Source organism: Sphingobacteriales bacterium (assembly GCA_016719635.1).
GTDB lineage: Bacteria > Bacteroidota > Bacteroidia > Chitinophagales > JADIYW01 > JADJSS01.
The window spans coordinates 230,221-460,906 of sequence record JADJYT010000002.1 but is presented as its reverse complement, the minus strand read 5'-3'; the positions used below and the strand labels follow the sequence as shown (position 1 = coordinate 460,906).

Annotated in this window: 184 protein-coding genes, 7 tRNA genes and 5 pseudogenes (2 of these 196 running past the window's edge); 120 read left to right on the top strand and 76 right to left on the bottom strand. The window is 41.6% G+C overall.

Annotated features, from left to right (window positions below; all coding sequences use genetic code 11):
- From IPM95_06230 to IPM95_06205, 6 genes are all read left to right on the top strand, one after another.
- Positions 1–711, top strand: partial view of an outer membrane beta-barrel protein gene (locus tag IPM95_06230; GenBank protein ID MBK9328908.1) — the 3' portion only. 483 nt of this gene lie to the left of the window's left edge; 711 of the gene's 1,194 nt are visible here — the last part of the coding sequence; the start codon falls outside the window, past its left edge; the stop codon is at positions 709–711.
- A 159-nt stretch (positions 712–870) separates the two neighbouring features.
- Positions 871–954, top strand: a tRNA-Leu gene (locus IPM95_06225).
- Positions 955–1,208: 254 nt separating this feature from the next.
- The gene (locus IPM95_06220; protein ID MBK9328907.1) at positions 1,209–2,444 is read left to right on the top strand and encodes an FAD-dependent oxidoreductase; all 1,236 of its coding nucleotides are present in this window, start codon (positions 1,209–1,211) and stop codon (positions 2,442–2,444) included.
- 22 nt (positions 2,445–2,466) lie between these two features.
- Positions 2,467–2,775: a TusE/DsrC/DsvC family sulfur relay protein gene (locus IPM95_06215; protein MBK9328906.1), complete on the top strand. Its 309-nt coding sequence runs from the start codon at positions 2,467–2,469 to the stop codon at positions 2,773–2,775.
- 26 nt (positions 2,776–2,801) lie between these two features.
- A complete protein-coding gene (locus tag IPM95_06210; GenBank protein ID MBK9328905.1) occupies positions 2,802–3,284 on the top strand; it encodes a DsrE/DsrF/DrsH-like family protein in 483 nt (160 codons plus the stop codon).
- Between the two features lie 161 nt (positions 3,285–3,445).
- Positions 3,446–3,529, top strand: a tRNA-Leu gene (locus IPM95_06205).
- Between the two features lie 5 nt (positions 3,530–3,534).
- Here IPM95_06205 and IPM95_06200 read toward each other — a convergent pair.
- Positions 3,535–4,722: an amidohydrolase gene (locus tag IPM95_06200; GenBank protein MBK9328904.1), complete on the bottom strand. Its 1,188-nt coding sequence runs from the start codon at positions 4,720–4,722 to the stop codon at positions 3,535–3,537.
- A gap of 93 nt (positions 4,723–4,815) precedes the next feature.
- Between IPM95_06200 and lpdA the strand changes: the two are divergent.
- A pseudogene (lpdA, locus tag IPM95_06195) lies at positions 4,816–6,206 on the top strand (dihydrolipoyl dehydrogenase).
- 176 nt (positions 6,207–6,382) lie between these two features.
- Positions 6,383–7,162: an alpha/beta hydrolase gene (locus IPM95_06190; GenBank protein MBK9328903.1), complete on the top strand. Its 780-nt coding sequence runs from the start codon at positions 6,383–6,385 to the stop codon at positions 7,160–7,162.
- 6 nt (positions 7,163–7,168) lie between these two features.
- Here IPM95_06190 and IPM95_06185 read toward each other — a convergent pair whose 3' ends face one another.
- On the bottom strand, positions 7,169–8,800 hold the full coding sequence (locus IPM95_06185) for an FAD-dependent monooxygenase (GenBank protein ID MBK9328902.1): 1,632 nt from the start codon (positions 8,798–8,800) through the stop codon (positions 7,169–7,171).
- Positions 8,801–8,977: 177 nt separating this feature from the next.
- On the opposite strand from IPM95_06185, the gene IPM95_06180 reads away from it, so the two are divergent.
- The gene (locus IPM95_06180; protein MBK9328901.1) at positions 8,978–9,685 is read left to right on the top strand and encodes a hypothetical protein; all 708 of its coding nucleotides are present in this window, start codon (positions 8,978–8,980) and stop codon (positions 9,683–9,685) included.
- Between the two features lie 195 nt (positions 9,686–9,880).
- Here the strand turns inward: IPM95_06180 and IPM95_06175 are convergent, their stop codons facing one another.
- Positions 9,881–11,362, bottom strand: coding sequence for a proline--tRNA ligase (locus IPM95_06175; protein ID MBK9328900.1), 1,482 nt, complete (start codon positions 11,360–11,362; stop codon positions 9,881–9,883).
- Between the two features lie 119 nt (positions 11,363–11,481).
- Between IPM95_06175 and IPM95_06170 the strand changes: the two genes are divergently transcribed.
- The 3 genes from IPM95_06170 to IPM95_06160 are packed head-to-tail and all read left to right on the top strand — an operon-like array spanning position 11,482 to position 14,725.
- Entirely contained in the window at positions 11,482–12,522 is a 1,041-nt protein-coding gene (locus IPM95_06170; GenBank protein ID MBK9328899.1) for a hypothetical protein, read from the top strand.
- 16 nt (positions 12,523–12,538) lie between these two features.
- Positions 12,539–14,038 carry a hypothetical protein gene (locus IPM95_06165; GenBank protein MBK9328898.1) on the top strand — a complete coding sequence of 500 codons (1,500 nt, stop codon included), beginning with the start codon at positions 12,539–12,541 and terminating at the stop codon, positions 14,036–14,038.
- Between the two features lie 24 nt (positions 14,039–14,062).
- Entirely contained in the window at positions 14,063–14,725 is a 663-nt protein-coding gene (locus tag IPM95_06160; protein ID MBK9328897.1) for a methyltransferase domain-containing protein, read from the top strand.
- Between the two features lies 1 nt (position 14,726).
- Here IPM95_06160 and IPM95_06155 read toward each other — a convergent pair whose 3' ends face one another.
- The 3 genes from IPM95_06155 to IPM95_06145 all read right to left on the bottom strand — a co-directional run bounded on the left by IPM95_06155 (position 14,727) and on the right by IPM95_06145 (position 17,671).
- A complete protein-coding gene (locus IPM95_06155) occupies positions 14,727–15,962 on the bottom strand; it encodes a hypothetical protein (protein ID MBK9328896.1) in 1,236 nt (411 codons plus the stop codon).
- Positions 15,955–16,167: a hypothetical protein gene (locus IPM95_06150; protein ID MBK9328895.1), complete on the bottom strand. Its 213-nt coding sequence runs from the start codon at positions 16,165–16,167 to the stop codon at positions 15,955–15,957. The genes IPM95_06155 and IPM95_06150 overlap by 8 nt, the downstream gene beginning before the upstream one ends.
- Positions 16,168–16,393: 226 nt before the next feature.
- Entirely contained in the window at positions 16,394–17,671 is a 1,278-nt protein-coding gene (locus tag IPM95_06145; GenBank protein ID MBK9328894.1) for a tyrosine--tRNA ligase, read from the bottom strand.
- A gap of 207 nt (positions 17,672–17,878) precedes the next feature.
- On the opposite strand from IPM95_06145, the gene IPM95_06140 reads away from it, so the two are divergent.
- From IPM95_06140 to IPM95_06090, 11 genes and pseudogenes are all read left to right on the top strand, one after another.
- Complete coding sequence (locus tag IPM95_06140) at positions 17,879–19,072, top strand: PorV/PorQ family protein (protein ID MBK9328893.1); 1,194 nt, start codon at positions 17,879–17,881, stop codon at positions 19,070–19,072.
- Positions 19,069–24,069: a T9SS type A sorting domain-containing protein gene (locus IPM95_06135; protein MBK9328892.1), complete on the top strand. Its 5,001-nt coding sequence runs from the start codon at positions 19,069–19,071 to the stop codon at positions 24,067–24,069. The genes IPM95_06140 and IPM95_06135 overlap by 4 nt, the downstream gene beginning before the upstream one ends.
- 64 nt (positions 24,070–24,133) lie before the next feature.
- Positions 24,134–24,915 (top strand): annotated as a pseudogene (locus IPM95_06130) (PhzF family phenazine biosynthesis protein).
- 236 nt (positions 24,916–25,151) lie between these two features.
- Positions 25,152–25,982, top strand: coding sequence for an alkaline phosphatase family protein (locus IPM95_06125; protein MBK9328891.1), 831 nt, complete (start codon positions 25,152–25,154; stop codon positions 25,980–25,982).
- A gap of 94 nt (positions 25,983–26,076) precedes the next feature.
- On the top strand, positions 26,077–27,489 hold the full coding sequence (locus IPM95_06120; protein ID MBK9328890.1) for a cellulase family glycosylhydrolase: 1,413 nt from the start codon (positions 26,077–26,079) through the stop codon (positions 27,487–27,489).
- 11 nt (positions 27,490–27,500) lie between these two features.
- On the top strand, positions 27,501–28,910 hold the full coding sequence (locus tag IPM95_06115; protein MBK9328889.1) for a cellulase family glycosylhydrolase: 1,410 nt from the start codon (positions 27,501–27,503) through the stop codon (positions 28,908–28,910).
- Between the two features lie 60 nt (positions 28,911–28,970).
- Complete coding sequence (gene scpA / locus IPM95_06110; protein ID MBK9328888.1) at positions 28,971–31,037, top strand: methylmalonyl-CoA mutase; 2,067 nt, start codon at positions 28,971–28,973, stop codon at positions 31,035–31,037.
- 113 nt (positions 31,038–31,150) lie between these two features.
- Positions 31,151–32,086 carry a fasciclin domain-containing protein gene (locus IPM95_06105; protein MBK9328887.1) on the top strand — a complete coding sequence of 312 codons (936 nt, stop codon included), beginning with the start codon at positions 31,151–31,153 and terminating at the stop codon, positions 32,084–32,086.
- A 302-nt stretch (positions 32,087–32,388) separates the two neighbouring features.
- A complete protein-coding gene (locus tag IPM95_06100; GenBank protein MBK9328886.1) occupies positions 32,389–33,009 on the top strand; it encodes a hypothetical protein in 621 nt (206 codons plus the stop codon).
- A 1-nt stretch (position 33,010) separates the two neighbouring features.
- Entirely contained in the window at positions 33,011–34,060 is a 1,050-nt protein-coding gene (locus IPM95_06095) for an alpha/beta hydrolase (GenBank protein MBK9328885.1), read from the top strand.
- Positions 34,061–34,128: 68 nt separating this feature from the next.
- Entirely contained in the window at positions 34,129–35,931 is a 1,803-nt protein-coding gene (locus IPM95_06090) for a UbiD family decarboxylase (protein ID MBK9328884.1), read from the top strand.
- Position 35,932: 1 nt separating this feature from the next.
- On the opposite strand, the gene IPM95_06085 is transcribed toward IPM95_06090, so the two are convergent.
- The 4 genes from IPM95_06085 to IPM95_06070 all read right to left on the bottom strand — a co-directional run bounded on the left by IPM95_06085 (position 35,933) and on the right by IPM95_06070 (position 40,538).
- Positions 35,933–37,561: a metallophosphoesterase gene (locus IPM95_06085; GenBank protein MBK9328883.1), complete on the bottom strand. Its 1,629-nt coding sequence runs from the start codon at positions 37,559–37,561 to the stop codon at positions 35,933–35,935.
- Positions 37,562–37,631: 70 nt separating this feature from the next.
- Positions 37,632–38,096 (bottom strand): gliding motility lipoprotein GldH, encoded by a 465-nt coding sequence (locus IPM95_06080; protein MBK9328882.1) that lies wholly within the window; start codon positions 38,094–38,096, stop codon positions 37,632–37,634.
- Between the two features lie 64 nt (positions 38,097–38,160).
- Positions 38,161–40,308, bottom strand: a complete 2,148-nt coding sequence (gene ligA / locus IPM95_06075; protein ID MBK9328881.1) for an NAD-dependent DNA ligase LigA — start codon at positions 40,306–40,308, stop codon at positions 38,161–38,163.
- Positions 40,305–40,538, bottom strand: a complete 234-nt coding sequence (locus IPM95_06070) for a 4a-hydroxytetrahydrobiopterin dehydratase (GenBank protein ID MBK9328880.1) — start codon at positions 40,536–40,538, stop codon at positions 40,305–40,307. Before IPM95_06070 ends, ligA begins: the two co-directional genes overlap by 4 nt.
- Before the next feature lie 48 nt (positions 40,539–40,586).
- Between IPM95_06070 and IPM95_06065 the strand changes: the two genes are divergently transcribed.
- Positions 40,587–41,519, top strand: a complete 933-nt coding sequence (locus IPM95_06065) for an alpha/beta hydrolase (protein ID MBK9328879.1) — start codon at positions 40,587–40,589, stop codon at positions 41,517–41,519.
- A 6-nt stretch (positions 41,520–41,525) separates the two neighbouring features.
- Here the strand turns inward: IPM95_06065 and IPM95_06060 are convergent, their stop codons facing one another.
- Together IPM95_06060 and IPM95_06055 are read right to left on the bottom strand one after the other, a co-directional pair.
- Positions 41,526–41,921, bottom strand: coding sequence for a biopolymer transporter ExbD (locus IPM95_06060; protein ID MBK9328878.1), 396 nt, complete (start codon positions 41,919–41,921; stop codon positions 41,526–41,528).
- A 4-nt stretch (positions 41,922–41,925) separates the two neighbouring features.
- The gene (locus tag IPM95_06055) at positions 41,926–42,624 is read right to left on the bottom strand and encodes a MotA/TolQ/ExbB proton channel family protein (protein ID MBK9328877.1); all 699 of its coding nucleotides are present in this window, start codon (positions 42,622–42,624) and stop codon (positions 41,926–41,928) included.
- A gap of 124 nt (positions 42,625–42,748) precedes the next feature.
- Here IPM95_06055 and IPM95_06050 point away from each other — a divergent pair, with 124 nt between their 5' ends.
- Positions 42,749–44,062: a metallophosphoesterase gene (locus IPM95_06050; GenBank protein MBK9328876.1), complete on the top strand. Its 1,314-nt coding sequence runs from the start codon at positions 42,749–42,751 to the stop codon at positions 44,060–44,062.
- Here the strand turns inward: IPM95_06050 and IPM95_06045 are convergent, their stop codons facing one another.
- Positions 44,063–44,992: a DoxX family membrane protein gene (locus tag IPM95_06045; GenBank protein MBK9328875.1), complete on the bottom strand. Its 930-nt coding sequence runs from the start codon at positions 44,990–44,992 to the stop codon at positions 44,063–44,065. It abuts the gene before it with no gap.
- A gap of 68 nt (positions 44,993–45,060) precedes the next feature.
- Entirely contained in the window at positions 45,061–45,291 is a 231-nt protein-coding gene (locus tag IPM95_06040; protein MBK9328874.1) for a hypothetical protein, read from the bottom strand.
- Between the two features lie 181 nt (positions 45,292–45,472).
- Between IPM95_06040 and IPM95_06035 the strand changes: the two genes are divergently transcribed.
- Positions 45,473–45,940, top strand: a complete 468-nt coding sequence (locus IPM95_06035) for a hypothetical protein (protein ID MBK9328873.1) — start codon at positions 45,473–45,475, stop codon at positions 45,938–45,940.
- Complete coding sequence (locus tag IPM95_06030) at positions 45,940–46,434, top strand: DUF4112 domain-containing protein (protein MBK9328872.1); 495 nt, start codon at positions 45,940–45,942, stop codon at positions 46,432–46,434. Before IPM95_06035 ends, IPM95_06030 begins: the two co-directional genes overlap by 1 nt.
- Before the next feature lie 55 nt (positions 46,435–46,489).
- Here the strand turns inward: IPM95_06030 and IPM95_06025 are convergent, their stop codons facing one another.
- The gene (locus tag IPM95_06025; GenBank protein ID MBK9328871.1) at positions 46,490–47,242 is read right to left on the bottom strand and encodes a hypothetical protein; all 753 of its coding nucleotides are present in this window, start codon (positions 47,240–47,242) and stop codon (positions 46,490–46,492) included.
- On the opposite strand from IPM95_06025, the gene IPM95_06020 reads away from it, so the two are divergent.
- Together IPM95_06020 and IPM95_06015 are read left to right on the top strand one after the other, a co-directional pair.
- Positions 47,205–47,627, top strand: a complete 423-nt coding sequence (locus IPM95_06020) for a hypothetical protein (protein ID MBK9328870.1) — start codon at positions 47,205–47,207, stop codon at positions 47,625–47,627. The genes IPM95_06025 and IPM95_06020 overlap by 38 nt on opposite strands.
- Before the next feature lie 125 nt (positions 47,628–47,752).
- The gene (locus IPM95_06015; GenBank protein ID MBK9328869.1) at positions 47,753–48,055 is read left to right on the top strand and encodes a YXWGXW repeat-containing protein; all 303 of its coding nucleotides are present in this window, start codon (positions 47,753–47,755) and stop codon (positions 48,053–48,055) included.
- 6 nt (positions 48,056–48,061) lie between these two features.
- Here IPM95_06015 and IPM95_06010 read toward each other — a convergent pair whose 3' ends face one another.
- Positions 48,062–49,330, bottom strand: a complete 1,269-nt coding sequence (locus tag IPM95_06010) for an NAD(P)-binding domain-containing protein (protein ID MBK9328868.1) — start codon at positions 49,328–49,330, stop codon at positions 48,062–48,064.
- Between the two features lie 189 nt (positions 49,331–49,519).
- Between IPM95_06010 and IPM95_06005 the strand changes: the two genes are divergently transcribed.
- From IPM95_06005 to IPM95_05980, 6 genes are all read left to right on the top strand, one after another.
- Positions 49,520–50,359, top strand: coding sequence for a universal stress protein (locus IPM95_06005; GenBank protein ID MBK9328867.1), 840 nt, complete (start codon positions 49,520–49,522; stop codon positions 50,357–50,359).
- Positions 50,360–50,386: 27 nt separating this feature from the next.
- The gene (locus IPM95_06000) at positions 50,387–50,827 is read left to right on the top strand and encodes an Hsp20/alpha crystallin family protein (GenBank protein ID MBK9328866.1); all 441 of its coding nucleotides are present in this window, start codon (positions 50,387–50,389) and stop codon (positions 50,825–50,827) included.
- A 199-nt stretch (positions 50,828–51,026) separates the two neighbouring features.
- The gene (locus IPM95_05995) at positions 51,027–52,028 is read left to right on the top strand and encodes an NAD(P)/FAD-dependent oxidoreductase (GenBank protein ID MBK9328865.1); all 1,002 of its coding nucleotides are present in this window, start codon (positions 51,027–51,029) and stop codon (positions 52,026–52,028) included.
- 35 nt (positions 52,029–52,063) lie between these two features.
- Entirely contained in the window at positions 52,064–52,396 is a 333-nt protein-coding gene (locus IPM95_05990; GenBank protein ID MBK9328864.1) for a (2Fe-2S)-binding protein, read from the top strand.
- Positions 52,397–52,595: 199 nt separating this feature from the next.
- On the top strand, positions 52,596–55,583 hold the full coding sequence (locus IPM95_05985; protein ID MBK9328863.1) for a TonB-dependent receptor: 2,988 nt from the start codon (positions 52,596–52,598) through the stop codon (positions 55,581–55,583).
- Positions 55,584–55,659: 76 nt separating this feature from the next.
- Positions 55,660–56,649 carry a hypothetical protein gene (locus IPM95_05980; GenBank protein MBK9328862.1) on the top strand — a complete coding sequence of 330 codons (990 nt, stop codon included), beginning with the start codon at positions 55,660–55,662 and terminating at the stop codon, positions 56,647–56,649.
- Between the two features lie 94 nt (positions 56,650–56,743).
- Here IPM95_05980 and IPM95_05975 read toward each other — a convergent pair whose 3' ends face one another.
- The 3 genes from IPM95_05975 to hemW form a co-directional block, all read right to left on the bottom strand.
- Positions 56,744–57,328, bottom strand: a complete 585-nt coding sequence (locus IPM95_05975; GenBank protein MBK9328861.1) for a hypothetical protein — start codon at positions 57,326–57,328, stop codon at positions 56,744–56,746.
- A 143-nt stretch (positions 57,329–57,471) separates the two neighbouring features.
- Complete coding sequence (locus IPM95_05970) at positions 57,472–57,906, bottom strand: hotdog fold thioesterase (protein ID MBK9328860.1); 435 nt, start codon at positions 57,904–57,906, stop codon at positions 57,472–57,474.
- A 30-nt stretch (positions 57,907–57,936) separates the two neighbouring features.
- Complete coding sequence (hemW, locus tag IPM95_05965; protein MBK9328859.1) at positions 57,937–59,076, bottom strand: radical SAM family heme chaperone HemW; 1,140 nt, start codon at positions 59,074–59,076, stop codon at positions 57,937–57,939.
- 67 nt (positions 59,077–59,143) lie between these two features.
- Here hemW and IPM95_05960 point away from each other — a divergent pair, with 67 nt between their 5' ends.
- The 9 genes from IPM95_05960 (at position 59,144) to gldN (ending at position 68,765) form a co-directional block, all read left to right on the top strand.
- Complete coding sequence (locus IPM95_05960) at positions 59,144–60,883, top strand: hypothetical protein (protein MBK9328858.1); 1,740 nt, start codon at positions 59,144–59,146, stop codon at positions 60,881–60,883.
- On the top strand, positions 60,867–61,583 hold the full coding sequence (locus IPM95_05955) for a hypothetical protein (protein ID MBK9328857.1): 717 nt from the start codon (positions 60,867–60,869) through the stop codon (positions 61,581–61,583). Before IPM95_05960 ends, IPM95_05955 begins: the two co-directional genes overlap by 17 nt.
- A complete protein-coding gene (locus IPM95_05950; protein ID MBK9328856.1) occupies positions 61,580–61,801 on the top strand; it encodes a DUF4271 domain-containing protein in 222 nt (73 codons plus the stop codon). The genes IPM95_05955 and IPM95_05950 overlap by 4 nt, the downstream gene beginning before the upstream one ends.
- Positions 61,802–61,812: 11 nt before the next feature.
- On the top strand, positions 61,813–62,892 hold the full coding sequence (locus IPM95_05945) for a uroporphyrinogen-III synthase (protein ID MBK9328855.1): 1,080 nt from the start codon (positions 61,813–61,815) through the stop codon (positions 62,890–62,892).
- Positions 62,893–62,955: 63 nt separating this feature from the next.
- Entirely contained in the window at positions 62,956–63,936 is a 981-nt protein-coding gene (locus tag IPM95_05940; GenBank protein ID MBK9328854.1) for a PorP/SprF family type IX secretion system membrane protein, read from the top strand.
- Positions 63,937–64,039: 103 nt separating this feature from the next.
- The gene (locus IPM95_05935; protein MBK9328853.1) at positions 64,040–65,329 is read left to right on the top strand and encodes an SUMF1/EgtB/PvdO family nonheme iron enzyme; all 1,290 of its coding nucleotides are present in this window, start codon (positions 64,040–64,042) and stop codon (positions 65,327–65,329) included.
- Positions 65,330–65,396: 67 nt separating this feature from the next.
- Positions 65,397–66,191, top strand: coding sequence for a gliding motility protein GldL (gldL, locus tag IPM95_05930; GenBank protein ID MBK9328852.1), 795 nt, complete (start codon positions 65,397–65,399; stop codon positions 66,189–66,191).
- Positions 66,192–66,239: 48 nt separating this feature from the next.
- Positions 66,240–67,775, top strand: coding sequence for a gliding motility protein GldM (gene gldM / locus IPM95_05925; protein ID MBK9328851.1), 1,536 nt, complete (start codon positions 66,240–66,242; stop codon positions 67,773–67,775).
- A gap of 12 nt (positions 67,776–67,787) precedes the next feature.
- Complete coding sequence (gene gldN / locus IPM95_05920; GenBank protein MBK9328850.1) at positions 67,788–68,765, top strand: gliding motility protein GldN; 978 nt, start codon at positions 67,788–67,790, stop codon at positions 68,763–68,765.
- Positions 68,766–68,800: 35 nt separating this feature from the next.
- Here gldN and IPM95_05915 read toward each other — a convergent pair.
- Positions 68,801–70,589: pseudogene (locus IPM95_05915) on the bottom strand (excinuclease ABC subunit C).
- A 141-nt stretch (positions 70,590–70,730) separates the two neighbouring features.
- Between IPM95_05915 and IPM95_05910 the strand changes: the two are divergent.
- Positions 70,731–72,278: a hypothetical protein gene (locus IPM95_05910; GenBank protein MBK9328849.1), complete on the top strand. Its 1,548-nt coding sequence runs from the start codon at positions 70,731–70,733 to the stop codon at positions 72,276–72,278.
- Here the strand turns inward: IPM95_05910 and IPM95_05905 are convergent.
- On the bottom strand, positions 72,256–73,506 hold the full coding sequence (locus IPM95_05905; GenBank protein MBK9328848.1) for a NupC/NupG family nucleoside CNT transporter: 1,251 nt from the start codon (positions 73,504–73,506) through the stop codon (positions 72,256–72,258). The two genes, IPM95_05910 and IPM95_05905, sit on opposite strands and share 23 nt — an antisense overlap.
- Positions 73,507–73,671: 165 nt before the next feature.
- On the bottom strand, positions 73,672–74,475 hold the full coding sequence (gene proC, locus IPM95_05900) for a pyrroline-5-carboxylate reductase (GenBank protein MBK9328847.1): 804 nt from the start codon (positions 74,473–74,475) through the stop codon (positions 73,672–73,674).
- Positions 74,476–74,543: 68 nt separating this feature from the next.
- On the opposite strand from proC, the gene IPM95_05895 reads away from it, so the two are divergent.
- Positions 74,544–75,239 carry a lysoplasmalogenase gene (locus IPM95_05895; GenBank protein ID MBK9328846.1) on the top strand — a complete coding sequence of 232 codons (696 nt, stop codon included), beginning with the start codon at positions 74,544–74,546 and terminating at the stop codon, positions 75,237–75,239.
- Positions 75,240–75,256: 17 nt separating this feature from the next.
- On the opposite strand, the gene tatC is transcribed toward IPM95_05895, so the two are convergent.
- Both tatC and IPM95_05885 read right to left on the bottom strand, forming a co-directional pair.
- A complete protein-coding gene (gene tatC / locus IPM95_05890) occupies positions 75,257–76,093 on the bottom strand; it encodes a twin-arginine translocase subunit TatC (protein MBK9328845.1) in 837 nt (278 codons plus the stop codon).
- A 139-nt stretch (positions 76,094–76,232) separates the two neighbouring features.
- The gene (locus tag IPM95_05885; GenBank protein MBK9328844.1) at positions 76,233–77,201 is read right to left on the bottom strand and encodes an OmpA family protein; all 969 of its coding nucleotides are present in this window, start codon (positions 77,199–77,201) and stop codon (positions 76,233–76,235) included.
- A 150-nt stretch (positions 77,202–77,351) separates the two neighbouring features.
- Here IPM95_05885 and radA point away from each other — a divergent pair, with 150 nt between their 5' ends.
- The 5 genes from radA to IPM95_05860 all read left to right on the top strand — a co-directional run bounded on the left by radA (position 77,352) and on the right by IPM95_05860 (position 83,610).
- Complete coding sequence (gene radA / locus IPM95_05880; GenBank protein ID MBK9328843.1) at positions 77,352–78,695, top strand: DNA repair protein RadA; 1,344 nt, start codon at positions 77,352–77,354, stop codon at positions 78,693–78,695.
- Between the two features lie 96 nt (positions 78,696–78,791).
- Positions 78,792–78,938, top strand: a complete 147-nt coding sequence (locus IPM95_05875) for a hypothetical protein (protein ID MBK9328842.1) — start codon at positions 78,792–78,794, stop codon at positions 78,936–78,938.
- Positions 78,939–78,942: 4 nt separating this feature from the next.
- Complete coding sequence (locus tag IPM95_05870) at positions 78,943–79,497, top strand: ComF family protein (protein MBK9328841.1); 555 nt, start codon at positions 78,943–78,945, stop codon at positions 79,495–79,497.
- A gap of 116 nt (positions 79,498–79,613) precedes the next feature.
- A complete protein-coding gene (locus IPM95_05865; GenBank protein MBK9328840.1) occupies positions 79,614–81,074 on the top strand; it encodes a hypothetical protein in 1,461 nt (486 codons plus the stop codon).
- Positions 81,075–81,141: 67 nt separating this feature from the next.
- Positions 81,142–83,610, top strand: a complete 2,469-nt coding sequence (locus IPM95_05860) for a patatin-like phospholipase family protein (protein ID MBK9328839.1) — start codon at positions 81,142–81,144, stop codon at positions 83,608–83,610.
- Here IPM95_05860 and rlmD read toward each other — a convergent pair.
- Complete coding sequence (gene rlmD, locus IPM95_05855; protein MBK9328838.1) at positions 83,574–84,983, bottom strand: 23S rRNA (uracil(1939)-C(5))-methyltransferase RlmD; 1,410 nt, start codon at positions 84,981–84,983, stop codon at positions 83,574–83,576. The genes IPM95_05860 and rlmD overlap by 37 nt on opposite strands.
- A 143-nt stretch (positions 84,984–85,126) precedes the next feature.
- On the opposite strand from rlmD, the gene IPM95_05850 reads away from it, so the two are divergent.
- The 3 genes from IPM95_05850 (at position 85,127) to IPM95_05840 (ending at position 89,485) form a co-directional block, all read left to right on the top strand.
- A complete protein-coding gene (locus IPM95_05850) occupies positions 85,127–87,055 on the top strand; it encodes a peptidylprolyl isomerase (protein ID MBK9328837.1) in 1,929 nt (642 codons plus the stop codon).
- A 189-nt stretch (positions 87,056–87,244) separates the two neighbouring features.
- Positions 87,245–88,513, top strand: a complete 1,269-nt coding sequence (locus IPM95_05845; GenBank protein ID MBK9328836.1) for a peptidylprolyl isomerase — start codon at positions 87,245–87,247, stop codon at positions 88,511–88,513.
- A gap of 6 nt (positions 88,514–88,519) precedes the next feature.
- Positions 88,520–89,485: an AAA family ATPase gene (locus IPM95_05840; GenBank protein ID MBK9328835.1), complete on the top strand. Its 966-nt coding sequence runs from the start codon at positions 88,520–88,522 to the stop codon at positions 89,483–89,485.
- A gap of 159 nt (positions 89,486–89,644) precedes the next feature.
- Here IPM95_05840 and lepA read toward each other — a convergent pair.
- Positions 89,645–91,437 (bottom strand): annotated as a pseudogene (gene lepA, locus IPM95_05835) (elongation factor 4).
- A 352-nt stretch (positions 91,438–91,789) separates the two neighbouring features.
- On the opposite strand from lepA, the gene IPM95_05830 reads away from it, so the two are divergent.
- Positions 91,790–92,911 carry a hypothetical protein gene (locus tag IPM95_05830; protein ID MBK9328834.1) on the top strand — a complete coding sequence of 374 codons (1,122 nt, stop codon included), beginning with the start codon at positions 91,790–91,792 and terminating at the stop codon, positions 92,909–92,911.
- Positions 92,912–92,987: 76 nt separating this feature from the next.
- On the opposite strand, the gene IPM95_05825 is transcribed toward IPM95_05830, so the two are convergent.
- Both IPM95_05825 and trpS read right to left on the bottom strand, forming a co-directional pair.
- On the bottom strand, positions 92,988–93,626 hold the full coding sequence (locus tag IPM95_05825) for a deoxynucleoside kinase (GenBank protein ID MBK9328833.1): 639 nt from the start codon (positions 93,624–93,626) through the stop codon (positions 92,988–92,990).
- A 140-nt stretch (positions 93,627–93,766) separates the two neighbouring features.
- Positions 93,767–94,771, bottom strand: a complete 1,005-nt coding sequence (gene trpS / locus IPM95_05820; protein ID MBK9328832.1) for a tryptophan--tRNA ligase — start codon at positions 94,769–94,771, stop codon at positions 93,767–93,769.
- A gap of 309 nt (positions 94,772–95,080) precedes the next feature.
- On the opposite strand from trpS, the gene IPM95_05815 reads away from it, so the two are divergent.
- The 4 genes from IPM95_05815 to IPM95_05800 all read left to right on the top strand — a co-directional run bounded on the left by IPM95_05815 (position 95,081) and on the right by IPM95_05800 (position 103,586).
- Positions 95,081–95,698, top strand: coding sequence for a hypothetical protein (locus tag IPM95_05815; GenBank protein ID MBK9328831.1), 618 nt, complete (start codon positions 95,081–95,083; stop codon positions 95,696–95,698).
- A 10-nt stretch (positions 95,699–95,708) separates the two neighbouring features.
- Positions 95,709–102,413, top strand: a complete 6,705-nt coding sequence (locus tag IPM95_05810; GenBank protein ID MBK9328830.1) for a proprotein convertase P-domain-containing protein — start codon at positions 95,709–95,711, stop codon at positions 102,411–102,413.
- A 109-nt stretch (positions 102,414–102,522) separates the two neighbouring features.
- Positions 102,523–102,825, top strand: coding sequence for an Asp-tRNA(Asn)/Glu-tRNA(Gln) amidotransferase subunit GatC (gene gatC / locus IPM95_05805; GenBank protein MBK9328829.1), 303 nt, complete (start codon positions 102,523–102,525; stop codon positions 102,823–102,825).
- Positions 102,826–102,857: 32 nt separating this feature from the next.
- On the top strand, positions 102,858–103,586 hold the full coding sequence (locus IPM95_05800; GenBank protein ID MBK9328828.1) for an ABC transporter ATP-binding protein: 729 nt from the start codon (positions 102,858–102,860) through the stop codon (positions 103,584–103,586).
- On the opposite strand, the gene IPM95_05795 is transcribed toward IPM95_05800, so the two are convergent.
- Positions 103,583–104,161, bottom strand: coding sequence for a MarC family protein (locus tag IPM95_05795; GenBank protein ID MBK9328827.1), 579 nt, complete (start codon positions 104,159–104,161; stop codon positions 103,583–103,585). The two genes, IPM95_05800 and IPM95_05795, sit on opposite strands and share 4 nt — an antisense overlap.
- A gap of 349 nt (positions 104,162–104,510) precedes the next feature.
- Here IPM95_05795 and IPM95_05790 point away from each other — a divergent pair, with 349 nt between their 5' ends.
- The 6 genes from IPM95_05790 (at position 104,511) to raiA (ending at position 109,585) form a co-directional block, all read left to right on the top strand.
- Complete coding sequence (locus tag IPM95_05790; GenBank protein MBK9328826.1) at positions 104,511–105,938, top strand: OmpA family protein; 1,428 nt, start codon at positions 104,511–104,513, stop codon at positions 105,936–105,938.
- Positions 105,939–106,000: 62 nt separating this feature from the next.
- Positions 106,001–106,702: a helix-hairpin-helix domain-containing protein gene (locus IPM95_05785; protein MBK9328825.1), complete on the top strand. Its 702-nt coding sequence runs from the start codon at positions 106,001–106,003 to the stop codon at positions 106,700–106,702.
- Positions 106,703–106,768: 66 nt separating this feature from the next.
- Entirely contained in the window at positions 106,769–107,917 is a 1,149-nt protein-coding gene (locus tag IPM95_05780) for an acyl-CoA dehydrogenase family protein (GenBank protein ID MBK9328824.1), read from the top strand.
- Between the two features lie 97 nt (positions 107,918–108,014).
- On the top strand, positions 108,015–108,206 hold the full coding sequence (locus IPM95_05775; GenBank protein MBK9328823.1) for a 30S ribosomal protein S21: 192 nt from the start codon (positions 108,015–108,017) through the stop codon (positions 108,204–108,206).
- A gap of 71 nt (positions 108,207–108,277) precedes the next feature.
- A complete protein-coding gene (locus IPM95_05770) occupies positions 108,278–109,168 on the top strand; it encodes a tyrosine-type recombinase/integrase (GenBank protein ID MBK9328822.1) in 891 nt (296 codons plus the stop codon).
- Between the two features lie 117 nt (positions 109,169–109,285).
- The gene (gene raiA / locus IPM95_05765) at positions 109,286–109,585 is read left to right on the top strand and encodes a ribosome-associated translation inhibitor RaiA (protein ID MBK9328821.1); all 300 of its coding nucleotides are present in this window, start codon (positions 109,286–109,288) and stop codon (positions 109,583–109,585) included.
- Between the two features lie 45 nt (positions 109,586–109,630).
- Here the strand turns inward: raiA and IPM95_05760 are convergent, their stop codons facing one another.
- Positions 109,631–111,568: a hypothetical protein gene (locus tag IPM95_05760; protein ID MBK9328820.1), complete on the bottom strand. Its 1,938-nt coding sequence runs from the start codon at positions 111,566–111,568 to the stop codon at positions 109,631–109,633.
- A 128-nt stretch (positions 111,569–111,696) separates the two neighbouring features.
- Positions 111,697–113,358 (bottom strand): C1 family peptidase, encoded by a 1,662-nt coding sequence (locus tag IPM95_05755; protein MBK9328819.1) that lies wholly within the window; start codon positions 113,356–113,358, stop codon positions 111,697–111,699.
- Positions 113,359–114,166: 808 nt separating this feature from the next.
- On the opposite strand from IPM95_05755, the gene IPM95_05750 reads away from it, so the two are divergent.
- The 21 genes from IPM95_05750 to IPM95_05650 all read left to right on the top strand — a co-directional run bounded on the left by IPM95_05750 (position 114,167) and on the right by IPM95_05650 (position 130,789).
- Positions 114,167–114,240, top strand: a tRNA-Thr gene (locus IPM95_05750).
- A 15-nt stretch (positions 114,241–114,255) separates the two neighbouring features.
- A tRNA-Tyr gene (locus IPM95_05745) sits at positions 114,256–114,338 on the top strand.
- 122 nt (positions 114,339–114,460) lie between these two features.
- Positions 114,461–114,533: transfer RNA gene (locus IPM95_05740), tRNA-Gly, on the top strand.
- Between the two features lie 46 nt (positions 114,534–114,579).
- Positions 114,580–114,651 (top strand) — tRNA-Thr (locus IPM95_05735).
- 58 nt (positions 114,652–114,709) lie between these two features.
- Positions 114,710–115,897 carry an elongation factor Tu gene (gene tuf, locus IPM95_05730; protein MBK9328818.1) on the top strand — a complete coding sequence of 396 codons (1,188 nt, stop codon included), beginning with the start codon at positions 114,710–114,712 and terminating at the stop codon, positions 115,895–115,897.
- A gap of 57 nt (positions 115,898–115,954) precedes the next feature.
- Positions 115,955–116,025: transfer RNA gene (locus IPM95_05725), tRNA-Trp, on the top strand.
- A 13-nt stretch (positions 116,026–116,038) separates the two neighbouring features.
- Complete coding sequence (gene secE / locus IPM95_05720; protein MBK9328817.1) at positions 116,039–116,236, top strand: preprotein translocase subunit SecE; 198 nt, start codon at positions 116,039–116,041, stop codon at positions 116,234–116,236.
- A 24-nt stretch (positions 116,237–116,260) separates the two neighbouring features.
- On the top strand, positions 116,261–116,806 hold the full coding sequence (nusG, locus tag IPM95_05715) for a transcription termination/antitermination factor NusG (protein ID MBK9328816.1): 546 nt from the start codon (positions 116,261–116,263) through the stop codon (positions 116,804–116,806).
- 3 nt (positions 116,807–116,809) lie between these two features.
- Complete coding sequence (gene rplK, locus IPM95_05710) at positions 116,810–117,253, top strand: 50S ribosomal protein L11 (protein ID MBK9328815.1); 444 nt, start codon at positions 116,810–116,812, stop codon at positions 117,251–117,253.
- A 66-nt stretch (positions 117,254–117,319) separates the two neighbouring features.
- Positions 117,320–118,015: a 50S ribosomal protein L1 gene (locus IPM95_05705; GenBank protein ID MBK9328814.1), complete on the top strand. Its 696-nt coding sequence runs from the start codon at positions 117,320–117,322 to the stop codon at positions 118,013–118,015.
- A gap of 27 nt (positions 118,016–118,042) precedes the next feature.
- Entirely contained in the window at positions 118,043–118,564 is a 522-nt protein-coding gene (locus IPM95_05700) for a 50S ribosomal protein L10 (protein MBK9328813.1), read from the top strand.
- 27 nt (positions 118,565–118,591) lie between these two features.
- Positions 118,592–118,972 carry a 50S ribosomal protein L7/L12 gene (gene rplL, locus IPM95_05695; GenBank protein MBK9328812.1) on the top strand — a complete coding sequence of 127 codons (381 nt, stop codon included), beginning with the start codon at positions 118,592–118,594 and terminating at the stop codon, positions 118,970–118,972.
- Between the two features lie 90 nt (positions 118,973–119,062).
- Positions 119,063–122,899, top strand: coding sequence for a DNA-directed RNA polymerase subunit beta (rpoB, locus tag IPM95_05690; GenBank protein MBK9328811.1), 3,837 nt, complete (start codon positions 119,063–119,065; stop codon positions 122,897–122,899).
- Between the two features lie 53 nt (positions 122,900–122,952).
- On the top strand, positions 122,953–127,272 hold the full coding sequence (gene rpoC / locus IPM95_05685; GenBank protein ID MBK9328810.1) for a DNA-directed RNA polymerase subunit beta': 4,320 nt from the start codon (positions 122,953–122,955) through the stop codon (positions 127,270–127,272).
- A 95-nt stretch (positions 127,273–127,367) separates the two neighbouring features.
- Positions 127,368–127,676, top strand: a complete 309-nt coding sequence (locus IPM95_05680; GenBank protein ID MBK9328809.1) for a DUF3467 domain-containing protein — start codon at positions 127,368–127,370, stop codon at positions 127,674–127,676.
- Positions 127,677–127,683: 7 nt separating this feature from the next.
- Positions 127,684–128,142, top strand: a complete 459-nt coding sequence (locus tag IPM95_05675; protein MBK9328808.1) for a MarR family transcriptional regulator — start codon at positions 127,684–127,686, stop codon at positions 128,140–128,142.
- Positions 128,143–128,296: 154 nt separating this feature from the next.
- Positions 128,297–128,998, top strand: a complete 702-nt coding sequence (locus IPM95_05670) for a pirin family protein (GenBank protein ID MBK9328807.1) — start codon at positions 128,297–128,299, stop codon at positions 128,996–128,998.
- Positions 128,999–129,048: 50 nt separating this feature from the next.
- A complete protein-coding gene (locus tag IPM95_05665; GenBank protein MBK9328806.1) occupies positions 129,049–129,336 on the top strand; it encodes an N-acetyltransferase in 288 nt (95 codons plus the stop codon).
- A gap of 23 nt (positions 129,337–129,359) precedes the next feature.
- Entirely contained in the window at positions 129,360–129,788 is a 429-nt protein-coding gene (locus IPM95_05660; GenBank protein ID MBK9328805.1) for a (4Fe-4S)-binding protein, read from the top strand.
- Entirely contained in the window at positions 129,789–130,148 is a 360-nt protein-coding gene (locus tag IPM95_05655; GenBank protein ID MBK9328804.1) for a DUF4286 family protein, read from the top strand.
- Positions 130,149–130,216: 68 nt separating this feature from the next.
- Positions 130,217–130,789, top strand: coding sequence for a hypothetical protein (locus IPM95_05650; protein ID MBK9328803.1), 573 nt, complete (start codon positions 130,217–130,219; stop codon positions 130,787–130,789).
- 104 nt (positions 130,790–130,893) lie between these two features.
- Here IPM95_05650 and IPM95_05645 read toward each other — a convergent pair whose 3' ends face one another.
- The 5 genes from IPM95_05645 to IPM95_05625 all read right to left on the bottom strand — a co-directional run bounded on the left by IPM95_05645 (position 130,894) and on the right by IPM95_05625 (position 136,541).
- Positions 130,894–131,760 carry a hypothetical protein gene (locus IPM95_05645; GenBank protein ID MBK9328802.1) on the bottom strand — a complete coding sequence of 289 codons (867 nt, stop codon included), beginning with the start codon at positions 131,758–131,760 and terminating at the stop codon, positions 130,894–130,896.
- A 216-nt stretch (positions 131,761–131,976) separates the two neighbouring features.
- Entirely contained in the window at positions 131,977–132,249 is a 273-nt protein-coding gene (locus IPM95_05640) for a hypothetical protein (GenBank protein ID MBK9328801.1), read from the bottom strand.
- A gap of 58 nt (positions 132,250–132,307) precedes the next feature.
- Positions 132,308–134,800 (bottom strand): hypothetical protein, encoded by a 2,493-nt coding sequence (locus IPM95_05635; GenBank protein MBK9328800.1) that lies wholly within the window; start codon positions 134,798–134,800, stop codon positions 132,308–132,310.
- A gap of 86 nt (positions 134,801–134,886) precedes the next feature.
- Entirely contained in the window at positions 134,887–134,994 is a 108-nt protein-coding gene (locus tag IPM95_05630) for a PhoD-like phosphatase N-terminal domain-containing protein (protein MBK9328799.1), read from the bottom strand.
- Between the two features lie 293 nt (positions 134,995–135,287).
- Positions 135,288–136,541, bottom strand: coding sequence for an NADH:flavin oxidoreductase/NADH oxidase family protein (locus IPM95_05625; protein ID MBK9328798.1), 1,254 nt, complete (start codon positions 136,539–136,541; stop codon positions 135,288–135,290).
- Between the two features lie 221 nt (positions 136,542–136,762).
- Between IPM95_05625 and IPM95_05620 the strand changes: the two genes are divergently transcribed.
- Positions 136,763–137,452 (top strand): transporter, encoded by a 690-nt coding sequence (locus IPM95_05620; GenBank protein MBK9328797.1) that lies wholly within the window; start codon positions 136,763–136,765, stop codon positions 137,450–137,452.
- Between the two features lie 273 nt (positions 137,453–137,725).
- Here IPM95_05620 and IPM95_05615 read toward each other — a convergent pair whose 3' ends face one another.
- The 4 genes from IPM95_05615 to IPM95_05600 all read right to left on the bottom strand — a co-directional run bounded on the left by IPM95_05615 (position 137,726) and on the right by IPM95_05600 (position 139,700).
- Positions 137,726–138,088, bottom strand: coding sequence for a hypothetical protein (locus tag IPM95_05615; GenBank protein MBK9328796.1), 363 nt, complete (start codon positions 138,086–138,088; stop codon positions 137,726–137,728).
- A 6-nt stretch (positions 138,089–138,094) separates the two neighbouring features.
- Positions 138,095–138,325: a hypothetical protein gene (locus IPM95_05610; protein MBK9328795.1), complete on the bottom strand. Its 231-nt coding sequence runs from the start codon at positions 138,323–138,325 to the stop codon at positions 138,095–138,097.
- 319 nt (positions 138,326–138,644) lie between these two features.
- Positions 138,645–139,322, bottom strand: coding sequence for a helix-turn-helix domain-containing protein (locus tag IPM95_05605; GenBank protein MBK9328794.1), 678 nt, complete (start codon positions 139,320–139,322; stop codon positions 138,645–138,647).
- A gap of 117 nt (positions 139,323–139,439) precedes the next feature.
- A complete protein-coding gene (locus IPM95_05600) occupies positions 139,440–139,700 on the bottom strand; it encodes a hypothetical protein (protein ID MBK9328793.1) in 261 nt (86 codons plus the stop codon).
- A gap of 156 nt (positions 139,701–139,856) precedes the next feature.
- Between IPM95_05600 and IPM95_05595 the strand changes: the two genes are divergently transcribed.
- Together IPM95_05595 and IPM95_05590 are read left to right on the top strand one after the other, a co-directional pair.
- Complete coding sequence (locus IPM95_05595) at positions 139,857–141,659, top strand: T9SS type A sorting domain-containing protein (protein MBK9328792.1); 1,803 nt, start codon at positions 139,857–139,859, stop codon at positions 141,657–141,659.
- 27 nt (positions 141,660–141,686) lie between these two features.
- On the top strand, positions 141,687–145,235 hold the full coding sequence (locus IPM95_05590) for a tail fiber domain-containing protein (protein MBK9328791.1): 3,549 nt from the start codon (positions 141,687–141,689) through the stop codon (positions 145,233–145,235).
- A gap of 204 nt (positions 145,236–145,439) precedes the next feature.
- Here the strand turns inward: IPM95_05590 and IPM95_05585 are convergent, their stop codons facing one another.
- The 6 genes from IPM95_05585 to IPM95_05560 form a co-directional block, all read right to left on the bottom strand.
- Complete coding sequence (locus tag IPM95_05585; GenBank protein ID MBK9328790.1) at positions 145,440–147,287, bottom strand: alkaline phosphatase D family protein; 1,848 nt, start codon at positions 147,285–147,287, stop codon at positions 145,440–145,442.
- 102 nt (positions 147,288–147,389) lie between these two features.
- Positions 147,390–149,285, bottom strand: a complete 1,896-nt coding sequence (locus tag IPM95_05580; protein ID MBK9328789.1) for an ABC-F family ATP-binding cassette domain-containing protein — start codon at positions 149,283–149,285, stop codon at positions 147,390–147,392.
- Between the two features lie 166 nt (positions 149,286–149,451).
- On the bottom strand, positions 149,452–150,069 hold the full coding sequence (locus tag IPM95_05575) for an SCO family protein (protein MBK9328788.1): 618 nt from the start codon (positions 150,067–150,069) through the stop codon (positions 149,452–149,454).
- A gap of 21 nt (positions 150,070–150,090) precedes the next feature.
- Positions 150,091–150,795 (bottom strand): formylglycine-generating enzyme family protein, encoded by a 705-nt coding sequence (locus IPM95_05570; protein MBK9328787.1) that lies wholly within the window; start codon positions 150,793–150,795, stop codon positions 150,091–150,093.
- 71 nt (positions 150,796–150,866) lie between these two features.
- Positions 150,867–152,351, bottom strand: coding sequence for a nitrite reductase, copper-containing (nirK, locus tag IPM95_05565; protein MBK9328786.1), 1,485 nt, complete (start codon positions 152,349–152,351; stop codon positions 150,867–150,869).
- Positions 152,352–152,382: 31 nt separating this feature from the next.
- Complete coding sequence (locus tag IPM95_05560) at positions 152,383–153,678, bottom strand: alginate export family protein (GenBank protein MBK9328785.1); 1,296 nt, start codon at positions 153,676–153,678, stop codon at positions 152,383–152,385.
- A 165-nt stretch (positions 153,679–153,843) separates the two neighbouring features.
- Here IPM95_05560 and IPM95_05555 point away from each other — a divergent pair, with 165 nt between their 5' ends.
- The gene (locus IPM95_05555) at positions 153,844–154,272 is read left to right on the top strand and encodes an Rrf2 family transcriptional regulator (GenBank protein MBK9328784.1); all 429 of its coding nucleotides are present in this window, start codon (positions 153,844–153,846) and stop codon (positions 154,270–154,272) included.
- Positions 154,273–154,311: 39 nt separating this feature from the next.
- Here the strand turns inward: IPM95_05555 and gldC are convergent, their stop codons facing one another.
- Positions 154,312–154,659 (bottom strand): gliding motility protein GldC, encoded by a 348-nt coding sequence (gldC, locus tag IPM95_05550; protein ID MBK9328783.1) that lies wholly within the window; start codon positions 154,657–154,659, stop codon positions 154,312–154,314.
- 772 nt (positions 154,660–155,431) lie between these two features.
- Positions 155,432–155,845 carry a helix-turn-helix transcriptional regulator gene (locus IPM95_05545; GenBank protein MBK9328782.1) on the bottom strand — a complete coding sequence of 138 codons (414 nt, stop codon included), beginning with the start codon at positions 155,843–155,845 and terminating at the stop codon, positions 155,432–155,434.
- A gap of 96 nt (positions 155,846–155,941) precedes the next feature.
- Here IPM95_05545 and IPM95_05540 point away from each other — a divergent pair, with 96 nt between their 5' ends.
- The 3 genes from IPM95_05540 to IPM95_05530 are packed head-to-tail and all read left to right on the top strand — an operon-like array spanning position 155,942 to position 158,658.
- Positions 155,942–156,793 carry an alpha/beta hydrolase gene (locus IPM95_05540; protein ID MBK9328781.1) on the top strand — a complete coding sequence of 284 codons (852 nt, stop codon included), beginning with the start codon at positions 155,942–155,944 and terminating at the stop codon, positions 156,791–156,793.
- 11 nt (positions 156,794–156,804) lie between these two features.
- Positions 156,805–157,665 (top strand): strictosidine synthase, encoded by an 861-nt coding sequence (locus IPM95_05535; protein ID MBK9328780.1) that lies wholly within the window; start codon positions 156,805–156,807, stop codon positions 157,663–157,665.
- A 3-nt stretch (positions 157,666–157,668) separates the two neighbouring features.
- Positions 157,669–158,658 (top strand): NADP-dependent oxidoreductase, encoded by a 990-nt coding sequence (locus tag IPM95_05530; GenBank protein ID MBK9328779.1) that lies wholly within the window; start codon positions 157,669–157,671, stop codon positions 158,656–158,658.
- 231 nt (positions 158,659–158,889) lie between these two features.
- On the opposite strand, the gene IPM95_05525 is transcribed toward IPM95_05530, so the two are convergent.
- The 16 genes from IPM95_05525 to IPM95_05450 all read right to left on the bottom strand — a co-directional run bounded on the left by IPM95_05525 (position 158,890) and on the right by IPM95_05450 (position 173,547).
- Complete coding sequence (locus IPM95_05525; protein ID MBK9328778.1) at positions 158,890–159,687, bottom strand: Fic family protein; 798 nt, start codon at positions 159,685–159,687, stop codon at positions 158,890–158,892.
- Between the two features lie 427 nt (positions 159,688–160,114).
- The gene (locus IPM95_05520) at positions 160,115–160,564 is read right to left on the bottom strand and encodes a DUF2141 domain-containing protein (protein MBK9328777.1); all 450 of its coding nucleotides are present in this window, start codon (positions 160,562–160,564) and stop codon (positions 160,115–160,117) included.
- A gap of 5 nt (positions 160,565–160,569) precedes the next feature.
- Positions 160,570–163,662, bottom strand: a complete 3,093-nt coding sequence (locus IPM95_05515) for an efflux RND transporter permease subunit (GenBank protein MBK9328776.1) — start codon at positions 163,660–163,662, stop codon at positions 160,570–160,572.
- Between the two features lie 12 nt (positions 163,663–163,674).
- Positions 163,675–164,745, bottom strand: a complete 1,071-nt coding sequence (locus IPM95_05510; protein ID MBK9328775.1) for an efflux RND transporter periplasmic adaptor subunit — start codon at positions 164,743–164,745, stop codon at positions 163,675–163,677.
- Positions 164,746–164,753: 8 nt separating this feature from the next.
- Positions 164,754–166,088, bottom strand: coding sequence for a TolC family protein (locus tag IPM95_05505; GenBank protein MBK9328774.1), 1,335 nt, complete (start codon positions 166,086–166,088; stop codon positions 164,754–164,756).
- Positions 166,089–166,100: 12 nt separating this feature from the next.
- Positions 166,101–166,388: a hypothetical protein gene (locus tag IPM95_05500; protein ID MBK9328773.1), complete on the bottom strand. Its 288-nt coding sequence runs from the start codon at positions 166,386–166,388 to the stop codon at positions 166,101–166,103.
- Positions 166,385–166,855, bottom strand: a complete 471-nt coding sequence (locus tag IPM95_05495) for a hypothetical protein (GenBank protein MBK9328772.1) — start codon at positions 166,853–166,855, stop codon at positions 166,385–166,387. The genes IPM95_05500 and IPM95_05495 overlap by 4 nt, the downstream gene beginning before the upstream one ends.
- A 3-nt stretch (positions 166,856–166,858) precedes the next feature.
- Positions 166,859–167,257 carry a hypothetical protein gene (locus IPM95_05490; GenBank protein MBK9328771.1) on the bottom strand — a complete coding sequence of 133 codons (399 nt, stop codon included), beginning with the start codon at positions 167,255–167,257 and terminating at the stop codon, positions 166,859–166,861.
- The gene (locus IPM95_05485) at positions 167,254–167,844 is read right to left on the bottom strand and encodes a TetR/AcrR family transcriptional regulator (protein MBK9328770.1); all 591 of its coding nucleotides are present in this window, start codon (positions 167,842–167,844) and stop codon (positions 167,254–167,256) included. Before IPM95_05485 ends, IPM95_05490 begins: the two co-directional genes overlap by 4 nt.
- A 6-nt stretch (positions 167,845–167,850) precedes the next feature.
- Positions 167,851–168,258, bottom strand: coding sequence for a hypothetical protein (locus IPM95_05480; GenBank protein ID MBK9328769.1), 408 nt, complete (start codon positions 168,256–168,258; stop codon positions 167,851–167,853).
- A 711-nt stretch (positions 168,259–168,969) separates the two neighbouring features.
- The gene (locus tag IPM95_05475; protein ID MBK9328768.1) at positions 168,970–169,194 is read right to left on the bottom strand and encodes a hypothetical protein; all 225 of its coding nucleotides are present in this window, start codon (positions 169,192–169,194) and stop codon (positions 168,970–168,972) included.
- Between the two features lie 366 nt (positions 169,195–169,560).
- A complete protein-coding gene (cdd, locus tag IPM95_05470; protein ID MBK9328767.1) occupies positions 169,561–170,046 on the bottom strand; it encodes a cytidine deaminase in 486 nt (161 codons plus the stop codon).
- Positions 170,024–170,590 (bottom strand): NUDIX hydrolase, encoded by a 567-nt coding sequence (locus IPM95_05465; protein MBK9328766.1) that lies wholly within the window; start codon positions 170,588–170,590, stop codon positions 170,024–170,026. Before IPM95_05465 ends, cdd begins: the two co-directional genes overlap by 23 nt.
- Positions 170,591–170,643: 53 nt before the next feature.
- A complete protein-coding gene (locus tag IPM95_05460; protein ID MBK9328765.1) occupies positions 170,644–171,336 on the bottom strand; it encodes an NAD-dependent deacylase in 693 nt (230 codons plus the stop codon).
- On the bottom strand, positions 171,329–172,855 hold the full coding sequence (locus IPM95_05455) for an NAD(P)H-hydrate dehydratase (GenBank protein MBK9328764.1): 1,527 nt from the start codon (positions 172,853–172,855) through the stop codon (positions 171,329–171,331). Before IPM95_05455 ends, IPM95_05460 begins: the two co-directional genes overlap by 8 nt.
- Positions 172,852–173,547 carry a C40 family peptidase gene (locus IPM95_05450; GenBank protein ID MBK9328763.1) on the bottom strand — a complete coding sequence of 232 codons (696 nt, stop codon included), beginning with the start codon at positions 173,545–173,547 and terminating at the stop codon, positions 172,852–172,854. Before IPM95_05450 ends, IPM95_05455 begins: the two co-directional genes overlap by 4 nt.
- A gap of 227 nt (positions 173,548–173,774) precedes the next feature.
- Here IPM95_05450 and IPM95_05445 point away from each other — a divergent pair, with 227 nt between their 5' ends.
- Both IPM95_05445 and IPM95_05440 read left to right on the top strand, forming a co-directional pair.
- On the top strand, positions 173,775–178,313 hold the full coding sequence (locus tag IPM95_05445) for a PKD domain-containing protein (protein ID MBK9328762.1): 4,539 nt from the start codon (positions 173,775–173,777) through the stop codon (positions 178,311–178,313).
- A 38-nt stretch (positions 178,314–178,351) separates the two neighbouring features.
- Positions 178,352–179,380 (top strand): PorP/SprF family type IX secretion system membrane protein, encoded by a 1,029-nt coding sequence (locus tag IPM95_05440; GenBank protein ID MBK9328761.1) that lies wholly within the window; start codon positions 178,352–178,354, stop codon positions 179,378–179,380.
- On the opposite strand, the gene IPM95_05435 is transcribed toward IPM95_05440, so the two are convergent.
- On the bottom strand, positions 179,346–180,116 hold the full coding sequence (locus tag IPM95_05435; protein MBK9328760.1) for a 1-acyl-sn-glycerol-3-phosphate acyltransferase: 771 nt from the start codon (positions 180,114–180,116) through the stop codon (positions 179,346–179,348). The two genes, IPM95_05440 and IPM95_05435, sit on opposite strands and share 35 nt — an antisense overlap.
- 391 nt (positions 180,117–180,507) lie before the next feature.
- On the opposite strand from IPM95_05435, the pseudogene thrA reads away from it, so the two are divergent.
- The 5 genes and pseudogenes from thrA (at position 180,508) to IPM95_05410 (ending at position 186,970) form a co-directional block, all read left to right on the top strand.
- Positions 180,508–182,971, top strand: a pseudogene (gene thrA, locus IPM95_05430) (bifunctional aspartate kinase/homoserine dehydrogenase I).
- A gap of 151 nt (positions 182,972–183,122) precedes the next feature.
- A complete protein-coding gene (locus tag IPM95_05425) occupies positions 183,123–184,070 on the top strand; it encodes a homoserine kinase (protein ID MBK9328759.1) in 948 nt (315 codons plus the stop codon).
- Positions 184,071–184,080: 10 nt separating this feature from the next.
- A complete protein-coding gene (locus IPM95_05420; GenBank protein MBK9328758.1) occupies positions 184,081–184,308 on the top strand; it encodes a hypothetical protein in 228 nt (75 codons plus the stop codon).
- A 70-nt stretch (positions 184,309–184,378) separates the two neighbouring features.
- Positions 184,379–185,683, top strand: coding sequence for a threonine synthase (thrC, locus tag IPM95_05415; protein ID MBK9328757.1), 1,305 nt, complete (start codon positions 184,379–184,381; stop codon positions 185,681–185,683).
- Positions 185,684–185,731: 48 nt separating this feature from the next.
- On the top strand, positions 185,732–186,970 hold the full coding sequence (locus tag IPM95_05410) for a carboxylesterase family protein (GenBank protein MBK9328756.1): 1,239 nt from the start codon (positions 185,732–185,734) through the stop codon (positions 186,968–186,970).
- Between the two features lie 6 nt (positions 186,971–186,976).
- On the opposite strand, the gene IPM95_05405 is transcribed toward IPM95_05410, so the two are convergent.
- The 3 genes from IPM95_05405 to IPM95_05395 form a co-directional block, all read right to left on the bottom strand.
- Positions 186,977–188,131, bottom strand: a complete 1,155-nt coding sequence (locus IPM95_05405; protein ID MBK9328755.1) for a hypothetical protein — start codon at positions 188,129–188,131, stop codon at positions 186,977–186,979.
- A gap of 33 nt (positions 188,132–188,164) precedes the next feature.
- Positions 188,165–189,340, bottom strand: coding sequence for a hypothetical protein (locus IPM95_05400; protein MBK9328754.1), 1,176 nt, complete (start codon positions 189,338–189,340; stop codon positions 188,165–188,167).
- Positions 189,341–189,512: 172 nt separating this feature from the next.
- Entirely contained in the window at positions 189,513–191,249 is a 1,737-nt protein-coding gene (locus tag IPM95_05395; protein ID MBK9328753.1) for a DUF885 domain-containing protein, read from the bottom strand.
- A 221-nt stretch (positions 191,250–191,470) separates the two neighbouring features.
- On the opposite strand from IPM95_05395, the gene IPM95_05390 reads away from it, so the two are divergent.
- The 9 genes from IPM95_05390 (at position 191,471) to IPM95_05350 (ending at position 208,003) form a co-directional block, all read left to right on the top strand.
- Complete coding sequence (locus tag IPM95_05390; GenBank protein MBK9328752.1) at positions 191,471–192,328, top strand: ATP phosphoribosyltransferase; 858 nt, start codon at positions 191,471–191,473, stop codon at positions 192,326–192,328.
- A 42-nt stretch (positions 192,329–192,370) separates the two neighbouring features.
- On the top strand, positions 192,371–193,648 hold the full coding sequence (hisD, locus tag IPM95_05385; GenBank protein ID MBK9328751.1) for a histidinol dehydrogenase: 1,278 nt from the start codon (positions 192,371–192,373) through the stop codon (positions 193,646–193,648).
- 63 nt (positions 193,649–193,711) lie between these two features.
- A complete protein-coding gene (locus IPM95_05380) occupies positions 193,712–194,857 on the top strand; it encodes an aminotransferase class I/II-fold pyridoxal phosphate-dependent enzyme (GenBank protein ID MBK9328750.1) in 1,146 nt (381 codons plus the stop codon).
- 9 nt (positions 194,858–194,866) lie between these two features.
- The gene (hisB, locus tag IPM95_05375) at positions 194,867–195,997 is read left to right on the top strand and encodes a bifunctional histidinol-phosphatase/imidazoleglycerol-phosphate dehydratase HisB (GenBank protein ID MBK9328749.1); all 1,131 of its coding nucleotides are present in this window, start codon (positions 194,867–194,869) and stop codon (positions 195,995–195,997) included.
- A 155-nt stretch (positions 195,998–196,152) separates the two neighbouring features.
- Positions 196,153–197,406, top strand: coding sequence for a T9SS type A sorting domain-containing protein (locus IPM95_05370; GenBank protein MBK9328748.1), 1,254 nt, complete (start codon positions 196,153–196,155; stop codon positions 197,404–197,406).
- Positions 197,407–197,416: 10 nt separating this feature from the next.
- Entirely contained in the window at positions 197,417–205,168 is a 7,752-nt protein-coding gene (locus tag IPM95_05365) for a tail fiber domain-containing protein (protein ID MBK9328747.1), read from the top strand.
- 220 nt (positions 205,169–205,388) lie between these two features.
- Complete coding sequence (locus IPM95_05360; protein MBK9328746.1) at positions 205,389–206,843, top strand: anthranilate synthase component I family protein; 1,455 nt, start codon at positions 205,389–205,391, stop codon at positions 206,841–206,843.
- Between the two features lie 157 nt (positions 206,844–207,000).
- Complete coding sequence (locus IPM95_05355; GenBank protein MBK9328745.1) at positions 207,001–207,369, top strand: endonuclease domain-containing protein; 369 nt, start codon at positions 207,001–207,003, stop codon at positions 207,367–207,369.
- Positions 207,359–208,003: an aminodeoxychorismate/anthranilate synthase component II gene (locus tag IPM95_05350; GenBank protein ID MBK9328744.1), complete on the top strand. Its 645-nt coding sequence runs from the start codon at positions 207,359–207,361 to the stop codon at positions 208,001–208,003. The genes IPM95_05355 and IPM95_05350 overlap by 11 nt, the downstream gene beginning before the upstream one ends.
- Positions 208,004–208,020: 17 nt before the next feature.
- On the opposite strand, the gene IPM95_05345 is transcribed toward IPM95_05350, so the two are convergent.
- Complete coding sequence (locus IPM95_05345) at positions 208,021–210,129, bottom strand: T9SS type A sorting domain-containing protein (GenBank protein MBK9328743.1); 2,109 nt, start codon at positions 210,127–210,129, stop codon at positions 208,021–208,023.
- Positions 210,130–210,323: 194 nt separating this feature from the next.
- On the opposite strand from IPM95_05345, the gene trpD reads away from it, so the two are divergent.
- Both trpD and trpC read left to right on the top strand, forming a co-directional pair.
- Positions 210,324–211,319, top strand: a complete 996-nt coding sequence (gene trpD, locus IPM95_05340) for an anthranilate phosphoribosyltransferase (GenBank protein MBK9328742.1) — start codon at positions 210,324–210,326, stop codon at positions 211,317–211,319.
- A 1-nt stretch (position 211,320) separates the two neighbouring features.
- Complete coding sequence (gene trpC, locus IPM95_05335) at positions 211,321–212,115, top strand: indole-3-glycerol phosphate synthase TrpC (protein ID MBK9328741.1); 795 nt, start codon at positions 211,321–211,323, stop codon at positions 212,113–212,115.
- 539 nt (positions 212,116–212,654) lie between these two features.
- Here trpC and IPM95_05330 read toward each other — a convergent pair.
- Entirely contained in the window at positions 212,655–214,373 is a 1,719-nt protein-coding gene (locus IPM95_05330) for a M61 family metallopeptidase (protein ID MBK9328740.1), read from the bottom strand.
- Between the two features lie 47 nt (positions 214,374–214,420).
- Positions 214,421–214,792, bottom strand: a complete 372-nt coding sequence (locus tag IPM95_05325) for a hypothetical protein (protein ID MBK9328739.1) — start codon at positions 214,790–214,792, stop codon at positions 214,421–214,423.
- Between the two features lie 94 nt (positions 214,793–214,886).
- On the opposite strand from IPM95_05325, the gene rocD reads away from it, so the two are divergent.
- Entirely contained in the window at positions 214,887–216,131 is a 1,245-nt protein-coding gene (gene rocD / locus IPM95_05320) for an ornithine--oxo-acid transaminase (GenBank protein ID MBK9328738.1), read from the top strand.
- Positions 216,132–216,150: 19 nt separating this feature from the next.
- Here the strand turns inward: rocD and IPM95_05315 are convergent, their stop codons facing one another.
- Complete coding sequence (locus IPM95_05315; GenBank protein ID MBK9328737.1) at positions 216,151–216,804, bottom strand: oxidoreductase; 654 nt, start codon at positions 216,802–216,804, stop codon at positions 216,151–216,153.
- 66 nt (positions 216,805–216,870) lie between these two features.
- Here IPM95_05315 and IPM95_05310 point away from each other — a divergent pair, with 66 nt between their 5' ends.
- The 6 genes from IPM95_05310 to clpB all read left to right on the top strand — a co-directional run bounded on the left by IPM95_05310 (position 216,871) and on the right by clpB (position 223,185).
- Entirely contained in the window at positions 216,871–217,725 is an 855-nt protein-coding gene (locus IPM95_05310; protein MBK9328736.1) for an N-acetylglucosamine kinase, read from the top strand.
- 77 nt (positions 217,726–217,802) lie between these two features.
- Complete coding sequence (locus IPM95_05305; protein ID MBK9328735.1) at positions 217,803–218,375, top strand: hypothetical protein; 573 nt, start codon at positions 217,803–217,805, stop codon at positions 218,373–218,375.
- A 36-nt stretch (positions 218,376–218,411) separates the two neighbouring features.
- Positions 218,412–219,128, top strand: a complete 717-nt coding sequence (gene rsmI, locus IPM95_05300; protein MBK9328734.1) for a 16S rRNA (cytidine(1402)-2'-O)-methyltransferase — start codon at positions 218,412–218,414, stop codon at positions 219,126–219,128.
- 74 nt (positions 219,129–219,202) lie between these two features.
- The gene (locus IPM95_05295) at positions 219,203–219,994 is read left to right on the top strand and encodes an inositol monophosphatase (protein ID MBK9328733.1); all 792 of its coding nucleotides are present in this window, start codon (positions 219,203–219,205) and stop codon (positions 219,992–219,994) included.
- Positions 219,995–220,047: 53 nt separating this feature from the next.
- Positions 220,048–220,416 (top strand): phage holin family protein, encoded by a 369-nt coding sequence (locus IPM95_05290; protein MBK9328732.1) that lies wholly within the window; start codon positions 220,048–220,050, stop codon positions 220,414–220,416.
- A gap of 168 nt (positions 220,417–220,584) precedes the next feature.
- A complete protein-coding gene (gene clpB, locus IPM95_05285) occupies positions 220,585–223,185 on the top strand; it encodes an ATP-dependent chaperone ClpB (protein MBK9328731.1) in 2,601 nt (866 codons plus the stop codon).
- Between the two features lie 16 nt (positions 223,186–223,201).
- Here the strand turns inward: clpB and IPM95_05280 are convergent, their stop codons facing one another.
- From IPM95_05280 to IPM95_05265, 4 genes are read right to left on the bottom strand one after another with little or no spacing between them, the layout of a single operon-like run.
- Entirely contained in the window at positions 223,202–224,560 is a 1,359-nt protein-coding gene (locus IPM95_05280) for an SDR family oxidoreductase (protein ID MBK9328730.1), read from the bottom strand.
- A gap of 25 nt (positions 224,561–224,585) precedes the next feature.
- A complete protein-coding gene (locus IPM95_05275) occupies positions 224,586–225,596 on the bottom strand; it encodes a hypothetical protein (protein MBK9328729.1) in 1,011 nt (336 codons plus the stop codon).
- A 57-nt stretch (positions 225,597–225,653) separates the two neighbouring features.
- Positions 225,654–227,402 carry a thiamine pyrophosphate-binding protein gene (locus tag IPM95_05270; protein MBK9328728.1) on the bottom strand — a complete coding sequence of 583 codons (1,749 nt, stop codon included), beginning with the start codon at positions 227,400–227,402 and terminating at the stop codon, positions 225,654–225,656.
- Positions 227,399–228,376 (bottom strand): SDR family oxidoreductase, encoded by a 978-nt coding sequence (locus tag IPM95_05265; protein ID MBK9328727.1) that lies wholly within the window; start codon positions 228,374–228,376, stop codon positions 227,399–227,401. The genes IPM95_05270 and IPM95_05265 overlap by 4 nt, the downstream gene beginning before the upstream one ends.
- 201 nt (positions 228,377–228,577) lie before the next feature.
- Between IPM95_05265 and IPM95_05260 the strand changes: the two genes are divergently transcribed.
- Both IPM95_05260 and IPM95_05255 read left to right on the top strand, forming a co-directional pair.
- Positions 228,578–229,474: a glycyl-radical enzyme activating protein gene (locus IPM95_05260; protein MBK9328726.1), complete on the top strand. Its 897-nt coding sequence runs from the start codon at positions 228,578–228,580 to the stop codon at positions 229,472–229,474.
- 10 nt (positions 229,475–229,484) lie between these two features.
- On the top strand, positions 229,485–230,686 hold the 5' portion of the coding sequence (locus IPM95_05255) for a formate C-acetyltransferase/glycerol dehydratase family glycyl radical enzyme (GenBank protein MBK9328725.1). It continues 1,201 nt past the right edge of the window; only the first 1,202 of its 2,403 coding nucleotides appear in the window; the start codon lies at positions 229,485–229,487; its stop codon lies beyond the right edge, outside the window.

Below are 230,686 nucleotides of genomic sequence, written 5' to 3'. Positions count from 1 at the left end.
GAACTGATTGAGCCGCAAAATAACTTCAATTATTCGACTTCCCTTGCCTTCCAGAACGGCCCGTTTTATCACACAGGTTTCAAAACCAACTTTACAGTCAAAAAATGGAATTTTTTGGTAGGATTTTTCAATGATACCGATAATAAAACTGATAATGACAGAAATAAGTATGTCGGGGCACAAGTGGGTTATACCGGTGATAACGGAGGTGTTTATATCAATTTCATCGGTGGAAATGAACCCAAGAATTATTTTATCAATGACTCAACAGAAGTGGGCGTTTATAAAAATTACAAACACTCCTATGATTTAACGGGTTCTATCAAATTAGGAAAAGAAAAGAAGGGAAAATTGGGTGTGAATGTAGCTTACCATCAATTCCGATACAGAGAGGTGAAAGGCGGTCCTATTTCCAGATTCAAATATGCAGTAGCGTACTTGTACGGACAATACGATATCAATGAAAGAGCCAGCATAGGCGGCAGGCTGGGGTATATGTTTAACCCTGATTATGTGGCGCCGTATGTGGCTGGCCCTTCCAGGCATTTTGTAGACTTTACACTCACATCTCAGATCAATATCTATGGTGGATTGAGGCTGGTGCCGGAATACAGACTGGATTTTGCAACGGACAAAGTATTCCTGGACCGCAAAGCTGCAGCCAGTAAATTCCAGCATACATTGGGTTTAGCCGCCATGTATGTATTCTAACAACTTATCTCATTTTAACTACTTGCATACTTTCAGAGCCCGGATTTCTATCCGGGCTATTTTTTTGAAAATAAACAGGTATGTATGTTTGCAGGAAGTTTTTAAGTTCGACAAAATTATCCGAACAAAAAATTATCTTTGCATCCTCTTTGATATTTTGCCCACGTGGAGAAATTGGTAGACTTGCCATCTTGAGGGGGTGGTGCTGGCAACGGCGTGCTGGTTCGAATCCAGTCGTGGGCACATTCAACAACAGATTTAAGCCTTTTCGCAAGAAAAGGCTTTATCTTAATTGGATTCTGACTCTTAAAAGTAATGACCCGGTCAAAATATCCAATATGCTGATTTCCACTACAAGTTAAGTCAAAAAAGCGTATGAGTTTCCTCCTTTCCTGATAAAAATCAGTTATTTATGTAACATATGTAACGTTGACATTGACTGCGTAATAGTAACTTTATATGCGATTGTTTAGTAACTTTAAAAAACAAATTATTCCATGAAAAAAATCATCATTTTAGGTGCGGGAACGGCTGGAACTATGATGGCCAACCACCTGAAACACCATATAAAGAAAGAAGACTGGGAGATTGCCATCATTGATGAGCGGGAAGAACACCACTATCAGCCGGGTTATCTGTTTCTGCCTTTTGATATGTACACGCCGGATGATATTATCAAACCCATCAAAGATTTCATACCGGAAGGGGTGCTGCTCATTACCAAGTCCATTGACAAAATCGTTCCGGATGAAAACAAGGTGTTATTGGCTGACGGCACTTCCGTTCAGTATGATATCTTAATCATCGCAACCGGAGCAAAAATTGCTCCGGAAGAAATCGAAGGCATGAAGGGCGGTGAATGGCAAAAATCAGTTTTTGATTTTTATACGTTTGAAGGTGCGCTGGCATTGCGCGATAAACTCAGGACATGGGAAGGCGGCAGATTGCTGGTACACATCACTGAAATGCCTATCAAATGTCCGGTCGCTCCGCTGGAGTTTACCTTTTTAGCGGATTCTTTTTTCAGGCATAAAGAAATGCGTGACAAAGTGGAGATTACCTTCGTCACTCCACTGAGTGGTGCCTTCACCAAACCGAAAGCCACGGAAACACTGGAACATTTGCTGGTGGATAAGAACATAAAAATTGAAAGTGATTTCGCCATTGAGCACGTGGACAATGAAAATAAATCCATTGTAGATTACGGCGGACGGGTGATTCCTTTTGATCTGCTGGTTACGGTGCCCACCAACAAAGGGGATGCCATCATGGAACGCTCCGGTTTCGGTGATGAGCTGAATTATGTGCCGACCGACAAAGCCACGTTGCAGTCAAAAGTAAAGCCCAATATTTTTGTGATTGGCGATGCGTCCAATATTCCTGCCTCCAAAGCCGGATCTGTGGCGCACTTTGAAGCGGAGATACTGACCGGTAACATTATGCACTATATCAACGGAGAGCCGTTAAGTGATACGTTTGACGGACATGCCAACTGCTTCATTGAAACAGGAAACGGCAAGGCTTTGCTGATTGATTTCAACTACACCCACGAGCCGGTGGAGGGAACATTTCCGTTTCCCGGAGTGGGACCGCTTCGCTTGCTGAAAGAAAGCCGCATGAACCATATGGGTAAGCTGGCATTCCGCTGGGTATACTGGAATATGCTGCTGAAAGGAACGCATATACCGTTTGTATCCGCAGAAATGAAAGAAGCAGGCAAACAGTACGATTAATCACTAAATAATTACATACAAAATGGAAAAGACAATTGCAGGAAAAACCATCTCGGTCAATGATGAAGGATTCATGACGGACTTTAAACAATGGGACAGGGAAATCGGTGAGGGCTTGGCAAAAGAAGCCAATATCGAGATGACGCCCAGACATTGGGAGGTTATCAATTATTTACAAACCGAATTTAAAAACGATTCTCCGCTGAGTATACGGAAAATCGGCAAGAGCGGCGTAGTGGACATCAAGGAGTTTTATCAGTTGTTCCCGATGGCACCGTTAAAGACCTCTTCAAAAATTGCAGGCATCCCGAAACCTGCCAGCTGCATCTAATTATTCAAACCTTAAAAAATACAATCATGAGCGAATACAATGGAGAAATCAAAAAGATGATGATCATTCTTTCCAAAGCCACCTTAGAAAACGTATATGCGGCCTTTGTGCTGGCAAACGGCGCCAGGATGGAAGGCATAGAGGCGGAAATGTTCTTTACCTTTTTTGGGCTGGAAGCGATTCATAAACAAAAACTCGAGCATCTGCATATTGCCACTGTCGGCAACCCGGCGATGCACATGCCAACCTTATTGGGCGGTTTACCGGGGATGGAGGCGTTGGCCACTTCCATGATGAAAAAGGAAATGGAAAAGATAGATATGCCCGACGTGCATGAGTTTTTGGAAATATTGAAGGCTTCCGGCGTTAAACTGTGGGCCTGCAAACTCGCGATGGACATGTTCCATTATAAGAAAGAAGACATGTATGACGATATCGACGGCGTCATTACCGTAGGGGATTTCTACAAACAGGGAAGCGGGATAGGAACACACATGCTGTTTATCTGACAGAGTAGTTTTTTCAATAAATCCGGGAGGGCAATAACAAAATGCCCTCTTTTTTATTTTAGTGTAAAAAAAGTACGGAATATCTGTACTCTTGTCTATATTTGCACCACTTTTACAAATAAAGTGTTTGTGAAAGCAAAGACACTTTGAACGTTCTTTATGCCCGGGTGGAGAAATTGGTAGACTTACCAGATTCAGGTTCTGGCGCTGTAAAAGGCATGCAGGTTCGAGTCCTGTTCCGGGCACTTTTTTATTTTAACGCATTCACGGCCAACCAGGCCATCAATCCGGCACCTACTTTCAGGCAATTTTCATCTACATCAAACGTAGGCGTATGAATCGGCGAGGTGATGCCTTTGGCAGTATTTCCGGTGCCTAAGCGGTAAAAGCAGGACGGCACCACCTGTGAGTAATAGCTGAAATCTTCCGCCGTCATCCGCGCCGGCATTTCTTCCACATTTTCACATCCCAGGTATTCTTTCGCCAGTTCGAAGGAACGTTGCGTAGTCGCCTCGTCATTTTTCAGAAACGGATAGCCGTGTTCTATGATGATGTCGCAGGTGCCTCCGAAACTTTCCGCCGTATGCTTGCAGATGGCAATGATTTTTTCTTTGGCTTCCGCTCTCCATGTTTCGTCAAAGGTGCGGAAAGTGCCTTCCAGCCGAACTTCATCGGGTATGATATTCGTCGCGCCGTTCGCGATAAATTTGCCGATAGATAATACACTCGGCAGTGTCGGATTGGCATTCCGGCTTACCACGCTTTGCAATGCAATGACCATGTGTGAGGCAATCAGGACAGGGTCGATGGCCAGATGCGGCACCGCGCCGTGCCCGCCTTTTCCCCGCACATTGATATAAATCTCATCACAGCTCGCCATGGCGATGCCGCTCTTGAAGGCGACTTTCCCGGTTTCCAGCTGTGGCAGGACGTGTTGCCCGAACATGGTTTCCACTTTTGGATTTTCCAGCACACCGTCTTGAATCATAATGGAAGCACCACCCGGCAGCTTTTCTTCCGCAGGCTGGAATATCAATTTGACGGTCCCGTCAAAAGAATCTTTTAAGGTGTTCAATATTTTCGCGGCACCCAGCAGGCAGGTGGTATGCACATCGTGTCCGCAGGCATGCATCACCCCCGGATTTTGTGAAATGTAATCGCAGGAATTTTTTTCTTCAATCGGCAGGGCATCCATATCCGCACGGAGCGCGATGGTCTTTTTTTCAGGGTGATTGCCTTTTATCAGGGCAACGATGCCGTGCCCGCCGATATGGTTATGGTGTTCGATGCCGTATTGGGTTAATGCCTCAGAAATGAATGCGGCTGTCTGCTCTTCCTCAAAACTCAGTTCGGGATGGGCATGCAGGTGTCTGCGTATCGCCACCCATTCCTCCATACCGGATACTGCCAGGTTTTTTATTTTATCTTTTATTTCCATGAATCTAATGTGTAATTTTACAGGAGTAAAAAGTAATAACGTAAAGATAGTCATTCGAGTATTATCAAATTATCGATTTCTCAAATTAATTGCATGAACAACTACGATTTAATTGTGATAGGCTCCGGTCCGGGCGGTTATGTGGCGGCGATCCGCGCTTCCCAGTTAGGGTTGAAAGTAGCCATCGTTGAAAAGGAAAGCCTGGGCGGGATATGCCTCAACTGGGGTTGTATTCCGACCAAAGCCCTGCTGAAATCGGCGCAGGTGTTTGAATATCTGAATCACGCGAAAGAATACGGAATAGAAGTGTCGGATCATAAGGCTGATTTTACGGCGGTCATTCAACGGAGCAGGAATGTGGCCGAAAGCATGAGCAAGGGGGTACACTTCCTGATGAAAAAAAATAATATCGAAGTCATTTACGGATACGGAAAGGTGCTGCCGGGCAGACGAGTGGAGGTGACCCTGAATGAAGGCGGGATTAAAATCTATAAATCTAATTTTGTACTGCTTGCTACCGGCGGAAGGGCCCGGCAGTTGTTTTCGCTGCCAACCGAAGGCAAAAAAATCATTGATTACCGCAAGGCGATGTCCCTGGAAAAACAACCCAAATCCATGGTCATTGTGGGTGCCGGAGCGATAGGGGTAGAGTTTGCATATTTCTATCAGACGATGGGCACCAGCGTCACCTTGATTGAATTCTTTGATTCTGTACTGCCAAACGAAGATAAGGAAGTGGGCAAGATGCTGGAAAAATTGTATATCAAAAAGGGAATGACCATCCTGACTTCTTCCAAAGTGCTGAGTTCGAAAGTGGAACAGGATAAGGTGCAGCTGCTGGTGAATACACCGAACGGGGAACAGATTATCGAGACAGAAATCGTGCTGAGTGCTGCAGGTGTTACCGCCAACATCGAAAATATCGGGCTGGACTTATGCGGCATAGAAACGGAAAATGAGAAGGTGAAGGTGAATGCTTTTTACCAGACAAATGTTGAAGGCGTGTACGCCATCGGCGAGATTGTGAAAGGACAGGCGCTGGCGCATGTGGCGAGTGCGGAAGGTATTATTGCAGCCGAGCACATGGCGGGACATTCCCCTCAGCCTCTCGATTATGACAACATTCCGGCCTGTATCTATTGTTCCCCGGAAGTGGCGAGCGTGGGTATTACGGAACAGAAAGCGAAGGAAAAGGGCTTGGATATTTTGGTGGGTAAATTTCCGTTTACAGCCAGCGGCAAGGCAAAGGCCGCCGGAAAACCGGAAGGATTCATCAAGCTCATCCTGGATAAAAATACGGCGAAGTGCTGGGCGCACATTTCATTGGCGAAAACGTCACGGAGCTGATTGCGGAAATCATTGTTGCCCGCAAACTGGAAACGACCGGCATGCAGCTCTTAAAATCGGTGCACCCGCACCCGACGATGAGCGAAGCCATCATGGAAGCCGCCGCCGCCGCCTACGGAGAGGTGATACATCTGTAAGCAATGTCATTCGGTACAATCCGATAAGCTTTTACTTGCAGCATTTGCCGCTTTGCATAATATGACATGATCGAATATGGCTCCGTAATGCTTTATTATCTTTTGGTAAGATTAACGGAGATATCAATTTCTAATTTAGCATTTTTATACGGTTTAAATATAATTTTACAAGAACAATGCAAAAAACAATAAACGTAGACGGCACTGATGTTCACATACAGGGCGAACATGGTAAAACAATCCTGTTTATACATGGTTGGCCGGACACACATGAAATCTGGCAGAAGCAAGTCTATTTTTTTAAAAAAGATTTTAGATGTGTAACATTTACCTTGCCCGGATTTGATAAACGTGATAACGGAAAATATACTTTGGATGATATTATACATCGTATAAGAAACATTGCAGATGCAGTTAGTCCTGACTCCAAAGTGATCTTGGTGATACATGATTGGGGTTGTGTTTTCGGATATGAATATGCCATGCGCTATCCTGAAAAAATTGACAAAATGGTGGCCATTGATGTTGGCGATACATCCTCTCCCGGATTTAAAAAAACGCTGACGTTAAAATCAAAATTAATGGTTTTTTCGTATCAATTTACTTTAGCATTGGGCTGGCTCACCAAGAGTAATTTCGTACATAAGGCAATGGCAAAAGGATTAAAGGCAAGAAGCAATTTTGATAATATACATGCGGGCATGGGTTTGCCTTATGCCATGCGTTGGATAGGTGCAAATGGTGGCATGAAAGCACTCCAGCCGGTAAAGCCCACCTTTCCTTTTTTTTATATTTATGCTTTGCGAAAACCTTTCTTTTTTCAGACAAAAAATTGGTTGGATGAATTAGTAAAGAATCCTGATAATAAAGTACAGGCATTTGATTGCGGACATTGGGTAATGGTAGATAAAGCTGCTGAGTTTAATGAAGTTGTCGGAAATTGGCTGAAAAAATAAACTATTTCAGATAGTATATTTTTTCACTAATGCTTCCGCACAGCGCTCACCGTCCATCGCTGCACTCATGATGCCGCCTGCATAACCGGCACCTTCCGCACAGGGAAATAATCTTTTGGTGGATACATGTTCCAAAGTTTCTTTATCCCGCGGAATTTTTACCGGTGACGAAGTCCGGCTTTCCACACCGATGATTTGGGCTTCATTGGTAAGATAACCACGCATCTTGTTGCCGAAACTCTTGAATGCTTCCTGCAGGCAAAACGCAATTTCTTTCGGTAAAAAATCACGCATTTCCATAGGCACCAGCCCCGGCTGATAGGAAGTTTCTAATAAAGAAGAAGATATTTTTTTGTTCACAAAATCCTGCATACGCTGTGCCGGGGCGGTTTGTGTCTGTCCAGCGATTTGCCAGGCTTTCTGCTCCACAGCTTTCTGGTATTCCATCGCTGCCAGGGGACCGAACCAATTGAAATTTTTCCAGTCCGTTTCATCCACGGCCACCACCATGCCCGAATTGGAATAAGGCGAATCACGTTTGGATGGCGACATACCATTCACCACGATTTCATTTTGGTTGGTAGCAGATGGCACAATGAAACCACCGGGACACATGCAAAATGAAAACACACCTTTCTGATGCGTTCCCGTTTTCACCTGTTCCACCAAACTGTAGGATGCCGCAGGCAAATAGATGCCTCTGTCAATGCATTTATATTGTATCGAATCTATCAGGGATTGCTGATGTTCGATACGCACGCCCAACGCAAAGGGCTTGGCTTCTATCAGGATATTTCGTTGATGCAATAACTCAAAAATATCGCGGGCGGAATGGCCGGTGGCGAGAATGACGCCGATGCCACCCCTAACCCCTGAAGGGGAGCTTTGCAGTGCGTCAATAGCGTTCACCCCTTTAGGGGTTGTGGGTGGACTTGCGGATTCCGTTATCACACCTTTCACTTCTAGATTCTCTACGACAAAATCCACCACTTTGGTATTGAAATGGATTTCGCCGCCGTATTGCAGAATCGTCTGCCGTATTTCCTGAATGAGTTTGGGCAATTTGTTGGTTCCGATGTGCGGATGTGCTTCGTACAAAATTTCCTCTGCTGCGCCATGCGCCACCATGATTTCCAGTATACGCCGGATGTCGCCGCGCTTTTTGGAGCGGGTATATAATTTCCCGTCGCTGTAGGTGCCCGCGCCGCCTTCGCCAAAACAGTAATTGGAATTTTCGTTGACGATGTTTTTTTTGTTGATGTTCGCTAAATCCCTTCGACGCTCCTGCACGTCTTTTCCGCGTTCTATGATGATTGGTTTGATGCCAAGTTCTATTAAACGCAAAGCGGCAAATAAACCGGCCGGGCCTGCACCCACGATGATGGCCTGCTTAGCGTTGGAAACGTCTTTGTATTCATTATTATATTGCAGCAGCTGTTCAGGTGTTTCATCTATATATACATCGGCTTGCAGGTTGACCTTGATATTTCGGGAACGGGCATCTATGCTGCGCTTCAGAAGACGAACGTGAAAATGGTGATGGTCTTTAATGAGCAGATGCGACAAGAGATACTGTTGAAGCTGCTGTTCATCATACGCGATTTCCGGCGGAAGCGTGAGTTCAAGTGTTTTTTTCATTCTGTTACTGCAGCAGATTTATTGCTGAAAGCGATGTAAAGATAGGAATAATAATTCATGCAGCGGTTTTGGAGAGTATTCTGTTGAGAAAGATGTCCAACAGTCTTTCAGCTGTTTTTTGTATATTTAATCATATATCATTAGTTTCGCAAAGTTGCCTGATGTTATATGTACCTTATGAGACACCTGCTAATAATATTATTTCTTCTGACATTCGGCATAGTTTACGGACAAGACTTCTTATATCCTAAAATTAATAATCAAGGAAACGATCTTAATGATTTCGTACCAAGTCATTGGACACTTTTGGACTCAACTAAAGGCGATTTAAACAAGGATAATCACAATGACTTAGCTTTAATTATTCAATACAAAGACAGTGTTACTCTTGTGAAAAATGATTTTGATGAAAATGATACAGTTGTAACGCAACCAAGAGTTTTAATAATTCTCTTTTATAATCCTGTTATAAATGAATATCAGCTAGCTGAACAAAGCAATAGTTTTATACTAAACCATGACAATACAAATATGGAGGACCCTTATCAAGACATTTCAATTAACAAAGGAGTTCTAAAAATTGACTTTCATATTTTTATGAATATGGGTAGCTGGGGTATGTCAAATAATAATTATAAATTTCGTATCCAAGGCAATGACTTTGTTCTTATTGGAGCAGACTACAATTCTGTTAACCGTGGTTCAGGAGCAACCGAAGACCGCAGTTATAATTTCTTGATAAAAAAAGTAAAGGTTGCAACAGGCACAATTCAAAGCGACAAACAAAACATTATTTGGCGGAAACTTAGACTTGCAGTACTCAAAACTTTTAAGACATTTTCTCAGCCATTTACATGGGAAGTTGAGAAAGACTATTACTTATGACGCTACATCTCGCGTGAGTGTTACGAAGGTGCACTCGTGTGTACTAAATCTGCCGGTCTCTGACCGGAATTTAAAATCGCAATGTTCATCAATCAAAGATTGGTTCGTTTACTGCACACACAAGACTGAATTCTAGTCCGAGAAAAAGATTGCTTCGTTCCTCGCAATGACGATCAAATAACCAAATCTCAAATCCTAATACGCTCTTGCAAACAAAACTCTTTCTTTACTTGGCTTGCCCGAAAAAATACATTTGCCTTCTTCCTGCGGATTGTTCAGCGGAATGCAGCGGATGGTCGCTTTAGTGAGCTCTTTTATTTTTTCTTCCGTTTCTACCGTGCCGTCCCAGTGCGCTAAAATAAAACCCGGTTTTTCATCCAGCAGTTTCTGGAAGGTATCGAAATCATCCACTTTCGTGATGTTGTCATCTCTGAAGGCTTTCGCCCTGTTGTACATATTCTGCTGAATGGCTTCCAGTAAATCCGCTATCGTCTGTGTCAGGTTTTCAACCTGGAAGGAGGCTTTTTCTTTGGTATCCCGTCGCGCTATTTCCACCACACCATTTGCCAAATCGCGCGGGCCAATCACCACACGCAGCGGAATACCTTTCAGCTCGTAACCGGCAAATTTGAAGCCCGGGCGTTTGGTTTCGTCGCTATCCACGATGGCGCGGATGCCCAGTTTTGCCAGTTCTTTTTTCAGTTCGTTGGCTTTCTCTACCATGCTGTTCGTCTCCTCCACATTCTTGGACAGGAAGGGAATGATGACCACCTGATGCGGCGCCAGTCTTGGCGGCATCACCAAACCATCGTCGTCGGAATGCGCCATGATGAGCGCACCAATCAGACGCGTGGAAACGCCCCAGGAGGTTGCCCAGACATATTCTTCCGTATTTTCCTTGTTCACGAATTTCACATCAAAGGCTTTGGCAAAATTTTGACCGAGAAAATGAGAAGTACCCGACTGCAGGGCTTTTCCGTCCTGCATCATGGCTTCGATGGTGTATGTATCTTCCGCGCCTGCAAACCGTTCGCTTTCCGATTTCACGCCTTTGATGACCGGCAATGCCATATAGTTTTCGACAAAATCCGCATAGACGTTTATCATCTTGATTGTTTCATCAACGGCCTCCTGCTGGGTGGCGTGGGCGGTATGCCCTTCCTGCCACAGGAATTCAGCGGTACGCAGAAACAATCGCGTACGCATCTCCCAGCGCACCACATTCGCCCACTGATTAATCAGCAAAGGCAGGTCGCGGTAGGATTGAATCCATTTTTTATAGGTGTTCCAGATAATCGCTTCCGAAGTCGGACGCACCACCAGTTCTTCTTCCAGCTTCGCTTCCGGGTCCACTATTAATTTTCCTTTGTTGTCCGGGTCCGTTTTCAGGCGGTAGTGAGTGACGACGGCACACTCTTTTGCAAAGCCCTCCGCATTTTTTTCTTCCGCTTCAAACAAACTTTTGGGAACAAACAGTGGAAAGTAGGCATTCACGTGTCCCGTCTCCTTAAATTTGCGGTCTAAAACATCGCGCATGTTTTCCCAAAGCGTGTAGCCATAGGGCTTTATCACCATGCATCCGCGAACGGCAGAGTAGTCTGCCAGACCGCCTTTCAATACCAGGTCATTATACCATTCCGAATAATTTTCCGCTCTGCTTGTTATTCCTTTGCTCATTTCTGAATAATTAGTTGTTAATTAACATACTTTGGTATGTTTTTTGAAACTTAAATAATGTAATTTTCGTTTTTCAAAGGTAAGGGTTTTAAGGTTGCCGTAAAATTAAAAATTAACACATGAAAAATATTCTATATGTAGCTTTCTTAAGTTTGCTGACCTGTTCCGCAGGGTTTGTTTTCGCACAGGATGATGTGTATGATGCGCCGAGGGTAAAAGAGGTGAAAGTCAGGAAAACACAAGTGCAGCCGTTGCAGCCGCCCGCTGAGAATGTTGAAAAATCCGTTCCGTATTATGACGAAGATAATTCCGCTACACGCAAACCGGCATCTGCACCAATGGAAAATCAAGATAATAACGAACGATATTCCGATGGATATCAGGATGATTTTGGCGGAGGTTTTGGTTATAGCGACAGGATAAGACGTTTCCATAATCCATCCATTCAGTTTAGTTTTGGCTGGAATAACTGGTACAACAACTACTACAGCCCTTGGGAATCCTACTATAATAATTACGGATGGAATAACTGGAACAGTTTCTCCTTCACACCGAGTTGGGCGTATACCTACAGCGATTTCTATAATCCGTTTTGGCCGAATACCCAAATCATCATCATACAGCAGCCGTGGATAAACAGCTGGTACAATACCGGATTCAACAATCCGTGGAACAGCTGGAACAACTGGAGCTGGAACGGTTATAATAATTGGGGTTGGAGCGGTTTTTCACCCTGGTGTTCAGGTGTAATTTATAACAATTCATTTCCAAATTACGGAGGCTATTATGACAACAATAGGAAGAATGTGATTTACACACCGCGAACAGGTGGATTTTACAACAATACCAATAAAGCGACAAACGGCAATTACAACAACTATTATTCGCCTTCGAATAACAACAATGCCCCGGGAGTGATAAAGAATGCACCTGCAAGTCCTGTTAATAAATGGAGTCAGCCGAAACAGCAACCTGTCAATCCAAATTCTGCGTATCCCGATGTATATAAATACAACAGGACAAATCCAGATAACAGAGGGAATGATTACGACAGGGGAAATACACAGCCACCTTCCAACAATAACGGATGGAATAAGGGTAACAACAATCCAAACAATGATAATTCCGGCGGTATAAAAATAGGAACAAAGCCAAAATAACCTCAACTGTTCTGTAATGCTTAAACAAGTTTTCGTCTCCTTTTTGCTTTTCGGTAGTGTGTATGTATCCTATGCGCAAACGGATATTGATGCTCTCCGGTACGGCACGACGAGCATACAGGGCAGTGCCAGAAACATCGCGCTCGGAAATACGATGGGAACCATCGGTGCCGATATCACTTCCCTTTCCACCAACCCTGCAGGTATTGCTAAATTCAGCAGCAGTGAGTTTATGGTGACACCTGCCATTCCGATAAACCGCTCCTCGTCCACCTATCTCGGCAATACCACTAAAGACGGTGCTGTAAAGTTTCAGTTGGCGAACATCGGGTTGGTGGTCATGAAAAGAAGTACAGAGACAAGCGTTAAGAAAAAATGGAGCGGTATCCGATTTGGAATTGCCCTCAATCGCCTGGCAGATTACAATGATGTTTACTCTTTTGGAGGCTATAATGACAGGAACAGTCTGCTGAATGCCTATTGGGAAAAGTTATCGGATAAAGATGTCATACAATCGGAAGCCGATGCGAAAACAAAATATCCTTTTGATGCGAGCATCGCCTATCAGCTGGATTTGCTGACGTCTGATACCTTGGGCAATTTTTACACCGCTACCAATAACGGCAACATGCAGCAGGATTTTACCATTCGCAAGAGCGGCGGATTCAATGAAGTTGTTTTAGGTGTGGCAAGCAGTTACAATGACAAGTTGATGATTGGTGCTTCACTGGGTGTTCCCATCATAAATTACACGGAAAGAATTATGCTGACAGAAAAAGACAGCAGGGATTCCGCATTTGATCTGAATTCCTTTTCAGTCGAAACCTATTCTCAGACAAGAGGAGCCGGCATCAACTTTAAGGTGGGTATAATAGCCATGCCCGTTACCAATTTACGATTGTCATTGGCGTTCCAGACTCCGGGTATCCTGTTTATGAATGATGCATTCATTACGAATATGGAAGTTGATTATGCCGGCAATTCCGTCATCCTGACCGGTGAGTCGCCGGAAGGCGCTTCCCGATACAAATATGTCCAGCCCTGGCGTATGACGGCCGGTGTGGGCTATATCCATAAATATGGTTTGGTGTCTGTTGAATACGACCTGAGCCATGCCGGTGATTCCAAATTTACATTCGACGAGAAGGACGCTAAAGCGTATGAAAATTATGTCAATGACAGAATAAAGTCTAAATACGGCACATTTCATACGATCAAGTTCGGAGCAGAATTTAAATACGATCCGATTCGCATCAGAGCCGGAATACAGTACCGTTCTTCCCCCTTCAAAAGTTCGGCGGCCCCAACAGGTGTCAGCATCTACAGCCTCACGTATTCGGCAGGGTTTGGTTACAGAGGCAATCATTTCTTTGCGGATATTGCTTATGTGCAAACGAATACCAAAGAATTGTTTGTGCCTTATCAGTTAAGCACCGAAGCATGGAATCCCGTTCCGGCGGCTGTTCTGACTACAAAAAAACCTGCCATAGTATTTACTGTCGGTTATAAACTATAACTTTGTTCCAAATCCATCCGTATTTTGAAACAATCCCCCACGTGGAAATGGAAACTCGCCCAAACACTTGAATACAGGTGGTGGCAGCGTTATCTTCAAAAGAAAAATGCGGAAGAATACCTGCAATGGAAAGAGGCGTACTGGCTGGATTTATTGCAATCTGTTTCAAAACATATTTCCTTACCCGAAGGAAAGGTAATTTTAGATGCAGGCTGCGGACCGGCAGGGATCTTTATTGCGTTAAAAGGAAACAGTGTAGATGCGATTGATCCATTGCTGCATAAATACAGTCAGTTCCCGCATTTTCAGCCACAGCGTTTTTCCTGGACAAATTTTAAAACCATTCCGATTGAATCGTTGGATGAAACGGAGAAATACGATATCATCTTTTGCATGAACGCCATTAACCATGTGAATGATATAGACGTTTGTTATGACCATCTCGTTCGCGCGGTAAAGCCGGATGGTTTGATTGTCATCTCTACGGATGCCCATAAGTATTCATTTTTAAAGAAAATCTTTCGGGCACTGCCCGGAGATATGCTGCATCCCGTGCAGATGGATATCCGGGAATATGATCAGTTGCTGACAGGAAGGAATATCTCCATTCTGGAAAATATACGGTATAAAAGCGAACGGATTTTTGACTATTATATTACGGTGGGCAGGAAGAATCCCGCGGTGTAATCTATTTTTGCGCAGCAGGGAGAATATCCTTTTTTATCAGGTAATAGCTGTTGTCGCCGATACCCACTTTGGAGAAACCATGCGAATCATAATGGCTTAAAAAATCCTGCCACTCCGTGTCTGTATGGTAGTCTCTCTGATTGCTGATATCAGCATCTACCACAATCAGATTGAAGTGATGCTGCTCCAGGAATTTATAAAAACCGATGGTGTAGGTCACATTGTTGAAGCCAATGAATTTGTCAAAATAGCTCGTATTCCTGGAATTGTATTTGGAAAACAGAAGGATGTCGCAATTCAGGGATTTCAGGGTGTCTTTATCGTTTAGTTTTAAGTCATTTAACTGCTCCACTTTGGCGATGATGTGCCTGTCTTTGAAGGATCCCTTCAGCAGGCTGTTTTGAGCAGGCAGCGGGGTGATCAGGATAAAAAGCAAAGCGATTAAGAAAGAAAGATATGTTAGGTTAACTGTATGCCTGTTTCCCGCTTTCGGTATGCTCAGGGCTATGAATAGGATGGCGATGATGGCGGCAAATGCAGGAAGTTCCAGTGAGATGTAATGATAACGGGTTGTAATAATTAAGATGGAAAGAGCATTGGGAATTAACAGCAGGATACAAACAGAAAAAACAAAATCATTTTTCTTTAACCGTTGAACAAATGTATTGAATTGAAGTTGGAAGGTATAATTTTTGTAATAATAACATGTTCCGGTCACTGAGACCAACAATAATACAGCTGAAAGTAGGGATTGTTTAATCAGGGAAAACGGCAGGAATGTCGGGATAATCAGATGGGTAAAAATCCAGATATAGTCTCTGATGTTTGACAAGACATGTTTGAAGAATAAGCCGGGATTTGCCAGCAGCGCTTCTCCCGGTGAAGAAACATTGCCGAATGATTCTTTCAGGATGTGAAACCAGTTGGACCATGCATTTTCTGAGGAATGATGCCATTTGACATAATTTAGCGCATACGAACTTCCGAACGCCAGCAGCTGTTTGCCGTTCTGGTTTTTGAACGGAAATCCGACCCAAAAAGACAGGAGCGCAAGAAGGATGATTAACAGTACAAAAAGTCCGGCCCTTTCCGGTTTACGGCCCTTGTAAAATTGATAGACATAATTGAGAATGATAAAGCAGAAAAATAATAAGAATGAGATTTTATATTCCGGACGGATATAGTAGGAGATAAACAGGAAAAATGCAATAAGAATATTCCTGGTTTCTTTATGCATCCCTCGATGCGGAAAGTGCCAGGATCGCTATCTGAAACAGATTCATGAAAATGACTACTTTGGGACCCATGGGCAGGTTAAACTGGCTGTATAACAGCAGGAAGGAAAGCAGAAAAGCAAAAAACGGTTCCAGCCTCAGTCTTAACAGAAACCAATACATGGCACATGGAAACAGGATGGTCAGCATCTTGAAGTTCAGAAACATCAGGTGCGTGTTGTTGTCGGCAACATGACTTAATAGATAATACCAGGAGGTGTACAGCGGCGCATATTCAATATAAGTTGTCGTCTGATACCTGCCAAAAGGTAGTTGTGCTCATCCACGAGACAGATGTCCAGAACATCATACAATCCATACGTCAGCTTGAAACAACAAACAAGAAGTATGACGAAAAAAAATATGCCCTGCAGCTGTTTTGACCCGTTCATGATTAAACCACTCTGATTAAGCTGTACTCTTTTTTACCTTTTCGGACTACTAACCAGTTTCCGTGTATTAGATGGTCGCTGTTAATCATGCCGTTCACATCCGCATATTTTTCCATATTGAGGGCGATTCCATTGGACTGAACCAGTTTTCTCGCTTCGCCTTTGGATGGAAGGATCGACGTTTCCTGTGCGAGGATATCCAGTACATGGATACCTCCAGAAATTTTATCTTTAGAAATGGTAAACGTCGGTACACCTCCAAAAACATCTAAAATCTGCACTTCGTTTAGTTGTAAAAGATTTTCTTTGGTGGCTTTGCCGAACAGAATTTCGGAAGCCTTGATGGCCTGCTGCAAATCGTCGGAACTGTGTACCCTTGCGGTAATTTCTTCCGCCAGCGTTTTTTGCAGGATACGCAGATGCGGTGCGTTCGCCTGTTCTATTTCCAGGCTTTCTATTTCTTCTTTTCCTTTCATGGAAAAAACGCGGATCCAGCTTTTCACATCTTCATCAGCGGCATTCAGCCAGAACTGATAAAACTTATAAGGGGATGTTTTTTTTGGATCCAGCCATACGTTGCCGCTTTCTGTTTTTCCAAATTTGGTGCCATCTGCTTTTTTTATCAGCTGGGTTGTAATGGCATACGCCTCACCGCCTTCCTTCTTGCGGATAAGTTCCGTACCGGTCACTATATTTCCCCATTGGTCGCTGCCGCCTAACTGCAGTTTAACCCCTTTGTTTTTCCAGAGGTAATAAAAGTCGTAACCCTGCACCAGCTGATAGCTGAATTCTGTGAAAGACATGCCGTTTTCCAGTCTGTTTTGAACGGAATCTTTACCCATCATATAGTTTACGGTAATATGTTTTCCTACATCCCGGATAAATTCCAGAAAAGAAAAATTTTTGAACCAGTCATAGTTATTGACGATTTCCGCAGAATGGATACCGCAGTCAAAGTCCAAAAACTTTTCCAGTTGTTTACGTTGCCCGTTCAGGTTGTGCTGCAGCTCGTCTTCCGTCAGTAAATTCCGTTCAGCACTCTTGCCGCTCGGGTCACCTACCATGCCGGTTGCGCCACCGACCAATGCGATGGGTTTATGGCCGCATTTTTGAAAATGCAGTAAGGTCATAACCTGTACCATGTTGCCAATGCCCAGTGAATCAGAGGTTGGGTCAAAGCCAATATACCCTTTTACCATTTCTTTGTTTAATAATTGTTCGGTATCTGACATGATATCGTGCAACATTCCGCGCCATCTGAGTTCTTCTACAAAGTTCATTTTGAGTATATTCTTTCCGCAAAAATACGAATTGAGACAAGAGTAATGTGAAAAAACCAGAATTTTTTACGAATATTGAAAAAAACTGAGTTTTACAGGGATAATAAGCGCTGATATTAACTTATATATTACGAAAAATTTGGGTAAATTTACGGTTGGACTATATTGATACAATACTATTTTTAATGAATCGTTTTAATTAACATGATGCGAAAACTCAAAAAAGAACTCCTTTCTGTTATACTATTCAGTTGTTTGCCCTTCCTTACCTTTGCTCAGACGACTCCCAAATACAGCAACGATTTTATGTATATTGGTATTGGTGCGCACAATTTCGGAGTGGGAAATGCCGTAGTGGCTACAACGAATGATATAACAGCGGGATACTGGAATCCGGCTGGACTGGTCCGTATTCCAACAAATATTCAGTTCAGTTTTATGCACAATGAGTATTTTGCCGGTATTGCAAAGTTTGATTATGCGGGTATTGCATTTCCCTTAGACAGCAACAAACATGCGTTTGCCATCAATTTTATGCGATTCGGAGTAGATGATATTCCAAATACGCTGAACTTGCTGGATGCGGACGGTTCCATCAATTATGACAATGTCCGAAGTTTTTCAGTGGGTAATTATGGCATCCTGTTGTCTTACGCACGCACCATTATTCCCAATTTATCCATAGGTGTTACAGCCAAGGTGGTACATAACAGAGCAGGCGGATTTGCAAAATCCTGGGGATTCGGGATGGATGTAGGTGCTCAGTATACCATCAAAGACTGGAAAATCGGATTAACCGTAAAAGACATTACGACGACATTCAATGCGTGGTCGTACAAGTTTACGGATAAAGAAAAAGAAATATTGGCGCAAACGGATAATGTTATACCCAAAAGTTCTACGGAGATTACACTTCCCAGAATACAGTTCGGAGTGGCTTATTGCAAAACATTTAAAGATAAAATTGAACTGACCGCTTCCCTCGATTGGGAATTAACGACAGACGGAAAAAGAAATACACTGATATCGACCCGGAAGGTCAGCTTAGACCCCAGAATCGGAGTGGAGTTGGGTTTGTGGAAGATATTCTATATCAGAGGCGGGGTGAATAATTTTCAGAGAGAGTTAAACTCAAAAGGTAAAAAAGTGTTTACTGTTCAGCCGAACTTAGGTGTTGGATTGCGTTTCAGAAATATTGTATTTGTAGATTATGCCTACACGGATGTTGGAAAAGCCTCTGAAAGTCAATATTCACATGTGGTTTCACTGAAGGTGGGTATCAATAAACGCAAACGCAAACCCAATGCTGAATTGATAAACGCACCCGAATCCGAACCGGAAAAAATTATAACGCCTGCAGAACCGGCACCTGTATCACCTGAGCAAAATAAGGCAGAATGATAAAAAGAGCAGCATATATTATCTTATTGTTGAGTTGCTTCACCCTGTCAAAAGCGCAACCCTACGGCAATGAGTGGATAGATTATTCCAAAGTCTATTATAAGTTTAAAATCGGAAAAACAAGTTTATACCGCATTTCGTATTCGTCGCTGACTGCGCTCGGTATTCCGGCCAGCCAGATTCGCGGGACTGATTTTAAGATCATCAGAAACGGACAGGAAGTACCGTTGTATGTAACTTCCAATGGCCAGTTCGGTGCCAGCGATTTCATTGAGTTTTACGGTGAAAGAAATGACGGCAAGCCGGATTCTGTTTTATACAAGAATCCCAATAATCAACCTACAACGCTGTATAACATTTATAGTGATACCGCTACTTTTTTCCTTACGCTGGATCCGTTCAGCATCAATGCCCGTGTCATTCAACAAAATAACGATGTTGGATTACCTCCGCCTAAAGAAGAATATTGTTATCATACGGTCAGTACTTATGGAACGGGTATTAATCCGGGCATACCTGCGTCGCCCTATTTCCGCCAATTGTACAATTCGGACTTTGATATTGGCGAAGGGTTTGCTATAGGTGAAATTATCGGGGAAAACGGTTCCATGAAATTCCTGGTTCCCAATTATGTCTATAAAAGCCCGGATGTGGATGCTTACCTGACGGCAAGGATTACTTTTTTTGAAGGCCCTCACAAAATGAGATTCAGGAGATCAACGCTTTATGATACGACAGAGTTTTTCTTTGGCCCCGGAGTTAAAACATTGAATTACACTTTCAAGAGCCAGATAATGGATAACGGCCTAGACGGGGCCGGTGGTTCTTTCACAGACTTACAGACCAGCGCATCTAAATCTTATTTGGTGGGTGCTTCCGTTCAATATCCGAGATTGTTTAATTTTGAAAATTTATCTAAGTTTGAATTCGGCATCCTAAAAAAGGAGGGGGTCTATTTTGAGATCAGAAATTTTAATAATCAGTCTACCAGTCCGGTATTGTATGATTTAATTAATCATCATCGATATATTGGAGTAGTAGATTCTTTGGTTAAGTTCAATCTGAGTGCCACGGTGAAGGATAAAGACAAATTGTTGCTGTCTTCCCAGTCATCAGCTGATATACCGTATCTGACAGCCTTTTCACCGGTTACTTTTACCAGTTTCCTGAATTCAGCCAGAAAGGGGAATTACCTGATTATTACCAACAAGAAATTAAAATCCAGCGTTAACGGCACGAACTATGTTGAAGAATACAGAAAGTACAGATCCTCTGTTAGCGGAGGCGGTTACAACGCTCAAGTCTATTATATCGATGAATTAAATGACCAGTTTGCATACGGTATAAACCAGCATCCTCTTGCAATAAGAAATTTTGTAAACTTTGCCATCGACAAATTTTCCGATAAGCCACAGTTGGTTTTTGTAATCGGTAATGGTTTTGAATATACCTATAGTTTCAGGAATCAGGGTGTTATTGACAGAAGCCTGGTTCAGACATACGGGGAGCCGGCATCCGATAATTTACTGACGGCCAGATCGGGATTGCTTAATTATCCGCAGATTGGAATCGGCAGACTCGCTGCTTTAAGAGGAGATGACATAAAAGTATATCTGGACAAGGTGACAGAATATGAAATCATACTTAATGATACATCTGGTTTGTCTCAAACGCCGTTTAATAAATCCTGGATGAAGAACGTACTGCATCTGGGAGGGGGTAATAATAATTTTGAACAACAGCTTTTCAGGTCCTATCTCGAAAATTATAAAGATGTGATTGAGTCGCCAAGATACGGTGCAAGGGTGGCGAGCCTGTTTAAAAATACAACAGATCCGATACAGATTGCCCAAAACATATTTTTGGATTCATTAATCAATACAGGTGTTTCCCTGATCACTTTCTTCGGGCACTCTTCAACGACTACGCTTGATTTTAATCTGGAACCGGAACGGTTTGACAATAAAGGCAAATACCACCTGATGCTGTCAAACGGCTGTTTTGTCGGCAGCATATTCTTAGATCCTTTGTATACCAATACCTACAGCAGCAGGTTTGTATTGACACCTAATAAAGCGGCAGTCGGATATATAGCACCTATCACTTATGCGATATCGTCCAACCTTAATGCCTACTCAACAGAGTTTTACAACAGATTTGCGAATACCATGTATAATGAAAGGATAGGGGATATTTTAAAAGAAACGACCAAACGCCTTGTACAGAATGGAGGCGATTTGAATCCGATGATCGGTCATCAAATGATTTATCACGGTGATCCGGGACTAAGGATTAACTCACATTCCAAACCTGATTATTACATTGACCAGACCAGTATTGTTTTTGAACCCCAAAATATCAATGCGGCATCCGATTCGTTTTTAATCAAGGTGGTTGTTAAAAATCTGGGTGCGGCCGTTCCTGATTTGTATGTGGTGAATGTAGACAGGGTTTTCCCAAACGGACAAATCCAGTCAACAAAGGTAACGCTGCCAAGTGCCAGAAATGTGGACACCGTTTATCTTTGGATACAATCAGACAGACTGAACGGTCCAGGACTGAATACATTTAAAATTAAAGTTGATTATGCGGATGCGATTGGGGAGTATTCAGAAATAAATAATGAAGTTACACTTACCAAACTTATTCTGGCAGATGATATCATACCCGTTTTTCCGTACGATTTCTGCATGGTGAATGACCCGAATTTTGAACTCGTCTTTTCTACCGCCAGTCCATTTGCCGGACCCAAACAATACCTGTTTCAGGTTGATACGACAGAATTTTTCAACAGCCCATTGCTTACACAAATCCGGCTTACTCAGCCGGGCGCAACCATTAAATGGAAACCGAACATTCCGCTGCTTCAAAATAAAGTATATTACTGGAGAGGAACATTGGATACCGTACCGGGAAGTCCGGCTAACTGGAAAACCAGTTCGTTCCTGTACAACACATCTTTGTCAACCGGATGGAACCAGTCACATTATTTTCAGTATTTGAAAAATTCATTCAGCACCCTGAACTTAAAAAATGACAGAATCTTTCATTATCCCAATACCACCAGAGAACTTAAGATAAGGAATATGCTTCTGTATGACCAGGAGGTTGTCGTATTCTGGGATGGTTATCTGATTGCAAGAAATGCGTGGTCGAGAAGAGGGTTTATTTTCTTTGTGTACGATGCTAATACAGGCCTAAACTGGCAAACCTATCAGATTGGCAATACCTGCAGGGGCCCGTATAATGATGTAACCTGCAACCGTTATCCAACCAATGTCGTCGAATTTATTACCAATGATTTGAATACAGGCAAGCAGGAAAGGCAGCATGTGATTGATTTTATCAATTCCATACCATGTAATGCGTATGTTTTAGGCTATAGCTTCTTTAATGCCGCCTATTCGCAGTGGCCAACGGACAGTACCGAGCCTGGTGACATTACCCTCTTTAAGGCATTTGAAGATTTAGGTGTTTCAAAAATCAGGCAGCAGCAGGATAATGTACCTTTTGCCTTTTTTGTTCAAAAATGCAATCCATCTTTCAACCCGATACAGATTCAACGATTCCCGCCACAGATTATCGATACTTCTTTTACATTCAGCGGAACATGGACGAAAGGCAATATGGAATCTGTAATAATTGGACCCGCAAGAGAGTGGAAAGACTTTAGTATGGACTGGCACCCGCTGGAACAGCCATCCTATGATGGCGGCTCTGTGAATCTTTACGGATATGACACCGTTGGTGTAAGGACTTTGCTGAGAGATGACCTCTATAAAGGCGCTGTTACGCCATTGTCTATTGATGCAAAGCGTTATCCATTCCTGCAAATGCAGTGGCTTACAAAGGATGATTCACTGGGCACCCCTCCGCAGATGGATCACTGGAGGTTGTATTATGATAAAGCACCGGAAGCGGTTGTAAACCCGACCATTCATTTTGCAAAATCAAGGGATACGATTTTATCCGGTGAAAATTTCAATATGTCGGTGGCTGTTGAAAATGTAACTCCGGTTAATATGGACAGTTTGCTGGTTCGGTTTATCATTAAAACGGCATCCAATAATATAAGCACTATATACAAACGCTTTGCACCGCTGCCTGGAAAATCCAGTTACAATATCGAATTCAATTACGATTTCCCGGGATTTAATTTCTTTGGTTTGAATTATATTACGGTCGAAGTGAATCCCGACGAGGATCAGCCGGAACAATTCCATTTCAACAACTTTGCGGAATTTACAGTCTTTGTAGATAAGGACAGGATTAATCCGCTGTTTGATGTCACCTTTGACGGCAGGCATATAACAGACGGCGAATATGTTTCTTCCAGCCCGGAAATCCTTTTCAGGCTCAAGGATGAGAATAAATACCTGGCATTGAACGATACCTCAGAATTTCTCATATACATGTTTTATCCGAATGATCCGACCAATCCGGTACAGATAGCCCGTAATCAGGCGGATGTTATTTATATTCCGGCTAATCCGGCTAATCTGACCAGAAATAATGAAGCGCGGCTCATTTATAAGCCGACGCTGCCGGATGGAACTTATGAAATTCGGGCGCAGGGTATTGACAGAAGTAAAAACGATGCCGGGAAATATGATTACCGCATTAAGTTTAAGGTGGATTCCAAGCCTTCGATTACCAATGTGCTGAACTATCCAAATCCGTTCTCCACTTCCACGCAGTTTGTATTTACCATTACGGGGGCTGTGGTTCCGGAGCAATTAATCATCCAGATATTCAGCGCCAGCGGCAAAGTGGTGAAAGAAATAACACGCGAAGAATTGGGTAACCTGCATATCGGTAACAACCTGACGGATTATAAATGGAATGGTACGGATAACTACGGTGACCGTTTGGCGAATGGGGTGTATTTCTACAGAGTGATGACCAGAAATATGGATGGTACGACGACTGAAATCAAACAGTCCAATATTGATAAATATTTCAAACACGGATACGGTAAATTATACATTATACGTTAAGAATAAAGTTTAATGATAACAAGGCTAATCCGATGGGGTTAGCTTTTTTTTATAAAAGTAGTTCATGTATAGAATGTATCAAGTAGATGCCTTTACTGATAAGGTTTTTAAAGGTAATCCCGCTGCAGTGGTTCCGCTGGAGGAATGGCTGCCAGCAGAACTAATGCAGCAGATCGCCGCAGAGAATAATTTGGCGGAAACGGCCTTTTTTGTGAAGGAAGGGAATCACTATCACATCAGGTGGTTCACGCCAACGGTAGAGATTGAATTGTGCGGACATGCCACCCTGGCATCTGCCTTTGTAATCTATAATTATTTGAATTATGACAGAAATGAAATTCATTTTACCTGTCAGGTGGGAGATTTATTTGTTACCAGAAAGGATGACTGGATTGTTTTGAATTTTCCTTCTATTGAAGCACAGACCTATAAAAAAACATTCCGTCTGTTTTATCACAGGCGATTGGTGCTCATCCGCTGGCTTTATACGATTCAAAAACGAAATGGATGGTGCTGTTGCCGGATGAGGCTGCAGTCGCCGATTGTCAGCCTGATTTCAATCTGATGAACCAACTGGAAAAAAATCTGATTACCACCGCGAAAGGGAATAAAGTGGATTTTGTGTCGCGTTTCTTTGCGCCGCAATCAGGTATTAATGAAGACCCGGTGACGGGTTCCGCACATTCGGTACTGATTCCTTTCTGGTCCAGAAAATTAAATAAAGTTGATCTGACGGCGATGCAGTTATCTCAGCGAACCGGGTTTTTGAAATGCAAATATCGGGGGGATAGGGTAGAAATGAGTGGACAGGCGGTTTGTTATATGAGGGGTGATATTTTTATCTGAGGTATGTACCTGTTTTTAGTGATTTTTCATACTTTTATTGTTATGAAATATTACTCTTTTTTATTCCTGTTTTTTGCATTTTCGTTTCCTGTAATAATGAAAAATCAAAACCTGAGATTTCGACCATAGCCTTTGGTTCATGCGCAAGCCAGTGGAAGGAATTTCCCATTTTCAAAACAATACAGAATAAAAATCCGGATGTATACGTTGCTTTAGGTGACAATATATACGCAGATGTGGTTGAATTGGTTGACCTGCCTGTTTATCCGTTTTTTATCGACTTGGGATATTATGTATTAGGCAACAAGGAACCTTTTAAAACATTCAAAGCATCCGTACCTATACTTGCGACATGGGATGATCATGATTATGGTTATAATAATGGCGGTAAGGAATTTCCTCATAAGACAGCGTCTAAGAATTCATTTATGAAATTTTGGAATATCTCTCCTGATAGTCCGATGCGATCAAGAGGAGGTGTTCATAACGCTTATTACTATGGGGAAGGTGAATTTAGGGTTCAGATAATTTTGCTTGATACAAGATGGTTTTTGGATGTTATTTCAAGAGAACCAATCACAGCAACCCGAGATACATCGAAACATATATTAGGGGAAGAAGAATGGCAGTGGCTTGAACAAGAACTCAGAAAGCCTGCACGAATCCGAATTATAGGGTCCAGTACCCAATTTGGAATAGAACATAACGGCTATGAGGCGTGGGCTAATTATCCGCATGAGATGGACAGGTTCTTTAATTTAATAAAGTCAACCCGTGCAGAAGGTTTATTTTTTGTCAGTGGCGATGTTCATTATGCTGAAATCAGCAGGAGAGCGGTTGACGGTTTGTACCCGATTTTTGATGTTACATCTAGTGGTCTTACACAACTGGAGGGTTCGTCAAAGCCCAATATGTTTAGGGTAGGTGATTCATTTACAGATTTCAATTTTGGAATGATACACATTAATTGGAATGACAATCCGGTAACTATTTCCCAGGAAATTTATGATATAAACGGGAATGTACGCATTCAAAATAAGATCAGTATTAACGATTTAAAATTCTAACACTTTTCTAACTGAAACCCGTTATCAGCTCGTACATATCATATTTTATCTATTATGCATACCAATAAATAGGAATGTTTCTTATCTTCATTAGATGAAACGTTTATACATCTTAATTCTACTCTCAGGTTTGTTTTTTTCCTGTGAAAAGGAAAATGCAACCAACACCGTTTCCGATGATTCTACCATCATACAGGACCAATATGGAAGACAATTAATTCTACATGGATTAAATACTTCATCCAGTGCAAAAGGAGGAAATTATCAGCCCTGGATTACTGAGGCTGATGTTGCAAGAGAAGATACTTCTTTTGGTTTCAATTTTGTGCGTTATCTGACATCCTGGGCCGCAATTGAACCGGAAAAAGATGTGTATGATGAAGATTATCTGAATGAACTGGAAAGGCGGGTGAACTGGTACACCTCAAGAGGCATGTATGTGATGATTGATATGCATCAGGATATTTATGGTGCAGCAGTGGGCGGGAATGGTGCTCCGGCCTGGGCCTGTGTTACCAATGGAGCTGCTCCCATTGATTTACCCGGCGGCACGCCGTGGTGGTTGAAGAATATTGACCCGGCGGCGATTGCAGCCTGGCGCAATTTCTGGGAATACCGCAATTATAAATTCTTACAGGATCATTATATTAATGTCTGGCTGAAGATAGCAGCACGTTTCAAGGATAATCCTAACGTAATCGGATATGATCTGATGAACGAACCCTGGGGCGGAGACATCATTAAGGTATTCCTGACAGGCGAATTTGAACGGTTGGAATTAACAGCTTTTTATAAAAGATTAATACCTGCTTTGCGCACTGCTGAACCGAATAAATACATTTTTTTTGAACCACTCCCTGCACCTGTTACATTTGGACTGGCTACCAATTTAACGGATGTAACGGATACTCGAACTTCACAGCATCTTGTATATGCGCCCCATTGTTATCCATACGATACACATGAGGGAATTGGTTATACAGGGACATCCAAGCAACAATTGAGAGATTGGGAACGAGAGCGAAAAAAAGACGTCCAAAGATTTGGTAACAGTCCGTTGCTCACAGGTGAGTTCGGTCTGTCACCTTCACAGGCGGGTTTTGATCAGTATCTGACAGATTTCAATACGATATCTGACCGAAACTTATGGCACTGGAGTTATTGGAGCAGCGACCGGGGAGGTTGGGGCCCGACAAATCCGGATAATTCAGAATCGCCGATTTTGTCTCATCTGATCAGAACCTATCCGAAGGCAACTGCGGGCAAAATTCAATCCTTCAGCTTTAATCCGGATACTAAAAAATTTGAAATGACTTTTGTTTCCAACACAGCCATTTCACAGCCTACCGAAATATTCGTACCCAACAGATTCTATCCGGGGGGATGGAATCTGGCTGTAAATGGTACCACAAAATTTACCCAATCCTTTAATGAAACAGACCAGGTGCTTTCTTTCTCCACTACGGAAAATAATAAAGTAATCAGCATCGAGATTACTCCGAAATAACAGCCCGGCAGATGAAGAGACTGGAAATGAAAGTATCTGTATTACTCGTTGCACTGTTTTTTAGCTTCGGATGCAATAAAGAAAACAGAACAAATAATTTTTATCAGGATTCCAATGTCTTTCAGGACAGCTATGGGCGAACACTTATTTTACATGGAGCCAGTTTATATACCAATGATGAGCCCGGTGGATATACGCGATACAATTCGAATGGTGCCAAACGGCTCATCAATGACTGGGGGTTGAATTCTGTCAGGATGTTCTGGAACTGGAATGCCATAGAGCCGGACAGCGCTGTATTTGCACCGGATAAATTGGAGGCACTGGTACGAGTCGTGGAAAATTTCACCAATGAAGGTGTCTTTGTGGTTCTGGCCGTAAATGGCACCGCCACCAGCAGTCAGCACCTGATAACAGGTACCTGGCAGGCTCCGGCCGGAAAAGCCGTGAATAATCCGGACTTACCCGGGGCTTTAAATCCCGCCGTTCAGGAATCTATGCGCAGATTTTGGGATTATAAGAATTATGCATATCTGCAGGATGAATTTATCAAAGCCGGTAAATATTTAGCTAATCGTCTGAAAAGCAATCCGTATGTGCTGGGGTACGACATTCTTAATGAACCCTGGGGTGACGGGTTGGTAAGTACGGTCTTAAATGTCAATCTGGAATCACAACTGCTACCCGCTCTTTATCAGCGCTATATTACAATGATGAGGGAAACAGAAAACGACAAATATATTTTCTTTGAACCGGGCGTGTTGTTCAATATCAAAGAAATAGCCAGTTTCCAGACAAAACTTCCTGTAATAAATGATATCAGGAGCGGAGTGAAGCGTTTGGCTTTCGCACCCCATTGTTATCTGGCCAATGAAAGAACCAATACGATTAAAAACAGTTATGATTCCTATCTGGGTATATTGAAGAAAAATTATACCGCGATTCAGCAGAAACAGCAGGTGCCAATATATATAGGGGAATGGGCAAACATCGACTACACTACCTTTTCGGACTGGGAAAATTACCTTAATCAGCATATGGCTGCATTTGATGATATCAAGGCGAGTTGGTCTTATTTTTCATACATACCCGGAGAAAATAATCTGGTAAAAGGGGATGATGTCACAGAAAATCCGACGGCAAATACCATTGCGAGGGTGTATCCGAGGGCAACATCAGGCGAGCTGTTGTCTTTTAATTACCAACCGGACACAAAAGTATTTAAGATGTCTTTCATCAACTATGCGTCTATTGAACAGCCTTCGGAGATATTCATTCCCAGGCGTCATTTTCTGAATGGTTATGTACTTACGGTTACAGGAAGCACCAACTATACACAGGAGTTTGATTCTGCAAAAAACCTCCTGAAGTTGAAGGTGAATGAAAACAGGGAAATAAACGTCAGGATAACCGCTAAGTAAGCATCCTAAATTTCATTATCGGATAACTTACAACTTATAACTCTTCCGTATCTTTACAGTATGTCAACAGAAGACCTTACCATTTCTTTTGAGGAGTTGGTGCAAAAAGAAAGATTTCAGAAAAAGTCGCCGTCCTTTCTAACGCACCAAAATTATGCAGCGGGTATCCCACCTTATCTGCGCGGTCCTTATTCCTCCATGTATGTCATACAACCCTGGACCATAAGGCAATACGCCGGATTTTCTACAGCAGAAGCCTCCAATGCATTTTATAAACGTAACCTGGCACAGGGACAAAAAGGCCTGTCCGTTGCATTCGATCTGGCTACTCACCGCGGGTATGATTCCGACCATGAACGTGTAGCAGGTGACGTAGGAAAAGCAGGCGTGGCAATTGATTCTGTTGAGGACATGAAGATCTTATTTGATGGAATCCCGTTGGATAAAATATCTGTTTCCATGACAATGAATGGTGCGGTCTTGCCTGTATTGGCTTTTTATATCGTTGCAGCGGAAGAACAGGGCGTCGATCAGAAATTATTAAGCGGTACCATACAGAATGATATACTGAAAGAATTTATGGTGCGTAATACCTACATTTATCCGCCCCAGGCTTCCATGAGAATCGTTTCTGATATTTTTGAATATACGAGCAAACATATGCCTAAATTCAACTCCATTTCCATCAGCGGGTATCATATACAGGAAGCCGGTGCCACCCCTGAGATTGAACTGGCGTACACACTGGCAGACGGACTGGAATATATTCGGACGGGTATTACAGCCGGATTGGCTATTGATGACTTTGCACCGCGCCTGTCTTTTTTCTGGGCCATAGGTATGCAGCATTTTAAGGAAATCGCCAAGATGCGTGCAGCCAGATTGTTGTGGTCAAAAATAGTAGAGCAATTCAATCCCACATCAGATAAGTGCCTGGCACTGCGTACCCATTGCCAAACCAGCGGCTGGAGTCTGACGGAACAGGATCCCTTCAATAATGTGACTCGAACCTGTATAGAAGCTCTGGCTGCCGTATTGGGTGGGACACAATCTCTGCATACGAATGCACTGGATGAAGCCATTGCATTGCCGACGGATTTTTCTGCTAAAATCGCCCGTGATACTCAGATCTATCTGCAAAATGAAACGGATATCTGCAAATCTGTGGATCCATGGGCAGGCTCGGAATATGTAGAAAAACTGACGGATGAAATAGCCAGAAAGGCATGGATGCTGATTGAAGAGGTAGAAAGCTATGGTGGTATGACCAAAGCCATTGAGGCTGGCATTCCTAAAATGCGTATTGAAGAAGCGGCAGCCCAAAAGCAGGCACGTATAGACAGTGGACTGGATCTGATTATCGGTGTCAATATTTATAAAACGAATGATGAGACAGATATTGATATTTTGGATATTGACAATTCTGCTGTCCGTGAAAAGCAAATTGCCAGATTAAAGGAATTAAAATCAGGTAGAAATGAAGAAGCGGTAAGGGATATTTTAAACAGGATGACACAGGCTGCTCAGAATAGAGATGAAAATTTACTGTCATTAAGCGTGGAAGCGGCCAGAAGACGTGCCACCTTAGGTGAAATTTCCTTAGCTTTAGAATATGTTTTTGGCAGATACAAGGCTACTATTCGTAGTATTTCGGGCGTTTATTCTTCAGCGATAAAAATGAATACAAATTTCCAACAGGCCAGAGACTTGGCAAATGCTTTCGCTGAAAGGGAAGGCAGAAGACCCCGCATCATGGTCGCTAAAATCGGACAGGACGGACATGACCGTGGTACTAAGATTATTGCTACCGCCTTTGCGGATATTGGTTTTGACGTAGACATCGGTCCGTTATTTCAGACGCCGAAAGAGGTTGCGATGCAGGCTGCTGAAAATGATGTGCATGTTATTGGTGTTTCATCTTTAGCAGCAGGACATAAAACTTTGATACCAGAATTGATTCAGGAGCTTAAAAATATAGGCAGGGAGGATATCAAAGTCATTTGCGGAGGAGTCATTCCTAAACAGGATTACGATTTTCTTCTTCAGGCAGGTGTCTCAGGTATTTTCGGTCCCGGAACCGTCATTGCAGATGCAGCAATCGAAATCTTAAATAAATTATCTGGATAAACTATTGATAATCAAAAAGTTGAAAAGTAAACCATATTTTTGTTTAAAGATTTTATAAAATAATTAAACAAAATTAAAATCATGATGTTATAGTGGTAATAAAATTAAACATCATGAAAAAAATCAAACTAACACTTTTATCCATTATTGCAGCTGCATTCCTTATTGTGAGCTGTACTAAAGAAGAACAAAAAAACATTGTTGACCTTGCAACAGACAATCCAAACCTTAGCTCATTGGTAGCAGCTTTACAAAGAGCCGGTTTAGATGATGATTTAGCTGCATCCGGTAATTTTACCGTATTTGCGCCGACCAATGCAGCATTTGCAACATTTTTAGCTGATAACGGATTTGCCAATCTGGATGCGGTTCCAGTTCCGTTGTTACAAAAAGTATTACTAAACCATGTTTTAGGTACTAAAAAAATGGCAGCTGACATCACCACCGGCTATACAAAAACCATTGGTAAATTTGGCAGTACGGACAGTTACATTGACATGTACCTGAGCAAGACTACAGGCGTAAAAATTAACGGAGAATCCAATGTAACCACACCAGACGTGGAGGCTACCAATGGTGTTGTCCATGTTGTAGATAAGGTGATTTCATTACCAACGGTAGTTACATTTGCAACAGCAGATCCTACTTTCTCTTCTCTGGTAGCTGCACTAACAGACTCTCGCATTGCAAGTGCCAATCTGGTTTCAACGCTGAGCGGTGATGGTCCATTTACCGTGTTTGCTCCAACGAATGCTGCATTTGCTTCATTGTTGACAGAGTTAACAGCTACAGGCCTGGCGGATATCGAAGCCGGTACGTTAGAAGCGGTATTAAAATACCATGTTGTTTCCGGTAACATCCTTGCCGGCACCCTGACAGACGAACAGGTAGTGACAACAGTTTTAGGTTCAACATTCACGGTTGACTTGACAGGAGGTGCTAAAATTAAAGATGGCAGAAGCAGAACTTCCAATATCATTGTAACAGATGTACAGGCCGACAACGGTGTGGTTCACGTACTTGATAAAGTAATACTGCCACCGGTATAGTTAAAATTAATAGTACGAACTTTCAAAAGTACTTTCATACAGTTTTTTTTGGTTAGATATGAATGTAGGGCGCGCCGTTTACGGCGCGCTTTTTTATTGGGTATTCGATATTATGGACAATAGAATATACTCGTTTACAGGTAATAAAGGCCACTTGTACTTATTAAAACGTTAACTGTATAACAAACTGGCAATTTTTTTCTATTTTGCATCGTTATTTGCAATGCGGATTTATGCTTGTCTTCATGAATAGAAAACGCCTATATTTTATACTCCTTTCAGTTGTTTTAGTTGGTATCCCAATGAGTGCAGTACAGGCACAGGAGGATAAATACAAAGATATCATCAGGACGGAAGGACTGAAGAACAGAAAGTATCTCGCCACCCTTTCCACCATTGCAGATTTAGAATTTCTAAAACCATTGAATATCAATCTGGGTTTGTCTGTCAGCGGAAGCATCCGGTTGTTGTACAAACCTAAATTAAATCAAGGGAAAAGCGTTTATAGTCCCAGGGTAGTAGAGAGAGAAATCTTTATCAAGCCAACATTTGCATATGTTTACAGGAAAAGATATCATACTGCCTTTTTCTTTATACCGGAGTTGGCTTACCGGCATACCTTTTCAAGAGGTTTCTTTGCAGAAGTTAATTTAGATGTAGGCTATATGTTCATGAAAATGAACGCACCTACTTATGAACGCCAGGATGACGGAACTTTCAAAAAGGTATCTTTTGGTTATCATAATGTCATTGCCGGCGGAAAAATTATCGGCGGATATGACTTTTCAAAGAATATGAAGACACCCATTGCCATTAATATAGGAACGGGTATCTTCTTCAGGTATCCCAGTAATCAAAAATGGATCAGGCATATATATACTGAAATCGGAATTTCGTATGTGTTCAGAAGAATAAAAGAATAGGATGCGGTTTAAGATTAATATATTAACAGTTTTATTAGTTGCTTTTACAGCAACGGTTTCTTGTTCTACGGATCCTAAACCCAATGGCGATCAGGTGGATAATTATTATTTTGTAAAGGTGGATAACGTGGCATTGCCTGTTCGGGTTTGTGGAAATATCAATGCGGATGTGGCAATTATATTTGTTCATGGTGGCCCGGGCGGTTCTGCACAAACCGAACGTTCCAATATTTACTGGAAAGAGATTGAAAAGTATTATAAAGTAATCTATTATGACCAAAGAGGTTCCGGTCTGACTCAAGGGAACATAAAACCATCCGAAATGACAATTGAACAGTTCAGCGAAGATTTGGATAATATTGTGGATTTTACCAAACAGATTGCTAAGGCAAATTCCATTTTTTTACACGGCATTAGCTGGGGAGGTGGTCTGGCTTCCTATTATCTCCTGGACACAGCACACCAGAATAAATTAAAAGGTGCCATTTTGGAGAGTCCGGCGTATGATATTGAAAACGGTTCACAACTTTCAATCAATTGGTTACAGAACAAGGCAGACTCTGTGATTGCTTCAGGTTATAATGTTGACTATTGGAGAAACTGTAAACAGTATTATGTGTTGCATCCAGTCTTAACCTACAAGGAATATAAACAACATCAGGCGTATCTCAATCAGGTAAAGGGTATCGTATATAATACAACCAATGTTCAGTCACAGACGGTAAGTGTCCCGAAAGGGGAACTGACTCTGGTCTATAATAATGCTGAATTCGCTCCGTCCACATTGACATATGAAGGTCAATCTGTTTTTACACATCTTGACTTAAGTTCCAGGCTGCATCAAATCAGGCTGCCTGTCATGCTGGTATGGGGTGCACTGGACGGCCTGCTTCCAAAAGATAATCTCGCGCAGAAGTTTCTGAGCAATGTGGGCTCTTCGGATATTACTTATGATGATAATAAATACCTGCTGTCTGCGCATATTCCGCATGCGGAAGAGTGGCAGCAGTTCAATCTGGATACCAAGGTTTTTGTGGAGGCACATAAGTAGTTTTGTTCAATCGAATCCAACAATATTTTTCTATTTTTGTTATACTTCCTATTAACAATCCGTGAATAATGAGTTATTCTTCCCTTCAGCAGTGTATAGATGATTTAGATAAAAATGGACAGCTTATCCGGATCAAGGAAGAGGTGGATCCGTATCTGGAAATGGCTGCCATTCATTTGCGTATCCACGAGGCAAAAGGGAAAGCGGTTTTATTTGAAAAAGTAAAAGGCTCCAGGTTTCAGGCGGTTTCCAATCTTTTTGGAACGAATCTGCGTAGTCAGTTTATTTTCAGGGATACGATCGAAAATGTAAAAAAACTGATTGCCTTAAAATCAGACCCGATGGCTGCTCTGAAGCATCCTCTTAAAAATATTTCAGCAGCTTTGGCAGCCATCAAGGCCTTGCCCAGAAAGGTATCATCGCATTCATTCGAAAAAATAAAACTTTCAGACCTTCCCCATATTCATTGTTGGGAAAAGGACGGCGGAGCATTCGTCACACTACCGATTGTATATTCGGAAGACCCTGATAAACCGGGGGTCATGCAATCGAATCTGGGCATGTACAGAATTCAGTTGAGTGGCAATGAATATGTGAAGGATAAAGAAGCGGGACTGCATTACCAATTGCATCGCGGTATCGGGGTGCACCAGACAAAATGGAATGCTTTGGGAAAACCCATGAAAGTATCGGTCTTTATTGGCGGGCCCCCGGCACATTCGTTCGCTGCCGTGATGCCCTTGCCGGAAGGGATTTCCGAGCTTACATTTGCAGGGGTATTGGGTGGCAGGCGCTTCCGGTATATGTATGATAAAGAGGGTTTCTTATTGAGTACCGATGCGGATTTTGTCATCACAGGGGAAGTGTATCCGAATGAAAACAAACCGGAAGGTCCATTTGGCGACCATTTGGGTTATTACAGTCTGAAACATGATTTTCCGTTGATGCGTGTAAAGAATGTATATGCCAGAAAAAATGCTGTCTGGAGTTTCACCGTGGTTGGGCGTCCGCCGCAGGAAGATACCGCCTTTGGTAATATGATACACGAAATGACCGGTAGTGCCATAGGGTCTGAAATTCCCGGATTACATGAGGTACATGCCGTAGATGCCGCTGGGGTCCATCCCTTATTGCTGGCTATTGGCAGTGAACGGTACACACCCTATTATAAAACCAAACGTCCGCAGGAATTACTGACGATTGCCAATCATATCTTAGGAACCGGACAATTATCGCTTGCGAAATTTCTTTTTATTGCCGATAAAAGTGATGACAGGGATATGACCACGCACAATGAGGAAAAATTCTTTCATCATATGCTGGAACGCATTGATTTAACCAGGGATATCCACTTCCAGACCAAAACCACCATTGATACGTTAGACTATTCGGGAGAAAACCTGAATGCCGGCAGTAAGGTAATCATTGCGGCAGCAGGGGATAAGAAACGGGAACTGATAAATTTCTTACCGGCTGATTTTATACTGCCATCATCATTTAAGAATCCAAAATTTGTTTCCAAAGGCATTCTAGCGGTTGAGCTTACCGACCCGTCATTCCGATGTAAGGAGGAATCTCCAGATTTTATTCCAGTAATGAAAAAGGCAGAAGGAATACCATTCATCGTTATCTGCGATGATGCGGATTTCATTTCATCCCATTTTAATAATTTTCTCTGGGTTGCCTTTACCCGCACCAACCCTTCACATGATATATATGGAATTAACGAACGGATTGAGCACAAACACTGGTGTTGCGATACACTGATTATGGATGCGCGCATCAAACCGCACCATGCTCCCGTGTTGGAAAAAAATGCAGCAGTAGAGAAAAAGGTGGATGAGCTATTAAGAAACTATTCGTTTTTATAAATCACAATTTCACCACTTTCTCACTCACCAGTTCATCATTCTGTTTGATGCTGATGATGTATTCACCGGCAGGTAAAGCTTGCAGGTTATTCAGCTCAATCTTATTGTTGCCCATCAGGCTGCTGCCGGTCCATATGGTTTCCACTGCTAATTGTCCGGCGATATTTTGAATGGTAATAGCGGTCTGCTTGTTCTCTCTGGCAAAAAACTCCACCATTACGGTGTTGGAAAATGGATTTGGATATATTTTTAAATCAATTATTGTACTATTGTTACGTATGCCTGAAATAATGGCAGAGTCTACCTTTATGATTCGGAATTTATCAAATAATTCTCCGTTATCCTTAAAGTAGGAGGCAGTCAGCGTATTCCCCCTTACGTCCAGTATCATGCTTCCGACTCCTTTATCGGCAGAATATTTTTTATACATAGCCGGGTACATCTTGCCATTATCGGGTTCGTGTTTGCCGCTGTTACCGACAACAGCATACACCGTACCTTTGTCTTTGTTCATTCCGTATGTGTATTTAATATAAGTACGGTTGCTGTCCGGGTTTCCGGAGGTGCTGTCAATCAGCATTGTCTGTCTGTTGAAATCCCCGGACCATCCGTAATGTTTATTGATAAGATAAGAACGTTCATAAACATGGCTGTGTCCGCATAAAACCAAATCAATGCCATACTTTTCAAGGATGGGTATGATACGCTGGCGCATGCCAATCATGAATAACTCAAATCCGTCATCCGAGTCGTGAGAGCCTTTTGAATAGGGTGGCTGATGCCAGTATGCCACCTTAAATTTTTTGGTGGAACTTTTTATGTCGTTTTCGAGCCAGGTCTTATAAGGATTTGGTAAATCAAAAAAAATGTATTGCCACAGCTCCGAATTGAGTGCGATAAAATGTGTATTGCCGTAATCATAAGAATAGTAATTTTCCGTATTGGAAGCGACTCCACCCATTTCAGCATTCTTAAATACTTCTACCATATCGAAATATGGGCCTCTGTGTTGAGACGGATCATCAAAACGATTTACACTGTTGTAGTCGTGATTGCCAGGTATCGGATAAAAAGATAAAAATCGAAAGATGGAGTCATACCCATAGGTGTTGCTGAAAACATTCCTTGTATATTCTGCATCTGTGCCGTCTGTGTAAGTATTATCACCCAGCCATAACCAGCCATCTATCACATTGGACTGCAGATGATTTTCAAACCACCTGCGGACACTTATCTGTTCATTGTTGCCTGCTCCGAAATCACCGGTTACCCAGAATTTAAATCCTGATGTATCTCCGGGTGATGGTGCTGTTGTAAAATGATGTTGTTCGTTTGTTCCTGCTAATGTTTCGGCACCAAACCCCACGCTGTAGTAATAGGTGGCCTTGGGGTTTAATCCGGTAATCTTAATGGTGTGATTGACCACCTGTGTGGTGTCAGTTAAGGTATTATTCAACAAATCCGGAGAGAAACCATATTTCACTGTGGAAGGCGAAGGAACCGATGTACGCCACATGATTTTGACACTGCTGTTTGTCATGCTTTGCAGATACGGGCCACGGGTAAGTGTTTGTGCAAAGATTCCATAAACAGGAATTAGGGTGAGCAGCAGGCAAACTAATTTTTTCATCCGGTTAGATTTGCATAAAGTTATGAATAAAGTTTGAGATGTTTACAGATTCATATTTGTAATTTTAGTGTCATTTTTGGTCTATGATAACACCTATATCAGAAACACCGTCTATGGGGTCTTTGCGCATCAACTGTATAATCTGAATAGTGTAGTTCCCTTTTGCCGAGAGAGGAAGTGATGTTCTCAATGGAACCGTTTGTGTACATAAACTGCCGGTAGTTTTTCCGTAAGGGTTTCCGTCATTTCTAAATAAAGGGATTTCATAGCGAAAACTGGTGTCCAGCCCATTGCTGCCTTTGATCAATACTTTCAGCCACAGATTGCTGAATTCGTATTCTTTGGAATGACGGACACTGACAGCATAATGGTAAATGTGGTTCGATTCAACAATTTGGATGTCATAGGTTAGGGTGTCGGTAGATCTCCACTTTCTTATATCCACGCTTTTATAATCATTGTAAAAATGTTTCTGTTCGCATGCAATCAGCCCGAAGCATAAAAACAATAAATGGATGAATGGCTTATTCTTCATGGTTTAATCCAGATCTTTACAAATATACAGGTTGAATTCCGGTTGCGATAACTTAGTGTTGACATTATTCAATCATTCTCAAAAAATCTGCTTCATCAATGATTTTAATGGAAGGTATCTTTTGTGCTTTTGCCAGCTTACTACCGGCTTTTTCCCCGGCAATCAGATAATCCAGATTTGGACTGACAGCGCTCAGATTCTTCCCTCCGTTTTTTTCTACCAGCACTTTGGCTTCATCTCTTGAAACCCGGGTGAGTGTGCCCGTAAACAAAAAAGTTTTACCATCGAGTTTGGCAGAATCCAGCACTTCCTCCGTTTTTGAAATATTCACACCTGATTTTTCTAAATCCTTAATGAGCTGGATATTTCCCTCATCCGTAAAAAACTGAAACAGGGATTGAGCCACTTTTGGACCCACATCTTCCAAAGTGGCATATTGTTCTTCCGTCCAGTGCCGGAAGTCGGTCAGCTTGTCCACTTTTTTTGCCAGCATCTTGGCGGTAGTGCTGCCGATATGGCGAATGCCAAGACCAATAATCAGGCGGTACAGGTCACTTTTTTTGGAAGTTTCAATTCCATCTTTTAGGTTCTGAACAGACTTATCTTTCCAGCCTTCCAGCTGCCGAACCTTTTCATAATCGATTTTATAGATGGAGATGAAATCCTGTATGATGTTTTCACGTAAAAAGGTGCGGATGATTTCTTCCCCCAATCCGGAAATATCCATAGCTTGCTTGGATACGAAATGAATTAAATGCTCTTCCAGTTGAGCCGGGCAGTTGGGATTGATGCATCGCCACACACTTTCATCCATGGGTTTTACCAAATGGTGATGACAAGACGGGCATTCGGTCGGGAATTTTATGCTGGTTTCATTGCCCCTTCTGCGTTCGGGAATACTGCCCGCAATATAGGGGATGACGTCACCGGCTCTTTCAACAATAACCGTGTCGTGCAGCCGTATGTCCTTGTCAATGATAAAATCTTCATTGTGCAATGAGATGGAAGCTATTTCCACGCCCATCAATTGAACGGGATCAATTTTAGCCACCGGTGTGATGGCTCCTGTTCTGCCTATCTGAAATTCCACCTTGCGCAAGACGGAGGTGGCCTGCTTGGCCTTGAATTTATAGGCAACCGCCCATTTCGGGTGATGTGAGGTCCTGCCGATTAATTGCTGCTGCTGGATATTATTGACCTTAATGACCATGCCGTCGATATCGAAAGGGTAACTGTCGCGTTTTTGCTCCCAATGTTTGCAGAAATTTTCTACTGCTTCGATATCGGTAAAAATGCCTCTCTCTTTATACGGCGTCCTGAAGCCCAGTTCTGTCAGTACTTCCAGGTTCTTATCATGCGATTCAAGAATGTTGGTTATGTCATTGCCGTTTTTATCTTCGGCATATCCTAACTGGTAGATAACGGCATCTAATTTTCGGGCAGCCACTTCAGCGGAATCTTTGAGACGTAAACTTCCAGCAGCCGTATTTCTGGCATTTTTATACAGCTCCAGTTCTTTTTTATTTTCCTTTCGTAAAACTTCGTTTTGCAGCCTGCGTTCAGTGTTTATATTTTCCAGGATGGCTAATTCCAATAACACTTCGCCGCGCAATTCAATTTTATGAATCCCATATTTCGAAAAATCGGCTTTCAGCGGGATGGACTTGATGGCTTTGGCATTTGTAGTGATTTCATCGCCTTCCACACCGTTTCCGCGGGTGGCGCCCCGCACCAGTCTGTCGTTCTCATAAACTAAAGCGATACTGCTGCCGTCAAATTTGGGTTCTGCAATATATTCTACGGTGGTATGTTGGGTTAAGGCTACTTTTACCTTTCGGTCAAAATCGTTCAAATCCTCAATATTGTAAGAATTTTCCAGCGATAACATCGGTACCAGGTGCTGCACGGTCTGAAATTCATTGTTCAGTCCTTTGGCCACCCGTTGTGTCGGCGAATCGGAAGTTACGAGGTTGGGGTTCTCTTCCTCAATGGATTTTAATTTCTTAAATAAGCGGTCGTAGTCATAGTCGGTGATCAGCGGGCTGGCATCGACATAATATTTCTTGTCATGAAAATTGATGACGGTCTTGAGCTCTTCGCAGAAAGATTCCAGTTTGTCTTTGGGAATGAAATCATCCAGTTTTTTCAGAAGCCTTTCTGTAAGTGTAACCAATTCGTACTTATTTCCGGATGAGAATAAATCATTTTTCATATTAAAGCATCGATTGCTTCCGCTAATTTATGGTCTTTTTCTGTAACTATATTTCCGGCATCGTGGGTTTGCAGGGAAATGATCACTTTATTATACACATTGACTATTTCGGGATGGTGGTTTTGTTTTTCCGCCAGCAGGGCCACTTTTGTTAAAAAGGCAAAAGCGTGTATAAAGTCAGTAAAATGAAACTCCTTCACCAGTTTGTTATCTTTTGTATTCCAACTCATACGCAAAATTTGATATCTTAGATAAAGTTAACAGAATAATCAATACCTATGAATTTCAAATTGCGTTTTTTACTGTGGTTCGTCAATAATATAAAACCTATCCGGCAGGTGGAATATAAAGATGTTCCGAAACAGAGAAAAGTAAATGAAAAAGTATCTGGATTGGGCAAGATTTTATTCGATAAGAAAACCGATGTGAAAGAAACGGAAGACACTTCCTTTCACGGAATACCTGTAAGAATATACAGGTATTCCGTTTCCCCGAAACAGCCCGTGATTATTTATTTTCACGGAGGCGGGTTTGTATATTATTCTGTTGAGTCACATGATTATGTGGCACGCCGGCATTGTGACATGAATCAATGTACCGTAATTTCGGTCGATTACAGGCTGGCACCGGAACATCCTTTTCCCGCAGCTCATCAGGATGCCTACACGGTGATCGGATATGTCCATGAACATGCAGCCGAATTAGGGATTGATTCATCACAGATGATTGTTGCCGGTGACAGCGCCGGTGCCAATATCGCAGCCTGTGCCTGTCATCATTTTAGGAATTATCCGGATATTAATATCGCCGCTCAGGTGCTGGTTTATCCGTGGGTGGATGGAAAAATGGATACACCTTCGATAGAAAAGTATCAAACAGGCTATTTGCTGACCAGGGATGCCCTGCTGTGGTTTCAGCAGGCATATACTCCTGATCCGGCAGATCACTGCAATCCGGAAGTGTCACCGATTTATCAGAAGGATTTTGGAAAACTGCCTCCCTGCTTTGTGCTTACCGCTGAATATGACCCTTTGAAAGACGAAGGATTCTCGTATAGTCAGAAGCTGAAAGAGGCCGGAAACGCAGTATGGTACAAAGACTACAAGGCACTGGTGCACGGATTTATGAATATGCCATTTTTAAGCTCAGAAGCGATGCGGGCATATCAGGATATACAGGCTTTTATAAATCTGGAAGTAAAATCAAAATAGAAATAGCTATCGTTGTTCAGTACTTAGTACCATTTTTAATTTCAGCTTAGCGCCGAGCGACATGATATCCACCAGATCCTGAACAGTCAGATTGTCCGCCACCCGTAACACGACCGTAGGGTCTGGATTGTTGGCCAGGGCTGCCTGCAAGGCATTTTCGAGGCCTTCCAGCGGCAGTTCCGTGGTATTGATGTAATAGCGTTTATCCGCTGTGACAGAAAGGGTAATGGGTTGTTTAGCCAGTTGTTCCGTACTGTTCGCTTTGGGCAGCATCAGTTTGATCACATTGGGATTGGCCATGGTGGAGATAATCAGAAAGAACAACATCAGGAAGAACATGATATCGTTCATGGATGCCATGGCATCTTCATCGTGAAACTGTCTGCGTCGCTTGATATTCATCTTCTTATTTTACCGGTTTCTGAATACCTTTTACAAATTCAAAAATCTTTATCTGCAATTTCATGGAATAGTTGTCGATTCGGGTTAAGAGAAAATGGAACCCCATGAAGGCAATTACCCCAACAATCAGACCAGCACCGGAGGTAATCATTTTCTGATAAAGACCGGTCGTAATGGTACCAATCGATATATTACCGCCTGAAGAAGCAATATCATAAAAGATGCGGATTACCCCTAGAATGGTACCGATGAAACCCAAACGCGGTGCGATACCGGATATCATGCTGATATAGCTGGTGCGTTTTTCCATTTCATTCAGTTCAATGCTGGACTGAATATCCAGTGCTTTTTCGATGTGGTCAATCGGTTTTCCCAACTGAGAGATACCGGCCTGCAAAACATTACCCAAAGCTGATTTATCAGCCAGGCAAAGGGCATCTGCGCCCTGAATATTACCGGCATATAATTTTTCCAGTACATCCCGGACCAGGTTGTCATTCATGGTTGCCCGTTTGCTGATAAAAATAAATCGTTCAACGATGAAGAAAATGGCCAGTGCAAGAAATACCAGTAACGGTATCATCATGAAACCACCTTTGAAAAGCAAATCCAGGTAAGAGATTTCCTGAGAAGGTGCGGCTGCTGGTGCTAATGCCTGTGTAGTATCTAAAACGGTCGTGGCTGCCTGCAAAAGTATTCCCATAATCTAAAGTTGTTTTAACAAAAATAAGATTTTATCGATAACGTCAAACACTTATATACTATTGTGCTGTGGATAACTAATAATTCAGGTTGTTTGACTATTTTTAAGGTATAAAATCCATTTCATGCGCCTGAAAAAATATCACCTGCTTTATATCTGTCTGATGGTTATTCCTTTTTCTTCCTTCTCTCAAACAAAAACGATGCCTGAATTTGATCTGAACAAAGAAATTCCGGGAGCGCAGTATAAATTTTCATTTGTACATATAACGGATACTCATATCGGAGAGGGAATTGCCGACTATGGTACGCCGGGATTCTTTAATGACACCATGCCAGATACGGATAATTCCAAACCGGCGAATGCCCTGCGGGAGGCCGTAAAGTGGATTAATTTTCACCGTCAGGATAAGAATATAAAATTTGTGGTGGTATCCGGAGATTTGACCGGCAGTGCTGAAAAATCCGAATTCCTGAAATTCAAGGAAATTATGAACGGATTGCAGGTGCCTTATGTGCCTGTTATTGGCAATCACGATGTATGGCCTTATGTAAAATATCAGACGGAAGCACCCTATGCTTCGGGTGATTCTGTCATCAACGAAGTGTTTGGAGAGGTGTACGATAATGCAAAACTGTTTTTTGATAACTGGAATGACGGAACAAGACTTTTCAGGACATACAATCCTGAAACAGGCCTGGAGCATTATCTCCAGAATTTTTCGTTTGAATACGATGGGTTTGTTTTTTACGGATTGGATTTTAACCCCCGATATCATGTGAATAAAGCAGAACCGGGCATCGGACCGGAAGCACAGTTGATGGACTGGCAGGGAGGTACTTACCGCTGGCTGAAAGAGGAACTGGCGGTCAATCCGCACAAAAAGAACCACAATGTGCTGTTTATTTCACACCATCCCGCTACAGAAAACATATTGGTGATACTTTCCAATTTTGTATTTGACTGGGACGAATATACAAAACTGACGGATATGCTGAAACCGTATAAGCCAAATCTGGGGCTCTGGATGACGGGCCATATCCACGTTGATTACGACTATCCGCTGGTAGATAAAATTATGAGAGTGAGAGGTATGGCCGCCAATAAAGATAATGATTCTGCCTATTTTCAAGTGGTCAACGTGTATGAAGCACCGGATGTTTCTACGGGTTACATACCACAAAAAAATGATAAAACCACCCTTTACCCGAATCCGAACAATGGCAAATTTATCATTCATCAGGAATTGATTCATCCCGGCAGTAAAGTTCAGTTATTCGATGTGCTTGGAAGATGTGTATATGATCAAAGGATGAACAATGATTCAAGAAGGTCAAACTATTATGAGTTTGATTTTTCCTTCCTGACTAAAGGTTCTTATACGATAGTGCTGATAGATGAGGAAGGCAGCCGCTCACAACGGTTTGTCCTTCAATAATTATTCTGCCATCCATTTTTCCATATCCTCCTGATTCATCGTAATGCCATTGAATTTCTTTTTAACGGTGCTGTTATCGACATACATAATGACCGGTAAGCCGATGCCTGCTACCTTTATCCAGTCTGCAGGGCCTAAAAACAGATTATGCGGGATATTTTGAGTGTGGGTGTCTTCAAAAAATGCTTTCTCCAGTTTTTTATCACCGTTAAGTGCTATGTAAATCGGGAGAGTGGGATTTTTCTTATGAATGACAGCCAGTTTTTTACCGGCGATTCTGCAGTGAGAACACGTCAGACTCATGAATGCAATGATATGTTTTCCCTTTCTCAGGTCAATTTTTGGTTTTTCTGTCTTTGACGGCTGGTACATAAGTTCCAACGGCAATCTGTAGTTCACCTTTTCTTTGTCAAGGGTGGAAGAGAAGGTAGGATTTACGGGGTATATGAAGAATCCAAGGCACATGGAACCTATAAGCAATACAGGGCTTATAATAAGTTTCCACCTGGTGTTCCAGTAATCTTTTTCCGAAATGAGATATAATACAATAAAACATACCAGTAGAAACAGGTTTTTAAGAATGCCTTGCAAAGGAGACATGACGACCAATTCACCAAAGCAGCCGCAGTTGCCGGTATTGCCTTCGGTAATGATTTTATAAACCAAATAGACGGAAAATACAATCAGCAGGGCTGTGGCAAATTTTACCGTAATCTTTCGCAGGGCTATATTCAGTATGAGCAGCATGCCCAGAAAAAACTCCATGCCTATAAACAGCCGGGCAATATAGGGCGATGTCTTCCAGGTAGCCATTCCCATATCCACAAATTGGTACTCGAACGGCTCCATCGGGTATATCTTGGAAGCGGCAGATACTATAAAGACGATACCTAAGGAAATGCTTAGTAAGATGGAGAGTGTTTTTCTCATAAAAGTTAAAGATAAAAAAAAGAGCGATGAATATCGCCCTTTAAATTAATAACAGTTGACAGATGTGTTTATTTCAATGAACATCCATCTGTAGCAACGGTCGAAACTGCAGTAACACTAGCATCCACTGCATCACAAAGAGTTTGATTAGATCCGGCTGCTGAGGCGGCGGTATTAAATGCGGATACAGCTGCAGGATCAAGAGCTGCATCTGTAATGGTACATTTACATGCTTTTTTGCAGGAAGATGCTCCCAGTGTCAGAATCGCTGCGAAAGCGAAAACAGTAAGTTTTTTCATAAATTTATTTTTTTAGTTAAATAATGCTTAAAGATATAGGTTTGATTTAAAAATCAAAAATAAATCCCATATTTTTTACCAAATGATTTGTGAACAATTGGTTATTTATGGTCACTTTAAGGGCAGTTGTTTATCATGAAATCAAAAAAAATACGTAGGTTTGCATATCAAAGTTTTAAAGATGGCTATTTTACAATTCAATCATTTATCAGAAGAGGAAAAAACATTGATATACCTTTCTCCGGCATTGGTTTCCTATTTAATCGGAGGGGCAGACGATAACTTTGATGCGGAAGAAAAAGAACAGTCAAAGCATGTCGTTCGGTTGAGAGCATCTGTCGGAGATCCCATTTTATTTGACTTTTTTAATGAGGTAGAAACGAATTTTGAATCACAGCTGATATCTTTAACTCAACTATATGGCCAACTGCCGGCGGAAGAACGCACACACCTGTTGGTTTTGGAACTTACGAAACTGAACGATATCCTCCTAAAAGTGGATTCATTATATGCCCGCTCATTACTCAAAACGCTGAGAAGTCTGGCACAATCTGTTGCAGAAGCATCCGGCGGACTCTTTGGTTTTCTGGGGGTATCGTATGATGAACAGCATTTGCTGGGATTAAATATGATTACGGTCGAACCCTGATGCCCGGTCCTAATAAAATAGAAGGCAAAACCATACCCCCATCGCTGCAGAAGATAGCTCGTCTGGTTCGTTTAATGGATAGCCAGTTTCGAATTCCGGGCACTAATATGACTTTTGGCATAGATCCTATCATCGGGTTGGTTCCGGGTTTCGGTGACCTAGTAGATTATGGCATTTCCATTTATCTATTAATTGCTATGCTTCGAAATGGCGCAAGCGGCAAGTCGGTTGCAAAAATGGTGGTAAACAGTACCATCGATGCCATTGTTGGACTGGTGCCGTTTATAGGAAGGTTCTTTGATGTTTTTTATAAGGCCAACAGAAGGAATCTGATTTTGGCGATTGAACATTTTGAAGAAGGAAAACACCATGGAAGTGCATGGTCTGTTGTCCTTCCTGTATTAGCCGTTGTATCGGTAATCTATATAATATTAGCCGTATTAACCTATTTTATATTGAAGTGGGTTTGGCTCTTTTTAGTTGGGATGCCTTAATGACAGGATATAAATGAGGAAGGGATTCAATTTGAATCCCTTCCTCATTTATGTTTTATTCGTCATCCTCCTCATCCTCCTCATCGCTGACAGAATCGTCGTCATCCTCGTCGTCATCCTCGTCGTCATCCTCGTCGTCATCCTCGTCAAACCCATATTCCAGGTCATCGGCGCTCTTTACCCTTCCTTTGGCTTTTCTTTTTGGCGAATCATCCTCATCACTCTTGTCAAAATCATCAAAATCGCCTGCCGCACCGACAGATATTTCTTTTTCAATAGGGGCTGCTACTTCCGGGAACAACTCATCTTCATCGTAATCATCCACCATCTTTTGAAGTTGTGTACTGACTTTCACCAAATAGGAGATATCCCCCAATTCAATAGGTACGGCGGATACCACTTCCTTTTTTGCATTGGTGAATTTAATAATGCCTTTGTTGTATCCATGCGGATATTTTTCCGACAATGCTCTCAGGACTTCATCGGGTACATTTTTATAATCCACAATTAACTTGCGTTTGCCGCCGGGTGGAACTACCGGCAGAACCGGTTTAGCAGGTACAGCGGTCTCGGGTTGTTTTTTATTTTTTTTGCCTGCTGATTTTGACACCGGTGTTGTCGGTACTTTTTTAGGAGGCTCTTGTTTCGCCACAGATTTGGGTTGTTTTACATGCACAACAGGTACCGGTTTCTTCACAACCGCTTTAACAGCAGGGGTACTTATTTTCTTAGCGGGTACTTTCTTCGGCACTTCCACCTTTCGGGTGGGTTTGGATACAGCTTTTGCAGGTGTGGTTTTCTTGGTCACAGTTGGTTGGGGTTTCTTATTGTTTTTTAAAGGAGTTTTTGATTTAACCGCAGCATTTTTTGCCGGTTTCTTTACAGCCGGTTTTGCGGCTGCTTTTTTAATAGCTGGTTTAACGGCAACTTTAGCTTTCACTTTTTCTTTTGGAAGAGTTTTTGCAGCTTTCTTCACAGGTGCTTTAGCAGGAATCTTTATCGTTGCTTTTTTTACAGCGGGTTTAGAAGGTTTTTTCCCAACAGTTGCCCGTGCAGGCTTAGCTGCTGCAACTTTTTTGGCTGCAGGACGAACAGGTTTAGGAGCCGGCTTGGCAGCTTTTTTCGGTTCTTCTCTTTTTGTTTTCTTTCCCACAGACAGTATGTTGTTGATGAGTTTTAAAATCATTGGCTAAATGTAAAATGAAATCAGGCAATTATGCAAATATTTTTAAAAAAAAATTTTAAAAATTAAACCTTTTGTTTTTTAAGCAGTCCAATAATAAAATAATACAGATTTAATGACCATAAAATATAGACAATGAGAAAAATAATAGTAATGATGATGCTTGTAGTTGTTGTCGCTTTGCACACAACAGCCAGGCCTCCGCATGTATATGTAAAAGTAAGGCCGAATAATTCAAAAGTGGTGGTGGTGCGCCCAGCCTGCCCCGGCCCGAAACACGTATGGATAGACGGTGATTGGGTATGGAGTCCGAAAGCTAATCAATATGTATGGATAGAAGGAAAATGGGTAGTACCCAATAATGGTATGGTATGGGTTCAGGGACACTGGAAGAATACAAAATATGGATGGCATTGGGTGCCTGGGCATTGGAAATAAGCACGATTAATATTTCATAGCCTGTTCCAGCAGACGTTTGTAAGGATAAAAATCCACCTGAACCGTATGCCGCTCAGAATCCTTATACCGTTTTTTCATCTCGGCTCTGTCTTCCTTAATTGTTTGATGCATTTTTTCTTTTGACGGAAGTTTAGACTTACCGGATAATATACCCGCTATCCATTTTGCCTGCATCTCTGAAAGTGGCATGATGGCTCCCAGCGGCTGAATAAGACCCAGAAAAAATAAATTCTTATGTTCGGGATGTACTACCTTATGGTATAATTGCACATTGTTATCTTTTGGATCAAGGAAATTCTTGTCAAAGAAAGGAAAGGTGATGCTGTAACCGGTGCAGTAGATCAGTACATCAAATGTTTCTTCGGTTCCATCATCAAAAATAACGGCATTTCCATTCAGCATCTTAACATTGGGTCTGATCTTGACCTTTCCATGTCCCACCTTATTCAGTAAATCCTGTGAAATGGTCGGATGTTCGGATAAAATTGGACGATTGGGAGTCGGTACACCGTAGTTTTCCTGTTTGCCCACATTAATCTGAAGGGCTGTCTGCAGGGCGGCACGCTGCAGGAAGAGCGGAGCATATGCCAGCGGTGGTTTGGAGATGTGGTCGGTGGGAATGCCAAATAAATATTTTGGAATGATATAGGCGCCGCTTCTGGTAGATATCACCACTTTCTTAGCCACTGTGCAGAGTTCACAGGCAATATCTACCGCAGAATTACCGATGCCGATAACCAAGACAGATTTATCTTCGAATCCATCCACAGTCTTGTAATCATGGGCATGAAGGACTTTTCCGTCAAATGTTCCGTCAAACGATGCATATTTAGGTTTCCAGTGATGCCCGTTGCAGACCAAGACGGCATCGTATTCTTTTGTGCCGGTTTTATCCGTTGTAACCAGGTATTTATCCCCTTTCTTTTCAACTTGTGTAGCAGTAGTCTTAAAATGAATGTCTTTTTCAAACCCGAAATGTGCTGCATAATCCTTGAAATATTGATGAATCAGGCTGTGATGCGGATAATCCGGATAATCGTCCGGCATCGGGAAATCGGAATAGGCCATCATTTGTTTGGACGTGTTTATGCAGAGAGATTTGTAGACAGAGTTTTGGCCGTTGTCATTGCCATACCACCACAATCCGCCTATGTCTGAGCCTTTTTCATAACAATCGAAGTCAATCTTATTTTCCTTCATGACTTTACAGGCTGCAATACCCGAAGCTCCGGCGCCAATGATACATACCTTCATACTCGTTTTTGAAATGACAATTTATGGAATCTTTTGTTCTTGTGTCACACTTTTCAGAATAAAAATAAAAGCATGGAGGATTTGTTGGGCTTTCTGGATATCGGTTGTATTTTTTAGATGATATATATCATACCATTCATTCATTTTTGTTATTAACTTTATGCATAAGAATAATAAAATAAATAAAAAATGAAAAAAGTGATTGTCGCTATTGATTCCATTACATATAATGAATATGCATTGGAACATGCCATTAATATAGCCAAACAGTCCGGTGGCATGGTGTTAGGGATATTTTTACACGATATGTCTTACATTTACGACGATTTACCGGGTGTATTTACACTCGTTCCTACGCAGTATACGAATATCATTAACCGACAGAAGGCGGACAGTGAAAAATTAGAGTTGAATCTGAAATTGTTCAATGAAAGGTGTAAGAAGGAAAATGTCAGACATAAGGCACACATACATGATGGTACGGATATCGTTGATTTTCTGATCAGGGAAACGGTGTTTGCTGATTTGCTGGTATTGGATGAACACATGAGTTTTACCTATGTCAATGCCCACCAGCTGTCTAATTTCGTAGTTGATATTTTAGAGGATGCACATTGTCCCGTGCTGGTCGTTCCCAATAAGCCACAGCAGATAGATAATGTATTCTTGTGTTATGACGGAACTCCCGCCAGCGTACATGCCATTAAGATGTATTCCTATGTATTTCCGGAGTGGGCATCCAAACCCACGACCTTGGTCTCCTTCAGCGATGCGTCTTCCGATCATTTATCGCACAGCGAAAATATTAAGGATTTACTGCATCAGCATTTTTTAAATCTGAAAATTGATTTGGAGCACAATTCACGTTTGGGCGATGCCTTATACAGTTATTTTAAGCTGAATGAGGAAAATGGATTTATTGTAATGGGGGCATTCGGCAGAAGTGCGTTTTCAAGATTATTGAAAAAAAGTATGGCAAATACCATTTTAAAGGAAGTGCGGGTACCAATTCTTATTTCACACGAATAATTAATTAATCCATAAAAATAACAAGATATGAAAACAACTAAAAAACCAACAGCGACCGCAGTAAGATCAAAGCGCCCTGCGGTAAAAAAGGCTGCACCAAAACCGGTAACAAAACCAGTAGCAAAGGCTGCGTCTCCATCAGTTCCTGCAAAAAAAGAAGTGCAGATTATCAGCAGTCCATTTTGGAATATCTGGGATGCCGGAGAGGAATTTAAAGTGAGAATCTCCATTCCCGGGATAAGCAAAAAGGATATTAAAGTGAAAGTGAACGGCAACCAGTTAACCATTGGCAGTTCAAAAGAGAGCAAAATAGAAGAAAAAAGGAAAAATTACCTCGTTCAGGAATATAGTTTTGCATCCTGGAGCAGAACCATTGCATTGCCACAAGCTGTAAGTGCGGCTGATATGAAGGTAAAATACAAAGAAGGTGTACTTAAACTGGATTTGAAAAAGTCTGTAATTAAATAGACCTGTTTGCTAGCCAATTATTTTTAGGAAGGTTCCCGCATTTGCGGGAACACTTAAGTTAGTTATGGAAAGTAACTTACCGGATATTCTTTCAACCCTGCTGAAAATCATAACATTCCTTTAAAGTCAGTCTTCTTATTTTTGATTTTCGTATAATTGTACGTTTATCGTAAAATGTTCGTTTTTAACTTTATTCATTATGATAGAAACAGATATTTGTATTATTGGCGCCGGACCTGTAGGTTTGTTTGCCATTTTTGAAGCAGGATTACTTAAAATGCGATGTCATTTAGTGGATTATCTGCCGCAACCCGGCGGACAGCTATCCGAAATTTATCCTAAAAAACCTATCTACGACATACCGGGATATCCGGTCGTAGGGGCACAGGAACTGGTAGATAACCTGATGGAGCAGGCCAAACCGTTTCATCCGACATTTACGCTCGGTGAGCGTATCGAGGAAATCGAAAAACTGGAGGAGAATTCATTCATCCTGACCACCCATTTAGGTACAAAGATTCATGCAAAAATTATTTGCATAGCCGGCGGGCTGGGTGTTTTTGAACCGCGCAAACCGGCTATCAGCAACCTGGCAGACTACGAAAAAAACGGAGTAGAGTACATGGTGCTTGATCCGGAGAAATACCGTAATAAAAGAATAGTGATAGCCGGTGGAGGCGACAGTGCTTTAGACTGGACCTTGTTTCTGGCTGATGTTGCGGCTGAACTGACTATGGTGCACAGAGGTGAAATGTTCCGCGGGGCACCGGACAGCGTAGATAAGGTAAATGAATTAGCAGCAGAAGGAAAAATAAAACTGGAACTGAGTTCAAATGTCACGCAGCTGCATGGCGATGGCAAACTGGAGACGGTGACCATCTCACATAATGACGGCACTGCCAAAGAGGTGGAATGTGATTATTATCTGGCATTGTTTGGTTTAAGTCCTAAACTAGGTCCGATTGCCAATTGGGGGCTGAATATCGAAAAAAATGCCATCAATGTGGATACCAGAGATTATTCTACCAATGTCAAAGGGATTTATGCCGTAGGAGATATCAATAATTACGAGGGTAAATTAAAGTTGATTTTATGCGGGTTTCACGAGGCTGCCATGATGGCGCAGAGTGCTTCCGAAATGATTAATGGAAAAAAACCAACCTTAAAATACACCACCGTCAACGGAGTGAACGGATTTTAATCAGATATTTCCATCTTAAAACACCACCGTATTTCTTGGATAGCATCAATATTCATATTCAACAGGACGACTTTTCGTTTAAAACCTTAGAGGTTCCTACCGGCGTTCAACTTTCATTAATGGAGGCTTTGAAAGGAGATGGATATCCTGTTGAGGCGATCTGCGGCGGCATAGCCCTGTGTGGAACTTGCCGGGTGGAGGTGCTGAATAAAGATGAAATCATGCTAGATGGTGCAAATGATAGCGAGATGTGTATGCTGGAATCGTTGCCCTGTTATACAGGAAATTGCCGGCTTTCCTGTCAGATACCGGTTTCAGAAGAAATTCATGGCCTTAAACTGAGGATTCCTTCAGAAGTATTGGCCTGATTCTCTTCGTTATGAACATTTTTAATTCTAAAATCAATTTTATCAACAAACAACATAACCAAAAATGGTTACTTTATTACCTGTAAATTACAGGTGTTAACAATATTGCAATTCCAATTCATTTCAATTTTGGATATTTGCAGATAGTTTTGGGGTGAAATACCATATTCAGCCTGAAAGTCGTTCTAAAGGACAATTTATGAAGAATGTAAAGCAGTTAATTTTATTTTCATCCATTTTATTTTTTTGTTTACCACTGTTTGCTCAAACTCAAAAGGAAAAAGAAGAAAAGGAAAAGAAATTACCACCGCCTTCTGTTATCATCAGAAAGTCAAACAAAGAATTTACCGTTAAAGGTGTACTGAAAGACAAACAAACCAAAGAAGAATTGGTAGGGGTTAATATTTTCGTCGAAGGAGACCAGATGAAAGGCACCGTTACAGATTTTGACGGCAACTTTGAGTTAAATGTGAATGAGGGGGATGTTGTAATATTCCGCTATGTCGGTTATACGGACCAAAAACATACGGTAACCGGAAATGAAACGGTTAATCTTGAAATGGCAACCGAAGAGACAGAATTAACAACAGTAGTGGTATCTGCATCCAGAACCAAAGAAAAGATATTAGATGCACCGGCATCTATTGTGTCGGTAGATGCGACAGCAATTTCTAACAAAGCAGGGTTAGGTATAACCGACCATTTAAAGAATCTGTCAGGTGTGCAGGTCATGCGTTCCGGTGTTCAGGGGGGTACACCTTCTGTCCGCGGATTTAACGGGTATTTCAACAGTGATGTGATGTCATTGACAGATAACAGAGTCGCCAAGCTTCCTAATACCGGTCTGAACATGTATCAGATGATGACCACCACGGACGAAGATATTGAGCGTATAGAAGTATTGAAGGGGCCGGCAGCAGCTCTTTACGGACCGAATGCCAATAACGGAGTTATCCATATCATCACAAAGTCACCGTTAAAGACACAGGAAATTAAATTCTGGATAGCAATAGGTGCCCGTGTGAAAATAAAAAACACATTAACTGATATAAACAGGGAGAATCCCAGATTTGACTATGCTAAACTAAAGGATAGGATATTATTCTCAACCGGGATTTATATAGCCGATACGATCCATACCAAAAGACCAAAACTGAAAATGGGAATCAAGGTGTCTTCCAAATTGTTTACAGGACATGATTGGAGATACAGCGATCTGGGAGACCCTTCTTCCGTTGTCCGTTTCTCTGCCTCTGCGGATACCGTATATTACGAGCGCCCCGATGGTACGATAGACTCCAACGGACTGGGAAGTCCGGTTTTAAATGAACGGGATGAAACCATCTTGAACGGACAGGTCGATGCCCGTCTGGATTTTAAGATTAAGGAAGATTTTAATATCGTGCTGGCAGGGGGTGTCAATGTAAGCAATGGCATTATAGCCAGCCCGGTAGGAGCGATGCAGAATAAAAACTGGACCTACAGCTGGGCACAGATACGCTTCATGTGGAAAGATTTGTTTGTGCAGGCTTATATGAATGGCAATAACTCCAACAAAACTTATTTTGTCCCCGTTGGAGGCAGGTATATTGATAAGTCGCACATGTATTCTTTCCAGGTGCAGCACTCAACGCTGATTATTAAGCGAATTAACCTGGTGTATGGATTTGATGCTTTCTTTACCAGACCGGAAACAAAAGGTACACTCAACGGAAAATACGAAAATAAAGACAATATTGATGAATATGGTATTTATCTCCAGGGAGATTACAGGCTGCATCCAAGGGTGAGTGCAATTGTCGCTACACGTTTAGATTACAATACTGCCGTAAAGAAATTATTAGTGTCACCAAAGGTTGCTTTTGTCTATAAACCCGGAACCGGACATAATTTACGGTTTACTTTCAACAGGGCATTCAAAAATCCGGCTTCAGCGGCATATTATGTTGATGTAAAACAGGGAGAAATACCGGAAGGAATTGAAATAAGAAATGTTGGAACACCAAGAAACGGTTTTACATATAGTTTCAATGCCAATCCGAATTTCGGAGGACAGGTGTTGCCGCAGTTCTTATCTCCGTACGGGACGACCGGTCAATTTCACGATGTGGGCGATGCATCCTTTACCCAGACCGGCTGGCAGGGGGTATTGGGAGCCATCCGAAGCCAGTTCGGAGTGCAGGCGAATATAGATAACAACTCCGTGCTGTTGCCAATCATCAACGATGTGGTCAATATGATTATTCCGCAAAACATACCGGGAGACATCAATCAGGTGGTGAATAATTTGAATACCGCCAAACAGAAATTTGAATCCAACAATGATAAATGGAAAAACACCCAGGATATAAAAGGATTGACACCCACCACTACCTATACGTATGAATTCGGATACAAGGGGGTGATCGGTAAAATGTTTGGAATACAAATCGATCTTTACCGCACCGATTTTAAAAATTATTTAGCTCCGGTGACCTTGTTAACGCCAACGGTTATGTTTGATGCAAACCAGTTGATGGAATTTCTCGGTCCACGTATTACACAAAATTATAACAACCTCAACCCCATCGTTAAACTGGCTATGAATGCATTTCTAGACGGCAGTGAAAAATTCGGAGGAAATAATAATGGCACAGGCGATGATGAATTTGTCCGGCTCATCAGAAAAGCGGTGGAAAACCTGCCGATTGGTGTCATCACGCCCAGAGAGGCCGGCGGACCGAATTTATTGCTTGTAACCAGAAACATAGGAGACCTGACTTTATACGGGATAGATTTTAATTCTACCTTGTACCTGCCAAAGGGATTTAGTCTCAATACAAATTATTCTTTTGTAGATAAGGATTCTGTAAGGGTTGACAGTGCACCATTAGGCTATGTCGCACTGAATTCACCTAAACATAAAGTTAATGTAGGCGTAAATTATTACCATGAAAAAATTGGTTTAAATGTGGGTATGCGGTTTAACTGGAGTGCTGGTTATCCCGTCTTGTCCGGAAACTTTGTCGGACATGTCCGGCCGACACATGATATGGATTTAGACATTTCCTATACGCCCAGATTCTGGAACAACCATTATAATGTAACTTTATCCTTATCCAACCTGTACAACAAAAAACAGCAGTATTTTACAGGATCTCCGGTAATGGGTATGATGGGTGTCTGTAAGATGACCTATACCCTGTAGGATTGTCATTAAACTACAATAAGCCATCGCTCTTTATGCGGTGGCTTTTTTTCAAATTGTTTTTGTATTATTGGTGATGCAAATCCAGTATATCTCCCTATTTCTGAATATCCCTCTGTTGCTGATCGGCTTTTTTTTGCTGAACAGGGGTGCGGGAATGCTGGTGGACGGCGGAGCTTCCATAGCCCGTAAAATAAAGTTACCTGAGTCTGTAATCAGTTTTACAGTGGTTGCTTTCGGCACGTCATTGCCTAAGCTATTCACTGTTTTGCTTGCTGCATATAACGGCTATTTTGATCTGGTAATGGGTACCATTATCGGAAGCTGTATTTTCAACCTGCTGGGCATTCTCAGTATTACTGGCTTATTCCGTCCTATCCGTGCCAATAAAAATACGGCCACCATCGGTATCGTTTCGTTGATGCTGAGCGCCTTGTTGCTGTACATAGTTGCCAATAAATCATTGTTTGCTGTGTCCTCACCCGTCAGGATGATAACAAAACAGGAGGGCGTGCTGCTGCTGGGAGGTTTTATTCTGTTTATGACATATGGCTATTTTAATGTCCGAAAACATCATACCATCTGGTTTAATGATACAGAAGAAGAAACCGGTCATTACGCACTTTGGTTTGCAGGTGTTTTGTTGGCGGCAGGTACCATAGGCCTCATAGCCGGCGGTGTTCTGGTGGTAGACAATCTAATCGATATTTCGAGAAAATTTGACTTGTCACAACGTTTCCTGGGGCAATTTGTGTTATCGCTGGGCGGTTCTTTCGTCATGCTCTACTGGATGATGATTACGAAAGCGAATCAGACAAAATTTGAAGTCAGTAATCTGGTCGGGCAGAATATACTCAATATTTTTGGGATGCTGGGAGTGGCCGCCTTCATACATCCGGTGCAGTACAATCCGTCTTTCAATGTCGATATCGGCATTTTGATTGCCGTCTCGCTGCTGATTATGGGAATGCTCTGGATGGGCAGAAAGCTGACACTGAATTTGTGGAAGTGCCGTTTCCTCCTTATGCTGCTGGTGGTTTATATGCTGTATCTGTTTTTGCGGTAAGAAATAGGATTCTCAACCCGTAAGGTTGGCAATTTCTATAATCAGGTAATAAAAAAAATCACCCGGGTTGACTTAAAATGAATAATATTCAGAATCAGATATAATACATACCACTCGGAGAGAACACCGCCGGCAGTCCGCCGCCAATTCCATCCGGAGGTAATTCGCCGCCCAACAACTTGCCGTCAAATTTAAAGACTGCTTTATGGGCCGCAGCTTCTACCACATGTTGGGTAAAAGGCATTCCACCCGTCCGGTAGTAATACTGAGCCCCGTCAAATTCGGACAGTTCCAGTTCTATTATGTGGCCGGCCACTTCAATTTTTGTGTGCACACTTCTCGGAAAGTCATTGTACACAAAAATTTTCGCTATCAACACCGGGGCATTTTCAAACGGTGTACCCTTGAAAATTTTCGGACCGTAGTATTTGCCCAGTTCTTCATCCTCACAGATAAAACCGAACAAATCCGGCATCTCTTTATTCTCGGGATTAATTAATAACATGCCGCCTGGAGTCATACCGACGGGTGTCTTGGTGATTCGTGCAACATGCACCAGCACATTAGGCAGAGGGGCATCCGGTGCAGGTTTCAGCATGGCATCAATGCCGTCAAACCAGGAAAGGAAATCTGTTTGGTAATGGTCGCCGCCGGGTGCTCTTAAAGTAAGTTCGCTCATAGTGTTTAATTTTCAGAAAGGTATATAAAATGGGAAATTATTCCTATACCATTAAACACGCAGATTTAATCATTGTAAGTCTATATGAGAAACTAGGTCCCTATGTATTTTTCAAGACAAGATGATAAAATCTGAAATGCCGTTTATTCTTCTTTCTTCTTCCGGCTGACATGGTAGACACCTCTTCCTTCTGCCACTAAAGTACCGTCATTTTCAGCAAAGACCTGCATGTTGGTGGTGATGATTCTGTTGCCGCTCCTGACAATACGGGCTTCAATAATCAGTCCGGTATTTCGGGCGGAGCGGATATAATCCACCCGCATATCCACCGTCACGATTTTATCCTCGATGGAGTGGAGGGTGGTAATTCCGGCAATGCCGCCCACTGCATCCATCGCCGCGGAAATGACACCGCCGTGAACGGCCAGGATCCTCGAATCGCCCACCAGCTCGGGCTTGAAAGCGATGGTTGCTTTGGCAAAACCCTCCGTCAGCTCGGATAGTTTTAATCCCAAATGCTTGTTGAACGGGATGAGTTCATTGAAAATATTGACGTATAAATCTTTCGGTCCTTTCATGCGTTCTTTCAGTTTTGTGTGTGAAATAGTTTAGTTGTCCTGTGTAAATAAATTGGCTGTAATATAATCACAAAATAATTTTCCTGTATTCGTCAGGGTGTAGATTCCATTCGTTTCCTGTACCCATCGGTTCAACAAGAATGGGGATACTTCCTGTCGGAAATGATGAAGAAGGGCATCTCCAAAACGTGTCAGTATGACAGCCGTGTCGACGCCCCAGATCGTCCGTATTTGGGTCAGGATATACTCATTGTAAAGATTGGCAGATGTCAGTAGCTCAAACTCACCGGCATCCAGATTGGCATTTATTTTCTTTGCATGAACGGCATTATTGCTGATATTCCAGTATCGTTTTGTCCCGTCGAAGGAATGCGCCGAAGGGCCTAATCCCAGATAGGGAACACCTTTCCAGTAATGGGTATTGTGTTTCGCAAAATGCGGGCCGATGCAGAAGTTGGATATCTCGTAATGGGTATATTGATGTGCTGCCATGGCGTCCATCAACAGGGAGAATTGACGGGCAGTTTGTTCATCAGCGGGCGGCAGTACTTTTTTCTTTTTTATCTGATGCGACAGGGTGGTTTTATCTTCCACAGTAAGTGCGTAGCAGGAAATATGCGGGATTTTTAAGTCAAAGGCCGCCTGCAGGTTTTCTTCCCAGCGGGTATCGTTCATGGTGGGTGTTCCGTAAATCAGGTCGATGGAAAGGTTTCCAAAACCAGCCTCCAGAGCATCCCTTATCGAACATATTGCTTCGGCGGCGGAATGTGCCCGGTTCATATAACGCAGGTCTTCTTCAAAAAAAGATTGAATGCCGATGCTCAACCGGTTGACAGGTGTTGAGCGCCGTAGGTCAAGCAGATACGGTTGGGTTAAGTCATCGGGATTTGCTTCTAACGTGATTTCAGCGGCATTGCTCACTTCCCAAATGGAATGTATGCCATCCATTATCGTATTGATTTCAGACGCGTTCAAAAGGCTTGGCGTTCCGCCTCCGAAATAAATCGTTTCAATAACCGTTTTATCCGGAAAGAAATGTTGCTGTAAAACCATTTCTTTCCGGATAGCATCCAATACCTGCTGTTTGTTGTTTTGAAGCGTGGAAAAGTGAAAATTGCAATAGGTACATGCCTGTCTGCAAAATGGAATATGAATGTAAATACCTGCCATTTACACTGCAATGTACTAATGAATGCGCAATAATTGATAACTTTGGAAAGTTAGTAAAAAGTAAAGATTGAATTTAACCCGTTTTATACTACTGTGCTGCCTCATCGCGGTAAATCATTTATACGGTCAGAGTATACATTTGCGCCTGGAAAAAGATACAGCGTTTTCTAAAATAAAATCCAAACGTACATTTAAGAACGATACCGAAGCCGACCAGTTTCTATCAGATACAAGGAGTCAGCTTATCCATCTCGGATATTGGGAGGCTTCATTTGATACGATCTATAAACGGCAGGATACGTTGTTGGCGTTTCTCCATATAGGTCCAAAATATGAGGTCAGGAATACTTCGGTTACAGAAACTAAAAAGAAAAGAAATAAGGTTTCCCCGGAATCCATATATGACACCGAACTCAATAAGGAAAGATTGCTCCGGATTCTGGAAAATAACGGATATCCGTTTGCAAGGATTGAAAATGACAGTATGCAGTTACGGGATGATGTACTTCATTATAAATACAATGTAAGCAAAGGAAAATATATTACCATCGACAGTTTCATCAACCACGGAAAATCAAAACTGACGAAAGGGTTTATACAGAATTATGTCCTGCTGAAATCAAAGCAGCCTTATAATGAATCCAAAATCCGGAATATAGACAAGCTGCTTCAAAAACTGCCTTATGCAACCATCCGTCAGCAAAGTTCTGTCCTATTCCGGGATGATAAGGCGGATATCCATCTGTACCTCGATAAGAGAAAAGTGAATTCGTTTGATTTTCTGGTCGGCTTTCTGCCCGGCAGCAACAACGGGAAGATACTTATAACGGGAGAGGTGAGGCTGCATCTGCAAAATGCCTTTAAGCGTGGGGAAGAGATCTTTCTGCAGTGGAGAAGGCTGCAGCCGCAGTCTCAGCTGCTGGATATACGGTTCAATTATCCTTACCTGTTTAATGTTCCCATCGGAATAAACTTTACCTTTAATCTGGAAAAGCGCGACTCTTCTTCTCTTGATTTAGGTTGGCAGCTGGGATTGCCTTACATCACGAGTTCCAACAATTACATCAAGGGGTTTTATAAATATTTTCAAACCTTCGTCTTGGCTCCGGACACCATTTTCGTCAAGTTTAATAAAAAGCTCCCGATTAATCTCGATGCGGTGTACAATCAGTACGGTGTTCAGGCATACTATGAAAATCTTGACTACCTGTTCAATCCACAGAAAGGATATGACTTAAAACTCACCGGTTCCATTGGGGTTAAAAAGATACGGGAAAACAATCAGATTACCTCCCTGACTGATCCGTTTCAGCCGGATTTTGATTATTCATCCCTGTACGACAGTATCCGTACTAAGTCCATTAAAGGGGATCTTTTCTGGAATGGGAATTATTATCTCCCATTGGGCAAAAAGAAGCGGCATATTCTGAAATTCTCTTTAAACGGTGGTGCGGTGTTCAACCAGAGTCTCTTGAGGAATGAACTCTTGCGTATCGGTGGAAATAAATTGCTGCGGGGTTTTGACGAACAATCCATTCTTGCCAGTACGTATAACGTCACTACGTTGGAGTATAGAATGATGATACTGCGCAATTCCTATTTTTTCATCTTCTTCGACGCCGCCTACATTCACCGCAAATTTAATAATACCGTATACAGTGATTTTCCATTCGGGTTTGGAACAGGTGTGACATTTGAAACTAAAATTGGTATTTTTGGCCTCACGTATGCACTTGGCCAGCAAAAAAACCAACCCGTTGACTTCCGTAAATCAAAACTGCATTTTGGATATGTCGCGGTTTTCTGAGTGTTTTTGTGCAATCAGCGAGCTGTCAACTGCTCTGCAGGATTTTCGTGCTGCCGGGTTTTCAAAATGTATTGTTTGTGTTTTCTTTCTGCTGACCGGTTTCCATTCCTTCTCGATGCCTGGTACCGCTTCCGTTAACAAGGGTTATCAGGATTCAATCCTGCGTAATAAACTGGATTCTGCTCAGTGGAAAGCGATCATTTTCCAACAGGACATCTATAGGAGTCCCGGTAAAAATTTAATGATACAGCACCCGAAAGGCCATTCGGAAAGCAGTGTATTTCTGTTTATATGTCTGGCCGTTATGTTGCTGATTCTGCTTCTGAGGCTGCTGTTTGCTGATTTTATGTTTTCACTTTTCGAAGGGTTGCTCAGTGTTAAAAAATTCTTTATCCATTTTAAAAGCAATAAATATGACACCATCCTGGCTGTGGTGTGGATTTATATTGTTAAGCTGTTCATGCTGTCACTCATTCTCTATATAGTTTTGGCAAACTATGCGAACATAGGTTTTAATGCATTTGATTTGTATTATTTTAACCGAATTTTTAGTTTGCTCAGTGTGTTTTTCATCTTTAAGAATTTACTGGAATATGTTTTTAACACCGTTATACAAATGCAGGATTCATACAGGGTATTTTTTTTACAAAATCTTTTTGCTGAGTTTCTTATTGTTGCACTTCTCCTTTTTTGTCGATGATTTATATATATAATGATTTCATATCATGGAATGTTGTATTGTTTTCGCTGGTTTTCTCTGTAACGGCATATGTCTTTTTCAACACAATCAGAAGTTATCAACTCATGGGTAATATCCGTATCGTTCACAAACTTCATTTTTTTCTTTATATTTGTGCTTTCAAAATATTGCCTGTTTTCGTACTGGTTAAATATATTTTGAAAAATGTCGTTGCATAAAAATGGATAAAATGGGTAAAAAAGTGGTTGAAAAACGCGCATCAGCTAGTAAAAACTCAGCAGTCAAAACATCTAAAAATATCAAAGCGACAAAACCTGTTCCAAAAAAGGTTGCTGCAAAAGCGGCGCTTGAGAAGCCAAAAATAGATTCTGTAAAAATTAAAAAAACGACAGATGCAGTTGCAGTAAAGAAAGCTGTTTCCAAACTTGACGTAAAAAAAACGACAACGGGATTACCGGCAGTAAAGGCAGCCACTAAGACACCTGTTAAAGGAGATAAGAAAGTATTGGTAGAAGAAAAACCTATTCCCGCAATCGTTAACCCGGCTAAACTGAAACCCGTTAAATCCATCCTGATTTCACAACCTAAACCAGATTTGGGGAAATCTCCCTATATCGATATCGCAGAGCAATTTAAGCTCAAACTGGATTGGAGGCCGTTTACCCATGTGCGTGGTATCAATGCAGCTGATTTCAGAAAACATAAGGTATATATTGATCAATTCTCCTGTATCATTTTCACCAGCAGGGTAGCCATTGAGCAGTACTTCCGGATGTGCGACGAATTGAGGATTAAAATCAGTGAAGACAACCGTTATTTCTGCCTGAGTGAAGCCATTGCGCTCTATCTTCAGAAATTCATTAACTATAGAAAACGCAAGGTTTTTTATGGTGATGGCAAACTGCCGAAACTAATGGAGGTTATCCTTAAACACAAGGAAAGCGGCAGTTTCCTGCTGCCTTGTTCCAATGTACGGGATAAGGCACTGGCCGAAGCTTTGCAGAAACATAATATCAGTTACAGTGAAGCAGTCATCTATCAGACAGTTGCAAGTGACCTTTCGGATTTGAGCGATGTGAAATATGACATGCTCGTCTTTTTTAATCCATCGGCGATAGATTCACTCTATACCAATTTCCCCAGGTTCAGTCAGGGAGAAACCCGGCTTGCCATTTTTGGAAATTCAACTGCAGATGCCGTGAAGGCTCATAAACTGAATATCAATATTTTTTCGCCTACACCTGAAAATCCATCCCTGGTAGATGCCATTAAAAAATATATTGCAGCAGCCAACAAAAAAGGCAAATAGGCGCTTCCGGCGAAAATCAGTTTTGAACTTCCTACTTTCAATTATGTTTCCTACTTTTACAATATGCCAGTCCGTTGTGCGATAGAAAGATTATTAATGTTATGCAGTATCATGTGTGGCATGATTACCACCTATGCACAAATTCAGCCGGCAACATCTCATTACATGTTTAATCCGCAAATGACCAATCCTGCCTTCTACGGAAGTAAAGACGGGATAAATTTTACCGCGAATTACCGTCATCAATGGGCCAAACTGGAAGGACAGCCGAAGACCGTTCATGTTGCTGTGGATGCCCGCCTTTCGCAGGCGCATGGCGGTGTCGGATTAGTGGTTTCGAACGATATGCTGGGCGCGTTTACCAATACTTCTTTCAGAGTCGGATATGCTTTTATCCAGTCTGTACGTAATAAACTTAGCATTGGCATAGCAATCAGTGCCGGGGTTACCTTTTCGAAATTAGACGGAACGAAATTAATTACGCCTCAGGGAACCGGCTCCAGTTTGAATGATGACCTACTTTCCAATCAGGTACAGAGAAGTATCCGGCCGGATTTGGCCGTTGGAATCTCTCTGGTAAGCAGGTATATTGAAGTGGGAATCGTTTACAGTAACCTGATCAATGCCAAAGATAAATTTAAAGGCGATGCAGGAACCCTGCGTCCCCAATATGGCGGTGTTTTTCAGGTATATGCCGGCAGCAAAATTAAAGTCGGGAAAGATTTCAGCATAAAACCTTCCATTTCTTTAATGACGGATTTTAAAGAATTCCAGACAGATATCAGCTTTTTGGCCGGATACAAAGAATATGCCATGTTGGGAATTAACGTCAGAGGATACAATAAAAAAGCTTTTGAGTCGTTATCTCCGTTACTGAGCGTGAGTCCGGTAAAGAATTTAAGTGTAATTTACAGCTACGATGTTTCGTTGAATAAACTTAATAAAGTTAACAGCGGTTCACATGAAATAACACTGAACTATCTGTTGCCTAACAAAAAACTCTACAAAAACCCGAAAATGATCAATAATCCCCGGTTTTTGTAAAAAGAATATTAAAAAAAGGTACTTAAAGCCTATTTAGATATACAAGTAAAGATTTTTTTTTATTAATTTTACATTTTCAAGGAATAAAACGTAAACAACTAAGATGAATAAATTTAGATTTTCGCTAATTGCGGTCATAGCAGTGCTATTAGCTAGTTGTAAAAGTAGTGGTACGGACGGGCAGTTGATTGGTGCTCAGGACCGTCCCAAATGGGATAATAATCTTTTACCGTATGGTATGATTTATGTTCCATCAGGAGTTTTTCACGCAGGCCCATCCGATCAGGATGTCAATTATGCATTTAATACAAAAATGATGCAAATGTCCATTGTAGGTTTTTACATGGATGAAACGGAAATAACCAATAATGAATACCGTCAGTTTGTTGAGTACGTTCGTGACTCCATAGCACACCAGATGTTGGGTGGTGACCACCTGAAAGAAGGAGAAAACGGGAAACAGGCCATTAATTGGGATATGCCTATCGATATGGACTGGCAAACAGGCAGCAGTGTTACGGAAGAAGGATCTCAGTTAGAACCGATGTTCTATTCTGATGCAGATAGAATCAACGGCGTTAAAGAAGTGGATCCCCGCAAATTGATGTATGAATACACCTGGTTCAAATGGAAAGAAGCAGCGCAGCGTGAAAACATGAACAAACCAAGAAGCCAGTTCATGGAGAAAAAGAAAATAAGCATCTATCCGGATGAAATGGTATGGATCAGGGATTTCTCTTATTCCTACAATGAGCCGATGACACGTACCTATTTCACTCACCCAGCTTATGACGATTATCCGGTGGTAGGTGTTACCTGGGATCAGTGCAATGCTTTTTGTGCCTGGAGAACAATCATGTGGAATAATTTCAGACTTTCTAAGAAAGAAGCGCCGCTTGACCAGTTCCGTTTACCGACAGAATATGAGTGGGAATACGCTGCACGTGGCGGAAGAAACTTATCCCCATACCCATGGGGTGGACCTTACATCCGCAACACAAAAGGTTGTTTGTTGGCCAACTTTAAACCGGGAAGAGGTAACTATCCGGAAGACGGTGGTTTTTACACCGTCAATGCCAAGTCTTACTGGCCGAATGATTACGGCTTATATAATATGGCCGGAAATATAGCTGAATGGACTTCAACCGCTTATGAGGATGATGCGGTGGCATTTATCCACGACAAACAACCTGACTTCAGGTATGATGCAAAAGAAGATGAACCTAATGTAATGAAACGTAAGGTTATCAGAGGAGGTTCATGGAAAGACATTGCATATTTCCTGCAATGCGGTACTAAATCATATGAATATCAGGACTCGGCAAAATCCTATATTGGTTTCAGATGCTTATTGCCTTTCATGGGAAGAGCGATGAATGATTTTGGAAATTAATCATAATACTATTCTTATTATACTAAACGTTTAATCATTAATAACTAACCAACTAAATCAAAGTTTTATGGCAACACCATTCTTAAGATCTAAACTTTTTAAAAACGGAAAAAATTTCCTTTTTGGTATCGGAGCATCGATAGTAATTTTAGGTGCCTGGGCAAAAATCTTACACTTGTCTTTTGCTAATACGGCATTAACTGTAGGTTTGATAACAGAAGCAATAATATTTGCAGTATCAGCGTTTTCACCGCCAGAACCTGACTATTATTGGGAAAAATATTACCCTGGATTGGATGATTACGAAGGATCCGGCGGACCGACACCGGGTGCGGCAGGAGGAAAATCTATTTCAGCTTCTATGGATAAAATGCTGGATGCAGCTAAAGTAGACCAAAATCTGGTCACCCGCTTCGGCGATAACCTTAGGCATTTCGCGGATAATGTAAGTAAATTAGGTAACCTTGCAGATGCGACGGTTGCATCCAATGATTTTGCACAATCTGCTAAATCAGCAGCAGCTTCCTTAACCGGCGTTAAAGATTCTTTCGCCAGCGCGGCAGAAGGTATGAGCAAATTGGCAGCAGCGTCCGGAGATGCAGGACAATACCATGCACAGGTGCAAAGTGCCACTAAGAATCTGGCAGCATTAAATGCTGTGTATGAAATGGAATTACAGGATACGAATACACACTTAAAAGCGATGAACAAATTCATCGGCAATTTAACGACAGCTATCACTAATTTGGAAGGTTCATTATCCGATACCGAGAAGTATAAATCACAAATGAGCGGATTGGCAGGTAATTTAGAAAAATTAAACCATGTTTACGGAAATATGCTTTCAGCAATGAAATCATAATTAAATCATCAGCTGTAATTAATTGTTAACCTAAGTAAATTGTAAAATATGTCAATTCCAAAGGAAAACAGGCAGCAGATGATTAACTTAATGTATTTGGTGTTAACCGCACTTCTTGCATTAAACGTCTCTGCTGAGATCCTGAATGCATTCCGAACCATCAATAACAGTCTTGAAAGTTCAAACGGATTGTTAGATATAAATACCAAAGTGAGTTATACTGCCTTTGGTGCTAAGAGATTAAAAGAACCTGGTAATATGGAAATACCCAAATACCAGGAAAGAGCCGATAAAGTAATGGCGGCATCCAGAAGCCTTCAGGATTATATCAAGGGTCTTCAGGAAGGTATTATTAAAGAAGCGGGCGGACCCGGAGAAGAAGGTACGCTGATGAAACGTCAGGATGATCTGGATGCTTCCAGTCGCTATTTTATTGAAGATAATAAAAAAGGCTACGAACTTAAAAAGAAAATTGAGGAGTTTCAGGCTGCCTATAATACACTGATAGATACGGCCGATATAGAAACCGTTTCCAATAAATTACCTTTATCGACCAAACCACAAAAACCAGGAGCTGACTGGGCCAGAGATAACTTCTATCAAATGCCTCCGATTGCATCATTAACGATGTTAACGAAAGTATTATCAGACGTTAAATCAACAGAAGGATTGCTGGTAGGTTACTTCTTTTCCAAGATTGGAAGTTCAGAAGAGTTAAAACCGGATGAAATCGTATTTAACGCATTCTCTGCACAGATTACCTCTCCTTCTGCTTATATCCTTCAAGGGGAGACATTTGAAGCTAATGTATTTTTAGCGGCTACAAGTTCTAAAAATGATAACGTCTCCGTTAGTGTGAATGGTCAGGGGCTTCGTCCGGATGATAAAGGCATTGCCCATTACAAATCTTCCCCTGGTGTGGGTGAATATGAGTTAAAAGGAAACATCTCTCTGAAGAATCCTAAAACAAATGCGGTAACCAGTTATCCGTTACCTCCGTTTAAATATACTGTTGCAGCTCCGTTTGCAACCGTATCTCCGACAAAAATGAATGTATTCTATATCGGTGTTGACAATCCGGTGCAAATTTCTGCTGCAGGTGTTTCTGCCAGTAAGTTAAACGTAACGATGGATAATGGAAACATCTCAGGAAGCGGAGGAAATTATACGGTGCGTGTTACAACACAAGGTAAAACAAATGTCAATGTTAGTGCGAATGGCAAAAGCTATGGTGCATTTCCATTCCGCATAAAATTAATTCCGAATCCGATTGCTAAAGTTTCCGGTATGCCGGGCGGCCGAATTAATGCGGCAGTATGGAAAGCTCAAAAAGGGGTTATTGCGGATTTGGAAAACTTCGACTTTGATGCTAAGTTTGAGGTGCTGAGCTTTAATATGTTCTATCAGCCGAAATTACAGGATCCAGGTATTGCATCTGCAAACGGACCTTATTTCAGTGCTGCCATGCAGGCATTTGTTTCTAAAGCTAAACCGGGGGATATTTTCTACATTGAAGAAATTAAAGTGAAAGGACCGGATGGATTATCCCGTAAAATTCCGGGAATCGCCTTTAAAATTGATTAATAGTCTATAGATATGAAAATGCAATTAAAAAATAGTTTACTTTTCGGCTCGCTGCTACTCTTGGCAGTTACGAATGGTAATGCTCAGGGTTCTGCTCCTACGGATTCTGCTTCAGTTGTAACGCCGGCTTCAACGGAGACGCCGGCTGCCGAGACAACTGCACCGGCAGCTTCTACCACTACAGACCCGAATGCTCTGCCTCCGGCTGCCGCCACGTCTTCTTTGGTTGAAAAGACAGAAGTACAGAAATTACCCTGGGTTCAGGAAATTACAGGTAAGCGATTGGCTATGGGTTATGAACCTATCCGTGAGGCGGATGTTTTCTGGTGGAAAAATATTTGGAGGGTGATTGATCTCAGAGAGAAAATTAATTTGCATTTCAAATGGCCTAAATCTCCGTTCATTCAGTTAATGTTAGATGCTATTCAGGGTGGAAAATGTCAGGTATACAGCGGTATGGATGATGATTTCACAGCTCCGATAGATCCGAAAGAAGCATTAAATGTTGCAGGTGGTGGAGTTGACTCTATCTATGTAACTGACCCGGGTACCGGTATTCAAACCTTACAGGTGGTCACAAAAGAGGTTAACTGGAATAATGTAAATAAACTGCGTGTAAAGGAAGTTTGGTTCTTCAACAAACAAACTTCCAGAATGCAGGTTCGTATCATGGGTATTTGTCCATTATATGATAACTACGATCCTACTACCGGTGATTTCCGTGGAGAAGTGCCTGTGTTTTGGATATATTTTCCTAGTTTACGCCAAACACTTGTAAACTCAGAAGCTTATAACCCGTTCCCGAATGGTGTTCGTTTGAACTGGGATCAGGTTTTTGCTGAACGTATATTCGGCAGCTATATCTATAAGGTTGACAATGTACAGGATTTTCGTATCAAGGATTACAAATCTGGTATCGATATCTTGTATGAATCTGAGGCTAAAAAACAAGAGTTGTTTAACTTCGAACACGACCTATGGGAATATTAATATTCAATCGATTATAAAAAAACGGATGGCATCAGCTATCCGTTTTTTGTTTTATAGAAACCGTATACCAGATTTGCTTTTGCCTTTCCTATGATTTTTCTAATTCATTCAAGGAGGTGTGTTGGATTGACTTGACCGAACCTAATTCCTGTAATAGCCTATCTGCTATTTTTTTCCAATACCTTTAATTGAATGCAGTTCTGTTTTTAACGTATTCTTATCCCTTTTGTTTCTGTGAAAAGTGATACCAAATCTGTGGGCTTCATTACGGATATGCTGAATGACTTTTAGCGTTCCAGATTTTTTATTGATGTGCAATGGAAACGGGTCATTGGGATAATATATTTCCTCCAGGCGTTTGGCAATGGATATGACCTGTACCTTGTCTTCCAGTTTTAAATTCAGGATACTTTCCATAGCAGCATTTAACTGTCCTTTTCCTCCGTCAATCACAATCAAATTCGGAAGCGGTTCCTGTTCCAGTATCATTCTGTGATATCGACGGAAAACGATCTCTTTCATGGTATCAAAATCATTGGCGCCGATAACTGTCTTTACATTGAAACGGCGGTAATCTTTTTTGCTGGGTTTGGCATTCTTAAATACTACACAGGCCGCGACTGCATCGGTGCCCTGAAAGTTGGAGTTGTCGAAACATTCAATATGTTTAGGCAATTCCTTCAATTTCAATTCCTGTTTCATTAATGAAAGGATACGACTTACAGGATCAGCCTTTTGTTTCTCTTTTCCTTTCTGTTTTTGGAAGAGTGCATTGCGCTGTGCCAGTTCAACCAGATGTTTTTTATCTCCTATTTTCGGAACGGACAGGTGAATAGAATCGTTTATTATTTCTGTATTAAAAGGAACCAGCACCTCTGCCTTTTCTGGCGGTTGCCCTATGGTGTCAATAATGGCAAACTGCAGCAACTCCTCTTTGGTTTCCTCCAGGTTTCTCTGAAGGGAAATCGCTTTTGTTTTTATCACTGTACCCTCAAACACAAAGAGATAATTAATGAACGCTTTCTTCTCATCTTCTGCATAACCAAATATGTGGAAGTTTCCCAATCCCGGATTAACGACAGTGGCATCGCATATATATTCCTTGAGGGACTGTAGTTTTATCTTTATGATTTCTGCCTTTTCAAATTCCAGATTTTCCGCATATTCCTGCATCTGATTCTTTAAAACGGCGCGTAATTCCTGTAGCCGCCCTTTTACTATCTTTCTTATCTGTTCTATGTTGTTGTCGTACATTTCTTTACTTTGAAATCCCACACAAGGGGCCAGGCAATTACCAATGTGGTATTCCAGACAAACCTTGAATTTCTGCGCTGTAATGTTTTTTTCACTCAGCGGCAGCGAACAGCTGCGTATCGGATATAGTTTTTTTATCAGCTCTAAGATGGAACGGACATGATGGATGGACGTATAGGGTCCGAAATATTCGGCGCCGTCGTTTTCATATTTTCGCGTGAAAAAAATGCGTGGAAACGGCTCATTGACGATTTTAATGTATGGAAATGACTTGTCGTCTTTTAACAGGATGTTGTATCTGGGTTGAAATTCTTTTATCAAAGCATTTTCCAGTAATAAGGCATCCTTTTCAGTCGGGACGATAGAATATTCAACCGTGTGGATTTTTCGAACCATGAGCTGGATACGATAGGAATGATCTTTGTGGACAAAATATGAACTTACCCTGTTTTTCAGATTTTTTGCCTTGCCGATATAGAGCAATTTCCCTTCCTTGTCATAATAGCGGTAAACACCCGGATTTTTCGGTAGGTTTTTAATGATTGCTTCCAAAGATGGTTGTTCTGACATGCACTGCAGTAAAGGTACAAATTAGTATAAAATTAAGTATGTTTGTGTTTATGGTCACCTATAAAAAACAGACTGCTTTTATGGCTGCTTTTCTTTTTGATAGTATTTGTTTGTTACTATCCTTCACAGCAGGCTAAATTTGTGAATGATACCCTTTTTTATCTGAATCAGATTCAACAGTCAGGTTGGAAAGGATTTTTTACCTCCTATAACATGATATTCCTGTGGCACGTGCCCTCCCTGATATATTATATGAACTATAAATTATTCGGCTTAAACTGGATGGGATGGCATATTGTATTTTCTGCCTTGCATAGTTTGAATGCCTGGTTGATTTTTATCATTCTCGGAAAGCTGCTGTCCGTTGCTAATCGTAAGTTGTCTTTTCTGGCGGCATTTTTATTTCTCATTTCACCTTTTCAGACAGAAGTGGTTGCCTGGGGCGGGACCCTGCATTATCTGTTAATCGTTACTTTTCTTTTAGCAGGAATAATTGCCTTGATAAACTACCTTGAAACAAAAAAGTCCATTCATATAGTATGGTATCATTTGTTCTTTGCCTGCAGTCTTTCCTGTTTTGAACAGGCATTCCTGTTTCCGGTTCTGTTTGGATTATTTGCCTGGTCTTTTACAGTTAAGAACGATATATGTGTTAATCTGAAAGAATTCTCATATAAATTCTTGTTGATAAATATCCTGTTTATTGCAGGCTATTTTGTAATGACAAAACTGACATATGGTATATGGATAGCGCATTACGGTGCTAGTACGCATGCGGTATTCAATCCCATGTCCATGTATGAATGTCTTTTGAATTACACCTGGAAGTTTTTGTTTTTTTACAGACACCTTCCTGCTGTATTTAAAAATTGGTATCATTTACCGGTGATCATCAATACTGTCAAGGTAATGGTTCCGCTGACGGTGCTCATTTTGGCCTGGTTTGCCTACAGGAAAAAATATTATAGATCTGAATTTGGTATATCCATCATCTTGTTTTTCCTGATGTATGTAATGATGCTGGTGCCGGTGTTGAACCTGGATCAAAGCTTCACTTTTGAAATCCAAAGCGACCGGTATGGATACGTGGCATCCGTTTTTTTCTACCCATTTTTAGTATTGGTTATGTATAAACTATTAGACAGGCCTTTGTTTATTGGTTTTGTTATTGCTCAAATTCTTGTTTCCTTATGGTTGCTGAATGGTGCTGTAAATCTGTGGCATCAGTCAGGAGAGATTGCTGTAAATCTTATCAAGAATTATCCGTTGCGCGCTAACCAGAAATCATATATTCTTAACCTCCCTGATAATTTTGGTGGTGCATATATGTTAAGAAATGGATTGCCTGAAGGGTTGAGTGTGATGCACAAAGAAGATTATATGAAGTCATTGGATATTATAGCAATGGTAAATGTCTTCAGTAACAAAAATGAAACCAGTGTCGAAAAATTTAACGACTCTGTCTATTATGTTAAATGTATTAAGAATGGAAAATGGTATTATTATAAAGGGCACGGCGCAATGGATTATTCAACAGAAAGTTTTTCCGTTGATTTTGATGAGTGGAATACAGCTTATAATCTTACCATTAAGAGATTGCCGCATGACACTACCTATTTGCTGCTATGTGAAGGTGATAAATGGAGGGTAGTGGATACCTTGGTGCCTACATCAAGATACCTGCAATAGTAGCGGACAGATAGGAAGCAAGTGTACCGCACAGGAGCGCTTTCATACCCAGTTTCGCTAAATCGCCTCTGCGTTCCGGAGCCAGCTCACCTATGCCGCCGATTTGCATGCCTACTGAACTGAAATTGGCAAATCCGCAGATGGCTATGCTGGCAATCAGCAGGCCTTTATCAGTGACAGGAGCTAATCCGTTCTTAGTCATGTTGAAAAATGCCACAAACTCATTGATGGAAAGTTTTTGACCCATCAGGGTTGCCACCGTATTCACATCCTGATTTGGTACACCCATACACCAGGCAATCGGGTAAAATAATTTACCAAAGATCCAGTCTAAAGACAGCACAAACGGCAAATGGGTGACAGCACCTATTTTTCCTAACAGGTAATTGACCATAGCAATCAGGGCTATAAATCCGATCAGCATAGCAATAACATTTACAGAGATTTTCATACCGTCGCTGGCACCATGGCTGATGGCATCAATCATATTCTTGTAAGGGGTTTTGACTTCCAGCTTTACGTTACCCATGGTTTGGCTTTCTTCCGTTTCCGGGAACACAATTTTAGATATCACGAGTGCACCCGGAGCCGCCATGATACTGGCAGCCAGCAAATATTCCGCCTTGGCACCAAAACTTACATAAATAACCAAAATACCACCTGCAATGCAGGCCAGGCTGCCTGACATACTCGCCAGTAATTCACTCTTTGTCATGGTAGATAAATAGGGTCGGATCATTACCTGCGCTTCCACCTGTCCGACAAAAGCGCTGGCGACATTGCTGAGCGCTTCCGCACCGGAGACACGCATGACGAAGTTCATCGCCTTAGCTATAAAGGATACGATGCGTTGCATGATACCAAAATGATAGAATATGGCCACCAATACACATACCAGAATGATGGTCGCCAGTACGCTGAATCCAAACACGAATACTCCCGGTTGGTTATAAGCTATGGCCCCACCGGCATGATTGTCCGTCATTAATCCGCCATAAACAAAACCTGCACCCTCATGTGCAAAGGCTTCAATATGGGTCATGATATTTCCGAGCCACTGAAAGAAATTCTTGACAGGCGTTACTTTCAGAATAGCAACGGCTATGATGGTTTGCAGAAGCAATCCGCTCACAACTAATCTGTAGTTGATTCTTTTTTTGTTGTTTGAAAATAAGAAGGCAATACCCAATATAACTACTATGCCGATTAGACCGTGAAATCTTTCCATAATGCCGGTGTGTTTTAACAAATATATACTTTAATTTTTCTTTCTCCTAATGAACCGTTAATAGTTAACAGGCACTGAAATGGTTCTGTGTATAACTTATGTGAAGCATGGTAAAGGAGAATGTAAAGTTTAGAAAGAGGTTAAATTAAAATGTTATTGAATAACTCAGTTCTTGCTCAATTCTCTGGAACGTAGCAATGCTTCATCCATCCCTTTCTGTATATTTCTGCTGACTTCGGTTGTATTGTAATGTTTTAAGGCCGCTTCCGTGGTGCCGCCTTTGGAGGAAACCTTATCTATCCATTCCTTGCAGGATAAATCATTGACTTTGTATAATTCCACAGCGCCCAAGAAGGTCTGTTCCACTATCTTGGATGCCTCCGTTAAGGAGAAACCGTATTCCATGGTTTGTTGTATCATGGCATCCATAAAGTAGAATATGTAAGCAGGGCCGGAACCTGAAACTGCCGTTACGGCATTCAGTTTATCTTCATCATACAGCTGAATGGAAATGCCGGTTGTTTCTAATAATTTCCGGACAAAATCTATATCACTCTGAGGAATGGTTTCGGATACCATAAAACCCGTAACACCCAAACCGATCTGACACGGTAAGTTTGGCATCGAACGTATTACTTTGTTCGTGCCTAATTGCTGTTCTACTTCCTGCAGCCGTACACCAGCCATAATGGTCAGCACGATGTGATTTTCCCGGATATACGGTTTCAATTTCGGATAAACTGAATAGGCATCCTGCGGTTTTACTGCCAGTATGATTAAATCCTTTTCGATAATGAAATCACCGAAATCATTATATACCTGCCCTAATTTCATCCGGTTGAGTTCCAACGTCTGCGCATGGTCTTTTTCTATTACCGTCAGTTGTCTGTGTGTGAGTATTTTGGCGTTCAGAAAACTTTCGGCAAAACTTCTGCCCATGTTGCCGCCGCCTATGATAAGTACGTTCATGTTGTAAAAATACAATTTAGTCATTAGTAGTGAGTTGCAAATGCCTGTTTTTTTGTATTTTTAATGATATGATTTACTTAATTCTCTATTTTATCAATGGCGCACTGACCATCTTTGCCGAGCATCAGGAATTCAGAACGCTGATGTATGTTTCCAAAGCGCTGATGATGCCATTACTGGCGATTTATTTTTTTACGGAAACTAAAAGAATAAAAGAATACCGGTTTATCTATATTGCCTTGTTCTTTTCCTGGTGGGGAGACATATTCCTGATGTTCCCCAGAAGCGAATATGAACCCGCAAACGCCAAGGTATTATTTGTCTGCGGCCTGGTCTCCTTCTTAATAGCACATATTAACTACATCGTATATTTCTTCAGGGAAATTAAAGGTAAACCCAAAGTGACCGTCATTATAGAAAGACCTTACCTGATAATTCCGTTTCTATTGTTGGGTATTTCGCTCTTAATATTATTGTATCCAACTCTCAGTCCGATGAAACTTCCCGTAACTGTCTACACGATTGTGATTATTTCGATGCTGATTGCGGCATTTAACCGGAAAAATATGGTAACCCCTGTTTCATTTACATGGGTATTCATCGGCGCACTCTTTTTTGTTTTTTCTGATTCCTGCATTGCCATTAATTTGTTCTATAAACCCTTTGCATCTGCAAGGGCGGTCATCATGTCTACTTACATCATGGCGCAATTTCTGATTATCAGCGGTGTATTGAAGCAGATTTTAACACGGCAACAATCCTGATTTTTTTGAAATCAGCTTTATCCATCCATTTCATCGCGTACAATCTGTTTGTACACACGGGTGGAAATTCCGATACTTAATTCATATAATACAAAAACAGGGGTGGAGATGAGCAGCAGACTTGTGATATCACCCTGTGGGGTGATCACGGCAACAATGGTTAGAATAGCCACATAGGATATTTTCCTGCCTTTTCGCATGAAATCCGGTGTAAGTATGCCTAGTTTGGTTAATAGAAATACCAGCATTGGCAATTCAAATAATATACCGGTAGGTATGGTCAATGTAATCAGTATCCCGATATAACTGTTTATATCAATCATATTCTGAACTATAGTAGTAGCCTGATACTGGATTAAAAAATTAATGGAGAACGGAGCAATGACGAAGTAACCGAACAAACATCCAATCGTAAACAAAAAGGATGTGACGAATACTATACCCCTTGTGTTGCGGATTTCCCGCTCATGCAGCGCCGGTCTTACAAATCGCCAGATTTCCCAGAAAACATAGGGAAAGGCGGCAATGGCCCCTACATACATCGCCATTTGCAGATGCAGCATGAACTGTCCGGCAATGTCCGTATTGATAAAGGTAAAATGAGCATCCTGAATACATAAACCGGTAAAAAAAGAATAGTTGGCTTCCAGCCAGCAAAACAGGCGGTTGGTGGGAAAATTGGCTTGTGTTGGACCAAACAGCAAATCGTCAAAGATGAATTTCTTTTGGGTAAACGCAATAATGGAAAACAAGACAATCACCACAGCAGAGCGCATGATATTCCAGCGAAGGGCTTCGATGTGGTCAAAAAACCCCATTTCTTTCTTGTCGTTCGATTCGTTTATTTTACCCATATACCCTGCAAAAATAACGCATTAAACGTCACCGAAATATTAATTTATTCAGGAATCGGGCACCAGCCATTATGGAAATGGGGAAGGTGTTTCAGTAGTGAACTGCCGGATGGTTTTGAATTTTGCCAGATGTCGCACACTACTCTCCGAGCAGATTCAGCAGGCGGTCAATTTTTGGTGTCAGGACGATTTCAGTACGGCGGTTTTTTGCTTTGCCTTCCGGAGTGCTGTTGGCTGCTACCGGATGGTTTTCGCCTCTGCCGGAACCGATGATTTGTGCAGGACTGACTTTATATTTTTCGGTCAGAATGTGCAGTACGCTGCTGGAGCGCATCAGACTTAAATCCCAGTTGTCTTTGATAAGCCCACCGGAGGAAATATACGGCACGTTATCCGTATGACCTTCAATATTGACCTGAATATCGGGATTCTTTTTGATGACGTCCGATAATTTTCCCAGGGCATCCACCCCCTTGCTTTCCACGGTGGTGGAACCGGATTTAAATAATAATTTGTCCGACATGGAAACATAGACTTTGCCGTCTTTGGTGTACACACTCAGCTCGCCGGCAGAAAAATCCGTTAATGCTTTTTTGATGGCATCGCGCAATGCGTCGGTTTTTGTTTTTTGTTCAGTCAGCAGTTTGTTCAGCTCGGCAATCTTTGCTTCGCGTGCCAATAAGTCCGCATTGGCTTTCTTTAAGTCCGATTCTTTTTGTACCAGCGCCAGTCGCTGTTTTTCCAGATCCACCTGCATCTGCAGTAAGTCGGCGTTGGTCTTCTGGTTTTTATCTCCGGCGTCTTTCAGTTTTTTCAGGTATTCTTCCTGTGCTTTTGCATAACGGGTATTCTGCTCATCCATTTCAACTTTCATCGATTCTATCAAGGAGGATAATTCGGAAGAGTCTGCTTGCAGGCGGCTTATCTTAGCGGCTAAATCCGCATTTTGAGTGGTCAGTGCATTGTTCAGGGAGTCGTAACGGTCATGCAGCGCCTTGTTCCTGATTTCCCCGTTCAGGTATTGGTCTAATACGCGGTTGTATTCTTTTTGTGTAACACAATGGGTGAGCAGTACGATGCTTAAAAAAGAAAAAATGTATTTCCGCATATAAGGTTATTATTACAAATATCCATTTTATAATTCCCAATTTCCATTCTATCTTTACACAAATGTCGAAAAATCGGATACCTGACGGTTTTTGATTCAAAAAGATAGGTGGATCTGCCAACAGCTGCCATTAAAACAATAAGCATACGGATGAAAGCCAAAACGATTTATATCTGTCAGAATTGCGGTACCAACTCACCCAAATGGATGGGTAAATGCGGAAACTGCGGAGCCTGGAATAGCTTTGTGGAGGAATTGGTAGAGCCGAAATCCAAAAGCGCTGCAGTGGTGAATGCACCCAGAACAAAGCCGCAGTTGCTGGAAGAGATTTCTTCGGAAAATAGGCAGCGTATCATCACTTCCGATCCAGAACTGAACCGTGTGCTGGGCGGCGGCATTGTGCCGGGGTCATTGATTTTAATCGGCGGTGAACCAGGAATCGGAAAATCTACCCTGCTGCTGCAGGTAGTATTGCAGACCAAAGGATTGAAAACATTATACGTTTCGGGCGAAGAAAGTGAACAGCAGCTGAAGATGCGTGCCGACAGAATCAAACATATCAATAAGGATGTATTTGTTTATACGGAAACATCCGTTGAGTCGATTGTTCAGCAGATAGAACAGGTGCAGCCGCACCTGCTGGTCATAGATTCCATACAGACGCTGGAGACTTCCATCATAGAATCCGCCGCCGGAAGCGTTTCACAGATTCGCGAAGCGACGCATGTGGTTCAGCAGTATGCGAAACGACATAATCTTCCGGTATTTATTGTCGGGCATATTACAAAGGAAGGCACGATAGCCGGTCCAAAACTGCTGGAACACATGGTGGACTGCGTACTGCAGTTTGAAGGTGACAGGAATTACAATTACCGCATTCTGCGTACGCAAAAAAACCGTTTTGGTTCTACTGCGGAATTGGGCATCTATGAAATGCGCAGCGACGGCATGCGTGCCGTGACGAATCCTTCGGAGCTGCTGATTACACAACGCGACGAACAGGTGAGCGGCGTGGCGATTGCCGTAACGATGGAAGGTATGCGAGCCTTGCTGGTGGAAGTGCAGGCGCTGGTTAGTCCCGCGGTGTACGGTACCCCGCAGCGCAGCGCCACCGGATACGATTTACGCCGGCTGAACATGATACTGGCGGTGCTGGACAAACGCTGCGGGTTTCGGTTTGGCGCGAAAGATGTATTCCTGAATATTGCCGGCGGATTGCGGGTGGAAGACCCCGCGGTGGATTTGGCGGTGGTGGCAGCCCTGTTGTCTTCGTATGAAGATGTGGCGGTCAGTAATAAATTTTCCTTCTCCGGTGAAGTGGGACTGAGCGGCGAGATACGTGCCGTGAATAAGGTGGAACAGCGAGTGGCTGAAGCTTCTAAACTGGGCTATGAGAAAATCTTCATTTCCAAATACAACCAGAAAGTGAACAGCGATGCAGCGGAAGTCCAGCTGATAAAAACGGTGGCGGAGTTTTATAAGAAGTTATTTTGATAAATGGCTTTTGAAATCGGAATGATTAAGGTTTTGGATATATTACAGCTGTCAGCTTAAATATACTATATCACAAATATTATCTATCTTAACTTCATGTTTTCCAAAATAGCTGAATACCCGCTGGATTTTTACCGCTTGTTTTATCCGCGTATCTGCGGCGGCTGTGAGTTGCCGCTGGTAAAAAGGGGAACGGCATCTTTGTCTGCACTGCCGTCTGGAATTGCCGTTTACGAAGTTTGAATCCATGAAGGATAATCCGGTGGAGAAGATCTTTTACGGAAGGATACCGCTGGAATTCGCCACGTCATTATTGTTTTTTCACAAAGGGGAAATGGTGCAGCAGATACTGCACAACATCAAATATTACGAACAAAAGGAACTGGCTTCCTTTATCGGCAGGATATTTGGCGAGCGTCTGCAAAATAATCCATACCTGCACGACGTTACCACTATAGTGCCGGTGCCGCTGCATCCGCAGAAACAGCATATCCGCGGGTATAACCAAAGCGCGCTTTTTGCGGAAGGTATGAATGAGGTGCTGCAACTGGAGATGTCTGCTAATAACCTGTTCAGGAAAACGAATACCGAATCGCAAACCCGCAAATCCAGAACCGAACGCTGGGAAAATGTAGGAGCGGTGTTTGCTGTCCGGAAACCGGACAGGCTGAAAGGAAAGCATGTGCTGCTGATAGATGATGTACTCACCACAGGCGCAACGCTGGAAGCTTGTGCGCAAACATTGATAGACTGTTCGGGATGCAGGGTAAGTGTTGCCACCATAGCCTGCGGATTCAAATAATACGACAAAAAGATGTATTTTTATCCGATGAAATATCCAAATAGCACTACAACAACGCTGGAGAAGGATGATATGGATATTTCACAAACACCTTTAAAATAAATAAGAATAAACGCATGAAAAAACTCTGGTTGCCCGTCCTGCTTTTGCTAATGGTTTGTTCTTCTGTCCCTTTCTTTTCCTCCTGTAAAAAAGACAATCTGAATACGACAGGTGTTCTGTCGTTTTCCACGGACACCCTTACGTTTGATACCTTATTCACGACCCTGGGTTCCACCACCCGTTTCTTTACGGTTAAAAACAACCAGAAACATCCGGTAACGATTTCCAATATCCGAATCGGTGGCGGTACCGCCACATCTTACAGAATCAATGTGGACGGCGATACAGGCGCTTCTTTTACCGATGTGGAAATCCCGGCAAAAGACAGCATTTATGTTTTTGTGGAAGTGACCATTGATCCTAATGCAGCCAGTTTACCTTTTATTTTACTCGACTCCGTTCAGTTTACCGTGGAGGATAAGCAGCAGCAGGTGATATTGCAGGCATACGGACAGAATGCGCATTTTTTCAACGGAGATTCCATCGAAACGAATGTCGTGTGGGATAATGATTTGCCGTATGTTATCTTGAATTACCTGCAAATCAAACCAGGTGCTTCGCTGACCATCAATAATGGGTGTAATGTGTTTTTCGGAGGCGGAGCTGCGCTGCTGGTGGAAGGCGCGTTAAATGTCAATGGGACTGACACTTCCAATATGGTTACTTTCCGTGGGGTGCGTTTGGACAAAGATGTAGCCGACAGGCCTTATGATGATTTTCCCGGACAGTATGCGGGGGTTTTCTTTTTGCGCAACAGCACGGGAAATTTCAACTACCTGAAAATGCGCAATTCGGCATATGGACTCAATGTCGGTAATATAAAAACCTCTGAAAATGCAGCGGATAATATTGCACAGCTCCAAAGTCTGGACCTGAGCTCTGCACCGGTGGTGACGGTAAAGAATTCCATATTGTACAACCACGCTTTTTTCGGAATCTTTGGATTCATGGGAAAGGTACGTGCAGAAAATACGTTGGTATATAATTGCGGAAAGAATGTGGTAGGTTTGTATTTCGGCGGGGATTATGAGTTTACGCATTGTACGTTCTATACCCGTGGTAATGCTTACGTTTCCCATACACAGGATCCGGCATTCTACATGAATAATTTTTTCACCTACGATATTGCACAACCTTCCATCCATGCGGATTCATCCAGGGCTGCATTTGTAAATTGTATCTTATACGGAACACTGGATGAAGAGATTGTTGCGGAGGGATCCGTTCAAAATCCAAAACGGATTGACCTGACCTTCAGTCATAGTATATTAAAGACAAAAGAAACGCTCAATCCGCCGGTATTTGTGGTATGTAAAAAGGAAGACCCGAAATTTGTAAATTTCTTAAGGAATAATTACAAATTAAAAGACACGTCACCCGGAAGCAATTTCGGCATGCCCGCTTCGGTGCTGACGGATTTGGAAGGTTTTAGCCGCGGTAATCCGCCGGATGTAGGAGCCTATGAGATTCAATAATGTTCGACAACCCATTTTTATCCAACATATTCTTTACCTTCCTGTTCTATAAATGAGAGCATCGTATATGACAGATAAGATCTTAAAATATTTACGTTACACCTTTTATAGCTTTCCCATTCAGCTGCTGCTGCTGCAGATTAAAAAACATCCCGGGTTTTTAATTTTCTGGATTGTCCTTTTCAGCGCCGTTTCTCAGTTTTTCGGCACCAGTTACGGCATTCCCTCTTTATTCTTAGATCCCGAATATCTGGGCGAAGTCAACTTTATCAGTTTTTTGATTATCGGATTTGCGATGGGCGGATTTATCATGGCGTGGAATCTGTCGTTTTATATCATCAACAGTTACCGCTTTCAGTTCTTAGCCTCTCTGGTGAATCCGTTTGTACAGTTTTGTTTCAATAACAGCCTGATACCACTGTCCTTTACCGTGCTCTATATTGTACAGTTGGCAAAGTTTCAGCACACGGAAGGGTTGATTACAACAGCTGTGATTGTTCAAAATGTACTGGCATTGTTATTGGGAAATTTGTTGATGATCATATCGTTCAGTATTTCATTTATATTCTTTAATCAGGATATTGAAACATTTATTGCGAAATTATCCGACAAGGCGAAGGCTAGTTTGCTGTTTCAGAAAATATCACTGGATAAACTGAAAATACATCAGAATGAAACGACGCAGTGGCGGGTGGAAACATTCTTGCGGTTTCCCTTTTCTGTTCATCTTGTCCGAAAAGTGGATTTCTACCATAATAAATTAGTCGACAGGATATTGCTGCTGCACCATCGGAATGCGTTTGTGTTTCAGATGCTGGCAATCCTCGCGTTGGTTGCATTCGGCAGGCTGATAGAGTATCCCTATTTCAGAATACCTGCCGGCGCTTCCATTTTTCTGGTGTTTTCTGTTGTTGTCGTGTTGTTGTCATTTGTCACCTTTATGTTTCGAGGATGGCGCACTGCCGCCATTATTGTTTGCATTATTATCCTGAATGTTTTGACCAAATATGATCTGGTAGTCTATAAACACAAGATGTACGGCTTGGATTACACTACGGAAAAATTAGTGTATAACAATGAAGAAGTGAACAATGCCGTCACCCGGCAAATGGTCGATAATGATATTGCCTATACCAAAACAATCCTGGCAAACTGGAAAAAGAAAATTTACGCTAAATACGGAGAAGAAAAACCCAAAATAATTTTCATCAACACCTCTGGCGGCGGACTGAAAGCTACTTACTGGACATTTCACGTATTGCAGGAATTGGAAAAGGAACTCGACAAGAAGCTTTTTGACCATACCATCCTGATGACCGGTGCCTCCGGAGGCATAATCGGTTCCGCGTATTTCAGGGAATTGTATCTGCGGCAGAAGAAACATGAGGCGGTAGATTATCTGCATAAAACCTATCTCGATGACATCGGCCGCGATTTGCTGAATGGCGTCACCACTTCCATTGCCACCAACGATATCCTTTACCCGTGGCAGCAGTATGAGTATAGGGGACTGGAATATAAAAAAGACAGGGCGTACATGTTTGATAAACAGTTGAATGAAAATACGCATTACATGATGGATAAACTGATGTCGGATTATAAACGTGCAGAACAGCAATCGAAGATTCCGATGATGATTGTAGGTGCCACCATTATCAATGACCAGCGCTTTCTGTTTTTTTCACCACAACCTATATCTTTTCTGATTAAGCCACATATTCAGGAAACCAATGAATATCAGGACAACTTATCTACCGACGCCGTGGAGTACATGCGTTTCTTTAATCAAAAAGGTGCAGAGAATTTAAATTTTATTGACGCACTGAGGATAAACGCCACTTATCCCTACATTATGCCGGCAGTATATCTGCCCACCATTCCTGCTGTCAAGGCAATGGATGCTGGCATTCGCGAAAATTCAGGATTTGCCGTATCTACCAGGTTTTACAGTGTTTTTAAAGACTGGATAGATGAAAATACGGGCGGCGCTATCTTTATATCTATCCGGGTAGATAATAAACAACGGGATTTTAATGAGAATGACAAGGAGTCATACATTAGTGAACTGTTATCACCGATAGGAAACATCCTCAATAATTTCATTCTGCTGCAGGATTACAACTCCGACGTTAGCCTGGCATATCTGGAGAATGACAGCAAGACGGACATCAGTGTGCTCAATTTTAATTACGATCAGACAAAGAAACGCAAAAGGGCGGCCATGAGCTGGCACTTAACGGCTTCGGAAAAGCAGGATATCAGAGGTGCTTTTACACAGGAAAATAACCGGCTTATGCTGGAAAAACTGAAGGAGTTGATGAAGCGCGGCCCCCCCCCCCCCCCCCGGCCCCCCCCCCCCCCCCTCCCCCCCCCCCCCCTTCCCCCCCCCCCCCCCCCCCCCCCCCCCCCCCCCCCCCCCCCCCCCCCCGCCCCCGACCCCCCCCCCCCCCCCCCCCCCCCCGCGCCGGGGGGGGGGGGGGGGGGGGGGGGGGTAATGTTTTATCTCAACTCCAGCAATACTACATTCTCAATGTGAAACGTATGCGGGAACATGTCAACCGGCTGACATTGCGTGACGTTGTATTTTTCGGAAAATAATAATACATCTCGCGCCTGTGTGGCGGGGTTGCAGCTTACATACACTATTTTCTTTGGAGCAGCCTGAAGTAATACCTGCACTACCCTTTCGTGCAGTCCGGCGCGCGGCGGATCGACCACTACGATATCCGGCATGCCGAATTCGTCGATAAAGTCTTCTTTTAAGATATCCTCACAGGTTCCGGCATGGAAAACGGAATTGTCAATATTATTTAAAACGGCGTTGAATGTTGCATCTACAATGGCTGCGGGGATTTGTTCGATACCCACCACCTTTCTGCAGATGTCAGCGATGTATAGGGCGATACTGCCGGTACCGCAGTATAAATCATACACCAGGTCATCTTTTGAGAAACCGCCCATTTTTTTCACAATATCATACAGGTGTTTGGCCTGTTTGCTATTCGTTTGGAAAAAAGATTTGGGGCTGATTTTATAACTTATGTTACCGAGCTGTTCAAGGATGTAATCCCGTCCGGAGTAATTGATCACTTCCTGGTCGTAGATGGTGTCGTTTTTTTTGGTGTTGACGATATAGTTCAGCGAAGTGATGAAAGGATAGTTAGTTTTCAGTAAATCCATCAGCGCCGTTATTTTTTCATCGTTTGGTTCCGCAAAACAAACCGTTACCATCCATTCGCCTGTGGTGGTATTCCTGAAAATCAGGTTGCGCAGCAATCCTTCATGAAATTTCAAATTGTAAAATGAATAGGCATGTTCCGTTGCAAACAGGTACACGGCATTGCGGATGCTGTTTACTTTTTCATCCTGAAGGTAGCATTCGGTAATGTGGAGCACGGCGGAAAAGCTGCCGGCTGCATGAAAACCTAATGCATTCCTGTCAAACAACTCTCCGCTGTCAATCTGCTCCCGTGTCAGCCAAACTCTATCAGAGAAAGTGAATTCTAATTTGTTTCTGTAATAGGTTGTTTCCTCACAACCCAGAATGGGATTACTGCTTTCCAGTTCCATTTTTCCGATTCTGCGAAATGCTTCCTTTACGAGTTGTTCCTTAAATTCCAGTTGAGAAGCATATAGCACATGCTGCCATTTGCAGCCGCCACAGGTTCCGAAATGACTACAGAATGGTTCTGTTCTTTTGTCGGATGGCTTTTTTAACGCATATATCTCTGTCAGCGCATAATCCTTTTTCTTCCGGATGATTTTTGCGTCTACCACATCACCCGGGATGGCTTTTTCAACAAAGACGACAAAGTTGTCTACACGGGCTAATCCCTTTCCTTCAGCCGCTATGGCGCTGATTTCAATATTTTCCAAAATAGGATAAACCGCTTTCTTTTTCTTTCTCATCGGGCGCAATTATCGTAAAAAGTTTTCATTATACCCTGTAAAACAAATTTCTTGTTAAAAATAATTAAATAAATCCGGCAACTCAGTGACATTCCAATAAAAGAACCATAAAATTGAATATTTTTGTAAAAACAGATACCCTTATGCCTAAATTTCTACATGTACTTTCCATCACGCTTTTTTTCGGCATGTCAGTTATTCATGCTGAAGATAAGGTCTTATTTACAGTTGCAGATACGAAAGTAAACACTTCGGAATTTGAGTACATCTATCAAAAAAATAATTTCAACAATAAAGCGGATTATAGCCGTAAGTCATTGGAGGATTACCTTAACCTCTATGTCAATTTCAGGTTGAAGGTGAAAGAGGCGGTTGCGGAAGGTCTGGATACGAATGAACGGTTTAAAGAGGAATTAAGCACGTATGAAAAGCAACTGGTAGAATCCTATGTCGAAAAAGACATGATGGATAAGCTGATCAGGCAGGAATACGAACGCTCCAAAACAGATGTCAATATCAGCCATATATTCATACAGCCTGTTGAAAACAACTGGGATGCGGCATATGAGAAGGTGCTGGATATTTACAACCAGATTAAGAAAGGACTGAGTTTTGACGAAGCGGTAAAGTTTTCCCAGGATAAACAATCTGCGGAAAAAGGCGGTAAGATAGGATGGTTTAACAGTTATCAGATTTCCCTGCCGGAAGTGGAAGAGGCTGTATATGCTATGAAAGTTGGTGAGGTTTCCGCACCAGTAAAAACACGGGTAGGGTATCATATATTGAAATTGAATGAAACCCGCCCTGCTCGTCCCAGACTGAAAGTGGCTATCATCAAACGTTTCTTCCCGATACAGGATACTTCTGTTCTTGAAAAGAAAGCACAGGAAGATACCATCCGTTATGTATATTCCAAACTAAAAAACGGAGAATCGTTCGAAAAGATGGTGGCGCAGTATACGGAAGATGAATCTACCAAATATACAAATGGAGCCCTGGATTGGTTTGGTATCAACGTATATGCCAAAGTGTTTGAAGAAACGGCCTATGCACTGAAAGATGGTGAAATTGCTGCCCCGTTTAAGACCGGTACCGCCTGGTATATCATAAAGCGTTTGGAAACGGCAAAGCCGCAGACGCTGGAGGCATCTGCACCAATAATCAAGTCTAAACTGCTCACGCTTCCGCAGTATCAGTATGAAATGGAAAAGTTTGTCGGTAAGTTGAGGGAGAAATACAACGTGAGGGAATTTGGAGAAAGCTATCCGGGTTTTAAGACGCGGCTTTCCCGTTTTGCCCAGGTGTCTCCATTTGCCTACATCGATACACTGAACCCCGGCATACTGATGAAAATAGGAGACAGGACATATACAGAAAATGATTTCGGTAAAAAAATACAGGAAATATATTACATGGTTATTCCAAAGCAGGGGATGGACAAGAATGATGCATTGATACACAAAACGGTACAAACCCTTATCCTCGATTATTATAAAAATGACATAAAAGAAAACAATAAGGAATACAAGGCATTGATGGAAGAATATAAGAACGGCATCATGATTTTTTCCTTATCCGAAAAGAATGTATGGAACAAGGCATCCGAAGATTCGCTGGGACTGATAACCTATTTTAAGGAACATAAATCCGATTTTACCTTAAGAAAACGGGCAACCGTCAGGACAGTCACTATTGATAATGCTCAGCAGGCTAAATCCGTCAGTAAAATTCTGCAGTCGGACCGCGGACTTACAGATGATATGCTGGCCACCAAAATGAAAGCGCTGGGTATTGAAAACCCGAAGATAAATTCAGAAGTGGCCGAATCCGGTAAGACAATCATTAATATCAGTGCGGAATCACTCAGCAAACCCCTTCAGAAAGGCAATGAATTTGCCATCACTCAGGTATATAATCTGCAGCCGGAAAAGCCGCGGACTTTTGAAGAATGCAGGGGGTACGTGGTAGCTGCCTATCAGGAATATCTGGAAAAAAAGTGGCTGGAAAATCTTCGGAAAAAATATCCGGTTCTCATCAATAAAGAGGTTTTTGAATCATTGATAAGAAAATAATTACCAGCTTTGGAAAGTTTCAGGTTAAAAAAACTTAACATTCACGGAGATGCTGTAAAAAGAGCGGATTTTCGGACAAACTAACTATCATTTTCGTACATTTGCACTTCAATTCTTTTCATGCGTAAATTTATTTTATTTTTTAGTGCAGTTTTAACCCTTCTTACAGTTTACGGATCTAATACTATTTTGTTAGATAAAATTGATGCTATCGTCGATGACAAGATTATTCTCCGTTCAGATATCGAAAACCAGCTGGATTTGCTTAGTTTGCGCGGTGCTGAAGAAAAAGAAAACAGATGCAGGCTGATGGAACAGCTGATCTATAACAAGATGCTGACCACTCAGGCTATAAAAGACAGTTTGCCGCTGGCAAATGAAGAAGTGGAGGATGAACTGAACCGAAAGGTAAATTATTTTATCAGTGTGGCAGGTTCACAGGAGGCATTTGAAGAATATTATCACAAAACAGTAGAACAAATCAAAGATGATTACAGAGAGGATATCAGGGAGCAGATGCTTTCTGCCCGTATGCGTAACAAAATCCTACAGGATATTAAAGTAACGCCTTCTGAAATCAGAACATTCTATGACAATCTGGCCAAAGACAGCCTGCCTTATTTCAATGCTACCGTTGAATTGCAGCAGGTGGTCATGAAGCCTAAGGTATCTGATTTTCAGCAGCAGTCGGCAAAAGATAAAGCGGCAGGTATTCTGGAACGGGTTAATAAAGGAGAAAATTTTGAATTGTTAGCCAGTTTATATTCGGAAGATATATCTTCCGCACAGGAAGGGGGGTTACTGGACTGGGCGCCAAGGGGAATGTATGTGAAAGATTTCGAAGCCGCCGCTTTTAAACTGAAACCGGGTGAAACCAGTGATGTTGTTCAAACCCCTTTTGGTTATCATATCATTCAGATGATAGAACGAAGAGGGGATATGATACAGGTTCGGCATATTCTGGTCAGGCCGCAGACCACTTCGAAAGATGCGGAATACGCTCAGTCAAAACTGGATTCTGTCCGCACAGATATAATTGACGGGAAACTGACCTTTACAGAGGCGGTAAAAGAGTATTCTCAGGATGAACAATCCAGAAATGTGGGCGGCTTTTTATTGAATAACGAGTCAGGCGGAACCATACTGGAAGTTAATAAGGTGGATCCTTCATTATATCTGTTGATAGATACGCTGTCCATCGGGTCTGTGACGAAACCTATTATGTATCAGGCGGATGACGGCACTCCGGCATTCCGTATCGTGAAGCTGGTGTCCAAAACGGAAGCCCACGTAGCCGATATAAAAGTGGATTACGACAAGATGCAGAATGCTGCCAAGTCGGATAAGGAAGAGCAAATCTTACAGCGCTGGTATGCTAAAAACATGAAGAAAACGTATCTGATGATTACGGACGACTATGCAACCTGTGATGCATTGCAGTATGTCTTAAAAAAATAATAACCCATGAGTCAGTTTAATAACGATATTGAAGGAATACAGCAATTGGCATCTACTTACGGGCAGTTGAGAACTGAAATCCGCAAGGTCATTATCGGGCAGGATGAAGTGGTGAAGTATGTGCTGTTGTCTATATTTTGTGACAGCCATAGTTTATTGGTGGGTGTACCCGGCCTGGCAAAAACCTTATTGGTGAAAACGGTTTCAGATGCACTGGAACTAGATTTCAAGCGTATCCAGTTTACACCCGATCTGATGCCTTCGGATATCATCGGCGCGGAAGTACTGAATGAAAACAGACAATTTCATTTTAACAGAGGCCCGATATTTGCCCATATCATTTTAGCGGATGAAATCAACCGTACTCCTCCGAAAACACAATCCGCCTTACTGGAAGCCATGCAGGAACGTCAGGTAACGGCTGCAGGTGCGCAGCATAAACTGGATTTGCCATTTTTTGTGCTCGCCACTCAAAACCCGATAGAACAGGAAGGAACGTATCCGCTGCCGGAAGCGCAGTTAGACCGTTTTATGTTCAATATCGTGCTGGATTATCCTTCATACGAAGAAGAATTGCAGGTGGTAAAAACGACGACAACCGATAATCCGGCAAGTGTTCAGAAAGTGATAGGCTCCAGGGAAATCATCGCCTTCCAGCATCTGATTCGACGCATGCCAATCGCGGATAATGTGGTGGAATATGCCGTCAAACTGGCAGCATCCACCCGGCCTAATACACCGAATGCCGCCAAAATAGTCAATGAATTCATAGCATGGGGAGCCGGGCCAAGAGCCTCGCAGGCGATGGTGATGGCAGCCAAAGGCCATGCTGCCATTCATGGCAAATACTCACCGGATATCGACGATGTGCAGGCTGTAGCCTTGCCGATTTTGCGTCACCGTATCATACGCAACTTCAAAGCAGAAGCGGAAGGTGTCAGCGTTGAGAAAATTATCGTAGAATTACTGTAGACTCAATTTGTACGGAGAGACAGGCCAGACTTAAAGTCATCTGTTTTTTCTTCGCCAACATTTTTTACAAAACCTGTAACATTCCTCTCATCTGGTTCGTGTCTTGCATTAGCCTTAACTTACGAAGAAATAAATAAGAGCTTTATAGTATGCATGTTGCTAATCATTCAGTTTCAGCACTGCCATAAATGCCTGCTGCGGGACTTCCACATTGCCTACCTGACGCATACGTTTCTTTCCTTTTTTCTGCTTTTCCAGAAGTTTTCGTTTACGCGAAATATCGCCGCCGTAACATTTGGCGGTTACATCCTTACGCATGGCGGAGATGGTTTCTCTGGCTATGATCTTGGCACCGATGGCGGCTTGAATGGCAATCAGAAACTGCTGGCGCGGTATCAGTTCTTTCAGCTTTTCGCACAGGCGGCTGCCGAATGAATAGGCTTTGCTGCGATGTATCAGAGCGGAAAAGGCATCCACATTTTCGCCGTTCAATTTGATATCCAAACGCACCAGGTCACTTTCCCGAAATCCGCCATGTGGTAGTCGAAACTCGCATAGCCTTTGGATATGGATTTCAACTGATCGTAAAAATCAAAAACGATTTCAGCCAATGGCATCTCAAACTGCAGTTCAATCTTGGTTTCCGCCAGATACACCTGATTCTTCAGGATGGCGCGTTTGTCCATGCATAATTTCATGATAGCGCCTATATATTCAGGCTTGGTGATGATCTGTGCCTTGATGTACGGCTCTTCCACATAATCCAGGATGGTGGGTTCGGGCAAGTCAGATGGATTGTTTACCACCAGCCTGATGCCGTCTTTTTTATACGCGTAATAGGTAACGTTGGGAACCGTAGTGATAATGGTCATATCATACTCCCGTTCCAATCGTTCCTGTACAATCTCGAGATGCAGCAACCCCAGGAAGCCGCAGCGAAAACCAAACCCCAAAGCCAGGGACGTTTCCGGCTCCCAACCAAGAGAGGCATCATTGAGCTGCAATTTTTCGAGGGAATCCCTCAATTCTTCAAAATCATCGTTGTCGATAGGATAGATACCGGCGAATACCATCGGCTTCACGTCTTCAAATCCATTAATGATATCTTTGCATGGATTCTGAACCAGCGTAAGCGTATCACCCACTTTTATTTCTTTGGAAACTTTTAATCCGGTAATGATATAACCCACATCACCCGCTGCGATTTCTGAACGCGGATCCAGATTCATTTTCAGCACACCCACTTCATCCGCAAAATATTCCTTGCCCGTGGCCATGAATTTTACCTTATCACCTTTTTTCAGCCTGCCGTTCATGATTCTCACATAGGCGATGACTCCTCTGAAGGAATTAAACACCGAGTCGAACACCAATGCCTGTAAAGGTTCTTCTTTATGGCCTATTGGAGCGGGAATACGTTTTATGACCGCGTCAAAGATATCATCGATACCAATACCTGTTTTTCCGCTTGCCTGAATAATAACCTCTGCTTTACAGCCAATCAGGTCTACAATCTGGTCGGATACATCTTCTATCATGGCGCCTTCCATATCCACTTTATTGATTACGGGGATGATTTCCAGTCCGTTCTCGATGGCGAGGTATAAATTTGAAATCGTTTGTGCCTGTATGCCTTGAGTGGCATCTACCAAAAGCAAAGCCCCTTCACAGGCAGCGAGCGAGCGGGAAACTTCATAGGAAAAGTCCACGTGTCCGGGAGTATCAATCAAATTGAGTACATATTTTTTTCCATCCGTGTGCGTATAGTCCATCTGGATGGCATGGCTTTTAATAGTAATGCCTCGTTCCCGCTCCAGATCCATATCGTCTAACGTTTGTGCCTGTAAGTCGCGTTCAGAAACCGTTTTGGTCACTTCCAGCAGCCTGTCAGCCAATGTACTTTTGCCGTGATCAATATGTGCGATAATACAGAAATTTCTGATATTTTCCATGCTGTAAAAATACAGATAATCGACGGATTCTTGTAATTTTAAATGATTTGTTAATGAATTTAAAAAGCGAGTTGAAATTGATTGAGCATATTGTAGAATTTATACTGAAATCAGGTGCGGGTGCAGGTTTTGCCAATCTAGACTGTGAAACTGACAAATAAGTCTGTTTTCGTTTCCCATGCAACATCAGTTGAAATAACATTTTTTATAGTTTTAGATTTCATACTTTCCTTATATGTCTGCAAATGGCATAAAAGTTGAACCTTGTTTTAATACAATATTGTGGAAAACTTTGCGTATTAATAGAGCGATTTAATGTCACTTTTGTTAGTGTAATTTTTAAAAACGTATCATGAAAAAAATACTTGTCCTGTCTTTTGCATTTATGCTCATCGGCTTCAGTTCGAAAGCAGCTGCAAGACTAATGAATGAATACTCTTTCTTACAGGAAATTACATTTGAATTATACAGCGAAGATATTCCGACTTATAAAGTGCCGGAACAGGTAAAATCCATAGAAGAAATCCTGATGTTTGAGGTGCTGCATGCTGTTTGGAAAGATAAAAAATGGGTGGCATATACGCTCAATAAGAATTTGCTGGGCACCTATAAGGCAGGACAGCCGGCAATACTCGATAACGGCGATACAAAAAAGATATTTTTCGTGGCATCCTTTCCGGGCAGCATAGGCGGCCTGGATTTGTATACGGCAGAGTATGCTAACGGAAAATGGAGCAAACCTAAAAATTTAGGCAAAAACAGTAACACTACGAAGAATGAATCCAATCCGGGATTGCTGAATGAATATACATTGACCTACTCATCCGGTGGGATCATTAAAAAATTGGATTTAAAGACATTGAAAGTGGTGGATTTGGAAGAGAGCGCTGCTGATAAAAAAACAGAAGAATCACTGCCCATCAATCTGCAAAAAAATAAAGAGGACCTGGCAGCTATAGGGGATAATTCCACAGCGATACCAGCCGGAACGGCTACCAACACTGATTTTGGAGCATTAGGGGATAACTCTACGGCCGCGCCTGTTCAAGACAATGAAGGAAGCGGAAATGGAATGGTAAAAGACATGAATAAACAAATCGCAGTTCAGGAGAAAGCGAATGTGGAAATTGTGGCTGCTCCAAAATCCGCCGCTGCAACGATGAATAATGCATCTGTAACAAGTGCAGTCGTTGCGCCATCTAAAAACAATGCTGTGGAGACTTTTGGAAATAAAACCAGGGAGGAGATGCTGAAAAAGTTCCCGACGGCAATTCAGTTAGGTGCATTCGGTGCTCCTAAGTGGGAAATGTTCGACCAGTTTATGAAATATGGTAAGGTCATCAGTTACAAGAATGAAAAAAATATCAATGTGGTTTGGATAACCGGGTTTGCCAGTCACACAGCGGCAGAAGCGGTATTGCCGCAGGTAAAAAGCACACCGGGGTTTGAAAATGCTTACGTCACCGGAAAATAGACACAGAGAGAGCCCGTAACATGAAGAGGTGGTCAATTGACCACCTCTTCTTTAATTGTATGCTAACGGGATGATTCTAAAATAATCCGAATAATTCAGCGTCAATTTTTTCAATTACTTTCCCGAAATCTTCTTTTTTATCTGCATAATTCAGGTCATCGACATTGATAATGAGCAGCGGGCCTTCTTTGTAATTGTCAATCCAGTTATCGTAATATTGGTTCAACTGCTTTAAGTAATCCAGTCGTATATTATCTTCATAGGCACGGCCTCTGCGTTCAATCTGCCCTACCAGTGTGCCCAGTGATGCTTTCAGGTACACCAGTAAATTCGGTGGTTGCACCTGTTTGCAGATGGTTCTGAAGAAGCTGATATAATTTTCAAAATCACGGTTGCTCATCAGTCCCATTTCGTGGAGGTTGGGAGCAAAGATATGCGCGTCCTCATAGATCGTTCTGTCCTGAATGACAATCTTATCACCTTCCTGAATTTCGACCAGTTGGCGCAGACGGCTGTTTAAAAAATAAATCTGGAGGTTGAATGACCAGCGTGGCATGTCCTGATAGAAGTCATTCAGATATGGATTGTTTTCTACATCTTCGAATCGCGCTTCCCAGCCGTAATGTTTCGCTAATTTCTCTGTGAGGGTTGTTTTTCCGGAACCGATATTTCCGGCAACGGCAATATGTTTGAGTTGTTTTTTTTGTTTGGCCACGATTTGATTTTTTTGTATAAGGACAACTAATCTATACTTTTTTTTTGATTGAAAAATCAAGCACAGATGATTTTTTTGAAAAAGTGGATAAATAATTGGAGGAGCTGAAGGCTGAATATAAATAAAATCAGTCCCCTTGTTTATTTCCAGATGCTTTTCAACCCCATTACTTCCTGCACGCCATCCAGTGTTTTGCGGGCGCTGATTCTTGCTTTCTCCGCTCCCTCCTGAGCAATCCTCTGAATATAAGCAGGATTATTCTCCAGTTCCGTAATTTTTTCTTTCATAGGAAGGGTGAAAAGGATAATGTCTTCCGCCAGTTGTTTTTTCATATCGCCGTAGCGGACGGAACAGTTGTTATAAGCATCTTCAAAAAACTGAACGGTATCATTTTTGGATACCAGGCCCATCAGCATAAAAAGGTTTCTGATTTCTTCCGGTTTCTCCTGGTTGGGCTCTGTCGGACCTGAATCTGTTTTAGCCCGCATCACTTTTTTTCGAATGGCTTCAGGCTCTTCGCGCAGGAAAATGGCATTTCCCTCGCTCTCACTTTTTCCCATCTTGCCGCTGCCGTCCAGTCCGGGAACTTTCACCAATTGACCGCTCATGTCAAACGCCTGAGGCTCCGGAAAAAAATCCGTATTGTAGAGGTGATTGAAACGAACGGCAAAATTTCGTGTCATTTCCAGGTGCTGTTCCTGGTCTTTCCCTACCGGTACTTTATGTGCACGGTGTATCAGAATATCGGAAGCCATCAGAACCGGATATGTCAATAAGCCGGCATTGATATTTTCATGGTGTTTTTTGATTTTTTCCTTAAAGGAGGTGCATTTTTCCAATTCACCCTTGTAGGCAAGCATGTTCAGCAGGGTATATAATTCTGAAATCTCAGGAACATCACTTTGAACATAGATGGTGCTTTTTTCAGGATCTAGTCCGCAGGCTACATATTCCACCAGTGTGGCCTTTACGGACTTTTTTAGTAGTTCCGGGTCAGGGTGGGTGGTCAGCGCATGCAGATTGGCTATGAAAAAATAGGATTCATAGTTTTCCTGCATCTGGATAAAGTTTTTCACGGCACCGAAATAATTGCCTAAATGCAGATTTCCTGTACTTCTTACGCCGCTTAAGACCCGTTCTCTCATGTGATTTTTATTTTATTAAATGTTAAATAAAATGCTGACTGCTTAAATTTTATCCAACTCATTTCGTTTGGCAAAAATATGAATAAAAGCAGTACTTTCTGCCTTACGTGATTTGTAATCGTAATTAAAAACAATTAATTAACGGGTATATTGGTATTGAAAAAGAAATTGTTTACTTTTACATTAGCAATTAAGGAGTTGATTTAAGTCAACTTATATGAAATATATTCAATGTATCCATGCATTGCAATCTTATTTGATTTTTACGTGTCTGCAGGGGTTAGTCGGTAATTACATAAAATAAAACAGATGAGTCGAATTTTACAAAGTGCATTTCTTATACTATCTATTGTTTTTGTTCAGGTATTTTCATATGCACAGTCGGACAGGGTTAAAACAGCCAAGGCTGAAACTGCTCCCGTGATTTTAGAAAATGCCAACACTGCGGTCTTGAAAAGTAAGGCAGAAACGGCGGCGTCAAAAATAGACATTCCCCAACCACCCGTTGAATTCAGAAGTTCAAATACGCTCCAGAAAAAAAACATGGATTCGCTGTCCGCGTTAAAAAATAATTCTGCGATATCCGAATCCCCAAACCTCAAGACTGCAAATACGGAATCATTCACAGATAATAGTGTCCGGTATTTAAAAGAAACACTGCCAGAACAGGCAACTGTAGCCAATTCCGAACGAAAGACGGTGAAACCGACTGCCTCCGTGAATTATAAACAGAGAGAAGTTAAACAGGATATTCATCCTGTTCAGGATTTCACTCATCCGCGGATTTCTGAAAGTAAAAGACTGTATCTGCAGCAGGAAGCGGATGATTTACAGGTTGAAATCAATCTAAACAGGACTAACCCGGATTACGATACAGCTAAAAAACAAAAGCAGTTAGAAGATATCAGAAAATTAGTACAACCGTAAAAATTATTGCATGAAGAGATTTTTACAATTTCTGCTTTTTATAGTTTGCTTCATAATTGAGTTTCGTTTGTATGCTCAATTAAACAATAATTGCTCGAATGCGATTCAGGTTTGTAATAACCAGCTTGCAGAACAATTGGACGATGGTCCCGGAACACAGGAATGCCCAACCGGAGGCTGTGGATGTATGTTGGCCGGTGAAAAGAATACAAGATGGTTTAAGATTGTTATTCAAACCGCAGGTACATTAGAGTTTACCATCCGTCCTTACAACGGAACAGCGGATTATGACTTCTCCCTGTGGAATATGGGAGTCGGAGGAACTTGTCCAACAGGTTCGGCTTTAGGCTTGCCGGACAGATGTAATTTTGCGGCTCCAAAATCCCCGACAGGTATCAGAGGGACTACAAACGGAAACTCAAACGGCGCATCCGGCAATTTATTCTCGAATAACATGAACGTTACTGCCGGTCAGGTTTTGTATTTGCTGGTAGATAATTACGATGGCACCCAGGAGGGATTTTACCTGGATTTTTTCGGCGGTGCACCCGGTTCCGGTACAGGAACAACTGCAACATTCTCTTGTTCTGGTGTCAATCAGTGTACAACCTGTAACGATGCAGACTGTAAATCCTATTACTTTGCCAGTCCGGATGACTATTCATTTGATGAAACTGCAGCCAATGGCGCCTGCCATTCTAATTTTGGGTATGCTACTGTCAAAACAGCAACGGTCTGTGGTAACTTTACCGTGCCCGCTCCGTTCACTACCGTTCAATTTCCAATAAACAGAGGATATGAAATAGTCACCACCAACGGTGCGAACACCACCACTTGTCTTAATTCAGCGGTCATCACTTATCAGGTGTGGGATAATTGTGCTTCGGCGGTACTTACTCCATCTTCGCCGGGAATTTATAATGGGTTGAACAACTCAACCAGTTATAAGGTATGTAAAACCATCACTGTTACAGGTGCGAATTGCTGGTTAAGCAGGATTTGTCTGCCGTACTGGACGATGGTACAGAACGATGTAATCTGTAATGCGGCAGATTTGACAATGAATGCCGCCCCTGTTGCCGGAACCAATGCCGGTGCCTCTTCTGATTTGGATGCAGGATGTTCCGGGTATCAGGATGTGTATTATAAGTTTACTGCACCTGCTTCCGGAAGGGTGCAGGTCAATGTGGTTCCCAGTGTCTCTTCCGATGTAAAAATCAGCCTGATAGGGCCTATGGCCGGATTGGAAGGCGGAGTTGATGATTGTAATTTATCCTGTTCTCAGCTAGGGGAGAGCAATGTAGTGATGGGCTGTAATGATGATGCCGGAACAGGAGGTACGGAACGTTTATTTACGTTTGTTATACCCGGGCAAACCTATTATGTATGGGTGAGCGGAACACTCTTCAGGCCGACGGCAACATTTACCGTACAGGTAACGGAAACCATAACCAATTCTGCCAATCCTACACCTGGACCGGACCTTGTTGGAACCCCGGATGTAATTCCTTCCAATGACCAGTGTGCCAGTGCTGTCAGCCTAAATCTGTGTGTTGGTCAGGCCGGAACAACTATTGGTGCAACCGCAGAATGTTCGGATCCGGATCCATTCTATGTGGATGCGCTGACTTTGGAAAATGATGTGTGGTATAAATGGACCGCACCGGCCAACAATAACAACAGTGAGGTTACTTTAACCGTTACGGGTGTTTCCTGTACGAGCGGGGAAGACGGAAGTACGGGAATTCAGTTTGGTATCTTCAGCGGAAGTTGCGCTTCATTAACGCCAATCAGTCATGGTACCACTTCATTGACATTTACGCCTGTTGCAGGTCAAACCTACTATTTTGTGATAGATGGTAATGCGGGTGCTCAATGTAACTTTAACATCCAGGTGAAACGTCCCTATATCTCCGCCCAAACATGCAATACATCCTCTACCTGCGCCGGTGGTGCCTTAAATGCTACAATGGGGATTACGTATTATGGCTCTAATCCCGGAACGAGATGGGCATACTGTAAGTCAGGCTCGTTTGGGTCCCCATGTACCATCAATTTGGATAACCCTGCCACGTATGATGTGTATAATCCCGGACAAGGATTACCCAATCCGGGATGTACTCCGGCTACCTACACATTTGTCGGATATATTTTAGCAGATAACGGAGTAACCACCATAGCATCCGGATATCCGGCACCACAACCTGCAACCGCTAACTGTGCGCGTTCTACGAATGCATGTACTTTCAATATTTATCCAAGCATTACGTCTACTTACACAATATCAGGGATGCCCTGTTCTCAAAATATAACTATAAATCCGGGATGTGCGAGTGCTGTAACTACTTCCGGCACCCTAAATCAGGGTCCTATGGCTACTGGTACTTCCGGCGCATACACGCCGGTTACCATTTCCTGGGCTGCACCATACAATATGGGTATTCCGGCAGGTTGCGGAAATGTGACGGTTAATAATACCTACAATTGTCCGTCGCCATCTTCTGATAATTGTACTAATGCGTTGCCTTTAACGATAGGTGCCGCACCGATTGCAACCAACAATACGAGCGCAGCCTATAATGCGGTCGAAGATTTCTCTTATTCGAATTGTGATAATTATGGAAAAGGAGTGTGGTTTTATTTTACCGCTCCATTATCCGGAAATGTAGACGTCAATGTGACCAGTGTAGGGGTTGGAAATGACTTTGATCCCGTTGTCTACATTTTTGAAGGCGTGGATACGATTGATATTTTCGGGACCATTTATTTGGATGGGGATGATTGTGCAAGTTGTATGGAATTTACCAACACGAATTCCAATCTGGACACCCGGGCGATTGATTGCGCAGATAACAATGGTTCAGGAGGTAATGAAATTATTAATCTGAGACATTTAACACCCGGAAACAGGTATTATGTTTTAGTGGATGGTTATGAGACGACAGGTTCCACGCAGACTGGTAATTTTTCGATGGATGTTGACAGTATCGGACCTAATGTATCTCCGCCTTCTAATGATAAATGTTTCAGTGCTACGGATATATCAAATATAGCCTGTAATGGCTATCAATCCATGAATGTTGATGCTACGTCCCCCTGTGATGAGGATCCTGTTTTTCCGGATGCTACCACGGAAAATACGGTTTGGTATATTTATGTTGCTCCTTACACAGGTTCATATACCTTTTCCTATTTTGACTCAAAAGGACTGGAATGTGCAGGCCACGCTGCCATCGGGGATAATCGGGTTACCCCGAATATTCCTGCATCCGCTGATGTGGGCGCTCCGGGTATTCAGTTTACTATTTATCAGGGTAACACCTGTTCTTCCCTGGCCACTGTTCCCAACTCAACGGTGAGTACAGGTACTTTTGACGGTAGTGTTACGGTCAATTTAACGGCCGGACAAAAATATTATGTAGCTGTAGATGGTTTTGCCGGAAATGAATGCACATACAAATTTAAGATTTACAACAGGCAGGTTTGCTGCAACACGGATTTGGGTGTTACGGAAAAAGGAGATACGGTACTATGTTACGGAGAACAGACCACCTTGGGTGTCTCTGCTGATCCGATACTTTTTGGTTCTAATGTATTGAGCAATCCGGTGATCGGATGGCAGTTTTCTTCGACTCAGCCGACAGGCGCATCGTTGGATCCCTTTGATGCATCCAATTCAGGTAAAGGATATTATGTTGGGCAGATAGATAGAAACTGTTCCGGAACCTCAACCAGAATAATCGATCAATATGCCAGCGATGTTCTAGATGAACAGGATATAGGTACACTCGACGGTACCATAACAAAAAATCTCGTCGTATCCGGATTTCCCGCAGGTGCTACCCTGCAGAATGCAAATAATATCGAATTATGTTTCTATTTCTTTGCGGAAAATATGGATAATATGTACATCCGTCTCAGGGCACCCAATGGAACAACCATTGTGTTGGCAGATAATGACTGCGGCACCAGAGACGGTGCATGGAGTGTGTGCCTGAATCAGTCAGCCGGTTCCGCTATTACGGCTTCTTGTCCTGCCAGTACTTCCCCGCCATCAACATTAAGCGGTAATTACACACCGGAAAATTCGTTTGCAGGACTGGTTGGAGTACCTCTAAACGGTACGTGGCAGTTACTGTTCAGCGATAATTATGCTGATTTTAACGGCATCTGGTATTATGGGTCCACATTGAAATTAACCTATGACCAAACTTACAGTAATTGCACCTTCAATGCTCATCATGGGGATTTGACCATCATTAATAATGATCCGTTTAAATATGGGCCTCAGCAGTTTTGGTTGACTCCCGTTACTATGGTCGATTATGATGCAACAACCGGTATATTAACGCCCGATTATACCTGTTATAGCTATGGCGCACCTGTAAAAATAACCATGCTGGAGAAGGTAACCACCCCAACTTTTACGCCAACCTGTGCTGCTCCCGGTGATGGCACTAACGGTGTTTTGCTGACAGTCACCTCTCCAACAGGCGGATTGCCGGGACTTCCAGGACCTCCGGAAACCTATACCGGAACGAATTCAACGGCAGCGAGCGGGTGGGATTATGGTACCAATATGGGGTCAGGAGGCAGTTGTACACCCGGTGCAGGTATGGATGCGGAAAGAACGATTACTGTTCCGGCTGCTGCATTTACCGGTACTCCGACACTGGCAACAGTAAATGATATCAAGGTTTGTGTAACATTGAACCATGAATGGATGCAGGATGTGGAGATGTATCTGGTGGCACCAAATGGCACTTGTATTCAACTCATGACAGATGTCGGGCCAAGCAGCATTGCCTCACTGACAAATGTTTGTTTTGTCGCTTCCGGCACCAACATCAGCACATACACCACCGGCAATTTATCCGGAGTTGACAGGGTTCCCGAAGGCGCATTAAGTACCTTGTTGGGAACACAACTGGAAGGTATTTGGAAATTACAAATTTTTGACGATGCTGCCGGCGATGCCGGAACATTGAGTAATTGGAACATTACACTGAACAATACTTCCGTGCCATCTACCGATACCTTTACTGTAATTGGCACAGGAGCTGCCGGAAGCATCAGCTACCCGACGCGTCCTGTTGGAGAAAGTGAAGTATCCAGTCCGTTTACAGTAGCTGACGGTCAGGCATGGAATGTACGGTTTGTAGACAATGCAGGTTGTGAGAGCCAGATTGGCGGAACTTACAATAAACCTAATTTAGGTACTGTTCTACTGGATACCAACGTATGTGACAGTTCTATTGTCGCATTCTCTACATCAAATCCGATTCCGTTATTTTCACAATACAAAGTTATGCTTGATTTTGATTCTTATCCGCAGGATGTGTCCTGGTTGATTTATGACGGTAATAATCAGGTAGTGGCATCCGGTGGAGGTTATGGCCCTACGGTTGGTGCGAGCACAACTACTACTCCTGCTACCATCAACCCGAATGACGGACCGTTCAGGTTTGTATTGTATGATGGTTATGATGACGGGTTTGGTTCAGGAGGTGGCTCTGTCAATAACGGTGGTATGAATACATTAAACTTTATTCGAATAGTGGAGGTACATGCCGATGGTACGGTGGATACGTTATTTAGCAACAATTATGCATTTTGTTCTTCGCTTTACTGTGTGGGGCCTGCTGCGTCCGTGTTTGGTCAGTTAGATGTTAATCTAGGTACGCCAAATGGCACATTTGCTACCGGAGTTTCCGTAACGCTGGAAAATAACAGGACCTGTACAGGTGCAACGGTTGCGGGTGCCGTTACTGTTAATTCCGATGGTACAGGTACTATTAATACCAATGCTGCAGGTGTAAATCCGGGAGCATCTTATTCCCTGCAGTATAGTTACATAGACCAATATGGGTGTGTAAAAACAATTTGCGGACCGCTGGATGTATTTCCAAGAATTCGTATATCCCCCACGATTAATTGTGCAGCATCACCTCCAACCGTTTCCGTCAACCCCAATTGTACCGGATGTAATGCTACCTATGTTGCCGAATATTCATATAACGGAGGAGCGACATGGACCACCGCTACAACTGCCAACTTTCAGGATATATTCACCTTTGCACATATAAAGAATGTATCCACGGGTGTGGTGGGATGTGAAGTCAGCAGCGCCAAGCTGGCGGATTGCCCTACCGTCTTACCGATCGAACTGATTTATATAAAGGCATTGCCAATTGATGATGAATATATCAAGGTGAGCTGGGCAACTGCGTCAGAATTAAATACAAAAACATTTGAGGTGTTACGAAGTACGGATGCCATTCATTTTACTAAAATTGGTGAGTTGCCTGCTGCCGGAAATTCAAATGCAATTAAAAATTATGCTTTCGACGATCATGACGTTTCTCCCGGTCTCATATATTACTATCAGGTTCGTGAGGTGGATTTGGATAATTCTTCCCAATTGACGAATATAGTCAACGCCCGAATAGATAAGGATAAATTCGAACTTATCAGTATTTATCCGAATCCTGTTTCAGACAATACCGTCATTACTACGTATTCTAAAGAGCCTGCAGACATCACACTGACGATTTACAATGATATAGGACAATTGATGAAAAATGAGATAAAGACGATGAAAGCGGGATTAAACGAATGGAAAATTGAAACGCAGCAATGGGCAAAAGGGGTATATTATTTTATTGTCACCAACGAACAGCAGCCTGTCACCAGACAAGTGATTAAATTGGAATAGTATCTAAAAAACCAAATAAAAAGGGTACTGTTAAGGTTATATATACTTTGCTGTACCATTTTGTTTTTTATATTCGTAATGTTTTTCAGAAACGTACAACCAATAACAAATGATAGTAGATGATGCTTTAGTAGATAAACTGGCAGATTTATCAAAACTGGAATTTGATAAAGAAGGTAAGGAAGCCATCAAGTCAGACTTATCGAAAATACTGAGCTTTATGGAAAAATTAAATGAACTGAACACGGATGGAGTGGAGCCGTTGGTGTATATCAATGAAGAAGCCAATGTTTTCAGGAAAGATGTGGTAGATTACCCGATATCCAAAGAAGAAGCATTGATGAATGCCCCATTGAAGGATAACGACTACATTAAAGTTCCCAAATTTGTCAAAGGAACTAAGTATCAATAAATAAGATTAAATCAGCAGTCAATATTCAAACTATGCCCGAACCCGTTATAACACTGAAAGGAATTACCCGTGAATTTAGCCTGGGTGATGAGGTGATTTATGCATTGAAGGGAATAGACCTGGTAATCGATCAAAATGAGTATGTGGCGTTGATGGGGCCGTCGGGTTCCGGAAAGTCTACGCTGATGAATATTCTCGGATGCCTGGATACACCGACCGCCGGACAATATTTTCTGCAGGGAACGGATGTCAGCAAGTCTTCTGATAATGAATTGGCATCTGTCCGTAACAGTCAGATCGGATTTATTTTTCAGACATTCAATTTAATTCCGAGGTTAACCACCATTGAAAATGTGGCTTTGCCCCTTATTTATGCCGGATGGGGAAAGAAACAACGGGACGAGCGTGCCATGGAGGTGCTGGCACAGGTGGGTTTAGGCGACAGGATGAAGCATAAACCGAATGAATTATCCGGTGGTCAGCGGCAGCGCGTGGCAGTGGCACGGGCATTGGTAAATAACCCCTCTCTTATTCTGGCAGATGAGCCGACCGGGAATTTAGATTCTAAAACATCCTATGAAATCATGAAATTATTTGAAGATATCCATACGCACGGAAATACACTGATCGTTGTTACCCACGAAGAGGATATAGCCTCCTATACCCATAGAATTGTCAGGATGAGAGACGGACTAATTGAAAGTGATCAGCCCAATCAGGCTATCAGAAAAGCCATGAATACACAGGTACAACCGGCTTAGAACTGAAACAATAGGGCCAGGTTCTTCGAAAATAATTTTATCGCAATTGATAACAGAATGATTCCAAAGACTTTCCTGAGTATATTGATACCGGTATCTCCGATCAGCAACTCAATCTTTGGAATGAAACGAATCACAAAGTATATTACTCCCAGGTTAATCAGTATGGCAATAAGAATCACATAAACATCGTATTCAGAGCGAAGAGATAAAAGAGTTGTCAGTGTCCCTGCACCCGCTATCATTGGAAAGGCGATTGGAACGACGGATGTGCTTTTTACAGAGGCATTACCAGATTTGAAGATATCCCTGTTGAGTGTCATTTCCAGCCCGACAAGAAAGATAACGATGGACCCTGCCAGTGAGAAGGAGGCCACATCTATGCCAATCAGGTTCAGAATCTGATTTCCGGTAAACAAGAAAAGAATCATAATGAAACCGGATACGATGGTTGCGTATTTGGCATCTACATGCCCGACCTTAGACTTAATATCAAGAATAACAGGCACAGAGCCTAAAACATCGATGATGGCAAACAATATGAGGGTTACGGTAATGATCTCTTTTAAATCCATTCTATGTGACTTTATATCATTTGCAAAGTTCTTTCTTTTAGTCGATACATTCTAATCCAAAACATTACTATTTTACTAAAATGTGTTATAAACCTATTCTGCCATCTTTCAGTATAGGGCAGAATTGTAATTTAAAGTTTCAGGATAAGTTGAAGAAGGGTGTTTGTAAGCAATAGCTCAGTCAGACATTCATTTTTTTAATTCAAAAGCCGTTTCAGTATTGGGTTATCAACAAACCGACCTGAAAATGAAAATAATTTTGATTTAAATTTCTAAAAAAGTTGTGTAAATTTGCAAATTAATATAAATTAACATTACTTTTGTCGAATAAATTAAAACCAAAGTCTTTATGAAAAAAGGTATCGTATTATTTTATGCATTGCTTATCTTGGTAAGTTCAGTGGCACTTGGTGCAAAAAAACCACCTAGAAACAGTAACAGTGCTGTGGGAAACAACCGATTCAGCATTGGCATCGGTATGGAAATCGCTGATTATTACTCTCCTGCACTTAAAAAACTATCCACATTCAAACATCCTGTGAAATTTGGACCGAGAATTACCGCATGGTATAATCCAAACTCTTCTGTAGCCGTTGGCTTAGAAGTGGGTACTCATGTATTTTCAGGAAAAGAAGATCCGACTTTACCCGCTATCAATACCTACAACTTACTATTTGCCGGTGTATTGGCCTACAAGTTTAACAATGGTTATATTTTAAAAGAAGATGCAGCCGTTTCTCCGTATATATTCGCAAAACTGCAGGGTTCTTGGGCGGAAACTCCGGCTACACGAGAAAGTGTCATCGGATTTGGTATTCCGGTCGGTCTTGGAGTCAACTTTAAAATCGCCGATAATGTTGCTTTAAACGTAAATGGCGGGTATAATTTTGCTATCAAAAACAATAACGATCATATCTTCTTTGGATTGGGTGTAATGGCTGACTTAGGAAAAGGTAAGAAAAAAGAAGAACCGGCTCCTGTAGTAGAAAAACCGTTAGATACGGATGGTGACGGTATTATCGATTTAGATGATGCTTGCCCGACCGTTCCGGGACTGGCAGAATTTAACGGTTGTCCTGATACGGACGGTGACGGAATAGAAGACAGTAAAGATGAATGTCCTACTATTCCAGGTATTGCCGAATTTAACGGTTGTCCTGACAGAGACGGCGATAAAATTCCGGATGCTAAAGATGCATGCCCGGATGTACCAGGTATAGCCAAATACGGCGGTTGCCCGGATCCTGACAGAGATGGTGACGGTATCATCAACGAAAAAGACAAATGCCCGGATGTGGCAGGTGTTTTCTCCGCAGAAGGTTGCCCTGACAGAGATGGTGACGGTGTTCAGGATGCAGATGACAAATGTCCGGATGTACCTGGACCTGCTTCCAACAAAGGATGTCCTGAAGTAAAAGAAGAAGCTAAGAAAAAATTAGCGTTTGCTGCTCGTGCTATCCAGTTCGAAACGGGTAAAGCTGTTATCAAGCCGGCTTCTTACAAAGTATTGGATGAAGTAGCTTCTATCTTGAAAGAATATGCTTACTACGACGTAAATGTAGATGGTCACACAGATAATGTAGGCGATGACAACTTTAACCTGAAATTGTCTCAAGACAGAGCAGCATCGGCAGTTGCTTATCTGGTTGGAAAAGGAATTCCTGCCAGCAGATTGGTGTCTGCAGGTTATGGTGAAGCAAAACCGCTTGCTGACAATAAAACTGCTGCCGGCAAAGCACAAAACAGAAGAGTTGAATTTAATTTGCTGTTCAAATAAATTTTAGCTGAAATAATTGAAAAGGGCTGCAATTTGCAGCCCTTTTTTTATATTTGTTTTCTATGAATAAAAATCAGGATACAGGCTTTTCGCGCTATGAACGCAACGGAATTATTTTTCTTTGCTTAGCCATTTTTACAAGTATCATTCTGAAGAAATATGTTGTACAACAGTTTGCAGAAGATCGTCCGCTGACTGTGGAAGATAATCAGAAAATAACCGGCCTGCAGCGGCAAATCGATAACGCAAGGGATAGCTTCAGGTACAACAAAAATAAAAGCAACCCCTACGAAATTGCCGGCAATAAATATGCCTATCAGAATAATCCTGCAACAACAGACAAGAACCCAAAACCAGATTTTAAAATAGAAATAAATGCCGCTTCCGCCGCAGATTTTGAAAAGCTGTATGGAATCGGTAAGGTTTTGTCACAACGCATTGTAGATTTCAGGGATAAGCTGGGCGGGTTTTATTCCATTGAGCAAATAAGAGATGTCTGGGGTATACAGGATTCAACCTATCAGCGCTTCAGAAAACAGCTTGCCATAAAACCGGCTAAAATCCGAAAGGTAAATATCAATACGGCTTCGTTTGAGGAGTTGACTTCCAATCCGTATTTTTTTTCTACCATTGCCAAACAGATTATCGGATACCGTACCAAAGTAAGGCCATTTGAAACGGTGGAGGATATAAGGAATCTGTACTATGTGAAAGACCACCCCGAACAGTTTTACAAGTTGCAGCCATATGTTCTGGTAGAATAAACTTCCGCAGGCCTTACATGTTTACAAATCATACTAAAAAATGTATCTTTGCACAAAATTTAAAAGATGAATTTCGAATACTCAGAAAACCAGCAGATGATTGCACAGACGGTAAGGGATTTTGCCGAAAAGCATATCCGCTCATTTGTGATGGAATGGGACGAAACCCAGCATTTCCCTATGGAAACATTACAGAAATTGGGTGATTTGGGATTAATGGGTATCCTGATTCCGGAAGAATATGGCGGCGCAGGATTAAGCTACCATGAATACATTACGGCACTTATTGAAATTGGAAAAGTAGACAGTTCCCTGTGCCTGTCGGTTGCTGCCCATAATTCACTATGTACCAATCATATTTACAAATTCGGCAACGAAGAACAACGCAATCGCTGGATTCCAAAACTGGCTTCCGGTGAGTGGATAGGCGCCTGGGGGCTGACAGAACCCAACACCGGTTCGGATGCGGGCAGGATGAAATGTGTGGCACACCAGGATGGAGATGAATGGGTTATCAACGGAACGAAAAACTTCATTACACATGGCAGGAGTGGCCATGTCGCCGTTGTAATTGTCCGTACGGGAGAATTGCTGGACAGTCATGGAATGACGGCTTTCGTGGTGGAACGGGGTACACCCGGCTTTAGCGGAGGCAAAAAGGAAAACAAACTGGGTATGCGATGTTCTGAAACGGCGGAGATGATATTTGACAACTGCCGGATTCCAAAAGAAAATATTCTTGGTAAAGCGGGGGATGGTTTTGTACAGGCTATGAAAATACTGGACGGCGGAAGGATCTCTATCGCAGCTTTAAGTATCAGTATTGCCGTTGGGGCATATGAAGCTGCGGTGAAATATGCTAAAGAGCGAGAGCAGTTCGGTAAGCCGATTTCGGAGTTTCAGGCTATTGGATTTAAGCTGGCGGATATGGCCACGCAAATCGAGGCGGCTAAATTATTGACTTTTCAGGCTGCTGACATGATGATACGCGGCGAAAAAATGACCAAACAGTCTGCCTTTGCCAAATATTATGCTTCTGAAATTGCATGCAAGGTATCCAATGAGGCGGTTCAGATTTTAGGCGGTTATGGCTATATTAAGGACTTTCCGGTAGAGAAATTCTATCGTGACGCTAAGCTGTGTACCATTGGCGAGGGAACTTCGGAGATTCAGAAGCTGGTCATCAGCCGCGAAATACTGAAAGGGAACATTTAACATAAAATTCTTATTTTCAGATTTACACATTTTTAAATTTTCAAATTAATTGCTATCTTTGCAATCCAAATCTTAACAATAAAAGAGGTATTATACTATGTTAATCGTTGACGCAAGAGAATCAGAATCTTTAGACAGGGCGCTAAAGGTATTTAAAAAGAAATTTGAAAAGGCCGGTGTTGTGAAACAACTCCGTGCCCGTCAGGCTTTTACGTTGCCTTCTGTAAAAAGAAGAACAGCCGTTAAAAAAGCCGTTTATATCGGGAAACTTCGCAGCATAGAGGATTAATAGTTGCGCAATTCATTTTTTTTGCCTAATTTAATCTTCCCGATAAAGGAAAAGATTAACAGAAGCGAAAAATGACAGAGGCGTTCCTTAACTATCTTCAATACGAAAAACGATATTCCGCAAAAACTGTAGAGTCTTATAAATCAGATATTCTGCAGTTTTTTTTATTTCTAAAAAATGAGCTTGAACTGGAAAACCCTTTATTGGTCAGGAACAATCAGGTGAGGGCATGGGTGGTGGAATTGGTAACCAAAAATAGCAAGCCTGCCAGTATCAAAAGAAAAATCTCCGCACTCAAATCCTTTTATAGATATTACCAGAAAAAAGGAGAAATCTCTGCGAACCCTGCCGGTAAGATTAACGCTCCGAAACTGCCGGAACGCCTGCCCAAATTTGTGGAGCAGAGTAAAATGAATGACTTGCTGGAACCTTCTGCAAATTTCTTTAAGGATACCTTTGATGGCCTGCAGGATAAGCTGATTGTGGACATGCTGTACTCCACCGGCATGCGTCGTCAGGAACTGATTAATTTACAATGGAGCGATATTCATTTTGTTACAGGCCAATTGAAGGTTACCGGAAAGGGAAATAAACAACGCATCATTCCTATAGGAAAGGAGTTGACGCATTCACTCCAGTTGTTCCAGAGATTACAAAAAGAAAAACTCAAAAATATCCCCTTTTCTTCTTATGTTTTTTTAACGGACAACGGAAACCAATTATATCCGAATCATGTTTACAGATTAGTGAAGAAGTATGTCGGATACTGCAGTACGGTAGAAAAGAAAAGCCCGCATGTGCTGCGCCACTCGTTTGCCACGCACATGAGCAATAATGGCGCTAAACTGAATGATATAAAAGAACTGCTGGGCCATGCCAGTCTGGCATCCACGCAGGTCTATACACACAATACGATAGAACAATTAAAGGAAATTTATAAAATCGCTCACCCCAAAGCTTAAGCCTATGATACTTTTTTAAAAACAGATGCTTTATTGGTAACGAGCACCTTGCTCCTGACCTAAAAAATGTATTACTAACCCAATTCATTAAACTTTGTAAATTTTAGTATTATGTCAATGAAAATTCAAATCCAATCGCTGCATTTCGATGCTGACCAATCGCTGAAAGAGTTCATCAACCGGAAACTGACAAAGCTGGAAACGTTCTATGACCGCATCATTGATTCGGACGTTATTTTAAGTTTAGAGCAACTGAACACCCAGGTAAAGGATAAAGTAGTCGTCATAAAAACCAATATACCCGGCAATACGCTGGTTGCCAAAGAAAAGAGCAAGAAATTCGAGCAGGCGGTAGATATGGCCGTAGATTCATTAAAACGTCAGATTGAAAAAATTAAAACGAAAAGCAAGGAATAGATAGCAATTTTCTGATAAATAAAATGCGGCCATTGTGCCGCATTTTTAGTTATACTTATCCATAAAATTCATTATCATTTGAGTAATTACTTTATCTTTATATAGCCCGCTGCCACAAGCAATAGACCCAAAGGATAGGACGGCATTATGCTTTTTTTCTATAATGGTAATATCGCCGCCGCCATTATCCGGATTGGTGCCTTTGGCTAAGACAACTGTATTTTTTGGCGAATTATCGTTTGTTTTATCCGTTTCATCGCCGCTCGTTCCTCTTCCGTCTATTCCGCATTTTCCAAATTCGTCATTGTTCTTAAGAATACAATTTTTGTACAACCAATGATCTGCTTTTACTGCTTTATAACTGCAATACGATTTATATCCGGCATCTGTATAGGCGTTTCCCCAGTATTTTGCTTCATTTGAAAAAGGAGTTCTCCAGAGGCCGGCCGGTATGAAGGTATTACTAAAAAAAGTACCGTCTTTTCTGCATTCTATAGTGTTGAAATTATCGGAAAACCGGACTTTATAATAGGCCTGATTACCGCCTAATGAAATGACATTTTTTGTGGCAGTATAATTCCTTAATGATTCAAACATCTTAGTTGAAAAATATTCACAGTGTTGCGCGAAAATGATTGTTTTCACATTCGTAAATAACTCAGGATGTGCTTCTAAATAATAATCAGGATAGACATTACACTGATATTTTTCATAAAAGAATTTATAAATGTTGTGAAAAATAAACAGATCATGACCAACCAAAACACTGTCGAACAAACAAGAGACCAATGGCCTTTGCGTAGAAATATAATATACGCAACTATCATCTTTAGTATTTACATAAAAACATTTTCCTCCATAATAATTATAAGCATGCCAGGTGGTAACGGGGGCTAATACGATAACAGAGGATTGCTGAATACTGTTGATAATAACTGGGATATTAAAAACGCCTGATGAATTGGTTAATCGAATACAATAGGTACCCGGCAGCAAATGAGCAGTTTCAATTTCAACAGTCGCTTTTTTCCTTTTTGACAAAGGGATATCTTTCAGTTTTTGAAAAGAATAATAGTCATTCGGTTTTAACAATTGTACAGATTTTATGGCGGAAACATTCTGTAATGCTACACTTATTTTTTCGCCTTGCGTGTAAATTATTTTTCCCGTAAAGCCTGAAGGTGTATGTTCATACGTCTCTCTTGGTTTTGTGTCTACATTCGGTCTGCTGCCTAAATCAGCATCCTGTTTTACCTTTGTAAAAACTGTTTTTAAAGTATATTTTTTTATTCTTCGTTTTAGCTCCTCTTTATAGGTTTGCCGCGATATAAAATGCTTCTTGAAAACAATATTTAAAAATTCTTCATTCAAGACATCCATGTAATTATGTTCAGTAGTTTTTTTGGCATAAAAAGCCAATTCGTTTAATATAGCATATGTTAGCGGATTAAAAATGAAATCAGGTAAACTGTCCCGGTAAGGAAAATAATTGTACTCACTAATCTGTAAGCTATCTACATAGCAGGTGTCTTTTGCCCAGGTATAAGCATACAGTTTCATTTTTTGAACGGTCATCGTGTCCGGAGTTTTCAGCAGTAGATTAATTAAGTACCAGTTGCCGGTAGACGTTTGTGCCAGATATCGTGTCCCAACCCAGCCGGACCACGGTGTTTCTGCAGCCAGATTTACTGTACAGTGCAGCGACTGTACTTTTAACGTAATAATATAATAGGTATTGGGTTTTATTGTTGTCTCTATGGTAAAACCGTAACTATGATCGGATGTAAGCTGTACAGCGGTAATACCTTCTTTGTTTTTTGCAACAATACCTATATCTACCAGTTTGAAATTGGAATTTTGGCGGACCGTATCACTTGCAGTTATTATATATGAATTGGATAATCCTCCATTTTTGCAGGCCCAAATACCAATAGTAAATACTGTTATAAAAAAGAATAAAGTATATTTTGTCGCTTTGTCCATAAACAATAAATATCGGAAATCAAATAATAAATGCTCACTGATTTAATAGCGGCCAAATTCAAAATTAACATTTTAGATATTAGCCCTTCGAAATATATTCAATAATAAATCCAGTGAAGTATACGTTATCAAGGGCACTCACCTATTAAATATTCATCGCCATTTATAGAAATAACTATTATGCTGCCATCTAATGTTCCAGTTACTGCAAGATCAGATGAAGAAAAATCATTGCCATTAAAAGTAACAATGTTGTAATCCGGGTATAATGGCCCTTCATCTTTACAGGGGCAATATGCTGTGTGCCATTCTGGTGGTGGTAGAGTACCACATTCACCAACAATTTCCCCTATAGGACAGCTAGTATTCAAGTAATTAATGTTTATCCAATTTTTATTGTATGTGAAAATTCCAGAGACAGGAATATTATTGTTAAAAGATACTACTAGAGAGAAATAATTATCTCTTCTGCATTTCCAGTATTTACACAAACCAGAATCTAAATCCGCGCAATAATTTGCTGATAATTGACACTCACTATAAAAAGTAGACAAACAGTATGTTTTTTCTGGAACATTGGATGGCAAAGTTCTGAAACCACCCTCCAGCGTATCATATCGCCGGCCGTACACGTTTTCCGTATAGGCTATTACTTCATAATGCGTGTCGGGTTCCAGGTCATCTACCTCAAACGAGAAAAGTATATCTGTCAGGTCAGTGGCTTCCAGCACGGTCATTACGTTAAAAGTTTTTCCATATTTTATCCCGCGTTTCAAAAGCGGAGCCTCTTCCGGCAGTTTAACCGAAGCGGCTTTCAACGTGGCTGAGGTGGAGTCGATATTCTCGGGTTCCCGGGCAGTGGGTTTGGTGATCAGGCGTTTGTTGTATTTAGTCTTGAGCCAGTAAACCTCGTAGGCGCCGGTACTTCCCGCTTCCTCCATGATTTTCTGCCTGAAATAGTCATAATCTATCCAGGCAAAACCGTTTTCGCCCCAACCCTGGCCTGCAGAGTTCATAATTTTATAAGCGTTGCGGGCATCGTCCCAGCCGCACAGCACCATGGCGTGGGCGCCTTTGATTTTACCCACTTTACTGTTCCAGACACCGGGTATCCTGTTTTTACCCCTTGCTACAAATCCGGAGTCCACATCTATTCCAAACATGATCGGGTAACCATGATGAATATACGCTTTTAAATTGCCCGGGGTGAGATCCGAAATCCGGTAGGCCCCATAAGTAATAAAATACTCCGCGTTGTCGTTTTGCTCCGCATTGGGTTGTGTGGCGCAATCGCTGTAGCCCGCCCAGGGCATTTTGGCCCAGGTACAAACCCCTTTGTCGCTTAGCATCTGAAAGACCAACAAATATGGTACACCGATATCACAATTTACCCCTTGTTTTAGCTGGTTAAATACATAGCTGGGGCTCATTACGGTATTTAATCCGCTTTCGTATTCCGTCAGTTTATGATCGCGGTAAAGGTGGTAACTCCGGGTAGCATAGGCGGCCGCAAACGCACAGCAACTGGCTTCATCCGGCCCCTGGTTTTTTACCGGCGGCATGGTCAATGAAAACGAGGGCTCAAATCCCCTGATCCTTTGGTCCTGCGAAAGCATGGAAGTATCGCCAATGGGGATCATTAAAACCGAATCGGGGTCAGAGCGGATAAAACCATTCCAGTTGATATCCGTTTCGGGAGGCAATTCATCGCTTTCTTTCTTACAACCCTGTTGTATTACTGCTGATAAAATTAATAGCAGGAATAAAAAAATTAATTGGTTCTTTTTCATAGTGGTTTATTTTTTGAGTATAAATAAATTAGTGTAAGATGTACCTTTTGAAATAAGGGATCTAAGAAGAAGAGGTGGAAAGAATGGTAGTCGTTGTCCGGTAAAAACTACTACCCTGCAGGGTAGTATAATTTGGACGATGGACGATGGCCTGCTGTACGGTAAGACCTTGTTAATCATGCATTAAATATGCAAAAAAAAAGCATTAAAAAGCAAATTTTCAGATAATTTTATCTTAAGTAAAGCGCATGCATTCCCACATGCAGCCCAATGTCTCTTTTCTCAGCAGAGTCTCTCGTAGAGGACCTTCGCCGTTGTTGGTATGCGGTACAGCAACAAGCGTGGCGTGCCAACAAGATGAGCTTACAATAATTGCCCTTGGCAGGTGTTTTTTTCTCAGCAGAGTCCCATGCCTTTGTTGGTCTCCATGCCTTTGTTGGCCTTCTTGACCAACAAACTGTCTGCCGGATAAAAGCCTCAGATAATTGGATAAAGCAAGAGGAGTTAAATTTGCCGCAAGGCATACTCAGATTTCTTTTCACAGCAGAGTCTCTCGTAGAGGACTCTGCGCCATTGTTATGTATGTCCTTTTATTATTTACATTGTCCCTTTCAGGAGACATTGCTTAAAAGGTAGCTTTTTTGGTGAGTAGAACGAAAATTATTCCCCAAACTTTAAATTATCATAAACCTTTAACAATTTTACCCACAATAGCAAAAAATCAGATTTTAATTGTATATTTGCACTCCGAAAATTGGGGAAGTTTCGCCATTTTTCTGTTAAGTTCTTGAAAATAAATGAGTTTTGTGCCGATGTAGCTCAGTTGGCCAGAGCAGCTGATTTGTAATCAGCGGGTCGGGGGTTCGAATCCCTCCATCGGCTCACAGTTACAAAGCAGGGTAAGTAGCCAAGTGGCCAACGGCAACAGACTGTAAATCTGTCCTCTTCGGAGTTCGGTGGTTCGAATCCATCCTTGCCCACAAAAAAAGACATGAAAATAGTCGGGATGACTATAGACAAATATAAAGAGTTCTTTAAAATTGAAAGTTATAAGTTGAGTTGCCTTTTAAAACGGACTCCTTTAAATTTTCAAAGTGATCATGCGGAAGTAGCTCAGTTGGTAGAGCGACAGCCTTCCAAGCTGTAGGTCGCGGGTTCGAGCCTCGTCTTCCGCTCAAAAAATGTAGTTTGATGAAGCGAACAAAGCACTCAGACTCTATCGCCGATGTAGCTCAGTGGTAGAGCACTTCCTTGGTAAGGAAGAGGTCGCGGGTTCAATTCCCTTCATCGGCTCAAAAAAAAAAAATTTTTAAATTCAAATAAATTATTAAAATAGTTAAAAAAACAAATCATGGCTAAGGAAAAATTTGTAAAGGATAAGCCGCACGTTAACATCGGAACCATCGGTCACGTTGACCACGGCAAAACCACTTTGACAGCTGCAATTACGTATGTATTGTCAAAATCAGGATTGGCAGAAAAGAAAGATTATGATTCAATCGATGCTGCTCCGGAAGAAAAAGAAAGAGGTATCACCATCAACACGGCACACGTGGAGTATGCAACGCAAACTCGTCACTATGCGCACGTTGACTGTCCGGGTCACGCGGATTATATCAAGAATATGATTACGGGTGCTGCTCAGATGGACGGTGCTATCCTGGTGGTGGCTGCTACAGACGGACCGATGCCTCAAACAAAAGAACACATCCTTTTGGCTGCACAGGTAGGTGTACCCCGTATGGTGGTGTTCATGAATAAAGTGGATTTGGTAGATGATCCGGAATTGTTGGAACTGGTGGAAATGGATATCCGTGAAGAGTTGACTAAACGTGGTTATGATGGTGACAATACGCCAATCATCCAGGGTTCTGCCATCAAGGCATTACAGGATGATGCTGATGGTACTGCACAAATCGATGCATTAATGAAAGCGGTAGATGAGTGGATTCCATTACCTCCGCGTCCAATCGATCAACCATTCCTGATGCCGGTAGAAGACGTATTCTCCATCACAGGTCGTGGTACGGTGGCTACAGGACGTATCGAAAGAGGGGTGGTAAAAACAGGCGAACCGGTAGAAATCATCGGATTACAGGAAAAATCAATGGCTTCAACCTGTACAGGGGTAGAGATGTTCCGTAAAATATTGGACATCGGCGAAGCTGGTGAAAACGTAGGTATCTTATTGCGTGGTATTGAGAAAACCGATATCAAACGTGGTATGGTTATCTGCAAACCGGGTTCAGTAACGCCGCATACTGAATTCAAATGCGAGGTGTATATCCTGAGCAAAGACGAAGGTGGGCGCCACACACCATTCTTCAACAAATACCGTCCTCAGTTCTACTTAAGAACAACAGACGTAACAGGTGAGATCGAATTGCCTGCAGGAGTTGAAATGGTAATGCCTGGTGATAACGTGACACTGACGGTAAAATTAATTTACCCGGTGGCGTTGGAAAAAGGACTGAAATTCGCAATCCGTGAAGGTGGCAGAACAGTTGGAGCTGGTCAGGTTACAGAAATTATTAAATAATCAGTATATCCGTCATTAGTCATTAGTCAGTTGTATTAGTGGCTAATGACTATATAGACGGGTGTAGTTCAAGGGTAGAATAGCGGTCTCCAAAACCGTTGATGGGAGTTCGAATCTCTCCACCCGTGCAAAGAAAAGAAAATGGATACTATAAAATCATATCTGCAGGCCTCTTACGAAGAGTTGACGACCAAGGTGACATGGCCAACCTGGAAAGATTTGCAGGCGAATGCAGTGATTGTGGCGGTAGCCTCCATGATTATTGCGTTGATAATCGGGCTCATGGATATGGTTTCTAATATTCTATTCAGTGATATAATTTATAAAATAGCAGGTTAACAGCCTACTTTTAGAATGGTACAGATGTCTGAAGATAAAAAATGGTATGTACTGAGAGTCATCAGTGGGAAAGAAAAAAAACTTCGCGATATTATCGAGAAGGAAATAAAGCTTTCAGGCTGGTCTGAGATCATCCCTCAGGTAATTGTGCCGACAGAAAAAGTGTATAAACTAAAAGGCGGGAAAAAAGTAATTCATGAAAAGAACTTTTTTCCGGGTTATTTAATGATGGAGGCTGATTCAAAAAAGTTTAATGCGGATATCGTTCAGCATCTGCAGAACATGACCAACGTTATCAGTTTCATTGAAAGAAATAAGCCTATTCCGCTCAAAAAAGCCGAAGTAAACAGAATCCTCGGAAAAGTGGACGAGCAGGAAGAAATAGGCGGTGTGACCAACGAACCGTTCCTGGTAGGGGAAGATGTTAAAATCACGGATGGCCCTTTCAACGACTTTACCGGTACGATTGAAGAAATCATGGAGGATAAGAAGAAACTGAGAGTGGTGGTGAAAATTTTTGGAAGAAAAACTCCGGTGGAGTTGAATTTTATGCAAGTTGAAAAACAATAGAATATGGCAAAGGAAATCGAAACGTTCATCAAATTACAAGTAAAAGGCGGTCAGGCAAATCCGGCACCTCCCATCGGGCCTGCATTGGGTTCCAAAGGGGTGAACATCATGGAATTTTGCAAACAGTTCAATGCTGCTACACAAGATAAACAAGGTAAAATCTTACCGTGTGTAATCACGGTTTACAAAGATAAATCTTTCACGTTCGTCATCAAGACGCCACCTGCTTCCGCTTTATTGCTGGAGTACTCTAAAGTCAAACAAGGCTCTAAAGTACCAAATCGTAATAAGGTAGGGTCGGTATCCTGGGATCAGGTGAAGGAGATTGCAGAAATCAAAATGCCCGACTTGAACTGTTTTACAGTTCAGTCAGCCATGAAAATGGTGGCAGGTACTGCAAGAAGCATGGGAATCACTGTTACGGGTGATGCACCTTGGAATGCTTAATCTGATTAAGCAGAGAGAGTTCCACTCTATTTGGAACGCTATTATCTCACCAAATTTTTAGGTAAAATGAAAATTGTAAAGAAAAGAAAAGCAGTCGATGGAAAAATCGAAAAAGGCAAAACCTACCCACTGGAACAAGCTGCTGCTTTAGTAAAAGAAGTAAACACCACCAAGTTTGATGCTTCTGTCGATGTTCACATCCGTTTAGGTGTTGATCCGCGTAAACCAGACCAGGCCATAAGAGGAACGGTTAGCCTTCCCCATGGTACTGGTAAAACAAAAAAAGTCCTGGTACTTTGCCCTGCAGATAAGGAAGCGGCAGCAAAAGAAGCCGGTGCTGATTATGTCGGTTTGGAAGAATACCTGGAAAAAATTAACGGCGGTTGGACGGATATCGATGTTATCATCGCCACACCGAGTGTTATGCCCAAATTAGGCAGATTAGGTAAAATATTAGGTCCTCGTAACCTAATGCCTAACCCTAAATCCGGTACCGTTACAGAAAACGTGGCGGATGCCGTTCGTGAGGTGAAGAAAGGTAAGATATCTTTCAAAATCGACAAGTTCGGCATTATCCATACTTCGGTAGGTCGTGTGTCATTTAATCCAACTCAGTTGCTGGACAATGCAAAAGAAATGATCACAACGTTGGCTAAAATGAAACCATCTTCTGCAAAGGGAACTTATTTTAAAAGCATTTTCATGGCTACTACGATGAGTCCTTCCATTGAAGTGGATGTAAAATCAATTCCGGGAATCTAATTATTCAGCCTTTAAAACAAAACAAAAATGACTAAAGCTGAAAAACAAGCAACCATTGAAAGCCTTACAGAGCAATTCTCTAATGCATCCTTTTTCTATTTCACAGATACCTCCGGTCTTTCTGTAGAGAAAATAAACGCATTGAGAAGAATTTGCTTTGGAAAAGGCATCAGCTTACAAGTTGCTAAGAACACATTAATCAAGAAGGCATTGGTTGCCGGCGGTAAATTTTCTGATGACCTGGATCCGGTATTAAGCGGTCCTACAGCCATCATGTTTACCGAAACAGGAAACGTGCCCGCAAAAGTAATTAAACAATTCCGTGCAGACGGCAATAAACCTGCCTTAAAAGCAGCCTATATTGACTCTGCCATTTATATCGGAGAAAGCCAGTTAGAAGCATTAATCAATGTGAAATCTAAACAAGAGCTGATAGGTGACATCGTTGCCTTGCTGCAATCTCCTGCTAAAAATGTGGTTTCTGCCCTTAAATCAAGCGGCGGCAAACTGGCCGGAATAGTTAAAACATTACAAGAAAGAGAAAATTAATTTTAAACAATCTAAATTATTAAAACAATGGCTGATTTAAAAGCATTTGCAGAGCAATTAGTTAACCTGACAGTTAAAGAAGTTAACGAATTAGCGGAAATTTTGAAAGCTGATTACGGTATCGAACCGGCTGCAGCTGCAGTAGCGGTAGCGGCACCAGGCGGTGGCGCAGGCGCAGGCGCTGCTGTTGAAGAAAAAACATCTTTTGACGTTATCTTAAAAGATGCAGGCGCACAAAAACTGGGCGTAGTGAAAGTTGTGAAAGAAATTACCGGCCTAGGCTTGAAAGAAGCTAAAGACCTGGTAGACAGTGCACCTAAACCGGTAAAAGAAGGTGTTTCTAAAGATGAAGCTGAGTCTATCAAAGCTAAATTGGAAGAAGCCGGTGCCTCTATTGAATTGAAGTAATTCATTCATAATCAAATAATTAAAGTGTCCGGCAGCTATTGAAACTGCCGTGACACTTTTTACTGTTTTTGTTAAATTTAATTCGGTTGCATGTCCAAAAAAACAGAAAAAACTACAGGCCTAACTTCTACTGGCAGAATTAACTTCAGTAAAATAAGCCATCCTTATGATTATCCCAATTTATTGGATATTCAGGTAAAATCCTTCCAGGAATTCCTGCAGTTGGAAACAACTCCGGATAAACGGTCCAAAGAGGGATTATACAAGGTATTCGCAGAAAACTTCCCGATTACAGACGCAAGAAATATTTTCCTGCTGGAGTTTTTGGATTATTACGTGGATCCTCCCCGTTATACCGTTGACGAGTGTATTGAAAGAGGACTGACCTACAGCGTTCCTTTGAAAGCCAAATTGCGCTTGTCTTGTAATGACGAAGAGCATATTGATTTCCAAACCATCGTACAGGATGTTTTCCTCGGAAATATCCCTTACATGACAGACAAAGGTACATTCATCATTAATGGTGCTGAGCGCGTGGTCGTTTCTCAGTTACACCGCTCACCGGGCGTATTTTTCGGCATGAGTTATCACCCGAACGGAACTAAAATCTTTTCCGCAAGGGTAATTCCGTTTAAAGGTGCATGGATGGAGTTTGCTACGGACATCAATAATGTCATGTATGCTTACATCGATCGTAAAAAGAAATTCCCGGTAACGACCTTATTGCGTGCCATCGGTTTCGACTCGGATAAAGACATCCTGAAATTGTTTGGATTGTCCGATGAAATCGAAGTCAGCAAAAAGACGCTGGAAAAAAATATAGGCAGACGTTTAGCTGCGAGAGTATTGAAATCATGGATGGAAGATTTCGTGGATGAAGACACCGGTGAGGTGGTCTCTATCGAACGGAATGAAGTGATACTCGAGCGTGATACATATCTGGATGAAGATAATATTCCGCTGATTCTGGAAACCGGCGTGAAATCCATCATCCTCCAAAAGGAAAGTACGGAAGAAGATTATTCTATCATCTTCAATACCCTGCAAAAAGATACTTCTAACTCAGAAATAGAGGCATTGCAGCATATCTATCGTCAGTTGCGCGGTTCCGATCCGCCGGATGATGATACCGCCCGCGGTATTATCGAGAAATTATTCTTCTCCGATAAGCGGTATGATTTAGGATTTGTGGGTCGTTATAAAATCAACAAAAAATTATCCTTAGGAATCGATCCTAAGAATATCGTATTAACGAAAGAAGACATCGTCTCTATCGTTAAATATCTGATAAAACTGGTTAACCAGAAAGCGGAGATTGATGATATCGACCATTTGAGCAACAGACGTGTAAGAACGGTCGGAGAGCAGTTATATGCTCAGTTTGGTGTTGGTTTGGCGCGTATGGCCCGTACCATCCGTGAACGTATGAACGTTCGCGATAACGAAGTATTTACGCCTATCGACCTAATCAATGCGCGAACATTGTCTTCGGTAATCAACTCGTTCTTCGGTACCTCACAGTTGTCACAGTTCTTAGACCAAACGAATCCGTTGTCGGAAATCACGCACAAACGCCGTATTTCCGCACTCGGACCCGGCGGTTTATCGAGAGAGCGTGCAGGTTTCGAGGTGCGTGACGTTCACTACTCTCACTACGGCCGTTTATGTACCATTGAAACACCGGAAGGACCCAATATCGGTTTGATCTCTACGCTTTGCGTTCACGCAAAAGTGAATGAAATGGGTTTTATCGAAACACCGTACAGGAAAGTGAGCAAAGGTAAAGTGGAAGGCAAAGTGGAATACCTGACTGCGGAAGAAGAGGATGAAAGAACGATTGCACAGTCCAATGTTATCATCGATGATAAAGGAACATTTACTGATAAGAAAGTGAAATGCCGTTATCAGGGCGATTTCCCGATATTAGATACGGATACAGATGATATGGCAAGCGTTCAGAATATGGACGTGGCTCCGAATCAGATCGTAGGTGTTTCTGCATCCCTGATTCCGTTTCTGGAAAACGATGATGCGAACCGTGCTTTGATGGGCTCTAACATGCAGCGTCAGGCAGTTCCGTTGATGCGTTGCGAAGCGCCTATCGTAGGAACAGGTATTGAAGCAAGAGTAGCGAAAGATTCCAACGTACTGATCAATGCGGAACGTTCAGGTGTCGTGGAATATGTGGATGCCAACGAAATCCGTATCCGTTACGACCGTACAGATAATGAAAGGCTGGTTAGCTTTGATGATGATGTGAAAGTTTATAAGCTTACAAAATATGTACGAACCAACCAGGCTACCTGTATCAACTTACGTCCTATCGTTCGTAAAGGTGATAAGGTAACCAAAGGACAGATATTGTGTGAAGGATATGCTACACAAAACGGAGAATTAGCACTGGGTAAAAACCTGTTGGTGGCTTTCATGCCATGGAAGGGGTTCAACTTTGAGGATGCTATCGTAATCTCTGAAAAAGTGGTGCGCGAAGATATCTTCACTTCTATTCATATTGAAGAATATGAAATGGACGTGCGGGATACCAAACTGGGTGAGGAAGAATTAACGAATGATATTCCGAACGTGAGCGAAGACGCTACACGTAACCTGGATGAAAATGGGATCATCCGTGTTGGTGCGAAAATCAAGGAAGGCGATATCTTAATCGGAAAAATCACACCGAAAGGAGAAACAGACCCGACGCCGGAAGAGAAACTGTTGCGTGCCATATTCGGTGATAAAGCCGGTGATGTGAAGGATGCTTCCTACAAAGCGCCGCCATCCACGGAAGGAATTGTAGTAATCACTAAGCTTTTCCAAAAAGCGAAAAAAGACAAAAACTCTAAGGTTAGAGAGAAAGTGGAGTTGGAAAAAGCGGAAAAGGTGCATCTGCTGAACTTAGAGGATATCAAGAAAGTATTGGTGTCAAAACTGATGCAGCTGGTAGGAGGTAAAACAACGACAGGCGTCAAGAATATCTTTGGGGAAGAGGTGGTTCCGAAAGGCACCAAATTCTCCGAGAAATTATTGGGCGGATTGAACTATCAGAATTTGGATACGTCAGACTGGACGAAAGAAGAGGAAACGAATGAATTGATCAAACGACTGATTCATAACTTCAACATACGTTTCAACGAAGAAAAAGGTCGATTCCTTCGTGATAAATACGCCATCACCGTTGGGGATGAATTGCCATCCGGCGTATTGAAACTGGCCAAGGTCTACATCGCTCAGAAACGTAAGCTGAGAGTGGGTGATAAGATGGCGGGTCGTCACGGTAACAAAGGTATCGTAGCCAAAATCGTTCGTGATGAAGATATGCCGTTCCTCGAAGACGGAACGCCGGTCGATATCGTATTGAACCCTTTAGGCGTACCTTCCCGTATGAACATCGGTCAGATTTACGAATCTGTACTGGGCCTTGCCGGAAAGAGTCTGGGTATGCGTTTTGCAACACCAATTTTTGACGGAGCACACGTTGACCAAATCGAAGAATATATTGAACAGGCAGGCTTACCGCGCTTAGGCAGCACTTATCTTTATGATGGTGAAACCGGACAGCGTTTCGATCAGAAAACAACCGTTGGGGTTATCTATATCATCAAATTATCTCACATGGTGGATGATAAGATGCACGCACGTTCAATCGGGCCATACTCTCTTATCACACAACAACCATTGGGCGGTAAAGCACAATTCGGTGGACAGCGTTTAGGGGAGATGGAAGTTTGGGCATTGGAAGCTTATGGTGCATCCAATATTTTGCAGGAGTTGCTGACGGTGAAATCCGATGATATTCAGGGAAGAGCGAAGACGTACGAGGCTATCGTGAAAGGAGACAATCTTCCGGAGCCGGGTATTCCGGAGTCATTCAATGTATTGGTGCATGAGTTACGCGGATTAGCGCTGGATTTGGATTTTGATTAATCTGAATCCCGTGGTTTGAAAATTTGATTTTTAGTAATTAAAAATAAATAAGTATGCCTTTCAAAAAGGATAACAAAATCAACCTGGAGTTTAAAACGATTACGTTAAAACTCGCTTCACCGGATTCCATCTTAGAGCGTTCATACGGCGAAGTAAAAAAACCGGAAACCATCAACTACAGAACCTACAAGCCTGAAATGGAAGGTTTGTTCTGTGAGCGTATTTTCGGGCCCACGAAAGACTACGAATGTTTTTGCGGAAAATACAAACGCATCCGTTATAAAGGTATTGTCTGCGACCGTTGCGGTGTGGAAGTGACCGAGAAAAAAGTTCGTCGTGAACGTATGGGACACATCAAGCTGGTGGTTCCTGTCGTACATATCTGGTATTTCAAATCTTTGCCGAATAAAACCGGCTATATGCTGGGATTGTCTTCCAAGAACGTGGAGTCTATCGTTTATTACGAGCGATATGTAGTGGTTCAGCCCGGTATCACAGAAGAAGGTGTTCTTGTAAACGGGGAGCGAAAAACCACCAAGTATCTCGATTTGATTACAGAAGAAGAGTACCTGGATATCCTGGATGCTTTACCGAAAGACAATCAGTTGTTGTCTGATGAGGATCCGAATAAATTTATCGCAAAAATGGGCGGTGATGCGGTTCGTGATTTATTATCGAGAATTGATTTGAAAAAATTATCCGGAGAATTGCGTCATAAGGCATCTCATGAATCTTCCCAGCAACGTAAATCAGAAGCGTTAAAACGCCTGAGCGTGGTGGAAGCATTCCGTGAAGCGAATGAACATATCGAAAACAGGCCGGAATGGATGGTGGTACAATACTTACCTGTAGTGCCTCCTGAATTGCGTCCGCTGGTTCCATTGGATGGTGGTCGTTTCGCCTCTTCGGACCTGAACGATTTATATCGCCGTGTTATCATCCGAAACAATCGTTTGAAAAGATTAATTGAAATAAAGGCACCGGAAGTAATCTTACGTAATGAAAAACGTATGTTACAGGAAGCGGTGGACTCCTTATTTGACAATTCCCGTAAATCAAATGCGGTAAAAGCAGAAGGTGGCCGTGCATTGAAATCCTTATCTGATGTACTGAAAGGTAAACAGGGACGTTTCCGTCAGAACTTATTGGGAAAACGGGTGGATTACTCCGGCCGTTCGGTAATTGTGGTAGGACCTGAATTGAAACTGCATGAGTGCGGTTTGCCGAAAGATATGGCGGCGGAGTTATTCAAACCGTTTATCATCCGTAAACTACTGGAACGAGGTATCGTAAAAACAGTAAAGTCCGCTAAAAAATTAGTTGACAAGAAAGAAGCGGTTATCTGGGATATTCTGGAAAACGTGATGAAAGGCCATCCGGTTTTATTAAACCGTGCCCCTACATTACACCGGTTATCTATCCAGGCATTCCAGCCGAAATTAATTGAAGGAAAAGCGATACAGTTGCACCCGTTGGTGTGTACGGCATTCAACGCCGACTTTGACGGTGACCAGATGGCTGTTCACGTCCCATTGAGCAATGCGGCTGTGCTGGAAGCTCAGATACTGATGCTGGCTTCTCATAATATCCTTAACCCGCAAAATGGTACGCCTATCACGATTCCTTCACAGGACATGGTTTTAGGTCTGTACTATCTGACAAAAGGTAAGAAATCATCTAAAGAGGAAAAGGTACGCGGAGAAGGAAAAATATTCTATTCTTCGGAAGAAGCTATCATCGCACTGAATGAAAATCAGGTAGACTTACATGCTAACGTAAAATGCAAAGTACGTGTTAAAGAAGGTATTGAGTTTAAGGTTAAGATAATAGATACTACCGTTGGTCGTTTATTGTTCAATGAAGTGGTTCCACAGGAGTGCGGTTATGTAAATGATTTGCTGACTAAAAAGAATTTAAAGAATGTAATCGGGGATGTATTGGTGAATACCAATATTCCTACAACCGTGAAATTCCTGGATGATATCAAAGAATTGGGATACCGTCAGGCGTTCAAAGGTGGATTGTCATTTAATATCGACGATTTGATCATTCCGGATATCAAACTGAAACTGCTGACCGGCGCAACCGAAGAGGTGGATGAAGTATGGCAGAATTTTAACGGAGGTTTGATTACCAACAACGAACGTTATAACCAGATTATTGACATCTGGACACGTGTGGATACAAGAATTACCGAAACCCTGATGAAAGAGATTTCCACGCATAAACAGGGCTTCAACTCCGTGTACATGATGCTGGACTCCGGAGCGCGTGGTTCCAAGCAACAGATCAAACAGCTGGCCGGTATTCGTGGTCTGATGGCAAAACCCCGTAAATCGGGTTCTACCGGTGGTGAGATTATCGAAAATCCTATTCTTTCCAACTTTAAGGATGGTCTGAACGTATTGGAGTATTTCATCTCTACGCACGGTGCTCGTAAAGGTTTGGCAGATACCGCTCTAAAAACGGCAGATGCCGGTTACTTAACCCGTCGTTTGGTGGACGTTGCGCAGGATGTTGTTATCAATGGCGAAGATTGCGGTACGTTAAGAGGTTTGAATACGGCTGCGTTGAAAGAAAACGAAGAGATTATCGAATCCTTGTTTGACAGAATCGTTGGCCGTACAGCATTGCTGGATGTCATTCATCCGCTTACAGGTGAGGTGATTGTCAAAGAAGGTGAAATGATTTTAGAGGAAGCTGCAAAAATCATTGAAGATTCTCCAATAGAGAGCGTGGAGATTCGTTCCGTATTGACCTGCGAAATGAGACGCGGTGTTTGTGCCAAATGTTATGGCAGAAACCTGACCAACAACAGACCTGCACAGTATGGCGATGCAGTAGGTATTGTGGCAGCACAATCTATCGGTGAGCCGGGTACACAGCTGACATTACGTACATTCCACACGGGTGGTACGGCGGCATCTGTTGCAACTGAATCTCAAATGCCGGCTAAGTTTGACGGTAAACTGGAATTCGACAGTGTTAAAACTGTGAAGCAGGATGGTGAGGACGGTGAAGTGAAACTGGTGGTTATAGGCAGAACCGGTGAGATCAACATTATCGATGAATCAACAGATAGAGTGTTAATCACCAACAATATTCCTTATGGTGCTACATTGGCTGTTAAAAACGGACAAAAAGTGAAGAAAGGGGATATCATCTGTTCATGGGATCCGTTTAACAACGTCATCATCTCAGAGTTTAAAGGTGCTATCAAATACGAACACGTGGTGGAAGGTATTACTTACCGTGAAGAGGTGGAGGAGCAAACCGGACACCGTGAGAAAGTCACCATCGAATCCAGAGATAAGAAAAGATCTCCTTCCTTGCTGATCGTTGATGAAAAAGGAAAAGAGCTGTATTCTTACTCCGTTCCGGTTGGAGCACATATTTCTGTGGAAGACGGACAAGCGGTTGTACCAGGTACCATCATCGTGAAGATTCCACGTATCCTGAGCAAGGTTCGGGATATAACGGGTGGTTTACCACGTGTCCAGGAATTGTTTGAAGCCCGTAATCCATCGAACCCTGCGAAGGTTTCTGAAATTGACGGGCAGGCTACTTTTGGTAAAGTAAAACGTGGTAACCGTGAGGTGACCATTACTTCTAAAGACGGCGTTCAGAAAAAATACCTGGTTCCTTTAACCAAACACATCCTGGTTCAGGACGGCGACTTTGTGAAAGCGGGTATGCCATTGTCTGACGGTGCGATAACACCGAGTGATATCCTGAAAATAAAAGGACCATCTGCATTGCAATCTTACTTAGTGAATGAAATCCAGGAGGTTTATCGTTTGCAGGGGGTGCGTATCAATGATAAACACATCGAAGTTATTGTGAAGCAAATGATGAGTGATGTATTGATCAGCGATGCAGGAGATACCAAGTTCCTGGAAAATGAAACGGTAGACAAGTTCGATTTCATCGAACAAAACGACTACATTTATGATAAGAAGGTCATTACTGAGGCAGGTGATTCTGAGCAGCTGGTCGTAGGTCAGATTGTTACGATGCGTCAGATTCGTGAAGAGAATTCATTCCTGAAACGCAATGACAGAAAGCCGGTGGAATTCAGGGATGCTGTTCCGGCTACGGCAAGTCCGTTGCTGCAGGGTATCACCCGTGCATCTTTAGGAACACACAGCTGGATTTCAGCAGCATCGTTCCAGGAAACCACCAAGGTATTGAATCAGGCAGCTATCAACGGCTCCATTGACCTGATGAGAGGACTGAAAGAAAACGTCATCGTTGGACACAGGATTCCTGCAGGTACCGGGGTGCGCGAGTTTGAGAATATCATGGTTGGTTCTAAAAAAGAATATGAACGTATGATGGCTAAGAAAGCAATGATTGAAGAGGAGGAGGAATAATTATCCCTAATCAATAAATTGAGTCCCGGCATAGCCGGGACTTTTTATTTGGATTATTTTGACTAAATTTATTTATTATTAGAAATATTCAGTTCATGGAAAACAATAATCAGAATCAGATAAATATTGAATTGCCGGAAGATATTGCGGATGGCGAATATGCGAATCTTGCGATTATCACCCATTCCAATCAGGAGTTTGTCATTGATTTTGTCCGTTTGGCGCCGGGTGTTCCTAAGGCTAAAGTGAAATCCCGGATCATACTTACGCCGCAGCATGCCAAAAGGCTGATGATGGCACTGAATGAGAATGTACGGAAATTTGAACAGATTCACGGCGAGATAAAAGAATTTGAGCAGGTGACATTACCGCTTAATTTTGGTAATCCCACCACACAAGCATAATGTTTGCATGAAGACCATTGAAGAAGAAATCAAACAGAAAAAATTCCCCAATATTTATGTTAAAACAGACGTAAATATTTTGTACACTGCCGGTTGGCTGCAGAATACCTATACGAGATTCTTTAAAAATTATGGCATTTCCCATCAGCAGTTCAATGTGCTTCGTATTTTGAGAGGTCAGCACCCGAACCCTGTGATGTTAAACCAGATTTCTGACAGGATGATCGATAAGATGTCCAATGCCACCCGACTGGTGGATAAATTAAAGCAAAAAGGATTGGTTACACGCGAACAGAGCAGTATCAGCCGCAGGCAGGTAGATATCCATATTACCAAACAAGGACTTAAATTATTGTCAGAAATAGACAGTGAAATGCAGAAGATTATGCCTCCCGCCCATTATTCCAAGATCACCCAAAAGGATTTGAAACAATTAAATGCAATTCTGGACAGAATCAGGAACTAATTTTTTTAGTCTAACGTTTGTATATACAACAGTTACAAATGAAATTAATAAACAGGAGTTGAGAGGTGAATGCGGATACGGATGATAATGCATTCTTAAGGATGGCATTATCCCATGTTTCACATCTCCTATCCAACATATAAAATTCGTTTTTATGAAAACAATACTTCACAAGGCAGATGACAGAGGAACGGTCAATCACGGCTGGCTGCATGCCAGCCATTCCTTTAGTTTCGCAAGTTATTATGACCCAGTCAAAGAACAATTCGGCGCATTAAGGGTGTTGAATGACGATACGGTTAAGGCCGGGTACGGATTCGGCATGCACCCGCACAGCAATATGGAAATTGTCACCATTCCCTTGAAAGGCGCTTTGCGTCATAAAGATTCCGGAGGCAATGAAGGCATTGTCAAGGCCGGTGATGTGCAGATTATGAGCGCGGGAAAAGGTATCCTCCATTCGGAATACGCCACTCCGGAAGAAGATGTGAATCTGTTCCAGATATGGGTTTTTCCAAAAGTGGCAAATATTGAACCGAGGTATGATCAGCGTTCTTTTGATGTTAATGAACGTGTTAACAGATGGCAAACGGTGGTAAGTCCGGAGGAAACGGAGAATGCCCTTTGGATTAATCAGGATGCCTATTTTTCGTTGGGTGATTTTCATTCAAATACTTCCTATAAACTCAACAAAAATGAAAACGGCGTTTACCTCATGGTGATAGCGGGAGCGGTGGAAATAGATGGTAAGGTACTGAAAGACAGAGATGCGATTGGGATTTCAGATGTCTCAGCTGTAGAAATCAAGGTCTTTCAACCTGCTAAATTATTGGCCATTGAAATTCCGATGAAATAAAATAATTCAACGTAAATCATTCCAAAATTGTATTTTTAAAATGGAATATTATGGAAATACTGCACAGGCATCATTTAACCAACGGCTCCTTCTTTGTATTGGATGAATTTCGTCATAAAAATGCGGCATTGACTTATCTGTTAATTGATGATTCCTCCATGCTGATACAGCATACGGAGGTAAGGAAGCAGCTGGAAGGTCAGGGAATCGGTAAAAAATTGGTGGATGCCGCAGTCTATTTTGCCAGAATGAACGGCTATAAGATTATACCTCAATGCCCGTATGCGAATGCTATGTTTAAGAAGACTCCCGAATACGCGGACGTGTGGGCAAGATAATGGTACATTCATAAACCAGCACCATGGAAGAGATAAACAAAGAATATACGAACGGGGATGTTACGGTGGTTTGGCAGCCGCAAAGATGCATACATTCCACCAAATGCTGGAGAGGGTTGCCTAAAGCGTTTAAACCTTCTGAGAAACCCTGGATTAACCTGGATGATGTAAACTCCGAAGAAATCATGGAACAGGTATTTAAGTGTCCGAGTGGTGCCTTGAGCATCAAAGAGCAACAGGCGGATGAAGAACCGGATCCGAAAAAAGAAATCCGGACGGAAATTGTGGTGCTGAAAAATGGGCCGATCATGGTGAAAGGCAGCTTTGCCATTAAACATAATGACGGCAGACAGGAATCCCAGAAGGAAGTTTATCTTTGCCGCTGCGGACAGTCGTCGAATAAACCTTACTGCGACGGAACACATAAGAGATGTGGGTTTAAAGACGAGTGATTGGGAAAAAGGAAAAGGGAAAAAGGTAAAAAGAAAAAAGATGACATTACTAACTGCTGCACCATGATAGTATATACGCTGACTGCGAACGTAGATGACGATATAGCCGAAGAATGGCTGCAATGGATGAAAGACGAAGTGCTGCATTTTGTATTGGAAACGCAGTTGCCTGTAAAATATAAGGTTTTCAAGGTGCTGAACGATAACGAAGGGGTGACCTATACCTTCCAGATTTATTTTAAGGACCCGGTTGTCTATAATCTTTTTTTAACCCAATACCATCCCGCATTCAGCAATATGGTTGCCTCCAGATATGGAGATAAGGCGGTCTATTTTAACACACTGTTGCAGCAGTTGTAGTTATTATTGTCATTTACCGGATTTTTTTATAACTTTAATCATTCCATTTATCACTTGATACGATTATTATGAAAAAGATAGAATTCCTTCCCATCCTATTAGTGGCTGTTTCAGTCGTCTCTGTTTCCTGCAATAAAACAGAAGATGATCCTACTGTGATTTACACCAGTTTCAATAAGACAGTCATTTCTGCACTTCCAGCCACGATTGATTCCTTTGATCTTAACCTGGACACCAAATCGGATTTTGGAATTTTAGCGGGTAGAAATGCTGCAGGGGATACTGCCGCCATTTATTTCATCGCTATCGACAACGGAGCGGGATACATTGATTCAACACAGAATCTCGGTATCGTTTTTGGATCAGTTTCCCTGCAAAAGGGAGAGGCTCCGGAGAAACTTGGTTCTGCAGTTAAATGGGGAAAAAGGTTTATTATTGCAGCTAAATTTAATACGAATATTTATGGCTATGCCGGAGCAGGGGATCGATATATACCGGTGCTATTACAAAATCCGATTACCGGAAAATTTCACTACGGCTGGGTACGGGTGAATGTCAGCAGCGATTATGTAACATTCAAATTAATAGATGCTGCCTATAATCTGGTGCCGGATGTGCCTGTGAAGATGGGGGTTCGCTGATTTAAGTGAATGGTTTTCCAGAAGTGAGAAATCCGTTGTTGTCTGATTCCCAGGATTATTCCTGACTGAACACCACCCCGTTTTCCTGCAAGTAAAACTGTATATTACAGTGATTTTATAAAATCATTGATGAGTTTTTCCATTTTTGTCAGATCTTTTACCGTTTTGCTGAAGAACCTGAAATGGTCTGCATATCCATTGCTGTAAGTGGAATAAAAGCACTTTTTATCACCTTTGCAAAAGATCTTTATTTCAGCACTTCCAAATTCACCAACAGACTTTGCATTTTGAACTGTAGTGTTTTGAATCAAATCGCTTATACTAATAGAAGAATTATATACCATCGAGTATACTTTAAAATAAAAATATACTTTGCCCTCTTTCACTTCTACTTTGTCATACGTTTCCGGATTAAAGGATTTAAGGTATTCATTCAGCTTTTTTAATTCGTCTGAAAAAATTTGGCTGTAGGTGGAAGAGGAAGCATATTGCTGTCTTTCTCTGGCATTTTTTTGCCGGTCTGTTTTTGCCGGGTTGAGTGTATTTGTAGATACGGTTGTATTTGTGATCGTATTGGATGTTCCTTTGTAAGCGGCTAAAAATGCATTTAACAGATCAATTAATTCTTTTGTATTGAAATCTGTAGTGGTGGAAAAACCTATACTGTTGTGATAGGAGTCTGTATACGTAGAATAAACGCACTCTTTTTTGTCTGTACAATCTAGGGTTACTTTCCTCCTGAATTCCGATTCATAGGCGTTGGTTAAAAATTTTATCTCCGATTTGCTGTATTTTCCCGAAGGAAACCGGTCATACAGGTAGCCGTCCTTTATTTCCAAATAGCCGTAATAGCCGTTGTCAAAAGTCTTTAAGTAATTGTTGATTTTTTCTAAATGAATCTTATATGTTTGTCCGTAAATGCTTTGCATGCAAAGCAGTAGTAATACAAATGCAAGGATTGATTTTTTCATGCTGATTTATTTTTAGTTTTTGATTTATTTATTTTAATTTCTGAATACTTTTCTACTGCCATTCATTGTTTGTGCACAACACCGGTTTATACGTTCCTTGTGCGACAGCAATGAGATCTGATAATCCTATGTAATCCTTTTATGAGTATGCCTAAGTTAAGCATTTTCTTAGTTTGTATTAATGGTGTTGCCGTAATTTTGTGTTATAATTCGTGCTCATCGTTTTGTCGTGACGAATGTTTTATTCAGCTGAGTTGATTTTAATACAATCCGGTTTGAATTTCTTTCCTTCCAAATCGTATCTCCTGCCTGAATATATGCGGTAAATGCGGCAGGTACGTCGATAGTAATACTGTCGTTAAGTCTGGCAGTTCGCTGTAAAGGTCTGCCACGCACCGGATACACGGCTTTTACGGTTTCTTTATATGAAAGTACGTAATATGCCTCGCTGTCAATTTTACCCGTTTTATAAATAAACAGTGCAACCATTATCATTAGTATAAAAAACAGCGCAATTAACAATTTCCAGATATTCATATACATCGGCTTACGGAACAATTTTTACATTTACCTTCTCAAAGTTAATGACATTAAAATCAAATGTAAATTCTATCATGCCGGAATAGGTGCCCTCACTGTTTATTTTTAAAGATGTTTTGGCAGTGCCTTGTTTTCCAATATATTTTTTTAACTGAGTGTAATTTTTATCAGAAGTATCGATAGAAATAACTTCTAAAGATGTATTTCTTGGAATTTCTTTTTTTGGAGCTGATAAAATATCCGTCATGGCTTTCATGGATTGTTCCATCTTTTCCGATGTATTGCTTTCCATCATTTCCTTGTAAAGTTTATCTCTTTCCTGCTGATTTTTAGCCAGTTCAGCATCTGTTTTCTTTAACTCATCTGCGTTTGATATAGAGTTTCTTTCCGGAATGGTGTAGGAAAAATTGGTATTAACAGAAAAACGATGTGAATTGGTTTTTGAATTAACATATTCAATTGCCTGCGCTTCATCCATGCCGGGTTTAAAAGGTGCAGCAATTTCTTTGGTGATATCTGCGCCAACTATTTTATCAATTTTTATTTTATCTTCTTTCAGTAAGCTTTGGTTTGGAGGACCGAAAATGGAAACGACTTTGTATGAATAATCCTGTTTTTTCTGAAAGTCATCCCATTCTTCAAATTGATAAATGATGACACCCTTAAATTTGTTTTTCTCGGCCCATAATGCCTTTGCATACGCATCTTGTTTCATCGTTTCTTCACGGGCTGCCTGTTCTATGCGGTATTTTTCCATGTTCGCATCAGTGGTTGCTTTTATACTGCTGATGTAGGAAGCATCAGGTTTATTTATATCTACATTACTTTTTGTGCAAAAATACCAGCCTTCACTGCTTTTGGGTTGCATGTCTTGTGCTAAGTGATAATTTTCATTTTTGGGCACATAAATTAAATGTGTCCCTCCTAAATTTGCCAACTGATAAACTTTCATATCTACAAAAACGGCATTCCGCTGTGCATCAATAATTTGTTGTTCAGTCTTCAATCCATCAGGCCGATATTGTACAGCACACAAATCTTTTAATTTTTTAAATTCAGCAGCTGACAATCCAAGAGAAGTTTGCAGTTCTTTGTCAGTGATGGCAAAACCAAGGTTATAATACTGGTCTTCAATACTTTTCATATCCTGTATATATGCGGCTTTTTTTGATTGCCAGTTTCCAAAACCACCGCCTTTAAACGGTTTATCAATGGTGAATGCCGTATAGTTATAAACAGGATTCATAAAGTCTTGCAGTATTTCAGCATCTACGCACATAAAGAAACCAATACCGTCATCTGACAGCATTTCTTTCGGAGCATGTTTATTGTCATCATTTCTGATAAAAATTATGGTGTATTGTCCATAGCTTTTGTATTCGCCATTATCTTTATCTGCCCTGAACGTTAAAACTTTTTCAAACATTAAATTTCGGAATGCAAATTTGAAGAGCGTATTGATATCCGTATAACTTTTATAGAATGAAGGCCAGTTTTCATAGGCACATTGTTCCACAACCAGTTTAAGTGTCTCAGGAGTTAAGCTGGCAGCAGATGCGAGCGCTTTATAATCCGTTTTTTCAAATGGAGGTTTTTGTTTTTTGGGTATGGTATTGGGATATTTTTCACTGAAAAAATTCGTAGACCACATATAACCACTCTTTGCTTCCAGGATTTTCAAAGTTGTAGCTGGATTCTTTTTTACATTTTTTATTTCTGTTTTTATTGTTTCAGTTGAAGTTGGTTTAGCTGCAGTATTATTTTCAGCAAGAACATCTGTTTTGGTTTCCTGTTCCATCTTGCCGTTTTTATAAATCCTGTTGCTGGTTTGTTTTGTATTGGCGTTAAAGAATTGTGCATTGCCTTCAATCTTATCTTCTTTCCAGAAACCGGTCAGGTAAGAATTATCAGGATAAGTGATTTTGCCATTACCCTGACGAAGGCCATTTTTGAAAGCACCTTCAAATTTTATTTTATTAGCGGTATACTGGATTCCATTTCCTTCAAATTTGTTTTTCAACATATTGCCCTTGTAATACAATGTGCCATCTGTATTATAGCATTCGGCGGCTCCGGAAATGGTATTGTCGGTGCATCTGCCTTTTATGGTATATCCAAACGCCGATTCGACGATGCATTCACCGTTGATGCAGTTGCCTGAAATACAGGTGAATTCAAATGAACTTAAGGGTGCTTTATGGATAATGGTTTTCTTTACCTCCGGTGCTCTGAAAAATCTCAGTTCATTGTTCGTTGCCGGTGCCTCGCTCAGTACCTTTGTCAGAAGCTCCTTTTTCTTAAAAGATAATGGAATGTCATTGATGAAATTCAGGAAATCGCCGACTTTTAATTCTGCTTTGTCGGCCGGGCTGTTTTTCAAAACACCGGTGACGATAACGGAATCTTCTTCGTTGGTATAATAGGTGAAGCCAAATACGTTTTGGCCTTTTGCATGCAGGATAAAGCAAAACCAAACTAGAACGGACAGGATACTCTTCACTCAGGGGGTATTTAATAATAAAAGTAACTTATTTCTGAAGCAATAATCATACCATTAATCACGTATTTTTCAGGAATAGTTTCCGTTTACAGTTCTGGCACATCCGGCGTTACGCGGGTCCAGATAATAACCGCATCCGATGTCGGATCACCCGAGGCCACTTCGTGATAAAACGGTGTCAGGGAAGAATCCAGTTCGGAACGACTGGTCTAATCATCGGGCTGAGCCCAGCCGGATGAGAAGGTAAAATATGAAACAATGAATATTTGAAAAGATTTTTTCATCAAAGGGATTTAATTTTTTTATGTATGTACGTCCTGCTAAATTAAGAATTATTTCATTCCCCGGACGCTGCCGATGCAAATTATTCTGCTGAATAGTGCAACAGGTTTTATCATTTAAAGTATGTGATAACCTGCAGAAAGGCAGACCTGTCTGACTGTTGATTTCATCAGGAACATACGGAATTTATAAGGAATCTTTTGCCTTAGGACGCTCTCAGCTTAGTTGGTTTTTTCTTTCCAAAAGTCATGTGATAGATGGTTTTAAATAAAACCAGCCAAGGACTCATGTGTATATTAGGCGCTTTACCATTGCCAATGCGTTTAAGTTGTGCACTGTACCAGGCTGTTTCCATTAATCCCATATTGTCCACCATGCTTAGCTTTGTTTTTATGGGTTTAACCGAAAGAACTGATTTGCCTGATAAAATTTTATGAGGAGCATCCGGTTCTATGGCCAGTAATCTTGCCAGCCCAACAAAATCCACCGCACCCGAGGAGATGGCCTGTGCCATGCCTTCGGCAGTACGGAAGCCGCCGGTCACAGCCAATGCGGTTGTACATACTTTTCTGGCTTTCTCCGCAAACACTAAAAAATAGGCTTCCCGTTGCCGGGTACTTTCTTTAACCGGTTCTTTAGGAGTATGGATGCCCGTCATGGCCGGTGCTTCATAGGTGCCGCCGGAAATTTCAATTAAATCCATCCCCGCTTCCGATAATACGCGAATTAAATCCAGTGATTCTTCTTCCGTGAATCCGCCACGCTGAAAATCCGCTGAATTCAGTTTTATGCTGACCGGAAAATCTGCCCCCACTTTTTCGCGTATGGCTTTATAGATTTCGAGTACAAACCGTCGTCTGTTTTCAGGATTGCCGCCCCATTGGTCGGTTCTGATATTGTGATGCGGAGATAAGAATTGGCTGACCAGATATCCATGTGCGCCATGTATCTGGACACCGGAGAAACCGGCTTTCTGTACGATGGCTGCAGCATTTGCAAAATGTTGTATAAGGTCATGGATTTCTGCTTCCGTAAGCGCACGAGGTGTCGGGAAAAATGTCTGCATATCTTTTCGAAAGGGAATGGCGGAAGGTGAAACAGTTTCCTTATTCAGTCCTTTTGGCGCTTGTTTTCCGGGATGGTTGAGCTGTACCCAGCATTGTGTATTGTTTTGCGTAGCGGCTTTTGCCCATTTATGCAGGACCGCCAGGTGGGTTTCATCTTCGATAATGACATTTCCCGGTTCGCCTAATGCACGATGGTCAATCATGACGTTGCCGGTGACACAAATACCGATGCCTCCGTTTGCCCAGGTGCCGTAAAGTGTAGCCAACGCACTTTTTGGTGCGCCATTCGCTTCTCCTAAGGCTTCGCTCATGGCAGATTTTAATAATCTGTTTTTTATGAGCGTTCCGTTTTTAAGCGTATATGACTGAGCAATAATAGAGGATGCGGACATGTGTATAATTTTTATAAAGGTACAAACTTAGTGAAAATAAAAAAAGGAATTGGTGTGACTACGTATAAATTGAGGGTAGTGTTTCAAATTTAAGTGAGCCTAAAAATATTATTAAACTAAACTTAGTTTTTTTCTAATTTTGATACATGAAGTATATTGTACTGCTAGTTTGTTTTTTTAGCACTATTTCCTTGTTGGCGCAAGAAACTAAAAATAATGAAATGGAACCAATTTCAACTGACAGACCAGATCAGACGGAAACACCGGAAGTGGTACCGTTTAAATATTTCCAAATGGAAATGGGTTTTAATATAGAGAGTCAGCGGAAAGAATTGTCGTTTGTACATCCAACTATTTTATGGAAAGCAGGCATTTTTAAATCTACAGAAATTCGTCTGATTACAGATGTAGGTACGATAAAAGATGATTCCGGAAAGTACAGGGTAGGACTTGCACCGGTACAACTAGGCTTTAAAACCGCTATTTGTGAGGAACGAAAAGCACGACCGAAAATCTCGTTTATTGCTCATTTAGCTATTCCTTATATTTCCACTAAAAATCAGCGAACAAAGTATTTTGCACCCAATTTCAGATTTTCCTTAGATCATACTTTAAAGAATAATATTTCACTGGGTTATAATATTGGTATGGAATGGAACGGTGATTCACCGAATCCGGCTTTTATTTATACACTAGCCAATGGGTTTAATCTGAGCGATAAATGGTATTTGTATTATGAGTTTTTTGGCGATTTTCCTGTTAATGCTATTTCAACACATAGCTTTGACGCAGGACTTGCGTATCTGATAAAAAACAATATGCAGTTTGATATTTCCGGTGGTTTCCAATTATATCCTTTTATAAAAGGCTGGTACGCATCATTAGGTTATTCCTTTCGAGTTCCCAGATAAAATGATTTTACTTCAAATAATTTATAAATGCATTTACGGGTTGTTCCATTTTAGTTAAATCTTATACTGTGTTGCTGTAGAATCTGAAATGGTCAGTTGTGCTTATACTATAGGTGTAATAAAAGCATTTGCTTCCACTTTTACAGGAAATTTTAACTTCATCAACTACAGATGAACCTGCTGATTTGCCAATTGTGATAATTGTATTGTTTTTAAGTTCGTTGATGCCTATGTGGAAGAATTATATTTTGCACCGTACAAAAAAAATGCAAATTATACTTTTCCGTCTTTAACTGCTGCATCCCTGTAGGTTCCTGCATTGTATGTTTTAAGATAGTCGTTTAATTTCTGTAATGGAATTTGATGTTTTTTACCACTTGCTGATGCTGTTAGACTTTCTTTATTTGACTTGTTCAAGTATACAGCAGAAGATTCAGGCGCACCCCAGACTTCATCATAATCATAATCGTATTTCGAAGAATTGATTTTTTGGCGTTCTTTTGCTATTTGGTCTCTGCCGTACTTGGCAGATTCAGCTGTGCTGTTTGCAAGTGTTTGATTTTTATCTAAATAGGCATCTCTGAAACCATTTAACAGTCCAGCAAGTTCCTGGTAGTTGTAACTGCCGCTTTGCATAAGTTGTTAATATTCTTCTTTGCCATTTTCTTTCCAGTCGGCAGAGATAAATTTGTTGTCACCTTTGCATTTAAAGATGACACGGCTGTATTGTTCCTGGATGACCGCAGCTTCCATATCTTCCATTTTAAATTTATTATATTTACCTGCTTTAAAACGGTCGTTGATGTAACCGTCATTTACTTCAAAATAGCCGTAATAGCCGTTGTCGAATTTCTTGAGGTATTTATTGACCAATGAAAGAGGTTTTTGAAAATTTTGTGCCTTTAGTTTTTGGTAAAGTGAATAATAGACAAGAAAGCAGCAGTCATTTTTTCATAGTAATAAATTAAAATTACAAGAACAATTTTTGTAAATCTATTTTAGCTAACTAAAAGAAAACAATAGTGTTTCAATAAAATACCATTAAATACGGATTCTGCATGAATAAGGTTTTATAACAGAGCAACAGTTTAAGAAGTTTCCATGGACTTGATTATAAACAGAAAACAGTTTTGTCTGGGAAATATTCCTGAAAGTGTTATATTCAGGATGTTTCCGTTAGTATGCTGTATACTTAATTGGAAAGATCATTAATAAGTTTATTTTTCTCCGCCGGAGTTAATTGTAAATATTCAACAGGGTTTATATTTGTGACTTGTTTGAATATGCGCGTAAATGAACCTTGTTCTTTGTACCCTAATCTTGAAGATATTTCTTTTATTTTTTTGCCTCTGTTCAGGTATTCGATTCCCATAATAATGATAACTTCATTAGCAATGGTTGAGTATCTGGTGTTTTCATTTTTAAGTATTAGCTGGAGCTTCCTGACGGAAATATGCAGTTTGCGGGCAATGAAATCTATAGGGACCGGGAAATGTTCGATGTTATTTAACAGTATTGACCTGATCATATTCTTATATGTTTTGCCGTAGTACAAAGAGTTTATATTTTTACCCAATACCGGTTTCAGGTTTGTGTATAAAGTGTAGTTTTCATAATGTATATCTTGATTCAGGTCTTCCGCATTATAATACAATATGTTATGCTGCTTGGTGTAAGTGACTTCGCATTTACATAAATCTGAGAAAAAGTCTACTCTTTTTTTTGAATTATCTTTGTTGTAAAATAATTCAATCTTGCTGGGCAGGATGACATTAGCAGAAAGTGTTTCTACAATTTTCAGCCGGTATAACAATTCGAAATCCGACAAACTCTCCATGTCATATTTCTCATGATACAATTGATAGGGCATCTGAACACTCCATGCTATCTCTTCATGTACCCTTTTGTATTTAAACTCTATAAAATCGGAAAATAATAGTTGATATTCAATCAGTTTTTCATAGGAAGTAAAAATATTTTTGCAGGTTTACAGATAATGGCCAAGTAAACCCATATCCAGTACATGCATATTTTTCAGCAAACGGGAAAATCCTTCATAGCCTGGAAATTCATTTTTTATTTCAGATATTAACTGAAACAACAAGGAGGCATCAATCATGTGTTCATTATCCTTGTGTATGGAGAAAATATCCTGGATGTCTATAAATGTAAACTTGGAAATATTACAACCGTTGTTTTTTAATGATTTTAATAAACCTCTGATAATTGCACTATTTATTTTCATCATTTTTCCTAAAAGGTAAGAATTTCAATTTTCTAATTGAATATTTTTACTGCAAAATGAGTATACAATACAGAAAAATGCGTGATGTGCTAAATTATATGCACATTCTACCTTGAATGTAGTACTTGGATATAAGTAACTTGCATCTTAATCATTTAGATGAAAAGATTCTACACATTATCCTTGTCAGCTCTATTTTTGTTTCGGTTTTCCGCACATGCACAGCTTTTTATTGATAATGGTACAAATGGTACATTATATATCCGTAATGCTTCCGGGGGTACTGTAGGGAATTATAACAACACCAATAGCTCTGTAGCACTTTTTGTTGATGGAGATGTCACTATTAAGGGGACGTATGATAATCAGGCTGCAGAAACTCAGTTTACCGGTAATATTAAATTAGATTCTACTATCGCCGGTCATTTGTTTGTTACAACAGGTGATGAGGTTTTTCTTTCATCATCAGCTCCTTATGCAAGCAACGCTGCACAACGAATCAACGGAGATTTCAGAGGTAACAACGATTTCTACAATCTTATTATTCAAAAATCAGCTACACAACTAGTAGAACTGGCCAGTAATGTAGAAGTTTCCAGTAAAATTCTATTCAACAATTCTGGTCATATCCGAACAGATGATGCTGGATTTACCAATAATGACGGCAGTACTTACTCTTATGAAATATATCTGAAAAACGGGATTTCATCCTCATTGTCCGGTAATAGTACGGGAAATGGTGCAACAGAAAAATATATAGAAGGAAAACTAAGAAGAAAAGCTACAACTACCGGCGCCTTTTATTTCCCGATTGGAGTTGCACCATCAGCATTAGACGGTATGGAAGCCTTTGAACTCAATTTTACCAGTAATCCCGATATGGATTTTGTAGCATATATCAGACCTGGCAGTATAACTCCTTTTACTCGTAATATCCTCTGTGATGTAGGTAAAGATCCCGGGCCGGGACAACAAAATTATTCAGGTTGTGTAGGTATGCCTGACGGAATTTTTGACTGGTATAATTTGGAATCTTCCATGGATTTATCTCATGAGTGGATAGTCAGACCGAGTGGTGATACATCCGGTTATGCATATGGAATTACCTTGCATCCGGGTAGTGTATTGGATGTCAATAATGCATCTAATTATTATACGATTCCTGCAGGTTGCGGTACTCCTTATCAGGGGAAAAGAGTCAGGGTGATAGCAAAAGACGGTGTAATTGGAGGGAATCTTCAGCCTGCGCCGTCAGCCGGTGGGAATTGGGTACCATTTATGCATCTAACTTCCTACATATGGTGTCAGTTTGATGATACAGACCTGGATTTAATACTGAATAGTCAAACATCCTTTTCTACCTTTCGAATTCATGGCACCCAATTTAATACACAAACCGCTTTGCCAGTAGAATTAGTCGGTTTAAAAGCAGAACCCATCAACAATACCTTTATAAAGGTTTCATGGTCAACTGCATCTGAATTAAATAATAAGGAATTTGAAGTGTATCGGAGTACGGACGGTATTAATTTTATACAAATTGGCAAAGTAAATGGAAGCGGCACATCCAGCACGCCGCATAATTATCTTTTAAATGATTATAATGTTCAGCCTGACATAGAGTATTATTATAAACTGAAGCAAATTGATTTCGACAACATGTACAAATACACGTATATTGTAAATACTCACCTCCAATCGAATACTACTTTTTCTATTTCAGACATTTACCCTAATCCTTCTGATGGTGAATCTTTTGTGAATATCTATACCCCTGCTTCAACTGCTTTAAATTATAGTTCATACAACGTTATCGGCCAGCAAATGTTTATATACCAAACTAATTTACAGAAAGGATACAATCAAATAAGTTTAACGAATACCTCTATGGCGAAAGGTACATACGTTATTCAATTTGAATGTAATGGCATTATAGAAAGCAAAAAACTAGTTAAAAAATAGTATTCACAAATATAATAATCTTTTGTTATGAAAAATACAGTACTATCAATAAGCGTATTGTTGTTTACAATAATCGCAAATGCACAAACTGGAAATGTAGGCATAGGCAATACCACACCCGCTGCTAAACTGGATGTAGCAGGCGACTTAGCACTACGCGAAGGTACAGCCATTGCAGTTGCTGGCGCAAACCCGACAGTTGCTGTTACATTAACAACCGCAAATCCGGAAAATAGCTTTTACAGGATTACAGGCGCTCCTACCGGCACCATGACGTTAAATTCAATTGCCAATGGCGTGGACGGTCAGATTATTACCTTGGTAAACACTACTGGTATCAAATTAAATATTACTAATAATAATGCTGCTAATGGTATTTTAACAGCAACTGGTACACCTTTAACTGTTCCTGTAAGTGGCAGTGTAACTGTACAATTTTCAACCAATACAAGCAGATGGTATATCTTAAGTGCCTCTACAGGTGGTGTATTGCCTGATTGGGTTAAAGCAAACACGGCTAGTGATCCGGCAGGCACTTTGGATAGTCAGTACGTAAATGCCAAGATTGGAATTGGTGATTTCAATAACGGAGCACCTGGCGGAAGTAACCTAGAAGGTTGGATAACTATCAAAACAACTTCAGGAACACCATCTATTGTTAATCCTGTCAACGATGAAGGTCTTATTTTTCAAGGTAGTGGAGGAACACCTGCTGTAAAAAGTCGAATGCGTTTAGTATCCAATAGTCTTGGGTGGACAGATGATGCGACTACCACTTATTTGCAATTTAACACAGATAATAATAGAAGAAATTTAACGCTTATGGGTGGTGGCTATGGGAATGATGTTACCTTAAATCGTTTTCAAATTAATTCAGATTCTACTCAAATAACAGATTATAATTTTGGAGCAACGCCAGTTCCAGGTTCTTTACTGGAGGTAGTAAGCGGTAAAAATGCAGCCAAAAATATCTTCCAGATAAAAGGAATTGCAGCTCAAACAGGTAACTTTCTGGATATCACATCAAACGGTGGATCTCTCGGTAATATTATGACCGTTAAAAGCAATGGGAATGTGGGTATTAATACGACAACACCTGTTGCTAAACTGGATGTGGCAGGCGACTTAGCACTGCGCGAAGGTACATCCATTGCAGTGGCTGGTGCCAACCCAACAGTTACTGTTACATTAACAACTGCAAATCCGGAAAATAGCTTTTACAGAATTACAGGAGCCCCTACCGGCACTATGACGTTAAATACTATTGCCAATGGTGTGGACGGTCAGATTATTACGCTAGTAAATACAACAACCATCAAATTAAAAATCTCTAATAATAATACTGCCGGGGGCGTCTTAACGAGCGGCGGAGCAGCTACCTTAATTGCAGCCAATGGCAGCATCACCCTGCAATACTCTTCCGGGGCTGCCAGATGGTATGTAACCAATGCTGCCGGAGCAACGGTTACAGATTGGATAAAAGCAACTACTGCCGATGAAACGGCTATCAGTACTGATAACCAGTATGTAACCGGCAACATAGGGTTGGGTGGACATACCGGCGGAGCCGGTGATAATGCCTATAATTTTGCAAATAATGCACCTGCTGTACCTCTGGTGGTAGTATCGCCCGGGATTGCGGTTCCTGCTGGTACCCCCACAGCTACCGGGATTAGATTGGCAATGCCGGGAACAAATGGAACCAAATGGCCCTTATCCGCTGATTTTAAATTAGGTTCTTATGCTACCAGTGGCGTTAATGCACAATCTCAGTTGGATATTTCCTTAGGAAACGGAGCTACTGCAACGCCGGAAGTTGCCGTGATGAGTATATTAGGAAACGGCAATGTGGGCATAGGGACAACAACCCCCAGTGCTCCTTTACAGACAGTTAAGTCTGGTGCAGCCGACCAATATGTTGCCCGATTCACCCAATCTAATACTACAACAGGGAATTCTACTTTTATTGGTTTAGGATCGGAAAATATATCTACCAGTAAAGCATCTATTGGCTTTCAAAGAACAGATGCTTATGATAAGGGCGATATAACATTTAATGTAGTCAATAACAATACAAGTTTGGTGGATGCGACAGAATCCGATGAAAGAATGAGAATTAGGAGCGATGGCAATGTAGGAATAAATACTACTGCACCGACTTCAAAACTTTTTGTAAAGAGTGCAGATAATACATCCACTACCGAAATAGCAACGTTTATGGCAAACAACAGTACTTACGGTGTTGGCATAACATACAATGGCATAAAAGCTACAGGTTCAAACGCTGCAAATGCTCTCTATCTTGATTCAAAATCAACAGGATATCTTCTTATGCAGACGAATGGCACAGGAAACGTAGGTATTGGAACTGCTGCACCTGCGAGAAAATTAGAAGTAAACAATGCAATTAAGCTTACTAATGGTTCTGCTGATGCAAATGACGGCGTAATAGGTACAGCAACTTTTGCAGCAGGGCTCAATATAGTGGGTATTAACACAGATGGAACTAATAGAAAAATAAGTACATGGGGTGGGTTTAATCAGCAACAGAATGATTTAGGTAATTTCTTCTTAAAAAATAACTATTTTCAGGGTGTAGGGAATATTTATATTGGTGATGCCGGCGCTAGTAGTAATCCTTACATATTACCAAGAAACCCGATAGGTGGTGCCAATCCAACTTATTTGAGATTAGGTAGTGCTTCCAATCCGCTGCAAGATTTGTATGCAAACTACATTTATCTGAATTCTTCGGTTCATATTGGAGGTACTGCACCTACTAGTTATCCTTTATTGGTAGAAGGATCTACTTCCTGGACAGGCTGGAACAGATGGTATGATGATCCATACGGCGGTTCCTGGTCTGGCTGGAGCAACAGCACTGCAAATGTGGCGATATATGCACCTCAGTCAATAATGACTGACAATTACTTTATAGCTGCTTCTGACAGACGAATTAAAAAGAACATACATCTTTCCGATGCATCTAAAGACCTCACTGCACTCAATCAGATTGAAATATCGGATTACCATTTTATAGACACTATAGGAAATACAAACAGGCCTTTCAAAAAAGTGATTGCACAACAGGTTGAATCTGTTTATCCGCAGGCAATCAGCAACACAACTAATTTTATTCCAAATGTATATACCGCTGCAGCTGTCTCTGAAAATCTGGTTTTGTTAAACATGCACAAACAGTATGGCTTAAATACCGGTGATGTTGTCAAGATTATTGATATACAGGGCGCAGCACATACGGATACCATATTTGAGATAAATCCATCAGGATTTAAATTAAAAACCTTGCAGTTGGCAGACGGCATTTGTTTTGTATACGGTAAGATGGTCAATGATTTTAAAGTAGTGGATTATGACGCGATTTCCATGCTCAATGTATCTGCTACACAGGAGTTGTATAAAAAGATAATGGCATTACAAACAGAAAATGAACAGTTGAAAAAAGAGATAGTATCAAAGGCAGATATCCGGCAAATGAATGACTTAAAAGCTGAAATGGATGATTTAAAAAGAATATTATCTCTTTTGATGCCAAATGCAGAGTACAAGAAATGATATTTTTTGTATTACAATGAAATAAGACTAGCAACAGACTTTAGATGGAGTAGATTTACTTGACAGAATGCCTTTTTCATATAAGTATTTAGGAAATTTCCCATGCTTACTGGGCTGTTAGTTAAAAGTCTAGAAAAAATCGCATGGTTTTTATGTATCGTATAATTATTCAGATTCCCTTCGTTTTCATAATTATTGATTCCTTTAAAATTTCTGTATACTTTTTTCCATGAATTCGTTGCCAGTGCGCAACACCAGTTTGTAGTTACCTCTGGCAATATCACTGAGGTCCAGCGCTTCTATATGTAATCCTTTTGTCTGGCTTCCTAAGCTGACTTCTTTTACCAGTTTACCGGTCATATCATAGACCTCAAAAGAGACAGTTGCAGACTGGTAAATATTATATTGAAGAAAAATCCTGTCAATAAAAGGATTGGGATAGGCACTCAGGATGACCATATTTTTCGGGGTATGGTGGATGCCGGTTGAAATATCGGCCCTCGGGTCTAAGGGTGCAAAATATTGTTTAACGCCGTTGTAAGGTGACTCAGCCGTTGCTTTTTTCAGCCAACGGGTGGATGGTAACGTATAAAAACCGGTTTCGTAGCGATTGGCCGTATCGATGCGGTCAATACGGCTGACAGAAAAGAAGTTGCCCTGTGCTTGTGCTTCTGTCAGGTCGAGTATACCAAATCCCTTCTTATACAGGTCGACATATTTTATATGCGGCAGCAGCGTTTTTATCAGGTCGTAGACAGGGTCGAGTGGCACCGGTGAAGACTGTGTCGTAATACTGGTGCAGACAAATTCCACCCCCACCGATCCGGCTCCGGTTGCAGGATTGTAATTGGCCGTTTTATAAGGCAGGTCCATCGCCCAGGCGGTATGGATATCCCCGGTCAGCACAATTACGTTTTGGATATTGTTGTTCAGGATGATGTCAAATAGTTTCTTGCGGTCGACCGTATAGCCATCCCACTGGTCGCTGTTGAGTGTAATGCCGAAAGGCGTCAGTTGTCCCACCATCACCTGCTGTCCCAAAATTTTCCAGGTGGCCGTAGAGTTGATCAATTCGTTTTTCAGCCAATCCAGCTGCTCCTCACCGATGATGTGTTTGGAGGTATCATCCGGCGCATTGCTCTGTTTGGTGCGCGCATACAGTCGGGTGTCCAGCATGAAGATGTCTGCCAGGTTGCCGTAGCTGATCTTTCGGAATATCTTATTTGCATTGCCTGGTTCCGGCAAACGAATGGGCATCCATTCATCGTATGCTTGCTGACCGGCCGCCTTTCGGTCAGTCCAGGGGCCTTCGCTGCCGGGGGAGTGGTTACCCGCTCCATCCCTGTAGGAGTTATTGGCTGTTTCGTGGTCATCCCATACAGTGATGAAGGGAAATTGCTGATGCAGGCGCATCAGCATAGGATCGAGTTTGATGGTGGAATGGCGAAGCCGGTAATCCGCCAGTCGTATGATTTCGTGGTCCGGAAGCTGTTCGCGGATGGTTCCTACCACACCGTCTTTGTATTCATAGATATAATCGCCCAAATGGAGGACGGCATCGATATCGTTGCGCTTCCGGATGGCCTCATAGGCATTGTAATAACCGGCAGGATAATCGGCGCAGGAAACAAAGGCAAATCGAAGCTGGCTGCTGCCGCCTGTCGGTGCCGTTTTGGTCCGGCCTGTCAGGGAATTCCGACCGCCGGCAGAGAATTCATAAAAATACCAGGTATTGGGCTGTAAGCCGCTTACATCTATTTTTACCGTATAGTCTTTGCTGCTGTCCGTAGTGAATACGCCGTTTTGGACTACATTGGCAAACAAGGTATCCGTGGCAAGCTGCCAGGTTCCGTTCACCACACCCGGAGCATCCGGTGTCACCCGGGTCCAGATAATAACCGCATTGGGGGTTGGGTCACCGGACGCCACTCCGTGATAAAATGGCGCCAGGGAAGAATCCAGTGCCGAACGATTGGTGTAATCATTTGGCTGAGCCTGGCTGGCGGCGATGGTAAAATATGAAACAATGGCTATAAGTAATAATCTTTTCATATGGAAAGCGTTATTTGTTTAAGGTACGTAATTCCCTGCTAAATTAAGGAATATTTCATTCCGTTGAATCTAAACCGGTAAGATATCAGGAGGCTAACTGATTCAGGTTTGCAATCCTTCCCATTCCAGCATCCGTTTTTCCAATGCTTTCTTTTCTGCACCTAGTTGTTCCACAACAGTTGCATCGTATTTGCCATTTTCGGAAAGCGCTTCTATCTTTTCTTCGATTTTTTTGATATCAAACTCCTTGATGGATATTTCTTCTTCCAGTTTTGAAATTTTATTCTTGAGTTGTTTATCCTGATTCTGGTTGTTGGGTTTAACATCTTCTTTTTTCTGTGGACTGCTGACCGTCGCCTGCGGACTTAATTCTACTTCCCTGAAATTGGCCAGTCGTCGTTCTTCAAAGAAGTCATTGACATCTCCCGCGTGTTCTTTCACCACCCCGTTACTGAACTCAAATACCTTATTGGTCATCCCGGCCAGAAAATCGCGGTCGTGCGATACCACGATCACCGTTCCCGGATATTTGGAAATGGCATCTTTCAATACGTCTTTTGCACGAAGGTCCAGGTGATTGGTCGGCTCATCGAGGATCAGCACATTGCTTGGATGCAGCAATAAATGTGCGAGGCAAACACGGGCGCGTTCCCCTCCGCTCAGTACGGATATTTTCTTGGTGGCATCATCGCCGCTGAACATGAACGCCCCTAAGATATTGCGCACCTGCGCGCGCACCTCATTCGGCGCGGTATCTTCCATGTATTGCAGGATGGTCAGTTCTTTGGGCAGCTGCTCCGCATGATGCTGAGCGAAGAAGGCAATGTTCACATTATGCCCGATGGTTAAATCCCCTGAAGAAGATTCGATTTCTTTTGCGATGATTTTCGCCATCGTTGTTTTTCCCATTCCGTTCTTGCCGATGAAAGCCACCTTGTCGCCGCGTTCTATTTCCAGATTGACATCGTGGAAAACCTGTTTGTCGCCATAGCTCTTGGCCAGGTTTTTTGCCGTAACAATCACCTTGCCGCTTTGCTGTCCCATCGGGAACTGAAAGCGCATGGAGCGGACATCATCCTGCTCCACTTCCACGATATCCATCTTATCCAGCTTCTTCACCAAACTCTGCGCCATGCTCGCTTTGCTCGCCTTGGCCTTAAAGCGTTCGATGTTGCGTTCAATCTGTTTGATCTGGTCCTGCTGGTTTTTAAATGTCTGCAGCTGTTTTTCCCTTCGCTCTTCCTTTAAAATCAGGTATTTGGAATAATTGGCCTTGTATTCATACATCTTACCCAGTTCCAGCTCAATGGTTTTATTACATACATTATCGAGGAAAGATTTATCGTGGGATACCAGGATGATGGCGCCTTCGTATCGCTGAAAGAATTCTTCCAGCCAGATGATGGATTCAATATCGAGGTGGTTGGTAGGCTCATCGAGCATCAATAGGTCGGGATTCTGTAACAGCAATTTTGCCAGCTCCAGACGCATGGCCCAACCTCCGGAAAAGGTATGCGGCGATTTTTCAAAATCCTCTCTCTGGTAACCCAGGCCTAATAATACCAATTCCGTTTTTTTATCCTTATCATCGATATCCAGGTGCACCAGACGGTCATTGATGTCACAGAAAAGTTGTGACAGGTTCATGTAATCATCCGTATCATAATCTGTGCGCGTTTCCAGCTGGTGCTGAATCTTATCCAGTTCTTCCTGCAGCACATTGATTTCCTTAAAGGCCGTTTGCGCTTCCAGCCAAACGGTCGGTTCATTTTGTCCGCGGATTTCCTGTTTTAGAAATCCGATAGTATAGCCGCCCGGTTTGGAGATCGTCCCTTCCTGCGGAGACAGCTCGCCGTTAATGGCTTTCAGTAAAGTCGATTTACCGACCCCGTTGCGACCTACCAATCCGATTCTGTCCCTTGGCTGGATGGTAAAGGTGACATTGTCGAATAAAATCCGGCTTCCGAAAATGATAGAAAGGTTAGAGGCTTGTAACATGGCGCAAAATTACTTTTTTTAAAGATAAATTTTGCAGCCACAAATGTACATACTATTAATAAACTATTAATAGGCAATATATTACATGCAGCCTGTCGTGAATCGTACATGGGTTATTTGGAGCAGCTAATCAATTCAACGGACTGCCGTTTAATATTGTTCTGTTTTATTCGGATAGCAGTTCGTTGATTTTTTCTATGCTTTCTGTTGGTTCTACCGCTAACCCAACCTGCTGATGGATGATATTGCCTTTGCTGTTGATGATGTGTATGATGTTGGAATGGTCGAAATTGCCATCCTCATTCTTTTTGGTACGTACATTCAGCACATTGCTGATTTCCAGTACATCCGATTCGCTGCCCGTCAACAGTATCCATCGTTTCATATCCAACTGGTGTTCGTTTGCGAAGACAGTCAATTGTTCGGGGGTGTCCCGTTCCGGATCCATGGAGATGAGTAAAAACGTTACCTTATTCAGTTTGTCCGCCGGAATTGCTTTTTCGATACGCTGCAAGTCAGCCGTAATCCTGGGGCAGGCACCCTGGCAATTCGTAAAGATCATGGCGGCTACGATTACGGTCGATTGGATATCTTTCAGCAGCATCGTTTTGTTGTCCTGAGTTGTCCATACTGAACCGATATCATGCAGTGTTATGTCACTGTTGAAAGTTGCAGGCGCGGTTGATTCCGGTTTCTTGCAGCATTCCTTTTTTTCTTCTGTATTGTTTTTACAGGATGCAATGAACAAGGCACAAAAGCCAAGGCATAGTAGTATATTTTTCATGTGTCTTTTTTTTAGAGTTAATTATTTTGCCGTCTTCACGCACCGGAATCCAACGTTCTGAATATTGTAGCTTGCCTTTAAGCTGGAACGCATGGCATACCGCATGAATGCGGCATAATTCCCGGGCGTTTTCGAGCCTTTTGAACCGGCTCCGCAGAATTCATTTTTATCCAGGTTGTTCCCGTCCCTGGAGTCTTTGGTGGCCAACGCGGAAATGAAATCCAGGTTCCATTCCCAAACCAGTCCGTGCATATCGTATATGCCATAAACATTCCTGAAACCTTTTCCAACATTCGCTAAAGCGGATGTGGTGGGCTTGCTGTACCAATCCAGTATTTTTTGATAAAATCCATTGTCTTTGGAGGCATTCTTTTTTGTCTCATTTGCCAGCGCCACATATTCCCATTCATTGACGGTAGGCAGCCGTTTGCCCTGACATTCACAATATTTCTTGGCGGCAAACCACGAAACGTTCACCACCGGGCTGTTCTTTAGCGCTGTTGAACCTTTACCGGTCTTGTTTTTATACTGCCAGTGGTGCAGGTATTTCCTGTCTGCAAAAATGGCTTTAACATTCCCTTTCTGCCATTCCGGATATTGCGCCACAAATTTCTCAAAATCTGCATTCGTAACCGGAAAGATATCCATATAAAATGCTTTCACCTTCACTTTACCTGAATCCAAAGAATAGAGCGGCACATACGTGCCGCTCTCTATGTAAACCATATTTTTAGGAACTTGTCCCAATGACAAGATGAAAAGACCAGATAAGCATATCGTAATTACTATCCTCATTATTATTCAGCAGTTGCGCTTCCTGATTTTCTGGCGGCTATCACCTGTGCCGGAGTGACTTCTCCGCCTCCGTTGCCAAAATTATTTATAACATAAGTGATTACATTCGCCACCTCTTCGTCACTTAATGTCTGTTTAGGCATGATGCTGTTATAAGGTTTGCCGTTTACCGTGATGGCTCCAGATAAACCGTGTACGACCGCATTAATGGCTTTGTTCGGGTTGCCTTTAAAGTAATCAGATGCAGCTAAAGGAGGGAAGGAGTTTGGTATTCCTTTCGCGTCAGCCTGGTGACAAGCCTGGCAGACAGAAGCATAAATCGCTTTACCTGCTGCTATGCGCTCATCTTTTGTCAGTTGTTTTACAGGGCCTTTAGCTGCTTCCGGCATATTCTGTATGGCACCGCCTTCACTTTGATAGATTCTATCGTCTAACTGTCCTGAATAGATTGCCTTATTCTCTTTCCCTTCCACTTTCAATATACCTAATGTACCTTTGTTGAAGGTTCTGAAAATGGAGTGGTCAACCAGGATGAAGTTACCGGGAATCTCACACCTGAATTCTGTTATGGCTGATCCTCCGGCAGGTACCAGCGTGGTTTGTAGGTTGTGGTTGATCAGTTCACCGCCTTCCACATACACATTGTCAAATATTTCCCCGATGACATGAAAGCTGGATATCAGATTGGGACCGCCGTTACCGATAAATAAACGCACTTTATCGCCTGCCGTTGCCTTTATGGCATTGTCGCCGGTTAATGCACCTACTTTACCATTGAACAGGACATAATCAGGCGTTTCCGTCAGTGCTTTTGACATATCAAATGGTTGTGTTCCGGATTCACCGTAAGCCCCTTTGGTATAAAAGTCACCCTGACAGATATAAAATTCCTTATCTACTTTAGGCAGCCCTTCCTTAGGCTCCACCAATATCAGGCCATACATACCGTTTGCAATATGCATCCCTACCGGAGCGGTAGCGCAGTGATAAATGAACAATCCTTTATTGATTGCTGTGAAGGAAAATACGGTTTCGTGTCCCGGAGGGGTGAATGTGGAAGATGCCCCGCCGCCCTGACCGGTTACCGAGTGCAAATCGATATTGTGAGGCAGTTTATTGTCCGGGTGATTCTTTAAGTGAAATTCCACGAGGTCTCCTTCCCGGACACGGATAAATTTACCCGGCACGGTGCCCCCGAATGTCCAGAACATATATTTCACCCCTTCCATGATTTCCATTTCCTTTTCTATGACTTCCAGATCAACGATTACTTTGGTTGCATGGTTGCGGGTAATGGCGGGAGGTACCATTGGAGGATCCGTCAGTATGGCCTTTTCTTCGCCCACTATTTTATCTGCAGGTTCCGTTGACCAGATGGTTTCATTGCTGTTGCTCCCGGTTTGTTTGCACGATGTCATGAACAATGGAATGCAAAGCAAAAGCAGGGTATAATGCAAGATTTTTAATAACTGATTTTTCGTTTTCATAAGATTGATTTTAGATATTAAGAATGTAGTGTTATTTATTTTCAGCAATTTTTTCGTATTTGAACAGGGATGGTTTTAAAGTGACCATGACAAAACTCCAGCCGTTATAGGCCTTTCTGCTGCCTCCTTTAATCGCTTCCATGGAAGGGGTGGCAATCATAAAGGAATAGCCCGCATGGATGGTCAGGAAATCCAGCGGCCTGTAGGAGCCATACACATCCATTTCAAAACCCAGGGGCAGTTTTAGGTATTTCCCGGGATTTGCCCAATCGGCTACTTTATTTCCGAGAAAGAAGTAGTGTGCGTCAAAGCCCAGCATACCTTTTGGTTTTGGTCTGTAATTCAACCGAACATATAAGTCCTGAAGCCCTCCGGCTTTTGTATCAGCCGGTAAATCCAGGAAATAATCCATGTGTCCGTAAAACTTGTGATTGGTGGCATACAACGTGTTGAATGCATGATATCTGGAATCGCCGCTTTTGGATGCATCGTTTCCGGAAGCATAATCATAGCCTACACCAGCATCGACCTTTTGGGATGTGTATTCTCCGTACAGGGAGGCAAAATAGGCAAGTATGACCTGGTTGCTGATGGTTTTTCCGGTTTGTAGGTAGGCCGATAGGTTTCCGTTGAAATGTTTGTATTTGAACGATGCATAAGGGCCGCCCGTAAAGCGGAAATAGACCACCGGAATGCTGTCTTTATTTGGTATGCCGTCAGAAACAGCATAGAGCGATAAGGATGCACGTCCGCTGTCCATTTTTTGGTTAAACCAGCCATAGGCCAGCGCCTTATAATTGTTTAGCTTATAGACGGTGCCTACCAGTTGTTCACTCGGCTGATTAAAACTGCCGCCGATATGCAGCGTTGAATTTTTCTTATGTATTTTTACAACGATGCCATCATGGCTCCTGCCCACCTGGGCCCAGTCCAGGTTTCCGAGTAAGCGGTGATCTTCATACACCAATTCCTGTCGTCCGAGCTTAACAGAAGCTATGTCTTTGATGTTGAATTCCGTCCATCCTTCATGCAATCCGAAACTGCCGTAGTTTTTGACCTGTTCTTCATTACCCCAAACCCGGTAATCCTGGAGGGTGACATAAAATTTTACAAATTTGTAGGAGTACATGACATTCAGCCGGACTCGTTCCGATACAAAAAATGCACTCTTGCTTTTCAGGGGGGCAAGGTTTCTGTAACCATGCCGTTGTTCCATGCGCGGACGGAATTCACCGCTTAATTCAAATTTGTGTTGAGCAGATAAAGGGAGGAGGATTGTCAGCAGGCAGCATAGCAGGATATTTCTTTCGACACTGAACCGGTTCATAATATTAGATTAATGGATAAAAAGATATAGAGATAATCATATCCGAAGTTAAACACCGCTTTTCTATTATTAAATGATATTTGGCATTCATGAAGATGACATTTATCATATTTTTCACCCTCAGGAACTATTTTTTTATTACTTTTACTTAACTGAATAGATGGTATGATATTTTCTAAAAGTTGTGAATATGCGTTACGCGCCGTGTTGTATATATGCATGAAAAGCAAAAACAACGTAAATATCGGTGTGAAGGAAATTGCCGAAGAAATTGACTCACCCCTACCCTTTACGGCTAAGATTTTACAGCAGCTGGCCAGAAAGAAGATAATTTCCTCCATAAAAGGACCGAATGGCGGATTTTTCATCGACCATTCAAAACCACCGGTTTCCATATATCAGGTCGTAGAGGCTATTGACGGGTCAGATTTTTTTGATAAGTGCGTGCTTGGATTAAAAGACTGCTCAGAAAAGAAGCCGTGTCCGCTGCATCTGCATTTTAAAAAACACCGCGACGAGATTACCGTCATCTTTAAGCAAAAGACCATCCATGACCTTATTACAGGGCATAAAGGCAAGATAAATCTCAGGTAATTTTATTGAAAAGTAAAAAAACTCTGTCAGACAGACTGGTTACGATGATTTTCCTTCTTCCCATTCCCTGGTCTTGTCAGCCAGATCCATACAGAATTTCTGGATATCCTCCTGTACAAAAGGATTTTGTGTAGCACGGTGATAGGTATCGCCCAGACTTAATAACAACTGGAAAAAGTGGGTATGCATTTCATCCACCTGCATGTCTTTGGTCCACAGGTCAAAACGCATCGTATTTTTTTCGTTGCCGTCCCACATGCCCACCATCATGCTCTTGCACTCATCGCCGTCACCCTGCGGGCCGTCCGTTGCCGTCCAGGTGATTTTATCCGGCAGGTTCTGGTCATCCAGCGTTATCTTAAATTTTATTTCCGTTTCTCGTGGCATGGCAAAATTTGAAATGCAAATATACACACTTGATTTTAAAAGGCACTTTAAACAATGATTAAACGGGCCGACTGAGGATAATTCACCAAATCCCGCCCTGTACCCATCTGTGCCGCGCTTCCAGGTAGCGGTCCGGATTTCCCAACGCCATAGGGAAGTCTTCTTTACATCCCATCCTCAATCAGAACGGGAGTGGTGTTATTTGAAGTACGAAGGAATAAACGAAATGATGGCAATAACGAGAAACGCGACGCTTCCCTGTTTCGTGGTCTCAGCGGGACGCCAAGACCAGTATGGGGATAAAATATACTAACTGAAAAATAAGCACTGTCCGCTTTCCCCCTTTGGTGGGGAAAAAAGGGGGAGGTTGGTGTCCTAAAAATGAGATTCTATTTACCACCCTCGATGTCCCACTGAACGGAGTGAGGATTTTTTCTGAAATGAAAAACAGAACCTAAAATTTGTTAGAGGACTTTGAAAAAGGACTCGTTAAAGGAGAAGAAGCGGGTGGTGATTTTTTGCGGAGCAAAAAAAATGGTAACGGTTTAGAATCGGCTGATATTGAGTGGCACTATAAACAGGGAGGCTTACATGTGCTATCAATTTTTTGTGCTTGAGAGATGTTTGTGAAAAGGCAAGAAAAAAGTAGAAGGATAAAATTAGGTTTAAGAAATGTCATACTTGTTTTGTTTAAAATTTTCACTATTGTCTTTTACGGATCGATTGTAATGTTGCAGGTAACGCAACCCCCTTGTTGGCAGCTGCTTTTTTGTCAAACCGCTTTCTTCAATTCCTTTGTCACAGTTTTAATAAATGCTTCTTTGCCCTTTTTTACTTCCTTCAACATTGCCTTTCGCTCGGCCGGTAAAGTAAAATACTTCTCGGCCCACAAGTTTATTTCTATCATCACCGGCAATAAGTCAATTCCCTTTTGAGTGAGTTTGTATAGGACTTTCGCTTTGCTCTCCGGGTGGTCTGATTTTGTAATGATTCCGTTTTCTTCCAGTGTTTGAAGCCGTGAAGCTAAAATGTTAGTAGCTATTTTTTCTTCCGATTTCAGAAAGTCGCCATAAGTGCATTGTTTTGAGAACATTAGATCTCTCACGATAAGCAACGACCACTTGTCTCCCCAAATGTCAAGGGAGCAACTAACGGGGCAATCTGACCTTTTTTTATTGGCTGCCATAATTATTTTTTAAAAAGCACTTGCAAATTAAAAGTTGTTTGTATATTTTTACACTTGCAATTTGAAAGCAAAATTACAAATTTTAAACAAAATTAAATGGACAATAAATTAAACTACACTTACGCAACAGTTCCCACAAAATTTGTGGATGCAAACGGAATAAAATTCGCATACCGTTCTTATGGAAAAGAAGGCGATATACCTGTTATTTATTTTAATCATTTAACGGCAAATTTGGATAATTGCGATCCAAGAATTATGGATGCCATTGCAGTACATCGCCAAATAATTTCTTTCGATTACAGAGGAGTAGGTGCAACCACAGGTGAACAAGGAATAAGGTTGGCTGATATGGCAAAAGATGCTATCGCTTTTATTCATGCCTTGGGCTATAAACAAGTAGATATAGTAGCTTTTTCCATGGGTGGATTTATAACTCAGGAATTGCTATTAGTAGAACCAACTTTGGTTCGAAAAATAATACTGACAGGCACAGGACCACGAGGTGGGAAAGGCGTCAGTGATGTGGTTGGGTTAACATATATAGATATTTTAAAAGGGTTGCTTACATTCAGAGATCCCAAATTTTATTTATTCTTTACGCAAAATAAAATAGGAAAACAAGCTGCAAAAGATTTCTTAAATCGATTGAAAGAAAGATCTGAAAACCGTGATACTAAAATAAAATTAAGTGTGTTGAAAAAGCAACTAAAAGCTATTGAAACTTGGGGACATGATGCACCTGCCGATTTGAGTGTATTTAAACATCCAGTATTAGTAGCCAATGGTGATGTTGATAGAATGGTGCCTACTCCACTTTCATACGACTTAGCAAAACGATTTCCAAATGCAGAACCTGTAATTATTTATCCTAATTCAGGGCACGGTGGTATATTTCAATTCCATGAAGAATTTCTAAAAAAAGCAATACCATTTTTAACTAAATAAAATAATAAGAAATGAACAAAATAAATGTAGCACTACTATCTATTCTCACTTTATTTAAAGATGCTTCTGCACAAAATGTAAATAAAGTTTCCACTATTATAAAATCAGAAAAGCATTTGTCTTCTTCCATTCTACTTTGGATGCGAACCGACAAACCTCGCCAAGATGGAATGGACAGATGGAAAGGACCACATTCACAGATTATCTCTGCTAATCCAGGTTTATGGGAATATCGCCAAATACATTTTACCGAAAATAACACTGGACTTTGGCAACCCATAAATGGCGTAGAAACAAGTATTCCTCAAGATCGTAAAATAGATGGTGTGGCTGATGTTACGTTGAAGAATTTATTTTCGATATTTAAAGGAAAAGAACAAAATAAATTGGCTTCTGCTGATGAGGTTAATATTTTTAAAAGAACCATTTTGTATGCTGCTTTTCCTAACAATTCTCGTTGGTACAAGGTAGCTGATTCCAATGTAAAAATTGATGCAAGAGCCATGGTGTTTTTTAGAATTAAAGAAGGCATAAGCGAAAATGATTTTACAAAATTTATAAATGATGAACTCACGCCAGCATTGGCAAACACTGGATTGCTGAAAGAATTGAGAATTAAAAAATACAATGCTTGGAAACAAAGCCAATGGAGTACGCCAAATGTAATGCACGATAACGATAAAAATGTACAATTTCAGGCATCTTTACTACTTGGATTTACCAATAAAAACGAAATGTATCAATTTTTTAAAAGTGATGAACTTAAAAAATTATCTGAAAGAATTGCTGTTTTTTGTTCAGCAGTAAATGCTTATGAAATTGAACAAACCATTACTTTTGTGAAAGATGGAAAACACATAAAATTTAATTAAAAGATGAAAGCATATCAAGTAACCCGTTACGGAAAAAATGAAAAATTACAGGTAGCAGAAGTAGCAAAACCAAGCATTACCGACAATGAAGTTTTGATAGAAATTTATGCAGCAAGTGTCAATCAGATAGATGCCAAGATCAGAAATGGTGAATTCAAATTGCTAATGCCTTATAAGCCACCTTTTACTATAGGACACGATGTAGCCGGAATTGTAACACAAGCAGGATCAAAAGTGAGTAAATTTAAGATTGGCGATGAAGTATATGCCAGTTGCAAAGGTACTTTTGCAGAATTTATTATCATACATGAAGATGATTTGGCATTGAAACCCAAAAATATTTCGATGGAAGAAGCCGCAGCTATTCCGTTGGTTGGTTTAACGTCGTGGCAGGTTTTAGTTGAAAAAGGAAATCTGAAAAAAGGACAAAAAGTCTTTATTCAGGCAGGTTCCGGTGGTGTTGGTACCATTGCCATTCAGTTGGCCAAACATTTGGGTGCTTATGTGGCAACAACAACAAGTTCAGCAAATAAAGATTTGGTAAAAAGTCTCGGTGCCGATTTGATTATTGATTACAAAACAGAAGATTTTGAAATTATTTTAAAAGAGTATGATTTGGTGTTGAACAGTCAAGATGCCAAAACACTTGAAAAATCAATGAATGTTATAAAACCCAACGGCAAAGCAATTTCTATTTCAGGTCCGCCTGATGTAGATTATGCTGAAGAAACCGGATTAAATTTTTTACTGAAAACTGTAATTTGTTTATTGAGTATTAAGATCAAAAATTTAGCAAAAAAGTTACATGTACACTATTCTTTCCTGTTTATGAAGCCGAACGGAAAACAACTAACCGAAATTACGGCTTTAGTTGAAGCAGGAATTATTCGCCCTATTGTAGATAAAGTGTTTCCTTTTGCAGAAACTAATGATGCAATGTCTTATGTAGAAACAGGTCGTGCCAAAGGAAAAGTCATTGTAAAAGTCAAGTAGGTTTGTCTGTTGAGAGGTTTCGGTAAAGTTGCCGTATTACGGCTTGGTTAGTTGGCAATGGCGTGGTATTTCAGCACTAAACTTCAGTCGGAGAACTGACTTTCTGTAACCACAATACTGTCAAGCGGCGACGAAACCCCGTTTATTGCCAATGTGCCTGTTAGGTGCTGGCGTTTCTGTCAATTTTGTTTGTCCATCCGTAGCTTTATTTACTTTTCGGCCATTATCAGTCTATTGCCTGTTATTTGATTTCTCTCTCTCTAACCCAATTCTGTTTACGGTTTCATACAGTAAAGTCGCATTCACTAACAGGCGGTCAAGCTCTTGTTCAAAAAATACTTCAGTATGTTCGTTCCACTTTTTTGGTGAAGTATCCAGCTCTCTAAAGCTTTTTGAAAGTGTGGTAATGTATTCTTTTTTCTGTGGAGCGTCATTGATATAAATTGGTGGATATAAATCAAACATCAGCATCCAGTTTTTCGCAATTCTCGTTACTCTCCCGTTGCCATCTGCGAATGGGTGAATTCTAATCAGCTCGTGATGAAAATAAATAGCCCTGATAATTGGATTTGTGATACTTTTCATTTGATAAAAAAGTTCTGAAACTAACTTCGGAACCATGTTTTGGTCCGGACAAATATGTCCGCCTATTTGCACTAATGTCTGTCTGTAACGATTTGGGTGAATGGCATTGGTCTCAGGAGAAACTAAACGGAGTAGCTGAAAAAGTTGTAATTCTTTTTCAAAATTATTGTGTGTTATTATCTCCTCAATTACAAAGTCTAACGATATTTTTAAGTTTTTTAAATATTCTTCTGCTTCCTCTTCGTTTTGGGCTTCCATTTGTGCATTTTTCAAACTAAGAAGTTCTTGGAGTTCTTGTACGCTTGTCAAATAGGTGTCTAAAAGGTCGTCATCCAGATGGTGTCTGCTATATATAATTAGTCTGTAAATTGACTTTACAAGATGGTCAATCTTATCAATTTTGGCTTGATTAAATCTTATTTCTTTAACTGGTAATAATTCCATTGTGTCTATGAATTTGTTATGTTGTATTTCGTCCGCTACGCTTGCACCTAACGTTTGGGGCTTGCAGAAACGGTGATTTCGGTAAGCTTGAAGAATAAATATACCGAAAAGATTCTAAGTTGTTATGGCTTAACCAGGAAATTGCAGCCATTGTGCCAAGCTGTTGTGCAACAGGCACCGCTGTTATAAGCTGGCATTCTGTCTGTCGAGGTTGTAAAGTTCTTGTCTGACGTTGATTTTGCTGTAATTGTCGAGCTGCTTTTTTGTCGGCTGTGCTGTTGCGGTTTTAAAAATTTTTAAAGGGGAGATTTTAAAAAATAATTTTTCTTTGGGTGGCAAAGGTGTAAGCTCTTTTGCAATTTTTGTTCTGTGCGTTGGCTTGTGCGAATTGCAGATGTGCTTACACCTGTGCGATGGCTTAACTGTCTTACATATAAATCATCTTTATATTAATTGTCTTGTTTTCTTTTAACTCAAAACTTGCTTTTGAAAAATTAGGTCTGTTTGTCAAGCCAATGGATTGGAAATTTGAAAAGCCAATACCTTCTACTGGCAAAATAAAACCTTTGTCAATTTTGCCATTCTTGTTTTCATCGTGTAAAATGTTAACAGCATATTTTCCAGATGGAATATCTTTATAAGTAATTGTTGATGAACCATTCACAATTTCGCCTTTTACAATTTTGTAATAGTTTTCATAATCTTCATCTGGGATTGAGCCATCTTTGTTATAAAGTGCAAATTGAACTACTCCTTTTTCATTCCGTAAATTCTTTACCTCAATTGTTAAGGAAAATGTTTCTGCATTCGGTTTGGCAAATGAACAAAGTGTGACTGATATAACAAATGCGAGTAGTGTTATGATTGTTATTTTCATTTCAATTATTTTTTACGATTTATTTTTTCTTTCGCTGTGTCAACTAAATAATAGACCATAGGCACTAAAAATACAGTCAAAATTAAAGATGATATAAGTCCGCCAATGATTACCCAAGCAAGTCCGTTTTTCCACTCTGCCGCTGTTCCTGTTGCCATTGCAATAGGAAGCATACCAACAACCATTGATAGTGTTGTCATTAGGATTGGCCGCATACGACCTTTTCCAGCAATGATTAACGCTTCTTTGAAATGTTTGCCTTCTGCTTTTAATTGATTGGTAAAATCAACAATTAGAATAGCGTTTTTTACCACTAAGCCCATTAGCATAATTAAACCCAATAGGGCGAATAAACTCAAATTGCTTAACGACAAATTCAATGCGAAAAAAGCCCCAATAGTTGCAACTGGAATTGAAAATAACACTACAAATGGATAAACAAAACTGTCATAGAGTGCTACCATAATCAAGTAAATCAGCAAAAAGGAAATGAGTAACACTGAACCTAATGCTCCAAAACTATCATTCTGTCTTTTGATGTCACTTCCCCAAGTCATTTGTATGCCGTTTGGCAATGGATTTTCTTTGAGATATGCAATTACATCATCAGCAACAGTTCCTGATGGTCTGCCTAAAGCGTCAGAAGTAAGTGTAACTGCTGGTTGTCGGTCTTTTCGTTCTAACAAGGACGGAGAATTATCTTGCTCTACGCTTGCAAACTGTGAAACTTCAATTGGTATTCCCATTGGATTAATAATGGACAGTTGTTGAACATCTTCAAAATTTTGTCGGCTAAATTCATCTAACCAAATCCGCACAGGATATTCAGTTCCATTTTCGGTTAAGGTTGCATCATCATTTCCTGTAAAGGCAGTTCTTAGGTTCAAACCAACATAAGCGGTTGTTAAGCCTAAACGTTGCATTTTATCCTTGTCGGGAATTATTTTGTATTCGGGACTACCTGCTTCAACGGATAAGCGAACATTATCCGCTCCGGGAATTTTTTCAATAACCGTTTTCAATTCATCACCTGCTTTCATCACCAAATTCAAATTGCTACCGCTTAACGTAATTTCGATTGGTGCTGAACGTGGAATTAAACCCAATGCTGCCATTGAATAATTGATACTCGGATATTTTGACTTTAGTTCTTCCCGAAGATTTTTCATAAATGTCTCGGTAGCTAAGTTATCCAATTCGGTTTTGGATTTTAATTGAATAGTAAATTCAGTTTTATTTGCAGAACCAACACCCAAACTTCCAATCCCAGTGCTTGGTCCGCCAATGTTGCTGAACACCGTTGCTACTTCGGGTTGTTGAATAATGTATGTTTCAATTTTTTGTGCAATTAAGTTATTCTGTTGTATAGATGTGGATTTATCATACTCTAAAGCCATTCTAAATTTGCCTTGGTCACCTGTTGATATTAATTCTTTACCAATAATTCCTTGTTTCATAATCCCTAAAGTCATTGCAAAAAGCACAATAACGATACCTGTAAAAGCTAATTTATGGCTCAAAACCCATTCTAATCTGCGACCATACCATTCATTGAAGTTTTCTAACTGAATTTCAAACCATAGCAAAAAGCGATTGAAAAAATTGGTAGGTTGTAAATCTTCTTTTTTGCCAATACGAGAAGCCATCCAAGGTGTTAAAGTAAAACCAACCAATAAACTGGTGAGTGTAGACGTAACTACCACAACCGAAAACTGTTTGAGCATATCGGCAACAAATACTTGAAGAAAAAGAATGGGTAAGAAAACCACAACGTCAACCAAGGTGATGGATAATGCCGCAAAGCCAATTTCCATTCGGCCATCCATAGCAGCAGATCGTTTGTCTTTTCCTTTATCTAAGTGCTTTTGTATGTTTTCTAAAACTACGGTAGCATCATCAACCAGAATACCAATGATTAAAGACATTGCCAGCAAGGTCATTAAGTTTAAGGTGTAACCCAAAAGCCACATAACAGCGAATGCGGTAACTAAAGATGTTGGAATAGCTATCAAAACGATTAATGAATTTCTAAAACTTCTCAGGAATAAAAGCATTACCAACGAAACCAATAACACCGCCAAAATCAAATCGAAAACAACGGAATTAACGGCTGCAATCGTGTTGTCGGTGCTATCATCTGCAATAATAAATTTCACACCCGAACTGGCATTTTGTTGTTTGATAGATTGAAATTTTTCTCGAACTGCTTTTGAAACATCTACTGCGTTTGCATCTCCTTGCTTTTTTAGCAATAAACCAATACCGTTTTGACTGTTGTAGCGGCTTATGGAAGTGGTTTCTTTTATACCATCTATAACATCTGCCACATCTTTTACATAAACTGGACTTCCTACAACTGGCATTGCCACCTGAACATTTTTAATATCCTCAATAGATGCAAATTTTCCTGTTAAACGAACTGAATTACTTTCTTTCTCGGTTTGCACCTTTCCAGCAGGTAAGTCTAAGCCAGAACGATTAATTGCTTCAATAACCTGAACCATTGAAATTTTATACAATTTCAGTTTGTCCTGATTTATTTTTACTTGTATTTCTCTTTCTTCACCGCCTAAAACAGTAATCTCCGCAACGCCTTTTATTTGTTGTATTTGGGGCAAATAATCATCTTTCATTTTCTGATAAAACTCAGTGGCGGACATATTACTTGTTGCACTAATAGACATTATCGGCAAATCATTTGGGGAAACTTTACTCATTACAGGACTTAAAATATCCTGTGGTAAATCTTTTCGAATGTTATCAATGTAGCGTTGTGCGTCTTGCATTGACTTATCCAAATCTGTTCCGTATTTCAGATTGGCTATGATGATAGAAGCATTGGGTAATGACTTTGTAACCAAGTAATCTACACCTTCCAAGTTGGACAAAGCATCTTCGATTTTCCGTGAAACGGATGTTTCTACTTCGTTGGGTTCGGCACCTGGATAAACTGTTTTAATTACAACTACTGGCTGATTAAAGTCAGGCATTAATTCGTAACTCAAATTTTTATACCCGATAAATCCTAATAAAGTAAATACGCTGAAAAGCACTATTATTAGCGAAGGCCGTTTGATTGATATTTCTGTAATATTCATTTTTCGCTGATTTTATTTAACAGTTACATTTGCACCATCAAAAAGATTGATGAAGCCATTCGTTACAATTACATCACCTGCATTTAATCCATTTGAAACAACTGCTTTGTTCTGTATCTTATTTGATATAGTGATGTTTTGCAAAAGGGCTTTGCCATTTTTCACTATGTAAACTTGAGATTGGTTTTCAGTGCCTTGTATGGCAGAAGACGGAATTATAATTCCCTTTCCAGACGTTTCGCTTTTAAGTAAAACTTTACCAAACATCCCAGATTTTATTTTCAAGTCCGATGTGTTATTTACCGTAAACTGAACAGGAAAACTACTGCCCATATTAGCTTTACTGCCAATCATAGTAGTTTTTCCAATCAATAAAATTTCAGAATAGGCATCTGCCGAAAGTGAATAGCTTTGATTTAATTTGAACTGGCTTAAATCTTTTTCGGGAACATTTACAGTGAACCTTAAAGTTGTAATGTCAGTTATTTGAAGCAATGGAACACCGGGAGCTGCAAATGCTCCTTCTTCACTCAATTTAGCGGTAACCACTCCGCTAAATGGTGCTTTGATAGTGGTTTTGTTTATCTGCTCCAATAAAGTTGCTTTCTGAACTTTAACAGATTTCAAACCTAATTCTGCTTTTTCTAATTGTACACCTTGAATGGCATCTGCTTTAGCCAAAATGGTATAGCGATTTACATCTGCTTCCAATCCTTCTATTTGCACTTCAATAGTTTGCAGTTGCAATTTTAGCAATGAATTGTCCAGCTGAATTAAAGTTTGGCCTTTACTTACCACGCTTCCAGCATCAACTAAAATGGTGTTGATTTTCCCTTGTAATTCGGCACTTATTTTGGTTTCCTTGTTGGGCTCAAATGTGCCTGAATAAGAAAATTCTTTATTCACATTTTCAAGTTGCAATGTATCTACTTGAACATTTATAGCTTGTTCTTTATCATATTGATACACTTTACTCTGCGTAATTTCCTTGTTTGTTTTCAACTTAATTACCACAATGGCAATTAACGCCAACGGTATGATAACGTATAGCACTTTTTTTAGGATTAATGATTTTGCATTCATTGTGATAATTATTTGTTTGTTGAAATATTTCCTGTGAGTTTTTTTAGTTCTAAATCTGCTTTTAAGTAATCAATTACTGCAGATAGATAAGTTTGTTGTGCTTCTCGCAAAGCATTGTCTGCAAGCAAAACATCTGTTAAACTTGCCGTTCCTTGTTTCTGTTGAAGAACGGTTTTTTCGTAGATTGTTTGTGCCAATTGAATTTGTTCGGTTGTGGTTTCTACCGTTTTTTTAGCATCTTCTCTTTGAAGTTTGGCATTTTCAACTTGCATATTGTTTTGTTCGGTAAACATTCCAAATTGAAGTTCATTGTTTCGGAGTTCAAGCGTTTTCTGATTTATTTTTCGAAACGTAACCGTTCCGTTAAATAGTGGATAGGATAGTTGAATACCTGCAAAGCCAATCGGATAAAAATTCAGAAAAGAAGCAGGTTTTCCGTTATAGGCAAAGCCCGTTGTTCCATACATTCCAACCAGATTTAGCGAAGGCAAATACCTTGATTTATTGAGTGTGTTGAGTTCACTCGACAATAAGCGGTTTTGAGTTTTTATTATTCGAATATCTAAAATTGATGAAGTAGTGTATTCATTTGTGTTTTGATATTGAATGTTTGAATCAATTTGCAAATTTTGTTCAATAGAAATACCCATAGCAAATTTCAAAGCATTTAGAACCTGCTCGTATTTGCTTTTGATGGTTTCTTTTTGGGTGGTTAATTGCAATACTTGCAATTTTACTTTGCTTACATCTGTTCCTTTGGCAAGCAATTGTTCATTGAGCAATTGCATATTTTTTAAAAACCGTTCTGCATTAATCAGATTACTGTCAATAAATGTCAATTGATGATGCATGATTTGGGCATTGTAATACAAATTGGAAATTTCAAAATAGATTTGCTCTTCCGTTTTTTGATACTGCAATTCTTGTAATTCCGAAGCAATTTTTGTAGTTTGTATTGCTCCATAAACCTGCGGATTATACAAAGGCATTGAGAGTTGCAAGTTTGCATTGATGTTATGCGGAACGCCAAATTGAGCTTCTTTAAACTGACCTTCTGGAGCTGTCGGATTGAATGTGGATAATGGCATCAACTGGTATGGCAAATTGGTAAAATACTTGTAATCAGCATTGGCTGTTACTTTCGGGATTAAATTGGCTTTGGCTTCTTTTTCTCTTTGTTCACCAATGGCCATATTGTTTCTGCTCATTTGCAGGATTTTGTTATGAACCTGTGCGGTGTCAATACATTGTTGCAACGACCAAGTTTGTGCTTGTGCAGATTGAAAGCCACCTATTATCAATAATAGAGCAATAAAATGTTTGTGAATATTCGCTAACTTCATTGGACAATTTTTTTACTTAATGAGAATTAATTGACTTTCATTTATTCCTAAAAACCAATGTTTTACCATAGGTTCTATATTTATAAAGTCACCCGATAATAGTGTTTCTTTTATCCCTTTTTCATTTTCAAAAATCACTTCTCCTTCCACACAAATCAAAAGTGTTGGTGTTTTGGTAATATGCTCTTTTAACTTTTCACCTTTCAAAATTTGAATAGCTGTTGCATTTCCTAATTCACTTTTGAAAAGAGAAGTTGGTGAGACTGGTTTTTCTTGTGTGTGTAATTCTTTTATGTTCATTGGAAGTATTGATTAAATGTGTTGAATGAAGTTTGAATGTTTTCAAATTGTTTTGCTGCTTCGGTTTCGTCTTTAGCTTCTGAAAGTTCTTTTACCAAATCAATGTAGGGTAATAGCCACTTGTGCAATTCATCGTGGGCTTTGCCTTTCATTGTGCAGTTTGAAGTAAGTAAATCAATATTGGTTTGTAGATTTTCAGCTAATGATTTGTAATCTTTTTGTTCAGCCTTAGCAAAAGAAACAATATCATTTTCCATATTGCGAATATGCATTATCATTTTGGCATCTACTTTCCATCTTTCGCCATTGTTAAGTTCGATGTCTTCACTTTCTCCTTCGTGATGATGATCTGTTTGCGAACTTGCTTCCTTCTGCTCGTTCGGTTTGTCAGTTGCATTGCCACAACTTACCATAAGGCTGCTCATAAACATTGCAGCTATTGCTAATTTTAAGATAGTCTTTTTCATATTTTAAATCTTAACTGAATATCTTTTGTTAATGGTAAAAAATGCTATCGCAGCAAATACAAGCGTTAGGCTCGTTCTAAAAATCATTGCACCAACAGTTTTTGTTTCATAAATACCACCCGAATTAGCGTGTATTTTAAGTCCGATAAATGCAGCGATGAGTATAATTGTTGAAATTCCTAAGAGTGTAGCTGTCCATTTTTTGTTTTTAATAAACCCATAAGCTGCAAATAAATAAAGAATGCTACTGATGAAATTTGACCAAACTACAAACAGAACGTAATTGCCTTCTTTGGCTCTAATACCAAACAAATCAAAAATTACAGATGTACTTAGGAATAAAGTAAGCAAGCCAAACCCAGCGAGGAGAGTTGCAAATAAATATGGAAGTATTTTCTTCATTTTGATTTGATTAATGTTAACACTGATTGTATCATATTGTCACCGTTTCGGATAATGTCAAATTGAAAATTTGCAACTCTCCATTTAAACATTTGCAGTCTAAAAGTTCCCATCACGATATGCATTAATTCATCAGATGATATTGCATTAGTAAAATCTTTCTTTTGTTGACCTTCCAAAATAATCGGCATCAAGTGTTTCATCTTTACACCCATTATTTTCAATATCGTTTCGTTGATACGTTGATTTTCTTCCATCAGTCCGTCAGAAAACACCGCCACTACAAAGTGAGGGTTCTTTTTAAAAAATGAAAATTGATTTTGAAACAGCGTTGTGAATTTTTCTTCGGGTGACTGTTCGCTGGAAATTGCATTAGTATAGCGTTCATCCATACTCTTAGCAAGATATTCAAGTAAGGCAATAATTATTTCTTCTTTACTTGTAAAGTGCCTGTAAATGGCACTCTCAGAAAACTTCATTTCCTTTGCAAGGTTCTTAATTGTTAAACCACTTACTCCCGAAGCAGTCAATATTTTACCAGCTGCATCGATAATTTCAAGTTGTCTGTCTGAAATTGCTGTTGTCATTTGTTATTAGTTTATTGTTCTCATTTTCAAAAAAGCAACTCCTAACCAAATCACAGAGGCTGTCATTGCAATTGCTCCAATTAATACCAGTGCAGGAGGCAAACCAAAATACACCTCCGTTAGTATTCCTATTGGCATTAATAAACCTGTAAGTGCCAACCAAGAAATAGCTTTCACGTTTTGAAGTTTGTCTCTGAAATGTAGAAGCAAATAGCCAATTAGGATGTTTAGAAAGGCGAACAAGTTCCCGTGAACGTGAGCCAGTCTGCTTTCAAAATGCTTGCCGATACTGTATGAGTTCGCCCATTCTTCTCTACCCGGAGCGAAGTCACGCAGGTAAATTAATAGAAAGCCGTAAGCCATAAAAAGCCCCATTGTCAGGAAGCCTATTGCTATGTTGTTTTTACCGTTCATTTTGTATATATTTTTAAGTAAGTGAATATTCGCTCACAAAAATAGTTTATTTTATTTATACCTGCAAGTTTTTTTGAGAAAACTTTAAAATGTGACGAAAATCATCTTGGTGCGGTGGATAATTGGCTCTTTTTGAGTTTGCCTGTGTGTCGGGTTGTGTGAGGGACAACTCCCAAATGTGCCGATGCCGGCTGGCTAAAATTATTTTTTAAAATGTGCGGTAGAAATATTTTAAAAACCTTGCGTTGGCTTTAGTGTCGGCAAAATGGTCTGGTCGCTGTCGAGTTACAGCGAAATTTTCAACCGAGTTTTTGTCGCCCGAGAATTATTTGGTAGTCAAAAGTCTGGTCGTTTTGTTGTCCATTTGATCGTTGCACTGTTGTCTTTTAGTCTTGCTTACAACGGTTTTGCTGCCCGGCGACAGTGGCGAGTTCGCAGCCTGCAGTATAAATTTAGTGAAAAGATTTTAAGAAGAGTGAAGTTGAATTAAGAATATTGCAGCCATTGCGCCGTGACCGCTGTTATGCCAGTGCTAATTTTACATGTCCATTTGTTTCTTAAAAATTATAAACTCTTTTTCGTTCAATCAGAATTGTCCGCGCCAAAATAGTAAATATTTTTCTTTGTAAATTTTGGTCGTAATTTTATTTTTTCTTCATCTGTTAACTCCAACTTGAAAGGTGAAAATATCCGTTGAAGTGGTTAGTTATCTTAATGCTTATGACGCGTCGAGTCGGTTAAAGGTGCAGGTTTTATATCTTTCTTACTATCAGGCTTACTTTTTTTAGGCCAGTCCTGAACAGGCCCGGCATTTTTAAGGCGGTCATTTGCTCTTCCGGCTTTTACTGTATCTTTTCCCGTTTTTTTTATGCCTTGGGACTTTGCTGTAACGGCAAATAAACTACTAATCAATAAAATAATATATTGCGTTTTCATTATTTTGTTTTTTCAATTAAATATAGTTTTTCTAATAAATATACCCTTTAATAATGAGCTTTAGTTAAATGGACATAATTTTAATCCTTTTTGTGTTTCTGTGTATACTGCAATACACATGTTGACTGTTTATAGCATTGGGCCTCACTTGTTTATATGCGCACCATTGGTTCGCATATTCAACCTGCTGTTGGTTATATTCCCGCACCTTAGGTGCGCTTTATCAAACATAGTAATTTTTTTATAAATAATCAAATGGGGATATTATATTCTGTCTTCTCGTTGGAAGCTGCGTATTATAATTTTGAAATGCAGAATCCTGTCTGTAACGCTGCCAGAATCATAAAATAATTAGTATGGTTTTATCTATAAAAAATCCGCGTCAAAATGCAGGGGAAGCAGGTCTTTGATGGTTTTGAATATATAAACAGGCCCGGTTTCGCCCATCAGCAGCACTTCAATATCCTGGCGGTGTTTGCATTCCGCCTCAAAGATGGTTTGGCGGCAGATGCCGCAGGGTGCCGCCGGTTTCGTCACGGGGTTGTGTTCGCTGCTGCACGTGATGGCAATCGCTCTTATCTTTTCATGGGAGGCCAGGGAAGCGGCGGCACTCAGCGCCGTGCGTTCCGCGCAAAACCCGATCGGGTAGGAGGCGTTCTCCTGGTTGCTGCCGTGGATGATCTGGCCGTTGTTGAGCAGCATAGCCGCACCGACCTTAAAATTGGAATACGGCGCATAGCTGCCTTCCTTCGCCTTGCGTGCTTCCTGTATCAGAAGCTGATAGTTATCCGGCAACTCGTCAAAAGTGGGAATACAGCTATAGTTGATTTCAAATTTCAAATTTTCCTTCATCGATCAGTATTTTCAGTTTTAGTAATGCCAGCACTGAGATGGCATCTTTGATGGTTCCGTCCATCGCCATTGCTATAGCCTCATTTAAAGATAGTTTTTTTATCTGTAATTGTTCCGTATCGTCCGGTTCGTTGTCGCATTCCGTCAGTTCCTGTGCCGCAAAAATCACCGCCAGTTCGTCCGACACCGAATTGGATGTATGGCTAACGGCAATCTGTGTCCATTTGTTCGCCGTCAGCCCCGCTTCCTCCTTCAGCTCGCGCTGTGCCGCTTCCAGGATATCGTTTTCCAGCAGGCCGCCGCCTTCCGGGATTTCCCAGCTGTACTCGCTGAGCGGATAGCGGTACTGGCCGACGAGCCGGGTATTGCCGTCCTTGTCCAGCGGCACAATGCCGATGGCATAATTTTTCAGGTGCACCTTGCCGTAAATACCCTTGCTGCCGCCCGGCGTCAGCACCTCTTCATGCGTGACGGTAATCCATTTGTTGTCGTACACGATCTGTATGGATAAGGAAGTCCACGGGTTTTTACTTTCGTCCGTCATTTATTGTTGCAGTTATAGATTATATGTTTTCTCGATTCTCAATTCTAAAATCCTTATTCTTCCATCAATTTCTCTGCCAGATACTTCATCCCCGCACCGGCTTTCTCGGTAATATACTCCACGTTCTGCATGCCTGAAATGGCAGGTTTGTTCGGGTCAATGACGTATTTCGGTACCGTAAAATCCGTGTAGTGTACCAGCCCTGCCGCCGGATAAACCACCAGCGAAGTGCCGACGACCACAAAGATGTCAGCCTGTGCGGCAATCTTTCCCGCCGCTTCTATCATCGGTACCGGTTCACCGAACCAAACGATATGCGGTCGCAGCTGCGAGCCTTTTTCACAGCGGTCGCCGGTATTCAAATCTTCTTTCCATTCGTAAACAAGATGTTCATTCAGGGTGCTGCGCACTTTCAGCAATTCGCCGTGCAGGTGCAGGACATTCGATGAGCCGGCACGTTCGTGCAGGTCATCCACATTCTGTGTGATGATGTGTACATCGTATTTCTTTTCTAATGTCACGAGCAATCGGTGTGCTTCATTCGGTTCGCATTCGAGCAGCTGCCTTCTGCGCTGGTTGTAAAAGTCCAGCACCAGTTCGCGGTTGCGCTGCCAGGCTTCAAAAGTGGCCACCTCTTCAATGCGGTGATTTTCCCACAGGCCGTCGCTGTCGCGAAATGTCCTGATGCCGCTTTCCGCGCTGATACCTGCGCCGGTGAGTACCACTATTTTTTTTCTTTCAGGCATTTTTATCACGGTGTAGAATCATGAATGCGTTTCCCAGATGTTCGATGATGTCGGAAGCCGTCAGGCTTTCCATGCTTTGCGTCTGCAGTGCACAGTCGCCCGCTAGTCCGTGCAGGTAAACACCCAGCAGGGCGCTGTGTAAAGGCGGGCAGCGTTGTGCTGAAAGTCCGGCGATGATACCGGTCAGTACATCGCCGCTGCCGCCGGTGGCCATGCCGGGGTTGCCGGTGGAGTTGAAATACACCTGGCCGTTCGTATCGGAAATGCTCGTGTGTGCACCTTTCAGCACGACGATCACTTTGTGTTTTCTGGAAAAATCCTGTTGCAGCTGCAATCGTTCAAAATCATTTTTCCATCTGCCGGCTAAGCGTTCAAACTCTTTGGGATGCGGCGTGAGCAGGGTGTTTTCCGGCAGCGATTTTAAAAGCGTCTTGTTTTTAGACAGCCTATTCAACCCATCTGCATCAATGATGAGCGGCGCTTTATTTTTTTTCAAAAAGGCGGCAAATGCTTTTTGTGTCAGCGGGTGGTCGCCCAGTCCCGGGCCGATGGCAACGGCATCGTATTTTTTAGAATCGGGAATGGAGGAAATGCAGGTGCTGTTTTTATCCGTTGCACACATGGCCTCCGGAAAGGCGGACTGGAAAATGGCATAACCGCATTTGGGAATATGCGCGGTGATCAGCCCGGCTCCGCTGCGCAGACAGGCTTTTGCGGCTAACAGCGCTGCACCCATTTTGCCATGACTGCCTGCAACGAGGAGTGCATGTCCATATATTCCCTTGTGCGAAAATTTTGTCCTGGCGGGAAGAATAGGTTCCATGTCTTCCTGCTCCAGATAGAAAAAAAAGCTTTGTTCCTTTTTGATGAAATCTGTATGTAATCCGATGTCCAGGATGGTAAAGTCCGGAACGTATTTCCCGTTTTCCGGAAGCAGGAAAGCCAGTTTAGGCGATTGAAACGTGTAGCATTTTCCGGATTGTACGGCTATGCCTTCGGTGTGTTGGTCGGCAAATAATCCGCTGGGAATATCGACGGAGACCACCTCCCTGAATTTCTTTTCATTCAGTTTCTGAATGACATCAAAGTACAGGCTGTCCTGTTGTATCGGTTTGTTTAATCCGCTTCCGAAAATGGCATCCACCAGAATGGCATCTTGCTGCAAGGTGTCCGTAAAGTCACAGTCTTTGATATAATGGATGCAGTGACGGTACTTTTTTTGAAGCCGTTTTAGATTGGTCAGATTGTCTTCAGAGGGATTTTTGCTGTCAAAAATATATACGGTAACCGGATGTAATTGCTGGAGCAATAAACGGGCTATAACCAGTCCGTCTCCGCCGTTATTGCCGTTGCCGCAAATGATATGCTTTGGAAGGTGTTTATCCGGAAAGTCTTGCTCCAGCTGCCGCACGAATGCAATAGAAGCCCTTTCCATCAGCTCAACGGAGGGGATGGGTTCGTGCTGAATCGTGTATGCGTCGGCATTCCGGATTTGTGCGGTATTCAGTATCTTTTTCATCGTTCCATTCTTTTGATGCTGTGCAGCCGGTGTGTGTACGCATGGGTTGCCTCATCATAAATCCCCTTTTCATCCAGTATGTCCATTCTCACTTTTCCGGAGGCGTGTATGATTCGGGTTTTATCCTTTTCTTTGATGACGATACCTACATGTATCACCCGTCCTTCCGTATTGTGAAAAAACGCCAGGTCGTTGGTTGTGCTGTTTTCAAAGTTTATTTTCTTGCCCTGTGCCGCCTGCTGACAGGCATCGCGTTTAAGTGGAATGCCATGAACTTTGAAAACTACCTGTGTGAAACCGGAACAATCGATGCCCATGAATGTTCTGCCGCCCCACAAATACGGTGTATGGAGAAAAAGCAGGGCGGTCTTAATTAAGGAACGATGAACTGGTTTGGTATGTTCCGTCACAGCGCCCATCGGAATGATAAGTGTTGCATCTTCTTTTTTTATTTTCTCAAACAAGGAGGAGACAACGGATATTTCCTTTTTATTTTTTGTCTTCGTCCATGCATATTGCTTATTGTCTATCCATCCTTCGTAGTGGTCGTGGTGCAGTTTTATTTTACACCATTTTTCGGTTCGTTCCAAGACATCAAACGTTTCTCCGAATAAAACCTGATTGACCATCTCTGCCTTGTCAGAAGGGGTTGCGCGCATGGGAATGACGGATAATTGCAGGATGCCTTTCATGGATGAAATGTTAAATAAGGGAATATGGGTTGCTTTAAATCAATTAATCAACGTTTTCGTCAGAAAATTACAAATAATCTATTGACAATACGACAAAACGCACGTAATATTACGTTAACATAAAAACCCCATGACCCATGTTTTTTTCATATCGCTTATTGCGAGGCCGCCTACGGTCTTCTGAAAGTGTCATATATATTGCCTTGTGTTGTTGCGCATTTAGTATAATGCCTCTGACATCTTTTGCTCAGCTGAACGCCAATTTCAATATGAGTAAAGACAAAGGATGCGCACCATTATATGTAACCTTTACCAACACATCCACCGGTTTTCCGGATAGTTGTTTCTGGGAGTTGGGGATAAACGGCAATACATCCGACGAATGCAATCCGAGCGCCATCTTTAACCTGCCGGGTGTATACAATGTAAAACTGACTGTCTACAAAGGCAGTCAATCTTCTACCATCACTAAAACGGTAACCGTGTTTAAAGACCCGGTTTCCAATTTTGATGCATTGCCGCGAACCGGATGTGTGCCGTTTAATGTGCAGTTTCAGGATCTATCGACTCCCGGGGATGCGCCAGTCGTCAACTGGCTGTGGGATATGGGTGACGGTAGAACGGAAACGACTCAACATCCGCTGCATACTTATACGTTCAGCGGAAACTTAACGGTATCATTGATTGTCACCGACGGCAACGGGTGTAAAAATACGCTGACGGTTAGGGACTTTATCAAGAAAGCAACGGCTCCTGCAGTGGATTTTACCATAAACAAGGCACAAACCTGTCTGTTGCCGTTCAATGCCAATTTCCAAAGTACGGTGACGGCGCAGTCTGCAGTAACCTATTCCTGGGATTTTGGCAACGGCACCACTTCGACTGCATCAAATCCAACTGTCGTATATAACAGCGGAGGAGATTATACCGTTTCGCTTTCTGTACGGGATATGAATAATTGTGTCACAACAAAGACGAAACCCAATGCCGTCAAGATAGAAAAATTTACCCTGAACGCAAGTGTGCCTTCGCCTGTGTGTACAAATACCACTGCGACTGCAAGTGTTTCATCTAACTATTTCCCCATTTTTTGCAACTGGGATTTCGGTGATGGCAGAACGTCATCAACTGTTGCTCCTTCCATCAATTATCCCAATCCCGGTACCTATAATTTAAGTGTCAAGGCAACCAATCTGGAAGGATGCCGCGATTCCATGCAGCAAACGATAGTGGTAAACCTGGCACCAGTAGCTGGTTTTACGGCAGACCAGACTAAATCATGCAAGCCATATACCGTAAATTTTACGAATAACTCGGTAAACGGCAGCACATACAAATGGATCATCAGCAGTCCGAACGGATTTTATACAACGGTCACAGATGTGAATCCCTCCGTGGCATTGCCCAGAAATGGCTATTATGATGTTAGTCTGATCGTTACTGCCGCCAATGGCTGTACGGACAGAACAGACAAGCCGCTGTATATTTGGATAGGGCCGGATCAGATGAATCCTGCTGCGGATAAAACGGAAGGATGTATTCCGCTGAAAGTGCATTTTAATGCGAACCTGACCAACAACTGGACGCCCAGAAGCATAACGTGGAATTTTGGCGATGGCACAACGGGTACGGGTCCCAATCCCGTTCACACATACACCACAACCGGGGATTTTTATGTAAAAGTGAAAGTACTGTATGATGCACCCTGTGATTCACTGGAAGCCACCATCGGCCCTATTCATGCCGGCGATAAGGTGCCGTTTACAGGGACTATGGATTATGAGAAGGTGTGTGTGAACCGTGAGATGGTAACCTATACGGCCAGCGGCGGCAGGCCTACGACAGAATTCTACTGGCTGTACGGCGACGGAACCGGACAGGGCAGGAATACGACGCATATCTACACCGTGCCGTCACAGCCCAGAAAATACCTGGTGCAGTTAATAGCAGTCAATAATACCTGCAGAGATACTTTAGATATACAGGAGATTTTTGTGGCATACCCTAAAGCAAGATTTAATTATGTATCCACCTGTAACAGCCAGACGGTGACTTTTGAAAATCTATCAGAAGGACATACGTCCGCAACCTGGATTTTCGGTGACGGAACAACGCTGACAACCATGGATGCCAGTTTATCCCATACCTACCCGCCCAGTGTGACGGAAGTGACTGCTTCCTTAGCTGTTTATAACGATTCCACCGGCTGCAGGGATACGCTTTCAAAAGTGATAAAATTCGCGAGTATTGATTCATTCAGATACACCCTTACACCACAAAAAGGATGTGCACCACTGAAAGTGCTGATGTCGGCACCCAGTGATACCGGTGTATTTAATTACATATGGGAATTGGGAAACGGCGACAGGGGTTTCGGTAATAATTATGTTGCTACCTACCCTGCAGAAGGACAGTTTGTGGTGAAAATGTTTGTACGCTACAACAATGGCTGTCTGATCGCTTCGAGCCAGAGAGATACTGTGACCGTTATAAAGGCACACGCCGATTTCAATTTTGATAAAGCCAGCGGATGTGTTACGGCGGTATTTAATTTCAGAGACAGCAGTTATTCCAATAGCTCACCGATTGTTTCTTACTCCTGGTTGTTTAATAATACTGCTACTGCCAGCGGACAAACGGCATCTTATGGGTTTAATGCATTAGGTACCTATTCCGTAAAGCTGACCGTGCAAAATCAGGAAGGATGCCGGGATTCGCTAACAAAGACAGTAACCGTATCGGAAGTGAAGGCTGATTTCGATAAAGATAGGAACGGAGTGTGCGCGGGTAAATCCATTCAATTCTTTAACCGTTCCAGTGCGAATGCCGTGTCCTATTTGTGGGATTTTGGTGACGGCACGACGTCAGCAGAACGGGAACCTGTTCATGCATTTCCGCAGGAAAGGGATTATACGATAAAGCTGACAGTCTCGGACGGAAGAGGCTGTGAGAATACCGTGGCGAAAACCAATTTTGTCACCATTAAAAATATCCATGTCAACTTTACCGCAAGCCCGACTTTTAAAACATGCCCCGATCTAATCACCGATTTCCAGCTGCAGGCACCTGCCAATATGCAGTTTAAGAATGTATTCTGGGATTTTGGAAATGGCAATACCAGTGATGATAACAACCGGACACCGCAAGGTGTTTATACCCGTTCGGATTCATTCGATGTGAAACTGATAGTGGTGGACACCAATAATTGCACTGATACCATCTTTAAACCCGATTATATCATTGTTGCCGGACCGCAGGGTACTTTTTCATTCTCACCGGATTTCGGATGCGCACCTTTTGATGTAACCTTCAGAGCCCAATTCAAAAATACCACCACCACCATCTGGGATTTTGGAAACGGCGATACCCGACTGGATAATACGTTAAGCACCACTACCAACTATACTTACAGAAGGGAAGGAGATTATACACCGACCCTGGTACTGAAAGATAATTTTGGCTGTACCGTGAATATCGTTTCTACCAAAAAGGTGAATGTTGCCCGCTTATTTACCGCTTTCGGGGTAGACAAAGCCAATGTATGTGACGGCAGCGGAATAGTAAATATCAGAGACTCTATCTATTCTTCACCGAACTCACCGGTAAAAGAATATTACTGGTCATTTACAGACTCGCTGAACAAAACCACCAGAGGTGTCGGCGATACCTTTATCCCAACCGGCCCAGGCTCCTACTGGATAAGATTCTATGCAGAAAATACATTTGGATGTACCGGCAGAGACAGTGTAAAGGTGGGCGTATACACCAGTCCGGTTCTGACAGATATCAAGGATAAGGTGATCTGTCGTGGTGAACAGATACCATTAGATGTTTCCGGAAACCCGACAGCAGTGCAGTGGTCGCCGAATAATTCTCTAAACACGCCAACGGGTGCCAATGTAGTGGCAAGGCCTGATACCACCACTACCTATATTATCAAAGCCTTTCATCATCCGCAGTGCCCTGTTTATGACACGGTAAAGGTGGAAGTAAAAACACGTCTGAACGTCAGGGCATACCCGGATACCATTCTGTGTTTGGGTGATACGATCCAATTACATACGGAAGCGGAAAATACATCGCTGAACATAACCAAAATTACCTGGTCGAATTCACCTGCGCTATCAAATATAAATGATCCGAATCCGCTTGCGTTCCCGAAATCCAATACTACATTCTATGCCATCTTTGAAAATGGCGCCTGTTTGCTGCAAAAGCTGCCGGTGCAGGTGGATATAAAACCATTGCCGGCAGTAACGGCTGGAGTAGATCATATCATCATCAAAGGTTCTGAAGTGCAGATAGATGCCACATCACCCAATAACGTCACTTACATTTGGAGTCCGGATTATAAACTATCCTGTACCGAATGTCAGAATCCAATGGCATCACCGGAAACGGATACCAGTTATATTGTGACTGCTGTCAATGAATTTGGCTGTAAGGCAAAAGATATTCTGTTAATTAGGGTAATCGAAGATTGTTCCGGCAGAATGGTCTATGTTCCGAATACCTTCTCTCCGAATGGTGACGGACAAAATGATGTGCTGAGAGCTTTGGGGCCGGGAATCTCCTCCGTAAAACAGATTAGGGTATTTAACCGCTGGGGGCAATTGATTTTTGAAACCAATAACCCTGAAACCGGCTGGGACGGCACCTATAAAGGGGAACTCCTGAACCCCGGTGTGTATATGTATTATATGGAGGTGGAGTGTATTAACGGACAAAGAACCATACGAAAGGGAGATGTAACCTTATTGAGATAACACAGAAACATATTTCAAACCCCAATAAATCCTATTAGATGAAAACCTTTATTCCCTGGATCATGATACTGCTCATCGGGTGGCATGCACAGGCACAGGATATGCACTCTTCGCAGTTTTATGCCGTCCCGTCCAATATAAATCCTGCATTCACAGGTTTTATCAATAATGATTACTACGTTGCCGCTACTTATAAAACCCAATGGCGCAGTATTTCCACACCTTACCAGACGATAAGCGGAAATGCCGAATTATCCCTGCTGAAAAATAAATTCCCCAATTCCATTTTAGGAGTGGGTGTATACGTCGCTCATGACAGGGCGGGTTCTACGAATTTTACGAATAATCAGGTGGGCGTGAACGTGTCTTTCTTACAGGTACTGGATGTTAAACGAAATCACATAATAGGGGTGGGATTTCAGAATGGCATTTCCATGCGCAAATTTGATTTCTCCAAAGCTACTTTTGAAAATCAGTTCAACGGATTTGACGGCTTTGACCCAACATTGGACCCTCTGGAAAACGGGTTGCGTACCAGTCAGGTGGATTACAATCTGGGCATTGGCGGACTGTATTCGTTCTCACCTAAAGAGCATACTAATTTCTTTGCCAGCTTTTCAATCTTCAATCTTACCCGCCCGAACGTATCGTTTTATATTGAACAGGAAAACAGATTGTTTACCCGCTATTCGGCGTTTACCGGAGGTGAATGTATGCTGAAGGGAAACTGGTCGATGCAGCCATCCTTTCTTTTTCAAAAACAGGGGCCGAATATGGAAATTGTGTTCGGCAGTTTCGCGCGCTATGGGTGGTTCAAAAACAGGAAAGAGATGTTAGCGCTCAATTTTGGCGCATGGTATAGGGTAAATGATGCCTTGATTCCCGCGGTCAAACTGGAATACAAAGGATTTAATGTCACGTTTAATTATGATATCAATGTTTCCAAACTAACGAAAGTAAGCAGATTTAACGGCAGCGGGGAAATATCCATTTCCTATTCGGGAAGGTTGTTTAAGGACCGCGTAAAACCGGTTAAGCCGGTATTCTGTCCGTCTTTTGCGTTTTAAAATAGGAATCATGCTGAAGCAGATAGGCTTTCATCACCAGAAATGTCTGTTGCTTCAGCGTTTCCAGGTTATTGGACGATAGGCCTGTTGTTGTTATTGGGGTAAGATGGGCTATTTCCAATGTTCCGGGTTGCACGAGCAAAGTGTCAACCCGGTTTATCTTTCGGATATTCGTTAGTACCACCGGCAGTACCGGTACCTGTGCCTCAATGGCCAACTCAAAGGCTCCGTCATAAAATGGAATGAGCGGGTTTTTGGTCCTGTTACGTGTACCTTCGGGAAAAATTAATACGGAGATGCCTTGCTTCAGGTCATTCAGCATGCGTATCTTGCTTTGATAACGGGCTTCCTTGCTGCTTCTGTCCACGGGCAGGCACATCAGCGAAAATAATTGCCCTAACCCTGGAATCAATGTCAGTTCTCTCTTTACCAACGGCTTGGCGGGAACACGCTGTCCGTAAGCCGTAGCCATCATATCGGCCGCATTCACATGGTTGACCACCACCACATATGTCTTGTCTTTGTTAATATTTTCCAGTCCTGTTATCTTGTATCGCATACCCACCAGCACCGACCAGATAAATAGGGCTGACCGGTTAATGATATAAACACCGTTGATTTGTTTTTTATACGGCACCAGTTTGAGCAGCAGATAACCCATTGCCATAGGAATCGTGAGCAGCATAAAACTTACCACCGTCCAGATGCTGTAGAAAAATTTCAGGATTTTCAGCATATACCCAATAGGATTTTACCTGAATATAAATTTACTAAAAATATCGATTGTTTCTTTAATCAGCGATGAAAGCTGAAATTTGAATTATCTAACGGTTGGTGTACCCACTGATTATATTTATCATTTAGTTTCGCTTAGTGAGGACACCAGCCGATAGCTTTCAAGCGATAAAGATACAACCGGATGCCTTGTCTCAGCCCGATTCCTGCTTGCCATGCAATTTCAACAGACTCTCATCAACCGGATTCCCAACATTTAATTAATAATTAACGTCTTGTGTATTTATTTGTTAAAGTTTATTTTGCCTGAATGCGTATTTTTGTTTGTTACGGTTTTTATTAAGGTCGTATTCCGCATTTGCGGAACATAAATTGTAAATTGTACACCCATTATGAAAGTATTAAAATTTGGAGGATCTTCTGTAGGTTCTGTTGAAAATATTCAGCGCATCATCGGTATCGTGCAGAAGGAAAAAGAGCAGGGAGAAGACGTCGTATTGGTCTGTTCGGCATTCAGCAAAGTGACGGACCAGTTGATTAACGCCGGAAAGCTGGCGGAAAAAAAGGACAATCAGACCTATCTGGAGATATTTGAAAGTTTCAAGGAACGCCACCGTGCTGCCATCGAAGCGCTGGTCACCGATGCGGATGTGAAAAAGGAGATGCTCGAAGAGTTTATCGAAAGCATGGAAAGGGTGGAGGATATCCTGAAAGGAATCAACCTGCTGGGTGAGTTGTCCGATAAAACACTTGCTCAGTTGGTGTCTTACGGCGAGCGTTTTTCCTCCTTCATTGTTGCGGGTGCTTTAAAGAGCGCCGGGCTGAACGGGATTTATGTAAATGCCACAAAACTGGTACGAACGGATTCCAACTTTCTATCTGCAAAGGTGAATTTTGATAAAACGAACAAAAATATCCTTGATTTCTTTGAAGCCATCCATGGTGTGGCGGTGGTTACCGGATTTATCGGCAGCGATGAATATGGCAATGTGACCACGCTGGGTCGTGGCGGCTCGGATTATACGGCAGCTATCTTTGGTGCCGCACTCAAATCGGATGCCATCGAAATATGGACGGATGTGAACGGTGTACTGACGGCAGACCCTCGCCGGGTGGAACAGGCATTCACCATTCCTACCTTATCCTACAAGGAGGCGATGGAGTTATCCCATTTCGGCGCAAAGGTGATTTATCCGCCCAGCATTCAGCCGGCATATATCAAGAATATTCCGTTAATCATCAAGAATACCTTTAATCCCGAACATCCGGGTACATTCGTTTCCAAAGATTCCGGGAAATCAAACAATGTCATAAAAGGCATTTCTTCCATTTCGGATATCGCGGTGCTGCGCATGGAAGGTACCGGTATGATAGGGGTGGTGGGCATTGCTTCCCGATTGTTCGGCTGCCTGTCCAGAGCAAGTATAAATATCATCTTTCTGACACAAGGCTCTTCCGAGCATTCCATTTGTTTCGGGATTGTACCGTCGGATATTAAAAAGGCCCAGAAATCCGTGGAGGAAGAATTCAAGTATGAGATTCAAAACAGACAGATACAGCCATTGGTGGTGGAAACCGGCAATTCGATCATTGCCGTTATAGGAGAGAACATGTCCAATGTGCCGGGCGTTCCCGCAAAGATGTTTAAGGCACTCGGAAAAACGGTATCAACGTGAAAGCGATTGCACAGGGTTCTTCCGAGTTGAACATCACTGCTGTGATTGACAGATTAAACGAAGCAAAAGCATTGAACGCACTGCACGAAATATTCTTTGAAAGTGACGTACATTCCATCAACGTATTTCTGGTGGGCCCTACCGGCCTTATTGGAAAAACATTATTGAAACAAATCAAGAATCAATTTGAATACCTGAAAAAAGAAAAATCTATTCAGATCAATATAACCGGTATGATCAATTCAAAAAAATCGCTGATCAACAGCAATGGGATAGATTTGGAAGATTGGGAGAAGGTACTGAATGAAAAAGGGGAAAAATCCGATCTCGAAACGTTTACCAATAAGGTGATTGACCTGAATTTTGCGAATACCGTTTTCATTGACTGTTCGGCCAGTAAAACGGTGGTGGAATTTTATGAGAAACTCCTGAAGAAAAGTATTTCCATCGTTACACCAAACAAAATTGCGAATACACTGAGTCAGGAAAATACATCCGCCTGCGTGAACTCGCCAAGTTGTCCAATGCCCGTTTTATGTATGAAACCAATGTGGGTGCCGGATTACCGGTTATCGGCGTGTTGCAGTCACTGATGAATTCGGGCGATAAGATTTTAAAGATAGAAGCGGTATTGTCCGGCACCTTGTCGTTTATATTCAATACGTATAAAGGTGATTTAAAGTTCTCGGATGTGGTACTGGATGCCAAGGCAAAAGGATTTACAGAACCTGACCCTCGTGATGATTTGTCCGGACTGGATGTGGCGCGAAAAGCGCTGATACTTTCCAGGGACTCGGGTGTTCAGATGGAATTGACGGATATCAAGGTGGAAAACCTGGTACCCGAAAATTTAAGGGAGGTGGATGTGAAAACATTCCTGGGAAAATTGCCGGAGCTCGATGCACCCTACGAAAGCCTGAAAAAAGAAGCGGAGAAAAACGGGAATGTATTGCGCTATATGGCTGTCATAGAAGGCAATAATGTGGAGATTGTTTTAAAACAGGTGGACAGTAAGCATCCATTCTATAACCTGAGCGGAAGTGATAATATGATTGTCTTTACAACAGAACGGTATAAAAATAATCCACTGGTAATTAAAGGGCCGGGAGCAGGCGCAGAAGTGACGGCGGCAGGTGTCTTTGCAGAAATTATCAGCATCGGTAATTATATGGCAAATTAAACACCACTATAAAACCATCTTTTTATCCGAAGGGAAATTTAGATATTGCAATTTGAAAATACGATTTAAGTGAATCGATGTTGTGAATTGAGAACAAACAATCGCATTTCCCCTCTTGAGAGGGGACTGAGGGTGTGTAAATACTGACGAAATGAAAGTAGGCGATAAAATAAAAGTCTTTGCTCCCGCAACCGTAGCAAACGTTGCCTGTGGTTTCGATGTGCTGGGTTTTGCCATTGACAAACCCGGGGATGAATTAATTATGGAAATTACGGAGGAGAAAGGTGTGGTGATAGCAGACATTGAAGGCGATGGAGGCGTATTGCCACGTGATCCGAAAAAAAATTCGGCTACCGTTGCGATTCAGGATTATCTGGATTACATACAGGCGGATTTTGGCTGTAAGATATGGCTGAAGAAAATGATGCCGAGCGGCAGCGGTTTGGGCAGCAGCGCTGCCAGCGCAGTGGCAGGTGTTTATGCCATAAACATGTTATGCAATGAACGACTGACTAAACAGGAGATGCTGCCTTTTTTGCTGGATGCGGAAAAAGCCGCCTGCGATGCCGCCATAGCTGATAACGTGGCAGCCGGTTTGTTCGGCGGCTTCATCCTTGTCAGAAGTTATGAGCCGCTGGATATCCTGCAGATTCCGGTGCCCGAAGATTTGTGGTGTGCGGTCATTAATCCGCATGTGATTGTACTGACCAAAGATGCACGCGAAATTTTGCCGAGAGAGATTCCGTTGGCGCATTCCCTGCGACAAAGTGCGAATGTGGGCGGCATGATGGTCGGTTTGCTGCGGGGTGATTATGACTTAATCGGCAGAAGCCTGGTGGATTATATCGCAGAACCGTACAGAAGCAAGCTGATTCCCGGATTTTATGAAATGAAGCAGGCGGCGAAAGATGCAGGTGCCCTGGGTGGTAGTATCAGCGGCAGCGGACCCAGCGTATTTGCACTCTGCCATGGAAAGGAAATTGCCGAAAAGGCAGGCGAAGCCATGAAAAAAGTGATGCAAGAGATGAATATCGGAGCGGATGTGTATGCCAGTAAAGTCAATAACCAGGGACCGAAGGTGCTGCCCATGACAGATTAAACTATCTAAAATGAAAGAATTTCTCTCAATCTATAAAACGGAAGTGATCATTGCTGTGATAATTTTAATAGTGATGTTTGTTCCATATATGATTATTAATTCAGGAATCATTACTTCGACTTCGGCTTTGCTCGGCTTTGATACGATTACCCGTTTTTTTACGCCACTCATAATGGGCGTGTTATGCGGAGTAATTGTGTACAGAGCTTTTAAAAGAAACAGGGAAGAAGACAGATAATTCCACGTCCTGTCATTTCGAACATAACGGGGAATCTTATTGATTATTAGAAAAAAAAGTAAATACGTACATGAAATTATATTCCACCAAACACCAAAGTCCGGACGTCGATTTGAAGGAAGCGGTACTGAAAGGGCTGCCGCCGGATAATGGTTTGTATATGCCGTATGTGGTTAAGCCGCTTCCGCAGAAATTCTGGGACCATCTGGAAAGTTATACGTTCACGGAGATGGCGTATCATATCGCCCATAATTTCATAGGGGAATCGATACCTGCCGCTGAATTGAACAAAATCATACAGCAGGCGTATGACTTTGATGCACCCCTGATAGAAGTGGGGGATTATTCCGTTCTGGAATTGTTTCACGGTCCCACGCTGGCATTCAAGGATTTTGGTGCCCGCTTCATGGGCAGGCTGATGGGATATTATTTGCGCAATAATGACAAGGAGGTTAATATTCTCGTGGCTACCTCCGGTGATACCGGCTCTGCCGTAGCACACGGTTTCCTGAATGTGGAAGGAATAAAGGTAACCATCCTTTATCCGAAAGGTAAGGTAAGCGATATACAGGAAAAACAATTTACGGCGCTGGGCGCCAATATTACCGCTTTGGAGATTGATGGTACCTTTGATGATTGTCAGGCACTGGTGAAGCAGGCATTTCTGGACAAAGAACTGAATGAAAAACTGACATTGTCTTCTGCCAACTCTATCAATATCGCCCGTCTGATTCCGCAGTCGTTTTATTATATATATGCATACAGACAGCTGGATGATAAAAGCCTGCCTTTGTATTTTTCAGTTCCATCCGGAAATTTCGGCAACCTGACCGCAGGATTATTTGCTAAAAAAATGGGGTTGCCGGTCACTAAAATGATTGCGGCTACCAACTCAAATGATGTGTTTACCATTTATCATGAAACGGGGAAATTTGAACCGAAAGTATCGGTCCAAACCATTTCCAATGCGATGGATGTCGGCAATCCGAGCAATTTTGCCCGTCTGATGGATATCTATGACAATGAGGTGGAAAATGTACGCGATTCCATCGAGGCATACTCCTACAACAATGAACAAACGGCTGATTGTATCCGAAATGTATTTGAACAGTATAATTATTTAATGTGTCCGCATACGGCAGTAGGCTATCTGGGCCTGGATGAGTACGTATATGAAAACGATTTAAATCCTTTATATATAAACGGCATTATACTGGCCACCGCGCATCCGGTTAAGTTTGGTGAGGTGGTGGAACCGCTTATAGGAGAAAAGGTGGAAATTCCGGAGCGCCTGGAAGCCATAATCAAAGGAAAGAAACTATCCGTACCGATGACTGCAAATTTTGATGTGTTCAAAAACTGGCTTCTCAGTTAATGATTTTTTCACATATTTTAGCTATATTTAATACCTAAAGTGAAAGATATGCAACGAGTCATTACACTCCTTTTTTTAATTATCTGCTTCCTTACTACTTTTTCTCAAACTAGATTTAAAGATGAATTATTTTCTGTTAAAAAAAATATCGATATTCAGTATGGAAGTAATTACGATAATAAAAACCAGCTGACCAATCTTTTAATGGATGTATATGAACCACAGGGTGATACAGCGTCCGTACGGCCAATAATATTTTTTGTTCATGGCGGTTCATTTGTAGGAGGCAGCCGCAATGATCAGTCTATAAATTTAACCGCAGAATATTTTACAAAAAAGGGTTATGTCACGGCAAATATAGAATACAGGGTACAGCAAACAACCTTAATTGCACCTATTTTGGATTTTGCAGATACATATAACTGGCATAGGGCAATCGTCAGGGCAGTTCAGGATCTGAAGGCAGCCATACGATACATTAAAAAGGATGTCGCTCAGAATAATAATTACTACAGGGTGGATACGAATTCCATTTTTATTTATGGTTCATCAGCCGGAGCCATTACCATGCTCCATACAGTTTACCTGAATGATACTTTAGAAATGAATTTCATTTTTAAACAATCTTTTAAAGAGTTAGGTGGTCTGGACGGAAACAGCGGAAACCCTGGCTATACAATGAAAGGGATAAAAGCAGTAGTCAGCTGTAGCGGAGCAATTGGAGACTTGAATTATATTAATGATAACAGAGATATTCAGTACCTGGCTTTTCATAACAATCCGGATCTGACCGTGCCTTTTGATGCAGGTTGTTTTGTGACGGTAGCCTGCTGGTTAGGACAGTTTTACGGAGGCAACAGGATTTATCCCAGAATGATAAACAACGGTACCTATGCTGAATTTTATCCTATAAATAAAATAGGACATCCTGTTGATCAGGCAGGTGATACCGCTACGTATCCTTTTATTGTGCAAAAAACAACGGACTTCCTCTACCGCATATTGAATCCGGGCGTTGTTTCATCGGTTCATTCGGATGGTATGAAACGGCTGGAATTATTTCCCAATCCTTCCACCGGCATGTTTTCTGTCCAGATACCCACGGATATTCAATATAAATCAGTTACACTTGAAATCATGAATACGGAAGGGCAACTGGTGTATACCGCAGAAAGTAAGAATAAGGAAAAGGTAGTACTAAACTTACAGCTTCCAAATGGCTTGTATGTTCTTTCGATGAAGACAGACACTCAGTCGTATCTGTCCAAAATAAGTATCGTTCACTAAAGCTGATTATTTTTCTTTCATCTTTACGGCCGGCGTTGAGACAGGATTGATAATGCCGGTATCATCATGCGGAAACCGGCAGGAGTAGTTCTTGAATTTTTTTGGCTTGGTTTTGTATCTTGGGTCGGGACGGTAATAATCGGAAGAGATAATTTGCGCACCACTTTCAAAGGCTTTCATCATCTGAAGGTAGTCGCCGCTCCTGTTTTGTTTATTGGGGTTGTCTGCCCTTGTCCGGATGATATAGCCTTTTTGTACAGCCTGTTTAATTTCATTTTGGTTCTCAACCGGGTCATCGAATTTTATGAATGCAGCTTCGGGGTTACCTTCTTTCGAGAATGTAAACATCAGTCTTTCTTCCAGATTCGGATGTCCGATTAGGTAAGGCTTATCCGCTTTGTCCATTGTGATAAAAATAAATTTACCGCGTGCTGCTGCTATGCTTGGCCAGTTGTTGGCGGCAACGGCTTCACGGAGCGTAGCGAAATTTCCTCTTACCACATCGGGAGTGATTATTTTATCCGGATGATTACCAAAAATTTCTTTTATTTCTTTGTCGATATCATCACACAATGCAGGGGTGAAGGGAATAGCTTTTGAAAAGTGCAGCTTTTTCAGTGTGGATGCAATGGATTCTTCCTTACCCTCTATTAAAATAAAAATGGGTAAATGATCCGGATGGGCATCGCTCCATTTCTTAAAATCAGCAAGCATGCTTATGAATGTAAAATAACGCGTATTGTAATCGATATCCGGTATATGCATGACCTTGAATCCGGGTTCTTTGAGTGCGTCTATACCGGATGCCTTGGGTTTGCCCAGCAGGTTGTTCTTCTTTCTGTAATAAAATTGCCCGCCTTGAGGGTCTGGATAGATGTCTATCTCAAAACTTCTGAGATGAAATGAATCCAGCTGCAGTTGCAGCGGTTCGTGTTCATAATCCAGTTCATGCGGGTCATACCCTTTGGGTAAAATGCCGCTCAACCCTTTCAGGAAATTGAGGACAGGCTTATTGGCACGTAAATGATAACTGTTGTGGCTGCCTATAATCTGAAGTTGGTTGATCTTCAGCGAATCGATATTTACGGATGTTTGACAATAGCCGAAAGAACTACATGTCAGGAGAACACAAAAAAGGAATTGAAAACGAATGTGCTGCATACCGCTAAAATAAGCAGAAAATAAGGAAAAGTGCTACTCTGCAATTTTTCCGATACCTTGTTTGTCGGCGGCACTCACTGGATTAATCCTGGCAAGGTCACCATTTGGAAACTGACATTTGTAATCGGTGAATTTAGTCGGTTGTGTTTCGTATCTGGGATCGGGCCGATAGTAATCTGTTGAAATAATCTGTCCGCCGCTTCTAAACGCCGCCTCCTGATTGACATAACTGCCTGTTCTGTTCTCGCCGTTAGGCCCATCCGCTCTGGTACGTATAATATATCCTGCCTCTACGGCTGTTTTAATTTTTGTCTCATCGCCGGCAGCATCATTGTATTTCAGGAATGCGCTTTCCGGAGTGCCGGGATCATCCATGTATAAGAACATGGCTCTTCCCTGAAAAGACGGATGCCCCTGAAGATACTCGTTGTCGCCGCCGCCTTCCATCACAAAAATAAATTTTCCCCGGCTTTCACCAATTGTCGGCCAGTTGCCCGCCTGTACAGCTTCTTCTAATGTGGCAAAGCTCCCTCTTACCTTGTCCGGTGTTATTACCTTTTCCAGGGCATCGCCAAACACACTCTTGATTTCTGTGTCAATATCATCGCATAATGATGGGGTGAATTTTATGGCTGTGGTAAATCCTAAAAATCCGAGTATGTCACCTACCGTTGTTTCTTTGGTTTCTATATGCAGGAAGACAGGAATATGATTCGGGCGGGCATCCGACCAGGTTTTAAGCGCTTGCAGGGTACTTTTAAATGTGTAGAAGTGCGTCTCATAATCGATATCCGGTATGTGCAGCACTTTAAAGCCGGGTTGTTTCAATTCATCGATGCCGGAAGCTACGGGAAGCTGTGCAAACAGATTACCCTGTCTGTTGTAAAATCTTCCCCCGGCAGGGTCGGCATAAAGATCGATTTCAAATCCCCTCATCTGGTAGATATCCAGCTGGTCTTCCAGTGGCTCATGGTAATAGTCGAGCGCTTCCACCTTATATTCGGCGGGCAGCAGAAAATTGATATTTCCGAGAAAAGAAAACAGGTTGTTGGGCATATGCTTGTGGTAGCTGTTATGGCTTCCTAAAATCTGTATCTGGTTCAGTTTTAATTTATTGATCTCGGTCTGGTCAGGAATGGATGAGCTGTTTTCTTTTGAACAACCGGCAAGAATGAATGAAAATAAAAGTGGATAGAAATGTGTTTTCATGTTGAAAATTCTGTGTAGATAAAGATAGTAAACTTTATTCAATACATGAAATCACGATAAGAAAAAGCGCCCGTCAGGCGCTTTAGAACTATTTTAGTCTGCTCATAAATTAGACTGCAATCTTGCATTCAAGTTGTATCTAATTTACGGGAAGCGCAACTTTTTTAACACATTATTTTTGAGGTAATAATAACTCGCGGATATATTTGACCGGTGCGCTGCCATAACTCAGAAACGCTTCATTGAATTTCCTGACGGTGTAGTCGCTGCCTTTTATTTTCTTATACTCGTCCCTCAGCTGCATGATTTCATGGAATCCGGTAAAATAGCTGCATAACTGTACACTGGTCAGTGTGGCTCTTTTCCATTTTCCTTCCGCTTCCGCCTGTTGCTGGAATCCCTGGTTGACCATCAGATCCATCGCCGCTTCCTTGCTCATGTTTTTGGTGTGGATGCTTATATCCAGGATGGTATTGCAGACAGCTCTCAGATTCCATTTATAATACATCAGCCACATTTCAGGCTTATTGTTGCCATACCCGTTCTCCATCATCATGTATTCGGAATAGACCGCCCAACCTTCTATCATGGCTCCGTTTCCTAAAATAGATTTGATTACCGAAGGGGATTTGTTGCTGTACATCAACTGAACATAATGTCCGGGGATGGCTTCATGAATGTTCAGTATTTGCAGGATATACTGGTTGTACTCTTTCAGGTAGCTTTCAGCACGCTCCGCGCTCCATCCATCCAATGTACCCACATTATAGTAGGCGGTACCGTTTTTTTCATAGGGTCCCGGCGAACTCATGGATGCTCCTGCCACACCGGCCATGTAGCCGGGTTCTTTACGGACTTTAAGCGGTTTGGCAGGATCCATGTAAACCAGATTCTTTTCCTTTACAAATGCAGTGAGTTCCGGTAACTGTCTTTCTATTTCCGTTTTAAAATCTTCGGGTCGCACGTGCTGCACGGAGATGGTGTCAATTACCTTTTTAATCAGCACCAATTTATCTATCGGCATGGATTGATTGCCGAAATATTTAGGCCAAAGGCTAACAGCTATCTTTCCCATTTCAGTATGCAGGAAATCTTTCCGGTCTAATGCTGCTTTAAATATTTCATCTGACGTATACGTGCTTTGAATGTCGTAATTGAATTTTTGGGCATATAAATCTGCTCCCAGCCGGAAACTTCTGGGGTTATCGTTTTTAAAGGATTTAAGGAATACGATGTAATGGCGTATAGCGTCGGCTGCTTCTTTTCCCCGTTTCAGATAAGCCTCTTCCGTTTCAGGATAAAATTTCATTGCCTTGACGGAATCCACGAAATCAGATTCAAAAACGGATAAGGTCCCTTCGTTCTGTTCAATCGCCAACAGGAGATGTTCTGCTGTAGGATTCCGTATGTTTTTTTCGGCTGCTGTATAGTAGGCAGCTACATTTCTTAGTTTGAGGTAAAAATCTGCTAACCGGGTTTTTAGCGGAGCATAATCTTCTGATAAGATATACGAAAAGGAGCTGCCAATATTATAATTAGAAGGATCCCATTCATGGGATTTCAATGTCTTAATATCCCATCTGATTTTTTTCAGGAAATTCTCCATCAGGTAATAATCGGTTTTATTGGCACCGGTTAGTTGGTCAACCGGAAAACTTTTAAGTTTTTTAAGCTCTACGTCTGAAAAAGACAATTCTTTAGAACGTTGAATGTCCGTTGGTACATACAGGATACTGTCGTATTTATGATAGCCGATCATGGTTGCCCAGTCCGGGTACATTTTCCATAACCTTTGTATGAAACCGGCCTTGTAATTATTGAATAATACATTTTTAGAGGGTGGTGTTGAGCCGGAAAATGACAGCAACATGCTGCAAAAAAGGAAGATGCTAAGACTTATCTTTCTCATATTTATAATTTGGGTATAAAAATACAAATTCATTTCATTAATCTTAATTTAAAACACCATATCTTTCAATAGCCATATATTTTTGTAATTTTGAGTATATGTTACGCGTGCTGCACTCATTTCATCCTCTTTTTCATCACTCCAGATAGGGGTGTGCAGTTGTTTTTCAAATCATTTATTATTTCCTGTTTTATTAATATTCAAACAAGTAAATTTGTACTATGCAACGATTAAAACTTGCCATACAGAAAAAAGGTCGTCTGAGTGACGACTCCATTCAGCTGATTCATGAATGTGACATTTCTTTTCCGAACAGTTCCGGCAAACTGGTAACCTCCGCTTATGATTTTCCGATAGATATTTTATTCCTTCGCGATGACGATATTCCGGACTATGTGCAGGACGGGGTAGCGGACATCGGGATTGTTGGGGAAAATGTGTTGGTAGAGTCCGATAAACAAGTGGATGAAGTATTAAAGATGGGCTTCGGTAAATGCCGCTTATCATTAGCAGTGCCAAGAAATCTTGAGTTTAAGTCCATTAAGGACCTGGAGGGTACATCTATCGCCACTTCCTATCCGAGGATTTTACAGCATTACCTGGATAATAATCAGGTTAAAGCCGATATCCATGTTATCAGCGGTTCCGTGGAAATTGCCCCCGGCATCGGCTTGGCGGATGCCATCTGTGATATCGTTTCCACCGGTTCCACCTTGTTGAGCAACGGGCTGAAGGAAGTGGAGCAGATTTTCCATTCGGAGGCTGTTTTGATAAAAAATAAAAACCTGTCCGATGAAAAGAAGGACATCTTACATCAGCTGTTGTTTAGGATAGAGGCTGTAAAGAGAGCGCAAAAGAACAAGTATATTCTGTTGAACGCACCCAATGTCAGTCTGGAAAAGATTATCTCCCTGTTGCCGGGAATTAATTCGCCGACGGTACAGGCATTGGCTAAAGAAGGATGGAGTTCGGTGCATTCAGTAATCACAGAAAAAGATTTCTGGGAAAAGATACAGCAGCTGAAAGACGCCGGTGCGGAAGGGATATTAGTGATGCCTATTGAGAAATTAATTTATTAAGATAAACCACTCACATGCGGTGAGGGATAAAAGTATGAAGTTATGCAATTTATAAAATACCCGGCAAGAGAATCCTGGGGCGAACTCTTAAAGCGTCCCACGAAATCTTTTGAAGAGATTGAAGGGAGGGTGGCTCCGGTTATGCAGGATGTGAAACATCGGGGAGATGCAGCATTGATGGAATATGCAGAAAAATGGGATGGTGTAAAATTGGATAGTGTTGTTGTTTCAGAAGATGAAATGCTCAAAGCGGCAAAAGAAGTGTCAGATGAGCTGAAGAAAGCGATAGATACCGCAAAAAGAAATATTGAACTATTTCATGCTGCTCAAAAGCAGGTTCCTGAAGAGGTCGAAACGATGCCCGGCGTGCATTGCTGGAGAAAATCAGTCCCCATTGAAAAAGTCGGATTGTATATCCCAGGCGGCACAGCGCCTTTATTTTCTACCGTTCTTATGCTGGCGGTTCCGGCACAGATAGCGGGATGCAGGGATACTGTCCTGTGTTCACCTCCTGATAAGAATGGAAATATCCATCCAGCGATTTTATATACCGCCCATCTGTGTGGCGTGACTAAAATATACAAAGCCGGTGGTGCACAGGCGATAGCGGCAATGGCTTACGGTACGGAATCTGTTCCGCAGGTCAGTAAGATTTTCGGGCCCGGCAATCAGTATGTGACAGCGGCAAAACAATTGGTCAATAAAGAAGGTATAGCTATTGACATGCCCGCAGGGCCGAGTGAAGTAATGGTTATCGGAGATGATGAATCCCGCCCGGATTTTATAGCAGCGGATTTGTTGTCACAGGCGGAACATGGCACAGACAGTCAGGTATTATTTGTCACGACGGAGGAAGCCTATCTGAACTTAGTGCATTTTGCGATTGATCAGCAATTGCAGAATCTGTCAAGAAAGGAAATCATTCAACAGACATTAGTGAACAGTAAACTTATAGTTGTAAAAGATATGGAGGAGGCGATTGAATTGAGCAATTTCTATGCTCCGGAGCATTTGATTCTTCAAACGAGAAATGCTGAACTCTTGGCGGAAAAAGTGATAAATGCCGGTTCTGTATTTTTAGGGCATTACTCACCGGAAAGTGCCGGAGATTATGCCAGTGGTACCAATCACACATTGCCGACAAACGGACATGCGCGTGCATACAGCGGTGTCTCTTTGGATAGTTTCGTCAAAAAAATTACGTTTCAGCAGATCAGTAAAGAAGGACTGCAGCTGCTTGGAGAAACAATCGGAATAATGGCGGCCAGTGAGCAACTGGATGCGCATAAAAATGCTGTTACGATTCGATTAAAAAGTTAAATGTTATCGGTTAGATCTATCTTTTGGTTGAACCAATAACCCATATCCTATAACTTGAAAATAATGAAAACAATAAGCATAAAAAGTCTGGTTTGCCCGCATGTCCTCACAATGAATGCCTATTCGTCGGCAAGAATGGAATATGAAGGCAAAGAAGGTGTCTTTCTCGATGCGAATGAGAATAGTCTGGGTTCGGTGACAGATGAGTTGCACAATCGTTATCCGGATCCGCTGCAAACGGATTTGAAGATTGAACTGGCCCGTTATGAGAATTTACACAGCCATCAGATTTTTCTGGGTAACGGAAGCGACGAATGCATTAATGTGCTGATTCAGTGTTTTTGTATTTCGGGTAAGGATAAGGCCATGGTTTTCCCGCCGTCATTTTCCATGTACGAACATGCTTCACATGTCATGAATATTGAATTGGTAGAAGTATTGTTGTTGGAAGAAACCTTTCAGTTAAATCTAGGTGAAATACTGAAGCAAATTCAACAGGATGAACACGAGAACGTCCTTGCGAACGAAGTGAAGCAATCTAATGTCACAACAGATAGAGATTGCTTCGTACCTTACAATGACGGAAAGGTGAAAATAATTTTTATCTGTTCGCCGAATAACCCGACAGGAAACCTGATGCATGAAAGAGATATTGAAGAATTGTTGAATGCATTTGATGGATTGGTGGTGATAGATGAAGCCTATCAGGATTTCGCCGGCAGCAGAAGCTGGACGGAGCGCCTCGATGAATTTCAGAATCTGGTAGTGATAAAAACATTCTCCAAAGCATGGGGTATGGCGGATGCACGTCTCGGGATGTTGTATGCGAATCCTGAAATTATCCATTATATGAACGTCATAAAGATGCCGTATAATGTCAGTCAGCATACCATTCAGCTGGCATTGGAAGCGTTGCAGAAAAAAGATAAGAAAGAAGCGTTCATCAGGGAATTACTCCTGGGAAGAGCCATGCTGGAAAGGGAAATGCAGAAAATTCCATTTGTTGAGAAGATTTACCCGTCGGATACCAACTTTATCCTGTTTAGGGTGCCGGATGCCAATGACTTATACAAGTATCTGTTAGGACAGAAAGTGATTGTACGCAACAGAGACAAAGCGCCATTGCTAAAAGGTTGCCTGCGTGTGAGCGTGGGCACGAAAGACGAAAATGAAAAATTCATGTACGCACTGAAAAATTATAAAGCTTAATTTTACCACATGCAAAAAATATTGTTTATTGACAGGGACGGAACACTGATTGTGGAGCCGAAAGATAATTTCCAGACGGACAGTTTTCAAAAACTGCAGTTTATTCCCAATGTCATTTCCTCCCTGAAGAAAATAAAGGAATCCACCGATTTCATTTTTGTCATGGTCACCAATCAGGATGGATTAGGTACGAAGTCCTTTCCTGAAAAAAAATTCTGGGCCCCCCATAATCTGATGTTGGATATCTTTAAACAGGAAGGCGTGGAGTTTGCAGAGGTGTGCATCGACAGGAGTTTTGCGAAAGATAACCTGCCTACCCGAAAGCCAAATACTGGCCTGCTGACAAAGTATCTCAACACCAAACAATATGATTTGGAAAACTCCTTTGTGATTGGTGACCGCTTAACGGATATACAATTAGCGAAGAATCTGGGTTGTAAGGGAATCTTATTGGGCAGAAGCGCCGACAAGACGGATGATAATAAGTTAAATCAAAGGGAACTCAAAAAAATGATTGCACTCAAGACCAACCGTTGGGATGATATTGCCGCTTTTCTGACCAATCCACCCAGAATAGCCATTGTTCAGCGAAATACCAATGAAACAAAAATCAATGTTACACTCAATCTCGATGGAACCGGAAAATCCGCTATCAAAACCGGATTGGGTTTTTTTGACCACATGCTCGAACAACTCTCCAAACATTCGGGCTGCGATATGGACATAAAAGTAAAAGGCGATTTGGATATCGATGAACATCATACGATTGAAGATACCGCGATAGCTTTGGGTGAAGCATTTCACCACGCATTGGGAAATAAAAAAGGTATTGCCCGCTATGGTTTCCTGCTGCCGATGGATGATGTCCTCGCACAGTCCGCCATTGATTTCTCCGGCAGGCCCTGGCTGGTATGGAAGGCAAAATTTCACCGGGAAAAAGTAGGCGATATGCCTACGGAATTATTTTATCATTTCTGGAAATCTTTCTCTGATGCCGCGAAGTGCAACCTGAATATAAAAGCAGAAGGCCATAATGAACACCATAAGATAGAAGCCATCTTCAAGGCAGTGGCAAAATCCATAAAAATGGCAGTAAAACGCGAAGGAAATGAGTTGCCATCTACAAAAGGGACCCTCTGATTAACAGAATATTCCCGGATTCTAAGTATAACTGCCCGAATACTCATTTCATACCTTTGTGTTGTCCACAAATTCTTATTTTATACACTCGTATTTAACATGTAAAGGGTTGATTTATAGCTGAAATTAGAATATTTTTAATTTTTTGTACATCTATGATAAGATATTTACTTTCTTCAATAATCATGTTTTGTTGTATTTTATCGCCTGCTCAGGCAAGATTGATACTTAACAATGGTGGAATCGTTCGTATCGATAGCAGCGCTTATTTGGTTATTGATAATCCCAGTCCCAATGCCATAACCAGAAATACATCCGGGCATATTATCTCAGAAGGTCCACTCAACAGGGTCAAATGGAATATTGGTACTGCGGCCGGGAATTACATCGTTCCTTTTGGTATAGGTGCTGCAGAATATATTCCGGTTTCCTTTTCAACTGCCGGTGCATCCGGTGCTGCGGGCAGTCTCACCTTTGCCGTGTATCCCGTTGGTTCGTGGCTGAATTCTTCGGCATTGCCGACAGGGGTAACCAACTTTATCAACAACTATAGCCTGGATAATTCCGCATTTGCCGTTGACAGGTTCTGGCGAATTGAGCCCACAGGGTTTACTGCCAAACCGGCTCTGACCAATTTGAATTTTACCTACAGGGATCCGGAATGGTCAGTAGCGAACAACGCGATTCTGGAATCGAATTTAATTGCACAGCGTTACAACAGCACAACCAATGAATGGGATGACTATATGCCGGGAACGGTTACCAATACAACAGCTAATACATCGACCGTTGCCGTTCTGCCTTCAGCAGAATTATACACCTGGTGGACTTTGGTCGATAACCGCTATGTATTACCGTTTGAACTGAGCTCTTTTTCGGCGTCTTGTAATGAAAGTTACGTGCAAATTAAATGGCAAACCGCATCAGAAAGCAATAATGATTATTTCGAAGTCGAACGTTCTGCCGACGGAGTCCGCTTTTATGTAATTGGGCAGATATATGCAGCGGGAAATTCCGATATTCCGCAGGACTACAGCCTGCAGGATAATCAGCCTTTGACCGGAAAGACATATTACAGGCTGAAACAAACAGATAAAGACGGCAATTTCTCCTATTCGTCTATTATAGTTATCGACTGTAAAACAACGGTTTTGACAGAACCGGTTATATCCATTTATCCCAATCCGGCAACGGATGTACTCATACTGGATATCAAAGGGATAAAAGGAAAGAAAAAGCTGACGATTTATAGTGTGCTCGGTCAGGCAATAACCAATTGGGCACTGTTGGGTGAACAGGAAGATATACAGGAAAACATTACTGTTTCTGCGTTGGCGAATGCAACGTATCTTCTTCGTATTGATGTGGATGGGGAAGTGTATCAGGTCTTGAAATTTGTAAAGAAATAAATACTTTGTTATGATAAGAAATTATCTGTTGTTGTTGTGTCTGACATTAAGTACGGCACTGTTTTCCCAAAATGTGGGTGTCAATGCCACAGGTGCTGCCCCGGATGCATCTGCTATTCTGGATGTTTCAGCTGCCGATAAAGGGTTTCTGATTCCGCGTCTTGCGCTTACACAAACGACCAGCAATGCACCGATTGGTGCAGGTATAGCCACGTCTTTGCTGGTGTACAATTCAGCAACGGTTAATGATGTAACTCCTGGTTTCTATTACTGGAGCGGCACTCTTTGGGTGCGCTTTCAATCCAATCTGGACTATGATAAAGACTGGTTTGAAGTGGGAACAACCACCGCACCGGATAATATCAACGACGATAAATTTACCTTTGGAAAGATTGGAATAGGAATCAATACACCTTCATCTCCATTGACTGTTTTCAATACAACAGATACCATTACAGAACAGCTTACCAATAATTATTCTGGAGCACTGGCATCTTATGGAATTAAAAATAATTTAACTGCATCCGGTGCAGGTTTTCGTTCAGGAATACTCAACAACTTTAATAATACCGGTACCGGTGATGAATACGGAATTCGAAATAGTATGAGTTCGTTGCATACAGGTTCTATCTATGGAATGTATACCACTATTGACAATCCTAACAATAACTTTAAAGTAGGCAGTTATACAACTATCAACGCTGGAGGTTCGGGAGCCAAATATGGAAATTTTGTCTGGTTCAGCGGTACCGGTTCCGGCGACCAATGGGGGACGTATAACGTGATGAATAATTTTGGTGCAGGTACTAATTATGGTGTCTATAACTATTCATCAAAGAGCCAGGGGCCATTGTATGGTACCTCCAATATTTTTGAACCCAATAATAGTGATGACCTTATTTATGGAACCTATAATCAGGTAAATAATATAGGTGGTAGTGCTGCTGATCCTGATGGTATTTATGGAACCTATAACTGGATTTTTGGCAATGGCTTTAAACCTGTTACAGGAACTTATAATAGTGTAACGGTTGGAACGAGTAATAATAAAAGCAATTATGGTATGTATAATGTGATGTTGCACAATAGTACGGATGCAGCCTCTAAATCATATGGTGCTTATAATATAACTGTCGGTTCTGCGGGAGGTACAGGTACCAAATATGGCGTGTATGATTCTATTGATGCTTCAACCGGTGGTGCACATTACGGTATCTATTCAGTTGTGCCAAACAATACAACAGGTTATGCGGGCTATTTTAAAGGCCGTGTTTCTCTTGGTACCAGCTTTGTAAATAATTATATCATGCCATTATCACGCGGCACGAACGGTCAAATCATGCGTACGGATGGAAGTGGTAATGTTTCCTGGGTGGATTCATCTTCCATACAGGTACAGGATGCTGACTGGTACAAAACCGGAACAACCACGGCACCAGATAATATAAACGATTCTATGTTTCATATGGGATTAGTTGGGATTGGTGTAAATACTCCCGCTTCTCCTTTAGATGTATTTACATCTTCGCAACCAACTATTGCCTCATTAAGTTCGGCTACAAATTCTGCAGCTTCTAAAAAAGGGATAAATCTCTTGATGGCAGATCAAGGTGCCGGATCCTCTACAGCAGTTGATATTGATATGTCTTCAGCGATTACCTCTACAGGTGTAAAAACTGTTTTATCAGGACTTGTAAATAATAATTCTGCTTCAGCAGTGAACGGTGTTCAGATCACTAGTGGCGGAACAGGCAATGGAGCGGAAACAGGATATTATTATACCAGTACAAATACAGGTAACGGCGCAAAAATTGGATATAAAAGTGATTTCACTTCCTCTTTGAATGCTTTTAGCTACGGAATGAACAATACATTTGCCAATCAGGGAACTCAAACAAATTTTGGAGTTTCCAATACATTTAACAGCAGGTCAATCTTTAAATTTGGTATGTATAATAATTTTGCCGGGTCTGACAGTGGAGAAGTTGTTGGTGTGTACAATAGTGTATCAAATACCGGCAGCCAGGCACACATAGGATATTACAATATGTTTTCAGGTACAGGCAATGGAAGACGATATGGAATGATAACATTAAACAATAGCAGTGGCAGTGGAGATCAATACGGAATACAAAATCTTTTTTTGGGTAGTGGATCAGGAAATAATTATGGGTTGTATAATGATTTTCAAAACAACCTCACTGGAAATATATATGGAACCAGTAATAATATTAACAATGGCAATAATGGTGCTCATATCGGTACCACAAATTCTTTAAACGGAAATGGAACCGGAAATAATATTGGTACTTACAATTTATTATCTAAAACAAATACCGGAAATCAATTTGGTACCAGGAATGAGATTTATGGAGATGGGAACGGTGTTAACTATGGTATATATAATATAATTAGCGGTAGTGGAACAGGTAATAAATATGCATCTTATGACTCAGTATTTGCAACCACGATTGGTAATAATTACGGTGTTTTCTCATCAGCATTAGATACTTTAAATGATTATGCTGGATTTTTCAGAGGAAAATTATCTGTTGGTATGGATTACACAAATAATTATGTAATGCCAACCACACGCGGTACTAATAATCAAATTATGATTACTGATGGAGTTGGAAAAGTAAGCTGGCAAAATGCATCAGTTGTTTCAGCAGACCACGACTGGTATAAATCCGGCACTACTATTCCGCCGACTTCAATAAATGATACCATGTTCCACACTGGATTTGTAGGTATTGGAGAAACTAATCCATACAGACCATTACAGGTATTAACCTCTACCGAAGATACAGTGGCAATCATCACATCTAAAGCCAACCTGGCCACCGGAAAAGCAGGAATCGCACTGAATATGTTAGATCAGGGTACCGGAAATTCCATAGCCATTAGGGCAAACATCAGTGGTGCCAATACAGGTAATAAGACAGTTCTGAGTGCCGTGGTAGACAATAATTCAGCCGGGCAGGCGATTGGAGCCAATGTCACTTTCTCAGGGACAGGAACGGGTCAGGAAACTGGTTATGTTTTTCAGTCCGCTTCAACCAATCCTCTAAATAAAATAGGTTTCCGGAATTTTGTCTCTGCCGGCAATGCCCCCAATGTTATGTTTGGATTACTGAATGAATACCTCAGCGGTTCAAGTTCACCCAACATGTTCGGGGTATACAATACATTGAACGGACGGGGAAATAAAGTCGGTATGTATACCGAAAGCACATCTGCTGACAGCAGCGATTACCGCGGAGTTTACAACCGTTTCATTTCTTCCGGTATAGGCACACGGTTTGGCGTCCAAACATTGCTTGACGGAGCAGGTAATTCAATTAATTACGGTTCTTACACGCAGATTCTAAATAGTGGTTCCGGGTTCCACTACGGTTCGTTCAATATGCTTTCCGGAAGCGGCACCGCACAGAAATATGCCTCTTACGATACGGTTCCTGTAACAGCAGGCGGCAAAGGTTTCGGCGTTTTTTCTTCTGCTTTAGATACTTTAAATGATTATGCTGGATTTTTCAGAGGAAAATTATCTGTTGGAATGGATTATACGAATAATTATGTAATGCCAACCACACGCGGTACCAACAACCAGATTATGGTTACAGATAATATAGGAAAAGTTACCTGGCAAAATGCTGCTGCAGTTGCAAGTGACCACGATTGGTATGAACAGGGAACATCAAGTGCACCAGATAATATAAGTGATTCCATGTACCACTTAGGAAATGTAGCCATCGGAAAAAATACGGCTGATTATCGGCTGGATATTTTAAGCACTAACAGGTCACGCGCTTTAAATATTACTTCTTCCGGTAGTATTGCAACAGGACCGGCAAGTTCTATATATCAGGATATCAGCACAAATATTACCACAACAAGTACATATCAGTACGGCTTGCAAAATGCATTTACCGGAACATCGAATAATTCACTATACGGTGTTTCCAATGATTTTCAAAATACCGGAACTGGAACCTTTTCAGGATATGAGAATAGATTCTTAAATTCAACACCAACAAGCAATGGATATCGCTATGGGTTGCGTAATTGGTTTTGGGGACCGGCAAGAGGTACAGGTGCAATGCATGGTATAAATAATTATTTCGTACGTGATGAAAACTATGTTGGCGGACAAGGCGATATGGTAGGTATGGTAAATGAGTGGGCAAGCGGACAAGGTGAAGAGACCGGAACACGTAATTTATTCCATTCACAAACCACAGGCAACCGTCAGCAAGGTTTATATAATTATTTCTATGATAATGAAGGCTGGCGTCAGTATGGTGTCTATTCGGAATTTACTGCAACGGATACAGCTACCAACGAATTAGCAGGTGTCAGAAATATAATCAGTACTCCAAGTTCAATTAGTGTTTATGGTGTAAATAACACAATTAACGGGACTTCTACAGGAAACCGGTATGGTGTAAGTAATTCGCTTTCCGGAGCTGGCACAGGCTACCAGTACGGAAATTATACAGAAATTTCAAATTCAGGAAATGCCAAACATTTTGGCACTTTTGATTCATTATCTGGTACAGGCTCAGGTATCCATTATGGAAAATATACAAGCCTCTCAGGCACCGGCACAGGCGACCAATACGGTAATTACACATCCATCAATAATTCTAACAATGCTTTTCATACAGGCAACTATACAGAACTGACAGGTAATGGAAACGGAGAACATATAGCATCTTATAATGTAATGCAAAATACCGGCTTTGGACCTCAGGAAGCTGTTTATAATGAAATTTATAATGGAGGCACCGGTGCAGCTATAGGTATTCGTAATTATCTTCAAGGAACAGGCCTTGGTAGCACCGGTAGTCAATATGGTGTATATTCTGATATAACCGGCACAGCAGATAATCAACTATTCGGAACCTATAATATCCTTACAGGTCAAGTAGGAGCTGTATCTTCTATTCTGACAGGTACGTATAATAATTTGACTAGCAGCAGCACGAATTCGCATTACGGTACACGTAACCTGCTGGGTGGCACAGGTACAGGCAATCAACGAGGTACCTCTAACGAAATTTCTAATAACGGATCAGGTGATCATTATGGTATATATAATTCTCTTTCCGGTACAGCTAGTGGTGCGCAATATGGTATCGGAACATTTCTTACCGTTTCCGGTAATGGTAAGCATTATGGTACTTTAAATAGATTGTCAGGTTCTGGTACTGGAACAAAATATGGTACGTATGATTCTATATTCAGTACTGCAGGTGGCAATAACTTTGCATCCATGTCTGTTGCTTTAGATACACTAAACGACTATGCAGCTTTTTTCAGAGGAAAATTATCTGTTGGTATGGATTATACGAATAATTATGTAATGCCAACTACACGAGGTACTGATGGGCAGATTTTGCGTACCGATGGAAACGGCAAGGTATCATGGGTAGATTCTTCATCTATGATAACGAACCACTGGACTAGAGTAAATGATTCGCTGTATCCCACTACGATTACGGATAATATCGGCATTGGTACTTCGTCCGCAGATTACCCGTTGACCATAAATAATAGCGATCCGGCAAAATCATATACGGTCTTGGTCGATAATAATCATACCGGTGGGACTACGGTAAGTGTATATAATCTTAACCGAGGAACGGGTGCTGGGATTAAGTGGGGGACGTACACGTATTATCCGCCAACTTCGGCGGGTACACACATTGGTTCACAAAATCATTTTACATCAACCGGTACGGGGGATGCCACAGGCATTTCAAACAATTTCTGGAGCGCCCGTGCAGCCAATAAAGCGGGTGTGACTAATTCATATTCTGGTTCAGATACGGCAGTTTTCAGAGGATTTTTTAATATCGTTTCAAATACAGGCTCAGGAATTAAATACGGAGTTTACAATAACATGGCCGGTAGTGGTATCGGAAATATATTTGGCAGCTATTCGACAATTACAAATAGTGGCAATGGTGTACATTATGCGAGCTATGCTACACTGACGGGAGCCGGTACCGGTGACCATTATGGTAGTTATGCATTTTTAAGTGGTTCAGGTTCAGGTACGCAATATGGCCAGACTGTAGAAATTGCAAATAGTGGAAATGGTACGCATTACGGTATCACAAACAACATGTCCGGTAATGGTTCGGGAAATCACATTGGATCGTATAATTGGCTGTCAGGAATAGGTACTGGTATACAGTCAGGATTTTCTACAACAATCAATAATTCAGGAAATAGTGAGCATTATGGCTACCAGAGTGATATGTCCGGCATAGGAAGCGGGGTGCATTATGGGTTGAGCAATACCCTGAGCGGCACGGGTACAGGACAGCAATATGGGGTGCAAACAACCATTTCAAATTCCGGCAATGCCTTACATTATGGTGTCCGGTCTGATCTGAGCGGGTCGGGTTCAGGTAACCATTTTGGAAATTATAATTCAATAACTGGCACCGGCATCGGCACCCAGGCTGGAAGTTATTCTACTATTACCAACTCCGGCAACAATACCCATTGGGGAAATTATGCACAACTGACCGGCGCCGGAACAGGCTGGCATCTGGGTGCCATGTTTGAAATCGGTGGAACAGGTACCGGCGAACAGACAGGTGTTTATGTTGATCTGGGGAATTCAGGCAATCGTCGCCATATGGCCTATTTTGACAGTTTATACGGCGCCGGAACAGGACCACAATTCGGGATATTAAATAAAATAGCGAATACCGGCTCCGGGTTTCATTACGGTACCTATAATGATGTGTTTGGTATCGGATCTGGATCGCATTTCGCCACATTTAATAATTTGTCTGGTGCAGGAACAGGGGCACAATATGGTACTTATACGGATATAGGAAATACAGGTAATGCCAATCATTTTGGTAGTTATACCATCTTAGACGGAACAGGTAGCGGTATACACCGTGGTTATTATACATTGTTGTCCAATACCGGTACAGGGATTCAGCGAGGTCTCGAAGTAGATTTAACCAATACGGGTACTGGAACACATGAAGGAGCCCGATATGATATCAGTGGTACAGGTACCGGACAGCAAATAGGTGCTATATCAAATATATCAAATTCCGGCGGCGGCCTGCATTATGGTTTTAGTTCTGTCATATCTAACGGTACTTTTCAAAATTACGGATACCATACGAGTGTGACAGCACCTGGTGCTACAAACGTAGGTATATACGCCACAGCCTCAGGTGCTACCAATAATTATGCAGCTATATTTGGCGGTGATGTATTACCTACTGCTAATATCACTTACGATCTCGGCGCTGCTGCAACGGCATGGAGTAATGTCTACTCAGATAATTTCGTAAACGTCAGCGACCAACGGCTTAAAAGGAATATTAAGCCATTATCCTACGGACTGAATACAATCTTACGTTTGAAGCCGGTTACTTATCAGTATAAAGCAAATGAAAACGATAAAAATAGTCTCGGTTTACTGGCTCAGGAAGTCGAAACGATTGTGCCGGAAATCGTTGTATCCGGAAAAGATTCTATGCAGACCAAAGGTGTCAACTATGTAGAGCTGGTTCCTGTACTCATCAAAGCAATCCAGGAACAGCAGCAAATCATAGATGCACAAGCTATATCAATTGAACAGCTAAAGGCAGAATATAAAGGAACTGAAGAATTAAAACAGGCTGTTTCAGAAAAAGAAAAACAGTATATTGAACTAAAAGAGCAGATATCAAAAATCAATCAGGTGTTAGGGATCGGTCTGCAAGCAAAAAATGGATATTAAGTTGGCGCAGTTGAATATAATTTATATATTTGCAGTATGGCAATTAACAAATTTTGGTGGTGGAATGGTAAACGGCAATAGGCGTGCACTGATTCTATAACCAAATGTATTATATTAGCTCGCCGTAAAAAGCGGGCTTTTTTTATACCCCTAAATCCCCTAAAGGGGACTTGCAGACAGTTACCCCCCTTTAGGGGTGGGGGTAAAAAAAAGATAAAGAATGAAAATAGCAGACAATAACTCCCCTTTAGGGGGCGGGGGTTTAGGGGTTAGGGGTTATACTTTCCATACAACCCATAAAAAAATAATTTCCGATATGCTCACGCCGGTAAGCATATACCTGCGCTTACGTGCAAAATTTAAAAACTGTATTTTATTGGAGAGTTCCGATTATCATGGCGACGAACACAATTTTTCCTATATCTGTTTTCAGCCAATAGCAGGTTTCAAAGTAGAAGATGGAAACTTCATCGCGAACTATCCTGATAAAACAAAAACAGAAATTAATCTAAAAGAAAACAAACTAACCGATTTAATAAATAATTTCATTCAACAATTCTCTAATTCTTCAACTCTGCAATTACCAATTATCACGAATGGACTTTTCGGTTACATGACATACGATGTAGTTCAATATTTTGAAGATATACAACTTGATAAACCAAAACCTGAAATTCCAATTGCGCAATATTTTTGTTATCAGTACATCATTGCCTTTAATCATTTTAACCACGAATTATTCATCATAAAAAATGAAGTGGAAGGATTTGAAAACGATAAGACAACCTTAGATGAAATTGAAAGTATCATAAAATTTAAACCATTACAACTCGATGATTTTTCTGCCGAAAATGAGAAAAGATCAAATTTAGCGGACGCAGAATATATAGAAATGGTGAGCAATGGCAAACAATCCTGTTATCGCGGCGATGTTTTTCAGATTGTATTATCACGACAATTCCAGCAAAAATATCGCGGCGATGATTTTAATGTCTATCGTGCGTTACGTTCTGTAAATCCATCACCATATTGTTTTTATTTCGATTTGGAAAACTTTCGCTTAATGGGTTCTTCGCCGGAATCGCAATTGATTGTTAAAAATAATAAAGTAACCATTCATCCGATTGCCGGCACGTTCAGAAGAACAGGCGACGATGCAAAAGATGCAGCACTCGCACAAAAACTATCAGACGACCCTAAAGAAAATGCGGAACATATCATGCTGGTAGATTTGGCACGTAATGATTTATCACGTGGAGGAAAAAATACTAAGGTAGAAGTCTATCGCGAAGTGCAGTATTATTCGCATGTCATTCATCTGGTTTCAAAAGTTACAGCTGAAATTGAAGATATGGCTGATAAAATAAAAATAATAGGCGATACTTTTCCGGCGGGAACTTTAAGCGGTGCGCCAAAATATAAAGCCATGCAGTTAATCGATAAATATGAAACTACAAGCCGTGGGTTTTATGGCGGCTGTATCGGTCATTTAAATTTTAACGGCGATTTTAATCATGCGATAATGATAAGAAGTTTTTTAAGTAAAGACAATACACTTACATTTCAGGCTGGAGCCGGCGTGGTTGCTGATTCAGTTCCGGAAAGTGAATTGCAGGAAGTAGAAAATAAATTAGCAGCATTAATTAAAGCAATAGAATTGGCAAATACACTTTAACCCCTAAATCCCCTAAAGGGTACTTTGGGACAGTGATAAATAATGAGAAAGCAGTAAAATAAGAATGAAAAATAAAACAGTAGAAACAAATGGTATTGCACAAACAAGTTCCCCTTTAGGGGTTAGGGGTAATAGTTCCTCTTCAGGGGTTAGGGGTATGTTTTACGGTGCATCAAATCTTATTTTTGAAAATGCAAAAGAGTTGCGGAATAAGCAAACAGAAACGGAATTAATATTATGGAACATTTTAAAAGATTATAAATTAAAAGGATTTAAATTTCGCCGGCAACATCCAATATCAAATTATATTGCTGATTTTTATTGCCATAAAGCCAAATTAATAATTGAAATTGACGGCGAATATCATAATACTAAAGAACAGATTATAAGAGATAAAGAAAGAACAGAATATTTTGCAGAAATTGGATTACAAGAAATAAGATTTCCAAACCAACAAATATTATTTGAAATAGAAAACGTTTTAAATGAAATTGACAGTATAATAGGATTTAATAATGAAAAATAAAAAACCACAAAATCTCACAAATAATAACTCCCCTTTAGGGGTAGGAGGTAATAGTTCCCCTTTAGGGGTTAGGGGTAACATACTAGTATTAGATAATTACGATTCATTCACCTACAATCTGGTGCATTATGCGGAGTCCTTTCATGTAAAATGCGATGTCTTCCGCAATGATAAAATTACGCTGGAAGAGGTGAAGCGGTATGAAAAAATAATTCTTTCACCGGGTCCGGGAATTCCTGAAGAAGCAGGGATATTATTAGAACTGATAAAAGAGTATGCCTCATCAAAATCTATTCTAGGCGTATGTCTGGGGCATCAGGCTATAGGCCAGGTTTTTGGAGCAGAATTGTATAATGTGGGAAATGTCATACATGGGAAATCCAGAAATACCAGAGTGATTAAAGAAGATATCTTATTTGACGGTGTTGACAGGGAATTTCAAAGCGGACGCTATCACTCCTGGGCGATTAGGAATGTTTCATCACCGTTAATGGTAACGGCGGTGGATGATGATGATATTGTACAGGCCATTCAGCATGAAACGTATAATCTGCGCGGTGTGCAGTTTCACCCGGAAAGTGTGATGACCCCGCAAGGTATGAAGATGATTGAAAACTGGTTGTTTAAATGCTGATGCTGAGCTGCCTGTAGTTACCGCATCCTTTTAATATTTATTTTATCCTGAAAGACTACGGTATCTTTTTTGGTGATAATCAACTGGTAAGTTCCGCTCGCCATGCCAGAAACGTTTAAGACATTATTGGTAAGCTTATTCTGCCGGAATAGCAGTCTTCCCAAATTGTCGTAAAGCAGTATGGATATGTTTTCGGATAATGCTCCCTCTATAGTTAAATAGTCTGATGCCGGGTTTGGAAATATCCTAAAAATGGGAGTCATCGTGGATGGAGCGGCAGAGACACTACAGTTTCTGACCATAACGGAATCCTGTATAATGGATTCAAAGCTACCCCTGAAAATATATTTCTTTTGAATCGAATCAAAGACAGGTATCTTATTGATGTTGGTATCCGGCATATACGAATATTGGACTTTACAGATATAATGCGTGATCGGATCGGCAGCATTGCTTGTCACAAATGTTGAATCAGGGGTACTGTAAATAAGAGCATCACTTTTATACCAATTAAAAACGGGGTTCGGGATATTGGTACTTGCCGTTAACAGAACCGAATTCCCGGTACATACGACCGTATCTGATGTATGAACGGTAAGGTATGGCAACTCAATCCTGCCATATACAGGATTGTGATCACCTAAATCAAAAACACCCCAAAACTTCCTGTCAGTTGAATTTATACGGGCAACTTGCGTATAGTTGTTGTTTTTCAACGGTATCTTTCCGTTTTTAGAAGTCAGAATATAATCGATGAAATTTCTGTTGTTTTCACTGCCTTCCGAGTCCCAATGGTTATAGCCCCAGTAAGTCCCCCTGTAGGGACTATCCCATGTTAATGTCTGGTAGGTTGCTTCTATAGCCTGTAAGGTGTCTATCACATCCTGGTATACATTATAAGTATCATCGGTGAACTGATCTAAGGTTACGTTAAAATCCCCTGCAAATATTATGACATCTTCTTTCGGGAGTGAGAAGGTTTTAATAAAGCTTGACATGACATAAAAATCACAGGGCTGAACGCCGGTATGCGTCCCAAAAACATGAATGATCTGTCCCAGCTTATTGATCTTAACATATTTAACGCCTTTGTTGGCAGAGCCTGAAATGAAATCCGGATTGGTACAGCCGTTTTCTAAAAATGAAATATCCCTTTCTTCTAAAATCGGGAACTTGCTGACTACCCTTACCCCTCCATCTTTACCAACGACAGGGGTATTGGGTTCGTTGTGCCTGTTAGTGCTTTGGAACCTGTAGCGATGTCTTAAACTGTCCATTAACCTGATGTTTAAGTCCCGTTCAAAAAATTCCTGAAAAACGATGACATCCATATTGTCGGGGATTCCGAGATGAAAGACCGGCACCCTCTCATCTTCTTCGTTGTCATTAAATCCCACGGGTTTCAGAAATCCGGGGTTATATGTCCACATATTGATAATGTTTGGATTCAGCGTATCTGAAGGATCCGGTGTGATAGTGTATTTGCTGCCGGGCTGTACCTCACTGAGTGAAAATAGAACATTATCGGTTATGTCATTCTGTAAATCATAAGTGCCAAAAACAAGTTTATAGTCTGTTTGGTTATTTCTGATGATTCTTGTAGCTTCTTGTGGCTTATTCCCCGTATTGTCAGCCAATCTTATTCCCGGCATGGGAACATCAGTTGTTCCATCCGGATAGATTATATTGTAATAAACGGTCTGGTCAAATGAAAATGCGGGATTTTCAAAATGCAGATAAATGGTAAACAATGTATCGGTTCCATGACTAACAATATGTCGGATAGTATAGGATTCATTTCTAATGATATCATTGCTCCTGTTCATTTTTGACATGAAAATGCGCTCGGAATGTTCCGGATTAATTCTCAAAAGAATTCCTAAAAAGACGGCAGTTACCTGATCGCCGAATTTGTGGTGATTCGATATTTCCCAGGGGTTGTAATGTGTCTGACCCAGTGTAATTTTCGACTCATCCCCTGATATGCTGGAAGAAATATCGAAATCTATCGGAGTATTGTTGCAGAACATGGCAAATGTATTCAGGTCAAATAAGCTGCCGTACTGACCAAAAGAACAGTAATGGCTCAGGCATAAGAGCAGACAGATAATACTTTTTGAGCGCATGCTTGTTTTTATATGGAAAGAATGGTGTTCCGGGGGTATGGTACTGTTTTTAAAAAATAATCAGAATACCAGTGTTTTCATTCCGGTAATCTAATTTAAATATACAAAATCCCTTGCCATTTAGTGTTATCATCCAAAACAATCAGATAACATTTACAGCATTATTTATTGGCTTTTATATTGTATTTTGGTAAATGAAAAAGTTGATGCAGTATTTATTTGCAGGCAATATGCTCTCCAAATCCGAGGCGGCAATTGCGTTAAAGGATATTGCTTCCGGCAACCAGAATGATGCCCAGGTGGCTGCTTTTCTGGCGGTATACAATATGCGTATGCCGTCTACCGAAGAGTTGATTGGTTTTCGGCAGGCCATGCTGGATTTAGCGACACCCTTAGATTTCGGGAAACAGAAACTGCTGGATATTGTCGGTACGGGAGGAGATGGAAAGGATACGTTTAATATTTCCACGTTGGCATCTATCGTGTGTGCCGGGGCCGGTCTTAAAGTGGCCAAGCACGGCAATTATGGCGTTTCTTCCGTTTCCGGTTCATCCAATATTTTAGAATACCTGGGAGTAAAGTTTGCCGCCAGTCAGGAAGAGCTGAATGAACAGCTGCGCCATGCAAATATCACCTTTCTGCATGCACCATTGTTTCATCCGGCAATGAAAAATGTTGCTCCTGTACGGAAGCAATTGCAGGTCAAAACCATTTTTAATCTACTGGGACCTTTAGTGAATCCCGCCAACCCGACCACACAGATCATTGGCGTTTATAATGAAGCGGTAGGGAAGTTGTACAAAAATGTGTTGTCTGCAACGAAAGTAAATTTCGCAGTCATACATTCACTGGACGGTTACGATGAGATTTCACTGACAAATGATACCAGTGTCTATACCAAAAGCATGCATTATCTGATGGCACCGCAGGCATTCGGTTTTTCAAAGATACATCCGCTTTATATTCATGGCGGAGATACCATGGAGTCCAATGCTGCTGTTTTTATGAATGTGCTGGAAGGAAAGGCAACACAGGAACAGACGAATGTGGTACTGGCAAATGCCGGCCTGGCAATTTCCATCTTCAGAAAAACGGATATCCTGCATGGTGTGGCTGAGGCAAAGGAAAGCCTGGATAGCGGAATGGCATTGAATACATTCAAACAGTTAAAATCATTTTCAAACGGATAAGATGACCATTTTAGATAAAATAGTTGCACATAAACGTAGTGAGGTGGCCGATGCGAAAGTTGCAGTATCGCTAAAGCAATTGGAGCAGCAGGGTTTCTTCACCAGAAAGACGGTTTCATTAAAAGACAGACTGCTGGACAAGGACTCCAGCGGCATAATTGCAGAGTTTAAACGGAAGTCTCCAAGTAAAGGAGTGATAAATGATTCCGCAGCTCCGGACGAAGTGGTGAGAGGTTATGAACAAGCAGGTGCGGCCGGCAGTTCGGTCTTGACAGATACCTTTTTTTTTGGTGGTTGTCCGAAAGACCTGATGGCAGCCCGCGAAGTGGTTAATATTCCATTGCTGCGCAAAGATTTTATGATAGACGAATACCAGTTTGTCGAGGCAAGAAGCTGGGGTGCGGATTTGGTGCTGTTGATTGCATCGATTCTCACTCCTGCCGAAGTAAAACAATATACGGAGCTGGCAAAAAGCCTGGATTTGGAAGTGTTGCTGGAACTGCATGATGAACGTGAGCTGAATCACGTGAATCATCTTGTGGATATGGTGGGTATCAATAACCGGAATCTGAAAACCTTTGAGGTTGACATTGAACAATCTATCCGTATGGCGGAAAAACTGGGGAATGATTTTGTGAAAGTGGCGGAAAGCGGTATCTCAAAACCCCAGGATGTGGTGATGTTTCGTCAAAACGGATTTCAGGGTTTTCTTATAGGGGAAACATTTATGAAAACAACCTCTCCGGAAAAAGCATGTTCGGGTTTTATAGATGAATTAAGAGTATTTCAGAAATAAACGGCAGTGATTACTTTTCGTGGTTTTGGACAATTATGGCCCTTGTATTTCTTGCTGATATAAATATTGCTTCCGGCTCGTTTATAGCACCTGCTTCTGGCAGATGCCTCTGTAAAAGAGGCACCTAATAAGACACATAGCAGTAATAACAATAATAATCCTTTCATTCTTTAGAATATTAAGTTTGAAAGGGTTGTTATTTTCTATGCTTCAGAGGGAATAATGAAAACTGACAGAATCAGCAGTTCAATATTACTGAAATAAACGGTAAAAGTGAAATACTTAGTATGCTGATAGATTAGGAAATTGATTTTTTTAATAAATTTAACAAACAGCAGTAAAGGAGTCCTTGGAAAGGATACCTAGAAATAATTATTCTTTAGATTTCGTGCCTTTCTGCATTTTATAGGTTTCTTTTGTCCTGGCAGCAGAACCATCTTTGCACATCTTTTAGCTCGCTTTGGTTCTCCGTAGAGAGTTATGCTGCTCAGCAGAAAAACGGAGATGAGTGTAAAAAGCATCAGTTTATTCATGGGTTTTTATTTACTAAGCCATTTATTCAGTAAAACAGCCTGTTGCGGTAAAATGTTTTCTTGTTCTTCCAGTTTGTACAACTTTCTGTTATCTGAAGATAACGAAACTGCGATTAATTTTAGTTCACCCTTTCTCGAAATTAGCATTTCTATAACATCTTTTGGCTTTTTGTGGGCATAGATCTGTTTAAAATCCTTAAATACCCTGAACCCGTCTATCGCGATGATTTCATCCTCTGCATTTAATCCGGATTGAGCTGCCCCGTAATTTTTGTTGAGTTGTGTAACCAATAGTTTGCCTTCTTTCCAATGAGTGGACAAGCCGAGAAATACCTGGTTGCTGTCAGTCGTATTGATCAGGCGTAACCCTATCTTATTGAAGTAAAATTCAAGATCAGGCGTTTGGACAGTGTGTATGTATTTGTCAAAGAAAGGTTTGAAATCTATTCCTGATACGGATTTGAAAACCTCTGTCAGGCTATCTTCCGTAATTCCATCTGACGGATAAGCGGTGTAATTTTCATACAATCGTCTCATTACATCATCCAGACTCTTGGTTCCACGAGTGGCTTCTATGATGATAATGTCAAATACCTGGGCAATAATGGCACCTTTGGTGTAATAGCTTATCTGAGAGTTTCTGGAGTTTTCATTCCGCCTGTAATATTTCAACCAGGTGTCAAAACTTGCTTCAGCCAGTGTCTGAGTTTCTATGCCCGGGGTATTTAAAACATCGTTGATGTTTTTAGCGACGATATCAAAAAAATCATCCTGTGCGGTTACGCCGGCACGGTAACATACATAATCATCATAATAACTGGTAACTCCCTCGAAAAACCATAAGAGCGTCGAATAATTTTCATATTCATAATTAAACGGAATCAGTGCAGCAGGACGAATGCGTTTTACATTCCATAAGTGGAAGTATTCGTGTGCCAGCAGGCTGATTGCCCGCTGATAATTTTCCTTGTTGTAATCCCATCGGTTGATGTGATTGACGGAAGAATGGGCATGCTCCAAACCGCCATAACTGCCGTCTGTATGGTGAATGATAAAAACGTAATTTTTGCAGGGGTGGGAACCGAATATTCTTGTTTCCTCTTCCACAATACGTTTTAAATCAGCTATCAGTTTTTCAATATCGCAGTTGCTGTTTCCATAAATTGCCAACTCATGGGTCACTAATGCCGCTTCAAAGAAATAGGATATATGATTACCTATCTCAATCGGTGAGTCCAGCAGCTCATCCAGATTGGCTGCAACCCGAATCCATTTATTATCGTCTTTTGATGGTAGTGCGGTGGAGATATGTTTCCACTCATGGAATGGCATAATGTGGATTTCAGCTGCTGTGTCCTCATAACCCTCAAGATAAAGGAAAGTTGGCGCACCGTTTATCAGCGCATGACTGTCATCCACAAAATTCGTCCGGACGGAATATTCAAAACAATACGTCTGATATCTCAGGGTAATTTCTTTTGAGTTCAGGGTATCGATTTTCCAGGTATTCTTGTCTGTCTTTTCTACACGCCTTGGGGGATGGTTTCTGATTTCTGCTTCAACGAAGTCAATATTTTTCTGGAACTCCCTGATCAGGTAGCTTCCGGGTGTCCACACTGCCATCTTTAGGGTTAATTCACTTGCTTCCATTTCACTGATATGCATTTCTACATGCAGGTAGTGTGTATGAGGTGCTGGAAAGGAAAGTGTGTATCGGATATTCATAATCTAAACAAAAATGCTGGGCATGATCAGTAAAATGGTTTAATGATTTATAACAAGTCTCTCACTAATAACAATATACCAAATGGTATCAGGCAGGACAAAAATACAAAAATATACAAGATTACCGTACGTTTCGGTGAATGAAAGTCGATGAGCTCATTGCCGAATGATAAATGATCCAGCAGCCAGATGGCAGTATAGGTTAGGTTACAGAGTAACGCATATAAGACGGCAAAGGCAATGGATGTCAGGAAGAACAATATATCAAATGATGCATCGCGCTTGACATACAAATTTATGATGACGACAATCAGCAATCCGATACATCCGGTCAGCAGGTTGTATTTCAATCTCCGCATTTCCCACCACGTCCGTGAAGGTATAAGTACACTTTTGTTTAAGTTGTCGTTTATTTCCATGATTCCTTATTTAACTAAATGGTTGTTGTAACAACTAATTTTCTTCCTTTTTTGATGTATCTTTGTTAAGATAAAAATAAGAAAAACGGGCAGCTTGTCATCACAACAAATCATTGCACTGGAAGAAAGATACGGAGCGCATAATTATCATCCTCTGCCGGTGGTACTGGCAAAAGGAAAAGGCGTGCACGTTTGGGATGTGGAAGGAAAGCAATACCTGGACTTTTTGTCCTCTTATTCTGCCGTTAATCAGGGGCACTGTCACCCTAAGATTGTCAAAGCGATGCAGGAACAGGCAGCGGTGCTGACGCTTACTTCCCGTGCCTTTCACAGCAATCTCCTGGGGGTGTATATGGAGTACATCACACAGCTGTTAGGTTATGATAAGGTATTGCCGATGAATACAGGAGTGGAAGGCGGTGAAACGGCTTTCAAGCTGGCACGTCGCTGGGGATACGATGTCAAGGGCGTTGAAAAAGATAAAGCCGTCATTATAGTAGCAGAGGATAATTTCTGGGGAAGGACGATGGCTGCAATTTCCTCGTCTACCGATCCCTCTTCTTATGGCGGTTTTGGGCCTTATTTGCCGGGCATTTTCAAAGTTCCCTATAATGATACGGATGCATTAGAGGCTGCCTTTCAGGATAAGAATGTGGCGGCATTCATGGTGGAACCGATACAGGGAGAAGCCGGGGTAGTGGTACCGGATGAAGGTTATCTGATCAAAGTGCGTGCCTTATGCACCCAATATAATGTACTGTTTATCGCCGATGAAGTGCAGACGGGCATTGCACGTACCGGAAAAATGATGGCCTGTGACCATGAAAATGTGAAACCGGATATCTTGATTTTGGGCAAGGCATTAAGCGGCGGCACCATGCCGGTCAGTGCGGTACTCGCGAATGACGCAGTCATGCTGTGCATTAAACCGGGTGAGCACGGTTCTACGTTCGGCGGCAATCCGCTGGCGTGCGCCGTGGCTATGGCGAGTTTGCAGGTCATTATAGACGAGAATCTCGCCGACAATGCCCAATATATGGGTGAAATATTCCGCAGAGAACTGAGAAACCTGAACCTGCCTGTCATTGAACGGGTGCGCGGGAAAGGATTGCTGAATGCTATTGTGATTAATACCGGAAACAGCGAAGAACATACCTGGAATAACCCCGGAGAACTGGCCTGGAATATCTGCCTCAGGATGCGGGATAACGGATTACTGGCAAAGCCAACGCACGGCAACATCATCCGTTTCGCACCTCCGCTGATTATTACCGAAGCACAGGTGAAAGAAGCGGTGGAGATTATCGGTGCCTCCATACAAGAGGTGTTGAATAAATAGTAATTTCATCTATTCAAATTTAAATAGCCTGCAGCTCATCACTCTCATGTCTCAAAATTCCTTTTGCATCGGATTTGGAGAAATGAATCATGGCCTTGGCTATCTGTTCCGCCTTGATGGATTTATATTTAGCCAGCGGTCCGAACATCAGCGTATCATACACAGGGGATAATTTTTGTGCAATATCTTCGCCTGTTCTGCTTTCTTTTCGCTCTCCGATAATCAAACTCGGCTGCAGGATATGGAACGCATCAAAGTTTAATTTCCCGATTGCTTCTTCCACTTCACCTTTCACACGATTGTAGAAAATAATGGAACTTTTGGAGGAGCCCAAGGCTGTAATGATTAAAAAAGTGGATGTGCCGTTTTGTTTTGCAATTTCCGCCACTTGTAGCGGGTATTCATAATCCACCTTCCTGAATGCTTCCTGTGAGCCTGCTGCCTTAATGGTGGTGCCCAAACAACAAAAGACAACATCCGCTTTAATGTCCTTCGAGTATTTGTCCGGTTCATCAAAGTTTACAATCACTTCTTTCAGCTTAGGATTGTTATTGTTTAATGGTTTTCTGCTTAAAACCACCACACTGTCATAAGATGGATCTTGCAGCAATTGATCTAAAACAAAACTGCCTACCAATCCGGTGGCACCCACTAATAATGCTGACTTAGCCATAAAAAATCTTTTATCAAATGTAAACAATATTTGTCTTAATACTTAATACTCATTACTTTTGGTCTCATGATACTATTTGCGGACAGTGGCTCCACCAAGACGAGTTGGTTGTTATATGATAAAAATGACCGCTCCAGAAAATATTTTGAGACATTAGGTATAAATCCCATCATCCACCACCACGAGGAGATCTTTCAGAAAGTATATTCAATTGCCGAATTGGTTGCTGTAGCGGATAAGGTAGAGGAGATAAAATTCTTTGGCGCAGGCTGCTCCAGCCCGGAACGGAATAAACTCGCTCAGGCGGCGCTGAAATCCATCTTTACAAAGGCAACCATAGAAATTGACCACGATATGAAAGCGGCGGCATATGCCATCTGCGGAAACGAACCGGGTATAGCCTGTATTTTAGGAACCGGTTCCAATTCCATTTTCTTTGACGGAACAAATCTGGTGGAATCCTATGCCGGAATAGGCTATATTTTGGGAGATGAGGCAAGCGGCGCCTATTTCGGAAAAATCCTCCTGCGCGATTTTTTATACCATTTACTGCCGGTGGAAATGGAGCACTATCTGCTGACAGAATATAAGCTGGAGAAAAATACCATCTTTCAGCTGGTGTACAAAGAAGCCTCGCCGAACCGCTATCTGGCAAGTTTTGCACCCGTTTTGTCAAAGTTCAGGGAAACGGATTATGTTCAGGTGACCCTGCAAAGAGGATTTACCGAATTCTTTGATTTTCATGTCTCCTGTTTTGAAAACTACCAGGATTATCCGATTGGTTTTGTGGGTTCCATCGCCAATTCATTTAAAGTGGAGCTGAAAAAGGTGGCGGACGAGTTTGAGTGTCATTTGGGAAAATTCGTACAGCGCCCGATTGATGAAATAGCGGATTATTTTATTTCTAAATCTAGTCAGTAAGGTGTATTGCAGATCGTGAATATTTATACTAAATTAATCATCGATTCGTTTAAATTCTACGTTTTTAAATCCGAACCGTGCATACGATAGAACCTTATTGGAAATGGCGTGACTTTTACACAGCTGAAGAAGATGAGAAATCACCTTTCTTCGGACGGGAGTACAGTGAATTTATGTTTTCCGAAAAAATTTACAACTATTTCATCCATCCGCAATGGGATTATTTCGGTTCGGATACGCTGTACCTTAAATTGCTCTATGCAGATTATAAACAGGGTGCTGCCGTGATGGAGTTTATAGGTGAATGGAATGATTGTATCCGGAACGATGTCATGTTTCTAAAGCGTGACGTCATAGATGTGTTGATAGATAACGGTATTTCCAAATTTGTCTTGATCGGAGAGAACATCCTGGAGTTTTTTGCACAGGGGAATGAATACTATGAGGAATGGTATGAAGATATCAGGGATAAGGACGGCTGGATCATTGCCATCAATTTCCGGCAGCATATTATGGAGGAGTTACAACAAAGCGGTATCCATTATTTTGTTAATGTAAATGAAAAATACGCGGATATCAACTGGCGGAAATACCAGCCGCATCATTTGATTACCTATCTCGATGATTTGCTGATTAAAGTGATTCAATAATTCCATGCTTTCAGTTTTTTGCCTTAATTTTAAAGTATGTCTAAGCTTTACATCGTTCCGACACCAATCGGCAATCTGCAGGATATGACGTTTCGTGCCGTCGAGGTGCTGAAGTCTGTTCAGCTGATTCTGGCCGAGGATACAAGAACCTCAAAGTTTCTGTGTCATCATTATCTGATAACAACACCGTTGCAGGCTTACCATAAAGACAATGAGCATAAAGCGGTGGAAAACGTGGTGCAGAAAATAAAATCAGGCATAGTGATGGCGTTGGTCTCTGATGCAGGCACACCGGGTATCTCCGATCCGGGTTTTTTGCTGGTGCGGGAGTGCCTGAAAAATGAAGTGGAAGTGGAATGCCTGCCGGGTGCCACGGCATTGATTCCGGCATTGGTCAATTCCGGCTTCCCAACCGACCGTTTTATTTTTGAAGGATTCTTACCGCATCAGAAAGGAAGGCAAAAACGCCTCAAGACACTGGAGAAAGAGGACAGAACCGTTGTTCTTTATGAATCGCCTTACAGGATAATCAAGCTGCTGAACGAATTGAAAGAATATTTCGGAGAGGAGCGGCATATATCCATCAGCAGGGAACTGACGAAAAAATTTGAAGAAACCTTCAGGGGAACCATTGCTCAAGCGCTGATACATTTTTCACAGAAAGAACCCAAAGGAGAATTTGTGGTGGTGATGGAAGGAGTACGTAAAGAAGAACCGGTTGCCAAAAGCAATAAAGAAAAGTATGGTAAATGAGGAGGGGCATTTTATTCAAAATACAAATCAATTTATTTACAAAAATTCCATTAATCAAGTTCAGATAAAAAAGGATGAATAACTTAACAGACATACAGGAGCGAACCATACTGGCTGTAAAAAAAGCTGCAGCTTTCATACAGCATGAAATCGGTAGAATCCATCAAATTGATATTGAAACGAAAGCGCTGAACAGCTTGGTGACGTATGTCGATAAGGAATCGGAAAAGATACTGGTTGCCGAACTGAAGCGGATACTTCCTGAAGCCACTTTTCTGACCGAAGAAAATACCATCGAGCAAAAGCAGGGCGAATGGCAGTGGATCATTGATCCGCTTGACGGCACTACTAATTTTATACATCAGGTGCCGGTATTCGGCATTTCCGTAGGATTAAAACACCAGGATGAAGTAGTGGTGGGTGTGGTCTATGAACTGAACAGGAATGAATTGTTTTATGCAGCTAAAGGTCAGGGTGCATTCTTAAACGGCACGCAAATAGTTGTTTCTAACACGAACAGACTGGCCGACAGCTTAATTGCTACCGGTTTTCCCTATTACGATTTTGAACTGCTGGAGAATTACCTGAATGTATTTCAGGAACTGATGACGACAACGCGAGGTATCCGCCGCCTAGGTTCAGCCGCCATTGACTTGTGTTTTACGGCGTGCGGACGTTTCGACGCATTTTTTGAATACAGTCTTTCGCCGTGGGATGTGGCAGCCGGTGCCTTGATTTTGCAGGAAGCAGGAGGGAAGATAGCCGATTTTAATGGCAAGGATAACTGGCTGTATGGAAGACAAATCATAGGCAGCAATCCGCATATTTCCGCTCAGATTCTGGAATTGGTCAGGAAACATTTTTAAGCAGCGGTATGTATTTTTGATTATCTTTAATGGTTTGAATTAAAATAATACTCATGAAATTTATCGTAAAATTCCTTATTAAGGTAGCTGCCGTTATCGGACTATCATATTTACTGCCGTTAATTGGATTAAAAGTAATTGTCGCTACACCGATGGATGCTGTAAAAGTGGCACTCGTGCTTACCATCCTGAACACGTTTCTGAAACCAATTGTCAGCTTTTTCACCATTCCGATTTCCTGTCTCACGCTTGGATTGTTTTCACTCGTAATCAGTGCTGCCATGGTCAAACTTGCAGATTATTTTCTATCGGGATTTGATGTATTTGGTATTGCGAACGGCTGGCTGACAGCATTAGTATTCAGTTTAGGGTTCACGTTTATTTGTTCTATGGTGGAACGTTTCATCATAGAAGACAAGTAAATCAGAAACTCTGTCAGTTTTTTATAAATTCTTCTGACAATATTTCCGTTTTTATAAGTAATACTTCCAGGACTCATGCTTGCATAGTTTTTGTTTGGTCAGTATTGATATGTTGTAGAGTTAAAATAAAGAATTCTATACTTTTCAAAAACGCACGAATTCAATACTATGAATCCAAACAACTATACCATTAAATCTCAGGAAGCCATTGCCGAAGCCCAGCAAATCGCTTTCGATCTGAAACATCCGTCACTCGATACGTTTCATTTACTGAAAGGTATTTTTGATAATGACCAGGATGTCACGCCGTTTTTACTGAAAAAAGTAGACGCGGATATCAATAAGATAAAATCTGAACTGGAAGCAATTCTCCAGAAACAACCTACAGTATCCGGTGACAGTATGAAGTATCCGTCGCAGGCATTGTCGCAAACTTTGCTGAAAGCCAATTCTTACTTAAAGGAATTCAATGACGTGTATGTCTCCATCGAGCATCTATTGTTGGGGTTGTTAAGCTCCAATGATGTTACCGCAGATTTATTGAAGAAAAACAAGATTACGGAAAGTAATTTAAAACAAGCCATTAAAGAACTCAGAAAAGGACAAACCGTGAATAATCCAAGCGCAGACACTACGTATAATTCTTTGGAAAAATACGCCAAGAATTTGAACCAACTGGCACAGGACAATAAACTGGATCCTGTGATAGGCAGGGATGAAGAAATACGCCGGGTATTGCATATTCTTTCGCGCAGAACAAAAAATAATCCGATTCTGGTCGGTGAGCCTGGAGTCGGTAAAACAGCCATTGCAGAAGGCATCGCGTTCCGTATCATTTCCGGGGATATACCCGAAAATCTGAAATCTAAAACAATCTACTCCCTGGATATGGGAGCCTTGATTGCCGGCGCGAAGTATAAAGGGGAATTTGAAGAACGTCTGAAAGCCGTTATCAAGGAAGTCATCAGCAGCGACGGGCAGATCATCTTATTCATCGATGAGATTCATACGCTTGTAGGTGCCGGCGGCGGCGGCGACGGTGCTATGGATGCAGCCAATATTTTAAAACCTGCTCTGGCCCGCGGAGAATTGCGCGCCATCGGTGCGACCACCTTAGCGGAATATCAAAAATATTTTGAAAAAGACAAGGCACTCGAACGGCGATTCCAAAAAGTGATGGTGCAGGAACCCAGTGTGGAAGACACCGTTTCCATTTTACGCGGACTGAAGGAGCGTTACGAAAATCACCATAAAGTGACCATTAAAGATGAAGCGATCATTGCTGCGGCTGAATTGTCGAGCCGCTATATCACCAATCGGTTTTTACCGGATAAAGCCATCGACTTAATCGACGAAGCAGCAGCAAAACTGCGCCTGGAGATGGATTCTGTTCCTGAAGAACTCGATGAGCTGGAACGTAAAATCCGTCAGCTGGAAATTGAACGTGAAGCCATTAAACGCGAAAATGATGAAGTAAAAGTGCAGGATCTATCCAGGCAAATAGCAGAATTAAGTGAGAAGCGGAATGCGTTTAAAGCGAAATGGGAAAGCGAGAAAACCGTGGTGGACAGAATTCAAAATGAGAAGATAAAAATTGAAAATTATAAAACGGAAGCGGAACAGGCGGAGCGAAACGGCGATTACGGAAAAGTAGCGGAAATCCGTTACGGAAAAATAAAGGAAGCGGAAGCGAATCTGCAAAATTACGAGAGTGAACTGCAGGAAAATAAAGACGGCTCACGTCTGATGAAAGAAGAAGTGACGGGTGAAAATATCGCGGAGATTGTTTCACGCTGGACAGGTATTCCGCTGACGAAAATGCTGCAGGCAGAAAAAGATAAATTACTGAACCTGGAAGATTACCTTCATGGGAGAGTGGTTGGGCAGGATGAAGCCATCGTGGCGGTATCCGATGCTATCCGCAGAAGCCGTGCCGGTTTGCAGGATCCGAAAAAGCCGTTGGGCTCTTTCCTCTTCATCGGCACTACGGGTGTCGGTAAGACAGAGTTGTCCAAAGCATTGGCGGAATTGTTGTTCGACGATGAAAAAGCCATGGTTCGCATCGACATGAGTGAATACATGGAAAAACACAGTGTTTCCCGCCTGATAGGCTCGCCTCCGGGATATGTGGGATACGATGAAGGCGGACAGCTGACCGAAGCGGTACGCAACCATCCGTATTCCGTGGTGCTGCTGGATGAAATTGAAAAAGCGCATCCCGATGTATTTAATGTGTTGCTGCAGGTGCTGGAAGACGGCCGCCTGACAGACAATAAAGGACGAGTGGTGGATTTTAAAAATACCATCATCATCATGACATCGAATATCGGCTCCCACCTGATACAGCAGAATTTTGAAAATGTGAAAACCGAAGATGAGATATTTGCTGCAACGGAAACATCCAAAGTACAGATTTTTGATGCGTTGAAACGCGTATTGAGACCGGAGTTCTTCAACAGGATTGATGAAGTCATTATGTTCAAACCATTGCTGCAGGGAGATATACGGGAGATTGTAAAGATTCAGCTGAACAACCTGAAGAACCAATTGCATGGAATGGAAATTGAAATGGAATATACCGATGAGTTGGTCGATTATTTTTCCAAAGAAGGCTATGATCCGCAGTACGGCGCACGTCCGCTGAAGCGATTGATAAACAGAGAACTTATCAATCAGCTATCTAAGATGATACTGGCGGATAAGATACAGAAAGACAAAACCGTTATTGCGGATTGTATAAATGACGAAATTGTATTCAGGAACAGATAAGATTATAAATGGATTGTCAAGTGGTTAATTGCAAACTTTTCATAAATTCCGGCATGCTGTCCAGATGGAAGTGAGTGACCGATTTTGAGATAACTGCTTCATTTCCTTTTTCCCGCAATACACCGAAACAAGTGGTATGGGAATAGGGCAGGTTCCAGGGGTAAATGTGTTTTTTCTCTCCGGTGTATTCATACGATTTTCCATTAACATCAAAAGTAAAGAAATACCTGATTTTTTGATCCTTTAAGTATCGGAGTTGCAAATAACCGTCACAAACGGCATGCTCACATAACCCTCCTATGGAAACGGTACCATGTAGTTCACTGGTCATAAATTTGGCTGAAACGGGGTTCAGCCATTCCGATAAATTGGCAGCTCCCCATGTTACGCAAAATTCCATTGGTAACTTCCCTTCCGGTCCAAAACCGGATTGAAACTCATGTTCACCGGACATTATTTCATCTATCTTAAACCCAACAGGTGGGGTGATTTGTTGGAATGCATTTGAAATGGATTCTGTTGCTGATTTTATAGAATGGATGACAGGATTATCATTAACGGATGACAATCCTTTTTTCGATAAACTTCTGGATGTAATCTTGTCCATCAGATTATTCGAAGGCGTAACAAACCGCATGAATTTGCCGATGTGATTCAGCATGCTTACCATTTCCACCGGTTTGTCATGTAAAATCGCGTTAAAAATAATCTTTGCTACCGTTTCGGGAGATTGTGAATACAATGGAAGCAGGACCATCGAAAGTTTGCTTGCCAGTGTTTCTCCCTGCACATCTTTGTAAAATCCGGTATTCACCATGTACGGATAGACCGTTGTTACTTTAATATGCTCTTTATCCACCTCTGCACGAAGGATATCCGTAAACGCAGCTAGGGCAGTTTTGGTAACCGTATAGGCACCCCAGGTGGGCAGTCTGTAAAACACCTGACCTGTTGCCACATTGACGATATGGCCCTTTTGTTTTTCTTTCATCGAGGGCAGAAAGGCGTAGATGAAATGCAGGGCACCCCAAAAATTGACGTCCATTAACTTTTGCCAGGTCTCGTAGGTGGTATCCGCCAATTCTGACTGAAAGCCGATACCGGCATTGTTAATGAGGATATCCGGCGTTCCGATTTTTTTTAAAACATCCGATGCCATCTTTTCCACTTCTTCTTTGTTACGCTGGTCCACTGCATACGTATTGATTGCTACAGGATATTTTGCGAGTCGCTTCTGTGCCTCCTTTAAAGATTTTTCATTAATATCCGTTAGAATCAGCCTTGCTCCGGCCTCAGCAAAATAGGAGCATAGGTATAAGCCGATTCCTCCTGCCGCTCCGGTGATTAAAACGATTTTATCTTTTACTGCTTCCATTGACTTTGTATTTGGTTCATGAAAATTATATGTGCATGGTAATTCCGTGTTTCGGGTCATCCGTCAGGATTTCAAAAGCTGCACGATGATTAGTATTTAAATGATAACTCAGCCCGATACGGGATTTCTCTATCAGGTTGATTTCGCAGGATGCGATTTTTGTATTCAGACAGAACTTGTTTCCACCGGGCGGATTGTAATAGGTCAGTCCTACAAAATCTTCTGCCTGAGCTTTTATTACACCGGCTATTTTTATGGCATTGTTTTCACTGGAAAAATGCCATTCGTAATAGTCCAGCTCTGCCTTTGCTTTTATAATCGTTCCCCAACTATTCAAAGCATATTCCTTGCCTTCATGTCTCATTACGATGGGAGTTAAGAAGGGGGTGAAAACAGTTCCGAAAAGTTTCAGCTTTCCGGATCCGATTTCCAAAAATGAATCCGGAGCATTATCAAATCCCGCCACCTGCCCCCAGGCATAAGAATCGGTATGTTTTTCGCCCCAGTTGTGGTTCTGGCTGCCGGTCCAGTTGCTGATATCCTTTTCTTCACCGTTTACGGTAAAGGTGCCGTTGAATCTTGCCATAGGCAGACTTACTAAAGATTTGGCTTTTGGCAACGGTGCATCATAACTGGATAACGGAAACAGGAAGATGGGTGCCGCTTCGGATTCATATTCGAGCTTCCAGCTGATTTCCCCTTTTGCAGATTTTATTCGGCCCTCTGCAAAACGATTGTTGAGTGTTGCATCCGGGAAGGCTACCTGGAAATTGTTATCGGAATAAGTGGCGGCAGACAGTGGTTGCTCACTCTTTACAGCGAAATGTTCGCCTGTATCTCCATCAAACCAGATACCCCAAAGTTCGGCCAGTGCGTCTTCAGGCTTCCCTTTCGGACTGAAAATCGTGTAACGGATCCAGAACGCTTTTTTTTCTGCCGGATGGTTCGCTCTGAGGAAGTAGCTTTCATAATGTCCCTTTTGCTGGCCTTTGTATTGTGTGAAGTTGCACTGCGCCTGCCATTTTTGAAGTTGGATATTCATAATCAGTATTAAAAATGGATAATGGTTATTCGAAAAATTTCATTATATCAATTATTTCCCCTTTGGCTCTTCGTGCATTTTTTTAAAATGCATCAGGGACGGTGCCCACATATGCTTTACAGGGTCCACATCCACATGTATGACAGCACATCTTCCTGCATTGAGACAGCGGAGTATGGCATCTTTCAGTTTTTGGGGGTCAGCTACCCTTTCTCCATATGCGCCCATACTTTCGGCCAGTTTGTCCCATGCAATCTCACCTAAATCGGCATTAATGGTCTCATCTTCGTCCAGTGATTTTTTTATCAGTGTTTTTAGCGGACGAAGGGCAAATTGCTGATTCATTTTAACCATTCCCCATTGTCTGTCTGAAACTACCAGGTAAATAATCTTACAATTATTTCGAATGGCAGTTTCTATTTCCTGTGGGTGAAATCCCATAGCGCCGTCTCCGATAATACAGTAAACCTGTTTGTCGCGGAAAGCGACCGCAGCACCTATGGCCTGTCCGACACCTGCCCCCAGCATCCCCATTTTCGGAGTAGATATCCCGGAACCCGGTTTGGTGCATTTATAATAAAATTGCCCCCATACAGAGGTGTTGCCGCCATCAAATACGGCAATTGCATCCTCCTCAAAAACTTGCTTACATATATCTGCCACATGCGCGGTGTTCATGGGTACTGACAAATCGGCTAAATGCTTGTCCAGCGTTTCTCTTTCCTTCTTTTTCATTTTCAAGAATGGTTCCCATATTCTTTTTCTGGAAGCTTTATCAATGGTATTTTCCTGTATTCTCAACTCATCATACAATTCACTTAAAAATACCTTTACATCAGCCAATATTGCAAGATCAGTCGGCTTGTTTCGGCCCAGATATTCTTCATCAATATCCACCTGTATCATCTTCTGGGTCGCCGGATGCCCCCAATGAGGTGCCATTCCCCAACGGTCGGTTTCGCCCAGCCTGGAGCCCAGTGTAAGAATCAGGTCTGCGTTGCTTCTGATTTCATCATTCAGTCCAACATAGATCATGGGAACGGAGAGTTCGTTGTTTTCACACAATGCACCTCTTGCACCCCAGCTTGTAGTAACCGGAGCATACAGTAAATCAGCTACCTTTTCTAATTCTTCGAACGCAAGTGCATGTATGATTCCGCTGCCGGTATGGATAACCGGTGATTTTGCAGCAGCCAGCATTTTTGCTGCTCTCGCCAACTGGCTTTTCGAGGCGGTTGCCGCTTCCGTTTTACGGTATCTGGCAGGTTCCTGAAAGGCTGCTTCATCGAAATCCGTTTTACCATTCATGTAGTTTTCTGGGACATCCACATGTACCACACCCGGCCTTCCTTTGTAACACATGCGAAATGCCTGTTTCAGGATTTCCGGAATGCGTTCGGGGATACTTGCATATTCACTGTATTTTGACATTTGTTTAATGACACCTACCTGATTGAAGCATTGATAACTTCCGCCCCTGTCCGGATAAATAATAGGATTACGCCTGGAACTGGTTATTAATAAGACCCTGTTCCCTTCTGCATTTTCTACAGCTACACCCGGAAGGGCATTTGCCACCCCCGGACCGTTGCTGGCTATACAGACACCCAACTTACCGGTTAGCCTGGCATATGCACCAGCCATATGCACAGCACTGGTTTCATGTCTGGGTGTGATGAATTCAATTCCGTATTTCTTAAATTTTGAATATAAACCAAAATAGGTTCCGTCGATGATGCCAAAGACGGTAGTAACGCCTTCATTCTTCAGCATGCGGACGATTGCTTCTCCACCAGTCATAATTTTCTTTTTTTAGAGGGTAAATAATTTGTTTTAAGATAAAAGTCAAATACTTCTTCACTTGTATATTTAGGTGTGTATCCGAATTCTTCTTTCAGTTTTTGATTGCTCAGTACAGGTCGGTATCTCAGGAAATTTACCTGCCCCGGGCTGTATTGACTCCATCCAAGCCTATGTAACAGAAAAAAGGCCGCCTTTAGGAATATTGCCGGAAACTTGATATGGGGTTTTCCTAGTTTTTTCGCTATTTGTTCGATTGTAAGGAAACCATCACCTGCTAAATTGTAAATTCCGGATTTTTCTTCCCGGACACCTTTTATAATTATGGCTGCCACATCCTGATCCCAAATGAATACAAATGGTATCTCTGCACCTCTGATACCTATGATATACTTATTATTAAACAGGTCTGTTATCTGATTGTTTGTCTGTTCGCCAAGGATGGTACCCGGCCTTAATATTAACTGGAGCATTTCTGGATATTTATCCCTGTATGAAGCTAGCATTTCTTCAACTAATCTCTTGTGGCAGGAATAGGCAAACTCTTCATTGCCACGGATGGCATCAGTTTCCGTTAACCACGTTGGGTTGTCCCTGTAATATCCGTATGCAGCTCCGCTGCTGGTAATGATAAACTGCTTTACGTGATGTTGTACACATGCCTTCAACAGATTGGCAGTACCCGTAACATCCACCGAATATTCAAATTCACGGTTACTTTTTTTACCCGGTGTAACAATGGAAGCTAAATGAATAACGGTATCTACTGCATATTCCTCTATACAATTGCTGATACCGGAATCACGGATATCTCCTTGTACATAATGGATGTTGTTTGATTGGGTGCTGGTTGGATGTTTCTTTATGTCATGAGCAATTATAGCATCATATTGATCAGCCGTTTGTGCAAGCATTTGTACCACTAATCTTCCCAGGTATCCTTCAGCACCGGTAACCAGTATGCTTTTGCCCATAAAATTGCTGATTTAGTGTTAATCAATTTGTTTAACCCGGATGTAACGGTATTCATACTCTTAGCTTTAAAGAAAAGAAGAATAGATGGTTGAAAACATGATATTTATCATACTTTAAGGCTTTTATTGTAATTAACTTTAATAAAACGTCCATTTGGCAAATGAAATATGTGTGTTTTAAACTGCCTGCAAATTTAAAAAATGAAACCGCTCATTTTTGACATTCAACGATTCTCTATTCACGACGGTCCCGGAATAAGGACGGTCGTTTTTTTTAAAGGCTGTAATCTGGAATGTCCCTGGTGCCAGAATCCTGAATCCATGGCGTTAAAGCCGGAGATAGCGTATTATCCGGATAACTGTATGAAAAACCTTGACTGTATGAAGGTCTGTGAGGCAAATGCCATCAGCGTCAACGGCGGTCTGTATATTGACAGATTAAAATGTACGTGCTGTGGCAAGTGCGAAGATGTCTGTGTTTCCGATGCTATCCGGATTGTAGGAAAAGAGTATTCTGAAGATAGGGTGATGCAGGAAATACTCCGTGATAAAGATTATTATGCGGATTCAGGAGGAGGTGTCACCTTTTCAGGTGGAGAACCAACGATTCATTTTGACTTTTTGTTCAGGCTGCTGAAATTATGCAAGGCACAGTCAATTCATACAAACATTGAAACCAACGGATATTTTTCATGGGATAAATTTGAATGGCTCTTACCGTATCTGGATTTGATTTATTTTGATTTGAAGATTCTGGATCAGAATAAGAATAAATTATTACTGTCTGGAGACAGCAGCAGAATCATTGGAAATGCGGAAAGATTGATTCAGTCACATGCGCCTGTAGAATTCCGTTTACCACTGATACCCGGTCTTACCACTGATGAAGTAAACCTCAAAACTATAGTCGATTTGCTGAAAAAGTACGGCATTGAAAAGATTCATTTACTGCCGTATCACAATATGGGGGAAAGTAAGGCAGATAAGATTGAAAGTCCGCTTCCCGGATTAAACCTGAACCCACTTTCTACCGATGAATTAAGAGGGTTTCAACACTTTTTTGAAGAAGAAAATATTACCACCATTTTATATCGTTAAAAAATTACGTATGGAAACAACAACAATAGAAATAGTCGATGTACAACGAAACAATACAACTGTATCCGGCAGGCTCCGCCGGCTACATGCGGCCGTCGAGGCTTCACATCCTTCTATCTGTGCGGAACGAGCAGTTCTGATAACGGAATATTTTAAAAAAAAGGAGAATAAGGAAAAACCGTTAGTCATCCAAAAGGCAGAAGCGTTGTCGTATGTGCTGAACCGAAAGTCGGTGAAAATTTACCCCGATGAGTTAATAGTCGGCAGCACTACCTCCAAAAGGCTCGCAGGCCCTATATATCCGGAGTTGCACGGCGTTGCCGTATTGGAAGATATCTTCAGTTTCAGCACCAGGAATCTGAATCCGCTCGAAATTACGAATGCGGAAAAGAAGGCACTGTTAAAGGATGTTGCCCCTTTCTGGCTGACAAAATTTCTTGCATACAAATCATTCTCAATGATAGAGTTGTTTGGTTTCGTCATTGATCAGCTGCACCCTAAATTTTATCTGATCAACGAAACGGGCGGTATAGGCCATTTTGTGCCGGATTACGAATTGCTGATAAATCTGGGGCTGGATGGAATCATAGCAAAAATAAAGGAACAGCAAAAGACGCTGACAGCAGACGATACCAGAAACCATCTTTATAATGCCATGATTATAATTTGTGAAGGTGTAATTTCCATGGCTTTGAAATATGCCGATGAAGCAGCTCGTATGGCAGAAGTGGAAGTTGATATTGTTCGGAAAGAGGAGTTATCTCAGATTTCAAAAAACCTTCAAAATGTACCCAGAAAACCCGCTTCTACCTTTGAGGAAGCACTGCAGTCTGTCTGGATGGTGCATACCGCTTTGTTTTTGGAAGGCCTTGATAATGGCATCAGTTTTGGAAGAACCGATCAGTATCTTTATCCGTTTTATACAAAAGATATAGAAACGGGAGTTTTGACTGAGCAAAGAGCAAAAGAACTGCTGGGTTGTTTTGCCGTAAAAAGTGCTGAAATCATACCGGTGTTCAGCCATGCCATCAGTGAATGTCACGGAGGCTTTCTGAGCGGACAGGCTATGACCATAGGCGGTATCGATGGAGATGGTAAGGATGTGACCAATGATTTGTCATATATCATACTAGAGCTGATGGACGAAGTCAGATTGAGACAACCCAACTATCATGCACGCATCCATCCGGGTTCTCCGAAAAGGTATGTGGA

What these genes read in the sequence shown, in the direction of transcription:
- IPM95_06220 (MBK9328907.1), top strand. Translation starts at nt 1,209, where the DNA reads ATGAAAAAAATCATCATTTTAGGTGCGGGAACGGCTGGAACTATGATG.
- IPM95_06215 (MBK9328906.1), top strand. Translation starts at nt 2,467, where the DNA reads ATGGAAAAGACAATTGCAGGAAAAACCATCTCGGTCAATGATGAAGGA.
- IPM95_06210 (MBK9328905.1), top strand. Translation starts at nt 2,802, where the DNA reads ATGAGCGAATACAATGGAGAAATCAAAAAGATGATGATCATTCTTTCC.
- IPM95_06200 (MBK9328904.1), bottom strand. Translation starts at nt 4,722, where the DNA reads ATGGAAATAAAAGATAAAATAAAAAACCTGGCAGTATCCGGTATGGAG.
- IPM95_06190 (MBK9328903.1), top strand. Translation starts at nt 6,383, where the DNA reads ATGCAAAAAACAATAAACGTAGACGGCACTGATGTTCACATACAGGGC.
- IPM95_06185 (MBK9328902.1), bottom strand. Translation starts at nt 8,800, where the DNA reads ATGAAAAAAACACTTGAACTCACGCTTCCGCCGGAAATCGCGTATGAT.
- IPM95_06180 (MBK9328901.1), top strand. Translation starts at nt 8,978, where the DNA reads ATGAGACACCTGCTAATAATATTATTTCTTCTGACATTCGGCATAGTT.
- IPM95_06175 (MBK9328900.1), bottom strand. Translation starts at nt 11,362, where the DNA reads ATGAGCAAAGGAATAACAAGCAGAGCGGAAAATTATTCGGAATGGTAT.
- IPM95_06170 (MBK9328899.1), top strand. Translation starts at nt 11,482, where the DNA reads ATGAAAAATATTCTATATGTAGCTTTCTTAAGTTTGCTGACCTGTTCC.
- IPM95_06165 (MBK9328898.1), top strand. Translation starts at nt 12,539, where the DNA reads ATGCTTAAACAAGTTTTCGTCTCCTTTTTGCTTTTCGGTAGTGTGTAT.
- IPM95_06155 (MBK9328896.1), bottom strand. Translation starts at nt 15,962, where the DNA reads ATGCATAAAGAAACCAGGAATATTCTTATTGCATTTTTCCTGTTTATC.
- IPM95_06150 (MBK9328895.1), bottom strand. Translation starts at nt 16,167, where the DNA reads ATGTTTCTGAACTTCAAGATGCTGACCATCCTGTTTCCATGTGCCATG.
- IPM95_06145 (MBK9328894.1), bottom strand. Translation starts at nt 17,671, where the DNA reads ATGAACTTTGTAGAAGAACTCAGATGGCGCGGAATGTTGCACGATATC.
- IPM95_06140 (MBK9328893.1), top strand. Translation starts at nt 17,879, where the DNA reads ATGCGAAAACTCAAAAAAGAACTCCTTTCTGTTATACTATTCAGTTGT.
- IPM95_06135 (MBK9328892.1), top strand. Translation starts at nt 19,069, where the DNA reads ATGATAAAAAGAGCAGCATATATTATCTTATTGTTGAGTTGCTTCACC.
- IPM95_06120 (MBK9328890.1), top strand. Translation starts at nt 26,077, where the DNA reads ATGAAACGTTTATACATCTTAATTCTACTCTCAGGTTTGTTTTTTTCC.
- IPM95_06115 (MBK9328889.1), top strand. Translation starts at nt 27,501, where the DNA reads ATGAAGAGACTGGAAATGAAAGTATCTGTATTACTCGTTGCACTGTTT.
- scpA (MBK9328888.1), top strand. Translation starts at nt 28,971, where the DNA reads ATGTCAACAGAAGACCTTACCATTTCTTTTGAGGAGTTGGTGCAAAAA.
- IPM95_06105 (MBK9328887.1), top strand. Translation starts at nt 31,151, where the DNA reads ATGAAAAAAATCAAACTAACACTTTTATCCATTATTGCAGCTGCATTC.
- IPM95_06100 (MBK9328886.1), top strand. Translation starts at nt 32,389, where the DNA reads ATGAGTGCAGTACAGGCACAGGAGGATAAATACAAAGATATCATCAGG.
- IPM95_06095 (MBK9328885.1), top strand. Translation starts at nt 33,011, where the DNA reads ATGCGGTTTAAGATTAATATATTAACAGTTTTATTAGTTGCTTTTACA.
- IPM95_06090 (MBK9328884.1), top strand. Translation starts at nt 34,129, where the DNA reads ATGAGTTATTCTTCCCTTCAGCAGTGTATAGATGATTTAGATAAAAAT.
- IPM95_06085 (MBK9328883.1), bottom strand. Translation starts at nt 37,561, where the DNA reads ATGAAAAAATTAGTTTGCCTGCTGCTCACCCTAATTCCTGTTTATGGA.
- IPM95_06080 (MBK9328882.1), bottom strand. Translation starts at nt 38,096, where the DNA reads ATGAAGAATAAGCCATTCATCCATTTATTGTTTTTATGCTTCGGGCTG.
- ligA (MBK9328881.1), bottom strand. Translation starts at nt 40,308, where the DNA reads ATGAAAAATGATTTATTCTCATCCGGAAATAAGTACGAATTGGTTACA.
- IPM95_06070 (MBK9328880.1), bottom strand. Translation starts at nt 40,538, where the DNA reads ATGAGTTGGAATACAAAAGATAACAAACTGGTGAAGGAGTTTCATTTT.
- IPM95_06065 (MBK9328879.1), top strand. Translation starts at nt 40,587, where the DNA reads ATGAATTTCAAATTGCGTTTTTTACTGTGGTTCGTCAATAATATAAAA.
- IPM95_06060 (MBK9328878.1), bottom strand. Translation starts at nt 41,921, where the DNA reads ATGAATATCAAGCGACGCAGACAGTTTCACGATGAAGATGCCATGGCA.
- IPM95_06055 (MBK9328877.1), bottom strand. Translation starts at nt 42,624, where the DNA reads ATGGGAATACTTTTGCAGGCAGCCACGACCGTTTTAGATACTACACAG.
- IPM95_06050 (MBK9328876.1), top strand. Translation starts at nt 42,749, where the DNA reads ATGCGCCTGAAAAAATATCACCTGCTTTATATCTGTCTGATGGTTATT.
- IPM95_06045 (MBK9328875.1), bottom strand. Translation starts at nt 44,992, where the DNA reads ATGAGAAAAACACTCTCCATCTTACTAAGCATTTCCTTAGGTATCGTC.
- IPM95_06040 (MBK9328874.1), bottom strand. Translation starts at nt 45,291, where the DNA reads ATGAAAAAACTTACTGTTTTCGCTTTCGCAGCGATTCTGACACTGGGA.
- IPM95_06035 (MBK9328873.1), top strand. Translation starts at nt 45,473, where the DNA reads ATGGCTATTTTACAATTCAATCATTTATCAGAAGAGGAAAAAACATTG.
- IPM95_06030 (MBK9328872.1), top strand. Translation starts at nt 45,940, where the DNA reads ATGCCCGGTCCTAATAAAATAGAAGGCAAAACCATACCCCCATCGCTG.
- IPM95_06015 (MBK9328869.1), top strand. Translation starts at nt 47,753, where the DNA reads ATGAGAAAAATAATAGTAATGATGATGCTTGTAGTTGTTGTCGCTTTG.
- IPM95_06010 (MBK9328868.1), bottom strand. Translation starts at nt 49,330, where the DNA reads ATGAAGGTATGTATCATTGGCGCCGGAGCTTCGGGTATTGCAGCCTGT.
- IPM95_06005 (MBK9328867.1), top strand. Translation starts at nt 49,520, where the DNA reads ATGAAAAAAGTGATTGTCGCTATTGATTCCATTACATATAATGAATAT.
- IPM95_06000 (MBK9328866.1), top strand. Translation starts at nt 50,387, where the DNA reads ATGAAAACAACTAAAAAACCAACAGCGACCGCAGTAAGATCAAAGCGC.
- IPM95_05995 (MBK9328865.1), top strand. Translation starts at nt 51,027, where the DNA reads ATGATAGAAACAGATATTTGTATTATTGGCGCCGGACCTGTAGGTTTG.
- IPM95_05985 (MBK9328863.1), top strand. Translation starts at nt 52,596, where the DNA reads ATGAAGAATGTAAAGCAGTTAATTTTATTTTCATCCATTTTATTTTTT.
- IPM95_05980 (MBK9328862.1), top strand. Translation starts at nt 55,660, where the DNA reads ATGCAAATCCAGTATATCTCCCTATTTCTGAATATCCCTCTGTTGCTG.
- IPM95_05975 (MBK9328861.1), bottom strand. Translation starts at nt 57,328, where the DNA reads ATGAGCGAACTTACTTTAAGAGCACCCGGCGGCGACCATTACCAAACA.
- IPM95_05970 (MBK9328860.1), bottom strand. Translation starts at nt 57,906, where the DNA reads ATGAAAGGACCGAAAGATTTATACGTCAATATTTTCAATGAACTCATC.
- hemW (MBK9328859.1), bottom strand. Translation starts at nt 59,076, where the DNA reads ATGGCAGGTATTTACATTCATATTCCATTTTGCAGACAGGCATGTACC.
- IPM95_05955 (MBK9328857.1), top strand. Translation starts at nt 60,867, where the DNA reads ATGTCGCGGTTTTCTGAGTGTTTTTGTGCAATCAGCGAGCTGTCAACT.
- IPM95_05950 (MBK9328856.1), top strand. Translation starts at nt 61,580, where the DNA reads ATGATTTATATATATAATGATTTCATATCATGGAATGTTGTATTGTTT.
- IPM95_05945 (MBK9328855.1), top strand. Translation starts at nt 61,813, where the DNA reads ATGGGTAAAAAAGTGGTTGAAAAACGCGCATCAGCTAGTAAAAACTCA.
- IPM95_05940 (MBK9328854.1), top strand. Translation starts at nt 62,956, where the DNA reads ATGCCAGTCCGTTGTGCGATAGAAAGATTATTAATGTTATGCAGTATC.
- IPM95_05935 (MBK9328853.1), top strand. Translation starts at nt 64,040, where the DNA reads ATGAATAAATTTAGATTTTCGCTAATTGCGGTCATAGCAGTGCTATTA.
- gldL (MBK9328852.1), top strand. Translation starts at nt 65,397, where the DNA reads ATGGCAACACCATTCTTAAGATCTAAACTTTTTAAAAACGGAAAAAAT.
- gldM (MBK9328851.1), top strand. Translation starts at nt 66,240, where the DNA reads ATGTCAATTCCAAAGGAAAACAGGCAGCAGATGATTAACTTAATGTAT.
- gldN (MBK9328850.1), top strand. Translation starts at nt 67,788, where the DNA reads ATGAAAATGCAATTAAAAAATAGTTTACTTTTCGGCTCGCTGCTACTC.
- IPM95_05905 (MBK9328848.1), bottom strand. Translation starts at nt 73,506, where the DNA reads ATGGAAAGATTTCACGGTCTAATCGGCATAGTAGTTATATTGGGTATT.
- proC (MBK9328847.1), bottom strand. Translation starts at nt 74,475, where the DNA reads ATGAACGTACTTATCATAGGCGGCGGCAACATGGGCAGAAGTTTTGCC.
- IPM95_05895 (MBK9328846.1), top strand. Translation starts at nt 74,544, where the DNA reads ATGATTTACTTAATTCTCTATTTTATCAATGGCGCACTGACCATCTTT.
- tatC (MBK9328845.1), bottom strand. Translation starts at nt 76,093, where the DNA reads ATGGGTAAAATAAACGAATCGAACGACAAGAAAGAAATGGGGTTTTTT.
- IPM95_05885 (MBK9328844.1), bottom strand. Translation starts at nt 77,201, where the DNA reads ATGCGGAAATACATTTTTTCTTTTTTAAGCATCGTACTGCTCACCCAT.
- radA (MBK9328843.1), top strand. Translation starts at nt 77,352, where the DNA reads ATGAAAGCCAAAACGATTTATATCTGTCAGAATTGCGGTACCAACTCA.
- IPM95_05875 (MBK9328842.1), top strand. Translation starts at nt 78,792, where the DNA reads ATGTTTTCCAAAATAGCTGAATACCCGCTGGATTTTTACCGCTTGTTT.
- IPM95_05870 (MBK9328841.1), top strand. Translation starts at nt 78,943, where the DNA reads ATGAAGGATAATCCGGTGGAGAAGATCTTTTACGGAAGGATACCGCTG.
- IPM95_05865 (MBK9328840.1), top strand. Translation starts at nt 79,614, where the DNA reads ATGAAAAAACTCTGGTTGCCCGTCCTGCTTTTGCTAATGGTTTGTTCT.
- IPM95_05860 (MBK9328839.1), top strand. Translation starts at nt 81,142, where the DNA reads ATGACAGATAAGATCTTAAAATATTTACGTTACACCTTTTATAGCTTT.
- rlmD (MBK9328838.1), bottom strand. Translation starts at nt 84,983, where the DNA reads ATGAGAAAGAAAAAGAAAGCGGTTTATCCTATTTTGGAAAATATTGAA.
- IPM95_05850 (MBK9328837.1), top strand. Translation starts at nt 85,127, where the DNA reads ATGCCTAAATTTCTACATGTACTTTCCATCACGCTTTTTTTCGGCATG.
- IPM95_05840 (MBK9328835.1), top strand. Translation starts at nt 88,520, where the DNA reads ATGAGTCAGTTTAATAACGATATTGAAGGAATACAGCAATTGGCATCT.
- IPM95_05830 (MBK9328834.1), top strand. Translation starts at nt 91,790, where the DNA reads ATGAAAAAAATACTTGTCCTGTCTTTTGCATTTATGCTCATCGGCTTC.
- trpS (MBK9328832.1), bottom strand. Translation starts at nt 94,771, where the DNA reads ATGAGAGAACGGGTCTTAAGCGGCGTAAGAAGTACAGGAAATCTGCAT.
- IPM95_05815 (MBK9328831.1), top strand. Translation starts at nt 95,081, where the DNA reads ATGAGTCGAATTTTACAAAGTGCATTTCTTATACTATCTATTGTTTTT.
- IPM95_05810 (MBK9328830.1), top strand. Translation starts at nt 95,709, where the DNA reads ATGAAGAGATTTTTACAATTTCTGCTTTTTATAGTTTGCTTCATAATT.
- gatC (MBK9328829.1), top strand. Translation starts at nt 102,523, where the DNA reads ATGATAGTAGATGATGCTTTAGTAGATAAACTGGCAGATTTATCAAAA.
- IPM95_05800 (MBK9328828.1), top strand. Translation starts at nt 102,858, where the DNA reads ATGCCCGAACCCGTTATAACACTGAAAGGAATTACCCGTGAATTTAGC.
- IPM95_05795 (MBK9328827.1), bottom strand. Translation starts at nt 104,161, where the DNA reads ATGGATTTAAAAGAGATCATTACCGTAACCCTCATATTGTTTGCCATC.
- IPM95_05790 (MBK9328826.1), top strand. Translation starts at nt 104,511, where the DNA reads ATGAAAAAAGGTATCGTATTATTTTATGCATTGCTTATCTTGGTAAGT.
- IPM95_05785 (MBK9328825.1), top strand. Translation starts at nt 106,001, where the DNA reads ATGAATAAAAATCAGGATACAGGCTTTTCGCGCTATGAACGCAACGGA.
- IPM95_05780 (MBK9328824.1), top strand. Translation starts at nt 106,769, where the DNA reads ATGAATTTCGAATACTCAGAAAACCAGCAGATGATTGCACAGACGGTA.
- IPM95_05775 (MBK9328823.1), top strand. Translation starts at nt 108,015, where the DNA reads ATGTTAATCGTTGACGCAAGAGAATCAGAATCTTTAGACAGGGCGCTA.
- IPM95_05770 (MBK9328822.1), top strand. Translation starts at nt 108,278, where the DNA reads ATGACAGAGGCGTTCCTTAACTATCTTCAATACGAAAAACGATATTCC.
- raiA (MBK9328821.1), top strand. Translation starts at nt 109,286, where the DNA reads ATGAAAATTCAAATCCAATCGCTGCATTTCGATGCTGACCAATCGCTG.
- IPM95_05760 (MBK9328820.1), bottom strand. Translation starts at nt 111,568, where the DNA reads ATGGACAAAGCGACAAAATATACTTTATTCTTTTTTATAACAGTATTT.
- IPM95_05755 (MBK9328819.1), bottom strand. Translation starts at nt 113,358, where the DNA reads ATGAAAAAGAACCAATTAATTTTTTTATTCCTGCTATTAATTTTATCA.
- tuf (MBK9328818.1), top strand. Translation starts at nt 114,710, where the DNA reads ATGGCTAAGGAAAAATTTGTAAAGGATAAGCCGCACGTTAACATCGGA.
- secE (MBK9328817.1), top strand. Translation starts at nt 116,039, where the DNA reads ATGGATACTATAAAATCATATCTGCAGGCCTCTTACGAAGAGTTGACG.
- nusG (MBK9328816.1), top strand. Translation starts at nt 116,261, where the DNA reads ATGTCTGAAGATAAAAAATGGTATGTACTGAGAGTCATCAGTGGGAAA.
- rplK (MBK9328815.1), top strand. Translation starts at nt 116,810, where the DNA reads ATGGCAAAGGAAATCGAAACGTTCATCAAATTACAAGTAAAAGGCGGT.
- IPM95_05705 (MBK9328814.1), top strand. Translation starts at nt 117,320, where the DNA reads ATGAAAATTGTAAAGAAAAGAAAAGCAGTCGATGGAAAAATCGAAAAA.
- IPM95_05700 (MBK9328813.1), top strand. Translation starts at nt 118,043, where the DNA reads ATGACTAAAGCTGAAAAACAAGCAACCATTGAAAGCCTTACAGAGCAA.
- rplL (MBK9328812.1), top strand. Translation starts at nt 118,592, where the DNA reads ATGGCTGATTTAAAAGCATTTGCAGAGCAATTAGTTAACCTGACAGTT.
- rpoB (MBK9328811.1), top strand. Translation starts at nt 119,063, where the DNA reads ATGTCCAAAAAAACAGAAAAAACTACAGGCCTAACTTCTACTGGCAGA.
- rpoC (MBK9328810.1), top strand. Translation starts at nt 122,953, where the DNA reads ATGCCTTTCAAAAAGGATAACAAAATCAACCTGGAGTTTAAAACGATT.
- IPM95_05680 (MBK9328809.1), top strand. Translation starts at nt 127,368, where the DNA reads ATGGAAAACAATAATCAGAATCAGATAAATATTGAATTGCCGGAAGAT.
- IPM95_05675 (MBK9328808.1), top strand. Translation starts at nt 127,684, where the DNA reads ATGAAGACCATTGAAGAAGAAATCAAACAGAAAAAATTCCCCAATATT.
- IPM95_05670 (MBK9328807.1), top strand. Translation starts at nt 128,297, where the DNA reads ATGAAAACAATACTTCACAAGGCAGATGACAGAGGAACGGTCAATCAC.
- IPM95_05665 (MBK9328806.1), top strand. Translation starts at nt 129,049, where the DNA reads ATGGAAATACTGCACAGGCATCATTTAACCAACGGCTCCTTCTTTGTA.
- IPM95_05660 (MBK9328805.1), top strand. Translation starts at nt 129,360, where the DNA reads ATGGAAGAGATAAACAAAGAATATACGAACGGGGATGTTACGGTGGTT.
- IPM95_05650 (MBK9328803.1), top strand. Translation starts at nt 130,217, where the DNA reads ATGAAAAAGATAGAATTCCTTCCCATCCTATTAGTGGCTGTTTCAGTC.
- IPM95_05645 (MBK9328802.1), bottom strand. Translation starts at nt 131,760, where the DNA reads ATGAAAAAATCAATCCTTGCATTTGTATTACTACTGCTTTGCATGCAA.
- IPM95_05640 (MBK9328801.1), bottom strand. Translation starts at nt 132,249, where the DNA reads ATGGTTGCACTGTTTATTTATAAAACGGGTAAAATTGACAGCGAGGCA.
- IPM95_05625 (MBK9328798.1), bottom strand. Translation starts at nt 136,541, where the DNA reads ATGTCCGCATCCTCTATTATTGCTCAGTCATATACGCTTAAAAACGGA.
- IPM95_05620 (MBK9328797.1), top strand. Translation starts at nt 136,763, where the DNA reads ATGGAACCAATTTCAACTGACAGACCAGATCAGACGGAAACACCGGAA.
- IPM95_05615 (MBK9328796.1), bottom strand. Translation starts at nt 138,088, where the DNA reads ATGCAAAGCGGCAGTTACAACTACCAGGAACTTGCTGGACTGTTAAAT.
- IPM95_05605 (MBK9328794.1), bottom strand. Translation starts at nt 139,322, where the DNA reads ATGCCCTATCAATTGTATCATGAGAAATATGACATGGAGAGTTTGTCG.
- IPM95_05600 (MBK9328793.1), bottom strand. Translation starts at nt 139,700, where the DNA reads ATGATGAAAATAAATAGTGCAATTATCAGAGGTTTATTAAAATCATTA.
- IPM95_05595 (MBK9328792.1), top strand. Translation starts at nt 139,857, where the DNA reads ATGAAAAGATTCTACACATTATCCTTGTCAGCTCTATTTTTGTTTCGG.
- IPM95_05590 (MBK9328791.1), top strand. Translation starts at nt 141,687, where the DNA reads ATGAAAAATACAGTACTATCAATAAGCGTATTGTTGTTTACAATAATC.
- IPM95_05585 (MBK9328790.1), bottom strand. Translation starts at nt 147,287, where the DNA reads ATGAAAAGATTATTACTTATAGCCATTGTTTCATATTTTACCATCGCC.
- IPM95_05580 (MBK9328789.1), bottom strand. Translation starts at nt 149,285, where the DNA reads ATGTTACAAGCCTCTAACCTTTCTATCATTTTCGGAAGCCGGATTTTA.
- IPM95_05575 (MBK9328788.1), bottom strand. Translation starts at nt 150,069, where the DNA reads ATGAAAAATATACTACTATGCCTTGGCTTTTGTGCCTTGTTCATTGCA.
- IPM95_05570 (MBK9328787.1), bottom strand. Translation starts at nt 150,795, where the DNA reads ATGGTTTACATAGAGAGCGGCACGTATGTGCCGCTCTATTCTTTGGAT.
- nirK (MBK9328786.1), bottom strand. Translation starts at nt 152,351, where the DNA reads ATGAAAACGAAAAATCAGTTATTAAAAATCTTGCATTATACCCTGCTT.
- IPM95_05560 (MBK9328785.1), bottom strand. Translation starts at nt 153,678, where the DNA reads ATGAACCGGTTCAGTGTCGAAAGAAATATCCTGCTATGCTGCCTGCTG.
- IPM95_05555 (MBK9328784.1), top strand. Translation starts at nt 153,844, where the DNA reads ATGATATTTTCTAAAAGTTGTGAATATGCGTTACGCGCCGTGTTGTAT.
- gldC (MBK9328783.1), bottom strand. Translation starts at nt 154,659, where the DNA reads ATGCCACGAGAAACGGAAATAAAATTTAAGATAACGCTGGATGACCAG.
- IPM95_05545 (MBK9328782.1), bottom strand. Translation starts at nt 155,845, where the DNA reads ATGGCAGCCAATAAAAAAAGGTCAGATTGCCCCGTTAGTTGCTCCCTT.
- IPM95_05540 (MBK9328781.1), top strand. Translation starts at nt 155,942, where the DNA reads ATGGACAATAAATTAAACTACACTTACGCAACAGTTCCCACAAAATTT.
- IPM95_05535 (MBK9328780.1), top strand. Translation starts at nt 156,805, where the DNA reads ATGAACAAAATAAATGTAGCACTACTATCTATTCTCACTTTATTTAAA.
- IPM95_05530 (MBK9328779.1), top strand. Translation starts at nt 157,669, where the DNA reads ATGAAAGCATATCAAGTAACCCGTTACGGAAAAAATGAAAAATTACAG.
- IPM95_05525 (MBK9328778.1), bottom strand. Translation starts at nt 159,687, where the DNA reads ATGGAATTATTACCAGTTAAAGAAATAAGATTTAATCAAGCCAAAATT.
- IPM95_05520 (MBK9328777.1), bottom strand. Translation starts at nt 160,564, where the DNA reads ATGAAAATAACAATCATAACACTACTCGCATTTGTTATATCAGTCACA.
- IPM95_05515 (MBK9328776.1), bottom strand. Translation starts at nt 163,662, where the DNA reads ATGAATATTACAGAAATATCAATCAAACGGCCTTCGCTAATAATAGTG.
- IPM95_05510 (MBK9328775.1), bottom strand. Translation starts at nt 164,745, where the DNA reads ATGAATGCAAAATCATTAATCCTAAAAAAAGTGCTATACGTTATCATA.
- IPM95_05505 (MBK9328774.1), bottom strand. Translation starts at nt 166,088, where the DNA reads ATGAAGTTAGCGAATATTCACAAACATTTTATTGCTCTATTATTGATA.
- IPM95_05500 (MBK9328773.1), bottom strand. Translation starts at nt 166,388, where the DNA reads ATGAACATAAAAGAATTACACACACAAGAAAAACCAGTCTCACCAACT.
- IPM95_05495 (MBK9328772.1), bottom strand. Translation starts at nt 166,855, where the DNA reads ATGAAAAAGACTATCTTAAAATTAGCAATAGCTGCAATGTTTATGAGC.
- IPM95_05490 (MBK9328771.1), bottom strand. Translation starts at nt 167,257, where the DNA reads ATGAAGAAAATACTTCCATATTTATTTGCAACTCTCCTCGCTGGGTTT.
- IPM95_05485 (MBK9328770.1), bottom strand. Translation starts at nt 167,844, where the DNA reads ATGACAACAGCAATTTCAGACAGACAACTTGAAATTATCGATGCAGCT.
- IPM95_05480 (MBK9328769.1), bottom strand. Translation starts at nt 168,258, where the DNA reads ATGAACGGTAAAAACAACATAGCAATAGGCTTCCTGACAATGGGGCTT.
- IPM95_05475 (MBK9328768.1), bottom strand. Translation starts at nt 169,194, where the DNA reads ATGAAAACGCAATATATTATTTTATTGATTAGTAGTTTATTTGCCGTT.
- cdd (MBK9328767.1), bottom strand. Translation starts at nt 170,046, where the DNA reads ATGAAGGAAAATTTGAAATTTGAAATCAACTATAGCTGTATTCCCACT.
- IPM95_05465 (MBK9328766.1), bottom strand. Translation starts at nt 170,590, where the DNA reads ATGACGGACGAAAGTAAAAACCCGTGGACTTCCTTATCCATACAGATC.
- IPM95_05460 (MBK9328765.1), bottom strand. Translation starts at nt 171,336, where the DNA reads ATGCCTGAAAGAAAAAAAATAGTGGTACTCACCGGCGCAGGTATCAGC.
- IPM95_05455 (MBK9328764.1), bottom strand. Translation starts at nt 172,855, where the DNA reads ATGAAAAAGATACTGAATACCGCACAAATCCGGAATGCCGACGCATAC.
- IPM95_05450 (MBK9328763.1), bottom strand. Translation starts at nt 173,547, where the DNA reads ATGAAAGGCATCCTGCAATTATCCGTCATTCCCATGCGCGCAACCCCT.
- IPM95_05445 (MBK9328762.1), top strand. Translation starts at nt 173,775, where the DNA reads ATGCCTCTGACATCTTTTGCTCAGCTGAACGCCAATTTCAATATGAGT.
- IPM95_05440 (MBK9328761.1), top strand. Translation starts at nt 178,352, where the DNA reads ATGAAAACCTTTATTCCCTGGATCATGATACTGCTCATCGGGTGGCAT.
- IPM95_05435 (MBK9328760.1), bottom strand. Translation starts at nt 180,116, where the DNA reads ATGCTGAAAATCCTGAAATTTTTCTACAGCATCTGGACGGTGGTAAGT.
- IPM95_05425 (MBK9328759.1), top strand. Translation starts at nt 183,123, where the DNA reads ATGAAAGTAGGCGATAAAATAAAAGTCTTTGCTCCCGCAACCGTAGCA.
- IPM95_05420 (MBK9328758.1), top strand. Translation starts at nt 184,081, where the DNA reads ATGAAAGAATTTCTCTCAATCTATAAAACGGAAGTGATCATTGCTGTG.
- thrC (MBK9328757.1), top strand. Translation starts at nt 184,379, where the DNA reads ATGAAATTATATTCCACCAAACACCAAAGTCCGGACGTCGATTTGAAG.
- IPM95_05410 (MBK9328756.1), top strand. Translation starts at nt 185,732, where the DNA reads ATGCAACGAGTCATTACACTCCTTTTTTTAATTATCTGCTTCCTTACT.
- IPM95_05405 (MBK9328755.1), bottom strand. Translation starts at nt 188,131, where the DNA reads ATGCAGCACATTCGTTTTCAATTCCTTTTTTGTGTTCTCCTGACATGT.
- IPM95_05400 (MBK9328754.1), bottom strand. Translation starts at nt 189,340, where the DNA reads ATGAAAACACATTTCTATCCACTTTTATTTTCATTCATTCTTGCCGGT.
- IPM95_05395 (MBK9328753.1), bottom strand. Translation starts at nt 191,249, where the DNA reads ATGAGAAAGATAAGTCTTAGCATCTTCCTTTTTTGCAGCATGTTGCTG.
- IPM95_05390 (MBK9328752.1), top strand. Translation starts at nt 191,471, where the DNA reads ATGCAACGATTAAAACTTGCCATACAGAAAAAAGGTCGTCTGAGTGAC.
- hisD (MBK9328751.1), top strand. Translation starts at nt 192,371, where the DNA reads ATGCAATTTATAAAATACCCGGCAAGAGAATCCTGGGGCGAACTCTTA.
- IPM95_05380 (MBK9328750.1), top strand. Translation starts at nt 193,712, where the DNA reads ATGAAAACAATAAGCATAAAAAGTCTGGTTTGCCCGCATGTCCTCACA.
- hisB (MBK9328749.1), top strand. Translation starts at nt 194,867, where the DNA reads ATGCAAAAAATATTGTTTATTGACAGGGACGGAACACTGATTGTGGAG.
- IPM95_05370 (MBK9328748.1), top strand. Translation starts at nt 196,153, where the DNA reads ATGATAAGATATTTACTTTCTTCAATAATCATGTTTTGTTGTATTTTA.
- IPM95_05365 (MBK9328747.1), top strand. Translation starts at nt 197,417, where the DNA reads ATGATAAGAAATTATCTGTTGTTGTTGTGTCTGACATTAAGTACGGCA.
- IPM95_05360 (MBK9328746.1), top strand. Translation starts at nt 205,389, where the DNA reads ATGAAAATAGCAGACAATAACTCCCCTTTAGGGGGCGGGGGTTTAGGG.
- IPM95_05355 (MBK9328745.1), top strand. Translation starts at nt 207,001, where the DNA reads ATGTTTTACGGTGCATCAAATCTTATTTTTGAAAATGCAAAAGAGTTG.
- IPM95_05350 (MBK9328744.1), top strand. Translation starts at nt 207,359, where the DNA reads ATGAAAAATAAAAAACCACAAAATCTCACAAATAATAACTCCCCTTTA.
- IPM95_05345 (MBK9328743.1), bottom strand. Translation starts at nt 210,129, where the DNA reads ATGCGCTCAAAAAGTATTATCTGTCTGCTCTTATGCCTGAGCCATTAC.
- trpD (MBK9328742.1), top strand. Translation starts at nt 210,324, where the DNA reads ATGAAAAAGTTGATGCAGTATTTATTTGCAGGCAATATGCTCTCCAAA.
- trpC (MBK9328741.1), top strand. Translation starts at nt 211,321, where the DNA reads ATGACCATTTTAGATAAAATAGTTGCACATAAACGTAGTGAGGTGGCC.
- IPM95_05330 (MBK9328740.1), bottom strand. Translation starts at nt 214,373, where the DNA reads ATGAATATCCGATACACACTTTCCTTTCCAGCACCTCATACACACTAC.
- IPM95_05325 (MBK9328739.1), bottom strand. Translation starts at nt 214,792, where the DNA reads ATGGAAATAAACGACAACTTAAACAAAAGTGTACTTATACCTTCACGG.
- IPM95_05315 (MBK9328737.1), bottom strand. Translation starts at nt 216,804, where the DNA reads ATGGCTAAGTCAGCATTATTAGTGGGTGCCACCGGATTGGTAGGCAGT.
- IPM95_05310 (MBK9328736.1), top strand. Translation starts at nt 216,871, where the DNA reads ATGATACTATTTGCGGACAGTGGCTCCACCAAGACGAGTTGGTTGTTA.
- rsmI (MBK9328734.1), top strand. Translation starts at nt 218,412, where the DNA reads ATGTCTAAGCTTTACATCGTTCCGACACCAATCGGCAATCTGCAGGAT.
- IPM95_05295 (MBK9328733.1), top strand. Translation starts at nt 219,203, where the DNA reads ATGAATAACTTAACAGACATACAGGAGCGAACCATACTGGCTGTAAAA.
- IPM95_05290 (MBK9328732.1), top strand. Translation starts at nt 220,048, where the DNA reads ATGAAATTTATCGTAAAATTCCTTATTAAGGTAGCTGCCGTTATCGGA.
- clpB (MBK9328731.1), top strand. Translation starts at nt 220,585, where the DNA reads ATGAATCCAAACAACTATACCATTAAATCTCAGGAAGCCATTGCCGAA.
- IPM95_05280 (MBK9328730.1), bottom strand. Translation starts at nt 224,560, where the DNA reads ATGGAAGCAGTAAAAGATAAAATCGTTTTAATCACCGGAGCGGCAGGA.
- IPM95_05270 (MBK9328728.1), bottom strand. Translation starts at nt 227,402, where the DNA reads ATGACTGGTGGAGAAGCAATCGTCCGCATGCTGAAGAATGAAGGCGTT.
- IPM95_05265 (MBK9328727.1), bottom strand. Translation starts at nt 228,376, where the DNA reads ATGGGCAAAAGCATACTGGTTACCGGTGCTGAAGGATACCTGGGAAGA.
- IPM95_05260 (MBK9328726.1), top strand. Translation starts at nt 228,578, where the DNA reads ATGAAACCGCTCATTTTTGACATTCAACGATTCTCTATTCACGACGGT.